We start from the raw sequence: 225,961 nt of genomic DNA, 5'->3' as shown, positions 1-225,961 counted from the left end.
CTGGCTTGACCGTGCTCGAGAACCTGCGTCTCGGGATCGTCGCGTCCGGGAAGATGAAACAAGAACGCGACATCGTCGAACGCATCGCCGCCACCTTCCCGCGTCTGAAGGAAAGGCTCGGCCAGGAAGCGGTGACCATGTCCGGCGGCGAGCAGCAGATGCTGGCGATTGCCCGCGCGCTCGCGTCCGATCCCGCCATGATTCTTCTCGACGAGCCGTCGGAAGGAATCATGCCCGTACTGGTCGACGAGATGTTCGCGCTGTTCGCGCAGCTCAAGCGCGACGGCAAGACGATCCTGCTGGTGGAGCAGAGCGTCGAAACGGCGCTGGGCATCTCCGACCGCGCCTACATCCTCGATCAGGGCGCCATCGTCCACAGCGGTCGCGCCGACGCCATGCTGGCGGACGCGGACATCCAGGCGCGCTATTGCGCCGTCTGACTCGGCTCATCTTTGCTCCAGGCGCAATAGTGTTGTCGGCTGCGGCCCGCTTATCGGCGGCGCGGCCGGCAGTTACAGTGGACGCCTCTTCCATTGGAGTCTCTCATGAACAACCTTCTCGCTCCCTTTCACCTTGGCCCCCTGGTCCTGCCGAACCGCATCGCGATGGTGCCGGTGACGCGCGCGCGTTCCGGCCACGACGGCGTACCGACCAGCGCCAACGCGGCCTATTACGCGCAACGCGCGTCCGCGGGCCTGATCGTCAGCGAAGCCACCAACGTGTCGCGCAACTCGGCCGCATTCGAACTGGCGCCGGGCATCCACAACCAGGCGCAGGTGCTGGGCTGGCGCCGCGTGGCCGAATCCGTGCATGCAAATGGCGGCAACCTGTTCATCCAGCTGTGGCATAGCGGCCGCGCCAGCTCGTATGCACTGCTGGACGGCCGCGAGCCGCTGGCGCCTTCTGCGGTCAACGACGACCTGCACCTGCTGCAGGCATACGGCGCGCTGGAGAACGGCTTCTACACGCGCATCGCGGCATCGCCCGCGCGCGAAATGAACATCAACGAGATCCACTTCGCGATCGAGGAATTCCGCGCGGCCGCGCGCAACGCCATCCGCGCCGGCGCCGACGGCGTCGAGATCCACGCCGGCAACGGCTACCTGCCGCAGCAATTCCTGTCCCCGCATACGAACCGCCGCACCGACCTGTTCGGCGGCAGCCTGCTGAACCGCGTGCGCTTCCTCGACCTGTTGCTGCGCGCGGTGCTGGAAGAGGTGCCGGCGGACCGGGTCGGGGTGCGCATCTCCCCGTTCGCCGCCTACAACAATGCAACCGATCCGGCGACCGAAGAAACCTACACCTACGTTGCGCGCCTGCTGAGCGCAGCAGGCATCGCCTACATCCATGCGGCCGACACCAATGCCTGGGGCGGCGCGCCCGACATGGAGCGCATCCTTGCGATCCTGAGGCCCAACTTCCGGGGTGCCATCATCGCCAACGGCGGCCTCGATCCGGACAGCGCCAATGCCCTGGTGGCGTCCGGCAAGGCCGACATGGTGTCGTTCGGCCGACGCTTCATCGCGAATCCGGACCTGGTGGAGCGCATCCGCCAGGGCGGCCCGTACAACGAGCCGGACCCGTTCACGTTCTACGGCGGGGGCGCGCGCGGTTACCTGGACTACGACGAGCTGGCGTCCGCTGCCTGACTGTGGCGTGGATGCGAATTCGCGCATCCACATCTTGTTAGTAATCGATCGATCATTTATTCTTAGATTTATTGACGTGAATCACTATTTCTCCTTTTGATGCATGTCACCTCATAAATCAAACGATCAATAAGGGACCCACATGGGACGCTTCACGTTTCGACAAAAACTATGGCTGCCGCTGGTCGCCAGCCTTGCCTGCCTGTGCGCTGTATCGATCTTCCAGGTATTGGAGGCGCGCGACCTGCGCTTCAGCGAGCGTCGCGCCGACCTGGCGGACGTGAGCAAGGTCGCCCTGTCGGCCGTCCGGGGCTTTGCCGCCGACGCCGCCGCGGGCCGGCTCACCGACGCGCAAGCGCAGGCACAGGCAAAGGCCGTGCTGAACAATCTGCGCTATGGCGAGGATGGCTACGTGGCGCTGATGGACCTGCAGGGGCGCGCCATCCAGAATCCTGGCAACCCCGCCAACGACGGCAAGGACATGAGCGGGTTCCGCAACCCCGACGGCGTGTACGTGTTCCGCGAGATCGCCGCCCTGGCCTCCTCGCCGGCCGGAGAGGGCTTCCTGTCCTACCTGTGGCAGCGGCCCGGCCATTCCGGCACCTCGGCCAAGCTGGCGCGCATCGTCAGCTACAAGCCGTGGGGCTGGGTGCTGGTGACCGGCGTTTACGTCGACGACATCAATGCCGCGTTCTTCGATTCCCTGGGAGCCGCCGCGCTGGTGGCCGGCGCCGTCTGCGTGCTGCTCGCGGCCATCGTCATCGGTGTCAACCGCAGCCTGCACCGTACCCTCGGCGGCAGTCCCGAATATGCCGTCGAGGTGGCGATGAGGATCGCGTCCAAGGACCTCGGCATGACCGTGGCCACCGGCGCCGCCGATCGTTCCAGCCTGTTGTACGCGATGAAGACCATGCAGGAGAACCTGGCCGGCATGATCGGCGCGATCCGGACCAGCGCCGAGGCCATCGCGGCCGCATCGTCGCAGATCGCCTCCGGCAACATCGACCTGTCCAACCGCACCGAATCGCAGGCCAGCTCGCTGGAAGAAACCGCCGCCTCGATGGAACAGCTGACCGAGGCCGTCGCCAACAACGCCGAGCATGCCCGGCACGCCAACACCCTGGCCGCTTCCGCGTCCGGGATCGCGCAGCGCGGCGGCGCGGCAGTTGCGCAAGTGGTGGACACCATGGCCGCCATCAACGGCAGCGCCGGCCGTATCGAAGCGATCATCGGCGTCATCGAGGGCATCGCCTTCCAGACCAACATCCTGGCGCTGAACGCCGCCGTCGAAGCCGCGCGTGCCGGCGATCAGGGCCGCGGCTTCGCAGTGGTCGCATCCGAGGTGCGCAACCTGGCGCAACGCAGCGCGGCGGCGGCGAAGGAAATCAAGGTGTTGATCGACGACAGCGTGCGCAACATCGGCACGGGCAGCGCGATGGTCGAGCGCGCCGGCATCACGATGGGCGAGGTCGTCGACAGCGTGGGACGTATGGCGACCATGATGGCAGCGATTACCGAGGCGTCGGCCGAACAGCGCACCGGCATCGGCCACGTCAACATCGCCATCACCGAGATGGACGCGGTGACGCAACAGAACGCCGCCCTGGTCGAGGAAGCCGCCGCCGCGGCAGGCAGCCTGCACGACCAGGCGACGACCATGACGGCGCTCGTCAGCAGCTTCCGGCTCGGGAGGCGCGATGATGCCGCGCCCCCCCCGGCGCAGCCGGCCGCACGGACGGCCAGGAACACCCCGGCGCGGACGGCGATTGCCTGACGCCGTCGTACACGCCCGACGTATTTTTACTCGCATGGAAACAAGATGAAGATTCGCCCCCTTGCCGGCGCAGCCGCTGCTACGCTGGTCCTCGCGCTGGGCGCACTATATGCGCTGGCGCATCGCGCACCCATCGCACCGCTCGCCGCCATCCCGGCGAGTGAGAAGTTGCCCGCGCCGGCCCGCCTCGCGGCCGGTGCGCGCATCGTCGCACTCGGCGACTGCATGGTCTGCCATACCGCAAAGGACGGCGCGGCCTACGCCGGCGGGCTCGGCCTCAGGACGCCGTTCGGCACCATATACAGCACCAACATCACGCCGGACCCCGAGACGGGCATCGGCCGCTGGTCCGCAGAAGCGTTCCGGCGCGCGCTGCGCGAAGGCGTGGCGCGCGACGGCCACCTGCTCTATCCCGCCTTCCCGTACATTCATTACACCCGTATGTCGGACGAGGACATCGACCTGGCCTACGGCTACCTGATGTCGCGGGCGCCGGTCCATGTGACGCAGCCGCCCAACGCCCTCGTTTTCCCACTCAACTTCCGCCCGCTGCTGGCGTTCTGGAACCTGCTGTACCTGCGTCCCGGCCCCCTCCCCGCCGAGGTCCCGACCGCGCAGCCCACGCCTGTGGCACGTGGACGCTACCTGGTCGATACGCTTGGCCATTGCGCATCCTGCCACAGCGGCTTGAACCTCATGGGCGGAGAACGCCGTCCGGCGTTCCAGGGCGGGAACATCGACGGCTGGGATGCGCCTGCGTTGACGACGCTGGCGCAGGGCTCCGCGCCGTGGCGCCACGACGAACTGGTCGACTACCTGCGCGGCGGTCTATCGCGCGCGCATGGCGCCGCCAAGGGCCCGATGCGCCCGGTGGCCGAGCGCATGGCCACCGTGCCTCGCGAGGACGTCGAGGCCATCGTGGCCTACCTCATGTCGATCCAGGAACCTGCGCCAGCCAAGCCGGCGTCGGCGCCGGTTGCGGCACCGGTCCGCGACGTCGCCGCCAGCGCTCCCGATCCGCAGGCCGCACGCCTCTTCACGGCCGCGTGCGCCGGCTGCCACGCCGCGTCCGCGCCGATGATGCGCATCGACGGCCGTCCCGGCCTGGCGCGCAGCAGCGCCGTACTGGGCGACCGGCCCGACAACTTTGTGCAGACGGTGCTGCACGGCATACCGTGGGCGCCGCAGTCCTCCGTCTACATGCCGCCGTTCGCATCCACGCTGACCGACGAGCAGGTCGGCCAACTGGCCGCCTACGTGCGCACCGGCCTCGCCGCCAAACCCGCCTGGCGCGATGTCGCCGCAACCAGCGCCAAGCTGCGCAAGGAGTCCCAACCATGACGATCAAGGTCACCGTCAACGGCAAGGCGCATGCGCTGCGCGCCGATCCCGCCACGCCGCTGCTGTACGTGCTGCGCAACGAACTGCAGCTGAACGGCGCCAAATACGGCTGCGGCATGGGCCAGTGCGGCGCCTGCACCGTCATCCTCGACGGCGAGCCCGCTTTTTCCTGCCTGACGCCATTGGCCGCCGTAGAGGGCCGCACCGTGCGCACCGTCGAGGGTCTGGGCACCGCGGACCGGCCCAGCAAGCTGCAAGCCGCGTTTATCCGCCACCAGGCGGCCCAGTGCGGCTACTGCATCGCAGGCATGATCACGCGCGCCCAGGCGCTGCTGGACCGGCATCCGCACCCCACCGAACAGCAGATCCGCGCTCATATGGAACCCAATCTTTGCCGTTGCGGGACCCACCACCGCATCCTTGCCGCCATCCAGGACGTGGCCGGAGGCGCGGCATGAGCGCCCCGGATCTGCAACGCCGCGCGCTGCTCAGGCGCGGCGCCCTGATCATGAGCTTCTCTCTGCTGCCCGCCGCCGCCCGCGCCGAGTTCAACGCGATGGGCGTACCCGGGATGGCCAATCCCCGCCTGGCCGGCAGCTTGAAACGCACGCCGCTGCTCGATGCGTGGATCCGTGTGGACCGCGATGGCAAGGTGACAGTCTGCAGCGGCAAGGTCGAACTTGGCACGGGTGTGCGGACCGCACTGATCCAGATCGCGCTCGAACAGCTCGAGCTCGACCCGGCCGACATCCGCTACATCGGCGGCGACACCGCGCTGACGCCCAACGAAGGCTTCACGGCCGGCAGCCATACGATCGCCGACAGTGGCGCGGCGCTGCTGCATGCGTCGGCCCAAGTCGCGGCCCTGCTGCGCCAGGGCGCCGCCTCTCGATGGCACGAAAAACCGGAGCGCCTGATCTTGCGGCGCGGCCGCGTCGTCGCCCCCGACGGGCGCTCCATGCACTACGGCCAGGCGCTGGCCGGCCTGGACGGCGCCGGCCTGCACCGCCAGGCCAGCGAGCATTCGCCCTTGCGCGATCCCGCCGCCTATCGCCTGATCGGCAAGTCCCTGCCGCGGGTCGACATCCCGGCCAAGGTCACGGGCGGCGCCGCCTATGTCCAGGACATGCGCCTGCCCGGCATGCTGCACGCACGCGTCGTGCGTCCGCCGCGCCCGGGCGCACGCCTCGTCCAGGCCGACCTGGCCGCGGTGCGTCGCATGGCTGGCGTGCGCCAGGTGGTCCGCGACGGCAGCTACCTCGCGGTCCTGGCGGACGACGAATGGCCGGCGGTGACCGCGATGAACGCCCTGGCCGCGGGCGCTCGCTGGGAGGGCGGCCATGCCTTGCCGCAGCCGGACGCGATCCATGCCACGCTGCAGTCCCTGCCCTCCCAGGACATCGTCATCCTTGACCGGGGCCGTGCTCCCGATGCCGCCAACTCGGCCCGCTCCACCGTCACCGCCCGCTACACCAAGCAGTATGTGCTGCACGGTTCGATCGGTCCGTCGTGCGCGGTTGGCCTGCTGCGGGACGATATCCTGACAGTCTGGACCCATACGCAGGGCGTGTATCCGCTGCGCGCCGCGCTCGCCGAACTGGTCGGCATGCCGCTGGAGCGCGTACGCTGCATCCATACCGAGGGTTCCGGCTGCTATGGGCAGAACGGCGCCGACGACGTTGCCGCCGATGCGGCGCTGCTGGCACGCGCAGTGCCGGGAATGCCGGTACGGGTACAGCTGATGCGCGACCAGGAAAACCTGTGGGAACCGTACGCGCCGGCGATGGTATCGACCGTCAGCGCGGGACTGGGCGCGGACGGACGCATCGAGCGCTGGCACTACGAACTGTGGAGCGGCTCGCACAACGAACGTCCCGGCAACGCCGGCAAGCTGGTACCGGCGCAACTGCTGGCCAAGCCGTTCCAACCGAGCCCTTCCCTGCCGATGCCGCAGCCGGAAGGCGGGGGCGACCGCAATGCGCTGCCGCTCTACGATATCCCGAACGCGCGCGTCGTCAACCACTTCCTGCCGGTGACGCCGCTGCGCACCTCGGCCATGCGTTCGCTCGGCGCCCACCTGAACGTAACCGCCATCGAAAGCACGATGGACCAGCTGGCGTCCGTCGCCGGCGCCGATCCGGTGCGCTTCCGTCTCGACCACCTGCGCAGCCAGCCCCGTGCCCAGGCCGTGGTGGCGCGCGCCGCCGCCATGTTCGGCTGGAAGACGGGCGCGCGGGCGCCGCACGGCCGCGGCTACGGCTTCGGGTTTGCGCAGTACAAGAACCTCATGGCCTATGTCGCCATTGCCGTGGAACTGGCGTTCGAGCCGGACCTGAACCGCGTGCGTATACTGCGCGTAGCCTGCGCGGCCGACTGCGGCCAGGTCGTCAATCCGGACGGCGCGCGCAACCAGCTGGAAGGGGCGGTCATCCAGTCGGCCAGCTGGACCCTGCAGGAGCAGTTGCGCTACGGTCCCGGCGGCATCGCCAGTTTCGACTGGAGCAGCTATCCGATCCTGCGCTTTTCCGGCGTGCCGGAACGGATCGACGTCGCGCTGCTCGACCAGCCCGGTGCGCCCTTCCTCGGCGTCGCGGAAGCGGCGCAGGGCCCGATGGCCGCAGCCCTGGCCAACGCCCTGGCGCAGCTGACGGGACAGCGCCGCCACGACCTGCCGCTGCTGCAGCAGGATGCTTGAACGCGTGGATGCCGGCGCCTGCCGGATCCGCGTCGCGATCGCGGACGACCACCCGCTGATGCGGGTCGGCGTCGCGCACTGCCTGGCCGCGCAAGGCGGCATCGACATCGTCGCCGTCTCGGACAGCGGTGCCGGTGCCGTCGCTTGCTTCGACGCGCACCGGCCCGATGTATCCGTGCTGGCGCCCCAGGCAACGGGCGCCGATGGTTTCGGCGAACTCCATGCCTTGCGGCGCCTTCGGGCGGATGCCCGCATCGTGGTGCTGGCCGACAGCGGTGGCACGGTACGCATGCGCGTTGCCCATGGCGCCGGTGCCGCGGCCTACCTGCTGAAGACCGCCGACTGCCCGGCGCTGGCCGCTGCGATTCGCACCGTCCATACGGGCGCCGATCCATTGGGGGACACCCTGCGCGACGCAGCCCCAACCGGCGATCCGCGCATCTTGTCGATGCGCGAACTCGACGTGCTGCGCCAGGTCGCCTGCGGCCTGTCGAATCGCGCCATCGGCAACCTGCTCTGCATCGGCGAGACCACAGTCAAGTCCCATCTCCGCGCCGTGCTCGACAAGCTTGACGCAAGCAACCGCGCGCATGCCGTGGCGCTTGGCATCAGCCATGGCTTGATTTCACCCGCCACGGCGGGATCCGCCTGACCCGGAGCCGTCGCTAATGTTCCGCGAGCGCGACGGCTTGCGGATGCCAGCGGCGCAGCGCCTCGACCGGACCCGGTGCCGCGAACAGGAAGCCCTGGAAACTGGTGCATCCTCGCTCGATCAGCGCGGCGCGCTGCTGTTCGGTCTCGACGCCTTCGGCCACCACGTCGAGCTGCAGCTGGCGCGCAAGCGTAACGATGGTCTGCACGATCGTTCCCGCGTTCGGCGTGACGAGCATATCGCGCACGAACGAGCGGTCGATCTTGAGCTGGGTGAGCGGCAGGTGTGCCAGGTAGCTCAGCGACGAATATCCTGTCCCGAAATCATCCAGCGCCAGACCGATGCCCTTGGCTTTCAACAGGCGCATCTTCCCGGCGATGTCGTCCACGTCCGCAAGCAGCATGCTTTCGGTCAACTCCAGTTTCAGCAGGCGTGGAACGGCACCCGCGGCGGACAGGGCCGCCAGCACCCGCTCCACGAAGTCGGGCCGGCGCGCCTGACGCGCGCTGATGTTGACGGCCACCGTCAACATGCGTGTCGCTGCATCGCCCTGCCAGGACGCAAGCTGGCGGCACGCCGCCTCGAGAACCCAGTCGCCGATCTCGACGATCAGGTCGGATTTCTCGGCCTGGCAGATGAATTCGGCAGGCCCGACGACGCCCTTGCCGGGCCGCAGCCAGCGTACCAGCGCTTCGACGCCGACCATCCGGCCACCCTGGTCGAACACGGGCTGGTAGTACAGGACGAACTGGCGCGCGGCAAGGGCATGGCGCAGGCCGGCCTCGAGGACGACGCCCTGGTCGGCCGCGACCTGCATGGCGGGGTCGAACAGGCGAGCCGCATTGCGGCCGACTGCCTTGGCTTCGTACATGGCCATGTCGGCCTGCTTGATCAAGTCGTCGACGGAATGCGTGCCGGCGCCGAACATGGCGATGCCGATGCTCGGCGTGCTGCGGATGTCGTGGCCGTCGATCGTGTGCGGCAGTCCCAGCGCATGCAGGATCTTGTCCGCGACCCGCTGCGCATGCCGCGCCGCTTCGCCGGCGGAACTGCCCAGGCCCTCGAGCAGCACGACGAATTCGTCGCCGCCCAGACGCGCCACGGTGTCGGTATCGCGCGTTGCGTCCTGGAGGCGCATCGCCACCCGCTTCAGCAGACTGTCGCCCGCTTGATGGCCAAGCGTGTCGTTCAAGCTCTTGAAGTTGTCGAGATCGAGGAACAGCACGGCGCCGAAGGTCCGGGCGCGATCGCTCTTGGCCAGGGCCTGCTCGATCCGGTCCAGCAGCAGGCGGCGGTTGGGCAAGCCGGTGAGGCCGTCATAGAACGCCAGCCGGACGATCTCGGCTTCCGCCTGCTTGCGTGCGCCGATATCCATGTACGTCCCCGCCAGCCGAATGGCGGCGCCGGCGCCGTCGCGTGCGACGACCTTGCCGCGACTGAGCAGCCAGATCCATTGTCCACCATGGTGCCGCATGCGGTACTCCACGTCGTAGGCTTCACCCTGGATAGCGGCCCTGCGACGCGCCCGCTCGACGCCGGGCCGGTCTTCCGGATGGACCTGGTCGAGCCAGCGGCCGTCCATCGGCGCGTGGTCGAAGGCGGTATAGCCGAGCATGGCAAGGCCGCGTACGTCGAGTTGCACGCGGTCGGTCTGCAGGCACAGTTCCCACAATCCCAGGTTCGCCCCATCCAGGGCGAGCTCGATCCGTTCGGCGCCTGCGATCCGTTCGGCTTCGTGCCGGTGGCTGATGGCGTTAAACCGGCGACGGCGCCGCTGGCGCAGGAATAGCACGATACTTCCGGCTGACGCCAGTACCATCCAGGCCGCGCCGCACATCCACAAGGAGCGCCGCCATGGTGCACGTACGGCCGCCATGCTGCGGCTGACGCTGACGACCAGCGTCCGGTCGAGCCGGAGCGCGCCGGCATCGACGGTTCGCTGGGCCACAAGTCGCAGCTCACCTCCCTTGCCGAGCGGGCCCTGCATGACCGTGCTGGATGCGCCACTGCGCAGATGGCGGACATAGAACGCCGTGTGCCCGGGCGCATCGTACACGGGCAATTGGCGGTCGTACGGCACGAACAGCAGCCGCGTGCCGTCGTCGCTGGTGACCGCGCTCGTCATGTCGGGAGCATACAAGGCCGAGCGCATGGCGACGTCGAAGTACTGCGGGTCGAGGATGGCGACCAGCACCTGGCCGCGCCCGGCGCCATGGGCGGCCAGCGGCAAGGTGGCACGCACCTCAATGCCCGGATGGCCAGGCTCGATCGACGCCGACAGGTACATGATGTCGGGCGAGACGGCGCGATGAAGGTCCCCAAGAAAACCGCGGCTCGCCTGCGCGGGCTCGCCGGGCTCCGCATCGGCGAACACGACATGTCCGCCACGCTCCACCAGCATCAGGACGCGCACGCCGGGCATCGCGCCGCGCAGGGCATGCATCGCCGCATGCTGACAGGCGGTCGCGCAGCCGTCGTCGCGCTGCAGGATGGTGGCGCGCACGTCGCCGAGCACGCTGCGTACGGCGCCCATCTGGCGCACCAGATTGTGGCCGATAACGGTCGTCTGCCCCGTCATGCGCTGCTCCTCCTCGTGCATCGCGTCCTTGCGCTGGGACCAGATCAAGCCTGCGCACAGCAGCCCGACGGCCGCGACGAGGACCGTCCAGCCCAGCCATTCCCTGAAGTCATGTCGACCGGTCCCGGGTTCGTCATTTGTTTCGCGCCTCATGAATACCTCTCGTCATTGCGCGTCAGACGGCCCGTGGGGCCGGCGTGACGCAAGGATCCGCCGTCGTAACGATCGGCGCAGTGGAAACAACCGGTGCCGCGAACAGCAGTGTGGCAAGCAGGATGCAGCGCTCAACGCGCGCATCACCACGCCTCACTATAGGCCTTATTTATCGATCGATAATCTTTTTCGCTTGGGGAACAGCTTTGCGCTGAGTGCAATGAATTCACGCGATCAACAGGACTACAATTTGCCCATCGAATCGCTACCGGCCACGAGAATGCGTCGACAGTGGCCGCGAGCGTAGATCCGATTCGCCAGGAACATCCAATCATCGAGGAACACCAAATGCATACACCTGTCAAACACGCTCCGGATATCTCTCCGGGCATGGTCCGCCTGCTTGCCGTCTCGGCCGGCCTGATCGTCGCCAACCTTTACTATGCCCAGACGCTGGTCGGCCCGATCAGCGCCGCCACCGGCCTGTCCACGCAAGCGGCCGGCCTGATCGTCACGTTGACCCAGATCGGGTATGCGCTCGGCCTGCTGTTCATCGTGCCGCTCGGCGACCTGCTGGAAAACCGCAAGCTCGTCTTCACTGCTCTCCTCGCCACCGCCGCAGCCCTGGCCGCCGCGGCCTTCAGCACCAACGCCTGGCTGTTCCTGGCCGCTTCCCTGGGCATCGGCCTGGGCTCGGTGGCTGCGCAGATCCTGGTACCGTTCGCGGCCCACCTGTCACGCGAGGAAACGCGCGGCCAGGCCGTGGGCAAGGTCGTCAGCGGCCTGCTGCTGGGGATCATGCTGGCCCGTCCCGCAGCCAGCCTGATCGCCGACCACGCCAGCTGGCACGCCGTGTTCGGCGCCGCCGCCGTGGCCGTTCTGGTGCTGGCATTCGTTCTGCGCAGCAAACTGCCGCAGCGCGTGCCGACGCACAAGCTGTCGTACGGCCAGTTGATCGGCTCCCTGTGGCATCTGCTGGCGACGACGCCCGTGCTGCGCCGCCGCGCCGCCTACCATGCCGGCCTGTTCGGCTGCTTCAGCCTGTTCTGGACCGTCGCGCCGATGGCCCTCGAAGGCCCGCAATTCCACCTGTCGCAGACGGGCGTCGCCATCTTCGCCCTGGTCGGCATGGCCGGTGCCGTCGCTTCGCCGGTGGCGGGACGCCTGGCCGACGCGGGCCATACGCTGCCGGCGACGGCCGCAAGCCTCATCCTCGGCATCATCGGGTTTGCGCTGCCGCTGTACCAGCCGGACTCGCGCCCGCTCGCCATCGGCGTGCTCGCCGTCGCCTCGATCATCCTGGACATGGCAGTGGCCGCGAACCTGGTGCTGGGCCAGCGCGCCATCTTCAGCCTGGGCGCGGAAGTGCGCAGCCGCCTGAACGGCATCTACTTCGCGCTGTTCTTCGCCGGCGGCGCACTGGGCTCGGCAGCGGGCGCCTGGGTGTATGCCCACTACGGCTGGACTGCCGCGTTGTTCACCGGCATGGCCTTCCCCGCCGCGGCCCTGCTGGTCTGGCTGGGCGAATTGTTCGGCCGTCCGCAAACCGCGGGCAAGGTGGCTTGAACCGGCACGACGGCGCGGGCATCCGCCACGCGCTGCTTCTCCTCGGGAGCACAGCATGAACCACAACCTGGCGCCGCGCGCCCTGATCATCGGCGGTTCCCTCGGGGGACTGCTGGCCGCCACGACGCTGCGGGCCATCGGCTGGCGCGTCGACGTGTTCGAACGCTCCCCGCATGCGCTGGACAGCCGTGGCGGCGGCCTGGTGTTGCAACCCGACGTGCTGCATGCTTTCCATTTCGCCGGACTGCAGCTTCCGGGCACGCTTGGCGTGGAATCGGGCGATCGTATCTTCCTCGACCGCATGGGCAACGTCGTGCAACGCGGCTGGCAGCCGCAGACGCAGACCTCGTGGAATATGCTGTACGGCGTCATGCGCGACGCGGTGCCGGACGAATGTGTCCATGCCGGCGAAACGCTGGTACGGATGGAACAGGCAGGCGGCCAGGTACGCGCCCATTTCGCCAGCGGTCGCGTCGAAACCGGCGACCTCCTCATCGGCGCCGACGGTGCCCGTTCGACGGTGCGGGCCCAACTGTTGCCCGAGGTCCACCCTTCCTACGCGGGCTACGTGGCGTGGCGCGGCCTGGTGCCCGAGGAAGCGCTCGAGCCACGCGACCGCGCGCTGCTGGACGGCGTGTTCGCGTTCCAGCATGGCGCCGGCCATATGCTGCTGGAATACGGCGTGCCCGGCCAGGATGGCGACACCGCGCCTGGCCGGCGGCGCTGGAACTGGGTCTGGTTCCGCACGGTCGACGAGGATCGGCTGCCCGCCTTGCTGACGGACCGCGACGGCAAGCCGCATGCATTTTCTCTGCCGCCGGGCGCGCTGCCCGATGCGCCCGCGGCGCTGTTGCGCGCCGATGCCGACGCCATGCTTGCGCCGCCGTTCCGCGCCCTCGTCCACCGCACGGCCGAACCCTTCATCCAGGCGATCCTCGACCTCGCGGTCCCGCGCATGATGTTCGGCCGCACCGTGCTGCTGGGCGACGCCGCGTTCGTGCCGCGCCCGCACACCGCCGGCGGGGCCGCCAAGGCCGCCGCCAACGCACTCGCGTTGGCGCAGTCCCTACAGCGTACCGACCTGCCGATCGAACAGCGGCTGCGCGAATGGGAAATGCTGCAGTTACGCGGCGGCCGCGCCATGACGGATTGGGGGCGGCGCATGGGCAACCAGATCATGGGCATCGACGGCTGGGAAGGTTCGTGACGCTATCGATCCATGCAGTGGTGCTCTGCCCCCCGCAGCAGCGGAAGCATCTTACGCCGACATGCCGCCATCGATGACCAGTTCGGCGCCGCCGACGTACCTGCTTTCGTCCGAAGCAAGGAACAGGGCCGCCGCCGCCACCTCGTCGGGATTGCCCAGGCGCCTGGCCGGTATCTGCGCGCCCAGCGTCTGCCGGACCTCCTCGCTGGCCTGGTCGAACATCGGCGTATCGGTGGGGCCGGGACTGAGCGTGTTGACCCGGATGCCGCGCGGCGCCAGCTCGGTGTTCCAGGTGCGGGCGTACGCGCGTACGGCGGCCTTGCTGGCGGAATAGCTGCCATAGCCGGGATTCGCCATATTGCCCGCGATCGAGCCGATCAGGACGATCGCGCCGCCCTCGCCCATCTGCCGGACCGCTTGCTGCACCGTGAACACCATGGCGCGCACGTTCAGGCCGAAGGCGCGGTCGACATGCTCCTCCGTCGTCTCGTCCAGGCTCGCGTGCTCGGCCACGCCCGAGGAGTTCACGAGGATGTCGAGACGGCCGGCCCGGGCCCGGATGGTCTCGAACAGGCGGGCGCGGTCGGCGGCGCTGGTGAGGTCGCCGGCGACTGCCTCGACCCGGCCGCCGATCTGCGCAACCGCCTCGGCCAGCTGCGCTTCGCGCCGGCCCGTGATGAACACATGGGCGCCTTCCTGCGCGAAGCGGCGTGCGACCGCGAGACCGATGCCGCTGCCGCCGCCCGTCACCAGGGCGATTTTTCCTTCGAGTTTCAACATGGCTGCTCCAGATAAAAGGTGGACGGCCGATGATACATTTCGTATATTTGGTGTCAATTACGCACCTTATCTACATTAGATATACGAAAGGAAACCACATGGCGACCGATATCGCGGCGCTGCTCGCCGAGATCAACAGCACGCGCCCCATCCTGGAACAGGTGGCGAACAAATGGTCGGTATTGATCCTGACGGTGCTGTGCACGGAACCGGCGCGCTTCAACGCCATCAAGCGCAGGCTCGATCCGATCACGCACAAGGCGCTGACGGAGGCGCTGCGCCGGCTCGAGCGCAACGGCCTCGTCAGCCGTCGCGTGATCGCCTCCTCACCCGTGGCGGTCGAGTACGCGATCACGCCGCTGGGACGGACGTTGCAGGATCCATTTACTGCCCTGGTGAGCTGGGCCAGGCAGCATGGCGGGGCCCTCGAGCGGGCGCAAGTGGATTACGACGGCCGGGGCGCCGACGACCTGGCCGCAGGAACGCGGTCGTGACCGGACACGTGTGAGAACGACGATCGACGTCGGCGCCGGAAGGACTGGTCCCGGCGATGTCGAATAGAATTTCCGTCGACGCGCCAGGCCTGCTCAGCCCGGTAACTTTGCCGCGAGAACGTCGATCTTTTCGATCGACGGCGGCGTGGCGAACAACTCGCCCGCTTTTTCCATGAGCGCGGCGGCGACCTGGCCGGACAGATGCGCTTCCCTTCCAGCCTCATCGGGAAACGCGTCGAAGATGCCGAACGTCGACGGTCCCAGGCGCAGACCGAACCATGCCGTGGTGGCTGGCTCCGCCTGGACGAGAGGAAGACCGCTCAACAGAAAGCGCTCCACGTCTTGCTCTATCCCTGGCTTGGCTTCCAGACGCACGAACAACGCGAGTTTGACCATGATGTATCTCCTGTCATTCATTGGAAATCGTTCACCCCCATTCCAGCGTGTCCGATGCCCTGAGGACCGGACCGCCACCATGTGCGGCGAAGCCTCCTTCTTCGCGTGTCGCGAACCAGTCTATCAGCAAAGGACCGACATCGAATCAGCGCCGCGCGTCCCGAACGGGGTCCGGTGACGCAGCGATGACCTCGTCCGATTGCTCACTGCGCGGCAATTTCGGCAGATGAGGCGTCCGACAGCATCGCATCGGCGATGTCCATCATCGCGCGCAGGCGGTCCATGTGCCGCAGGTCGTGATGGTAGCCAACCCAGACGTCCCTGCCCGGCGGCGGTTCCGGCGTGTCGATACGCTGCAATCCGGCGGTGGCATCGCCCAGCGGCCTGGGCAGCACGGCGATGCCGAGGCCGCGCACGCACATCCGGGCCTGGACGGCCCGGCTGGTGCTGGTGAACGCGCGCCGCGACTGCGGGAAGCGATCGAGCAGCCATGCGACGTCGGGAAAATGGGACTGGGCCGTGTTCATGAGGATCAGTCCCACCGATGAGGGATCGTTCCGCATGGCGGACACCGTGTCGGGCGCGCCATACAGCCCGTAGGGAATGTGCATCAGGCGGCGCTGGACGATGTCCGGCTCGCTGAACGGCACGATGCGAAAAGCGACGTCGGCCTCGCGGCGCGCCAGGTTCAACAGGCGGTAGCTGGCGATCACCTCCGGCACCACGGCCGGATGACGGCGCGACAGTTCGGCCAGGACGGGGGCGAGTACATAGCCGGCAAACCATTCTGCCGCGGAGATCTGCAAGATGCCCTCGAGGCGCCCGTGGTTGCCCGCCAGGCGCCGCTCCATGGCCAGCGCGGAATCTTCCATGGTTTCCGCCAGCGTCCGCACGGCGTCCCCGGCGTCCGTAAGCACCAGCCCCTCCTTGGTGCGGCGAAACAGCGGCTGCTCCGCCTCGTCCTCGAGCGCCTTGATGCGGCGCCCTACCGTCGGATGGCTCACGCCCAGTGTCCGCGCGGCCTCGCCGAAGGAGCCGCTGCGCAGTACCGCGAGAAAAATCCGAACGTCGCTCCACTCCATGGTCGGTCCCGTACAAAAATGTACGTGAAATATACATCGATGGCAGTTCACAGACAACGCTGTACGCCGCAAGATGAGGCCCATCGACGCTAGCCCGGCTCGGGCCAGCCTCATTCGCAAACCGACGCACATCGCTTGACAGGGAACCGACGGGTTCCTCCAGGAGGCCCCATGTCACGACATCATTCCGTCCCACCCGAACCGCGCCGCTGGGCGATGTTCGCCATCCTGCTGGTCGGCTCCTTCCTGCCGCCGCTCGACTTCTTCATCGTCAACGTGGCGCTGCCTTCCATCCAGGGCGACCTGGCCACGTCGTCCTCGGCCGAGCAGCTGGTCATTTCCGCGTATGCCGCGCTGTACGCGGTGACGCTGATCACCGGCGGTAGACTGGGCGACCTGTTCGGCCGCAGCCGCGTGTTCTTCCTCGGCCTGATGGGATTCACGGCCGCGTCGCTGCTGTGCGGCATCGCCTGGTCGCCCTGGGCCCTCGTCGCCGGGCGCGCCCTGCAGGGCATCACGGCCGCGGTCATGGCGCCCCAGGCGCTCGCCTCCATCCAGGCCATCTTTCCGGAATCCGAAAAGCCGCTGGCGCTCAGCCTGTACGGCGCCGTGTTCGGGCTGGCCTCGGTCATCGGTCAGGCGCTGGGCGGCGTCCTGATTGCGCTGGACCTGTTCGGCATGGGATGGCGCGCGGTCTTCCTCGTCAACCTGCCGGTGGCGATCCTCGTGGTCCTGTTCGGCATCCCCCTGTTGAAACGGACCGCGGAGCGAGGCCGGGGCAGGCTGGACCCGGGCGGCATGGCCCTGTCGATGCTGACGCTGGCGCTGCTGATCGTGCCGCTGATCGAAGGCCGCGAGGCCGGCTGGCCCTGGTGGTCCTGGCTGTCGCTGGCTGCTGCGCCGCTGCTGGCCCGGTTCTTCTGGCGCTACGAACGCCGGCTCGCGCAGGCCGGCGGCGCGCCCCTGCTCGATCCCGCGGCCCTGCGCGCGCCCGGACTGGGCCGCGCCCTGCTGATCGCCCTGTCCTTCTATGCGATCGGTTCCTTCTTCCTGCTGTTTTCCGTCTATCTGCAGAACGCCCTGCACGTCAGCGCCCTCGATGCCGGCCTGGTGTTCCTGCCGTTCGGCGCCGGCTTCCTGCTGGGGCCCCTGGCCACTCCGTCTTTCCGCCGGCACCTCGGCGAGTGGGTGAATCCGGTCGGCATGGCGCTGGAAACCGCGGGCTTCCTCGGCCTGGCATGGCTGGTGTCCGCGACGCCGGACGGCATGGCGCCGGCCTCCACCCCGCTTGCCGCCCTGCTGTTCTGCATCGGCTTCGGACAGGGGCTCGGCCTGCCGACGCTGATGAAGATGATCACGGGCCGCGTGGCGCCCGCCTACTCCGGAATGATCGCCGGCATCGCCAGCTCGACCCTGCAGGTCAGCACGGCGCTCAGCGTGGCCCTGATCGGCGGGATCTTCTATACCGTCCTCGGCGGACGGCACGACCCGGCGGCGATCGCGCACGCCTTCGTCGTCGCCGCCCTGTGCATCGCTGCCTGCCTCGGTGCCGGTGTCGTGCTTGGCACGACGCTCGCCCGCCGTCCTGTCGCCAGTGCCGCGCAAGGCCGGGTTTCCGGCGCTTGATCCACGTTTTTTTTCAACGGCGCCTGCAGGCGCCAGCACAGGAGTGACACGAAATGACTTCAAGCAACGAACGCGTGACCGTCTACGTCTATTACCGGGGCACGCCGGACACCCGATTCGACCGCGATTACTACACCAACCACCACCTGCCGCTGTGTATGAAAGCCTGGGGACAGTACGGCCTGCTCAGTTGCCGGGCCTTCTACCCTGCCATCGACGAGGACGGCACGATCGCGATCTGCGAGAGCGTCTATCGCGACGAAACGGCCGCCAACGCCGCGTTCGGTTCTCCGGAGCTGCGCGAGGTAATGGCGGATGTGGCCCGGTACACGGACGCAACGCCGATACGTGTGCGTGGCTTGCCGCTGTAGCGAACGGCAGTCATCGAAGCCGTTCCCCATCAGGTGCGCATGAGGCAGTAGTCCCCGTCAATGTGGACAGTGCTTCGAATCAGGGGCAGGGTATCGAGCCGATCGAATAACCCATTGTGTGCGCGGTAACAATCGTCTCGGCCGTAGGCAACTTCAGTGACGATAGATCGACTAGCGGAAACAGCATGTCGTACGGCACACGGTCGCAGCGCTCGCCTTCGCCTGACTGGCATATCCTTACGCGAACCAGCCGAATGCAACTTGCCCCGTACGGGTCAGCCAGGCAGTTGAGCCTGTTCCGAGCCGGACACGATGGCATTGTCGTGATCAACATTGGTGTGATGGCTCCACTTGAAACATCTCGCGAGAGCGACAGGTAATCGATTCGAATATGGTCCGGGCTGACGGGCTTACCTAGAATCAGATTTCCGTCTGCGCCCACGACCATGGCTTGGCGCCGAATCCTGTCCAGCGTGTCCGGGTCAAAGGCTGACGTGGCGGCTGCGGCCGCTGCGCTTCGGGTCACCGCGTGCAATGTATTGATGACATACATCGCGCGGGCGAATTCGAGCATGCCGAAAACAATCCCGAAGAACGTAATGATCAGCAGTGAGACCTCAATGACGACTGAACCACGGTCAAGGCCCGTCGACCGATAGCGAAGTGCAAGCGACTTTTTTCTAAGTGCCGACATAGCGAATGGTTACTGGAATAATGATGCTGAATGGACTGCTACGAAACAGAACCGGATCTGCAATGGTCAGGATCGCGGAGATATACACGACGGCCGGTGTCGCCGAATCGTTGCAGGTACGGATTGCAATCACCGTGGAATTTGCCGAAACCTTGTACCCGCAATAAATTTCAGGGTCTAGCGTGGTGTTCGGCGTGAGTTCCGCTGCCTCTTTGCTGATGATGTAGCGAGCTACTTGAACAGCGCCCTGGCTTTTTATCTCGGACAGAGGCGCAACAGACATGTAAAGCGTGGCGTCGTGCAGCACCTTCTGGGCGACCGTGTATTGCCAGAAAAAATTCGTCAGGTAGTAAGCAACCGCGACGAGTGGGACGATGATAAAAGCAATAATCACCGTCAGCTCAACAGTCACAGAGCCGCTTTCGCGCACTGGACTTCCGAAGGAATGGTTTTTCATCTGAAAAGAGTCACTTGTCCCGCGAGTAACGGCTCGGGCCGTAGACCGGCAAACTCTGCGAAGATCGACGTTTCCGTCGCCGGGACTGTCATAAAAAACTTCCCTATTGCAAGCACATTCGCCATGACAGGGCCGCTCGTCGATACTGGACAGTGCAGCAAGGGGACATTAAGGACGCGGCGCTCTGCTATCCCCTTGACACCGTCGGATGGCGACAAAGTATTCGACGTATAAGGAGTAGACGGGTAAGTACTTCCCGATTTGACTGACGGCGGCCCTGGCTTGTAAAGATTCGCCCAATCCGACGTGCTGAATGTTGAATAGCCTACCGAGGGTTCGGACACACCCTCCCGGTAATCTGCATATTTTGCCGCCTTCGCGTAAAGCCACAAAGGCCCGTAGAGATCGGGAGTCGTCGTCAAGGGCACGTCTTCTGGCGGAAGATCCGCGATCGTGGCCAGTCTTCTATTAGCCGTTACCCCCTGTGCCGATTGCCCTTTTGGCACCACACTCAACCAGGGGAGTGCGGTGGAAAAAGTGTAGGGTTTGACGTTCGTGTCGGGCGGTGCAGTGGCCGATGTGCACGGGGTGGTATATGTCCCGAAGCGCGAGTTCAATTGCTGATAAACAGAAGCGAGCGGGAAGCCGCCCTCCACCGTTATTTTGCCCTCGCCTAAAGTTGGAAGTGCCAGAGTGCCAGTACATACGAAGGGCTTGATGATATCGAGCCGATTGATGATGGACGTCCCTAATGAGCCCGGCGCAGCGATAGGGTTGACCAGGTAGTTGGCGCCCGCACTATTGCTGTCCGGGTTCAATGCCATCAAGTCGTAGCTTACCCCCCTGCGAAAGCCATACTCCACCAGCTCGGTTCCCCGGGAATCGGCACGCTTGTCGGACATTGCACAGATCGCTAGCGGCGTGACACCGATGGACTTGCGTCCAGCGATGGCAGTCCCTCCTACATGAAACGATGCCGGAACCGAGGGAAGTACTTGCAGGAGCGAAGTGCCCACGTCTCCATGTCGCGCAGCCAGCCGGTTCGTGTCGACTTTCGCAAAAAACAGCTTGGCCGCAGTGCCAGGGGCGACCGCCCCAACTGCATCTGTCCAACCGGTGTCTCCAGCACTCGCGCCAAAACTGATCGCCGCATCGTCCCACTCGATGCCTGCCCCGCTATAACTATACAGACCGGTTGCTGCCGCATCGGCCGCTGCAGTCATGGCCTTTTGAATACCAGCATCAGTTCCGTTCAGTTGACTTGCGGCGGCAAGAGCGACCGAATCGGCGACCGTCTGCAGCTCTACCTTGCGGTTGTAGATCATGCTCAAGGCAATCGTAAAACCAAAGAACGCCACAATGATGAGTATCAGCGGCACGATCATGATTGCGAAGATTCCATCTTGAGCCCGTGATGGATGCGGGGATTTTCTTGGGTGCGTCGTCTTCTTCGCCGGCGGCAAGTTAATGTTTTGATCGACCTTGTGCATTCCCGCCCCGCCCTAAATTTCGCTGATCAAATCGAAGATTTCCTTCGAAAAGTCTAGAGCAGCGCTCGCTGGAAAGCTTGAGATAGTGCAACATAGGAGCAACGCTACGCGCTATGGATGTACCGCTGTTGACGCGCAGTTTAACGCTGTACACATCTCGTACAACAATAAGTTCCGTCCACAGCTCCTTTTGGCGAATGAGATTTTGCGCGAGACGTGCACGACAGCGGGTGGACTTGTTACATGGGTGGCATGGCCAACAACTTAAGCGACCGACATGGTCCACGGAGCTGGCGCTCCGGTCCCGCATCCTCGCAGCAAAGCATGTCGCGAAAGCGACCTGCTTCAACCACGCGGCCATGGCACCGCATCAAATCGGAGCTCGGCGGCCTGAGTCCTGTCGAATATCGACTCAGGGCACGCACTTCTGTCACCTGCTCACTGCTTCGTATTGCTCACAAACGCAATCCGCTTCCCATCCGGCGACCAGCTCGGCACGTTGAAACTCCCCTGTCCCCCGTATAAGTAGGCGATCACCCTCGGCTCGCCACCTTCGACCGGCATTTCGCGCAGGTAGACGTGGCGGTAGAACGGGTGGTCGTAGGGATCGACATCGTCCATGAAGGTGATGAACACGATCTTCTTCCCGTCCGGCGACACGTGCGGGAACCAGTTGTTGTAACGGTCGAAGGTCAGCTGGACGGGGTTCTTGCCATCCGCGGACATGCGCCATAACTGCATCAGCCCCGTGCGATTTGAATTGAAATAGATGCTCTTGCCGTCCGGGCTGTATTCGGCGCCGTCGTCCAGTGCCTGCGTCTTCGTGAGCTGGGTTTCCTTTTTCGTCGCGATGTCGATCGTGTACAGGTTCAGCACCTTCGGCTGATTCGCGCGCATGGCCGGGTCGCGTTGGCCGGTGAAGATCATGCGGGTGTCGTCGGGCGTAAAGCCGTGCAGGTAGGAGTGGCCCTGGTCGGTATCGGTGATCAGCGTCGCCTTGTCACTGCCTTCGATCGGCACCGTGTAGATCGTCGAATAATTGCTGCCGTCCGGGCGCTTCACGTGGCTGGACAGGCCGAGCAGCCTGCCGTTCCAGGACAGCACGTGGTCGTTGTTATTGTTGGTGGCGATGCCGGTCTTGATGACGGACGCCTTGCCGCTCGCGATATCGAAGCGGTGCATGAGTCCCTTCGCATTGTAGACGAGGGCACGGCCGTCGCGCGTCCAGTTCGGCGCCTGCAGCGAATCCGGCGAGCGGTGCACGATGCGGCGATTGTGCGTGTCCATGTCCATGATCTCGATATCGCTGCCGAGATAGTCGCGATATGGCACGAGGCCCTTCCAGGCCGGCACGACGATGCGCACGTTCGACGCGGTGACGGTCTCGTAGGCGTCGGGATTGTGCGCGGTGACGGCCAGGCCCACGTAGACCTTGTCGCCGAACTTCACGTGCGACACGCTGGTCACCTGGAACGGTTCGCCGAAACGCGCTGCACTCATGATGAAAACGTCGCCGCGGCGCTCCAGCTGGATGACGTCCGGCGCATTGACGCCCATGCGGTATTCCTCCGTGTCGGCCCCGTCCTTTTCCCGGAACTGCAGCGACGTGAGGCCGTCGCCGTGGACGGCCGCCACCACGTGCGCCGCGCTGTTCGACAGGTTGGCGCGCACGTCCCAGCCGATCTTGCGGTGCGGGTCTGCGCCCTTGCCCTCGAACGCGACGCGCGCGGTCACGATGAAGTCGCCCTGCATCTGGTTGTACGCGTAATGCATCTGGTCGTCGGCGAACCAGGTGTTCTTGCCGGAAGCGCTGATGCGGTATTGCTGGAGCTTGTCGTCGTAGCTGACGGCGCCGGTGTGCTTGACGGCGCCGATGTCCTGGTGGGCGGCGAACTGGCCGATGGATTCGGCCGAAGCCAATCCGGCGGCCAGCAGTGCGCCGGTCGCGACGAGCGCGGAAAGAGGTGTTGGCATTGCGTCTCCGTGGTGATGTTGAGTTGTTATGAAAAGCCAGAAAATCGTCCGGCATGTCGCGTTTGGGGTCAAGAGGCATTCGTAGAAGGAATTCGGCAATGTGAATGCCGCTTGCCGATTTCATTACAAACTCATCCGATTTCCTGACATTTTGGCGCGTCGGCCGGCGCTAGAATGTCCGCAGCCTGCCACGACAACGATAACGCGAGGAGACACATGAGCAGCGAGACCAGCACCTATTCCCGCAGACGATTCCTCGGACAGGCAGGCGGCGCCCTGCTGGCGTCCGCCCTGCCTTATGCCGCGCTCGCGCAACATCGCTCCGCGAACGACCGGATCCAGGTCGCCGCGATCGGCATGGGCATCATGGGTTTCAATAATTGCGGCACGACGGTCAAGGTGCCCGGCGTGAAACTGGTCGCGGCCTGCGACCTCTACACGGGGCGCCTGAAACGTGCGAAGGAAGTCTACGGCAACGACCTGGTGACGACCCCGCACTTCGAAGACATCCTCGACAACAAATCGATCGATGCCGTCATCATTTCGACGACCGACCATTGGCACGACAAAATCGCCATCGCAGCCATGAAGAAGGGCAAGGCCGTGTATTGCGAGAAGCCGATGGTGCACCGGCTGGAAGAAGGCTTGCCGATGGTCGCGGCCCAACAACAGACGGGCGCCGTCTGCCAGGTCGGGAGCCAGCGCGTCAGCTCGGCTACCTATCTGAAAGCGAAGGAATTGTACGAGGCGGGCGCCATCGGCCAGCTGGTGATGGCGGAAGCATTCTGGGACCGCCAATCGGCAAACGGCGCCTGGCAATACTCGATTCCGCGCGACGCGTCACCGCAGACGGTCGATTGGAATCGCTTCCTCGGCGACGCGCCGCGCCGCGCATTCGACGCCGAGCGCTTTTTCCACTGGCGGAACTACCAGGATTACGGCACCGGCATCGCCGGCGACCTCTTCGTGCACCTGTTCTCGGGCCTGCACCTGATTACCGGCTCGCTCGGACCGACCCGCATCTACACGTCCGGCGGCACGCGCTACTGGAAGGATGGACGCGACGTGCCGGACGTGATGGCCGGCGTTTACGACTATCCGGCGACCGCTCAATCGGGCCCGTTCAACCTGCAGGTGCGCGTGAATTTCATCGATGGTGGCGGCGGCGGCGAACAGATTGCGCTCGTCGGCACCGAGGGAAAGATGATCGTGCGCGGCAATTCCGTGGAGGTCCTGCGCAGCAAGATGGCGCAGGCGCCGGGCTTCGGCAGCTGGGACAGCTACAACACCTTCGACAAGCAGAACCAGGAAGACTTCAAGGCCTGGTACGAGCAGCACTACGCCGGCCAGACATCGAAGAACGAGACCAGCCGTTCGGAATGGAAGGCGCCTGCTGGCTACAGCGACCACTTCGACCACCACGCCAATTTCTACAATGCGATCCGCACCGGCGGCAAGGTGAAGGAGGATGCGGACTTTGGTTTCCGCGCGGCCGCCGCGGGGCTGGCATCGAACAAGAGCCTGTTCGAGCAGAAGATCGTGTTATGGGATCCGGTGAACATGAAGCTGGCGGGTTGACGACACTACAGCGTCAGCACCGCGGCGTCAGCACCGCGGCGTCGGAACCGCGGCGTCGACGCCTGCACGCGCACCACGTCCGGTGGCCGCGCTACACTGCCCGGATACGCTACTGCTTGGCCGGTTCCAGCTCCCGCACCCACGCATTCCTGAAGCTGACCGGATGCCGGTGGTCCTGCAGCTTGATGGGCGCACGCCCGTGCTTCGTGTACGACGGCTTGCCGATGTACACGGTCTCCCCGCGCAGTGCCACGTGATTCTGTACCAGCACGCCGTTGTGCAGCGCCGTCACGTACGCGGGTGACGCCAGCGAGCCGTCGTCGGCAAAGCGCGGCGCCGTCCAGATCACGTCATACGTCTGCCATTCCCCGGCGCCTGCGCACGCGTTCACCAGCGGGATCGACTGCTTGTAGATGCTGGCCGCCTGTCCGTTCACGTAGGTCTTGTTGTTCACGCAGTCCAGGATCTGGAGTTCGTAGCCGCGGTCGCCCGTTCCCGTGGAGGCAAGGAACAAACCGCTGTTGCCGCGGTCCTGGCCCGCGCCCTTGATGTCGGCCGGGATGCGCCATTCCAGGTGCAACTGGTAATCGCCGAACTGGCGGCGGGTCTGGATGTTGCCGCTGCCGGGGCGAACGGTGAAGACGCCGTTGGCGACGGTCCAGGGGGCGGGTTTGTCGGGCGCAGCGGTCGACACCCACTCGTTCAGGTTGGCGCCGTCGAACAGGACCACCGCATCCGACGGCGCGCGCGTGGCCGTGGCCGGGGTCACACGCGTCGGTTCCGGACTCCAGACCTCGGTCTCCTCCGGTTTGGTTTGTGCTTGAGCACCGATGGAACACAGCAGCATGGCCAACAGGCCGGCCGTGCGAGCGCGATAGGTGAAGGTCATTCGCATGTCTCCTTTGTTGAAGTTCTTTACAACATGATATAAATCGAGGAGGCAGGCAAAGTCAATCTCCATATTTCGCCCGGATGCCACCATCGTGCCGGCCACGCTGGTGCTGCATTGGACACTGAGGATATTCATCGACCTATACGCCATCGACCTGCCACAGCTGCTTGGCCATGTCGCGGATGTCGAAGGTTGGGCAATTGGGCATGGCGGCATCATCGTGACGGCTACCGCGCCAGCAGCCGCCGCAATTGCGCTTGCTGGTAAGCGCCGAAGCCCTCGCTGAACAGGGCGCGGATCAGCGGATCGTCGACCACGTCGGCCTGCGCCAGGGCGTCCTCGGTCGCGGCATCGAAGACGGCGTCGTTGATGCGCAGGTACATCGAACTCAGGGACTCGCCCTGTTCGAGGGCGGCGTACAGCTTGGCGGCGGAGACCTCCGTGGTCCAGCCCAGCGGACCGTCGTCGTCACTGGTCGCCAGCGCAGCGCCGTCTTCGAGCCGGTAGCGCCATTGCGTGCATGCGCCAGCATGGTCGTGGATCGACAATCGCCAGACGCGCGCGCAGTCGAAATAGTCGCTGGCGGCTTCCGTGCCGGCGTAGCGCTCGGCCAGTTCGACGCGGCAAAAATCCAGCACGCGCGCCGACTGCTCCGCTGTCAGCGCCGGGAAACGACGGGCGATCACGGACGTGGAAGGCGCATCGCCATTGCCTTCGTAGACGTAGTCGACATCCTGGTCGCCGACCGGGATCACCCAGGTCAGTGGCGCCGCCGGGCGCAGCCCGTCGGCATCCAGCGCCATCGACCTGGACGGATCAAGGCGCATGACGCGCGCTTGCGGCAGCGCTGCCTCCACCTCGCGCGCGAAATGGGCATACGATATCGGAAAGAAGGCGCGGTTGTACCATGACCAGGGTTCGAGCACGAACTGGCAGGAACTCGGCACGACAAAGCGCGGCGCTAAGGCGCGCAGCTGGTCCAGCCACTCTTGCGGCAGCGCGGCCGGTGCCGGCGCCGCGCGCGTCGGCGCCAGCACTTCGATCTCGCGCATCGTCTGGAAGGGCCACAGCACGAGGTCCCACGGCTTTTGCGCAACCAGGCAGGCGAGCGTCGCATCGTCGATCCAGGAATCGACCACGTTGAGCACGTTCATACCCGCGGCCTGGACCTGGAACATCGAGTCGACATCCGCATCCATCGCTTCGCGCGGCGTGACGGCGAATGGTCCGACCCGTACGGGAGCGTCCAGGTGCAGGCGGTGCACATCGGTGAAACCGAGCTGGCCCAGCATGTCGAACAAGGCGCCGAAGATGCAATAGACGTAGAGCGGCGTCGCACGGTCCAGCAGGTCGAGGCTGTCGAGCGAGCAGTGGTCGTCGTGGAAATGGGAAATGAAGACGGCATCGAAGCGCTGGCGCCGGATCGCGGCGGTGTCGAAACGCACGTCGGGAAAAGCGTGGCAATTGCGGCTGAACGGGTTTTCGAAAATGGTGTCGAAGGCGATGCGCACGCCCTCGCATTCGAACACATAGCCGGCGTGCAGAATACGCGATATCGTCAAGGCGTGCATGGCTGGGCTTTCCATCCGGGCGTTTACACCGATGAATGCATAAAACGAAACGGGCCTCACATGAGGCCCGCGCGCTTATTACTTGGAGGCGAGGACGGGAGTCGAACCCGTCTAGACGGCTTTGCAGGCCGCTGCATAACCGCTTTGCTACCTCGCCCGAGGTGTCTGACGATGCTGATGTGGCGGGTTAGCGGACCACATCGACACGGGAAGGAGCTTCCCTGAAATCTGGAGCGGGAGAAGAGTCTCGAACTCTCGACCTCAACCTTGGCAAGGTTGCGCTCTACCAACTGAGCTACTCCCGCATGGAGTTACTGCACACTACGCCACAATATCGAACCGGTACTGCTTTCTGGAGCGGGAGAAGAGTCTCGAACTCTCGACCTCAACCTTGGCAAGGTTGCGCTCTACCAACTGAGCTACTCCCGCTTAGGAGCACGACCATTCACATCGCAAAACACTGGAGCGGGAGAAGAGTCTCGAACTCTCGACCTCAACCTTGGCAAGGTTGCGCTCTACCAACTGAGCTACTCCCGCATTGGAGTCTTACTATGTCGCCTAGCACATCTTGCGATGCTTGGAGCGGGAGAAGAGTCTCGAACTCTCGACCTCAACCTTGGCAAGGTTGCGCTCTACCAACTGAGCTACTCCCGCGTCGCTAGGACTATCGATTATCTCAGATTTTTGACTACTTTCCAAGACAACCTTTTTTGTTCCGTACTACGGCAAACGCTGGAGCGGGAGAAGAGTCTCGAACTCTCGACCTCAACCTTGGCAAGGTTGCGCTCTACCAACTGAGCTACTCCCGCTTCGTTTCGTTTGCTGCAATGTCTCGCAACAGGCAGGCATTATAGAGATGCTGAGCTATGTGTCAAGGATGACTTGTCATCAATCCATGACGCCGGACTTCTCCTTGATGAGCGGCCAGGCCTTGCGCAGGTAATACAGCATCGACCAGACGGTCAGTACGCCGGCGATCCACAGCAGCAATTCGCCCGCCAGGTGAGTGTCGAAGCCCGCGAACAGGGGGTCGTGGAACAGCAGCAGCGGGATCGCCACCATCTGGGCGGCCGTCTTGATCTTGCCGAGCGAGCTCACCGCCACCGACTTGCGCGCGCCGATCTCGGCCATCCATTCGCGCAGCGCCGAGATGGTGATCTCGCGGCCGATGATGATGAAGGCGATGATCGCGTTCACCCTGCCCAATTGAACCAGCACCAGCAGCGCGCCGGCGACCATCAGCTTGTCCGCGACGGGGTCGAGGAAGGCGCCGAAGGCCGAGGTCTGGTTCCAGCGCCGCGCCAGGTAGCCGTCGAACCAGTCGGTGACGGCGGCGACGATGAAGACGAGCGTGGCGGCCAGGTTGCGGTCGGCCGTGTGCAGCCAGTGGTCGGGAAGGTAATACACACCGACGACCAGCGGAATCAGCGCGACCCGCAGCCAGGTGAGGAAAATCGGAATATTGAAGGGCATGAGCAACTCGAGAATGCCGGGCCTGACAAGTGGCCCGTGAAGCTTGCGTGCGCGCCTACCGCGCGCCGCTAGTCTACATGGCTCTTGCCATTTAAACCAGTTGAGCTCTGCGGTGCGGGTGCACGCGTGCGCGTCGTACATATGAAGGTAAAACGGCGTCAGCCCTACGGCCTAATTTTGCAAGCGCACAAGCAGCGCAGGCGAAATCGGGCCCCTGCCTGCGCAGGGGCGACGTGCATGCACCGTTCAATGCAGCTGGCGATAAATCTCTTCCGCCAGCGTGCTCGAGATGCCTTCGACCGACATCAAATCCTCGACGCTGGCGTCGATGACGCCGCGCAGGCCGCCGAAGCGCGCCAGCAGCTTCTGGCGGCGCTTGGCGCCGATGCCTTCGATCTCCTCCAGGCGCGAGGCCTGGCGGGCCTTGGCGCGCTTGGCGCGCATGCCCGTGATGGCGAAGCGGTGGGCTTCGTCGCGGATCATCGCCACCAGCATCAGCGCGGCCGATTCCTTGCCCAGTTCCTGCGGCTCGCGGCCATCGGCGAAGATCAGGGTTTCCAGGCCCACGCGGCGGCCCTCCCCCTTCGCTACGCCGACGATGTTGGAGACGTCCAGGCCCAGTTCCGTGAACACCTGGCGCGCCATCTCCACCTGGCCCTTGCCGCCGTCGATCAGGGCGATGTCGGGCATCACGCCGTCGCCGTTCGCCACCTTCTCGTAGCGGCGCATCAGCACCTGGCGCATGGCGGCGTAGTCGTCGCCGGGCGTGATGTCGTTGATGTTGTAGCGGCGGTATTCGCCGTTCTGCATCTGGTGGTGGTGGAACACGACACACGAGGCCTGCGTCGCTTCGCCGGCCGTGTGGCTGATGTCAAAGCACTCGATGCGCAGCGCCTCCAGGTCCTCGCTGTCCAGGCCCAGCACCTCGGCCAACGCGCGCGTGCGCGATTGCTGCGAGCCCTGTTCGGACAGCAGGCGCGCCAGCGAGATCTCGGCGCCCTTCTGCGCCAGTTCCAGCCACTGGCGGCGCTGGCCCTGGGGCTGGAACACGAGGTTGATGCGGTGGCCGCACTGCTCGGTCAGCGCCACCATCAGCTCGGGCTGGTCGAACTCGATGTTGAGGATCAGCGTGCCCGGCACGAACTTGTCCGCGTAGTGCTGGGCCAGGAAGGCGGCCAGCACGTCGACTTCGATCGGCGTGTCTTCCAGCGTCTCGCCGATCGCCTCGGCCACGTGGCTGGGGAAGTAGGCGCGGTCGCCCAGGTGGCGGCCGCCGCGCACCATCGCCAGGTTGACGCAGGCGCGGCCGCCCTGCACCACCACGGCGATGACGTCGACGTCGGCGTCCGACGTCGTCTCCATGCTCTGCTGGTGCAGCACGCGCGACAGCGCCTGGATCTGGTTGCGCACGGCGGCGGCCTGCTCGAACATCAGGTTCTCGGCATAGCCCACCATCTTGCCCTGCAGCTCCTCCAGCACCTCGCTCTGGCGCCCGCGCAGGAATTTGGCGGCGTTGTCGACGTCGCGCTTGTAGTCTTCCTTGGCCACCAGGTCGACGCAGGGACCGCTGCAGCGGCCGATCTGGTGCAGCAGGCAGGGCCGCGTGCGGTTGGCGAAGACGCTGTCCTCGCAGGTGCGCAGCATGAACACCTTCTGCAGCAGCTGGATCGATTCCTTGACGGCCCAGGCGCTCGGGAACGGCCCGAAGTACTGGCTCTTCTTGTCCAGCGCGCCCCGGTAGTAGGCCATGCGCGGATAGTCGCCGCCGGACAGCTTCAGGTAGGGATACGACTTATCGTCGCGGAACAGGATGTTGTAGCGCGGCTTGAGCGTCTTGATCAGGTTGTTTTCCAGGATAAGCGCTTCGGCCTCGCTGTGCGTGACCGTCGTTTCCAGGCGCGCGATCTGGCTCACCATCATCGCGATGCGCGGGCTCGACAGCGTCTTCTGGAAATAGCTCGACACACGCTTCTTGAGGTTGCGCGCCTTGCCGACGTACAGCACCTTGTCCTCGCCGTCGAAATAGCGGTACACGCCAGGCAGGTCCGGCAGCTTGGCGACCGTCGCCAGCACCTGTTCGCGCGCCGCCTCGCTGGGGCGCACGGGAGATTCCGCATCCTTCGTCATCGTGGCAATCAATTCCTCTTTCAATGCCTGCCAGGCGTCGGGCCGGGCCCGGGGCGCCGGCGGCCTGGCGGCAGGCGTCCTGCGTTTCTGCTGCTTCGCTACGGCTACCGCAACTGCGATTACTAATTTTGTCACTTCCGCATCCTAAGGCGCGGACGTGTCCTCCGGCGCTTGGGTCACGATGACGAAGGCGACCCCATAGTCGGCTTCGTCGCTGATAGTCACCTGCGCGCTCAGGCGGTGCGTCCGCATGAATTCGTCGAGCGCCCCACTGCATTGGATGATCGGCTTGCCGCTCGGGGCGTTGAGCATCTGGGCCGAGCGCCACGTCATGGGCATGCGCATGCCCAGTCCGATGGCTTTCGAGAACGCTTCCTTGGCCGAGAACCGGGTGGCCAGGAAACGCAGCCCGCGCACCTCGTTCTTGGCGCGGCGGGCATGGTATTTGACGAGCTCCTCGGGGCCGAGGATCCGTTCGGCGAAGCGCTCGCCGTTGCGGTCCAGCGCCGCCTGCACGCGCGAGATCTGGACGATGTCGGTACCGATCCCGTAGATCATCATCAGGTTTCCGCCTGCGGGTTGCCCAGCGAGACGCCCAGGCGCGCATCGACCATGATCGCCTTCATCTCGCGGATCGCGTGCTCCCAGCCCACGAACAGGGCATGCGCGACGATCGCGTGGCCGATGTTCAGCTCGTGGATCTCGGGGATCGCGGCGATCGGCTGCACGTTCGTGTAATGCAGGCCGTGGCCCGCGTTCACGCGCAGGCCATGCTTGACGCCGGCGTGCACGCCCAGCCGGATGCGTTCCAGCTCGCGCGCGACCTCGTCCTTGTGCTCGGCCTCGGCGTAGCGGCCCGTATGCAGCTCGATGACGGGCGCGCCGACGGCGGCGGCGCAGGCGATCTGGGCCTCGTCGGCGTCGATGAACAGCGAGACGCGGATGCCCTCCCCCTGCAGCTGGCGGATCGCGGCCTCCACTTCCTTCTGGTAGCGGATCACGTCCAGGCCGCCTTCGGTGGTGACTTCCTCGCGCCGTTCCGGCACCAGGCACACGTCCTGCGGCTTCACGGTGCAGGCGAAGTCGATCATCTCCTGCGTGACGGCCGCTTCCAGGTTCATGCGCGTGACCAGCTGCGGGCGCAGCGCGATGACGTCGGCGTCCTTGATGTGGCGGCGGTCCTCGCGCAGGTGCAGCGTGATCAGGTCGGCGCCGGCCTGCTCGGCCAGCAGCGCGGCGCGCAGCGGGTCCGGATAGGTGGTGCCGCGCGCATTGCGCACGGTGGCGATGTGGTCGATGTTCACGCCCAGGTCGATGACGGGGCCGGCGGGTTGCAGGAAGCTCATGGTGGCTAGGCTTTCGTTAAAACTGGCGGCTGCTCTCACAGCTGCATCAGGTCGATCAGAATCTGGCGCGTGTTCAGCGGCGCGCCGCCGAGGTGGTAGGCCAGCAGGAAGCGCATCAGCTGCTTGCTCTGGGCCTGCGTCTGCGGGTCCTCGTAGGCCTCGCGCTCCATGTCGATCAGCGTCTGGCCCGCGACGATGGGCCAGGACTCGACGGCCCCGGCCGTGCGCGCGCCGCGCTCCGGGTCGACGACGTACTGGCTGCCCGCCTCGACCGGCGCGCGCGTCGTGCTGCAGCGCGTCAGGTCCGCCGCGACCCCGGTCTCCTTAAGTAGGGCCCGTTCGAATTTTCGCAAGGCGATCTGTGCAGGTTCTCCATGCGCCAGTTCGTTCAGCGTCGAAATATAGTGCTGGAACAGGGCCGGATGGGGGTCGTCGCGCGCCAGCAGCTTGACCAGCAGCTCGTTCAGGTAGAAGCCGCACAGCAGCGCCGTCTTTTCGATCGGCAGCATGCCGCCGACCCATTCGGCGTCGATCAGCGTGCGCAGCTCGGACTTGCCCGAGAACGAGATCGACAGCGGCTGGAAAGTCTGCAGCACGCCGCGCAGCTTGGACAGCGGCCGCTTGGCGCCCTTGGCCACCACGCCGATCCGCCCGAAGTCGCGCGTGAACATGTCGACGATGAGACTGGTTTCCTTGTACGGGTAGCTGTGCAGCACGAAGGCCGGCTGACCGTTGACGCGGGTATCGCGCACGGGCGCGCGGCGCTTGGCGGCGGTCGTGGAGGCCGCGGGGGCTTCCTGGTCGTGGTCGATGATGTCGTCGTCGCGGCTGGGCATGCGCAATGATAACCCGGGTGGGGAGGATGCTGTGAACCGTCGTCCCTGCGCAGGCAGGGACCCAATCTTCATGCGACGTCGTGCCGCGTGCGCAACGGCTTCGTTTGAAGAAATTGGGCCCCTGCCTGCGCAGGGGCGACGTCATGTGCGGGAATTATTCGTAGCCGTACGCCCGCAAGCCTGCCTCGTTATCGGCCCAGCCCGACTTCACCTTGACCCAGATTTCCAGGTACACGGGCCCGTCGAACAGCTTTTCCATATCCAGGCGCGATTGCGTCGAGATTTCCTTCAGGCGCGCACCCTTGTTGCCGATGATCATCGATTTATGGGTATCGCGCTCGACCAGGATGGCGGCGAAGATACGGCGCAGATTGCCTTCCTGCTGGAATTGCTCGATCAGCACCGTGCTCGTGTACGGCAGTTCGTCGCCCAGCAGGCGGAACACTTTTTCGCGCACGATCTCGGCGGCGAGGAATTTCTCGCTGCGGTCGGTGATGTCGTCCGGGCCGAAGACGGGCGGATTCTCCGGCAGATGGCGGCGGATCTCGCCTTCCAGCGCATCGACCTGGAAGCGCAGCTTGGCCGACACGGGCACGATGGCGGTGAAGTCGCGCAGCGACGCCATCTTGGCGGCGAACGGCATCAGCTCGGCCTTGTCCTTCATTCGATCCGATTTATTGATCACCAGGATCACCGGGACATTGGTCGGCAGCAGGTCCAGCACTTGCTGGTCGGCCGGGCCGAAGGTACCCGCCTCGACGAGGAACAGGATCACGTCCGACGCCGTCAGCGTGTTCGACACGGTCTTGTTCAGCGTCTTGTTCAGCGCGTTCGCATGGCGGGTCTGGAAGCCCGGCGTGTCGACGTAGATGAACTGGGCGTCGTCGCGCGTCTGGATTCCCGTGATGCGGTGGCGGGTCGTCTGCGCCTTGCGCGAGGTGATCGAGACCTTGGCCCCGATCAGCACGTTCATCAGCGTCGACTTGCCGACGTTGGGACGGCCCACGATGGCGATATAGCCGCAGCGAAAATTATCCGGGGTCATGCCTGCTGCGGCGGCGTCGACGGGGTTGCTGTCCATGTTCATAGTGGTTCCTGCTCCGGCTGGTCCGGAAAATGGTGCGGCCGCTCGCGCGGCCCGGATACGGTGGTGCCCGCCGCGCTTATTCGCGGTGCGGGCGCTGCTTGGCCGGCGCGGGCGCCGACTGCAAGGTCAATTCGCCGGCGACGGGCTCGTCGCTCTGGTCGGTGGCGATGCCGGCCAGTTTCAGCTGGGCCGCGCGCGGACGCGACTTGCGCGCCGCCGACGGGCTTTTCTGCATGGCCTGCTCGGCCACTTCCAGGGCCAGGCGCGCCGCCGCCTGCTCGCCGGCGCGGCGGCTGCCGCCGCGGCCGAACACCTGGATGCCGAGCTTGGGCACCAGGCATTCGATCTCGAATTCCTGGCTGTGGGCGGCGCCGTGCGTGGCGACGACGTTATAGGTCGGCAGCGAGATCTTCTTGCTTTGCAAGAATTCCTGCAGCAGCGTCTTGGCATCCTTGCCCAGCGTGCGCGGGTCGACCGAATCGAGCAGCGGGATGTAGAAGGCGCGGATGGTGGCGCGGGCCGCGTCGAAACCGCTGTCGAGGAAGATCGCGCCCAGCAGGGCCTCGAGCGTGTCGGCCAGGATCGACGGCCGGCGGAAGCCGCCCGATTTCAACTCCCCCTCGCCCAGGCGCAGGAAGTGCGACAGTTCCAGCTTCTGGGCGATCTCGTACAGCGTCTGCTGCTTGACCAGGTTGGCGCGCAGGCGCGACAGGTCGCCTTCGGCCAGGTGGTCGAACCGTTCGTACAGGATCGAGGCGACGACGCAGTTCAGGATCGAGTCGCCGAGGAATTCCAGGCGCTCGTTATGCACGCTGCTGTGGCTACGGTGGGTCAGCGCCTGCTGCAGCAGGCCGGTGTCCCGGAACGTGTAACCTAGGCGAGTTTGCAATAACTGAAGATTCATTGTCGTACCAATCTGTTGGGCCGGCGCCGAGCCGGACTTCACGATGGTCCGCCTCCTTGCCGGCTGAATTACTGGGCGCGGCCAGCCTCTTCCACCGCCACCACGCCGCTCGGGTCGGTGGTGCCGGAGAAATCGAACAACAGGCTGACGTTGCCGGTGAGCGGTACCCGCTTCTCGTAGGCGAAGCTGACCTGCACGTCGTTGCCGTCGCGGGTAATGACCAGGTCGCGTCCCTGGACCGCGCTGATGTCGTTAATGCCGGCGTTGCGGTCGAACGCCTGCTGTATCTCGCGGACGGTGCCGCCCGCGGCCTTGGCCGCGGCGATCGCGTTCTTGACGGCGCGGTACTCGATGAAGGCCGGCACGGTCTTGATGACCACCAGCGCGATCGCGCCCAGCACCGCCAGCACGACGATCAGGCCGGACAGCGATACCCCGCCCTCCTTGCCGAACCGCCGCATCGTACGCGCACCCATGCCGCTCCGTTGTCCTGCCACGCCCATCGCCCCGGTCCTTTAGTGGATACCGCCGATGCGCTTCAGGTCGCCGAAGTTCATCCAGACGAACACGGCCTTGCCGACGATGTTCTGGTCCGGGACGAAGCCCCAGTAACGGCTGTCTGCGCTGTTGTCGCGGTTGTCGCCCATCATGAAGTAATTACCCTCCGGCACGATACAGGTAAATTTATCGTAGGAGTAGGTGCAATTCTCGTGATGGGGGAACTCCTCCACGGCAGCCAGGTTGATCGGGCGGGCCCCATCCATGTTCAGGATGCGGTGCGGCGCGTTCTGCAGCTTTTCCAGGTATTGCTTGTGATACACCGGACGCTCGTCGTCGAGGTAGTCGTCCAGCGGCGTGTAGGCGACCGGCTGGCCGTTGACGGTCAGGCGCTTGTTCTCGTAGGTGATTTTATCACCCGGCACGCCGATCACGCGCTTGATGTAGTCCTGGCTCATGTCCTTCGGGTACTTGAACACCATGACGTCGCCGCGCTGCGGATTGCCCACCTCGATGATCTTCTTGTTGAGCACCGGCAGGCGGATGCCGTAGTCGAACTTGTTCACGAGGATCAGGTCGCCCACCAGCAGGGTCGGCACCATCGACGAGGACGGGATCTTGAACGGCTCGAACAGGAAGGAGCGCAGGACGAACACCAGGGCGATCACGGGGAAGAAGCTGCCCGAGTACTCGACCCAGGTCGGCTGGCGCAGGATCGACGCTTCCAGCGCCGCGCGGCTGCCCGCGTTGCTGTCGGCCTTGATGCCGTCGGCCGTCAGCTTGGCGTAGCGGGCGTCGTACTCGGCCAGGGCCTTGTCGGCCCGGATGCGGCGCTGCTTGGACAGCACGAACACGTCCAGGCACCAGATGACGCCCGTGACCACCATCGCGACGAACAGGATCAGGGCAAAGTTCCCGAGAATCAGTTGCAAATTCATTTCTCTTCCACTTGGAGGATGGCCAGGAAGGCTTCTTGCGGAATCTCCACCGAGCCCACTTGCTTCATGCGCTTCTTACCGGCTTTCTGTTTCTCGAGCAGCTTCTTCTTGCGCGAGATGTCGCCGCCGTAGCACTTGGCCAGCACGTTCTTGCGCAGCGCCTTGACGTTCTCGCGCGAGATGATGGTGGCGCCGATGGCGGCCTGGATGGCCACGTCGAACATCTGGCGCGGGATCAGTTCGCGCATCTTGGCCGCCACCTGGCGTCCGCGGTACGGCGCGTTGGCGCGGTGCACGATGATCGCCAGCGCATCGACCTTCTCGCTGTTGATCAGCATGTCGACCTTGACGACGTCGGCGGCGCGGTATTCCTTGAACTCGTAGTCCATCGACGCATAGCCGCGCGAGGTCGACTTCAGGCGGTCGAAGAAGTCCAGCACGATCTCGGCCATCGGGATCTCGTAGTGCAGCTTGACCTGGCGGCCGTGGTAGGCCATGTCCATCTGCACGCCGCGCTTGCCGTTACACAGCGTCATCACGGCGCCGACGTACTCTTGCGGCATGTACAGGTTGACGTCGACGATCGGCTCGCGCACTTCGTTGATCTTGGACGGTTCCGGCATCTTCGACGGATTGTCGACGCGCACCATGGTGCCGTCGCGCATCTCGACCTCGTAGACGACGGTCGGCGCCGTCGTAATCAGGTCCATGTCGAATTCGCGCTCCAGGCGTTCCTGCACGATCTCCATGTGCAGCAGGCCCAGGAAGCCGCAGCGGAAGCCGAAGCCCAGCGCCTGCGACACTTCCGGCTCGTACATCAGGGCGGCATCGTTCAGCTTCAGCTTTTCCAGCGAGTCGCGCAGCGCGTCGTACTGGTTCGCTTCCACCGGGAACAGGCCGGCGAACACCTGCGGCTGCACTTCCTTGAAGCCCGGCAGCGGCGCCGGCGCCGGACGGCTGGCCAGCGTGACCGTGTCGCCCACCTTGGCGGCCGTCAGTTCCTTGATGCCGGCGATGATGAAGCCCACCTGCCCCGCCTTCAATTCCGGCAGCGACACGGAGCGCGGCGTGAACACGCCGATGTTCTCGACCAGGTTCACCGACTCGGTCGCCATCAGCAGGATCTTCTCTTTCGGACGCAGCGTGCCGTTGACGACGCGCACCAGCATCACGACGCCGACGTAGGGGTCGTACCAGGAGTCGACGATCAGCGCCTGCAGCGGCGCGTCCGGGTCGCCCTGCGGCGGCGGGACCTTGGCGATCAGCGTCTCGAGCACGTCTTCCACGCCCAGGCCCGTCTTGGCCGAGCACACGGTGGCGTCGGACGCGTCGATGCCGATGACGTCCTCGATTTCCTTCTTGGCGTTGTCCGGGTCGGCGTGCGGCAGGTCGATCTTGTTCAGGATCGGCACCACTTCCACGCCCAGGTCCAGCGCCGTGTAGCAGTTGGCGACCGTCTGCGCTTCCACGCCCTGCGACGCGTCGACGACCAGCAGCGCGCCTTCGCAGGCGGACAGCGAGCGCGACACTTCATAGCTGAAGTCGACGTGGCCCGGCGTATCGATCAGGTTCAGGTTGTAGGTCTGGCCGTCGCGCGCCTTGTACTGCAGCGCCGCGGTCTGAGCCTTGATGGTGATGCCGCGCTCGCGCTCCAGGTCCATCGAGTCGAGCACCTGCGCGTCCATCTCACGCTCCGACAGGCCGCCGCACAGCTGGATGATGCGGTCGGCCAGCGTCGATTTGCCGTGGTCGATGTGGGCGATGATGGAAAAGTTACGTATGTTTTTCATTCAAAACTCAAAACCAAAAAGAGCGGGACGCGGCCCAGGCCGGCGGCGCCGAAGTCGGCGCGCCGGCGGAATACGAAAAAAGCGCTCCGGCGGGACGATGCGGCCCCAGGCGAGCGCCTTGTCGGGCGAATCGCTGACCGGGCCCGGGGCGGCGGCAGACGAAATCGCTTCCAATCGCGCATTTTACCGGATTTCGGGTTAGAAAGCCCGGTTTCCGCGAGAGACCACATGCCACATCGTCAACAGCCGCACCCGGAGCGGCTGCCCCGGCCGACACCATGGTTGCCCACCGTCAAGTATTTGCGGGCTCAGCCGTTAAGAAGGTATCGCCGCACCGACGCGGCCCACCCTGCCCGACTTTGCCTCCGACTCCGCCATGATCCTGACCCGCGACCCGCAAGCCTGGACCGACCTGTACCAGTATCCGATCCAGGAGCGCATCCTGCCGCTGCCGGCCGAGGTGCGCGACTTCGTGCTGCAGGTGAACGAGGCCACGGGCCTGGACGCGGTGCCGGAGGCCGTGGAGCCGGCGCCGGCGCTGCACGCCGACCTGCGCCAGGCGCTGCGCGGCATGCCCGCCGGCGTGCTGGGCCTGATATCGCCGCTGCTGCTGGGCATCTGCCTGGGCCGCGGCCTGGGCTCGTCGGGCGCCACCGACATCGTCGTCGACGCCAGCGACGGCCGCATCCTCGGCTGCGTCGTGCTGCTGGACGTCGACATGATGGCCGGCCACACGGCCAATTCCTGGGCCACCTGGAAGGACAACCTGCCCTTCGCGCAAGGCGCCGGCTTCGCGCTCGACACGACGATCGCCGCGCCGCACGACGACACCCGCGCGAACGCCCTGCAATTCCTGCTGCTGCACGAATTCGGCCACGTGCTGACGGCCGACGGCAACTTCCTGCCGCGCTGGTGGGAGGCCATGCCGGACACGCAATTTAGCTGGGAGTTCTCCTACCTGGCGCTGAGCTGGACGACCGACGCCTTCGGCCGTTTCGTAGCGCAGGCACGGTCCGACTTCGCGCTGCGCGACGCCGTCGACTTCTACGGCAAGCGGCAGCTGCACGGCGACGCCATCGTCACCGCCTATGCCGGCCTGGAGGGGGCCGACTTCGCCAGCCTGTACGGCGCCACCAATCCCTACGACGATTTCGCCGAATGCTTCGCCACCTACGTCCACGTCGAGATGCTGGGACGTCCGCATGCGCTGCGCATCGACCTGGACGGCGAGCCGCAAGCCTGGCTGGAGGGCTTCTGGTCCAGCCCGAGGAGCAATGCCAAGCGCGCGTTCATGGAACGCATGCTGGGCCTGGACACGCCCGTCGTCGTGGCGGCCAACGAGGCACTGGCGCGCGTGGCGGCGTGATGGCGTGACGGCGGCGGGTCGACAGCCTGCGCGCGCCCTCACCGCTTCCGCGGACGCATTCGGGCGCTGGTCAGGCGTCTGTCCGAGGGTCGGGCGTCGCGCCGGCCGTCGCGTGGGAGACGTGGGCAGCGAGCGCCGCCTCGTCGAGGAAGTAGTGGCACAGTTCGACCTGGCCGGCGCCCGCCGCCAGCACGGGCACCAGCTCGTCGTAGCGGGCGACGAGGGCCGGGTCGGCATCCACGTCGACGATGTCGAGCCGGTAGCCGACGCCGGCACGCGCCATGAAGGCACGCACGGCGGCGGCCATGTCCTCGCACAGGTGGCAATAGCTGCGCGAGAACAAGGTCAAGCGGATCGTCACGGACGCGGCTTGATCACGACGTATTGCGTTGCCGGACCGCGGCGCACCAGCAGGGCCACCGATTTCTTCGGATCGAGCTTGCCGACCAGGCCATTGAACTGCGCCGCGGAGGTGACCGGGGCATTGTTGATCTGCAGGATCAGGTCGCCCGAGCGGATGCCGGCCGTGGCCGCCCGTCCGCCGACCACCTCGACCAGCACGCCGCCCTCGACCTTGAGTTCGCGCTTCTGCGCGGCCGACAGGTCGGAGACCTGCAGGCCCAGTGCGTTCGGCGCCTGTTCCGGCGATTGCTTCTTCTGCTTGGCGGCGTTGCCCTTGTCCGGCTGCTCTTCCTTCAGTTCCTCGATCGTCACGGGCAGCTCCACCTGGGCGCCGCGGCGCCACACGGTGATGGTGGCGCGGGTACCCACCGGGGTGCCGCCCACCTGGCGCGGCAGGTCGGTGCTCTTCTCGATGTCCTTGCCGTTGAACTTCAGGATCACGTCGCCGACCTTGACGCCGGCCTTCTCGGCCGGGCCGCCCGGCTCGACCATCGCAACCTCGGCGCCGCGCGCCTTGCCCAGGCCCAGCGCCTCGGCGACGTCGCGCGTGACTTCGCTGATCTGCACGCCCATGCGGCCGCGCGTGACCTTGCCGGTCTTCTTGATCTGGTCCGACACGCGCATCACTTCGTCGATCGGCACGGCGAACGAAATGCCGTTGTAGGCGCCGGACAGCGTGGCGATCTGCGAGTTGATGCCGATGACCTCGCCGCGCATATTGATCAGGGGGCCGCCCGAGTTACCGGGATTCACGGCGACGTCGCTCTGGATCAGCGGCAAATACTCGCCGGTATCGCGCGACTTGGCGGAGATGATGCCGGCCGTGACCGTGTTCTCCAGGTTGAACGGCGAGCCGATCGCGATCACCCACTCGCCGGCGCGGATGCGGTCGGAGTCGCCGATGCGCACGCTGGGCAGGTTGCGGGCGTCGACCTTCAGCACGGCGACGTCGGTGCGGCGGTCGGCGCCCAGCACCTTGGCCTTGAATTCGCGCCGGTCGGTCAGCGTGACGATGACTTCGTCGGCGCCTTCGACCACGTGGGCGTTGGTCAGCACGTAGCCGTCGTCGGAAATGATGAAGCCGGAGCCGACGCCGCGCTGCACTTCGCGCTCTTCCGGCTGCTGCTGCGGCCCGCCGCGCCGTCCGCGCGGCGCCATCTGGCCGCCGAAGAAGCGGCGCAGGAATTCCTGCATCTCCTCGTCGCCGCCCATGCCGCCGGCGCCGTCCTCGCCCAGGCGCACGACCTCGGTGGTGCGGATGTTGACAACGGCGGGGCCGACCTTGTCGACCATGTCGGCGAAGTCCGGCAGGCCGGCCACCGTCGCCGTGGCGACGGGAGCGGCCGCCTGGACCGGGGAAACCATGGACGTTGCGCCGGCAACCATGAGTGCCGACAGGATCGCGCTACGAATTTTGCTTGTCATAATCTCATCAGGTGAAGGGCTTGGTGCCCCAATGGTAAGACAAAAAGCCAATATTGTCGCGTTGGCACGGCTTGGCGGAAAAATGGGCTGGATTGCGGGCCCGGCAGGGCAAGCACGGCGCGGGAACGCAAGAAAATGCGCGAGCACATGCGCCAGCACATGGTGGACGATCGGGCGCACGCGTGGCGCCCGGCAGCGCGCGTGCCTGCCCCGGGTCGCTGGCCCTGGCGAGACGGTCCGGCTAATTTGGCCCGATGACGTTGGCCCAACTAATTTGGCCGGACGACGTTGGCCCGACGACGTTGGCCCGACGACGTTGGCCAGACGACGTTGGCCAGACGAATGTGGCCCGGCAACCGTGGCCACCCGGCGGCGACGCGGCCGCAGCCGGGTAGCGGACGGCGCCTAGCGCGGGCCGGCGACCGCGGCGGCGCTGGTGGCCGGCTCGTCCACGGCGCCGTTGCGCTTGCCCGGCAGCGGTTCCTCCGCCAGGCGCGCCGCCAGCCGCACGGCAAAGCCGGGCGACAGCTCGGGGCCCGCGTGTTCGCGCAAGGCGTCGCCGATCAGGCAGTTGCGCCGCCAGGCTTCGTCGCCGGCCGGCGTGCCCAGGGCAGCCATGGCCAGTTCGATGTCGGCCTCGGGCAGCGCCCCGTCCATCAGCGCCGAGATGAGTTCGCGGTTTTTCTTGTTCGTATCCATCGGTATGCCCGTCGGTAGTGATCCTTCGGAAAGCCGCTGCCGGCTGGTGGCTGCACGATGCAGGTCCGGGTCGGGGGCCTTCCTTTGTCTGCAGTATCGATCATCGCTACTTGGAGCCTTTCCACGGCCCCTACCGACGTTTGTCAGCCGAGATGTCGAGCAAGGGCCTCAACTTGTCGGCAATGACTTCGCGCGCCCGGAATATCCTGCTTCGCACCGTACCGATTGGACACGCCATCACTTCGGAGATTTCCTCGTAGCTCAAGCCTTCAATTTCACGCAAGACAATTGCTGTCCTCAACTCCAGCGGCAGCGCCTCCATGGCGGCATTCACCGTGTAGGCGATCTGCTTGCTGGCTAAAACGGACTCTGGCGTATTAATGTCGCGCAGACTGTCCGCGTCGTCAAATCCTTCGGCACGTTCGGCGTCGGCTTCGGTCGAGGTCGGAGCCCGCCTGCCCTGGGTGACGAGAAAGTTTTTTGCCGTGTTGATACCAATGCGATACAACCAGGTGTAGAACGCCGAGTCGCCACGGAAGTGGCGCAGCGCGCGGAAGGCCTTGATGAAGGTCTCCTGCACCACGTCTTCCGCCTCGGCCGGATCGTGGACGAGGCGCGATACCAGCCGCATCAGGCGGCGCTGGTATTTCGCCACCAGCAGGTCGAACGCCCGGCGATCGCCAGCCTGGACGCGCTCAACCAGCAGTTGATCACACTCGCGTTCGGTCGTCACTGAACATTGCCCCGTTGGCTGCGGCGTCCTGGCGCGCTTGACGGCCTCCCCATGGCGGCGCTGCATCGTCGTTCCGGACCGGCGTGCCGTCGTCGACGATGGGCCTTGCCCTGGGGCCTTGGTCAAGCGCTCTCGTTAAGAAAAATAGTCCGCTGCAATAAGTTCATCGTGGTGTCTCGTATTCCGTCTCCGCACGCCGTCCGATGGCCGCCAGCGCGACGGCGAGTGCGCGCCAGCTCTCGCCATCGACGCTATCGCGCCAGACGTGCAGCACATGTGTGCGCGGCCGGGTGCCTGTTCCCGGCACGTGCCAGCGCAGCAGCATCAGCAGCGGCCACACGACCGAGCCGGGCAGCAGACGGGCCGCCGGGATGTCGTTACATGGCGGCGCATGCAGCACCTGTTGTACCGTCACGCGTAGTTCACCGGTTCCAGAAATATCAATCCGGTGCGTCTTAGGACGGCGGGCCGCGGCCGCCAGCAGGACCACCGCGGCGAACAGCAGCGCGGCCGCGACAAGGGGCGCGGCGCGCACCTGCGCGCTCGCGTGCGCCACGGCGCAGGCGGCGGCCAGCTGGGCCAGGGCGGCGCCCGTGAGTACGCAGCGGAAGGCGCGCGAGGGCCTGACGAGCGCGGAAACGGCGATCGACATGGGATACCGGGTTGGTGGAAAGGCGGGCGCATCAGCGGGCACGTTAGCCGGGCCCGACAAGCTGTCTGAAAAGACAAACGCCCATTCCCTTTGACAGGAATGGGCGCTAATAAGTTCGACGCTGAAGTCGGAACTTAGATTTTCGCGAACACGAGGGTACCGTTGGTACCACCGAAGCCGAACGAGTTCTTCACCGCGTAATCGATCTTCATGTCACGCGCCGTGTTGGCACAGAAGTCCAGGTCGCACTCGGGGTCCTGGTTGAAGATGTTGATCGTCGGCGGCGAGACCTGGTTGTGGATCGCCAGCACCGTGAACACCGATTCCAGGCCGCCCGCGCCGCCCAGCAGGTGGCCGGTCATCGACTTGGTCGAATTGACGACGATGTGCTTCGCGTGGTCGCCGAAGGTGCGCTTGATGCCCTTCACTTCCGCCACGTCGCCCACCGGGGTCGAAGTGCCGTGCGCGTTCACGTACTGCACCTGGTCGGGGTTGATGCCGGCGTATTGCATGGCCGAGACCATGCAGCGCGAGGCGCCGCTGCCGTCTTCGAGCGGTGCGGTGATGTGGTTGGCATCCGCGCTCATGCCGAAGCCGACGACTTCCGCATAGATCTTGGCGCCGCGCGCCTTGGCGTGCTCGTACTCTTCGAGCACCATCACGCCGGCACCCTCGCCCAGCACGAAGCCGTCGCGGTCGCGGTCCCACGGACGCGAGGCGGTCGACGGATCGTCGTTGCGGGCCGACAGCGCGCGGGCCGAGGCGAAGCCGCCCAGGCCCAGCGGCGACACGGTCGATTCCGCACCGCCGGCGATCATCACGTCGGCGTCGCCGTATTCGATCAGGCGCGCAGCCGAACCGATGCAATGCAGGCCGGTGGTGCAGGCGGTGACGATCGCCAGGTTCGGGCCGCGCAGGCCGAACTTGATCGACAGGTCACCCGAGATCATGTTGATGATCGAGGCCGGGACGAAGAACGGCGAGATGCGGCGCGGGCCGCGGCTGTCGTACTCCGCCTTGGTGTCTTCGATCATCGGCAGTCCGCCGATGCCCGAGCCCACCATCACGCCGATGCGGTCGGCATTTTCCTCGGTGACGACGAGGCCGGAATCCTGCAACGCCTGGATACCCGCGGCCATGCCGAAATGGATGAACGTATCCATGTGGCGGCCTTCCTTGCCGGGCAGGTATTCCTCGACGTTGAAGTTCTTCACTTCGCCCGCGAAGCGGGTCGAAAACGACGATGCGTCGAACTTGGTAATGTTGGCAATGCCCGACTTGCCCGCCAGTGCTGCTTCCCACGCGTCGGCAATGGTATTGCCGATCGGGGAGATGCAACCCAGGCCGGTAACGACGACACGACGGTTGCGTGAACTCAAGCGTTTCTCCTGAAGTCCTGAATGCTTAGGCCTTGACGTGCGCCTGGGCGTACTCGATGGCCTGACGAACGGTGGTGATCTTCTCGGCTTGCTCGTCCGGGATCTCCATTTCGAATTCGTCTTCCAGTGCCATCACCAGTTCAACGGTGTCCAGGGAGTCTGCGCCGAGGTCGTCAACGAACGAGGAATCGATTTTGATGTCAGCTTCGGCAACACCCAGTTGCTCAGCGACGATTTTTTTAACGCGTTGTTCGATATCCGACATGTTATGGCTCCATTAGGTATGTGTTGCGGAAAGTGCGCGCATTTTATCAGGGTTTGCGCGTTGAAAAACTATTTTCAGCGTCTGACGCTAAATCGTTTCAAACTACTGCCAACTGCTGAGAATTGTACTTGAAAGGAGCCAACCACCACCGGCAAAGTCGCTCCTTCCAGTCTCTTCTTAGTTCATGTACATGCCGCCGTTGACGTGCAGTTCGCTGCCCGTGATGTAGGCGGCCTGCGGGCCGGCCAGGAAGGCGACGGCGTGGGCGATGTCTTCCGGCTGGCCCAGGCGGCCCAGCGGGATCTGCGTCAGCAGCGCCTCGTGCTGGCCTTCGCCCAGCGCCTTGGTCATGTCGGTATCGATGAAGCCCGGCGCCACGCAATTGACGGTGATGTTGCGGCTGCCGATCTCGCGCGCCAGCGCACGGGTCATGCCGGCCACGCCGGCCTTGGCGGCCGCGTAGTTCATCTGGCCCGGGTTGCCGGCCGCGCCGACCACCGAGGTGATGTTGATGATGCGGCCCGCCTTGGCCTTCATCATGCCGCGCAGCACGGCGCGCGACAGGCGGCCGACGGCGGTCAGGTTGGTGGCGATCACGTTGTCCCACTCCTCGTCCTTCATGCGCATCGCCAATTGATCCTGGGTGATGCCGGCATTGTTGACGAGGATGCCGATGGTGCCGACGTCCTTGGTGATGGCGTCGATGACCGATGCGCACTGGGCCGCGTCGGTGACGTTCAGCACCATGCCCTTGCCGCCGAACTCGGCGAGGTATTCGCCGATGGCGGCGGCGCCGCTTTCGGTGGTGGCGGTGCCGACCACCCTGGCGCCCTGGCGGGCCAGTTCGAGGGCGATGGCCTTGCCGATGCCGCGCGAGGCGCCGGTGACGAGGGCAACTTGGTTTTGCAGGTTCATGCGTTTCCTTCTTCTATTCTCGGTAGGGTGGGCACCACGTGCCCACCGGGCGCCGAGGTGCCGCAAGCAAATGGTGGGCACGGGTGCCTACGCCGGCCGCGCCCACCCTACGATTCTCAGCCGTTGACCGACGCCAGCACACGCTCCAGCGCGGCCTGGTCGACCAGCGCCTCGCCGGCCAGCACCGGATCGATGCGCTTGGCCATGCCGATCAGCGTCTTGCTCGGCGCGCACTCGATGACCGAGGTCACGCCGTCCGCCGCCATCTTCTGCATGGTCTCGACCCAGCGGACCGGTCCGGCAGCCTGGCGCACCAGCGCGTCCTTGATCGCGGCCGGATCGTTCAGGATAGCCACGTCGACGTTGTTGATCAAGTCGATCTGCGGCGCACGGAAGGTCAGGTCGGCCATATAGTCGCGCAGGCGGTCCGACGCGGGCTTGAGCAGCGACGAATGGAACGGGGCCGACACGGCCAGTTTCATGGCGCGCTTGGCGCCCTTGGCCTTGGCGATCTCGCAAGCGCGCTCGACGGCGGCGGTGTGGCCGGCGATGACGATCTGGGTCGGTTCGTTGAAGTTGACGGCTTCGACAACGTCACCCGCATTTGAAGCTCCCTTTTCGGCTTCGGCGCACACGGCGATCACGTCCTCGGCCGGCAGGCCCAGGATCACGGCCATGCCGCCCTGCCCGACGGGCACGGCATCCTGCATCGATTGCGCGCGGAAACGCACCAGCGGCACGGCATCCTTGAAGTCGATCACGCCCGCGGCCACCAGGGCCGAGTACTCGCCCAGGCTGTGGCCGGCGACGACGGCCGGCTTGGGACCGCCGGCGGCGATCCAGGCGCGGTACACGGCCACGGCCGCGGTCAGCATCACGGGTTGCGTGTTGGTGGTCAGGTCCAGCTCTTCCTTCGGGCCTTCGGCGATCAGCTTGCCGATGTCCAGGCCCAGGGCGTCCGATGCCTCGGCGACGGTCTCCTCGACGACCGGGTTGCCGGCGAAGCCGTTCAGCATGCCGACGGCTTGCGCGCCCTGGCCCGTGAAGAGGAATGCGAATTTGCTCATATTCAGGAAATCCTTCTTGTTATTACTCACTCCCGGCGCTGCCGGAAATTGTCCCCGCGCAGGCGGGTCAGTTTTACATGCGTACCAGCACGGCGCCCCAGGTGAAACCGCCGCCCACGCCTTCCATCATGACGTTCTGGCCCGGCTTGATGCGGCCGTCGCGCACGGCGACGTCCAGCGCCAGCGGGATCGAGGCGGCCGAGGTGTTGCCGTGCTCGTCGACGGTCACGACCATCTTTTCCAGCGGCAAGCCGAGCTTTTTCGCCGTACCGCTCATGATGCGCAGGTTGGCCTGGTGCGGGATCAGCCAGTCGATCTCGGACGCCGGCATGCCAGCCGCGTCGAGCGCCTCGTTGGCCACTTTTTCCAGCACGGACACGGCCAGCTTGAACACGGCGGGGCCATCCATGTACAGGAATTTCTGGTTCGACAGCGCGGCGTGCGAAGGATTCGCCGGGCCGCACAGGATGTCGCCATGGCTGCCATCCGCATGCAGCTTGGTGGCCAGGACGCCCGGCTCCTGCGAGGCGGTCAGGACGATGGCGCCGGCGCCGTCGCCGAACAGCACGCAGGTGCTGCGGTCGCTGAAATCGAGGATGCGCGAGAACACTTCGGTGCCGATCACGAGCACGTTCTTCGCGTTGCCGGCCTTGATGAAGGCGTCGGCCGTCGACATGGCGTAGACGAAACCGCTGCAGACGGCGCCGATGTCGAAGGCGGCGCTGCCGTTACGCATGCCCAGCTTGTTCTGCACGATGCAGGCGGTGCTGGGGAAGCTGCCGAAGAAATCGGGGCTTGCCGTGGCGACGATCACCATGTCGATCTGTTCCGGCGCCAGGCTGGCCGCCTCGAGCGCCTTGCGGGCCGCGTTGACGGCCAGGTCGGAGGCGTTCTCGTCCGGCGCCGCATAGTGGCGCGCGGAGATGCCGCTGCGGGTCACGATCCACTCGTCCGAGGTCTCGATGCCCTTGGCGGCGAGCTCGGCCGCCAGATCGTGGTTCGTGACGCGCTTGGCGGGCAGGTAGCTGCCGGTGCCGATAATTTTGCTGTACAAAGTCATTGCTTAACCCTGCTTGATGGTTGAGCCTGGCGCTTCCGTGTCAGGTGTACTGGGGAGCATTTCCGCAATCAAATGCGACAGTTGCTCTTGCACATTATATTTCGCCGCATCGAAAGCGCGGCGGATCGCCCATTCGTACGCATACGCATTGGCGCCGCCATGGCTCTTGAAGACCAGGCCTTTCAGGCCCAGCAGGCCGGCGCCGTTATAGCTTTCCGGGTTGAGTTTCTTCAGCGATTTGCGGGCCAGCAGCGCGCCCAGCTTGGACATCGTCGTTTCCAGCAGCGTCGCCTTGAAGAAGCGCGACAGGCCCTCGATGGCCTTGAGCGTGACGTTGCCCACGAAGCCATCGCAGACGACCACGTCGACGGTGCCCTTGAAGATGTCGTTGCCTTCGACGTTGCCGTGGAAATTCAGTACGCCGCGCGCGTGGTCCGCGCGCAGCAGGTTGGCCGTCGCCTTGATGACTTCGGTGCCCTTGATTTCCTCGGTGCCCACGTTGAGCAGGCCGATGCTGGGACGGCGATGTTCCATCGCCTCGAACAGCACGGCGCCCATGATGGCGAACTGGTGCAGGTGGTGCGGCTCGCAGTCGACGTTCGCGCCCAGGTCGAGCATATAGGTCGGGCCGCCCTTCTGGTTCGGCAGGATCGAGCAGATGGCGGGACGGTCGACGTCGGCCATGGTCTTGAGCACGTAGCGCGAGATCGCCATCAGGGCGCCGGTATTGCCGGCCGAGACGCACACGTCGGCGCTGCCCTCCTTGACGAGTTCGATCGCCACGCGCATCGACGAATCCTTCTTGCGGCGCAGCGCCACTTCGACGGGATCGTCCATGGCCACCACGTCGGCGGCATGCTTGACGGACAGGCGCGGATTGTCGGCCGCGTGATGTTTCTTGAGTTCAGCACGGACCTGGTCTTCCAGGCCCACGAGGATCAGTTCGGCCTCGGGCTCGTGCTTGAGGAATGCCAGGGCTGCCGGAATGGTCACCGAAGGACCATGGTCGCCGCCCATGCAGTCGATGGAAATTTTAATTGTCATTTGTCGGAATGAACCGCGGACTCACGGTCGGCCGGCGGTAGCGTATCCGCGGCGCGCGGCATGCTGCCGGGCCGGGTAGGCGGAATGGAAAATGACGGTGCTCGCGGCGTCATGCGCGCCTGCGACACGGGAAATGCCAAATAAAAAGCGGCGCCACGCACTTGACATACGTTGCACCGCTTTCATGGAACAAAACGCAAGACGTCGATTACTCGTCGTTCTTGGTCTTGAGCACTTTGCGACCACGGTAGAAGCCGTTCGGGCTGATGTGGTGACGCAGGTGGGTTTCGCCGGTGGTCGGCTCGACTGCCAGGTTCGGGGCGGTCAGGAAATCGTGCGAACGGTGCATGCCGCGCTTCGACGGGGACTTCTTATTCTGTTGAACTGCCATGATGACTCCTAAACATAAGTTCTAAAATTCTAACACATTCGACTTGCAATGACATGCGCATCGAGTATCCCAGCGGCAATAACTTATTGCCGTTATTGCCGACATGTTGAACGCAGCCTTCATACTCGAGTTGCACGCGTTTGACACGTCGTTGATGCAGTGCAGGCGTTACGGCGCCTGCACGACAAATCTTGTACTGCTTATTCTGACTTGAGGCTCTTCAGTGCCGCGAACGGCGATACCTTCTCGGACTTGATGGAGTCCACCAGCGTGGTATCGGGGCACACCTCGTGTTTCGGTGCCTGCGGCAGCGCCAGCAGGGCTTCATCTTCCAGCAATTCGCGGATGTCCATGGCATGGGTGCCGACGATCACGTCGATGCTCTCGTCGTCGAGGATTTCCTCGATCTCGTCCGCTTCCTCGTCGTCCTTGCCGAGCACCAGCACGGTCGACGAATCGAGCTCGTAGCCGAACGGCTGCAGGCAGCGCTGGCATGCCAGCTGCACGGTCCCGGAGACGGACAGCGTCATCATCGGATATCCCTGGCGGGTCTGGCCGCCCTGGATGGACCAGGAAATCGTGCCGGACGCATCCGCGCAATCGGCTGCCAGGCGGGGCATTTCCGCGACCGGCGTGACGCCTTCACGATGGCCATTATTCCGGCAAAACTCGAAGGCGTCGATGACAAAAGCGCTCATTTGGAAAAACTTCCCCGGAAAACCTGCGATAATAACAGGCTTATCCCCGGGCAGTCAAAGAATCCGTGCTTTTTTCGGGCGACGCAGTTGCAGTCTGGTTGCAGCCTGGTCGCAGCCCCGCTACAGCGTCCGCCGACGGACATCGCTGCCGCTATCTATCTGTTTTGCTTATGAATATTGGACAGGCCGACATCATACCAAGTTCCGCGCAGCCTGGCACGCCTTTGCGCCTGATTCTTGCCTCCAGCTCGGCTTATCGGCGCGAATTGCTGGGCCGCCTGCGCCTTCCCTTCGAAGCGATCGCCCCGCACGTCGACGAGACCCCGCTGCCCGGCGAAGCACCGGAGGCGACGGCCCTGCGCCTGGCGCGCGACAAGGCGCAAGCCATCGCCCGCCTGCATCCCGGCGCGCTCGTGATCGGTTCGGACCAGGTCGCCACGCTGGACGGCGCGCAGATTGGCAAGCCGGGCGACCATGCGCGCGCCCTGGCGCAATTGCAGACCATGCGCGGCCGCCGCGTCGTGTTCCATACCGCCCTGTGCCTGTGGGACGGCCGCACGGACAGCTTCGAGCTCGACAACGTGCAAGTCTTCGTCGACTTCCGCGACCTGCCGGACGCCGAACTGGATGCCTACCTGCGCATCGAACAGCCCTACGACTGCGCCGGCAGCGCCAAGAACGAAGGCCTCGGCATCGCCCTGCTCGAACGCATCGACAGCAGCGACCCGACCGCCCTCACTGGCCTGCCCCTGATCGCCCTGACGGGCATGCTGCGCCGCGCCGGCGTGGCCTTTTTTGCTTGACCAATTTTTAGAATTTATGCCCGGTACCCCGATGTCAGGAACCCTTTATCTGATCCCGAACACGCTCGGCCCGACCGAAGCGGCCCCGCACGCCTTGTCGCACATCCTGCCCGAACAGGTGCAGGACATCGCCAGCAAGCTCGATTACTTCGTCGCGGAAAACGCCAAGACGGCGCGCGCCTTCCTGAAACTGGTCGGCATCGACCACCCGCTGGCCCGCCCGCTGCAGGAAATCCAGATCGCCGAACTGAACGTGAACACCCCGGCCCAGGCCCTGGCCGCCTTGCTGGCGCCGCTGCTGGAGGGCCGCGACGCGGGCCTGGTCTCGGAGGCGGGCGTGCCGGCCGTGGCCGACCCGGGCGCCGACCTGGTGCGCCTGGCCCACCAGCACGGCATCGCCGTCCGTCCCCTGGTGGGACCGTCGTCGCTGCTGCTGGCCGTCATGGCAAGCGGCCTGAACGGCCAGAGCTTCGCCTTCAACGGCTACCTGCCGACCGACGCCGCCCAGCGCAGCAAGCGGATCGTCCAGCTGGAGCAGCGCTCGCGCAGCGAAAAGCAGACGCAATTGCTGATCGAAACGCCCTACCGCAACGGCGCGATGCTGGAAGCCCTCGTCGCCACCTGCCAGCCCGGCACCCTGGTCTGCGTCGCGACGGACCTGTCGCTCCCGACCGAATCCGTGCGCACGCTGACGGCCGCCAAATGGAAAGCCCAACTCGCCAGCGGCAAGACCCCGGACTTCCACAAGAAACCGACCGTGTTCCTGTTCCTGGCCCAGTAATTCGGGGTCAGTAATTCGGGGTCAGAGCACTTTTTCGATCAATTGATCCGGACCACCTCCGCATAAGCCAGGCTGTCGGCTTCGACAAACATCAAACCGGGGTCAGAGCCGGGGTCAGAGCCCGGTTTTTGGAAAAAGACTGGGGGCAATTGCCAAGAAATGTGCTCTGACCCCGAATTTTGGTGCTGGCTGCGCTCGGACCTCGAATTGTCGGGAGTGGGTCAGCGGATCTCTTCGCCCAGCTGGCGCACCCAGCCGAAGGCGGCAAGTTCGATTTCGCGGATTTGCTTGGCGGACAGGCCCAGGCGGTCGAGGGCTTCCGCCAAGGCGATGTTGCATTGGGCGCCTTCGAGTTCCTCGGCAACGCCCAGCATGGCGCCGTAGTCGCCCTCGCGGTGCAGCAGCGCGGCGCGCACTTCGGGGGAGACGTCGACGCGCGCCAGGATCTCTTCCATCGGCAGCGAGAACAGCGCATCCATCAGCGACATGATGCCGACCGTGAACGCGGCATTGGCGCCGGCCGTGTCGCCCGGGCGCAGCGTCAGCGTCATCAGTTCGAGCAGGCGGCCGCGCGTCGTCGCCAGCTGCAGCAGCGGCGAATTCAGCTCGACGCTGCCGTCCGGGCCGCTATACAGCAGGATCTGGATCCAGCGCTGCAGCTGGCTGCGGCCGAGCTGCTCCAGCGCCTGCGAGACCGATTCGATGCGGCCGCCGCCACTGCCGCCCAGGTGGCTGTTCACGAGGCGCAGCAGGTTCAGGCTCAGCAGCGGGTCGCGCTTGACGGCTTCCTCGATCGCCGCGTTGTCGGCATTCGCATTGATCAGCTCGATCATGCGCAGCAGGACCATCTCGGAGGGGGTGATCTTCTTGCCCGACAGGATGGCCGGGCGAGCGAAATAATATCCCTGGAAATATTCGAAGCCGAGTTCCAGGCATAGCTGGAACTCTTCGACGGTCTCGACCTTTTCGGCAAGCAGCTTGCGGCCGGGGCTGCGCAGCGAGCGCGTCAGCGCCGCCAGCTCGTCATGGCTCACGCCCTGCAAGTCCACCTTGATCACGTCGACGAAGTCGATCAGCTTGCTAACCAGCTCGGAATGGCCTATAACGTCGTCGAGTGCGAACTTGAAACCAAGCTCTTTCAATTCCTTGACGCGCGCCAGCACGCCTTCGGTGGGACGCACCGTTTCGAGGATTTCGAGGATGACCTTATTAGGAGGCAAGAATCGAACGAAATCGCTCATCAACACCACTTCGTCCACATTGACGAACGCGACCTGCTCTCCGACCACCTGTTTCATGCCCAGCTGCGAGGCATGGGATATCACGGCGGCGGTGGCGGCGGCATAATCGGTCAGTTGCGCGTCCTCGTGTTCCGGGGCGGCGCGGAACAACAACTCGAACGCCACCAGCTTCTGGTCGCGTCCGAGTATCGGCTGACGTGCCAGAAAAAATTCATCGGACGGCATGGACGAAACTGCCGTTGCTACCGCATGCATGTAAAACTCCTGGGAATGACGTGGCACGCACCATGCGCGCCCGGCCCGGACTCGCCGGAACTCGGGCCTGACTATACTACAGACGGGCAGTCTTTACATTTCGACATCGTATCAAATCGTTTCAGCGCCCCCGCTCCGATACGCGGGGGGAACGATGCCAGAAATTCATAGTGAGTTCAGGGACGGCCGGGACCGTTGCGCTTGGCCGGGCGGCGCGGCGCATCGCCCGCCGCCGCTGGACGCGCTCCTGGGCGTGCCCCAGGGCGCGTAGCCGAAGGCGCACCGGAAGGCGCCGGACGGCCCTCGGACTCGCGCGCCTGGCCAGGGCGCGCCTGGCCGGTACGTCCCTGCGCCTTGCTCGCCTGCCCCGGACGCCCGTCTGCCGCGGGACGCTGGCCTGGCCGCCGCGGCGCCTCCGCCTTTGCCTCCTGCCCTTCCGCCGCGCGGCCGCGCGGGCCGTCGCCGAAGGCCTGGCCCGGCAGGCGCAGGCTGCCCTTGCCCGACAGCGGGCTGGCGCGGCGCGCATTGCCGACCGGCTGGCGGCCGCCGCTGCGCTCCGACGCCCCGGCCAGGCCCGGCATGGCGCCCGTGATCTGCGTGCCCGTCTCGATGCGGAAGGTGGCGCCCTTGTCCACGCCCAGCACCTTCACCAGGTAGGGCAGCGTCTCGCGCAGCGTCGCTTCCAGCGTATAGGGCGGGTTCAGGATGAACATGCCGCTGCTGTGCATGCCGGTGCCGTCCGGGCCCGGCGTGGACACGGTCAGCGTCACGTGCAGCCATTCCTTGGCCGGCAAGCGCTTCAGGCGGTCGGGGAACTGGCGCGATTCCATGCGCTGCAGCACCGGATACCAGACCGCGTACATGCCCGACGGGAAGCGGCCCAGCGCATCGTCCAGCGCATCGCGCACGTGCTTGTAGTCCAGCTTGACCTCGTACGGCGGGTCGACCAGCACCAGCGCGCGGCGCGACGGCGGCGGCAGCAGCGCCTTCAGGCTCTGGAAGCCGTCCGCGTATTCGACGATGACGCGCTTGCCGCGCGCACGCTCGCCCTGCTCGGCCTTGTGCGCCTCCAGCTTGCGGAAGTTGTCGGCCAGCAGGCGGATGTCGGCCGGGTGCAGCTCGAACAGGCGCAGGCGGTCCTGGGGGCGCGCGACCTGCTCGGCCACGTAGGGCGAGCCCGGATAGAAGCGCAGCTTCCCGCTGGGGTTCATCTTGCGCACCAGGTCGACGTACTCGGCCAGCGCCGGCGGCAGGTCGTCGCGCTCCCACAGGCGCGCGATGCCGCCCTCGGACTCGCCACTCTTGACGGCTTGGGCGCTGTCCAGCGCATACACGCCGACGCCGGAATGGGTGTCGATATAGGTGTAGGCGGCGTCCTTCTGGTTCATGTATTGGTGCAACTGAACCTGGATGAAGTGCTTCAGGACATCGGCGTGGTTACCCGCGTGGAAGGCGTGGCGGTAGCTGAACATAGGGATTCCAATCGTGATCGCATGCCGCCCCGGGGAAGAACGTGGGGCGGCGAAACCGCAATTATCCCATCAAGACAGGCCCTCCGACGAATTCCCCGGCAATAAAAAGCCGCAGCGGGCCGGAGCGCGCTGCGGCTGGCCGTCTCGCCACAGCCTGGAGGAACCTCAGGCCACTTTCTTTTCGTCGAAGAACTGCTCGTCCTCGGTGGAACCGTGCAGCGCCGTCGTCGAGCTCTGGCCCTGCTGGATCGCCTGGGTCACGGCATCGAAGTAGCCGGTACCCACTTCGCGCTGGTGCTTGACGGCCGTGAAGCCCTTGTCGGCGGCGGCAAATTCCGCTTCCTGCATCTCGACGAAGGCGGACATGCCGCTGCGCGCATAGCCATGGGCCAGGTTGAACATGCTGTAGTTCAGCGCGTGGAAGCCGGCCAGCGTGATGAACTGGAACTTGTAGCCCATCGCACCCAGCTCCTTCTGGAACTTGGCGATGGTGGCGTCGTCCAGGTTCTTCTTCCAGTTAAACGAGGGCGAGCAGTTATAGGCCAGCATCTTGCCCGGGAATTTGGCGTGGATCGCCTCGGCGAAACGCTTGGCGAAGGCCAGGTCCGGCTTGCCCGTCTCGCACCACACGAGGTCGGCATACGGCGCATATGCGAGGCCGCGCGAGATCGCCTGCTCGACGCCCGGCTTGACGCGGAAGAAGCCCTCCACGGTGCGCTCGCCCGTGCAGAACGGCTGGTCGTTGGGATCGACGTCCGAGGTCAACAGGTCGGCCGCCTCCGCATCGGTACGGGCGATCACCAGGGTCGGCGTGCCCATCACGTCGGCCGCCAGGCGCGCCGCCGTCAGCTTCTCGACGGCTTCGCGCGTCGGCACCAGCACCTTGCCGCCCATGTGGCCGCATTTCTTGACGGAGGCCAGCTGGTCCTCGAAGTGGACGCCGGCCGCACCCGCCTCGATCATGGACTTCATCAGCTCGTAGGCGTTCAGCACGCCGCCGAAGCCCGCTTCCGCGTCGGCCACGATCGGGGCGAAGTAGTCGATGTCGTCCTTGCCTTCCGACCACTGGATCTGGTCCGCGCGCTGGAAGGTATTGTTGATGCGCTTGACGACCATGGGCACGGAGTTGGCCGGATACAGCGACTGGTCCGGATACATTTCGCCGGCCAGGTTGGCGTCGCCCGCTACCTGCCAGCCCGACAGGTAGATGGCCTTCAGCCCTGCCTTCACCTGCTGCATGGCCTGGTTGCCCGTCAGCGCGCCCAGTGCATTCACATAAGGCTCGTTGTTGACCAGGTCCCACAATTTTTCGGCGCCGCGGCGCGCCAGCGTGTGTTCGATCTGGACCGAACCGCGCAGCCGCACGACGTCCTCGGCCTTGTAGTTGCGGACCACGCCCTGCCAGCGCGGCTCATTGTTCCATGCTTGCTGCAGGGCGGCGATTTGCTGTTCACGAGTTGCCATGGTGTTCTCCCGATGATGGTGGAAAGGGTGTGAGTAAAAAGCGGCTGTTGAGAACATCTTAGGCGTTTCGCGGCAGCGCACCACACTCTTATATAAGACAAAGGAGTATTTTTATACTTTTTAAAATCAACCACTTACTGCCATCATTCCATGATGCGGCATCAAGTTTCTTCAACCGGGAAAACAGTCAAGAGGACTCTGGAAGTGCTTTTCACATCTGCGAAGGGCTTTTCACGATATGAAAAAACGTGCCTTGCAGGCATGCTGCGTTGCGGCGATGGCCGAAGGAGTGGCAAGCGCATGTAACACGACTGTTACGAATGCTGTGTTAGCCATTTAACAGAAGCAGTGCAGCAAAGCCCCTTAGGCTGAGCACGCATGACTCATCCGTTTGAAATCCGGCCCGCTCGCAGGACGCGAGGGGCCGGACCCATCCGTTCAGGAGATTCCCATGAGCCATCCGCCCCATATGACGAGCAATGCGGGACTGAAAGCAGTACTGCTGGCCATGCTGATAACGGCCGGCACCGGTGCGCTGGCCGCAACCGATCAAGAAGCCACCGAAGGCGACACCATTGCGCCGGCCGCCGCCCGCGGCACGGCATTCACCGACGCGCTGGTGCCGGCGCCCGGCGAGCTCCTGCTCGCGCAGGCCGGCGCTGCCCCGGATGCCTGCACGGACGGGCCGTGCATCGAACCCGGTGCGACCGGCACGTCCGACATGGTCGCCGCCGCCGACACGCGCGCCGCGGCGACGCCCTCCCCGGCTGCCGCGCCGGTGCGCGCGGGCGTCGACGGCAAGCCGGCCGGCATCGGCTCCGTGCCGGAACCGCAGACCTATTCGCTGCTGTGCGGCGGCCTGGGCTTGCTCGGCATCGGCGCCAGGATGTCACGCCGCCGGCGCCAGTCCAAATGATGCGCGGTACGGCGCGGCCGCGTCCTCGCGTGTATTGATCTCGACCAGCACGCCGCCTGGAATCTCGCAAAAGAAACGCGAGCCGCGCACCGCCTTGACCAGCCCCGTCCTCATCCTCACCCCCGCTTCCTTGAATTCCTCGTGCAGGCGCGCGACGTCGCCCACGGTCGGCAGTTCGAAGCCGATGTGAAAATTGTGCGGCCAATCGACGGCGTGGCCCGTGGCATCCTCGATCACGATGTCGACGTCGTGGCGCTTGACGACGGCGCTGGTATCGAAGGGCGTGACGCTGCAGCCCAAGTGGCGTTCGAAGAAGCCCGCCGTCGCCGCGACGTCGAGGGAAGGAAAACTGATGTGGTTGAATTTCATCGTGTGATTGATGGAAGACATTGATTGCTCCGGTAGGGGATGGAGCATGTCACACGATGCAAGCGGATCGGAAACGCAAGCGCCCCGGACTCGCCCGCACGTGCGGCATGGTCCAATGGGCGTTGGTTGACGTAAACGCTTACGGCTGTCGAATCACAGCGGGATCGATCTTAAACAGATCATCTTGCCGATGCAAGAAAAAACGTCGCCCCTGCCTGCGCAGGGACGACGTCGACGGCATCACTTCATCAGGTCGACCAGGCCGGCTTCCTTCTCGAACACCAGCTGTCCACCCCGCACATCGATGCGGATCGTATCCTTGGGCCCGAAGTGGCCCGCCAGGATTTCCTTCGACAGCGGATTCTCGATCTGCTGCTGGATCGCGCGCTTGAGCGGACGCGCGCCGTACACCGGATCGAAGCCCGCTTCCGCGATCTTCTGCAGCGCGGCGTCGGACAGGGCCAGGTGCATCTCCATCTTCTCCAGGCGCTGCTCGAGGGCGCGCAACTGGATCTTGGCGATCGAGCCGATGTTCTTCTCGTCGAGCGCATGGAACACGACGATCTCGTCGATCCGGTTGATGAACTCGGGGCGGAAGTGGCCGCGCACCTCGGCCATCACGGCCAGTTTCACGACTTCCGGCTCGTCGCTGTCCATCGACTGGATCTTGTGCGAACCCAGGTTCGAGGTCATCACGATCACGGTGTTCTTGAAGTCCACCGTGCGGCCCTGGCCATCCGTCATGCGGCCATCGTCCAGCACCTGCAGCAGCACGTTGAACACGTCCGGGTGCGCCTTCTCGATCTCGTCGAGCAGGATCACGCTGTACGGCTTGCGGCGCACGGCTTCGGTCAGGTAGCCGCCCTCCTCGTAGCCGACATAGCCCGGCGGGGCGCCGATCAGGCGGGCCACGGAATGCTTCTCCATGAACTCGCTCATGTCGATCCGGATCATGGATTCCTCCGTATCGAACAGGAAGTTCGCCAGCGCCTTGCACAGCTCGGTCTTGCCCACGCCCGTCGGGCCCAGGAACATGAAGGAGCCGTACGGACGGTTCGGATCGGCCAGGCCGGCGCGCGAACGGCGGATCGCATCGGACACGGCGACGATAGCCTCGTCCTGGCCCACCACGCGTTCATGCAGCTTTTCCTCGATGTGCAGGAGCTTGTCGCGCTCGCCCTGCATCATGCGCGCCACCGGGATGCCGGTCGCCCGCGACACCACTTCCGCGATCTCCTCGGCGCCCACCTGGGTGCGCAGCAGGCGCGGCTTGTCGCTGGCCTCCTCGGCCGTGGCCGCCGCCTCCGCTTCCTTCAACTGCCGTTCCAGCTCCGGCAGGCGGCCGTACTGCAATTCCGAGACGAGCTGCCAGTTGCTCTGGCGCTTGGCTTCGTCCATCTGCAGGCGGATGCGCTCGATCTCTTCCTTGATGTGGGTGGTGCCCTGCACGCTCGCCTTCTCGGCCTTGAGGATTTCCTCGTAGTCGTTGTACTCGCGTTCCAGCCGCGCGATCTCCTCGTTGAGCAGTTCCAGGCGGCGCTGCGAGGCTTCGTCGGTTTCCTTCTTCACGGCTTCGCGCTCGATCTTCAGCTGGATCAGGCGGCGGTCCAGGCGGTCCATCACTTCCGGCTTGGAGTCGATCTCGATCTTGATCTTGGCCGCGGCCTCGTCGATCAGGTCGATCGCCTTGTCCGGCAGGAAGCGGTCCGTGATGTAGCGGTGCGACAGCTCGGCCGCGGCGATGATCGCCGGGTCGGTGATCTCCACCTTGTGGTGCAGCTCGTACTTTTCCTGCAGGCCGCGCAGGATGGCGATGGTCGCCTCCACGCTCGGCTCGTCGACGAGGATCTTCTGGAAGCGGCGCTCCAGCGCGGCATCCTTCTCCACGTACTTGCGGTACTCGTCCAGGGTGGTCGCGCCGACGCAGTGCAGCTCGCCGCGCGCCAGCGCCGGCTTGAGCATATTGCCCGCGTCCATCGCGCCTTCGGCCTTGCCGGCGCCGACCATCGTGTGGATCTCGTCGATGAAGACGATGGTCTGGCCTTCGTCCTGCGCCAGTTCCTTCAGCACGGATTTCAGGCGTTCCTCGAACTCGCCGCGGAACTTGGCGCCCGCCAGCAGGGCCGCCATGTCGAGCGACAGCACGCGCTTGCCCTTCAGGGAATCCGGCACCTCGTTGTTGACGATGCGCTGGGCCAGGCCTTCGACGATGGCCGTCTTGCCCACGCCCGGTTCGCCGATCAGCACGGGATTGTTCTTGCTGCGACGCTGCAGCACCTGGATCGCGCGGCGGATCTCGTCGTCGCGGCCGATCACGGGGTCGAGCTTGCCCTGGCGGGCACGTTCCGTCAGGTCGAGCGTGTATTTCTTCAGTGCCTCGCGCTGGCCTTCGGCATCCGGCGAGCTGACGGATTCGCCGCCGCGCACGGCCGAGATGGCCGATTCCAGCGCCTTCCGGGTGAGGCCGTGCTCGCGTGCCAGGCGGCCCGCGTCGGACTTGTCCTCGGTCAGCGCAAGCAGCACCATCTCGCTGGACAGGAACTGGTCGCCGCGCTTCTGCGACTCGCGGTCGGCCAGGTTCAGCAGGGAGACGAGTTCGCGTCCCACCTGCACGTCGCCGCCGTTGCCCGAGACTTTCGGCAAGCGTTCGATCGCGCCCTTCAAGGCGTTCTGCAGGCCACCGACATTGACGCCGGCCCGCTGCAGCAGCGAGCGGGCGCTCCCGTCGTCCTGGCTCAGCAAGGCGCTGAGCAGGTGGACGGGTTCGATGTACTGGTTTTCATTGCCGACGGCCAGGCTCTGGGCGTCCGAGAGCGCTTCCTGGAGCTTGGTCGTCAATTTGTCTTGCCGCATGTGTTTGCCCCTAGCTTGTTAGGTTGGTATTCAGGATGGAACCAATCTAAGGATGACGTATCGGCTTTTCAAGATACGAAATTGCCATGAGCAAAGTGTTGCCGCCGGTTCGCATACAGGTCGCATCCCCATGAACGCACACCATCATACGCGCCGATGGCGGCGCACGAACGCGCCGTTTGGACAGGTCACCCGGGCAAACCGGGCACTAGGAACGGCCTGATCCGGACGGTCAGGCCATGGCGTGTTGCCGTGCCCGCCGGCTCAAGCCTGGGGCGCAAGCGGCGCCCGGCCGGCAATGGCAGCCAGGTCGCGCACGTTCTTCTGGACGGCCACGATGGCGAACAGCGTCAAGACGAAGGCCATGCCGTAGAACCCTTTTTCGCTGGGCAGCAAGGCCGCATTCCACAGGCCTACGGCCAGCAGCAGGACGGACGCCGCCAGCGATATCCAGCACAGGTTCAGGTACATGCCCGTGACGGCCTGGCCCTCGGCGCGGTCGCGCAAGGTCTTCTGCAGCGACACGGCGGCAAAGCAGCCATACAGCAGGATCGTCAGGTAATAGCCCTTCTCGTTGAGCTGCATCTGGGCATTCCACAGGCCGATCAGGAAGGCGGCCATGCCGGCGATCATGGAGGCCCAGGACGCGCCGACGAAGGCGGCGCTGGGACGGGTGGCAGTGTGCTGGTTCATGCGGTTCTCCGGTCAAAGAAAATTAGACTTTGCCAGATTGCAATAGCCGCACCTTGCGCGCAAGCGAAGGACGCGCCGGTATCAGGCCATGGCACGCCAGGTAGCGAATCCCGCGATGCAGAATGCGATCGAGCCGATCAGGTGCAGGCCGGAATGGGCCAGCGCCCAGCCGTACTCGCCGCGCTGGAGCAGCACCATCGCCTCGCCGGAAAAGCTGGAAAAGGTGGTCAGGCCGCCCAGGAAGCCCGTGACGGCGAACAGGCGCCAGGCCGGGTTCAGCGCCGCGTGGTCGCCGAAGAAGCCGAGCGCGAGGCCGATCAGGTAGCCGCCGGCGAGATTGACGGTCAGCGTGCCGAGCTGGATATAAGGGTGCAGCTGGGCGAACAGTACGGACAGCGCCCAGCGCAGCCAGGCGCCCAGGGCGGCGCCCACGCCCACCACGAGCCAGGCCAGGGGCGAATTCAGCGCGCCGCCCAATTCAGCGCGCCCATTTCGCCTTGGCCGCGTCGTCGGTGACGCGGGCGTCGACCCAGCGCGCGCCGTTCGGGGTCTGTTCCTTCTTCCAGAACGGGGCGTCGGTCTTGAGGTAGTCCATGATGAATTCGCAGGCGGCGAAGGCTTCGCCGCGGTGCGCCGCGCTGCACGCTACCAGCACGATCTGGTCCAGCGGCGCCATCGGCCCGATGCGGTGGATCACGAGCGCACCGTACAGCGGCCAGCGGGCGCGCGCCTGCTCGACGATGTCCTCGAGCGAGCGCTCGGTCATGCCGGGATAGTGCTCCAGCTCCAGCTCGGCGACCTGGTCGCCGTCGTTCATGTCGCGCACCGTGCCGACGAAACTCACCACCGCGCCGATGCGCGGGTCACCCGCGCGCAGGCGCGCGATTTCGGCGCCCAGGTCGAAATCCTCGGCCTGCACCCTTACTTCGATCATGCCATCTCCTTTGCCAGGCGCACCGACAACTGGTCGATGCGCGATACCGTGCGCGCGTCCATCAGGGCCGGCAGCGCATACAGGGCGCGCAGCCGGGCGGCCGCGTCGCCGTCCTTGCCCGCCCCCTTGCCGCCACGCTGTCCGTTGGCGGCGCCATTGCCTCCGCCCAGCGAGGACTGCAGCACCTCGACCTGCAGCTTGAGGCGCTCGCGCGCGAATTCCGGGCCGCTGTCGATGCCGGCGCCGATCTCCAGGCGCAGCAGGTCGTGCAGCAGCGTGTCGCGGTTGCGCGCCAGCAGGTCGGCGTAGGCGCCGCGCGTCCCCGCATCGCCTTCCAGCGCGCCCAGGGCCGCCGCGAAACGGGCGCGCAACGCCGTATCGAGCCCGGCGTCCACGGCCGGCAAGGCGCTCCAGCGCCGTTCCCAGTCCTGGCCCGCCGGCGACGCCTCGCCGGACGCGACGGCCTGCTCCAGTTCCTGCACGAGGCGCAGCTTGTCGCGCAGCTTGCCCGCCTGGGCCACGCCGGCGGCGCGGCGCGCCTGGTCCAGCCCGTGCTGCACGGCGGCCACCGCCGCGTGGTAGCGCTTCTCGACGCGCGCTTCGTGGGCGCGCGGCACGGGGCCGATCGCCTGCCATTCGGCCTGGGCATCGCGCAGCAGCTTGCCGGCCGTGGCCGGGGTGACGTCGGCGACGGCTGCCTCCAGGCGCGCGCTGATCGCTTCCTTGGCGGCCTCGTGGGCGCGGCGCTCGATGTCGGCCTCGTGCATGCTCTCCTTGCGGCGCTGGAATACCTCGTCGCAGACGGCGCGGAAGCGCTGCCACAGTGCCTGCTCGGCCTTGCGTTCCAGCGGCAGCGCGCGGGCATGTTCCTGCCAGCGCGCCTGCAGCGCGCGCATGGCGTCCAGCGCGTGGCGGTCGTGCGGATCGATGGCGGCCGCTTCCTCGATGATGCGTTCGCGCTCGCCCATCTCGTCCTTGCGCTGCGCCTCCAGCGGCGCCTGCAGCACGTTCAGCGCTTCGGAGAACAGGCCGTCGAGGCGCTTCTTTTCCTTGCGGTCGATGGCGCCCAGGTGGCTCCACGCCAGGCGCAGGCGCTGCACGGCGCTCGCCAGGTGCTTCCAGTCCGTGCTGCCGTCCTGCAGGCGGGCGATCTCGGCATTCGCTTCCTCGACCAGCGCCTGGCCGCGCGCCGCATTCGCGTGGCGCTCGTCGGCCAGGTGGCGGAAGTGGGCGGCGGCCGGCGCGTAGGCGGCCGTGCAGGCGGCGTCGAAACGCTCCCACAGGCTCTTCGGCGCGGCGCCCGACAGGCTGTCCAGCGCCTTCCAGCGGTCGCGCATGCTGCCGACCTTCTTGGCCAGCTCGGCCATCGGCAGGTTCTGCGTGGGCAGCGCCTCGACGCCCTTGATGAGCTCCTCGCGCGAGACGTTGCCGCCCCAGCGCGCCCAGTCGGACAGACGCTTGAGCTCGGCGCGCACGTGGGCCAGGCGGTCCGACTGCGCGGGCGTCAGGCGCATGCCCTTGTCCTTCGCGTCCTTCAGGGCCTTGTCCAGCTCGGCGGCCGTGCCCAGCGATCCCTGCTGCAGGGCGGCTTCCATCGCCTCCATCGTGTCGATGAAGTGCTGGTCGGCGCCGCGCGGCCTGGCGCGCTCGGGGCCGGCGGCGGCCGCTTGCGCCGCCTCCTTGGCCGGCTTGTGCTCGCGCGCCTCCTTCGGCTTGCGGCCCTCCGGCTGCGGCAGCGACGCCAGCAGCGCGTCGAAACGGCGCTGCAGCTCGCCGGCCCCCTCGTCCTGCGGCGCCGGCGGCAACGCCTTCCATTCGCGCCGCAGCGCATCCCCGTTCAACTCAGCCACGGGCGTGGCGGCCTGGGCGTCGAGGAAGGCGCCGCGCGCCGCCAGGGCGGCCTGGCCTGCCTCGCGTTCCTGCAGGCTGGCCAGCAGCTTCTGGTGTTCCACGCCGAATTCGTTCACCAGGCCGCGCGGCAAGGCCGCATGCTCGGGCGCCTGCAGCGCCTGGGCCTGCTCCTGGGCCAGCACCTCGACACGGCCGGCCAGCTCGGCGGCGGACAGGTTCTCCGCACCCAGGCGGCGCAATGCGGCCAGGCGGTCGATCATGGCGCGCTGCAGCTGCACCTGCGCCTCCAGGCGCGCGCCCAGTGCGGCGCGCACGGCCTGGAAATCGTCCTGCAGTTCGGGCGCGGAAATGACGGACCATTCGCGGTCCAGTTCCGCCACGTGGTTCGGGGTCAGCAAGGCGTCGGCCTGCAGCGCGCGGGCATGGGCAAGCGCCGCCTCGCCGCGGCGATGCTCGGCTTCACGGTGGCGGTGGGCATCCAGGCGTCCCTGCATCAGCTTGGCGACGCGGCGGTCGGTATTGCGCATCGCCGTATGGACGCGCTCCACGAGGGCCGGACTATGGACGAACTCGGCGGCGGCTAGCCGCAGTTCGGAAAATTCGCATTGCAGGATGAATTCCACCGCGGCGGCTTCGTCGCCGCCGATCCGGCCCAGTTTCTCGGCCTGCAGGGCACGCTGGGATGCGTGCGCCCCGCCCGGCCCGGCGGCGGACGTCTTGGCAGGCGCGGCCGATTTCCCGGCCGGCGTTCCGGCGGCCGGCGTTCCGGCGGCCGGCGCTCCGGCGGCCGGCTTGTCGCCGGACTTATCTCCGGGCTTGCTACCGGGTTTGCCGCCGGGTTTGCCGCCATTCGGCCGCTTGAATAGGAACTCGAACATGATGAAATCGCACTTCCAAAATCGCCATCATAACAAAGAACCCTGATGGCTTCGCGCCGCCGGGCCGGCGCGTGCGACCGGCCCGCTTGCCCGGGCCGCCGGCGCGATCGTCAATGCATGAGCAGGGCCGGCTGGCGCCGGTCGTCGCCGTGCTCGAGACGCCGGTCCTCCAGGTTGCGCCCGAGCGCCGGCCCGGGCGGATCGATGGCGGAACGCCGCTGGCGCGGGGCCGTGCGCCGTTCCTGGGCATAGGCGTCGTGCGCCAGCATCTGGTTGGCGATGGCGAACCAGGCATCGCGCCCGACCCGGCTGCGCGCCAGCGGGAACAGCTCGTGCTCCTCGCGTTCCAGGCGGTGGCGCAGGGCCGCCACGCAGCGCTCCACGGCGGCCTGGAACGGAGCGCGCTGGACCGCGCGCGCGCCGGCGCCGATGCAGGCCTCGGCCGCGGCCATCGCCTCCGCCGCGTGCATGCTCAATTGCTCGAGTTCGCGCAGCAGGCCGTCGGCCGCTTCCGTGCAGCGCCGCAGCGCCGGGACGAGGAATTTGTCCAGCTTGCGCCAGTGGCAGTCGTCGTAGATGCGGCGCAGCGCGCCGCACAGCTGGGCGGCCCGGCCGGCGGCCAGGGTGGCGAAATCGCCGGGCAACGCATACAGGTCGTCCAGCAGCGATTGCAGTGCGCTCCGTGCCGTCGTTTGCTCGACGGACAAGGCAACGAGGGTATAAGTCGACGTCAGCATTCGGTCTCCACGCGTCTTTTTCGCCAAATCCGATCCCGGCCGCGAGCGATGCGGCACGGAAACCTGGATGGGAAGGTTAATGGCCAGGCCTGAGGGAATATGGTGTCGTCGTCGGCCTGAAAGGTCTTAGTGTAAGGAGGCGCGCCGGGCGTCTTTTGATCTATAACAAACCGTAACGGATGGCCAAGGTAGGGGTTGGACATGCTAATCTCGACCGGTTCGACGTTCCCTGCCCTGCCTCGCCGCCCGATGAAACGCTCCCCTGTCGCCCTCTTCCCGCTTGTGCTGTCCCTGCTGCTGTTCCTGCTGCTGGCCGCCTGCAATCCGCTCCATGGCGCCAGCCCGGCCGAAGGCCATGCCGGCTATGCGGAGGCGGATGCCGCGCCCTTCGCCAGCGTGGAGGCGGGCCGCGTCGAGCGCGTCTACGTCCAGCGCGGGGAACGCGTGGCGGCCGGCGCGCCCCTGTTCGCCCTGGCCGGCCAGGAAGTGCGCACGGCGCCGGACGACGTCGAGGTGGCCGAGGTGATGGTGCGCGAAGGCGAGACGGTGGCCGCCGCCCAGCCCGTGCTGAGCCTGCTGTCCCAGCGCCAGCTGCGCGCCCGCTTCTACGTGTCGCGCGATCTTCTGAAGGCACTGGAACCCGGACGGGCCGTCGTGCTGTCCTGCGACGGCTGCGGCGCCGGCCTGCCGGCCCGGGTCAGCTTCGCGGCCCGCCGCCCGGAACCGGGCCGACCGGGGCCCGTGTTCCTCGTCGAGGCGCAACCGGATGCGCCGTCGTCGGGATTGCGGGCCGGACAGCCCGTGACGGTCCGGCTGGCCGGCACCTGAATCCGGCAGGGGTCGGGTCAGCGCCGGTGCCGCATCGATTGCGGCTCGCCTTTCCACGCCACGATGCCGAGCAGCAAACCACCCATCACGCAGCCGTAGCCGGCTGCGACGAGCTCGCCGTACGGCGCCAGCCCTACGAGGCCGCCGATCAACAGGACCAGGAACCCCAGCAGGATGGCCCATCCCTGCCATGCCTGCGGCAAGCCCCAGCCCCATCCGTTGCCGGCGGGACGTACGGGAAACCAGTAGCGTTTGTCGTCCATCGCGTTGCCTCCTTGCTCAGTCGGCAAGGCGCCCGACGTGCCGCCCGGGCCGTGCCAGTTCGTGGAAGATATCGTCCAGGTAAATGATAATCTCTTCCTCGGCCAGGTGCGCCGGAATGACCAGCTCGTCCATGCGCACCCGCTTGCCGCACTCGCTGCGGTAAGCGAGCCAGGCGCCATCCTCGCGCAGCACCTCCACCTGGAAGCGGCCGTAGATATCGAATGTCATGCTGCGTGCTCCCGTCCGTCGATCATGCCCTGGCCCTGCCGCTGCTGCTCAAGCGACGGCGCCGGCGACGCGATCGAACGCCGCCCGCAGCGGCGCCGCCACCCCGTCCGGCACCGCGTGCGCCAGCGTCACCTGCGCGCACCCGTGCCAGCGCGCGCAGCGCTCGATCGCCGTGGCCAGGTCGCGCAGCAGGCCGTCGCTGGCGCGCACGCCCGGCTCCAGGATCAGCGCCTTCACTTCGAATACGCCGGCCTTGCGCTGCGCCTTGGCGTCGATCCGCCCGACCAGCCGCCCCTTGCGCAGCAGCGGCAGGCAGAAGTAGCCGTAGCGGCGCTTGTCCGCCGGCGTGTAGCTTTCCAGCCGGTAGTCGAAGCCGAACAGTTCCTGCGCGCGGCGCCGGTCCCAGACGATGGGGTCGAACGGCGACAGCACGGTGGTCAAGGTCGGCACCAGCCGGTCCTGGGCGGCCTGCTCCAGCAGCGCGGCATGGTCGGGATGGACGAACACGGGTTCCTTCCAGCCCTCCACGCGGGCGCGCAGCAGCAGGCCTGCGTCGGCCAGCGCGCCCGGGGCCACGCGCGGCGGCCGCGTGCGGTGGTAGTCGGGAGTCCAGGCCGCCTTCGCCACGCCCAGCGCCCTGGTGGCGCGCAGCACGAAGGTACGCTGCGTGTCCGCCAGCGAGGGCATGCGGGCATCGTCCCAGCCGGGCAGCACGCGTTCGGCCAGGTCGTAGATCCGGTGGAAATTGTGGCGCCGCGCGATCATCAGGACGCCGGCCGTGAACAGGACTTCGAGCGCGCGCTTTTCCGGCTTCCATTGCCACCAGCCGCCGGCCTGGCCGTCGCTGCGCTCGAAGTCGGCCGAGCGCGCCGGGCCGTGCTCGCGGATGTGCTCCAGCACCCGCTCGACCTCGTCCGGATGCTCGCGCATCCAGGCGCCGGCGTATTTCCAGCCGAGCGCGCCGGGATCGATCATGCGGTGGCGGTACAGCCCGTAGTCCTCGATGGGGATGAAGCAGGCTTCGTGGGCCCAGTACTCGAACAGTCTGCCCTCGGCCAGCAAGGCATCCAGCCAGGCCGGGTCGTAGTCGCCCAGGCGGCTCCACAGCACCAGGTAGGGACTGCGCGCGACGACGCTGATGGTGTCGATCTGCAGCACGCCCATGCGCCGGATCGCGGCCAGCACGTCGTCCTTCGTCGCGCGGGCGCGGCGCGCCTGCAGCATGCCTTGCGCGGCGAGGTGCAGGGCGCGGGCGCCGGCAGGGGACAGGATGGGTTCGCTCATTCGGACATTCCAAGAACTTTTACAGGCGGACGCGCTCTAGCCTATACTAACACCCCCTTCCGTTGCATCCAATCAACTCCCATGCGGCTGCTGCACACTTCCGACTGGCACCTCGGCCAGACCCTGCACAATTTCGACCGGACCTACGAACACCAGCGCTTCCTGGACTGGCTGCTCGACACCATCGTGGAGCAGCAGATCGACGCCCTGCTGATCGCGGGCGACGTGTTCGACAACGCGAATCCGTCGGCCGCCTCGCAGCGCCAGCTGTACCGTTTCCTGCAGCAGGCGCGCGCGCGTTCGCCGCAACTGGACATCGTCGTCATCGCCGGCAACCACGATTCCGCCGGCCGCCTGGAAGCGCCGGGCCCCCTGCTGGAAGCGCATGGCACGCGCGTGGTCGGCAACGTCGCACGCGGGCCGGACGGCGAGATCGACCTGGAACGCCTGCTGGTGCCGCTGACGGGCAAGGACGGCACGGTGCGGGCCTGGTGCGTGGCCGTGCCCTTCCTGCGCCCGGGCGACGTGCCGCGCATCGTGCGCGAAGCCGTCGACGGCGAGGAGGACGGGCAGGCCGACGCGTTCGACGCCTACCTGGCCGGCATCGCCCTGCTCTACCGCCAGGCCCACGCGCTGGCGAAGGCGCGCGCGACGAACGGCGAGGCCATCGTCGCGATGGGCCACTGCCACATGGTGGGCGGGGACGCGTCGCCGGATTCCGAGCGCCGCATCGTCATCGGCGGCACCGAGGCGCTGCCGGCGACGATGTTCGACGCCGACACCGCGTACGCCGCGCTGGGCCACCTGCACCTGGCGCAGCGCGTCGGCAGGCAGGACCACCTGCGCTATTCCGGCAGCCCGCTGCCGCTGTCGTTTTCCGAGGTAGGCTACCGGCACCAGGTGCTGCGTATCGACCTCGACGGCGCCCGGGCCGGCGCGATCGAGCCGCTGTTCGTGCCGCGCGCCGTCGAGCTGCTGCGCGTGCCGGCCCGGCCGGCGCCGCTGAAGGACGTCATCGCCGAGCTGGTGGGACTGGACCTGCCCGACGCCCCGCCGCACGCCTGGCCCTACCTCGAGGTGCGCGTGCTGCTGGACGGCCCGGAACCGGGCCTGCGCGCCCAGGTCGAGGCGGCGCTGGAAGGCAAGCCCGTGCGCCTGGCGAAGATCGAGCCGACCCGCCGCGTCGTCACCAGCGCCGGCATCGAACCGGCGCTGAGCCTGGACCAGCTGGCGCAGCTGCAGCCGGACGACATCTTCCGCCGCCTGTGGCAGCAGCGCTTCGGCGAGGAGGCGCCGGACGACCAGCTGGCCGCGTTCGCGGAACTGCTCCTGCCTGGAGACGGCAAGGCGGACGGCAAGGCCGAAGGCAGGGAGGCCGCATGAAGATCCTGCGCATCGGCGGCAAGAACCTGGCCTCGCTGGCGGGCGACTTCGAGGTCGACTTCGAGGCGGAACCGCTGGCCTCGAGCGGCCTGTTCGCCATCAGCGGGCCCACCGGCGCCGGCAAGAGCACGCTGCTCGACGCCCTGTGCCTGGCGCTGTACGACGCCACCCCGCGCCTCATCAAGGGACCGCGCGTGGGCAACTACCTGCCCGACGTCGGCGAGGAGACGCTGTCCGTCGCCGACCGCCGCACGCTGCTGCGCCGCGGCAGCGCGGACGCGTTCGCGGAAGTCGACTTCATCGGCAACGACGGCCAGCGCTACCGCGCGCGCTGGAGCGTGCGCCGCTCGCGCAACCGCGCCTCGGGCGCGCTGCAGCCCTCGACCATGAGCCTGCACACGCTGCCCGCCCTGCTGGCGCTGGGCGGCACCAAGACCGAGGTGCTGGGCGAGATCGAGCGCCGCATCGGCCTGTCCTTCGAGCAGTTCACGCGTTCCGTGCTGCTGGCGCAGAACGAGTTCTCGGCCTTCCTGCGCACCGACGAGAACGAGCGCGGCGAGCTGCTCGAGACGCTCACCGGCAGCGCCGTCTACAGCGACATCTCGCGCCGCGCCTTCGAGCGCTGGCGCGAGGAACAGGAAGCGATGCGCCGCCTGACGGCGCGCCTGCACGACCAGGCACCCCTCGCTCCCGCCGAGCGCGGCCAGCTGGACGACGAGCACGCGGCGGCCCAGGCGCGGCTGCGCGAGGCCGACGCGCGCCGCGACGCGCTCGAGCACCGGCTGCGCTGGCACCAGGAGCTGGACCGCCTGCGCGCGGCCGAAGCGCAGGCCGAAGGGGCGCTGGCCGCCGCCGGAGCACGGATCGACGAGGCGGCCGACCGCCGCCGGCGCCTGGCGACGCTGGACGCCGTGCAGCCGGCGCGCGCGCTGGTGGGCGACCTCACGCGCCTGGCCAACGAGCAGCGCCAGGCCCAGGCCGTGCTGGGGTCGTCCGAGCATGAGCTGGCGCGCGCCCTGGAGGCGCAGCAGGCCGCCGCGCGCGGCATGATGGAGGCCGAGCGCAAGCTGGAGGCGGCCGAGGATGCGCAGATCGCCGCCAAGCCCCTGCTGGACGAAGCCAAGGCGCTCGACGCCGCGCTGACGGCGCTGGCCCCGGCCCACGCCACCGCGCGCCAGTCGCTGGCCTCCGCCCGGGCCGACGACGCGCAGGCGCGCACCGCCCTGCAGGCCAAGACGGCCGAGCTGGATGCGAGCCGCCGCACCTTGCAGGAGACGGGCGACTGGCTCGCGGGCCACGCGCGCCTGCAGGTGCTGGCGACGCAGTGGGCGCGCTGGGACCAGCGCCTGCAGCACGCCGGCCAGGCCGCGCGCCAGGATGCGCAGGCGGCGGCCGCGCTGGCCGAGGCGCAGGCCGGCGCCGAGCAGGCCGCGAGCGCGGCCCAGCGCACGGCCACCGCCTTGTCCGCGTCGATCGAACTGCTCGCGCTGCGCGAAGAGGCGCGGCGCGAGACGACCCGGGTGCTGGAAGGCGTCGACGGCGACGCGCTGCTGGCCGAACGGCGCGCGCTGGAAGCACGGCGCGCGCAACTGTCCTCGCTCGACAAGACCTGGCAGGCGCTGGCGGCAAGCCGCGCGCGCCTGGACGAACTGGACGCGCAGGCCGCGCAGCACGACCGGTTGCGCAGCGAGGCGGCCCGGGGCCTGGAAGCGGCGCGCGCCGCCGGCATCGCCCTCGACGCCACCGTGGCCCAGGCCGAGCGCATGCTGAAGAACGCGGAACTGGCGTGCGCGGACGGCGTCGAGAAGCTGCGCGCGCGGCTCGTCGACGGCGAGCCCTGCCCCGTGTGCGGCGGCGAGGAGCACCCGTACCGCCACCAGGACGACCGCCTGCACGCGGTGCTGGAAAACCTGGCCGAGGAACTGGCCGGCCAGCGCCGCGCCCAGCGCGACAACCTGAACCTGCAGGCCGACCAGCGCGCCGCCTGCGATGCCGCCGGCGAACGCCTGGCCGCGCTGGCGCGCGAACGCGCCGGGCTGGCGACGCTGCTGGCCGAGCTGGACGCCGAATGGGCCGAGAGCCCGCTGACCGCGCAGGCGCCCGAAGGCGATGCGCGCGCCGGCTGGTTCGCCGCGCAGCTCGATGCGCTGCGCGCCGACCTCGCGGCCCTGGACGGCCGCGACGGCGACCTGCGCCGCGCCGTGCTGGCGCGCGACGCCGCCCAGCAGGCCTGGGATGCCGCCAACCGCGAGCATGCGCGCCTGCTCGATGCCGCCCAGGCGGCGCAGGGACAGCTGGCGAAGATGGATGCCGACATCGCCGCGCTGGCCGCGCGCCGCGACGCCGCCGCGGGCGCACTGGCCGAGGTGCTGGCGGAACTGGACCCCGTGCTGTCCGACGCCATCGGCGACGGCTGGCAGGCGCAGTGGCAGCGCGACCCGGCCGGCTGGCGCGCCGCCCGCGCCGAGGAAGCGCGCGTCTTCGGCGAACGGGCCGAGCGCCAGGCGCGCCTGGCCGGCGCCATCGACACGCTGGAAGCGGAGCATGCGGCGCTGGCGAGCCGCTCCGACGCGGGCGCGCGCCGCCTGCAGGAGGCCGGCGCGGAATTCGCGCGCGTCGATACCGACCTCGCCGCGCGGCGCGCCCAGCGCGCGCAGCTGTTCGAGGGGCGGCCCGTCGGCGCCGTCGAGGAAGCGCTGGCCGCCGCCGTGCAGGCCGCGCGCGAAGGAGTCAACGCCTGCCAGGCCGCGAGCCTGAACGCGGCCCAGCAGGAAGCGCGCGTGCGGGCCGCCCAGGCACAGGCGGCCAGCCGCATCGCCGACCTGCAGGGGGAACTCGCCGATGCCGGGGAACGCCTGGCGGCCTGGATCCAGGACTTCGACGGCGGCGGCCCGGAACTGGAACCCGTCGAGAACGAAACCCAGCTCGCCGCCCTGCTGCAGGTGGGCGCCGGCTGGATCGCCCAGGAGCGCGCCGCGCTGCAGGAGCTGGAAGCAGGCGCGCGCCAGGCCGGCGCCGTGCTGGCCGAACGGCGCGCCCAGCGCCTGCAGCACCAGGACAGCGCACCGCCGGCAGCGTCCGGCCAGGAGACGCCGGCACAGGACGCGGACGCCGTCGCCGCCTTGCTGCGCGCCGCCCAGGCCGAACGCAATGCCGTGCACGAGACGGCGGCGGCGCTGGCCGTGCGCATCCGCGAGGATGAAGGCCGGCGCGAGCGTGCCAGCGCGATGATGGCCGGGATCGAGCGCCAGCGCGCCGTCGAGGACCGCTGGGCCAAGCTGGCGGAGCTGATCGGTTCGGCCGACGGCAAGAAATTCCGCAACTACGCCCAGCAGTTCACGCTGGACGTGCTGCTGGGCTATGCGAACGCCCACCTGGCCCAGCTGGCGCGGCGCTACCGGCTGGAGCGCGTCGTCAGCCAGGCCGGCCCTTCGTTGGCGCTGATGGTGCGCGACCAGGACATGGGCGGCGAGGTGCGCTCGGTGAACTCGCTGTCCGGCGGCGAAAGCTTCCTCGTGTCGCTGGCGCTCGCGCTGGGCCTGGCCTCGCTGTCGTCCAACCGGGTGAAGGTCGAGTCGCTGTTCATCGACGAGGGCTTCGGCAGCCTCGACAGCGACACGCTGGGCGTGGCGATGGATGCGCTGGACGCGCTGCAGTCGCTGGGCCGCAAGGTCGGCGTGATCTCGCACGTGCAGGAGATGACGGAACGGATCGCGACCAAGGTGCTGGTGCGGCCGTCGGGAGGCGGCAGCAGCGCAATCAGCGTGCAGTAAGCGTGCTGCAGTAAGGGTGTAATAAGCAGTGCTACAATTCGCGCCTTCCTCGTCGTCCCTGCGCAGGCAGGGACCCAATTTCTCAGGAGCAGCCGTAACGCACACAGAACTTGGGGCCCTGCCTGCGCAGGGGCGACGTGACTCACTTTCGCTTTTATTACCATGTCCAAACCCGCCCGTATCCTGACCTTCAAGTGCGCCAAGTGCACCAAGCCGGTCAAGGTCTTCCTGCAGCAAACCTCGGCCTGCTCGCACATCACGCCCTACCAGGGCATCTGCGACTGCGGCGAGATCAAGCGCCACGCCGTCGGCAACGCCGAGGCCGTGAAATCCTTCGTCGAGTCGAACGAGCTGCACTGGCACCACCACCATTGATCGCCCCGATGACCACCTCTGACGGCGCGGCGCGCATCCACTGGACGGAAAACGGCGAGGAACGCTCGGCGCGCTGGCGCTCGGAAAGCGGCTGGCCGGCGCCGAAGAAGGTCGTGCTGGCCGACGACACGATGAACGCCGATACGGCCTGGCGTTTCGCGCTGGACGGCACCGCCCTGCTGTGGCGCGGCGACTTCCAGAATGCGCGCCAGCTGCTGCAGGCGCTGGTGCGCCGCGTCGACGGCAAGAGCGAGCGCAACAAGCGGGCCGCGAAGGCCAAGGCCGCCAAGTCGGCGCCGACGCCTACCGAACTGTTCCACCGCCACCGCCTCGCGCAACTGCAGCGCGCCCGCACGCTCGCGATGCTGCTGATCCCGTTCGACGCCGACCACGGCATCCCGTTGCGGCGCGCGCCGGACGTGCGCGAAGCCTGCCTGGAGGCCTATGGCCCGGCGGACGAACCGTATGTCGCCTCGCTGCGCGAACTGCTGGGCGTGATCGGCGCCCACGAATGGCGCCGCAAGGGCGTGTTCATTCCCGCCCTGGACGAAAGGATCCACCCCTGGTACGGCGTGTTCTCGCCCGTGCGCGGCGAATACGTCGAGCTCGTCGCCCAGGCGCCTTTGCCCCCTGGTGCCACCACGGCGTTCGACATCGGCACGGGCACGGGCGTGCTGGCGGCCGTGCTGGCGCGGCGCGGCCTGCAGGGCGTGCTGGCCACCGACATGGACGAGCGCGCGCTCGGCTGCGCCCGCGCCAATATCGAGCGGCTGGGGCTGGCGGGACAGGTCGAGCTGGTGAAGACCGACCTGTTCCCGCCGCGCCGCGCCAGCCTCGTCGTCTGCAATCCGCCCTGGCTGCCGGGAAAGCCGAGCTCGGCGATCGAATACGCCGTCTACGATCCGGACAGCCGCATGCTCAAGGGCTTCCTGGCCGGCTTGAAGGACCACTTGCTGGACGGCGGCGAAGGCTGGCTGATCGTGTCCGACCTGGCCGAGCACCTGGGCCTGCGTTCGCGCGAGCAATTGCTGGGCTGGATCAGCGATGCCGGCCTCGTCGTCGCCGGCCGCCACGACATCCGTCCCACGCATCCGAAGGCCAGCGATGCGGACGATCCGCTGGCGCAGGCGCGCATGCGCGAAGTCACGTCCTTGTGGCGGCTACGTGCGCAATAGCTCATCGGCAATCCGATTTGCGCTCCGGCGTCATGTGCGATACAATGACGTTCTCAGACGCGGGGTGGAGCAGTCTGGCAGCTCGTCGGGCTCATAACCCGAAGGTCACAGGTTCAAATCCTGTCCCCGCAACCAAATACTTACAGAAGCCCGACTCTCGCAGCCGGGCTTTTGTTTTCTGGGCCCGGCTTTCGTGGCTTCAGGTGGCTTCAGCATTCAGTGTTACCGCGCATGAGAGACAAGAAAGACAACGCGACCTTCGACTTGCCGGGCTTCGAGCCCGCCGCGCCGACCGATGCCGTTGTCCCCGCTCCTGCGCAGGAAGCGAAGCGCAGCCCGCGTCCGCGCCGCGCCGGCCTGAAGCAGGAACAGCTGGCCCTGCTGGAAGAAACGGATGCGAGCGGCCTGCCGGTCTGGAAGCGCGATCCCAACCTCGACCTGACCGGCTTGCCGGTCTGGCAGCCGGATTGAGCGAGCCGGCTGCACCTGCCGTACACTACCTCGCATCACTCGTCGCGCTGTCTCGAAGACGGCGTTTTTTTCGTGCCGCGCCAATGCGGCTTTGCCGTCCCCGACCATGTCCGATACCTCCTTCGCCAGCCTGATGCTGGCCGCTCCCTTCCTCGCCAACCTCGACCAGCTGGGCTACAAGCAGATGACGCCCGTGCAGGCCGCCACGCTGCCGCTGGCCCTGCAGGGCCGCGACCTGATCGCCCAGGCCAAGACCGGCAGCGGCAAGACCGCCGCCTTTGGCATCGGCATGCTGCTGCGCCTGAACCCGGCGCTGTTCGCCGTGCAGGGCATGGTGCTGTGCCCCACGCGCGAACTGGCCGACCAGGTCGCGGGCGAATTGCGCCGCCTGGCGCGCGGCATCGGCAACGTCAAGATCGTCACGCTGACGGGCGGCACCTCGATGCGTCCGCAGATCGCCAGCCTGGAATTCGGCGCCCACATCGTCGTCGGCACGCCGGGCCGCATCCGCGACCACCTGCAGCGCAAGACGCTCGACCTGGCACGCCTGCGCACGCTGGTGCTGGACGAGGCGGACCGCATGACCGACATGGGGTTCTACGACGAGATCGCCGCCATCGTGCGCGAATGCCCGAAGCACCGCCAGACGCTGCTGTTCTCCGCGACCTACCCGGACGACATCCGCCAGGCCACCGAGCAGTTCCTGGCCGATCCGGAAGAAGTGGCCGTCGAGACCCAGCACGCACCGAACCAGATCGACCAGAGCTTCGTCGAGATCGGCTTCGACGGCCGCGAGGACGCCGTCGCGCGCGTGCTGCGCCACTACGAGCCGCAGTCGGCGATCGCATTCTGCAATACCAAGGCGCGCTGCCGCGAACTGGCCGAGGCCCTGCGCGCCCAGGGCTTCACGGCGCGCGCGCTGTACGGCGAGATGGAGCAGCGCGACCGCGACGAGACGCTGGTGCTGTTCGCCAACCGCAGCTGCACGGTGCTGGTCGCGACCGACGTGGCCGCGCGCGGCATCGACGTGGCCGGCCTGGAGCTGGTGATCAACGTCGACGTCTCCAAGGACCCGGAGGTGCACGTGCACCGCGTGGGCCGCACGGGACGCGCCGGCGAGACGGGCCTGGCGGTGACGCTGGCCGCGCCCAACGAGAAGCGCTTCGTGCGCCTGATCGAGGAGATGCAGGGCATCGAGGCCGACTGGTGCACGCTGGCCGACCTGGACGACGGCGACGGCGCGGCCGATCCGGCGCCGATGATGACGCTGTGCATCGCCGGCGGCAAGAAGGACAAGTTGCGCCCAGGCGACCTGCTGGGCGCCCTGACGGGCGACGCCGGCCTCGTGAAGGAACAGGTCGGCAAGATCAACATCTTCGAATTCGTCAGCTACGTGGCGCTGGACCGCCGCGTGGCCCAGGACGCCTTCGACCGCCTGAACAACGGCAATCCGCTGGGCGTGGACATCGGCACGATCAAGGGCCGCAACTTCAAGATGCGCTTCATCGACACCTGAGTTGTAACAGCCGCGCACGGTTGAGTTCGCGGCACACGCCGATCCGGTAAATCTGGCATCATTTTGGCAAGGATTAACAAAATGACCAGCTTATCCACCATCGGAGCCGACCACCAGCACATCGAAGGCCGCACGGTCCGGGACATCGTCGAATACAGTCCCGGCCAGGTCAACGAAGTCTGGTGCCGCAAGATCTTCCGCCAGGTACTGCAATCCCTCGAGCTGCAGTACGGGATGCGCATGCCGCACCGCCCCATCACGCCCGACACGATCGTCTTCCACGACAACGGCGAACCCCTGCTCGTTCCCACGCCGGGCACGGCCGCCGACGGCGAGCTCGCGGACGACCTGCGGCGCTGGCACGCGTGGTGCACTACGCGATCACGCGCGAGCTTGCACCGTTGGGTCCGCTGGCCGGACGTGCCGACCTGGACGGCTACAGCGCCTCGCTGAAGCTCGCCGTCGACCGTTGCATGGACCCGGACCCCGCCGCGCGCCCGCGGACGATCGAGGCGCTGCGCGACCTGCTGGGCATCGTGCAGCCGGGACCGGTACCCAAGGCCGGGCCCGCGCCCATGGCCGCCGATCCCGTTGCGCGCGTGACCGATGTGCCCGCAGCATCCGCAGCATCCGCCGCGCCCGATGTGCCGGACATGCCCGTCATGCACGATGCGCACGCCAGGCCCGCCGCCCCCGATGTCACCGACGTCCCCGACGCCCCCGTCATGCAAACGCCCGCCGCCGTACCGGACCTGCCGGCGGGCGGCCTCGCCCAGCCATCGGCGGCCGCCGTTGTACCGCCTCCCCTGCCCGGCATCTCCTCGTCCATGCCCGACCCCGCGCTGGCCGCGCTCGCCACGATGAGCGCGCCGGACCGGCCCCGCCGCGGCGCCGGCCTCGCCCGCTGGCAGCGCTGGGCCCTGGCGGCCGGCGTCGCCGCCCTGCTGGTCGCGGTGGTGCTGGCCCTGTTCGCGGAGCTGCGCGATTCCGGCTCGTTCGACCGCGTCGTGCTGACCTTGCCGCAGACAGGCGCTGGCGCCGCGAGCAGCGCGGAACCGCCGCCTCCGTCCGCCATGCCGGCCGACACCCCGGCGGCCGCCGCTGCATCGCCTGCCGCATCGCCTGCCGCATTGCCTGCCCCTGCGGCGGCGCAGCAAGCGCCCGGTACGGGCATCGCCCCGGGCTTCACCGCCAATCCGGGCCACCGCCAGGGCGGCGCGGGCGCGGCCGGCGGCGCCGCCTACAAGCTGCTGATCCAGCCCTGGGGCGTGATCTACGTGGACGGCGTCGACCGTGGCGTCAGCCCGCCCATCAAGCGCCTGGAGCTGGCGCCCGGCAAGCACACCGTGCGCGTAAGCAACCCCAACTTCCACGACCGCGAACTGACCGTCGACACGGCCGAAGGCGACGGCACCATCGCCGTCGCCTTCGCCGAGGACACCAGGACGCCACCTGCCCAAGGAGACCGATGACCATCCGGCGCGCCCACCTGACCGCATTCGCCCTCGGCGCCACCCTGCTGCTGGGCGGCTGCGCCGAATTTACCGCCTTCGACAAGAAGCCCGCCCGCAGCGGCTCCCATCCGAAGGCGTCCGTCGTCGAGCGCGACGTCTCGGGACGGGACGCGCCCGCGCGGCCCAGGGAGCGCCAGCGCGACGATGCGCCGCCGCGGGAATCGTCCGGCCTGCAGGAAGGGATCCGCCTCTACAACGAGGGCGACTACGAAGGGGCCATCAAGCGGCTCGGCGCGCGCGACCTCAACAACGGTCCGCTCGCGACCAGGCTGACGGCATTGAAGTACACGGCATTCAGCTACTGCGTGACGTCGCGCCCGGCCCAGTGCCGCCAGGCCTTCGACAAGGCGCTGCGCCTCGATCCCGCCTTCGACCTGGCGCCGGGCGAACACGGCCACCCGCTGTGGGGCCCCGTGTTCACCCGGGCCAAGCAGGCGGCCAGGCGCTGACGGCGCGGACACGGCCATGAGCAGCGTCCCCGCCGACTGCGACCGCCCGCTGGCCGAGCGCGACGCCGTCCCGCCGCCCGGCGCGCCCAGCACCCATCCGCGGCTGGTGCTCGCCACCTCGATCCTGGCGACCAGCCTGGCCTTCATCGACGGTTCCGTCGTCAACGTGGGCCTGCCCGCCATCGGCCGCGAACTGGTCGGCAGCGCGGAAGGAGGCGGCGCCGGCCTGTCCTGGGTGATCAACGGCTACCTGCTGCCGCTGTCCGCCCTGCTGCTGCTGGGCGGGGCCGCCGGCGACCGCTTCGGGCGCCGCCGCATCCTGCTGGCCGGCGTCGCCGTGTTCGCCCTCGCCTCGCTGCTGTGCGCGTTGGCGCCGGGACTCGGCCTGCTCGTCGGCGGACGCGTGCTGCAGGGCATCGGCGCCGCACTGGTGCTGCCCAACAGCCTTGCCATCCTCGGCGCCACCTTCGAGGGCAAGGCGCGCGGACGGGCGATCGGGATCTGGGCCGCGGCCGGCGCCGCCGCCGGGGCCATCGGTCCGCTGCTGGGCGGCTGGCTGATCGACGCCGTCGGCTGGCGCGCCATCTTCTACATCAACCTGCCGATCGCGGCGCTGGCCCTGTTCATGGGCTGGCGCTACGTGGCCGCCCCCGCGAGCGGCAAGCGCGCCGCGCTCGACGCGCCCGGGGCGCTGCTGGCCAGCCTCGGCCTGGGCGTCCTGACCTGGGGCCTGGCCGCGGCCTCGGCCGACAAGGGGGTCGACCTGGCTTCCGGGCTGGCCATGCTGGCCGGCGCCGCGATCCTGCTGGCGTTCCTGGCCGTCGAGCGGCGCGCCGGCGAACGGGCCATGCTGCCCGTCGCGCTGTTCGCCTCGCGCGGCTTCTCGGGCCTGAACCTGATGACCTTCCTGCTGTACGGCGCCCTGGGCGCGCTGCTGCTGCTGGTGCCCTACATCCTGATCGAGGCGCTCGGCTATTCGGCCAAGCAGGCCGGCGCCGCCCTGCTGCCCTTCCCCGTCGTGATGGCGATCGGTTCGCCGCTGATGGGGCGCGTGGCCGGCAATATCGGCTCGCGCCTGCCGCTCGCGACGGGCTCCCTGATCGTGGCCGGCGGCTTCCTGCTGGCCATGCGCATCGGCGCCGGCTCGTACGCGTCCACGGTGCTGCCGGCGATATTGGTGATCGCCGTGGGCATGGCCTGCGTGGCGTCGCCGCTGACGACGGCCGTGCTGTCCTCGGTGGACGGCAGCCACACGGGCGTGGCCTCGGGCTTCAACAGCGCCGTGGCGCGCGGCGGCGGGCTGATCGCCACCGCCCTGCTGGGGCTGGTGCTGACGGCACAGGGCAAGGCCTTGCTGGGGCCGTTCCACGCGGCGCTGGCCGTGTGCGCGGCGAGTGCGGCGACGGCCGCCGTGTGCGCGTTCGTGTGGGTGGGAGCGGACAGCAAGGCGGAGCGTTAAGCCTGTCGACGCGTCGCCCCTGCGCAGGCAGGGGCCCAATTTCATGCGCGTTACGTCAGCTCCAGCGACATTGGCGTGATCGTGCCGGGGGCACCATCACGCCCGCGCAGCGACGACGCGTGACTCAAGCCTTGAGGTTCACCGACGCCGCGAACGCCGGCGCCTTCCTGCGCTTGCTGGCCTGCTCGTACGCATACGCCATGCCGATCAGCGCTGCATCCGACCATGCCGTTCCCACGAAGGAGATCCCGACCGGCAGGCCGTGCGCCTGCCCGGCCGGCACGGTCACGTGCGGATAGCCGGCCACCGCCGCCGGCGACGAGAAGCTGCCGCCGTAGTGGTCGCCGTTGATGAAATCGGTCAGCCAGGCCAGGCCGCCGGTGGGAGCGACCAGGGCGTCCAGCTGGCGCTCGGCCATGACCTTGTCGATGCCTTCGTCGCGCGCGTAGCGGTGGTTGTTGGCCAGCGCCGCGCGGTAGGCCTTGTCGTTCAGGCCGCGCTTGGCCTGGGCCGCCACCAGGTGTTCCTGGCCGAAAAACTGCAGCTCGCGCGCCGCGTTACTAGTGTTGAAGGCGATCAGGTCGGCCATCGTCTTGACGGGCGCGTGCGGCGCGTAGGCGGCCAGGTACGCCTCCAGGTCGGGACGGAACTCGGCCAGCAGGACTTCCAGTTCGCTGTCGTTGTACTTGTCGACGTTCGGCACCTCGACGTCGACCAGGATGGCGCCCTGGGCCTTCAGCACGGCCAGTTCCTGTTCGATGACGGCATCGACGGCCGTGCTGCTGCCGAAGAAGTTGCGCGCCACGCCCAGCCGCTTGCCCTTCAGGCCGTCCGGACGCAGCGCGGCGACGTAGTCGTCCGGCCGGCCCTGGATGCCCTTGGTGGCCGGATCCTGCGGGTCGGCGCCGGCGAGCGCCGCCAGCAGCAGCGCGGCATCGGCGACGCTGCGCGTCATGGGCCCGGCCGTGTCCTGCGAGTGGGCGATGGGGATGATGCCGCTGCGGCTGACGAGGCCCAGCGTCGGCTTGATGCCGACGATGCCGCAGGTCGATGCCGGCGAGACGATCGAGCCGTCCGTCTCCGTGCCCACCGCCAGCGTCGCCAGGCTGGCCGCCATCGCCGCGCCGGAGCCCGAGCTGGAACCGCTGGTATTGCGGTCCAGCGCATGGGGGTTGCGGGTCAGGCCGCCGCGCCCGCTCCAGCCGCTCACCGAATGCGTCGAGCGCATGTTCGCCCATTCCGACAGGTTGGTCTTGCCGAGGATGACGGCACCGGCGTCGCGCAGGCGCGCGGCGATGAAGGCGTCGCGGCTGGCGCGCACGCCGTCCAGCGCCAGTGAACCGGCGCTCGTGCTCATCTTGTCGCCCGTCGCGATATTGTCCTTCAACAGCACGGGGATGCCATGCAGCGGGCCGCGCACCTTGCCGGCCTTGCGCTCGGCGTCCAGCTCGGCGGCGATGCGCAGCGCGTCGGGATTCAGTTCGATGACGGCATTGATGCGCGGGCCGGCCTTGTCGATGGCGGCGATGCGAGCGAGATAGCGCTCGGCCAGCGACACGGCCGTCAGCTTGCCGGCCTGCATCTGCGCGCCCTGCTCCTGCGCGCCCGCTTCCAGGATGGCGTCGTTGCCCGCCGCGCCCTGCGCTGCACGCGCCGCGCCCGCCGTGCCGGCCACGGCGCCGGCTGCCAATCCGAGTCGAACGAAATCCCTGCGGTCCATGCATTGCTCCGGAAAAATAATGGGTCTAGCATAGCATCGATCTTGCCGATGTGACATGCCGACATGTCGAACCGATGGACGAAAAAAAAACGCCGTCCAGGGACGGCGTTTTTCTCGCAGTGCGTCGGCTTAGTTGCGGACGACTTTCTTGTACTCGGCGGTACGGGTGTCGATCTCGATGACGTCGTCCTGGTTGACGAACAGCGGCACCTGGATGGTGAACTGCTTCGCCTCGATGGCGTTTTCCAGGCGGGCTTCCTTCATGACGTTACCCGAGGTGTTGCCCTTGACGGCCGGCTCGGTGTAGATGACCTGGCGCGCGATGGTGATCGGCAGTTCGACCGAGATGGCCTTGCCGTCGTAGAACACCGCTTCGCATTCCATACCGTCTTTCAGGTAGTTGATGGCGTCGCCCATGTTTTCTTCTTCGATTTCGTACTGGTTGTACTCTTCATCCATGAAGACGTACAGCGGATCGGCGAAGTACGAGTAGGTCACCGGCTTCTTGTCCAGGACGACGACGTCGAACTTGTCGTCGCCGCGGAACACGTTTTCCAGCGGCGCATTGGTCAGAAGATTCTTCATCTTCCACTTGTAGGTGAAGCCCGTGCGGCTCGAGCCGTTGACGTCGGAGCGCAGCACGATGAACGGCTTGGCATCGACCATGATGATATTGCCGACACGGATTTCTTTTGCGGGTTTCATAGGAATGTCTGGATCAAATGAGAGTTGCAGTAATCGAGCACTATACCATGTTCCCTTGCCGCCGCCTATCGCAGCGACCGGGCGAAGTTCAACAGGTTGCTCACCAAGTCGCCGTTTGCCAACATCTGCGCCTGCCATTCGGCATTGCGCTGCGAGATGCGGGGCAAATCGGCTTGCAGGGACGACCAGGATTGCGCCCAATCGGCGTGTTCGTCCATGTGCGGGTCCCGTGCGCCGTTCCAGCGCAGGGAGAATTCGTTCAGGCCGGTCAGGCCCGGCGCGTACCGCTGCAGGAACGCGCGAAGTTTAACATGATGCAAGTTTTCGTCCTGCGGATAGATGTGCCAGACGAAGGGCCGGCCCGCCCATTGCGCCCGCACCCAGGAGTCCTCGCCGCGCACGAAGTTGAAGTCGCAGGCCCACAGCAGGCGGTCGTAGTCGCGCTGGGACATGAACGGAATCACGCGCACGCTCAGGCGGCCGCGGGTCGCGTGGGCGCCGGCCACCGCGTCCGCGCCCAGGAAATCCTGCACCTGCGCGCGCGCCACGCCTTCCGGCACCAGGCAGGCGACGTCGCGCCCGCCCGTGCGCCAGGCGTCGAACAGGGCGGCGACCGGCGCCTCCGGATAGCAGAACAGGCTGGCCTTGAAGGCCGCCGCCTCGCCCGCCGTCAGGCCCAGGCCGGCCAGGAACGCGGCCTGCGCCCGCGGGTCCGCCTGGAAGGCGTCGCGCTCGGCCAGCAGATCGCGCTCGCGCAGCAGGCCGCCCGTCCTGTCCGTGAAGCCGGGGAAGAAGAAATGCTTGGTCAGGGGCAGGCGCGGATGCATCGAGGGCAGCGCATGGCAGCCTTCGACCCATTCCTCGGCGCTCAAGCCTTCATAGTTGATCCAGACCGGCCGCGGCGTGCATTGCGCCATCGCCGCGATATAGCCGGGCGGCAGGTCGACGCCGAAGAATTCGATCACGATGTCGGCCACGTCGTCCGGGGCATATTCCCCGTCCTGGCCGCTCCAGTGGCGCACCAGCACGTCCTCGACGGTCTGCGTGTCGGCGTCGACGGCGACCGCCGGCCAGATGCGCCGGAAACTGGCGAGGTCGTCGACCCACAGCGTCACCGCGATGCCGTGTTCGGCGCGCAGCTGGCGCGCCAGGCGCCAGCAGATGCCGATGTCGCCATAGTTGTCGACCACCTTGCAGAAGATGGCGAGCGTCGTCGGGCGGTCGTCGTGGAACATGGGCGGAAACGGGACAGGTAGTCGAAGAAGTCGGCTTGGATGAAGTCGGCGTGGATGCAGTCGGCGTGGATCGCGCCAGCCGGGGCGGCCGGTATTGTAGCGGATTTCACTGGATAAAGTGCCTTCCGGTCCAGACCTCCCATCCATCATGCACGCAATCAGTGAGCGGGCGCACATGGACGGTGCAATCCTGCCCACTTCTGCGCCATCGCAAGGCGCGAACGTGTTCGCACAATTTCCCCACCGGGTCACAAACTTCGCGGGGACACCCCGGTCCAACAGCCACCTGTAGAAAAGCGGACGGCGCAGCTGGCGCCCGCCTCCCATCGCCTCTAGCGCCGGACATCACGGCGCCAGAGGCGATTTTTCAACCAACGTATCCAGACCAGGAGTTGATCATGAATGAATTTCAGCAGCCCGGAGTCGGACAACAGGCAGGACAGCAACTATCGCCACAAGGCTTCTTCGGCAGCGTCCTCGGGGCGCCGCTCGGCGGCCTGATCGGCCGCGGCATCGGCGGCATCTTCGGCAATCCCCAGCTGGGCAACCAGATCGGGCAGCTGGCCGGCGGCGTCGGCGGCGGCTTCCTGCCGCTGCAGGCGGACCCCTACCAGCAAGGAGCACAACAGCAACAAGGCCAGATGGGCCAGATGGGACCTCAAGGCTGGCTGCCGGGCAACCTGTCGCAATTCCTGCGGCCGACCTACGGCAGCATGATTTCCGACCCCATCGGGCGGCCGCCGCAATTCGGCTTCGGTCCCGACCTGCCCTTCGGCGGCTTCGTCCCGCCGCACATCGCCGCCCAACAGCAGGCCCAACAGCAAGCCGCCCAGCAGCAGGCAGGACAGCAGGGCCAGGGCGCGCAAGGACAGCAGAACGTCCAGGGCGGGCAAGGGCAAATGGCACCGCAGGGCTGGTTCGGCGACGCCCTGAGCTCCTTCGGCAAGCCGCTGGGCGGGCTGATCGGCGGCCTGGCAGGCAACCAGCAACTGGGCAACACCATCGGCGGCATCGCTTCGCAATTCGGCGGCATGCTGCCGTTCGCGGCCGGTCCGCAACAGGGCCAGCAAGGCCAACAACAGATCGCGTCGCAGTTCCAGCCGCAGCAACTGGCCCTGCTGCACCAGTTCCTGCAGCACCTGCAGCAACTACAACAATCACAGCAAGGCCAGCAGGGGCAACAGGCAGGCCAGGGCCAGGTCGCTCCCCACGGCTGGTTCGGCGACGCGCTGAGCTCCTTCGGCAAACCGCTGGGCGGCCTGATCGGCGGCCTGGCAGGCAACCAGCAACTGGGCAATACCATCGGCGGCATCGCTTCGCAATTCGGGGGCATGTTGCCGTTCTCCGCCGATCCCTACCAGATGCAACTGCAGGCCCAACAACAACAAATGCAGCAGCTGCAGCAGCAACTGGCCCAGCTGGCCCAGCAACAGCAACAGCAACAGCAACAACCGGGTCAGCAGCAGCCGGGGCAACAGCAGTTGGCGCCGCAGGGCTGGTTCGGCAACGCCCTGAGCTCCTTCGGCAAGCCGCTGGGCGGCCTGATCGGCGGCCTGGCCGGCAACCAGGGCCTGGGCAGCACCATCGGCGGGATCGCCTCGCAACTGGGCGGCATGCTGCCGTTCTCGGTCGACCCGTACCAGCTGCAGCAGCTCATCCAGCAGCAACAGGCACAGCAACAACAAGGACAGCAACAGCCGGGCCAACAGCAATTGGCGCCGCAAGGCTGGTTCGGCAATGCCCTGAGCTCCTTCGGCAAACCCCTGGGCGGCCTGATCGGCGGCCTGGCCGGCAACCAGGGCCTGGGCAGCACCATCGGCGGCATCGCCTCGCAACTGGGCGGCATGCTGCCGTTCTCGGTCGACCCGTACCAGCTGCAGCAGCTCATCCAGCAACAACAGGCACAGCACATGCAGCAGCAGCCGGGCCAGTTCCCGATCTACCAGGGCTACGGCCAGCAAGGCCAGGCGGGCCAGCAGGGCGCACCGACGCTGCATTGACGGACATTGCCCGCCGCGGCGCCGACCAGGCATCGCGGCGGGGCGTGGCGCGCGGCCGGGCCGCAAGCGGCAGGCCGCGCCCATCCGTACCGTTCTCGTTCCGTCCTGCCCCCATCCGGCCCTGCCCCAGGGCGCCCATGAGGAGATCCGCATGCCCAACACAGGTGATACCACGCGCTACATCATCCGCGCCGTCGAGGACGGCCCGGCGCTCGCCGCCTTCATCGCTGCCATCCGCGCCAATCCCGCCGTCAAGGTGGTCGACGCCATTGGCCCGAAGGAACAGCCGCATACCGCCGTCGTGGAGACCGACGCGGCGACGGCCGGGCAGCTCGAGCAATCGTTTCGCTTTTCCAACCAATTGATGATCGAACCGGACCGCCCGCTGTCGCTGTTCGACGGCGCGCAGCCGCATTGATCCGAAAGGAGCAGACATGGCCAAGACTCCATCCGGCGGCCAGCCCAACGGCCCGGACAAACCAGCACAGGATCCCGCACGCTCCGGACCGCCGGGCGAAACGCAGGGCCGGCGCGTGGCCGAGCGCAAGAAGCAGTACCTGGTCAGCCCGCTGCCGGCGGCGGGCGGACTCGCCACGTTCGCGGCCGGCATGGGCGGCGCCCAGCCTCTTCCGCTGTCGCTGTCGCTGCAGTCCGTCGAGCAGGCGCTGCGCGGCGTCCAGGACGTCGAAGTGGTACGCACGGTGGGCACGCGCGGCGGCGTCGGCCTGCTGGGCGCGGGCATGGGCGGCATGGACGGCGACGCCGGCGGCGTCGTGGTGGCGCGCATGACCGACGAGAAGGCGCGCGCCCTGCACCAGCAGGCCCAGGGCCGGCTGGCGGTGGAACGCGACCAGCACCTGCACCTGCTCGATCCGGTACCGCGCCACCCGACGCTGGTCAATTCCTACCCGTCCTCCGATGGCCCGCGCTTCGACCTCGACTTCCTCGTGCTGGGCAAGGACGGCGCGCCGCTCGCCGACGCCGAAGTCTCGCTGTTCGGCGGCCAGCAGCCGGCCTGCGGCCTGACCGGCGCGGACGGGCGCGTGCGGGTGACGGTGCACGGCGCATCGACCCATGCGGTCAGCGGCGTCTACGTCAAGCCGCGCGCCGACTACTGGAGCTTCTACCAGCCCGACCCGGATCTCGGCACCGACGAGCCGAACGTGGTGGCGCTGCATGCGCTGTCGGACTGGCCGCCGCTGCCGGGCTTCCCGGGCCGCAGCGCGATGGGCTGGGGCGCGCGCGCCATGCGCCTGGAACAGGTGCCGCCGGCGTTGCGCGGCCAGGGCGTGCGCATCGCCGTGATCGACTCGGGCGCGGCCACCACGCACACGAACCTGAACCGCATCCATGCCGGCTTCGACATCATCAACGACAACCCGGACACCTGGAACCAGGACCAGCTCAGCCACGGCTCGCATTGCGCCGGCGTGATCGCGGGGGCCGATCCCAGCTTCGGCATCCGCGGCTTCGCGCCGGACGCCGAGGTCCACGTGTGCAAGCTGTTCCCGGGCGGCCAGATCAGCCAGCTCATCGAGGCGCTCGAGTACTGCATCGAGCACCAGATCGACGTCGTCAACCTGAGCCTGGGCGGCACGGGCCCCTCCCCCGCGCTGGAACAGCAGATCCTGCGCGCCAAGCGCAACGGCGTCGCCTGCATCGCGGCGGCCGGCAATTCGGGCGGCCCGGTGCAGTATCCGGCGGCCTCGCCCAATGTGCTGGCCGTGGCGGCAGTGGGCAAGATCGACGAATTCCCGCGCGACAGCTACCACGCCGAGACCATCAATCCCGACGTCGATGCGCAGGGCTATTTCACGGCCTGGTTCAGTTGCTTCGGGCCGGAGGTCGACGTGTGCGCGCCGGGCGTGGCGATCGTCTCGTCGGTGCCGCCGAATAATTTTGCGGCCTGGGACGGCACCTCGATGGCGGCACCCCACGTCACCGGCCTGGCCGCCCTCGTGCTGGCCCACCATCCGGCCTTCCAGGGCCAGGGACGGATGCGTTCGGCGGAGCGGGTCGATCGCCTGTTCCAGTTGATTCGCCTGAGCGCGCGCCGCGTGACCCAGTCGGACGCCACGCACACGGGCTACGGCATGCCGGATGCCCTGGTGGCGCTGGGCCTGGCCGTGGCGCCGGAGCAGCAGGCATTCCAGGGCATGCTGGCGTCGCTGCTGGGCGCCGTGCCGCAAGCGCTGGCGCTGCAGGATCCCGGCATCGCGATGTATCCCGGCATGGCCGCGCCGCGTCCGTTCGCCGGCACCGGTGGCATGGGCGGCTTCCCCTTCCCCTTCGGCGGCCTGCGTCCGCAAGGCTGGTAGCACGCAAACGCAAGGAGATGATTGGGGGGAATGCGGAAGGCGGAAGCTGGACGGCGCGGAAAGCGGAACGGCAATGGCAGGACGCCGCAAGCACCGGAAACGGCAAATGCAGGAAAGCGAAGGAAACGGGGAAAAGCGGGAAAATGACAAGGCGACGCCGCATGCAAACGACGCGCACAAAGAAAAACCGGAGCACCTCTCCGCGCATGCGCGTTGGTCTGCTCCGGTTTTTGACTGGCGTCCCCACGGGGATTCGAACCCCGGTACTCACCGTGAAAGGGTGATGTCCTAGGCCTCTAGACGATGGGGACCTAAAACTTTTCAATGCGCTGCTTCCTGCTGCGCTGTCCTGCTGTTTGCTGCTGCGGCACGCTGTCTTGCTGCGTGCCGAAAAATTCTGGCGTCCCCACGGGGATTCGAACCCCGGTACTCACCGTGAAAGGGTGATGTCCTAGGCCTCTAGACGATGGGGACCTAAAACTAAGCGGCATCTTACATCAAAAAACACGGCTTCGATGCCTCGTCGTGTTTTTTTGGCGTCCCCACGGGGATTCGAACCCCGGTACTCACCGTGAAAGGGTGATGTCCTAGGCCTCTAGACGATGGGGACCGCGGACTGTTTTTCGCCATCGGGATCGGCGCGCCGCCATGTTCCTGGCGCCGGGATCCCGACCGACAAATTGGTGGAGGTAAGCGGGATCGAACCGCTGACCTCTTGCATGCCATGCAAGCGCTCTCCCAGCTGAGCTATACCCCCATTGTTCCTGCCACGCGGCCAGAGCACGGTACTTCCGTTGGGCCCTGACCCCGCTATTCAGTACAGGCTACTGGAAACGACCGCCTGCACTCAATAAAAAAGCCGCTCAAGGCGGCTCCTTGCACAACCCTACTACGAATTCTTGGCGTCCCCACGGGGATTCGAACCCCGGTACTCACCGTGAAAGGGTGATGTCCTAGGCCTCTAGACGATGGGGACCCTGGACTGCATCATGTTACTGTTGTTTTTCCTACGTGGTGGAGGTAAGCGGGATCGAACCGCTGACCTCTTGCATGCCATGCAAGCGCTCTCCCAGCTGAGCTATACCCCCTACGGGAAAACAACACTATAACATACTGCCTTTACTTCTCACAGCGCCGTTTTTTCAACGCTGCCGTACAACCTGGCGTCCCCACGGGGATTCGAACCCCGGTACTCACCGTGAAAGGGTGATGTCCTAGGCCTCTAGACGATGGGGACTCGGACTGTACTGATTACCACTTACTGCCACTACTCTTCAGGACTTGGTGGAGGTAAGCGGGATCGAACCGCTGACCTCTTGCATGCCATGCAAGCGCTCTCCCAGCTGAGCTATACCCCCGCAGTGCTGAAGTGCGAGCATTATAGCGGACGACCTTGCATTTCGCAAATACCCAAAAGGCATCGTCCGCCATCGCCGCCCGCAGGCGATTACAGGCCCTGTTGCACGCGTGCCAGCACGACGTCGCGGCCGAACAATTCCAGCACGGCGTCGATGGCCGGCGTCTGCAGCTGGCCCGTGACCAGCAGGCGCAGCGGCATGGCCAGCTGCGGCATCTTGAGGCCATTGGCCGCCAGCACTTCCTTCATCATGGCGGACAGCGCCGGCTTGGTCCACTCGACCGTCGCCAGGCGCTCGGCGAACTGGGCCAGCGCCGGGCGCACGGCGTCGGTCAGGTGCTGTGCGAGCAGCGCGGCATCGGGCTTCGGCGTGCGGAAGAACAGCATGGCGGCATCGGCAAGCTCGTTGATGGTGTTGGTGCGTTCCTTCATGAGGCCCAGCACGGCTGGCAGCGGCGGCGCCCCGTCGAAGACCGCGCCTTCGCGTTCCAGGATCGGGCGGGCCAGGCCCGCCAGGCGCTCGTTGTCGGCCAGTTTGATGTAGTGGTTGTTCAGCCACGCCAGCTTTTCCGGGTTGAACTGCGCGGCCGACGCGGTCAGGTGCTCCAGGTTGAACCACTCGGTGAATTGCTCCATCGAGAAGATCTCGTCGTCGCCGTGGCTCCAGCCCAGGCGCGCCAGGTAGTTCAGCATCGCTTCCGGCAGGTAGCCCTGCTCCGGATACTGCATCACGCTGACGGCGCCGTGGCGCTTCGACAGCTTCTGGCCGTCCGGGCCCAGGATCATGGGCAGGTGGCCGTACTGCGGCAACTCCGCGCCCAGCGCGCGCAGGATATTGATCTGGCGCGGGGTGTTATTGACGTGGTCGTCGCCACGCAGCACGTGGGTGATCTTCATGTCCCAGTCGTCCACGGCCACGCAGAAGTTATAGGTCGGCGTGCCGTCCGGACGGGCGATGACGAGGTCGTCCAGTTCCTTGTTGGCGATGGTGATCGGGCCCTTGACGACGTCGTGCCAGGTGACTTCGCCGTCGAGCGGATTCTTGAAGCGCACCACCGGCTTCACGCCGGCCGGCACCTCGGGCAGGGTCTTGCCCGGCTCCGGACGCCAGGTCCCGTCGTAGCGCGGCTTTTCGCCGGCCGCGCGCATGCGCTCGCGCATCGCTTCCACTTCTTCCGGCGAGCAGTAGCACAGGTAGGCGGTGCCGGCTTCCAGCATGCCCTTGATGACTTCACGGTAGCGGTCCATGCGCTGCATCTGGTAGAACGGGCCTTCGTCATGCGCCAGGCCCAGCCACTGCATGCCGTCCAGGATCGCCTGCACGGCTTCCGGCGTCGAGCGCTCCAGGTCGGTGTCTTCGATGCGCAGCACGAAGGTGCCGCCGAAGTGGCGGGCATAGGCCCACGAATAGAGCGCGGTGCGGGCGCCGCCGAGGTGGAGATAGCCGGTCGGGCTGGGAGCGAAACGGGTACGGACGGTCATGGTCGGAAACGAAACGATAAAAGCCCCGTGCACAGGGCTGGATTGGTCGGAGCGCAGGCGCGCCTGTTGTTGTTGTTTGTAGGACACGGGTTGTTGTTTGCATGTCTCGGCGGGGGGGCGCGGTGCGCGCTGCGCCTGGCCGGACATCCCGGTGTCTGGACAATGCCTATTTTACAGGCTCGTGCCGGACTACGGTATCGACGGTGGATTGAGCAAATTGAGCAATTACTTTACAGAAAGTAAAATGATCGCTACAGTCATGCGTTAATTTCAGCACTTTCCACGTTTTCCCATACACATGTCCATCGATCCGAGCACCGCTGCCATCGCGCGCCTGAGCGGGGAGTTTTCCTGCCCGTCGATGGAAGCCGGGTTTCTCGAGGACCAGTCCGGCACGATCCTGCGCTACCTGCGCCGTGCATTGCTGCTGTATTCCCTGTTCTACATGATGTTCGGGGTCAACGACATCGTCGTCCTGGGACTCCATGGCGCGGCGACCCCGCTGCTCGCGCGCCTGCTGATGCCGCTGCTCGCCCTGGGCCTGTGGCGCCAGGTACGGCGCGCTGCCGACCCCGTGCGCACGGCGTTCCGGGCCGGCAGCGTGTTCACCGTCTGCTGGCTGCTCAGCTACCTGGTCGTCACGTCGTACCGTCCCCAGGACGTGCTGCTGCACGGCGCCTCGATGGTCATCATCGTGATCGCGATCCAGATCTTCATTCCGAACCGCCCGCTGCACGCGCTGGCCATTGCGGCCGCCGGGAGCGTGGCATTCGCCGTGCTGGCCTGGTCACTGCATGCCGAGAGTCCGCGCCACCTGGCCTCGATAAGCACGCTGATCCTGTTCGCGAACATCTTCGGCGCGCTGGCCGCCAACCGCTACGCCCGCATGGCGCGCGAGCAGTACCGTGCCCAGCAGGTGCTGAAGAACCTGTCGGTCCGCGACCCGCTGACCGGCTGCTACAACCGGCGCCACCTGAACGCCGCCCTGCTCGACGGGGAGATCGCGCGGGCGCGCCGCGACCGCCTCGGCCTGTCCCTCATCATGTGCGACCTGGACGGATTCAAGGCCATCAACGACACCCACGGCCACCAGGCTGGCGACGCATTGCTGCACGCCTTTGCCGCGCTGCTGCAATCGATGACACGCGAAACGGTGGACACGGTGGTGCGCTACGGCGGCGAGGAATTCCTCGTGATCCTGCCCGAGACGTCGCTGGACGACGGCGTCCTGCTCGCGGAACGGATCCGGGCCGCCTTTGCCGCCCTGCGCGTGGACACCGGCGGGGCCACGCTGTCGGCCACCGCCAGCTTCGGCGTGACGGGCGCCGACTTCGCCGGCGGCCAGGCGCTCGCGCCGCACGCCCTGATCGCCGTCGCGGACGAATTGATGTATGCGGCCAAGCGCGGCGGCCGCAACCGCGTGATGGCCCGTCCATTTGCGCGACAATGTGCGCATGACGACATCGCCGCAGCCGCCTGACCTGACCCGCCACTACGACGCCATGTGGGACCGCGCCTTCGCCGCGGTGGCCGCCGGCGACATCGACTGCGACACGCGCCTGGCCGCCGGGCCCGACCCGCGCCGGGGCCTGACCGTCATCGCGCGTCCCGGCCCCGCGTTGGCCGCGCGCCTGGACGCCCTCCTCGACCGGCTGGCCGCGCTCGAGCCGGGGCAGTACCGCCATCCGCCGTCCGACATGCACATGACCGTCCTGTCGCTGTTCACGGTCGCCGACGACGCTGCGCCCGCGCTGGAGCGGCTGGCGGACTACCGCGCCGCCGCGCACGCCGCGGCGGCCGGCATCGAGGCCTTCGAGGTGGCGTTCGCCGGCATCACGCTGTCGCGCGGCGCCGTGCTGGCGCGCGGCTTCCCGCGCGGGCCGCAGCTGGAGCGGCTGCGCGCACGGCTGCGGGAGGAACTGCACGAACGGGGCCTGGACGCCTTGCTGGACGAGCGCTACCGCCTGGTGACAGCGCACGCGACGCTGTTGCGCTTCGTACAACCGCTGCGCGACCCGGCCCGCTTCGCCGCCGCGCTGGCGCTGCTGCGCGACGCGCCGCTGGGCACGATGCGCGTGGACCGCGTGGAACTGGTGGTCAACGACTGGACCATGTCGCGTTCGACGCTCGAACGCATCGACACGCTGGCGCTGTCGTAATGCGGCGGCGGCCGATCAACGCCGCTGCAACACGACCGGCTGCGCCGCCCTCGCCCGCAGCTGGCCGCAGCCGCCGTCGACGTCCTGGCCGGCCGAATCGCGCAGCTTGGTGAGGATGCGCCGGCCCGACAGGTGGGCGGCGATCGCCCGCGCGCGGTCCCAGTCCGGGCGGCGGAACGGCAGGCCGGGATTGAAGTTATAGGGAATCATGTTCAGCACGGCGTACTTGCCGCGCAGGAGGTCGACGATGGCGTCGAGTTCATCCTGGCCGTCGTTGACGCCGTCCAGCAAGGTCCACTGGTACTGGATCGGGTAGCCGGTCAGGCGCGCGTAGCGTTCGCCCTCCTCGACCAGGGCGGCAGGGTCCAGGCGCGGTGCGCGGGGCAGCAGCTGCGCCCGCAGCGCGGGCTTCGTCGTGTGCAGCGACAGCGCCAGCGCCGGCTTCACGCGGCCCTGCGGCAGGCGCGCGAACACGCGCGCGTCGCCCACCGTCGACAGCACGAGGTTCTTGTGCGGGATATCGCCTTCGGTGCCGAGCAGGTCGATCGCCTCCAGCACGTTGTCGAGGTTGTGGGCCGGTTCGCCCATGCCCATGAAGACGACCTTCCTGACGGGCCGGCGGCGGCGCGCCAGCACCACCTGGGCGACGATCTCGCCGCTCGTGACCTGGCGCAGCAGGCCGTCGCGCCCCGTCATGCAGAAGGTGCAGCCGACCGCGCAGCCGACCTGGCTCGACACGCACACGCCGTCGCGCGGCAGCAGCACCGATTCCACCGCCTGGCCGTCGGCCAGCCCCACCAGCAGGCGCGCCGAGCCGTCCTCGGCCGGGTGTTCGCTGACGACGCGCGCGAGGGCATCGAGTTCCGCATCGAGCCCGGGCAGCGCCTCGCGCACGGGCTTGGGCAGGAAGTCGTCCGGGCGGCGCCGGCCGCGGTCGTGGTCCATGACGCGCACCCAGTCGCGCAGCACGCGGTCCACGTGCAGGGGCTGGGCGCCGAGGGCGTGAAGGCGGGCGCGGATGTCGGCGATACGCATGATGTCTACGCAAAACGTCGTCCCTGCGCAGGCAGGGACCCAAGTTCTGCTTGCATTCCGAATGCGCTTGCAATATTGGGTCCCTGCCTGCGCAGGGACGACGGTAGGGCAATGCGGATTCAGTCGTTCTTGACGACGATGGTCGGGAACTTGGCCGTCATGTCCTTGGCCTGCTCCGCCACCTTGATCGCGACCTTGCGCGCGATCTCCTTGTAGATGCCGGCGACCTTGCCGTCCGGCTCGGCGACGACGGTCGGCATGCCGGAATCGGTCTGTTCGCGGATCGACAGCTGCAGCGGCAGCTTGCCCAGGAACTCCAGCTTGAAGTCGGCGCTCATCTTCTCGCCGCCGCCGGCGCCGAAGATTTCCTCGACGTGGCCGCAGTTCGAGCAGACGTGGGTGCTCATGTTTTCCACCACGCCCAGGATCGGGATGCCGACCTTCTCGAACATCTTGACGCCCTTGCGCGCGTCCAGCAGGGCGATGTCCTGCGGGGTGGTGACGATGACGGCGCCCGTGACGGGCACTTTCTGGGCCAGCGTCAGCTGGATGTCGCCGGTGCCCGGCGGCATGTCGACGACGAGGTAGTCGAGGTTCTTCCAGTTGGTCTGTTCCAGCAGCTGGTGCAGCGCCTGGACGACCATCGGGCCGCGCCAGACCATCGGCTCGTCCGGATCGATCAGGAAGCCGATCGACGAGACCTGCACGCCGTGGCCCTGCAGCGGCTCCATGCTCTTGTTGTCCAGGCTGACCGGACGGCCGGAGACGCCCAGCATCATCGGCTGCGACGGGCCGTAGATGTCGGCGTCCAGCAGGCCGACGGAAGCGCCCTCGGCGGCCAGCGCCAAGGCCAGGTTGACGGCCGTGGTCGACTTGCCGACGCCGCCCTTGCCGGAGGCGACGGCGATGATGTTCTTCACGTTCGGCATCACCTTCAGGCCGCGCTGCACGGCGTGCGACAGCACCTTGGTGACGACGTTGACGCTGACGTTGCCCGCGCCGGCGCCGCGCAGGGCGTTGACGACGGCGTTGCGGATCGCGCCCGACTGGCTCTTTGCCGGGTAGCCGAGCTCGATGTCGAGGGCGACGTTGTCGCCGTCGATCTGGATACTCTTGACCGCTTTGGAAGAAACGAAATCTTTATTGGTATTGGGATCGACGACGGCGGCCAGCGCGGCCTTGACGCCTTCTTGCGTGATGCTCATGGGGTTCTCCGAAGGTAATGCGCAAGTTTAGCGCAAAATGGCGTATTGACTCGGGTGGAACTGCCGAAACGGCCGATTAGCCCCTGCGCGTTCAGGGGCATCCACTGGTAAAATGCTTTTTTTCATCCATGAATGTCCTTTTCCGACCATGACACGCCAGCTGTTCGTCACCACCGCCCTGCCCTACGCCAACGCTGCCTTCCACATCGGCCACATGATGGAGTACATCCAGGCCGACATCTGGGTCCGCTTCCAGCGAATGCAGGAAGAAAACGGCCAGCCGCGCGTCGTGCACTTCGTCGGCGCCGACGACACCCATGGCACGCCGATCATGATCGCCGCCGAAAAGGAAGGCGTGACGCCGCAGGAATTCGTCGCCAAGATCGCCGCCGGCCGCGCCCAGTACCTGGACGGCTTCCACATCGCCTTCGACAACTGGTACTCGACCGACTCGCCGGAAAACGTCGAGCTGTCGCAGGGCATCTACCGCCGCCTGCGTGACGCCGGCCTCATCTATACCAAGACCGTCGACCGCTTCTACGATACGGCCAAGGGCATGTTCCTGGCCGACCGCAACATCAAGGGCGAATGCCCGGTCTGCCATTCGAAGGACCAGTATGGCGACAATTGCGAAGTCTGCGGCGCCGCCTACCAGCCGACCGAACTGATCAACCCGTACTCCGTCTTCACGGGCTCGACCCCGATCCTGAAGCCGTCCGAACAGTATTTCTTCAAGCTGTCCGACCCGCGCTGCTTCCAGTTCCTGAAAAACTGGCTGAACACGCCGGGCCGCCTGCAGCCGGAAATGGTGAACAAGGTGTCGGAATGGCTGGGCGAGAACGGCGAAAAGCTGGCCGACTGGGACATCTCGCGCGATGCGCCCTACTTCGGCATCCCGATCCCGGATGCCCCGGGCAAGTTCTTCTACGTCTGGCTGGACGCGCCGGTCGGCTACCTGGCCAGCCTCAAGAATTACTTCGAGAAGAAAGGCATCGACTACGACGCCTTCCTGAACGATCCGGCGACGGAGCAGGTGCACTTCATCGGCAAGGACATCGTCTCCTTCCACCTGCTGTTCTGGCCGGCGATGCTGGAATTCTCCGGCCACCCCGTCATCGACAAGCTGAAGGTCAATGTCCACGGCCACCTGACCGTGAATAACGAAAAGATGTCGAAGTCGCGCGGCACCGGCATCTCGCCCCTGCGCTACCTGGAACTGGGCATGAACCCGGAATGGCTGCGCTACTACCTGGCCTTCAAGCTCAACAGCAAGGTCGAGGACCTGGACTTCACGGGCGAGGACTTCGTCGCCCGTGTGAACAGCGACCTGATCGGCAAGTACGTGAACATCGCCAGCCGCTGCGCCGGCTTCATCGCCAAGAAATTCGACGGCAAGCTGGCCACCACGCTGTCGGCGACGGCCCAGGAATGGATCGCCCGCGCCATGAACGGCGAACAGGGCGAGCGCCAGGCCGCGATCGCCGCCAGCTACGAAGCACGCGAGTTCGGCCGTGCCCTGCGCGAGATCATGGAAGTGGCGGACGTTGCCAACCGCTACGTCGACGAGAACAAGCCCTGGCTGCTGGCCAAGGACGAGACCAGGACGGCCGAGCTGCACGAGGTCTGCACCACCGCGCTGATCCTGTTCCGCCAGCTCACCGTGATGCTGGCGCCGGTGCTGCCGCACGTAGCCGCGCGCGTGCGCGACTTCCTCGGCGACGCCGCCTATTCGTGGGAAGACACGAAGGGCGAACGCGTCTACGCGAGCATGCTGGGCCGTACTATCGGCGCCTACAGCCACCTGATGCAGCGCGTCGACGCCAAGATGATCGACGATCTGTTCGACAAGCCGGCGCAGATCGCGGCAGCGGCAGCAACAGCGGCAGCAGCGCCGGCCCCGGCAGCCGCCCAGGCCGCTGCGCCCGCCGGCGACGCGTCCGACATCGAGGAACTCGCGCCGGAAATCTCGATCGACGATTTCACCAAGATCGACCTGCGCGTGGCGAAGATCGTCCACTGCGAACACGTCGAAGGCTCCAGCAAGCTGCTGCGCCTGACGCTGGACGTGGGCGAAGGTCGCACCCGCAACGTGTTCTCGGGCATCAAGTCGGCTTACCAGCCGGAGCAATTGATCGGCAAGTTGACCGTGATGGTCGCCAACCTGGCGCCGCGCAAGATGAAGTTCGGTGTGTCCGAAGGCATGGTGCTGTGCGCGTCGGCGAAGGACGAGAAGACGAACCCGGGCCTGTACCTGCTGGAGCCAGTATCGGGTGCCCAGCCGGGCATGCGCATCCGCTGAGCGCCGCTCCCCCGCCCAGCAGGGCGGGCGCGGCTGGCGCGGGGGCATGCCCATCGTCGGCGATGGCTTGGAGCCTGTTCCGACAGGGACAGGCTCTCAATAGGACTTGAGCGGCGCCATCAAGCTCTGGCTGTTTTCCTTGTAGTCCTTGGCGCCGACGGCGCTGACCATCTTCTCCGTCCTGCTGGACGGGATGCGGCTACCGGTGATGGTCGCGCTGCTGGCCAGCGGCTGGACGCCCTGGGCGGCAGCCGGGGCCGGTTCGGAAGTGGGCGCGGGCGGCGTGGCGCAGCCGGCAAGAACGAGCGCAGCGGCAAGGATGGAACAAGTAAACACGGCTTTCATGGATCACCTGGAGGTAGGGTTGAGGAAAGCTGAAAGACCGGTCGGAATTGCCGGTCCTTGCCAGAATACTACCAATTTCCTTGCGCCGGTGGCAGTATAATGCGCTGTTTTTTCATTATTAGGACGCCCGGCGTCCGGTCCTTTACTTTTGATGGTAGATAATAATATGACCGAATACCAAGCCCTTCGACACATCCCCCACGCGAACCTGTTCCGCCAAGGCGACGTGTTCGTCCTGTTCGGCGAACTGTTCGGCCGCGGCTACGTGAACGGCCTGATCGACGAGGCCCGCGCGGCCGGCATGACGATCGTCGGCATCACGGTCGGCCGCCGCAACGACGACGGCACGCTGCGCGCCCTCACCGCGGAAGAGCATGCGGAAGCCGAAGCCAAGCTGGGCGGCCGCATCGTCAACATCCCGCTGATGGCCGGTTTCGACATGGATGCGCCGGAAGGCGAACAGAACCCGACCGAGATGCTGTCCGGGGTCACCCTCAAGAGCTGGCAGGAAGACAAGCTGGACTGGACCAAGATCGAAGCCTGCCGCCAGGCCGGCGTGGCCCGCTTCACCGAGTCGGCGCGCCAGGCGATGGCCGAGATCGACAAGCTGGTGCCGGACGGCGCCAACGTCTTCTTCGCCCACACGATGGCCGGCGGCATCCCCAAGATCAAGGCCTTCCTGGCCATCGCCAACCGCATCTACAAGGGCCGCGGCGAGCGCTTCATGTCCTCGCGCGCGCTGCTCGACAGCGACCTGGGCAAGCTGATCCTGATGAACTTCGACGAAGTCACGGCGAACACGCTGAAGTACCTGATCGACGCGTCCGCCGCGATCCGCGCGCGCGTCGAGTCCAAGGGCGGCCAGGTGCGCTACACGGCCTATGGCTACCACGGCACCGAGGTGCTGATCGGCGGCGACTACCACTGGCAGACCTACACCAACTACACCCAGGGCTACGCCAAGATGCGCCTGGAATCGATCGCCACCGCCGCCTGGAAGGGCGGCGTCGCGGCGACCGTGTTCAACTGCCCGGAAATCCGCACCAATTCGTCCGACATCTTCGTCGGCGTCGAACTGTCGCTGTTTCCGCTGCTGGCCGCGCTCAAGAAAGAAGGCGGCAACGGCAATGCATGGGCCCAGCAGCAATGGGAAGCCTGCCAGGCGCTGCTGAACGACGGCGTGTCGCTGCAGTCGATCCTGGACAAGCTGGAAACCTATCTGCAGACCGCGACCAGCGCCTCGTTCCGCAACTACGAAGCCTGGCCGATGGACAATACGCCGGAACTGGCCGACCTGATGATCGGCACCTCGGAAGAGATCACGTCGCTGCACAAGGACAAGAAAGCCCTGATCACCGACCACCTGTCGGCCCTGGTGCTGGAAGGCGCCGGTCCGCTGATGTTCCACGGCGCGGCCGAGAAGATCGCGCCGGTGCTGTGGCTCAACCACGACATCATCGCGCGCCAGCTCATCGAGCTGCACAAAAACGCCTAAGCAGCAGTATTATTTCGTCTTTGCATGAAGCGGCGGTTTTCCATAAACCGCCGTTTGCGTAACCCGCCTGAGAGAGCCATGTTCAAGAAACAATCGATGTACGAATCCGATCACACCAAGTTCATCAAGGAATTGAAGGAAAAGACCCCGGGCATGGAAGAGCGCCAGCAAGCCGGCCGTGCCCTGCTGTGGGACAAGGCACCGACTTCGCTCGACGAGCAGCGTCGCATTGCCGAATCGCGCCTGCGCCAGCAGGCTTATCCGTACCAGACCAAGGTCTGACGACCTGATCCCATAGGCCGGCGACGATGGTGCCTTCGCAGGCGACGCCCGACGGGCGCGCCGAGTCCCCCGGGGGACTGGACCCGCAAGACGCCGGCCTGCCTGTGCAAGCCGGCGCCGGCATGGACGCGCCGGATCCCGTCGACGCCATCGCCCGCCTGTACGGCGAGCCCCTGCTGCGCCTGCCCACCGACCTGTACATCCCGCCCGACGCGCTCGAAGTCTTCCTCGACGCCTTCGAAGGTCCGCTCGACCTGCTGCTGTACCTGATCCGCAAGCAGAACTTCAACATCCTCGACATCCCGATGGCCCAGGTGACGCTGCAATACCTGGAATACGTCGAACAGATCCGCAAGCACAACCTCGAGCTGGCGGCGGAATACCTGTTGATGGCGGCGATGCTGATCGAAATCAAATCGCGCATGCTGCTGCCGAAACGCCAGGATGCGTTGATCGAAGAAGCGGACGATCCGCGCGCGGAACTGGTGCGGCGCCTGCTCGACTACGAACAGATCAAGCTGGCGGCCCAGCAGCTGGGCGCCCTGCCCCAGGATGGCCGCGACTTCCAGCGCCCCGCGCTGCCCGTGGAACAGGGCCTGGCGCCCGTCTGGCCGGACGTCGACGCGCACGACCTGCAGCGTGTCTGGATGGACGTGCTGCGCCGCGCCAAGCTGACCCAGCACCACAAGATCGGACGCGAGGAACTGTCGGTGCGCGAGCACATGTCGGCGATCCTGCGCATGCTGCAGGGCGCGCGCTTCGTCGAATTCTCGGAACTGTTCGACGGCCAGGCAACCGTCCCCGTCGTCGTCGTCCACTTCGTGGCCATGCTCGAGCTGGCCAAGGAAACCCTGATCGAAATCACCCAGGCCGAACCGTTCGCGCCGATCTATGTGCGGCTCGCCTATTCCCCCGCCTGACGGGCGCAGGAATGCTTGCCGGCCGCACGCCTCTACACAGACACATCATGAAAATCATCTCCACCATCGACGAACTGCGCGACCAGCTGCGCGGACAACTGCGCACCGCCTTCGTGCCGACCATGGGCAACCTGCACGAAGGCCACCTGTCGCTGATGCGATTGGCGCGCAAGCACGGCGACCCGGTGGTTGCCTCGATCTTTGTCAACCGCCTGCAATTCGGCCCGAACGAGGACTTCGACAAATACCCGCGCACCTTCCAGGCCGACGTCGAGAAGCTGGAAAAGGAAGGCGTCTACGTGCTGTTCGCGCCGACCGAGAAGGATTTGTATCCGGAACCGCAGGAATACCGCGTGCAGCCGCCTGACGACCTGGGCAATATCCTGGAAGGCGAATTCCGTCCGGGCTTCTTCAACGGCGTATGCACCGTCGTCACCAAACTGTTTTCCTGCGTACAGCCGCGTGTGGCCGTGTTCGGCAAGAAGGATTATCAGCAGCTGATGATCATCCGTAACATGGCGCGCCAGTTCGCCATGCCGACCGAAATCATCGGCGCCGAAACCTTCCGCGCCGACGACGGCCTGGCCCTGTCCTCGCGCAACGGCTACCTGTCCGCCGACGAGCGCGCCGAGGCGCCGTTCCTGATCCAGACGCTGCAGTACGTGGCCGAGCAGACGCGCGCCGGCCACCCGGACCTGGCGGCGCTGGAACGCGACGCGATGGAACGCCTGGCCGGCCACGGCTGGAAGCCGGACTATGTGTCGATCCGCAAGCGCATGAACCTGCAGGCGCCGAACGCCGAGGAACGCGCGGCGGGCGCGCCGCTGGTCGTGCTGGCGGCCGCCAAGCTGGGCGCGACGCGCCTGATCGATAATCTAGAGATCTGATTCAATTGCGCATGTGCAATTCTGCTGTAAAATTTATCAAGTATATTCCTTCGAGCTTTCGCTTTTTACCCGATCCCCGTAAAAAGGAGCAGCGCCTTGACTGATTTTGCCATCGCCCACATGCGCAAAGGCCCGCCGAAATTGTCCGATGCGGTCGAACGCATCACCGTGAGCACGGTCGCGCACGAGATGCGCGACCCGTTCGATATCGGCGATGCGCTGGCCACGATGGCGACCAGTGGCGACGCCGTCACCGTCTACCTGCCCGATGACGCGTTCGTGATGGCGCGCATCGACACCGTCGATGCCGAGGGCCGCGGCTTCACGCTCGAGCTGGCCGAACACGCCACGCTCCCGGCGGGAGACATCACCTTCGTGGCGGCCATGGGCGGCAATGCCAAGATCCAGTTCGACATCGCGCTGGACGAGGCCATCGTGCCGGGCGAAGCACGGCTCGCCACGCTGCCGCTGCCTTCCGTCTGCCAGGTACTGAACCGGCGCGCCGAGACGCGCCTGGACTCGCCCGTCGGCGCCACGCACAGCGCGCGCTTCGTCCTGTTCAACAAGGTAATCGAAATGCCGTTGTACGATTTTTCGCGCGGCGGCGTGGGCCTGCGCGCGACGCCGGACCAGGCTCACGAACTGCACGTCGGCAAGCGCCTGAAGGGCGTGGAACTGGAACTGGGACCGTCGCTCGTCGTGCATGCCGACCTCGAAGTGCGCCTGCTGCGGCCGTTCCGCACCTTCCTGCTGGGCCAGCAGGTGCAGGTCGGGTGCCGCATCTCGAACATCTCGATGCAGATGCGCCAGCACCTGGACCGCGCGGTGGAGCGGGCTCAGCGGCGCTGAGCGTTTGCCAGCCACAACGAAAAATGGCCCCGCGGGGCCATTTTTGTTATGCGTCGACGCTGCGCTGGACGACGTGCTGACTTACGCCGTCACGCTTTGCGCCCATGCCAGCGCCGACAGGTGCGCCTTGTTCACGTCCAGCGGGCTGATATCCAGCGCCGAGGCCATCGATGCGCACAGCGTGGAGCTGAGTTCGCACGCCTCGGACAGCGCCAGGTAGGGGCCGTAGGGTCCCTCGCGCTGCGTCAGCGCCTGGACCACGGTGTCCGGCAGCTGGATCGTGTCCAGCACCTGCTCCATGGGCAGGCCCAGCAGGCGGTCCAGCAGCGAGAACATGCCGGCCACGAACAGGTACTCGCCCTCTCCCTTCGGCAGGAACTTCTGGCCCAGCAGCTCGCACAGGCGCGCGCGCACGACGGCCGTCTCCATCAGCACGGGGGAATAGCCGCTGCCGGCGGTGGCGAGCAGCAGCACCAGCCAGCGGTACAGCGGCGCGTAGCCGAGCATGGCGATGGCCTGGCGCAGCGACTGCACCTCGCGGCCGGCACCGAAGCCGGCCGAATTGATGAAGCGCAGCAGTTTGTAGATGAGCGCCGGGTCACGCTTGAGCAGGGCTTCGATCTTGGGCACGTCCTCGTTGGTCTGCACCATCTGCATCAATTGCAGGATGATGGACTGGGCCGGGCTCATGCCCTTGACGGGGTTGCCGTCGCGCGGCGTCAGGTGCAGCTTTCCGACGAAGGCATCGAGCCCCAGCGCGGCGCAGGCGTCGAAATCGGCCCAGGTGGCGACGGGTCGGCCCACCATGCGCAGCGAGGCGCCCTTGACGGCCGCATAGCTGCGCGCCTGGGCGGCGACGTCGGCGCCCGTGAAGCGCACTTCGGCGAAGGAAGCGATCGGCGACAGGTTGCGGCCAAGGAGGTTCAGGTCGGCGTCGCGCAAGGAGATGCCGACGCCGCCGGCGCGCAGGGCCTGGGCGGCGCTGCGGTGGTCGGCGTCGACCAGGTCGCGCAGGCGGATCGACAGCACGGTGCGCTCCGGCGGCAGCGCATGCAGGGCATCGAGGGAAAACATGGCCGGGACGGCGTCGAGGAACAGCAGCTTGTCGCGCAGCAGCCAGCCCTGCGCATCGTCGACGAGGTGGCGGGCGACGAAGCCCAGCAGCGACTCGAGGTCGGCATCGCCGACGACCTTGCCGTCCTGCTGTTGCCAGCAGAGCTCATAGCCGATCACGCGCTGCTTCGGGTCGAGGAGCGGTTCGCGGACAATAAAATTTGACTGATGCATGAGCTGGGCACCGGATGATACGAGCGGACGGCCGTAGCCGTCCGCATGAAGCCGCGATCAGAAGCCGAGGCTGTCGAGCAGGTCATCGACCTGGCCCTGGTCGGCGACGACGTCGCTCTTGCCCGTCGGATTGATTTGCGGGCCATTCAGCAAGCCATTGTCGAGCTCGCGCTTGATTTCTTCCGGCGCGAAATCGACGAGCACCTGCACGAGCTGCTTTTCCAGGTTCTGGGCGATGCCGGTGATGCGCTTGATCACCTGCCCCGTCAGGTCCTGGAAATCCTGGGCCATCATGATGTCCATCAGGTGGCCCTTCGTGGCGCCAGCGGACACGCGCGATGCTTCCAGGCTGGCGATGGTGCGCTCGGCCAGCGCGCGCCAGGCGCCGTCGCCCTGGGCGGCGTCGCCGGCCGTGGCCAGCATCGCCTTCCACGCATCGGACAGCTCGGCGGCGTCGCCATCGATACGGTCCTGCAAGGGGCCGGCGGCGTCGGTCGCATCCAGCACCTTCTTGGCGGCGTCTTCCGACAGCCGCGCCACGTAGTCGAGGCGGTCGCGCGCGTCGGGGATGTCGCTGGCGGCTTTTTCGATCAGCTTGTCCAGGCCCAGTCCGCGCAGGTTTTCGTGCAGTGCGCGGGTCATGTGCCCGATCCGGCTCAGCACCTCGTCATGCGAGGTCGGATCGGCGATGTGCTCCGTCATCTCAGGCCTTTTCCATCTTTTCGAAAATCTTGTTCAGCTTTTCGTCCAGGGTGGCGGCGGTGAACGGCTTGACCACGTAGCCGTTGGCACCGGCCTGCGCGGCCGCGATGATGTTTTCCTTCTTGGCTTCCGCGGTCACCATCAGCACCGGCAGCTTGGCCAGCGCGGGATCGGCACGGATGTTCTGCAGCATGGTCAGGCCGTCCATGTTCGGCATGTTCCAATCCGACACGACGAAGTCGAATTGTTCGCTGCGCAGCTTGGCCAGTGCCATGACGCCGTCTTCGGCTTCGTCGACGTTGGCGTAACCCAGTTCCTTCAACAGATTCCGGACAATGCGTCGCATCGTCGAGAAATCGTCAACAACTAAAAAACGCATCTTTGGATCAGCCATGAAATACTCCGTTGATTCTCTAAATCTATTTATGTTGGTTGGATTCGGCACTGCGCAAACAGGCCTAAGCATAGCATTTTTGTTGCTCTACGGCGATAAAACCACGGTAAAAGCCTATTGCCCGGATCAAACGCGCAACGCCCGTCCTCCGTGCGCCGCCAGGTGCCCCAAAACCAGGCCCGGCAACGCCGTCAAACCGGCCACTTCGTGGGCGGCGCCGATGGCGATCGCCTCGCGCGGCATGCCGAACACGACACTCGACGCTTCATCCTGGGCGAAGTTGTAGGCGCCCGCATTTTTCATGTCCAGCATGCCTTGCGCGCCATCCTTGCCCATGCCGGTCAGGATAACACCGACCGCGTTCTTGCCGGCGGCTTGTGCAGCGGAACGGAACAACACGTCGACCGACGGGCGGTGGCGGTTGACGGGATCGGTCTGCTCGATGTGGGTCATGTAGTTGGCGCCGGAACGCTTGAGCAGCAGGTGCGAGTGGCCCGGCGCGATGTAGGCGTGGCCGGGCAGCACGCGTTCGTTGCCCTGGGCTTCCGTCACGCTGATCTTGCACAGCGAATCGAGGCGGCGCGCGAACGAGGTCGTGAACCCTTCCGGCATGTGCTGGGCGATCAGGATGCCCGGGCAGTCGGACGGCATCTGCATCAGGAATTCGCGGATCGCCTCGGTGCCGCCCGTGGAGGCGCCGATGATGATCAGCTTTTCCGACGATGTCAGGGGGCTGCGCAATTGCGGCAGCTGGGTGCCGGGGGTGGGCGCGTGCAGGGTGCGGGCCTTGACGCGGGCGCGCGCGGCGGCGCGGATTTTATCGGTGATCAATTCGGTGTACTCGCGCATGCCGGCCTGGATCGAGATCTTGGGCTTGGTGACGAAATCGACGGCGCCCAGTTCGAGGGCGCGCATGGTGATCTCGGAACCGCGTTCGGTCAGCGAGGACACCATCAGCACCGGCATCGGGCGCAGGCGCATCAGTTTTTCGAGGAAATCGAGGCCGTCCATCTTCGGCATCTCGACGTCCAGCGTGAGGACGTCGGGGTTGACCTTCTTGATCAGGTCGCGCGCCACGAGCGGGTCCGGCGCGACGCCCGCCACTTCCATGTCGGGCTGGGAGTTGACGATCTCGGACATCACGCTGCGGATCAGCGCGGAGTCGTCGACAATGACGACTTTGATCTTGTTGGCTGTCATGGTGTTTGTCTTTCTTGTCAGAACAGGTCGACGGCGCCGCCGACGGGCGCGACCTTGAGGCGGCTTGCATAGTCGAGTTCGCGCTTGGCGAGCGTCTCGTTATGGGTCTGCATCAGCTTCTTGACCAGCACCTTGCCCGTGCGCGGGAAGAAATACACCTTGCGCGGATAGATGTCGTTCAGGTCCTCGGCCAGCACCGGGATCCGTTCCGTCTTGAGGAATTGCTGCACGAAGGCGGCGTTGCGCTCGCCCACGTTCATGGCCGAGAAGCCGCGCAGCACGGCGCCGCCGCCGAACACCTTCGCTTCGAGGTGCTCGCGGCGGGCGCCGGCCTTGAGCAGGTCGTTGATCAGGACTTCCATCGCATACGTCCCGTAGCGCATCGACGCCGAGACGGGGTTGCCCGGCTCGCCGCCGTCCGGCAGCATGAAGTGGTTCATGCCGCCCAGGCCCTTGACGCGGTCGCGGATGCAGGCCGAGACGCAGGAGCCGAGCACGGTCACGATCAGCATGTCCTTCGACGTGTAGTAGTACTCGCCCGGCAGGATCTTGGCCGCTTCCGTGTCGAACGTGCGGTCGTAATAGATGTTGGTGGCGAACTGGCTGTTGCTGTGCATCGTCGCGCTCCGCTCAGCCCAGTTCATAGACCGTCTTGCCGCGCAGGCGCAGCGAGTCGGACACGTACAGGAAGTTCTCCGAGTGTCCCGCGAACAGCAGGGCATCGGGCTTCATCAGGGGCACGAAGCGCGACAGGATCTTGCGCTGCGTGGCCTTGTCGAAATAGATCATTACGTTGCGGCAGAAGATCGCATCGAACGGACCGCGCACGGGCCAGTCGTCCGACAGCAGGTTCAATTGGCGGAACGTGATCAGCTGGCGCAGTTCCGGGCGCACGCGCACCAGGCCCTCCTGGGCGCCCTTCCCCTTCAGGAAGAAGCGGCGCAGGCGGTCGGCCTCGAGCTTGTCGACGCGCTCCTGCGGATACACGCCGGCGCTTGCCGTGGCCAGCACGTTGGTGTCGATGTCGGTGGCGACGATGTTCACGGGCGGCGTGAGCGAGTTGAACGCCTCGCACAGCGTGATCGCGATCGAATACGGCTCTTCGCCGGTCGACGCGGCCGAGCACCACACAGTGAGCGGCTGGCCGGTCTGGCGCTTGACCTTCATCGCGTGCTCCGCCAGCAGCGGGAAGTGATGGGCTTCGCGGAAGAACGACGTCAGGTTCGTGGTCAGCGCGTTGACGAAGGATTCCCATTCGTCCGGCATGCGGTTCGCCTCGAGGTCGTCGAGATAGGTCGCGAACGAGGCGATGCCGGTGGCGCGCAGGCGCCGCGCCAGGCGGCTGTAGACCATTTCCTGCTTGCTGTCGGCCAGCGAGATGCCGGCGCGCTTGTAGATCAGGCCCCGCACGCGTTCGAAGTCGCTGCGGTGGAACTCGAATTCCTTGCCCGTTTCCTGCTTGTTCTGCTGTTTGCTCGTGAGCGCCACGTCTGTATCCTAAGGTTGTCTGGGTCTGCGGCCCGCTGCGCGGGCACGCTTGCGTCCCTGGCGCTGCCGCCTGCCTTATGCCGCCATGCGGTCGATGAGGCCCATTTCGCTGGACGACATCAGGCGATCGATGTCGATCAGGATCAGCATGCGCTCGTCGACGGTGCCGAGGCCCATCAGGTACTCGGAGTTGAAGGCGGTGCCCATTTCCGGGGCCGGCTTGATCTGGTCCGGGGTCAGGGTCGTGACGTCGGACACGCTGTCGACCACCATGCCCATGATACGCCCGCCGATGTTCAGGATGATGACGACGGTGAACTGGTCGTAGGTCGGCGTGCCGAGCTGGAACTTGATGCGCATGTCGACCACGGGGATGATGATGCCGCGCAGGTTGATCACGCCCTTGATGAACTCGGGGGCATTGGCGATGCGGGTCACCGCCTCGTAGCCGCGGATTTCCTGCACTTTCAGGATATCGATGCCGTATTCCTCGGAGCCGAGGGTGAAGGCGAGGTATTCGCTGCCGCTGCCGTCGTGGGTGTTGTTGGTATCGTTGGACATGTCGTTGTTCCTAGTCGGTATGGTTGTATGGCGTTTCAGGAAATGACGGCGTCGTCGGCCAGCTGGCGCGAGGAGCGCAGCAGCGCCGCGACGTCGAGGATCAGCGACACGCCGCCGTCGCCGAGGATGGTGGCGCCCGAGATCCCGGCGACCTTGCGGTAGTTCGCTTCCAGGTTCTTGACGACGACCTGCTGCTGGCCGACCAGTTCGTCGACGAACAGCGCGGCCTTGCGGCCTTCGGTTTCGAGGATCACCAGGATGCCTTCGCACGGGTCAGTGATGCGCGGTTCGATGTTGAACATCTGGTACAGCGGGATCAGGGGCAGGTATTCGCCGCGCACCTTGACCACGCGGCCCTGGCCCGCGACGTCCTTGACGTCGGCCCGTGCCGGCTGCAGCGATTCGACGACGAAGCCCAGCGGCAGGATATAGACCTCCTCGCCGCAGCGGATCGACATGCCGTCCAGGATCGCCAGCGTCAGCGGCAGCGAGATCAGGATCGTGGTGCCGAAGCCGCGCGCCGAGCGGATGTCGATGCTGCCGCCCAGCGCCGTGATGTTGCGCTTGACCACGTCCATGCCCACGCCGCGGCCGGACACGTCGGTGACGATGTCCGCCGTCGAGAAGCCCGGCGCGAAGATCAGCTGCCACACATCGGCATCCGCCATGTCGTCGGACACGGCCAGGCCGTTTTCCTTCGCCTTGGCCAGGATGCGTTCGCGATTCAGGCCGCCGCCGTCGTCGGCCACCTCGATCACGATATTGCCGCCCTGGTGGGCGGCGGACAGGAACAGGCGGCCGGACTCGGTCTTGCCGGCGGCGACGCGCGCGGCCGGCAGCTCGATGCCGTGGTCGATCGAATTGCGCACCAGGTGCGTGAGCGGATCGACGATGCGCTCGATCAGGCCTTTATCCAGTTCCGTGGCGGCGCCGTTGGTGATGAAGTCAACCTTCTTGCCGAGTTTTCCGGCCAGGTCGCGCACCATGCGCGGGAAGCGCGAGAACACGAAGTCCATCGGCATCATGCGGATCGACATCACGGCTTCCTGCAGGTCGCGCGTGTTGCGCGTCAGCTGGGACACGGACTGCAGCAGGCGCTGGTGCAGCATCGGATCGAGGTCGGTGCTGCGCTGCTCGATCATGGCCTGCGTGATCACCAGTTCGCCGACCAGGTTGATCAGCTGGTCGACCTTCTCGATCGAGACGCGGATCGAGCTCGATTCGGCGTGCGCATGGGCGGCGTCGGCCGCCTTCTTGGCGGCCTTCTTCTCGGCCGCGACGACTTCCTGGGCTTCCTGCGCCTCGGCGCGGGCTGCCGCCTGCTCCTGCCCTTCCGCGTCGGCGCCGATGCCGGCTTCGCGCCGGATCTGCTCGATCGGCTGGAAGAAGCCGTAGCCCAGCTCGTCCTCGGACGGGGCGGCGCCGGCCGGCGTATCGTCGGCCGGGTCGAAGAAGCCGTAGCCCTGCTCTTCCTCGATGCGGGCGCGTTCGGCCGCTTCCTTGGCGCGCTGCTCGGGCGTGAGCGGCGGCGCCTCGAAGATCTTCAGGTCTTCCGGGTCCAGCACGAAGGAGCAGATGGCGACGATGTCGTCCAGGCTCTCGTGCGTCATGATGATCAGGGCCGTGCGTCCGCCTTCGAGCGGCACCACCGAGACGCGGCCCAGCAGACCCAGCTCGTCGACCAGCGCGTCGATGTCGCGCTTGGCCAGGTCCGGCAATTCGATCTTGTAGCGGCGCGCGCCTTCGCTGACTTCCTGCTTCTGCTCCGCATGCAGGAAGGACGGCACGGTGGGCTGGTGGGCGGCGACGATGACGCCTTCGGACAGGTCGTGCAGCATCATGCGCACGTTGGCGACGGCTTCCTGGTCGACGTCTGCGCCGTTGCGGTGGCCGTCGAGCTGCATCTTGAGGATGTCCTTGGCGGCCAGGAAGGCGTCGAGGTGCTGCGCCGTCAGGCGCATCTCGCCCTTGCGGATGCGGTCGAGCAGCGACTCGAGGACGTGCGTCACCTCGCTCATGTCGTTCAGGCCGAAGGTCGATGCGCCGCCCTTGACCGAGTGCGCGGTGCGGAAGACGGCGTTCAAGTCTTCCGGGTCCGGTGCGGCGATATCGACGGCCAGCAGCAAACGTTCCATTTCGGCGAGCAGCTCTTCCGCTTCGTCGAAAAAGACCTGGTAAAACTGGCTGATGTCGATGGTCATGATGAATATCCGTTCAGTGCGGGCACGCGGCCGGCATCAACCGATGACTTTCTTGACCACCTCGATCAGGCGCTGCGGGTCGAACGGCTTGACCAGCCAGCCGTTGGCGCCGGCCGCGCGGCCCTTCTGCTTCATCTCGTCGGACGATTCCGTGGTGAGCATCAGGATCGGGGTCTTCTGGTAGCCCGGCAGGGCGCGCAGCGACTTGATCAGGGTGAGGCCGTCCATCTTCGGCATGTTCTGGTCGGTCAGGACCAGGTCGACGTTCTGCAGCTTCGCCTTGTCCAGGCCGTCCTGGCCGTCGACGGCTTCCACCACCTGGTAGCCGGCGGCCTTCAGGCTGAACGCCACCATCTGGCGCAGGGAACTCGAATCGTCGACCGCAAGAATCGTTTTTGCCATTATCGTTTGCTCCTAGAGGCTCAGCAGGGGTCGGCGTCCGGTTCTTCTTGTCGGGGACGCTGACCCCGGTTTTCATACGCGCCAGTCGCCTGGCCACTATTTCTTGTCAGGTGACGTCAGAACAGCTCGACGTCACCGCTTTCCAAATGCTTCTGTTCCACCGACTTGCGCAGCACGCTGCGCAGTTCCATCGACTGGATCGCCAGCGCCATGCTGACCTTGCCGAGCCGTTCGACGATCTCGTCGCTGTCGCTTTCCGGCAGGATGTCGGCGCCGTGCTCGCTCAGCGTGGTCAGGAAATCGCGCAGCCCCGTCACCCGGCGCAGCGTGCGGTCGAGCAGCTGGCTCGTCATGTCCTGGAACTGCATGCTGGTGATGGCCGTGTTCACGTGCTGGCCGATCTCGCCGGACATCGCGTTCAGGCGCGCGCTCTCGTCGGGCGTGGGGGCCTGGCCGGCCAGCAGCCGGTCGATCGTCGCCTGGTTCGCGTCGACGGCGCTGTGGATCGCCATGAAGCTGCTGGTCAGCTTGCCGACGGCCTCTTCCAGCAGCAGCGTGGTCTGCACGAGGTCGGTCTCGACCTCGCTCAGGTGACGCCGGCCGTGCGCGGAGACGCCCGACAGCAGGCGCTTTACGTGTGACCCGAGTATCTTTTTTCTTGTCATTTTTGTCATGAAGTCCTCCAGAACTTCCCGCGCTTATTTCTTGTCCGCCGTTGCCTCGGCCTGCGGCGCCAACCCGCCTCCGGTCGCTTCGGCCACCGCCTTGACGGCGGAATCGGCGTCGCCCGACACGTCCAGGCCGGTGCCGTCACGCAGCACGGCTTCCTCGGTGCGCTTGTTCATCACCAGGATGCTGATGCGGCGGTTGATCGGGTTGAACGGATCCTTGCGGTCAAGGTGCACTGCCGCGCCCAGGCCCACGACGCGCAGCACCTTCTCGTCGGACATGCCGCCACGCACCAGTTCGCGGCGCGAGGCATTCGCCCGGTCGGCCGACAATTCCCAGTTGCTGTAGCCGGACGCCGTCATGTAGGGCGTCGAATCCGTATGGCCGGACAGGCCGATGCGGTTCGGCACGTCGTTCAGCACGAGGCCCAGCACGTCGAGGATGTCACGCGTGTACGGCTGCAGCTCGGCGCTGCCGCCGGGGAACATCGGACGGTTCTTCTCGTCGACGATCTGGATGCGCAGGCCTTCCGTCGTGATGTCCAGCAGCAGCTGGTCCTTGTACTTGCGCAGCAGCGGGTTGGCGGTGATCGTCTGTTCGATGCGCTGCTTCAGCTGCTGCAGGCGCTGCTGCTCGGCCTGCTCGACGGCCGCCTTGGCTGCCTTCAGGTCCACGTTCTTCTTGTCCGCCACGACGTCGCCGCGCTTGACCTCGCCGTTACGGCGCGTCAGGTCCTGGCCGCCGCCCTGCAGGATCGAGGAACTCATGCCCGCGGCGCTGCCGCCCTGCATGGCGACCTTCAGCGGCGTCTTGAAGTATTCGGCGATGCCCTGCATGTCGCCCTTGGCGGTCGAGCCGAGCAGCCACATGAGCAGGAAGAACGCCATCATCGCCGTCACGAAGTCGGCATACGCGATCTTCCAGGCACCGCCGTGATGGCCGTGGCCGCCCTTCTTGATGCGCTTGACGATGATGGGCTTCTGGCCTTCGTCAGCCATGGAGGTCCTCCGCCCGTGCGATGCGCTTCATGACTTCCATGCGCTCCATTACTTCTTCGCCTTCTTGATGTGGTCTTCCAGTTCGGCGAACGTCGGACGCTCGGTCGAATACAGCACCTTGCGGCCGAATTCCACGGCCAGCGCCGGCGCATAGCCGTTCAGGCTGGCCAGCAGGGTCACCTTGATGGTCTGGAACATCTTGGTCGATTCTTCCAGCTTCTGTTCCAGCAGGCTCGCCAGCGGACCCACGAAACCGTAGGCCAGCAGGATGCCGAGGAAGGTACCGACCAGCGCGTGGGCGATCAGCATGCCCAGCTCGGCCGGCGGCGCGCCCACGGATTCCATCGTGTGGACCACGCCCATCACCGCCGCCACGATACCGAATGCCGGCAGGCCGTCACCCAGCTTCGCGATACAAGCGGCCGGGACATGGCCCTCATGATGGTGGGTCTCGATCTCATTGTCCATCAGGTTTTCGATCTGGAAGGCATCCATGTTGCCGGAAACCATCAGACGCAGGTAGTCGGTGATGAATTCGACCACGTGGTGGTCGGCCAGCACGGCCGGATATTTCGAGAAGATCGGGCTCTGTTCGGGGCTCTCGATGTCGCCTTCGATCGACATCAGGCCTTCCTTGCGCACCTTGGAAAGCACGTCGAACAGCAGCGACATCAGTTCCATGTACATGTCGCGCGTGTACTTGGAACCCTTGAACAGGCTGGGCAATGCCTTCATGGTGGCCTTGACGGCCTTCGGCGTATTGCCGACGAAGAAGGCGCCGACGGCGGCACCGCCGATCATCAGCACTTCCAGCGGCTGCATCAGCGCAGCCACGTGACCGCCGCTCAGGACGAAACCGCCGATGACGGATGCGACGACTATAACGTAACCAACAATGACAAACACGGGGCTCCCGAACTGATGAATCCGGGCAAGCCCGGCTCCCTGTTCAACGCAGGAAAAATTCGTTGAATCCAGAGAGAAATATTTACGTAGGGAACTAGATTAGCGGCAGAATGGCCGTGGGGCAAGTAAAACCGCCCGTTTGTGGTTCAAAAGTGCCAGAGATGTAGAATTTTTTTGCGATCAGTAGTTACAAAGCTACGATCTGGAGCACGTTCGGCAATGGCAAATTCATAACTGAGGAGCATGCTGCCCGGCCGCATCTCGGCGCTGGCCTTGCGCCACAGCGCGCTCATCGCGGCCGGCGACAGGTAGGCGAACACGACGTCGTAGTGACCGAAATTCAAGTTTTCGTAGTCCCCGCGCATGAATCGAGCGCGGCTGCCCGTCAGGCGCGCCCGCAGGCTGCTGGCAAGCCAGGGCAAGGGCGCCAGCTCGATGCCGCTGACGCCGCAGTCCGGACGACGCCGCGCCAAGTCCAGCACCAGCCCGCCCAGGCCGCTGCCGATGTCGATGACCTCCAGGGGCCGGTCGGGCAGTTGCGCGGCCACCGTGTCCCAGGCCGCCTGGCCGGACGGGTAGTACGGCACCTGGGTGCGGAACGTCGACCAGTACACGAGCAGGAGCAGTACGAACACGGCCAGGAAGGCGGCCGGCGGCAAGGCCAGCGTCTCGGCCGCCAGCCGTGCCAGCAGCACGCATGCGGGGAACAGCAGGGATATGGCACGCCACCAGGTGGCCAGCCCAAAGCGCCAGGACAGCAACGCGGCCCAGGCGCCCTGCACCAGCGCGACCGCCAGCCAGGCCCCCGCCCCCGTCCCGCCGTCCGCGCCGGGCAACACGCCGGCGCGGGCCAGCAGCCAGACGGCGGCGAGCGTGAGCGGAAACGCGAGGACCTGGGCCAGCAGCGCGCGCAACGCGGGCGCGCGCCAGATGCGGCGCGGGGCAGGCGCACTCATGCCCTGCCCCGCGGGGAGAGAGACGATCGGATCATGCGACCCGGTTGGGCACGGAAGTCAGGCAACGCGGTCGAGCGGCGGCATCGAACGGCAGCGTCAGGCAGCGGCGAGCGCCGCGTCCCTGGCCTTGCGCGTCTTGCCGGCGCGCGAAGGCATGTGGCACAGGCCGCACTGGTAGTCGTCGTTCAGGTCGAGCGCGTTGACGACGAACTTGCCCTGGCACTTCGAGCATGGGGCCAGCACGAGCATATTGCCCTGGAAGAAACGCACGAGGGTCCAGGCGCGGGTCAGCGACAGCACCGGTTCCTCGTTCGGCGCCGGCGGCATCTGTTCCAGGTACAGGCGGTACGCCTTCATGATGGCCTGGATGCCGGTAGCGCCCGCGTGCTCGACGAGGAACTTGTAGATATTGATATACAGCGAGGAGTGGATGTTCGGCTGCCAGGTCAGGAACCAGTCGGTCGAGAACGGCAGCATGCCCTTCGGCGGCGACACGCCCTTCAATTCCTTGTACAGCTTGATCAGGCGCTCGCGCGACAGCGAGACTTCGCTTTCCAGCAACTGCAGGCGGGCGCCCAGCTGGATCAGTTCGATGGCCAGCTGGATTTCCTGGGCTTCCGAGACGACGCTTTTCTTGGTCATTTGTATGCGCTCCTGCTGCTGGTGTCCAAACACGGCGTGGCCGTGGCTGTGACAGACAGAAAATTAGGCGATCTCTTCGGCCGGCTGGCCAGCCATCAGGATGGCGGCGTGCGACTGGGCCAGGGCGCGGTCCTTGCTGTGGCTGGTCAGCATGGACAGGATGGCGCTGTCGTCGAAGCGGAAGCGGGCCAGCATCATGTTGCCGCCGGCGAGTTTCAGAATCTGGGCGTTGCTCATGCCCTCGATCAGGTCGGCGATGTCCGCCGAGATACCCAGGCGGAAGATCGCAGTGACCTTGTCCGCACGGATCATTTGCTGGGCCAGCATCAGGTAGCTCAGGTTGGCGTCCCGGATTTCAGCCATCATGTCGTTCGCAGTCATGTTTCTCTCCCTCTCGTCTATCTCTTTGGCGTTTATGTGTTGCCGTTGAGATAGATTCTGACCCTGGAGAAACATTTCAGGAATCGGCGGATGTCTGTATTTTTCGTCCGCAAAAGACGACAGGACTCGTAGGAGTTTGTCTGACAAACTCCTAGGAATCCTATGTATTTCCTCGTGAAAACAAGGGCTTGCAACTTGTAAAAACTGGTGGAGCGGAGGCTCCCGACGCCCTCGACACACTGCGCATGTGTTGGTTTACGTCAACGGTTTCGAGAACTTTAGGGTTCCTTGAAAAAATTTTTCTGTCCCTGAAGCATCTCTCGAGCACGTCTTCAATGAGGTTATCGGCCCGGCCCCTGCAAACTTTAGGGTATCGGCAAACTTTTTTTGACATCGTTGCCGGCCACCTGGCCCATTACTGCTCATCTGGGTTGGTTAGCGGCAGGGTTTTGGAGAACTTTAGGGGTTTTCCGAAAAAAATTTTAAAAAATTTTTGCCCTCCCCCATGCGACGAGCATAAAGGGGTTTACCCGCTGTTTTTCTTGCTACACTCCACGCGTTCGCCGACCCGGTGAACGATGAATAATGGACAACATGCCCGATCCGGCCGTCCGCTTCGCAAGGAACCCCGATGACCCTCGCCCCCTCTTCCGCCGACACGCGCGCGGCCTGCCTGGCGCGCGATGCCGCCGACCCGCTGGCGCCACTGCGCGACCGTTTCGATTTGCCTGACGGCGTTATCTATTTGGATGGCAACTCGCTTGGCGCCCGTCCGCGCGCCGCGCTCGACCGTGCCCGCGACGTCGTGGCGCGCGAATGGGGCCAGGACCTGATCCGCAGCTGGAACAGTGCCGGCTGGTTCGACCTGCCGAAGCGTCTCGGCGACCGCCTCGCGCCCCTGGTCGGCGCCCGCCCCGGCGAGATCGTCGTGACCGATACCACCTCGCTGAACCTGTTCAAGGCGCTGGCCGCCGCGCTGGCGATCCAGCAGGACCGCGATCCCCAGCGCAAGGTCATCGTGACGGAGCGCAGCAATTTCCCGACTGATATCTATATGGCCGACGGCCTGGCCCGCTGGCTCGACCGCGGCTACGAGCTGTTACTGGTCGATTCGCCGGAGGAACTGGACGCCGCCATCGACGCCCGTTGCGCCGTGCTGATGCTCACCCACGTCAATTACCGCACCGGCCGCCAGCACGACATGGCGGCGCTGACGCGCCTGGCGCATGCGCGCGGGGCCCTCGTCCTGTGGGACCTGGCCCATTCGGCCGGTGCGGTGCCCGTCGACCTGCACGCGGCCGACGCCGACTTCGCCGTCGGCTGCACCTATAAATACCTGAACGGCGGCCCGGGCGCCCCCGCCTTCATCTGGGTGCCGGAGCGGCACCAGGCCGCGTTCCGCCATCCGCTGACGGGCTGGTGGAGCCATGCCAAGCCCTTCGCCATGTCGCACGGCTTCGCCGCCGCCGAGGGCATCGGACGCGCCTTGTGCGGCACCCAGCCCGTGGTCTCGCTCGCGCTCGTCGAGTGCGGCCTGGAGGTCTTCGAGCAGACCGACATGGCGGCGCTGCGCGCCAAGTCGCTGGCGCTGACGGACCTGTTCATCGCCCTGGTGGAAAGCCGCTGCGCCCGCCACCCGCTGGGGCTGGTGACGCCGCGCGCGCATGACGCGCGCGGCAGCCAGGTCAGCTTCACGCATCCGCACGGCTATGCGGTGATGCAGGCGCTGATCGAGCGCGGCGTGATCGGCGACTACCGCGAGCCCGAGATCATGCGCTTCGGCTTCACGCCCCTGTACACCCGCTTCGTCGACGTGTGGGATGCCGTCGAGATCCTGCGCGACATCCTCGACCGCGAAGCCTACGATGCCGCCGCCGCGCGCGGCGCCGTGACCTGAGGAGCCGCCATGAGCACCCACATCGACAAGGACGATCGGACAAACCTCGCCGGCGGCAGCCACCCGGGCGAGCACCGGGACAAACGCGCAGGCGGCCACCGCGACGGCGGCGGCAAGCCGGGCGCGTGGCACGGCGCCCAGATGGATTTCAGCCGCAGCATGAGCTACGGCGACTACCTGGGCCTGGAGCAGATCCTGTCGGCCCAGCACCCGCGTTCGCCGGACCACAACGAGATGCTGTTCATCGTCCAGCACCAGACCAGCGAGCTGTGGATCAAGCTGATGCTGCACGAACTGCAGGCCGTGCGCCGCCATATCCGCGCCGACGACCTGCAGCCCGCCTTCAAGATGCTGGCGCGGGTGGCCCGCATCATGGACCAATTGGTGCATGCCTGGGACGTGCTGGCGACCATGACCCCGCCGGAATACAGCGCGATCCGTCCCTACCTGGCGTCGTCCTCGGGCTTCCAGTCCTTCCAGTACCGCGAACTGGAATTCATTCTGGGCAACAAGAACCCCGCCATGCTGGCCGTGCACGAAGCCGTGCCCGAGCAGCACGCGCTGCTGCAGCAGGAATTGCAGGCGCCGTCGATCTACGACGAGGCAATCCGCCTGCTGGCCCGTTCCGGCCTGAAGGCGGCCATCGCCCCCGAACGCCTGGCCGCCGACCCGACCTGGCCGACCGTCCACGACGATTCCGTACTGGCGGCCTGGCTCGAGGTCTACCGCGACCCGGAGCAGCATTGGGCGCTGTACGAACTGGCCGAGAAGCTCGTCGACATGGAGACGGCGTTCCGCTTCTGGCGTTTCCGCCACGTCTCCACGGTCGAGCGCATCATCGGCTTCAAGACGGGCACGGGCGGCACGGCCGGGGTCAGCTACCTGCGCAAGATGCTCGACGTGGTGCTGTTCCCCGAACTGTTCGCCCTGCGTACCGCCTTGTGAGGACGAGCAGGCCCAGGCCTGCCGCCAGCATGGGCACGGTGCCGGGTTCTGGCACCGCCGAGACGAGGTCGAGCCGCACGGCGTAGCAGGTGCCGGCCATGCAGGCCGTGCCGGCGATCTGCTGCGCGTCGTTGATGCCGCGCGCGTCGACGATGGTCCAGTCGGACAGCGGGTCGATCAACGTATCCAGCGCCACCATGGCGTCGTCCGCATACAGGAAGGCCAGGTTGCTGCCGAACGAGCGGCCGACCACCTGGCTCAGGTTGTTGATGTCGAAGGCCTCGGCATAGCCGTCGCCGGGCAGCGTGCCGAGGTCCTGCACCGTGCCGCCGGAATACAGGAAGGCGTGGTCGATCATCAGGGTGTCGGTGGCGGAGACGCCCACCACTTCGCCCAGGTCGTTGATGCCGCGCGCCTCGCTGAACTGGCCGCCGAAGGTGCCCAGGTCGGTCAGCGTACCGCTGCAGCAGCGCACGAAGGCGTGGTACGGCGGCTCGGGCGGCGTGTAGTCGCCCGCGCTGGAGCCGCCGGCGATCTTGCCGGTGTCGCTGATCGCCCAGGCATAGCTGTAGAATTCGCCGGACGACGGCAGCGTGCCCAGGTTCTGCATCGTCCCGCCCGCATACAGGAAGGCGCGCGGACCGGCCGCGGCCGTGCCGGCGCTGCCGACGATCTGGCCGGCATTGTTGACGGCGGTGGCGAAGCCGGTCGTCCCGCCCAGCGTGCCCAGGTCGGACATGGTGCCGCCGGCATAGCTGAACGGGCGCTGGTCGCCGGCCAGGTTCTCGGCGCCGCCCACGACCAGGCCCGCATCGTTGATGCCATAGGCCAGGCTGTTGGTGCCGCCCAGCGTGCCCAGGTCGAGCGTGGCCACGCCGTCGTACAGGAAGGCGTGGTTGCCGCCCACGGTGGCGAGCGCGCCGACCACCTGGCCGCTGCCGTTGAGGCCGTACGCGGCGCTGCCGGCATTGCCGACGACCGTGACGGTGTACACCGGGTCCGCCTGTGCCTGCAGCGCGAGGCAGCAGGCCGCGACGCCCGTCAGGCGGGCAAGATGGCGTGGCAAGAACATTTTCACCTCCTCGAATGGCGCGGCGGCGCGCTCTGGCGACGGTTTCCGCCGACTTGGTTTTCCGATAAGATGCGCATGGTGGGGGGTGACGGCTCAAGGATAGCCACCCACCACGCATGACGGATGAGCGGGGTCAAACGGATACGCCCGCAGCCGCAGCAACGCTCAGCCAACGGAGAACCAATGAAGTGCGACATCCTGATCGTGTCCGGCCTGTGGAATTCGGGCCCGGAACACTGGCAGACCCACTGGGAACGCAAGTACCGCAAATGGACGCGCGTATCCCATCGCGACTGGAACAATCCCGACCGCGACGAATGGGTGGCCGAACTGGATGCCGCCATCGCCGCCTGCCAGGGCCGGCCGATCCTCGTCGCCCATAGCCTGGGCTGCATGCTGGTGGCGCAATGGGCGCAGTCCGGCTCGCCGCTGAAGGCGGCCGGCGCCTTCCTGGTCGCCCCGAGCGACACGGAAGCGGCCTCCTACCCAATCGACCCCAACGATTTCCGCCCGGTCCCGCTGGCGCCGCTGCCCTTCCCGTCGATCGTCGTGGCGAGCGCCAACGACGAGTACGCGCACATCGCGCGCTCGCGCGCCTTCGCCGGAGCCTGGGGCAGCGAGCTGGTGGAGATCGGCGACGCCGGCCACATCAATGCCGACAGCGGCTACGGACCGTGGCCCGAAGGCGAGGCCCTGCTGGAAGCGTTCTGCCGCGACCTGCATCCCTGAGCCGCGCATGAACAACCAGGCCGGCGGCGCGCACGCGCACGTGCTCGATACCGCGCGCGATCCTTCGCTCGATCCATCGTTCTCGCTCTACCTCGACGCCGCCCGCGGCCTGGCGGCGCTGGCCGTGGTCGTGGCCCACTTCGGCTATTTCCGCATCCTCGACGATGCCCAGATCGCCCGCCTGCCCGATTTCGGGCGCGAAGCCGTGATCGCCTTCTTCGTGCTGTCCGGCTTCGTGATCGCCTACAGCGTCCGCCACAAGCACCGCTCGCTGGCCGACTACGCGGCCGCCCGCGCCGCGCGCCTGTATTCGGTAGTGCTGCCCGTCCTGCTGCTGGCCTTCGCGCTGGCCACGCTGGTGCGGCATGCGACCGGCCTTCCCGTCAGCGACGCCTACGAGCTGGGCAAGCCCTGGCTCTACATCCCCTTCCACCTGGCCTTCCAGGGCGACACCTGGGGGTTCGCCGAACGCCCGCCCTGGCTGCTGCCGTACTGGTCGCTCGACTACGAAGCCTGGTACTACGTGCTGTTCGGCTGCTGGCACTTCCTCGCGGGCCGGCGCCGCTGGCTCGCCGCCGGCGCCGTGCTGCTGCTCGTGGGCCCGCGCCTGTGGCTGCTGCTGCCCGTCTGGCTGTCCGGCGTGGCGCTGTACCGCTGGCAGCAGGGGCACGTGCTGGGCCGCACCGTCGCGCGCGCCGGCTGGCTCGCGACCGTCGTGCTGGTGGCCCTGTGGGGCTGGTGCGATCCGGAGCCCTGGCTGCGCGGCGTGGCCCAGCAATGGTGGCCTTTCGCCGGGATCCGCATGGGCAGCGCCGACCGCGTGCTGGCCGACTACCCGGTCGCGCTGCTGGTCTGGGTGAATTTCGCCTGCGCCCGCCATGCCGGCTTCGGGATCGTGCTGGCGCGCCTGGCGCGGCCGATCCGCTTCCTGGCGGCGCACACGTTCACGCTGTACCTGTCGCATGCGCTGGTGATCGGGGTGTGGCAGACGCTGCTGCCGATCGAGCGGGGCTCGGCGCACGAGATCGTGGCCATCGCCGTGGCCATCGCGCTGACGGCGCTGGCGCTCAATCCGCTGACGGAGGTGTTGAGGAAGAGGTTGTTGCGGGGGTTCGAGGGGATGCTGGCGCGCGCTCCTGCGTTGCGCACCCCATAAGCGTCGTTCCCGGCATTGCCGGAAACGACTCCCCGCGCAGGCGGGGATCCAATTTGCGCGCGTATCGATGACGCATGCAGGCATTGGATCCCTGCCTTCGCAGGGATGGCGTTGCTTGATTGACGTGGAACTTACTTGGCCGGCGTCGCCAGCAGCATCTCGTTCAGGCGCTTCACGAAGGCCGCCGGATCCGTCAGGCTGCCGCCCTCGGCCAGCATCGCCTGGTCGAACAGGATGTGGGCCCAGTCGCCGAAGCGCGGGCTGGCGGCGTCCTCGTATTTCAGGCGCGTCACCAGCGGGTGGCTCGGGTTGATCTCGAGGATGGGCTTCGATTCCGGCGCGTCCTGGCCCGCCGCCTTCAGCATGCGCACCAGGTTGGCCGACAGTTCGTGCTCGTCCGCCACCAGGCAGGCCGGGGAGTCGGTCAGGCGGAAGGTCACGCGCACGTCCTTCGCCTTGTCGGCCAGCGCGCCCTTCATCTTCTCGACCAGGTCCTTGTACTGGGTCTCGGTCTCTTCGTGTTCCTTCTTCTCGGCCTCGTCTTCCAGCTTGCCCAGGTCCAGGCCGCCCTTGGCGACGGAGACCAGCTCCTTGCCCTCGAACTCGGTCAGGAAGGACAGCATCCATTCGTCGACGCGGTCGGACAGCAGCAGCACTTCGACGCCCTTCTTGCGGAAGATCTCCAGGTGCGGGCTGTTCTTGGCCGCGGTGTAGCTGTCGGCGGTGACGTAGTAGATCTTGTCCTGGCCTTCCTTCATGCGGCCCACATAGTCCTCGAACGAGACGGTCTGTTCGGACGAATCGTTATGGGTCGAGGCGAAGCGCAGCAGCTTGGCGATGCGGTCCTTGTTGGTCGCATCCTCGCCGATGCCTTCCTTGAGCACCTGGCCGAATTCCTTCCAGAAGGTGGCGTACTTGTCCTTGCCTTCCTGCTCCTCGCTGTTGGCCAGTTCTTCCAGCATGCCCAGCACGCGCTTGGTCGAGCCTTCGCGGATCACGCGCACGTCGCGCGACTCCTGCAGGATCTCGCGCGAGACGTTCAGCGGCAGGTCGTTCGAATCGATCACGCCCTTCACGAAGCGCAGGTAGACCGGCATCAGCTGCTCGGCGTCGTCCATGATGAACACGCGCTTCACGTACAGCTTGATGCCGCCGCGCTTGTTGCGGTCCCACAGGTCGAACGGGGCGTGGCCCGGCACGTACAGCAGCTGGGTGTATTCGCTGCGGCCCTCGACGCGGTTGTGCGTGTACGTCAGCGGCGGCTGGAAGTCGTGCGAGACGTGCTTGTAGAACTCGTCGTACTGTTCCTTCGTGATGTCCGACTTCGAACGCGCCCACAGCGCGGACGCCTGGTTGACGGTCTCGAATTCGTCCTTGACGACGTTTTCCTTTTTCTCCTCGTCCCACTCTTCCTTCTTCATCACGATGGGCAGGGAGATGTGGTCGGAATACTTGCGGATGATCGACTTCAGCTTCCACGACGACAGCAGCTCTTCCTCGCCGTCGCGCAGGTGCAGGATGATGTCGGTGCCGCGCTTCGGCTTGTCGATCTGCTCGATCGTGTAGTCGCCTTCGCCCGTCGATTCCCAGCGCACGCCCTGCGACGCATCGGCGCCGGCGCGGCGGGTCTCGACGGTGACGCGGTCGGCCACGATGAAGGCCGAGTAGAAGCCCACGCCGAACTGGCCGATCAGCGCGGCGTCGGCCTGCTGGTCGCCCGACAGCTTGCTGAAGAATTCCTTGGTGCCCGACTTGGCGATCGTGCCCAGGTGCGACACGGCTTCGTCGCGGCTCATGCCGATGCCGTTGTCGGAAATGGTGATGGTCTTCGCTTCCTTGTCGAACAGGATCGCGATCTTCAGCTCGTGGTCGTTGCCGTACAGGGCATCGTTGTTGATCGCCTCGAAGCGCAGCTTGTCGGCGGCGTCGGAAGCGTTCGACACGAGCTCGCGCAGGAAGATTTCCTTGTTCGAGTACAAGGAGTGAATCATCAGTTGCAGCAGTTGTTTTACTTCTGCCTGGAAGCCAAGGGTTTCTTTTTCGGCAACAGCCATCTTGTATCCTCGTTGAAAGCAATTGGTTGAACGGACCGGGCCGATATTGGGATACAGAAAAGAATTTCAAGAGCTTTTTTGATAAGAAATATCGCCTCGCCTGTCCGCCGCCGCACCGGGACACGGGAGCGGACCACGCTTTTTGCTCGACATTGCGGCCGGCCCGGCATACCGTATCGCCGCAGCCGCATTTTTTTTGCATCCGATGTCGAAGTCCGGAAGTGCCGTTCGTCGTAGCAATGGCAACACCCACAACAACCCGGAACAAGGAGATCCATCATGCAGCAGGCACGCCCCATTCCCGAAGGTTTTCATACCGTCACCCCGCACCTCGTGTGCGAAGGCGCCGCCGAGGCGCTCGCGTTCTATGCGCGGGCGTTCGGCGCCGTCGAGATCGGCCGCATGGAAGGACCGGGGGGCAAGATCATGCATGCGGAAATGCGCATCGGCGACTCGCGCATCATGCTGGCCGACGATTTTCCCGACTACGGCAGCCGCGGCCCGAAGGCGCTGGGCGGCTCCGGCGTCGTGATCCACCTGTACGTGCCGGATGCCGACGCCGTCTGGGCGCAGGCGACCGGCGCCGGCGCCACGCCCGTCATGCCGCTGGAAGACGCTTTCTGGGGCGACCGCTACGGCCAGGTCGTGGACCCGTTCGGCCACCGCTGGTCGATCGCCACCCACCAGCGCGACCTGAGCCTGGAACAGATCCAGGACGCCATGAAGACCATGATGCCGGGCGCCGGCGCGGGGGAGCAGCCATGAAGTTCATCGTGCTCGTCAAGGCCAGCGCGGCCTCCGAAGCGGGCGTCATGCCCAGCGAACAACTGATGGCGGACATGGGCCGCTTCAACGAGGAACTCGCCATGGCCGGCGTGCTGCTGGCCGCCGACGGCATGCACCCGAGCGCGAAGGGTGCGCGCATCTTCTACGACGGCGACAAGCGCACCGTCGTCGACGGCCCGTTCACGGAGGCGAAGGAATTGGTGGCCGGCTACTGGATCATCGAGGTCGGCTCGCTGCAGGAAGCGATCGAGTGGATGAAGAAGGCGCCGCCGCCGCAAGAGGGAAGCGTCGGCGAAGTCGAGATCCGCCAGATCTTCGGCGAGGAAGACTTCGGCGAGGCGATGACCCGGCAGCTGCGCGAACAGGAAGACCGCGTGCGCGCCCAGCTGGCCGCGCGCTGAAGGAGGGAGCGATGCAATTCATGATCATCCGTCGCGCGGACGCCGCCAGCGAGGCCGGTGCCCTCCCGTCTGCCGCCCTGGTCGAGGCGATGGAAACGTATGTCGGGCAGCTCGCGGACGCCGGCGTCCTCGTCATGGTGCAGGGACTGGAGCGCAGCAGCCGCGCCGTGCGCCTGCGCCTGGGCCGAGGCGGGGAGGAACTCGTCCAGGGCCCCTTCCCCGCCGCCGAGCTGGCGGCCGGCTTCCTCGTCATCGACGTCGCGTCGAAGGACGACGCCGTGGCCTGGGCCAGGCGCTGGCCGGCCGCCGAGGCCGAGGCGGCAGGCAGCCTCACGCTCGAGGTGCGCGAAGCGGGCTGCGCGGGCGGCTGCGCGCCGGTGCCGCCGCCCGCCGACGGAGCGACGAGGCGCCGCTACTTCATCCTGCTGCGCGCCGACGCCGACAGCGAACGCGACTTCGTTCCGGAACAGTCCCGGCTCGACGCGCTGGACGCCTTCAATGCGCGCGAAGCGGTGGCCGGCACCCTGCTCGCCGGCAGCGGCCTGATGTCGAGCGCGCGCGGGGCACGGGTGCGCATGGCCGGCGGCGCGACGGCGGTCAGTGACGGCCCGTTCGCCGAGGCCAAGGAACTGATCGCCGGCTTCTGGATGATACGGGCCGCTTTCCTCGACGAGGCGATCGCCTGGGCCCGCACCGTCCCCTACCCGGCCGGCCCCGGGGTCGTGGTCGAGATCCGCGCCGCGCACGGCACCGAGGAAGCGCAGGCGGACGCCAACCTGCGCGTCGGCCTGCTCGACGAGGCCTTGCGCAACGAGCTGGCCCCGCGCCTGGCCTGAGGCGTCCGTGGGCGGAGCCGACGTCGGCCGGACCGTCGAGGCGGTCTGGCGCATGGAGGCGGCGCGCATCGTCGGCGCGCTGGTACGCATGGTGCGCGACGTCGGCCTGGCCGAGGAGCTGGCCCAGGACGCCATGCTGCAGGCGCTGGAATCCTGGCCCGGCGCCGGCGTGCCCGACCGCCCCGGCGCCTGGCTGATGCAGGTGGCGAAGCACCGCGCCCTGGACCACCTGCGCCACCAGGCCCTGCATGCCGGCAAGGAAGGCCAGCTGTCCTGGGAATTCGACGAGCTGCTGCGCGACGGCCAGCGCCAGCCGGACGAACTGGCCCAGCTGGCCGAACTGGGCGAGCTGGCCCATCCCGACACCGGAGACGACGTGCTGCGCCTCGTGTTCGTGGCCTGCCACCCGCTGCTCTCTCCCGAAGCGCGCGCGGCGCTGGCCCTGAAGCTGGTCGGGGGCCTGTCCAGCGCCGAGATCGCGCGTGCCTTCCTGGTGCCGGAGGCCACGGTCGCCCAGCGCATCGTGCGCGCCAAGCGCACGCTGGCGGAGGCGAAGGTGCCGTTCGAGGTGCCGCGCGGCGCGGAACTGACACCGCGCCTGGCTTCCGTGCTGCAGGTGATCTACCTGATCTTCAACGAAGGCTATGCGGCCAGCGCCGGCAGCGACTGGCTGCGTCCCGGCCTGTGCCGCGAGGCCCTACGCCTGGGCCGGGTGCTGGCCGGCCTGATGCCGCGCGAAGGCGAGGTCCTCGGCCTGCTGGCGCTGATGGAGATCCAGTCCTCGCGCGAACGGGCGCGCACGGGCCCGGATGGGGAACCCGTGCTGCTGCTGGACCAGGACCGCAGCCGCTGGGACCGTCTCGCCATCGGGCGCGGGCTGGCGGCGCTGGACGGTGCCGCCCAACTGGGCGCCTACGGCCCGTATGCGCTGCAGGCCGCCATCGCCGCCTGCCATGCGCGCGCGCTGCGCGCCGACGAGACCGACTGGATACGCATCGCCGCCCTCTATGACGCACTGGCGCAGTTGCAGCCCTCGCCCGTGGTGGAACTGAACCGCGCCGTGGCGCTGGGCATGGCCTACGGTCCCGCCGAAGCCCTGCCCCTCGTCGACGCCCTGTGTGCGGAACCGGCGCTGCGCGGCTACCACCTGCTGCCCAGCGTGCGCGGCGACCTGCTGGCCAGGCTGGACCGCCACGCAGAGGCGCGCGCCGAGTTCGAACGGGCCGCGGCACTGACGCGCAACGAGCGCGAACGCGCGCTGCTGCTGGCGCGCAGCCGGGCCTGCCATCGGCCTTGAAAAACGGCGGAAAACCGCACACCGTTCCGGCTTTCCGCACGTTGATATGATGCGGATTTTTTTGATGCATCGCAATAAACGAATCGAATCAGCAACTTGCGCTTGCTGGCGACTCTGGCACGGAAGCTGCTAATTCGGAGATAACGATAACCCACCGGAGACACCGCATGAAACGCTTCCCGAAAGTCCTGTCCCTCGCCGTCGCCCTGGCCGCCGCCGGCGCCGGCACCACCGCCAACGCCCAGGAAGTCGTCCGCCTCGGCAACCTGAAGTTCGCCCACTACGGCGCCGTCTCGTACATCAAGGAAATCGCACCGAAGTGCGGCATCAAGGTCGAGGAACACGTGTTCGCCAAGGGCCCGGACGTCATGCAGGCGATCCTGGCAGGCGAACTGGACGTCGGCGCCACCGCGTCCGAAGCCGCCATCCAGGGCCGCGCCAACGGCGCCCCGATCTACGTCGTGGCCGGCTTCGCCAAGGGCGGCGCGCGCCTGGTGGCGCGTCCGGACGCGAACATCAAGTCGGTCAAGGACCTGAAGGGCAAGAAGGTGGGCGTGACCCGCGGCGGCATCCACGAGGTGCTGCTGGCCGCCGAGCTGAGCAAGGCCGGCCTGACCTGGTCCGAGCAGCCGGGCAAGGACGTGCAGCTGGTGCTGCTGGCCTTCGCCGACCTGAACCAGGCGCTGCTGGGCAAGAACCTGGATGCGATCATGCAGTCGGAGCCGCAATCCTCGCAGGCCATCAACAAGGGCTACGGCGTGGAAGTCATCAAGCCCTACGACACCCCGATCGGCGAGCCGGTGCGCACCATGGTGATGAGCGAGAAGTTCTATAAAGAGAAGCGCGCCACCGCCGCCAAGTTCATGAACTGCTTCGTGCAGGCGACCAAGACCTTCATCGACAACCAGGCCGTGGCCGAGAAGTACGTGCGCGAATCCGTCTTCAAGAGCCAGATCACGGCGGACGACTTCAAGGATGCGATCAGCAATTCGCCGTACACCTACGACGTCACCGCCGAGCACATCCAGATCACGACGGACGTGATGAACAAGACCGGCATCGGCAAGATGCGCAAGCCGCCGGTGGCCACCGAGTGGGTCAAGACCGACCTGCTGGACGAAGCGAAGAAGAACCTGGGCATCAAGTGAGCCCCGGCCGAGCCTCAACTGAGCCACCGCAAGCAATCGACAAGCGAGATTCGAGATGAGTAATACGACATGGCGGGAAACCGCGGTGGGCGCCATCGTGCCCATCATCGTGGTCGCCCTGTGGCAGGCATCCGCCACGCTGGGCTGGATCAACCCGCAGGTACTGCCTTCGCCGCTGGCAGTGGCGGAGAAGTTCGTCGAGTATGCGCTGCCGCTGCAGGAGCGCACGCCCGACCAGTCCTGGCTGGCCTGGGCGCTGTCCGGCGAGCTGTGGATGGACACCGTGGGCAGCATGTACCGCGTGCTGGTCGGCTTCGCCGTCGGCGCCGGCCTGGCGCTGCCGCTGGGCCTCCTGATGGGCGCCAGCAAGCGCGCCTACGCCTGGTTCAATCCGCTGATGCAGCTGCTGCGGCCGATCCCGCCGATCGCCTACATCCCGCTGTCGATCCTGTGGTTCGGCCTGGGCAATGCGCCGGCCGTGTTCCTGATCGCGCTGGGGGCCTTCTTCCCCGTGCTGATGAACACCATCGCCGGCGTGCGCCAGGTCGACGGCATCTATATCCGCGCCGCGCGCAACCTGGGCGTGTCGCAGACGACGATGTTCGTGCGCGTGATGCTGCCGGCGGCCGTGCCCTACATCCTGTCGGGCGTACGCATCGGCATCGGCACCGCCTTTATCGTCGTCATCGTGTCCGAGATGATCGCCGTGAACAACGGCCTCGGTTTCCGCATCCTGGAAGCGCGCGAGTACTTCTGGTCGGACAAGATCATCGCCGGCATGATCAGCATCGGCATCCTGGGCCTGCTGATCGACATCGGCATGAACCGCCTGAACAACCACCTGCTGCGCTGGCACCGCGGCCTGGAGAACTGATATGACCACGCACATCGACATCAAGGGCGTCAACAAGGTATTCCGCACCGACGACCGCGAAGTGGTCGCCCTCAAGGACATCGACCTGCAGATCCCGCAGGGCCAGTTCGTGTGCCTGCTGGGGCCTTCCGGCTGCGGCAAGTCGACGCTGCTGAACGCCATCGCCGGCTTCTCGCTGCCGTCCAGCGGCACGCTGGTCGCGGACGGCAAGCCCGTCACGGGCCCCGGCCCGGAGCGCGGCATGGTGTTCCAGGAATACGCGCTGTTCCCGTGGATGACGGTCGAGAAGAACATCGCGTTCGGCCTGGAGATCAAGGGCCAGTCCAGGGCGCAGATCGCGGCGACCGTGGACAAGCTGCTGGAGATGCTGTCGCTGTCCGACTTCCGCAGCCGCTATCCGAAGGACCTGTCCGGCGGCATGCGCCAGCGCGTGGCGATCGCCCGCGTGCTGGCGCTGGACTCGCCCATCATGCTGATGGACGAGCCGTTCGGCGCGCTGGACGCCCTCACCCGGCGCAACCTGCAGGACGAGCTGCTGCGCATCTGGGCCGAGCTGAAGAAGACCATCATCTTCGTCACCCACAGCATCGAGGAAGCGATCTACCTGGCCGACCGCATCGTCGTGATGACCTACCGCCCCGGCACCGTCAAGCGCGACATCCTCGTCGACCTGCCGCGCCTGCGCGACCCGTCGGCGCCGGAGTTCAATGCCCTGAAGCGCGAGCTGGGCATGCTCGTGATGGAAGAGCAGCAGCGCCACCACGATGCGGAGATGAAGATGGCGGCGGTGGACTGAGCCGCCACACCTGAACCACGTCGTCCCTGCGCAGGCAGGGACCCAATTTTGCATGCGTTAGCTCTGCGCGCCAAAATTGGGCCCCTGCCTGCGCAGGGGCGACGGTGTTTGTTTTCTACGCTCCACCGATTCCGCGCCACAGTACAATCCCGCATGCGCGCCAAACAGCCCCTCCTCCTGCTCCTGTGCCTGATGGCCAGCGCCGCCATCGTGGCCGGCGCCTTCCACCTCGGCAGCCGCCGCGCCCAGGCCGACGTGATGGAACAGGGCAGCCGCCAGCTGCAGCTGATGGCGCCCGACCTGCAGTCGCTGCTCGAACGCTTCGAGACGCTGCCCTTCGTGCTCGGCCAGCAGCACGAGGTGGCGGACGCGCTCGCCCACGCGGACGACCCCGCCGTCGTCGCGCGCATGAATGCCTCGCTGCAGGCGATCCAGCGCCAGGCCAGGGTGGGCGCGCTGTACCTGATGGACCGCAAGGGCCTGACCATCGCCGCCAGCAACTGGGACCAGCCACTCGGCTTCGTCGGCAAGAACTTCTCCTACCGTCCCTATTTCAGCGAAGCGCTGGCCGGCCGTGCGGGACGGTTCTACGGCATCGGCACCAACACGGGCGAAGCGGGCTACTTCATCGCCCAGCCGGTCCACCGCAACGGCAGCGCCGGCGGGCCCGTCGACGGTGTCATCGTCGTCAAGACCACGCTCGACGAATTCGAGAACACCTGGGCCAGCAGCGAGGATCCGATCGTGCTGGCCGACCGCAGCGGCGTGATCTTCCGTACCAACCGCCCGGCCTGGCGCTACCACAGCCTGCACCCCTTGTCCGCCGCCACCCGCGCGGAGCTGGCGCGCACCCAGCAGTACATGGGCCAGACGATCACCCCGCTGGCCGAGCCGACCGGCCCCTACGTCACGCGCGCCGTCGGCCGGCTGGGCTGGCAGCTGATGCTGTTCCCGGGCACCGGACGCGCGCTGCGCGCCGGCCTCCAGTGGGCCGCCGGCGCCGCCCTGCTGCTCGCCTGCGCCGGCGTGAGCGGCTGGGCGCTGCACCAGCGCCGCCGCCGGCTGCAGGAACGCACGGAGTCGCGCGCCGCCCTGCAGCGCGCCGCGCGCGACCTGGAGCAACGCATCCACGAGCGCACCGAGGAACTGTCGGCAACCAACCGCCACCTGGCCCAGAAGTACGCCAAGCTGCAGGAGGCGGAACGGCTGCTGCGCAATACCCGCGACGAGTTCGTCCAGGCCGGCAAGCTGGCGATGCTGGGCCAGATGGCGGCCGGCATGACGCACGAGCTGAACCAGCCGCTGGCGGCGATCCGCGCCTTCGCCGACAATGCCCGCACCTTCCTCGCGCGCGGCATGCCGGAACAGGCGGACGGCAACCTGGGCCACATCAGCGACGCCAGCGCGCGCATGGGCGCCATCATCGCCCAATTGAAAGGCTTCGCGCGCAAGGACGAGGCGATCGCCAGCGTCGACCTGGCCCGTTCCGTGCAGGCCTCGGCCTTCCTGCTGGAGAGCGAATTCAAGCGCCGCAACACGGTCCTCGAGATCGATACGGGCGCCACGCCCCTGCACGTGACGGGCAACGCCGTGCGCATCGAGCAGGTGCTGATCAACCTGCTGCGCAACGCGCTCGATGCCGTCGACGGCGCGCCCGAGAAGCGCGTGTGGGTGGCCATGGCGCAGGAGGACGGCGCGGCCGTCGTGCGCATCCGCGACAGCGGCCCGGGCATCAGCGCGCAGGTCGCCGCGCACTTGTTCGAACCCTTCTTCACCACGAAACCGTCCGGCCAGGGGCTGGGACTGGGCCTCGCGATCTCGTCCTCGATCGTGCAGGCCATGAACGGCCGCCTGGGCGCCCACAACCCGGAAGGCGGCGGCGCGCAGTTCGAACTGCGCCTGCCGCTGCAGGCGGTGCCGGACCACAACGAACACGATAGCGAGGAGCACACGCCATGAGCACCCAGCAGGCGATCCTGGTGGAAGACGAGGCCGCACTGCGGCTGGCCACCGCCCAGACCCTGGAACTCGAGGGATTCGCCGTGCGCGCCTGCGCCAGCGCCGAGGAAGCGCTGGACTTGCTGCGCGCCGATTATCCCGGCGTCGTCGTCACCGACGTGCGCCTGCCCGGCCTGTCCGGCCTGGAACTCCTGGCGCAGGTGAAGGCGCTGGACGCCGAGCTGCCCGTCATCGTCGTCACCGGCCACGGCGACGTCGCGATGGCCGTCGATGCGATGCGCAGCGGCGCCTACGATTTCATCGAAAAGCCGTTCTCCTCGGAGCGCCTGGCCGACGCCGTGCGCCGCGCCCAGGAACGGCGCCGCCTGGTGCTGGAAAACCGCGAGCTGCGCGCGGCGCGCGTGCTGCATCCGGACACGCCCGACCTGGTCGGACAGTCCCCCGCCATCGAACACCTGAAGACCGTCGTGCGCAACGTCGCACCGACCGGCGTCGACATCCTCGTCAACGGCCAGACCGGCACCGGCAAGGAAGTGGTGGCGCGCCTGATCCACGCGGCCAGCGGCCGCAAGGGCAATTTCGTCGCCATCAATTGCGGGGCCCTGCCCGAATCCGTGTTCGAGAGCGAGATCTTCGGCCACGAGGCGGGCGCCTTCACGGGCGCGCAGAAGCGGCGCATCGGCAAGCTGGAATACGCGAACGGCGGCACCGTGTTCCTCGACGAGATCGAGAGCATGCCCCTGAACCTGCAGGTCAAGCTGCTGCGCGTGCTGCAGGAACGGCGCCTGGAGCGCCTGGGCGCCAACGAGGCCGTGCAGCTGGATTGCCGCATCATCGCCGCCAGCAAGGCCGACCTGCTGCAGCTGGCGAGCGAAGGGCGGTTCCGCGAAGACCTCGTGTACCGCCTGAACGTCGTCACCATCGACCTGCCGCGCCTGCGCGAGCGGCGCGACGACATCCCCCTGCTGCTGGCCTACTTCGTGAAGGACGCGGCGCTGCGCTACCAGCGGCCGCTGCCCGCCTGGACGGCGCAGCAGATGGCGGCCTGGCAGGCGGCCGACTGGCCCGGCAACGTGCGCGAGCTGCGCAACTTCGCCGAACGCCTCGTGCTGGGATTGGGACCGACCGTCGCCGCCGCACCTGCCGTCACCCAATCGACGGCGCCATCGTCCGCCGCGCACGCCGCGCCGGCCCAGGACACGGGCACGTCCCTGCCCCAGCAGGTCGACGCCTTCGAACGGGACCTGGTGCTGCGCGCGCTGGCGGCGGCCGACCACAACGTGGCGCTGGCGGCGGACAACCTGTCGATCCCGCGCAAGACCTTGTACGACAAGATGAAAAAATACCAGATCGGGACGGGTCGCAAGTAGCCCGCCCAGGCCACGCGCTCCTTCCTGGCGACGAGCACGACGGTATGACCGTTGCGCAGCTGCGGCCGCTCTCTGGCGACCCGCACCGCCAGGGCATCGCGCAAGCCGGGCAGGCGCAGCAGGCGCGCGAACAGCCGGTGCCGCAGGCGCCGGTCGATCAGGCGCAGCGATGTCAGGCCGCGCAGCACGAAATAGTAGTGGGCCAGCGTCTGCAGCTGCCAGTCGCGATGGAAGGGCGCGACGGGCTCGTGCCACAGCGCGACGACGTCCAGGCCTTCGCGCCGGGCCAGGTGCCGCAGTGCCCGGTCGGTCCAGCGCAGCACGTGGTGCGGCGGCAGGTTCAACGGCGCGTTCGCGGCAACGGCCAGGAAACTGTCCTCGGCCGGCACGGCGATCGCCAGCAAGCCGTCTTCGGCCAGCGCCTGCACGCAGGCATGTACATAGGTCGCGGGATCGGGCACGTGCTCGAGCACCTGGAACGAGCACACCACGTCGTAGCGCTCGGGCCAGGCCTCGGCATGATGCTCGACCGACTCCCGCCGTACCTGCAGGCCGGCGGCGTTGGCCTTGCGCACGGCCTCGTCGTTGAATTCCAGTCCGACGTAGTCGACCGATGCGGGAAGAAACTTGCGGAACGCGCCCTTGCCGCAACCGACTTCGAGCACACGCCGGTCCTCCCCGACGAAGGTGCGGGCGTAATCGTATTCGGGTTTCTCGTCCTGGTAGTACCAGTCGAACCGCTGCAACTGCTCGTAGAACGCGTCGTTGCCCGCGCAGGCCGGAGAAAAGAACACGAGGTCGCAGCGATCGCAATGCAGGCGGGCAATGCTCGGGACGTCCGCGAAATACGGCGCGACCTCCACGCCGATGCCGCGATACAGCCGGGCCAGCTCCCACGTCGCCACCGTATCGACGAGGGACACGGCGGCGGCCCCGCATCCGGGACACGCGGGCAGCGCGGCGCCGGTGCGTCGTGGCGGTTCATTGTTCGTCATACGGCGCGTGGAGTGTAGAAGATCCATGTCTCTTCCGCGATGTTGCGGCCGGAGCATACGTTTTCACGATCAGCTTAGGGATGGTCGACACACGTGGCTTGATCTGTATTCAACACTCCGCGCGCCGTCGTCGCCCGCCAGCAGGCTGGGCGACGTCAGGCTCAGGCCGTACCGGCGCCGCCGCGCTTCCTGAACTGGGCCGCCTTGTGGCGGTTGCCGCACACCGCCATGCTGCACCAGCGCCGCTTGTGCGCCTTGGTGCGGTCGTAGAACCACAGGATGCACTCCGGGTGCTCGCACTGCTTGACGAGGTCGAACCGCACCTCGACCAGCAGTTGCGCCACCGCCTCGGCCAGCGGCCCGAGCAGCGCCGCGGACGTCGTGCCGCGGGCGATGCGGGCCAGCGTCCAGTTGCCGGCGCCGTCGCGCTCCAGGTGCGGCGCGCTGACGTGTGCGTGCAGCCACTCGTTCAGGTCGCCGAGGTCGCCGGCGCTGCCATCGTCCTTGCGCCGGACCACGAGACGCCGCGCCAGCGCGCGCAAGGACCGCGCCTGCGCCAGCAGCGCGTCGCGGTCGACGTCCGCCGCGGGCAGCGCGATCCCATGCCGCGCGAGCCAGGCGAGCACGTCGCCGCCGTCGCGCCAATGGTCGATGGTCCTGCCATCCTCGCGCGCCTCCGTGTTCAGCAAATCCATTGCCAGGTGGTCGCCCACCATGGGGGCCTCGGACCACGTTGCTTCACTCATCGAATAACCCCTTAAAATCTATTTGACAGGTTATGCAAAGACGGCGATACTTCCCGTCTCGTAACCACTTAAATCTATTATACAGGTTACCAACGATCATTGTCCGCCATCCGAGGAGCGACCATGCACCAAGTCCACTACCGTACGATCGACGTCGAGGGCGTCAACCTGTTCTACCGCGAAGCCGGCTTGGCGGACGCGCCCACTGTCCTGCTGCTGCACGGCTTCGGCGCCTCGTCGACCATGTTCCGCGAGCTGATCCCGCAACTGGCCAGCGATTACCGCGTCATCGCGCCCGACCTGCCCGGCTTCGGCCAGACGAACGTGCTGCCCGGCGCCGCCTTCGACTACACGTTCGACCGGCTCGCTGCCGTGATCGATGCCTTCGTCGTCGCCAAGGGCATCGAGCGCTTCGCCATGTACGTGTTCGACTACGGCGCCCCGGTCGGTTGGCGCCTGGCGGTGCGGCACCCGCACAAGGTCGCGGCCATCGTCACCCAGAACGGCAACGGCTACGAGGAGGGCCTGAGCGATGGCTGGGCCGACATGCGCCGCGCCTGGGCCGAACCCACGGCCGAGCACCGCGAGGCCCTGCGCCGCTTCAACACGCGCGAGATGATCGAATGGCAGTACACGGAAGGCGTGCCGGATACCTCCCTGATCGCGCCCGAGCCCTGGCAACTGGCCCACGCGGCCATCGAACGGATCGGCGTCGAACCGCAGATGGACCTGCTGCTCGACTACGGCAGCAACGTCGCGCACTACCCGCAGCTGCACGCGTTCCTGCGCGACCGGCAGCCGCCGCTGCTGGCGATCTGGGGACGCTACGATCCCTTTTTCCTGCCGGCCGGGGCCGAGGCGTTCAAGCGCGACGTCCCGGACGCCGAGGTGCGCTTCCTCGACACGGGCCACTTCGCCATCGAGACCCATGGCGCGGAGATCGCGGCCGCCATGCGCGACTTCCTGGGACGCGCGTTCAAGGGGTGAGGGGCGGCCGACGGCGCGGCGGCGGCAGTGCCGTCCTGCCGGCGCCGATGCCCCCATGCGGGTGCCGCCGCGCGCAGGCAAAACGCTAGTATCCTTGCCCAACCACATCAGGAGACCCGCCCATGCCCTTGCCCGACCTCGCCGACATCGAAGACGCCGCCCGCCTGGTGTATGCCGCCATGCCGCCCACGCCGCAATATGCCTGGCCGCTGCTGGACGACGCGCTGGGAACGACTGCCTGGATCAAGCACGAGAACCACGCGCCGACGGGCGCTTTCAAGGTGCGCGGCGGACTGGTCTACCTGGACCGCCTGCTGCGGCGCACGCCGCACCTGGGCGGCGTGATCGCGGCCACGCGCGGCAACCACGGCCAGTCGGTCGCCTTTGCCGCGCGCCGCCACGGCATCCGGGCGACGATCGTCGTCCCGCACGGGAACAGCAGCGAAAAGAATGCGGCGATGCGCGCCCTTGGCGCCGAGCTGATCGAACATGGGAGCGAATTCCAGGAAAGCCGGGAACATGCGCTGGCGCTGGCCGCGCGCGACGGCCTGCACATGGTGCCGTCCTACCACCCGGACCTGGTGGCGGGCGTGGCGACGGGCTGGATGGAATTCTTCCGCGCCTGCCCCGACCTGGACCTGGTGCTCGTGCCCATCGGCCAGGGCTCGGGTTTCTGCGGCGCCGCAGCGGCGCGCGCGGCGCTGGGCCTATCCGTGCGCCTGGTCGGCGTGGTGTCGGCGCAGGCGCCCGCCTACCAGCTGTCGTTCCGCGCGCGGGCGGCCATTCCGGCACCGGTGACGACGGCGCTGGCCGACGGCCTGGCCTGCCGCGTGCCCGATCCGACATCGCTCGCCGTGGTGCTGGAGCAGGCCGACGACGTGCTGGCCGTGAGCGACGAGGAGATCGGCGACGCGATGCGCCTGTACTACCGCTGCACGCACAACCTGGCCGAGGGGGCCGGCGCGGCGGCACTGGCCGCGGCGCTGCAGTTGCGTGCCCAGGGCCGCCTGGGCGGCAGGAAGATCGGGCTGCCGCTCAGCGGAGCCAACGTCGACGCATCGCTGTTCGCGCCGATCCTGGCGAGCCGCTGAGCGCAGGCCACGGTCATTCGGTGACTTCGCGCGTATCGGCCACGTAGACGCGTACCGGTGCCACGTTCACGCCGTCCGGGGCGATCGTATTCAGCTTGACGACCTGGGTCTGCGGATAGGTGTCGAAGTGGAAGGTGAAGTTCTGGTCGCCCGAGGCAAAGGTCACGGTCTCGCCGTTCTTCACGTTGACCCAGCGCGTGGTCGGCTTGATCACGACGGTGCGGTCGGCGGCCTTGGCGGCCACGCCGCTGCCGTAGTACGAGGCGTCGTGGGCGATGTCGGCGGCCTGGGCGCCACCGGCGAACAGTGCGGCGGCGGCGGTCAGGGACAGGAACAGCGAAGTGGCAGTGGTTTTCATGATATGTCCTTTCTTGTGAGTGAAGGATTCGCGGACTTCCGATGCCGTGAACCCATGGACACAGTGTAGGCGTGGCCCCCGTCCGGAGCCATGCCCGTCGCGCTCGACGATTTGCCCGATCGTCTCGACCTGCGGCTCGCGCCCGGCGACCATGGCAATGACGCGCGCAATGAGCCGCGCAAGCAGCGATTCGAGCCGGCGCGGCATGGCCGCGGAACGGTCCGCTCACTAGACTGGCCGCTCCACAACTCGAGGATGCACCATGTCAGTCTACGAACAATCCCTCCGTACCCTGGGCCGCGGCGACAAGCTCGGCACCCACCTGATCCGCCTGTCGATCGCCATCGTCTTCATCTGGATCGGCCTGCTCAAGTTCGTGCCCTACGAGGCCGACAGCATCACGCCGATGGTCGCGCAAAGCCCATTCATGTCCTTCTTCTACAAGCATCCGGACCAGTACAAGGAACACTTCACCCACGAGGGCGAGCTGAAGCCGGAGCAGCGTGCCTGGCAGACGGCGAACAATACCTACGGCTATTCGAGCGGCCTGGGCACCGTCGAACTCGTCATCGCCGGCCTGCTGCTGCTCAATCCCGTCTCGCGCAAGGCCGGCCTGGCGGGCGGCGTACTCGCCTTCTTCACGCCGTTCGTGACACTGTCCTTCCTCGTCACGACGCCGGAAGCCTGGGTGCCCGCGCTGGGCGATGCGCAGCACGGCTTTCCCTACCTTTCGGGCATGGGACGCCTCATCCTGAAGGACACGATGATGTCGGCGGGGGCCGTGGTGGCGATCGCGGATTCGGCGCGCGCGCTGCTGCGCGAACGCGGCGCGGCATAGGTCCGGCAGCGCAGCGCAGGACGGCGCCGGCCGCATCCCACGGGGTGCGGCCGGCGCTTTGCCATGGCGGATCGGTCAGTGCGACAACGGAGAGGTGCGCTACGCGTATGCCGCCGCCTGCGGGCCGCGCCGGTAGGCGCCTGGACCGACGCCGAAATGCTTCTTGAAGGCGCGCGCGAAGGCGGCGTCGGACTGGTAGCCGGCCGCCAGGGCGACGGCGGCGATCGACCGACCGCCGCGCGCCAGCCAGCGCGCGGCGTTGGCCATGCGGATCTGCAGCAGCATCAGGGCCGCGCTCGTGCCGCTGGCCTGGTGGAACAGGCGCACGAAGGTGGCGCGCGACATGTGGCAGGCGCGCGCCATGTCTTCCAGCGTCCACTGGCGCGCCGGTTCGGCGAACATGCCCAGCAGGGCCGGCTGCAGGCGGCGTTCCGCAAGGGCGCCGAGCATGCCTTGCAGTGCCTGCGTCTCGTCGGTCCAGGCGCGGATCAGGAGGCCGAACAGCACCGAGGACAGCTGCGACACCAGCACCGCGCCCCCAGGACGCATGGCCCCCGTCTCGCGGCGCAGCATCGCGATGAGCGCGCGCAGGTCGCAGAATTCCGGCTTGTCGGCGCTGCGGACCAGCAGCATTTCCGGCAAGGCGGCGAGCAAGGCGTGGCCGGCCGCGTCGTCGAACACGAAGCGGCCGCACAGGATGTCGCAGGAGGCGCCGCCGCCGCCGTTGGCTTTCACGCGCACGGGCAGGCCGGCGTCGGGCACGTCGCGCGGCGTGGGCGTGGGCATGGGCGCGGTCGTGGGCGTAGGCGCGGGCGCGGCTGGATCTGCGCCGGCACCCGATCCCGCAAACAGGCGGTGTGCGCTGCCGCGCGGGAAGACGACGATGTCGCCCGCGTGCAGCAGCACGGAGGGATGGCCGGCCAGGTCCAGGCGCGCCTCGCCGGCGACGACCACGTGGTAGGTGGCGACGCCGGCGGCTTCGCGCTGGTGCTCGAGTTCCCAGGGGGCGTTGAGGTGGCAGCGCACGTCCAGGCTGCCGCTGGGCGCGTACAGCGCCAGGAAATGGCTCAGCGCGTCCATCGGGGACGATGGACGCGCGTGTCGGAGAAAGGCAGGGGGGCCCGTCCGCTCATCCGCGGTTCTCCGGCGATTCGGCGACGTACACGCGCACCGGCTTGACGCTGACGCCGGCCGGGGCGAGCGTCGACAGGTCCACCACCTGCGTGGACGGATAGGTCTGGAAGTGGAAGGTAAAGCGCTGGCCGTCAGCGACGAAGGTGACGGTCTCGCCGTTCGTGACGTTGACCCAGCGGGTGTCGGCCTTGATCTCGATCTTGCGCTGCGCCACATGGTCCGGCGCGGCGACGCCGTACCAGGCGGCATCGTGCGTGTCGGCGGCGTGGACGGCGCCGGCGAACAGGGTCGAAGCGAAGACCAGGCCGGTCAGGAGGGAGGAGCGCAGTGTGTTCATGGTATCTCTCTTGTCGTGGTTGAACGAAATCCGCACGCCGCTGTTCGGTAGTGGCGTTGCGGTAGAGATAGTGTATGAATGCAAGAGTTCGGCGACCATGCCTGGCCGACTCAATAAACTGCCGGACCGTCTCATTCACACGGGGGCGTCGTACAATACCGGCTCTTTTCAAGCAACCTGGGGAACCCATGTCCGTCTACGACAAACTCAAAGAACTGAACATCACCCTGGCCGCGCCGGCGACCCCGGCCGCCGCCTACGTCATGTACGTGCAGACCGGCAACCTGGTCTTCATCTCCGGCCACATCGCCAAGAACGCCGACGGTTCGCCGACGGTGGGCATCCTGGGCAAGGACAAGACCACCGCCGACGGCCAGGCCGCCGCGCGCTCCGTCGCCATCGACCTGATCGGCACGCTGCAGGAAGCCTGCGGCGGCGACCTGAACCGCGTCAAGCGCATCGTCAAGGTGATGAGCCTGGTGGCCTCGACGCCGGAATACAACGAGCAGCACCTCGTCACCAACGGCGCCTCGGAACTGATCGGCGAAGTGTTCGGCGAAGCCGGCAAGCATGCGCGATCGGCCTTTGGCGTTGCGTCGCTGCCGCGCGGCACGTGCGTCGAGATCGAATTGATCGCCGAAATCTGAAGGGACCTCGCAAACCTACTGCGCGTTGCATTTTCGTCCTGCGATGCTCGCCGTACCGTAAGTACGGCTGCGCTTCTCGAACGAAACTGCCGCCGCTCGCTACGGTTTGCGAGGCCCCGATACGTTTGTGGTGTACAAGACAAGCGCCCCAAAAAGGCAGCTTATTCGAGAGGCCGCCTACCCGGCGTGCTTTATAATGGCCGACGCACCAACGCCGTCCTTCCTGTGAGACCAGTATGAAAATCGAAAATCCCAATCCCATCCAGTGGCAGTTTTCGGAACGCGCGCAGCAGCTGCAAAGCTCGGCGATCCGCGAGATCCTGAAAATCACCCAGCGTCCGGAAATCATTTCCTTCGCCGGCGGCCTGCCCTCGCCCGCCACCTTCCCGGTCGACGTCATGAAGGCGGCCTACGACAAGGTGCTGACCGAGACCGGTAAGCAGGCGCTGCAATACGGCCCGACCGATGGCTACGCCCCGCTGCGCGAGTGGATTGCGAATTCCCTGTCCACGGAAGGCACGAAGATCCTGCCGGAACAGATCCTGATGGTGTCCGGCTCGCAGCAGGCCCTCGACCTGCTGGGCAAGGTGCTGGTCGACGAAGGCAGCCCGGTGCTGGTCGAGACCCCGAGCTACCTCGGCGCGCTGCAGGCGTTCTCCGTCTACCAGCCGGAGTTCCGCTCGGTCGCGACCGACGACGACGGCCTGGTGCCGTCCTCGATCGCCGGCCTGGCCGACGGTGCCCGCCTGCTGTACTCGCTGCCCAACTTCCAGAACCCGACCGGCCGCTCGCTGTCGCTGGCACGCCGCCAGGAACTGGTCGAGACCTGCGCCCGCCTGGGCCTGCCGCTGATCGAGGACGATCCGTACGGCGCCCTGTCGTACAAGGGCGAGCCGATGCCGCGCATGGTGTCGATGAACCCGGACGGCGTCATCTACATGGGCTCGTTCTCGAAGGTGCTGACTCCGGGCATCCGCCTGGGCTACGTCTGCGCCCCGCTGCCGCTAGTGCGCCGCCTCGAGCTGGCCAAGCAGGCGGCCGACCTGCACACGGCCCAGCTGACCCAGATGGTCGTGCACGAAGTCGTCAAGGACGGCTTCCTGGACCGCCACATCCCGACCATCCGCACGCTGTACGCCAACCAGTGCCAGGTGATGCTGGACGCGCTGGACGAGCATTTCCCGGAAGGCGTGACCTGGACCCGTCCGGAAGGCGGCATGTTCATCTGGGTCAAGCTGCCCAAGCAGCTCGACGCCACCAAGCTGCTCGACCAGGCGCTGGCCGCGCGCGTCGCCTTCGTGCCGGGCGCGCCGTTCTACGCGAACGAGCCGGAAACCAACACGCTGCGCCTGTCCTTCGTGACCGTGCCGCCGGAGCGTATCCGCGAAGGCATCGCGACCCTCGGCCAGATCATCAAGTCGCAGCTGTAATCACGCGGCAGCGCACGCGCTGCCTCGCGCGCGGGCCGTCCGGCCCGCGCTTCCTCCCCTCCCCCGCCGTGTAACTGCCGGTTTCAACAATTGTTTGATTCAGCGAACAATTGTCGGTTGCACAAAAGTCACAAAGTTTTCCAAGCGTCAAACGATTAATTGCGCAATCTAAAGATGCGAGGTGTATGATTTCGCACGCCCCCTCATCCGTGCAGCCCTGACAAGGCACAGTATGACCAATCTCGCCATCGCCCCCCTGGCCGACCTGCGCAAGCCTGCCATCCTCATCGTCGACGACGCCCCGGACAACCTGGGCGTGCTGCGCACGATGATGCTGCGCCAGGGCTACCAGACCTTCGTGGCCACGTCCGGCGACCGCGCCCTCGACATCGCCCAGCGCATCAAGCCCGACCTGGTGCTGCTGGACGTCGTCATGCCCGGCATCGACGGGCTGGAGACCTGCCGCCGCCTGAAGGCCAATCCGGCCACGGCGCGCATCCCGGTGATCTTCATGAGCGCGCGCGGCGAGACCGAGGACATCGTGGCCGGCTTCGACACCGGCGCGGCCGACTATATTCCCAAGCCCCTGCGCATGGAGGAAGTGTGCGCCCGGGTGCGCGCCCAGCTGCGCCTGCGCAGCAGCAGCGAAACCCAGACCGCCCAGGCCGACCGGCTGCGCATGATCGTCAACAGCATGGACCAGGGCCTGCTGATCCTCGAGCGCAGCGGCCGCGTGCAGTATGCCAACCCCGCCTGCGACCGCTACCTGGGCTACGCCCCGGAAGCCCTGGTGGGGCGCTCGCTGGCCGACCTGCTGGCCGACGCGCCCGACCTGGGCGATTGCGCCGCGCTGGAGGCGATGGGCGGCAGCGGCACGCGCGAAGTGCAGATCCGTCACCGCGACGGCGGCCTGCGCGCGATGGACCTGACCATGACGCCGATGCACGCGGCCGACGGCCTGTTCGTCGCCCTGCTGCACGACATCTCGCACCACAAGCAGTCGGAAGACGCGCTGCAGCGCGCCGCCATGGTCGACCCGTTGACGAAGATCGCCAACCGCCGCCACTTCGACGTGTTCCTGGAAAAGGAATGGCAGCGCGCGATCCGCAGCAGCCAGCCGCTGTCGCTCGTCGTGCTCGACGTCGACCACTTCAAGCAGTACAACGACACGCTCGGCCATGCGGCCGGCGACGTCTGCCTGCAGAAGGTCGCGCAGGCGCTGCAGGAACACGCGCTGCGTCCCACCGACCTGGCGGCGCGCTACGGCGGCGAGGAATTCGTGCTGCTGTTCGCCGACACGCCGCTCGAAGGCGCCACGCTGCTGGCCGAGAAGATCCGCGCCGCGGTGGAAGCGCTCGAGGTGCCGAATCCACGCTCGCCGACCTCGCCGTGGCTGACCGTCTCGGTCGGCGTGGCGACGATCGTGCCGACCCAGCTCGACCAGATCGAGCACCTGTTCGTGTGCGCCGACCGGGCCATGTACGCGGCCAAGGCCGCGGGCCGCAACCGGGTCGAGACGGCGATCGCCGGCGCCGCCTGGGATGCCGTGAAGGACGCGGCGCTGTATTGAGTGCCGGCGCGGCGGGCCGCGGCCATGTCCGCCCCGCCCGTTTGCCGTTATACTGGACGCCACGCTGCGCCGTTTAGTGAACACCTGCCGACGGCCGCGCAACGCGGGCAATCGGACCGCGGGGCGCTTCAGCATAATGAAACCCCCGATGTCCGTATTGCTGATTCATGCCAAGCGCTTGCTCCAACCTGCCAGCCGCGACGCCGCGCGTCACCGGCGCCTACCTGCTCCCCCTGCTCGAAACCGCCGCCGAACGCGGCATCGATGCGGCGGCCCTCGCCGCCGCTGCCGGCCTGGCGCCCGACGCGCTACCGGCGCTGCCGCTCGCCGACCCCGGCACCCTGCCCGAATCGCTGGCGACGCACGAATACATCGCCCTGCTGGACGCCGGCGCGCGCCTGGGCAGCGACCCGCACTTCGGCCTGCACGTGGGCGAGCGCGTGCGCCCCGGCACCTACAGCGTGCACGGCGTGGTGCTGATGGCCTGCCAGCACCTGGGCCAGGCCTTCGAGCTGACGCAGCGCTACGAACAGCTGGCGCACGACCTGGGCCGCTCGCAACTGGCGCTGGACGGCGACGTGGCCCGCTACACCTGGCTGACGGCCTATCCGCGCGCCAACCGCCACCTCGTCGAGAGCGTGTTCGCCGGCATCCGCATCTTCGGCTGCTGGCTGGCCGGGCGCCCGCTGGCGCCGCGCGAAGTCTGCTTCGCCCACGACAGCGGCGCCGACCTGGCCGAGTACGAGCGCGTCCTGGGCGTGGCGCCGCGCTTCGGCACCGGCGCGAACACGGCGGCCTTCGACGCGGCCATCCTCGCGATGCCCGTGCCGAACGCCGACCCCGGCCTGTTTCCCGTGCTGCGCGAGCACGCCGAGCGCCTGCTGCGCGAACGTACCCGCCAGGGCGTCGTCGGCGAGGTGCACGAGGCCGTGCTGCGCCGCCTGAGCCCCGACCTGGCGCGCGCGCTGGCGCCCGAGCCGGTACGCCTGGCGACCGTCGCGGCCGACATGGGCACGTCGGCGCGCACGCTGCAGCGCAAGCTGGCGGACGCCGGCGCCACTTTCCAGCAGGTGCTGGACGGCGTGCGCCACGCGCTGGCGCTGGACTACCTGCGCCAGGACGGATTGTCGCTGGTCGACATCGCCTTCCTGCTGGGCTACCAGGAGCAGAGCGCGTTCACGCATGCGTTCAGGGAGTGGACGGGCGGCGTGAATCCGGGAGCGTGGCGGGAGCGGCAGCGGATGAATGGCTACTGAATGGGCGTCGCCCCCGCGCAGGCGGGGGCGCAATCCGGCGGGCGTTACGACTGCGCGACCTTGGGTCCCGGCCTGCGGGACGACGGTGGGGGCGGGACGGCGGCGTCAGCGCGCCCGCCGCGCCAGCACGTGCAGGTCGTCCAGCGCCGGCACGATCGCCAGCCCGCACAGGAACAGCGCCAGCGGCACCGTCGCCAGGTAGCCCGCATGGGCGAAGCCGAGCGCGCCGCCCACGCCGCCGGCGAAGAAGCACAGCAAGAGCAGCGCCAGCAGGCGCAGGCGGGCGCGGTCGGCCGCCACCGTCGGCCGCAGCGCGCCGCGGTGCCAGTAGGCCAGCTTGCCCAGCTCGATCCCCAGGTCGGTGACGATGCCCGTCATGTGGGTGGTGCGGATCTCCGCCTGCGACAGCTTCGTCACCAGCGCATTCTGCAAGCCCATCATGAAGCACAGCAGCATCACGGCGGCCGGCACGAAGTCGATGGCGGCCAGGCGCGCGCCCAGCATGCCGAACACCAGCAGCAGCGCGGCCTCGAGCAGCAGCGGCAGCGCGTATTCGCTGGCCAGCGCATGGCGGCGCGCGTGGTGGACCATGACGGCCGTGCAGGCCGCGCCCAGCAGGAAGCACAGCAGCGCGCCCAGCGCATCCAGGGCCAGGCCGCCGGCGCCCAGCGCCAGCCGGTCCGCGGCCGCCGACACGATGCCCGTCATGTGCGAGGTGTACTGGCGCACCGCCAGGAAGCCGCCGGCGTTGATGGCCCCGGCCACGAAGGCCAGCGCGCAGCCGAGGTGGCGGTTGGCGCGCGGGCTGCGCGCGTGGCTGGTCAGGGCACGGATGTAGGCGATCGGCATGGCGCGCAAAAATGGTCCGGATAAAAGTTCCCTTAGTCAATACTACGACAAGCGTGCCCAAGGGGCGAGCGCAATGATGCGCGGACCCGCTCCGGCGTGGCTATAATGGATCTTCACCCAAGAACAATGTCTCCATCACGCCGTGAATCCACATCTCGACAGACTGCATCCCTACCCGTTCGAAAAACTGCGCCAATTGTTCGCCGGCGTCGCGCCGCACCCCGACTACGCGCCCATCAGCCTCGGCATCGGTGAACCCAAGCATCCCACGCCCGCCTTCATCCAGAAGGCGCTGACGCAGGGCATCGCGGGACTGGCCAACTATCCGAGCACGCACGGCGGCGAGCCGCTGCGGGCCGCGATCGCCGGGTGGCTGGAGCGCCGCTACGGGGTGCCGCCGATCGATCCGGCCACGATGGTGCTGCCGGTGAACGGCTCGCGCGAGGCGCTGTTCGCCATCGCCCAGTGCGTCGTCGACGGGAGCAAGCCGGGCGCGCTGGTGCTGTGCCCGAACCCGTTCTACCAGATCTACGAAGGCGCGGCCTACCTGGCCGGCGCCGAGCCGTATTTCGTCAATTCGGAACCGGCCCGCAACTTCGCCCCCGACTACGGCAGCGTGCCGGACGACGTGTGGACGCGCGTGCAGCTCCTGTACGTGTGCTCGCCGGGCAACCCGACCGGCGCGGTGCTGTCGCTGGACGACTGGCGCACGCTGTTCGACCTGGCCGACCGCCATGGCTTCGTCATCGCCTCCGACGAGTGCTATTCCGAGATCTATTTCGGCGCCACGCCGCCGCTGGGCGCGCTGGAAGCGGCGCACCAGCTCGGCCGTAGCCAGGGCGCTCGTCCGTATGCGAACCTGATCGTGTTCTCGAGCCTGTCCAAGCGCTCGAACGTGCCGGGCATGCGCTCCGGCTTCGTCGCGGGCGACCCGGAACTGATGAAGAAATTCCTGCTGTACCGCACCTATTCGGGCGGCGCCATGCCGCCGCCGGTCCAGGCGGCGTCCGTCGCGGCCTGGGGCGACGAGACCCACGTGCAGGACAACCGCAACCTGTACAGGGAAAAATTCAGCCTGATCACCCCGCTGCTCAAGGAGGTGATGGACGTGGAACTGCCCGACGCCGGCTTCTACCTGTGGGCCGACGTGCGCAGGAGCGGCCTGTCGGACACGGAGTTCGCACGGCGCCTGTACGCCGAATATAATGTCACGGTTTTGCCCGGAAGCTACCTGGCGCGCGACGCGCACGGCATCAACCCGGGCAGCAACCGCATCCGCATGGCGCTCGTCGCCGGGGTGGACGAGGGACTGGAAGCGGCGAACCGCATCGTCCAGTTCTGCAAAGGCCTCAAGACATCCTGAAAAGATTCACATACGTAGAGTACAACCACCATGACCCAACAACTGCAGACCATCATCGAGACCGCCTGGGAACAGCGCGCCGAGATCAGCCCGAACAATGCCAGCGCCGAAGTGCGCGACGCCGTTGCCCACGTCCTTGCCGGCCTCGACGACGGCAGCCTGCGCGTGGCGCAGAAGGACACCGGCACCTGGGTCGTGAACCAGTGGATCAAGAAGGCCGTGCTGCTGTCGTTCCGCCTCGAGAACAACGTGCCCGTCGAGGGCGGCGGCATGCAGTTCTACGACAAGGTCCCGACCAAGTTCGCCAACTACAGCGCCGACGACTTCGCCAAGGGCGGCTTCCGCGTGGTGCCGCCGGCCGTGGCCCGCCGCGGCTCCTTCATCGGCAAGAACGTCGTGCTGATGCCGTCCTACGTGAACATCGGCGCCTACGTCGACGAAGGCACCATGGTCGACACCTGGGCCACCGTCGGTTCCTGCGCCCAGATCGGCAAGAACGTGCACCTGTCGGGCGGCGTCGGCATCGGCGGCGTGCTGGAGCCGATGCAGGCCAACCCGACCATCATCGAAGACAACTGCTTCATCGGCGCCCGTTCGGAAATCGTCGAAGGCGTGATCGTCGAAGAGAACTCGGTGATCTCGATGGGCGTGTACATCGGCCAGTCGACCAAGATCTACAACCGCGAGACGGGCGAAGTCAGCTACGGCCGCGTACCGTCGGGTTCCGTGGTCGTGTCGGGCAGTCTGCCCTCGGCCGACGGCAAGTACAGCCTTTACTGCGCCGTGATCGTCAAGCGCGTCGATGCGCAGACGCGCGCCAAGACCGGCATCAACGAGCTGCTGCGCGGCGTTTGATGTCGTGATGTGCATGGTGGGCACGTGGTGCCCACCCACAGCCTGAGTGAACACCGGGGTCAGCGCCCCTTGGAGACAACGCAATGGCCATGGAACGCTTGTTCCAATTGATGAAGGAAAAGAACGCGTCCGACATGTTCTTCGCGGTCAATTCTCCTGTTCACATCAAGATCAACGGCAACCTCATCCCGATCAACCAGCACAAGCTGGAGCCGGACAATATCGACTCCCTGCTGTCCGAAGTCGCCACGCCCGCGCAGATGGCCGAGCTGGCGCGCGACAACGAGCTCAATATGGGCATTTCCGTGCCCAACCTCGGCCGTTTCCGTTTGTCCGCCTTCCGCCAGCGCGGCACGGTCTCCGCCGTGTTCCGCTTCATCCCGGCCAGCATCCCGCCGCTCGCCGAGCTGGGCCTGCCGCCCGTCCTGTCCGAGCTGATCATGGAAAAGCGCGGTCTGCTGCTGATCGTGGGCGCCACCGGGTCCGGCAAGTCGACGACCATCGCCTCGATGCTGGACTACCGCAACGAACAGCGCTCCGGCCACATCCTGACGCTGGAAGACCCGATCGAATACCTGTTCAAGAACAAGAAGGCGATCGTCAACCAGCGCGAGATCGGCAGCGACGCCGCCAGTTTCGAGGTCGCCCTGCGCAATTCGCTGCGCCAGGCGCCCGACTGCATCCTGATCGGCGAGATCCGCGACAAGGACACGATGGCCGCCGCCCTCGCCTACGCCCAGTCCGGCCACCTCGTGCTGGCGACGCTGCACGCGAACAACAGCTATAACGCGCTGAACCGCATCATCAGCTTCTACCCCATCGAAAACCGCCCCGCCCTGCTGCAGGACCTGTCCTCGACCGTCAAGGCGATCGTCTCGCAGCGCCTCGTGCGCGCCAAGGCGGGCGGCGCGCGCCAGCCGGCCGTCGAGGTCATGGTCAACACGCGCTACGTGGCGGACCTGATCGAAAAAGGCGACATCGGCCAGATCCGGGAAGCGATCGACAACAGCCTGTCGCCCGGCTCGCAATCGTTCGAGCGGGCGCTGCTGGACCTGGTGCAGGCCGGCCTCGTCACCCAGGACGAGGCATTGGCGAATGCCGACTCGGCGACCAACCTGCTCTGGCTCATCAACAATGGATCGGCGGGCGGCGCGAAGAAGGAAGACACGCCGGCCAAGCCGGCCGAACCGCCCGCGGGCCCCTCGTTCACCGAATTCACGCTGGACAACTAGTTCGGCCGCCTAGCGCGGCGGACAGAGCGGCGTGACCGGCCGCGGCGCATCCAGCCCGCGCACCCGGACGTCCACATCGCCCAGGCCACGGTCGAACGCGAAGCGTAGCGGGCCGCCCCGCTCGGCGAAGTCGTGGTCGCTCAGCGGCACGATCTCGACGCTGCCGGTGCTGGCCATCTCGGCGTGGTAGCGCATGCCGTCGCGGGTCACGCGCAGCGTGTCGCCATTGGACAGCTCGTAGGTGCCGACGATGCCGGACCAGCCCTGCAGCGGGACGAAGGTGCGGGGCGAGCAATTGATTCTTACCTTGGCGGCGCCGGCAAGGCCGGGCAGCGCCACGAGCGTGCAGCAGAGTAAACCCATCGCGATGCGTGGCATGATCACTCCTCGGGACTCGACCATCTATCTGACCGGCCGCCGTGCGATTGGTTCGGCGCGGCGCGTCCTTCCGCGCATTGCTACACTATCCACCGCGTTGGCGGCCTGTGCTATCCTTCGCGGCTTCCCGAACCGCAACACCCGCCGGCCACGGCCGGCCCAGCATTCGTTACTGATGAAAAAGACCCTCTACGGTATTCCCAACTGCGACACCGTCAAAAAAGCACGCACCTGGCTGGCCGACCACGGCCAGGAGTTCGCCTTCCACGACTTCAAGAAACAGGGCCTGGAGCGCGCCACCGTCGCGTCCTGGCTCGAGCAGGCCGACTGGGAGGTCCTGGTGAACCGCAAGGGCACGACCTGGCGCAAGCTGTCCGACGAACGCCGCGCGCAGGTCATCGACAAGGCCAGCGCCCTCGAACTGATGCTGGAAAATCCGTCCGTCATCAAGCGTCCCGTGCTGGAAGGCGCGGGGCCCCTGTCGGTCGGCTTCTCGGACGCCCAGTACGGGGCCATCTTCGGAGGCGGCAAGGCATGAAGGCGTCGCGTACCCAACTGCTGACGGAAGAGCTGATCGCGCTCGACTCCGTCACCCCGAACGACAAGGGCTGCCAGCAGCGCCTGATCGAGCTGCTGGCCCCGCTGGGCTTCGTGTGCGAGACCATCGTGTCGAACGGCGTGACCAACCTGTGGGCGCGGCGCGGCACGGCCTCTCCCGTGTTCGTGTTCGCCGGCCATACGGACGTGGTGCCGTCCGGCCCCGTCGACCAGTGGGCGTCGCAGCCGTTCGCGCCGACCGTCCGCGACGGCAAGCTGTACGGCCGCGGCGCCTCCGACATGAAGGCCTCGATCGCCGCGATGGTCGTCGCGTCCGAGGAATTCGTCGCCAGCCACCCGCAGCATGACGGCTCGATCGCCTTCCTGATCACCAGCGACGAGGAAGGCCCGGCCGTGGACGGCACCGTCGTCGTGTGCGAGCTGCTGGAAGAGCGCGGCGAGGCGATCGACTATTGCCTCGTCGGCGAGCCCACCTCCAGCCACGTGCTGGGCGACATGATCAAGAACGGCCGCCGCGGCTCGCTGTCCGGCTGCCTCGTCGTGAAAGGCGTGCAGGGCCACATCGCCTACCCGCACCTGGCGCGCAACCCGATCCACCAGGCCGCGCCGGCGCTGGCCGAGCTGGCGGCCGAGGTCTGGGACGACGGCAACGAGTACTTCCCGCCGACCAGCTGGCAGGTGTCGAACATCGCCGCCGGCACCGGCGCCACCAACGTCATCCCGGGCCAGATGAAGGTCGACTTCAACTTCCGCTTCTCGACCGCCAGCACGGCGGAGGGCCTGCAGGCGCGCGTGCACGCGATCCTGGACCGCCACGGCCTGGACTATGACCTGCAATGGACGCTGTCGGGCGAACCGTTCCTGACGCCGAAGGGCACGCTGTCGGACGCCGTGTGCGGCGCGATCCGCGCGGAGCTGGGCGTGACGACGGAACTGTCGACCACCGGCGGGACCTCCGACGGCCGCTTCATCGCCCGCATCTGCCCCCAGGTGGTAGAATTCGGGCCACTCAACGCCAGCATCCACAAGATCGACGAGCACATCGAGGTGCGCTACATCGATCCGCTCAAGAACATCTACCGCCGCACGCTCGAGCGCCTGCTGGCAAGCACGCCGAACGCGGCATGACCAAAGGCCATACCATGACCACGACCACTTTTAGCACGCCGCGCGACCTGCTGCGCTACGCCGTCACCCGCTTCAACGGCGCCAAGCTGTTCTTCGGCCACGGCAGCGCCGAAGCCATCGACGAAGCCGCCTACCTGATCCTGCACACCCTCAAGCTCCCGCTCGACAAGCTCGATCCCTTCCTGGACGCCCGCCTGCTGCCGGAAGAAGTGCTGCAGGTGCTGGCCGTGATCGAGCGCCGCGTGGTCGAGCGCGTGCCGGCCGCCTACATCACCAACGAGGCCTGGCTGGGCAGCTACAGCTTCTACGTCGACGAGCGCGTGCTGGTGCCCCGCTCCTTCATCGCGGAACTGATCCCGAACGCCTTCAGCCCGTGGGTCGCCGATCCGGAAGCCGTCGAGAACGTGCTCGAACTGTGCACGGGTTCCGGCTGCCTGGCGATCATGATGGCCGACGCCTTCCCGAACGCCGTCGTCGACGCCGTCGACATCTCGGGCGACGCGCTGGCCGTCGCCGAGCGCAACATCCGCGACTACAAGCTCGAAGGCCGCGTCAATCCGATCGAATCGGACCTGTACCAGAACGTCCCGTTCAAGAAATACGACCTGATCGTCTCCAACCCGCCGTACGTGAACAGCGACTCGATGGCCAAGCTGCCGCCGGAATACCTGCGCGAGCCGCAGATCGCCCTGGCCGGCGGCGCGGACGGCATGGACCTGGTGCGCAAGATCGTCGACGGCGCCGCCGAGCGCCTGACGCCGGAAGGCATCCTGGTGGTCGAGATCGGCAACGAGCGCGAATACGCGGAAGCCGCCTTCGGCGCACTGGGCCTGACCTGGCTGACCACCAGCATCGGCGACGATGCGGTGTTCCTGCTGACGGCGGAACAGCTGACGAAATAAATGCACCACCACCGTCGTCCCTGCGAAGGCAGGGACCCAATCTTGCACGCGCCGACGCAGCGTTCGCAGAACTTGGGTCCCTGCCTGCGCAGGGAGTCATTGCCGGCAATGCCGGCAATGACGAAGCACCATAACGCTTAAATCTCACATGATCCGATTCCTCAACGTCAGCCTGATGCGCGGCACCAAGCCGCTGCTGGAAGACGCCGACCTCACCCTCAATCCCGGCGACAAGATCGGCCTGATCGGCGCCAACGGCGCCGGCAAATCCAGCCTGTTCGCGATGCTGCGCGGCGAACTGCATCCGGACCAGGGCGAGATCGACTTCCCGGCGCGCTGGCGCATGGCCTACGTGGCCCAGGAAACCCCGGCGCTGGACCGCCCGGCCATCGACTACGCGATCGACGGCGACGTCAACCTGCGCCGCCTGCAGGCCGAACTGGAGCGCCTGGAAGCCCTGCCCCACACGACGGAGAACGGCATCGCCATCGGCGAAGTCCACTCCGGCCTGGCCGACGCCGACGCCTACACGGTGCAGTCGCGCGCCGAGCAGCTGCTGCTGGGCCTGGGCTTCACGCTGGAGCAGATGGCGCGCCCCGTGTCGAGCTTCTCGGGCGGCTGGCGCATGCGCCTGAACCTGGCGCAGGCGCTGATGTGCCCTTCCGACCTCTTGCTGCTGGACGAACCGACCAACCACCTGGACCTGGACGCGATCATCTGGCTGGAAGACTGGCTGAAACGCTACCCGGGCACCCTGATCGTGATCTCGCACGACCGCGACTTCCTGGACGAGGTGGTGAACGTCGTCGTGCACATCGACGAGCGCAAGCTGAAGCGCTACTCGGGCAACTACTCGGCGTTCGAGCGCCAGCGCGCCGCCCACCTGGTGCTGGCCGCGGCGGCCTACGAAAAGCAGCAGCGCACGCGCGCCCACCTGCAATCCTTCGTCGACCGCTTCAAGGCCAAGGCCACCAAGGCGCGCCAGGCCCAGAGCCGCATGAAGGCGCTGGCCAAGATGGAGGAACTGGCGCCGCTGCGCGCGGCCGCCGAATTCTCGTTCGAGTTCCGCGAACCCCTGTCGGCGCCGAACCCGCTGCTGGTGATGGAAGACGTCGACGCCGGCTACCCGATCCTCGACGCCCATGGCGACAAGGTCGACGCCAAGGTGATCGTGCAGCGCGTGAACTTCTCGCTGCAGACGGGCCAGCGCATCGGCCTGCTGGGCGTGAACGGCGCCGGCAAGTCCACGCTGATCAAGACGATCGCGTCGGAGCTGGAACCCGTGTCCGGCACCGCGACGCTGGGCAAGGGCCTCGTGATCGGCTACTTCGCCCAGCACCAGGTCGAGATGCTGCGCCACGACGAATCGCCCTTGTGGCACTTGCAGAAGATCGCGCCGACGGTGCGCGAACAGGAACTGCGCAACTTCCTGGGCGGCTTCAACTTCCCGGGCGACATGGTGACCAGCCCGATCAAGCCGTTCTCCGGCGGCGAGAAGGCGCGCCTGGCGCTGGCGCTGATCGTGTGGCAGCGCCCCAACCTGCTGCTGCTGGACGAACCGACCAACCACCTGGACCTGGAGACGCGCGAGGCGCTGACGCTGGCGCTGGCGCAGTTCGAAGGCACGCTGATGGTGGTCTCGCACGACCGCCACCTGCTGCGCGCCACCACCGACCAGTTCGTGATCGTCGCCGACGGCCGCCTGCAACCGTTCGACGGCGACCTGGACGACTACAAGGACTGGCTGTTCCAGACCAAGCTGGGCAAGGGCACGGAGGCGCCCGCGCTGCCGGCCGCCGATGCCAGGGCGCCCGCCCCGGCCGCGCCCGTACCGGCCGTCGACCGCAAGGAACAGAAACGCCAGGAGGCCGAGGAGCGCCAGCGCCTGGCCGCGCTGAAGAAGCCGATCGAGAACCGCATCAAGCGCCTCGAGGAGCAGATGGCCAAGCTGAACGCGAAGAAGGCCGACGTCGATGCCCGCCTGGTCGACCCGGCCATCTACGAAGCGGACAAGAAGGAAGAGTTGAAGAATCTGGTGGCGGACCAGGCCTTCCTGACGCGCGACCTGGGGAACCTGGAAACGGAGTGGCTGGAATTGCAGGAGCAGCTGGAAACCCTCGTTGCTTGACCACGTCGCCCCTGCGAAGGCAGGGGCCCAATGTTGCGTGAACGGGTACGAACTTGGACCCCTGCCTTCGCAGGGGCGACGTTACGCGACGTGTCTCGCCGCCTCCAGCACCGACCCCTTCACCGACATCAGCCGGTCGATATCGACCAGGATCAGCCGCCTGCCCTCGCACTGTCCCAGCCCGATCAGGTAGCCGGCCTGCGCGCCGCCCGCGCCCGGCACCGGCACCACCTGCTCCGGCGCCAGCGTCACCACGCCGGTGACGCCATCCACCACCATCCCCATCGTGCACTGCGACAGCTTCAGGATGATCACGTCGGTCAGCGGGTCCGGCGCGTCCGGGCTGCTGCCGAAGGCGGAGCGCATGTCGACCAGCGGCATGATCACGCCGCGCGAGACGGCCACGCCGCCGACGATTTCGCCCTGCGAGGTGAAGCGCTCCAGCGTCTTGAGCACGCGCAGTTCCTGCACCTTGGCGAAATCGATCCCGTATTCGAGGCCGCCGAGCGTGAAGCTCAGGAACTGCTGGCCGGTGGCAAAGGAGGTGGCGGAGGCGATGGTATCGTGCATGGCAAAGTCCTTTCTCGGAACCTTGCCATGCTACGGTGCCTCGGGACGCCGCTGTTGATTGCAGTCAACTACTGCGGCGGTCGACACCTGGATTACTTCAGCTGGGCATCCGTCACGGCCAGCTGCTTGTTCTGCGTGTCCAGCCAGGCCTTGAGCGGCGCGAAGTACTCGAGCATCGCGGTCGCATCCAGGCGCTCCTCGCCCGTCACCGCCTTCAGCGCTTCCGGCCACGGCTTGCTGGTGCCCATTTCCAGCATCTGCTGGAACTTGGCGCCGGCCTTCTTGTTCGCATAGATCGAGCAGCGGTTCAGCGGGCCGGTGTCGCCGGCCTCGCGGCACAGCGCGCGGTGGAACTGGAACTGCAGCACGTGGGCGAGGAAGTAGCGCGCATACGGGGTGTCGCTGGCGACGTGGAACTTGGCGCCGGCGTCGAAGCCGTCGGCCGCGAGCGGCGCAGGACGCGATACGCCCTGGTACTGCTCCTTCAGCGCCCACCAGGCCTTGTCGTAGTCGGCCGGCTTGACCTGGCCGCCGTAGACCTGCCAGCGCCACTTGTCGACCATGTAGGCGAATGGCATGAAGGCGACCTTCTGCAGCGCCGTGTACAGCAGCGGGCCGATGTCCTGGGACGGGTCCGGCTCCGTCTTCATCAGGCCGACCTTCTTGAGGTAGGCCGGCGTGATCGACAGCGCGACGGTGTCGCCGATGGCTTCGTGGAAGCCGTCGTTGGCGCCGTTCTTGAACAGCGGCGGCTGCGTGCTGTACGCGAGGTCGTAGTACAGGTGGCCCAGCTCGTGGTGGATGGTGCGGAAGTCCTCGGCCGTCGGGGTGATGCACATCTTGACGCGCACGTCGTCCTTGCCGTCCAGGTCCCAGGCCGAGGCGTGGCAGACGACGTCGCGGTCGCGCGGCTTGGTCAGCAGCGAGCGTTCCCAGAAGGTCTCCGGCAGCTTGCGCATGCCCAGCGAGGCATAGAAGCCTTCGGCATAGCGCGTCATCTCGACGGCCGTCGTCTTGCGCTCTTCCAGCAGCGCGGTCAGATCCTCGCCCTTGGCGTCATTGGCCGGCTTCAGCAGCGGGTACAGGTTGTCCCAGCTCTGCGCCCACATATTGCCCAGCAGGTGGGCCGGGATCGGGCCGCTGGCCGGCACGACGGCCGGGCCATAGGTCTGGCGCAGCTTGTAGCGGGTGTAGGTGTGCAGCGCCTCGTACAGCGGGCGGACCTGCTGCCACAGGCGCTCCATGTCGGCCGCGAAGGCATCCGGCGCCATGTCGTAGCGCGAGCGCCACAGCGCGCCCGTGTCGGCGAAGCCCATCGCGCGGGCGCCCTTGTTCGACACCTCGACGTATTTCGCGTAGTCGGCCTTGTAGGCCGGCGACTGCGCATGCCAGCCCAGCCAGGCGTCCTTCAGCCTGGCCGGATCGTGGCTGGTGGCGAGGATCTTTTCCAGCGCGCCCAGCGGCAGGCACTCCGGCTTGGCGGCGCCGGCCGCGGCCGGCGGGCAGTATTTCGCCTTGCCGTAGGCGCCCGTCATGCTGGCGGCCAGGCGCGCGTAGGCGGCACGGTCGGCGCCGTCGGACAGCACCAGGTTCTGGCGCAGCAGCATCAGCTTGCGCGCGTCGTCGGCGGGCAGCTTGAGGTCCTTGTAGCGGCCCGCCTTCAGCGCCACGGCGCCGGACAGGCCCAGGTACTGCTCGTTGGCCTGCGCGGTCATCGTCTCGGTGTCGAGCGTGATGAAGTTCTCGGCGACCCATTCGGCGCGGCCGGCGTCGAGGCCGAGGCGGTCGAGGTCGCGCTCCGATTCGGCGATGAAGCGCTGGGCTTCCGCCACGGTGGGCTTGGCGGTGGAGGTGGCGGAGGCTTTGGTGGCGGCGCCGGCCGGCATGGACGCGGCGCAGCTCGCGACCAGCAGCGCGATCAGGCGCGGCTGGAATGGACGCATGGTCTTCAAGTGATTCCCTCGGTATGTGGTTGTCGTCGTGGCGCCGCCAGGATGAAGGCGGCGCCCACCGAGTATACGTCCCTGCTCAGCCCTGGGAAAGGGCGTCCGCGCTGTTCCACGCCACCTGCCCGCTGCTGCCCGAGAACAGCAGCTCCCCGCGCTGCGGTCCGCGCAGCCGCGTGCGGATGTCGCGCGGCGCCAGGCGGTACGGCGCGCTGCCCGCCGCCGGGCTGTAGCCCAGGATGCGCACCTGGGTCTCGCCCTGCACCATGCGCACGGTGACGGCCGACACGCTGGCCGCATCGACCCGCTGCGCCTCCAGCCGCGCCAGCATCTGCCCGCCTTCGCGCTGCTGCGCCTCGGCCGCCTTGACCTTGTTCGACGCCTCGCCGATCGCCTTCAGCGCCGGCCCCGCGTCCTGGCCCATGCGCTGGAACTGGCGCGCCTGCTCGGGCGACAGGCTGATCTCGTTCTTGCGCACGCGCGAGGCCAGCATCAGGTAGCGGCGCACGTCCGGCTTGGACGTCATGGCCTCCAGCTGCGACTTCAGCTGCGCCACCAGCGCGTCGAACTGGGCCACGCGCTGGCCCACGGCGGCGATCACTTCCTCGATGTGCGGCCCTTCCGGGCACAGCACGGCCACCAGCATCTCGCTCTGCTTGCGCGGCGTTGTGCCATCGATCGTCACGCGGCGGCCGGCGATGGCGCTGCCTTCCGCGATCTCGACCTCGACCTCGTCGCCGATCACTTCGCAATTGATCGCATGGCCGATGCGGATGCGGGTGCCGGACACGACGCAGTTCTCGGCCCGCTCCAGCGTCACGGCGCCATCCTCGGCCTGCAGCACCGCGTTCGAGGCGACGCCGCGCACGACGATGTCGCCGCGCCGGTTGGCGACGCTGCCGCCGATCAGGTTCGCATGCAGCAGCACGGTGCCGCCGCGCGAGACCAGGTGGCCGTACACGTCGCCATGCACGACGATGCCCTCGCCTTCCAGCGTGCGCATCTCCTGCACGTCGCCGAATTCCTCGTAGTCGCCGGTCAGCTGCAGGTTGCCCGTGGTGCGGGCGCTGACGCCGTCGTGGCTGACGATCTTGTCGCCGACGGAGACGCGGCTGGTCTTGGCATCCACGGTCAGGAAGCCGGCCTGCGTGGAGACGAGGAACTCGCCATCGCGGCCGCGCTCGACCTGGGTGCCCGGTCCCGCATACGGCGCCAGGTCCATGTCGCGCCCCGGCTTGGCTGGCAGTTCGCTGCCCGACACCTCGAAGCCCCGTTCGCCCTGCGTGGCGGCGATCTTCTGCAGCAGGCGCACGCCGGCCTGGATCTGGGGGAAGCGGTTCTGGAAGCTGGTGAGGTCGAGGCGCCCGTCGGCGAGCTGGCGCGGCGCGTCGCTGCGGTGGATGTCGCGCGAGACTTCGTCGACGTGCGCATCGACGCCCTGCACCGGCTCGAGGCGGCGCGCCACCGTCACGCGGTCGGCGCGGCCCGCGTGCGCGGCGGCCATGGCGGCGCGCACGGCGTCGACGTCGATGCCGAAGCGCACGCCCTTGGTCCAGACGTCGGCGATGAATTCGTCGACGTCGAGCGCGGTGAGCTGCTCGGGCGCGTCCGGGTCGGCGGGATCGGGCAGCCAGGCCGGCTCGAACACGTAGTCGGCCCAGCCGCCGCTGATCTTGACGGCGTGGTACAGCGGCTTGCGGGCGGGATCGAAGGGACGGATCTCGGCGGCGATGCGCACTTGCGGCACGCCGTCCGGACCCGTGGGCAGCGCGGGTCCATGGCCGTACAGGGCCTTGATCAGGATGGGGTAGTCGACGCCGGCGAAATAACGGCCGTCGCGGAAGATGGCGTCGACGGCGGCGATCAGCGTCGTGCCGAGCACGCCGGGGTCGGCGTAGACGCCGTCGGGGCGCTGCGCGATGCAATGTTCCAGGTCGCCGGCAGCGGCGAAGCGCATGGCCGGTACGACGGATTCGGTGGACACGATGGGCTCCCGTCCAGGGTTGGCGACCCGGCAGGGTCGGGGCCGGGGTCGGAAGCTGGCAAGCGTATCACGTTGATGCCACGAAATAAACGTGTGGCAACTCTATTGTTGTAAAGAAATCAGAACTGATGTTATATCAACACGCGCCGGATGCGGCGCATGACGACCGGCCGGGCGCCGGCCGGGCGCCGGATCAGCGCTGGCGCGGATACAGGTCGCGGCCCGCTTCGTTGATCTGGCGGCGCAGGTCGCGCCGTTCGTCCTGGGTCATGCGGCCGCCGCGGCGCTCGGACTGCTGCTGGTCCTGCTGCATGCGGCGTTGCTCTTCCATCGCGCGGAACTCGGCCTGGCGGTTATCGGCCTGGCGATTGTCGCGGTCCTGCGGCGGCAACTGGAAGCGCTCGGCACGGTGGCCCTGCATGACCTGATCGTCGCGGCGTTCGCCATACTGCTGGGCCATTGCTCCAACGGCTACCAGCACCAGGGCGCACGCCAACGCGGCGCGACGCACGGCCTGGGCCAGCCGGCCTGCCTTCGTCTCTGCTCGTTGGTGGGTGAACGCACTGTACATGGTGTTCCTCTTCCGCGATGCCATCTAAGGGGATAAGCTTAAAGAATGTGCTGTGAAGCGCTGGTGTATCGATGAATCCAGTGTATGTGGAAACCGCGTAGGGCATAAGGCGAATTGGGTAAAGTTTGTAACACAATGTAATGCCTCAACAGTTACGCCTGTCCGCTGTACGATATGAAGTTACCATAGCGACATTAATCTGACAACGACAACCCTATGAATGCAACGAGCCCGAACGCCGGCGCAGCCGGCACGACTGGCGGCCATGCCGCCAAGATCATGGTGGTGGACGACGACGTGCGCCTGCGCGATTTGTTGCGCCGCTACCTGACCGAACAGGGATTCCAGGTGGTGACGGCGGAGAGCGCGCCCGCCATGAACAAGCTGTGGCTGCGCGAGCGTTACGACCTGCTGGTGCTGGACCTGATGCTGCCGGGCGAGGACGGCCTGTCGATCTGCCGCCGCCTGCGCGGCGCCGGCGACCAGACCCCGATCATCATGCTGACTGCGAAGGGCGAGGACGTCGACCGCATCGTCGGACTCGAGATGGGCGCCGACGACTACCTGCCCAAGCCGTTCAACCCGCGCGAGCTGGTGGCGCGCATCAATGCCGTGCTGCGCCGCAAGGGCCCGGACGAGATCCCCGGCGCGCCGAGCGAAACCCCGCAGACCTTCGAGTTCGGCGACTTCGTGCTCGACCTGGGCACGCGCACCCTCAAGAAGAACGGCGAGACCGTGCCGCTGACCACGGGTGAATTCTCCGTGCTGAAGGTGTTCGCGCGCCATGCGCGCCAGCCGCTGTCGCGCGAGAAGCTGATGGAACTGGCGCGCGGCCGCGAATATGAAGTCTTCGACCGTTCGCTCGACGTGCAGATCTCGCGCCTGCGCAAGCTGATCGAACCCGATCCTTCCAGCCCGCTGTACATCCAGACCGTCTGGGGCCTGGGCTACGTGTTCATTCCGGAAGGCCAGCCGCGCTAGTGCCATTGCAAGTGCCCACGATGTCTTCGCTGCAGTTGCCGCGTCCGCGCCGGTTCGGCTGGTTCAAGAGCGGCCTGTTCTGGCGCACCTTCTTCCTGCTGTCGCTGCTGACGACCCTGTCGATGGCATCGTGGATCGGCATGATCAACGTGTTCCAGCGCGGGCCCCAGGTCGAGCAGACCGCCGAGCTGCTGGTCTCCGTCGTCACCATCACCAAGGCCGCGCTGACCCACTCGGCGCCCGACCTGCGCAGCGAGCTGCTGTTCGAACTGGTGTCGAACGAAGGCATCCGCATCCTGACGCTGGAACCCACCGACAAGGTCGAGCCGCCACCGAATTTCCTCACGCCGGAGCTGGCCGCCATCGTGCGCGGCAAGCTGGGCCCGGACACGCGCTTCTCGCGCCGCGTCAACGACATGCCGGGCTTCTGGGTCAGCTTCGACATCGACGGCGACAAGTACTGGCTGATGCTGGAACGCGAGCGCCTGAACAACCTCACGCGCGTGCAATGGGTCGGCTGGGCCACGCTGGTGGGCGCGCTGTCGCTGCTGGGCGCGGCGCTGATCTCGAGCCTCGTCAACCTGCCGCTGGCGCGCCTGACGGCGGCTGCGCGCGCGATCGCCCAGGGCAAGCGTCCCGCCGCCCTGCCCGAGAAGGGCTCGCAGGAGATCATCGAGGCCAACCGCAGCTTCAACCAGATGGTCGACGACCTGCAGCAGCTGGAAAAGGACCGCGCCATCATCCTGGCCGGCATCTCGCACGACCTGCGCACGCCGCTGGCGCGCATGCAGCTCGAGGTCGAGATGGCGAACCTGTCGCAGGAAGCGCGCGACGGCATCCAGTCGGACATCGCCCAGATGGACGCCATCATCGGCCAGTTCCTAGACTTCGCGCGCCCGACCGAGAGCGCCACCTTCACCACCGTCGACCTGTCCGAACTGCTGGCAGACTGCGCGCGCGAGGCGGGCCGCCTGCCCGACGTGCGCACCACCATCGAGGTCGACCCGGACGTGGTCGTGCTGGGCAATCCGGTCGACCTGCGCCGCGTGATCAACAACGTGATCGAGAACGCGCGCCGCTACGGCAAGACCCCGGGCGAGGACGTCACCGAGATCGACATCGCCTGCCACGTCAAGCTGACGGGCCATGGCCGCCGCGCCGTGGTCGAGATCAACGACCGCGGCGTCGGCGTGCCCGAGGACCAGATCCAGCAGCTGCTGCGCCCGTTCACGCGGCTGGACAGCGCGCGCGGCCAGGCCAACGGCTCCGGCCTGGGCCTGGCCATCGTCGAGCGCGTGCTCACGCGCCACAATGCCGAGCTGACGGTCAGCAACCGCGCCGGCGGCGGCCTGCTGCTGCAGTTCACCCTACCGCTGGCTCCTTAAGACGGTCGCACCTCGTCGCGGCGCAGGCCGGGGCGACGACGCATTCCGCAGCCACTCCACCAAGAAAAAGCCGCCCGCGCATCGCTGCGCCGGGCGGCAAAGTCCAAGCTCGCACTTGGAGGAGACAGAGAAACCAGTGCCGAAGCACCAGAGGAACAACTCCGAGATAGGGCCGTTCGGCGCGCTTGCAAGGGCCGACGGGGGGGGCGATTTCCCGTCGCGGTGTAGGCCTGTTCGGACAGTCTGGAACGGAGGCGCCCACCATGCACGGAGGGTGTGGCAACGTACAGAATCGGGGGGATGCGAGGCGCAGCATGGAAGCCTGAACAAGGAGAACACCATGAAGCGTGCACTCAGCCTCGCGGGATGGCTCGCCGCCGCGCTGCCCGCACTGGCGATATCGGTGACGGCATCATTGGCCCCCCTGGCGCCGGCGCAGGCCGGCGACGTCGTCAAGTGCGTCGATGGCAGCGGCCATGCCACCTTCACCGACCAGCCCTGCCCTGCCGGCTCGACCGGCCGCCTCCTGGCCACCGATGGCAGCGCAGCCCAGGGCGGCAGCGGCCTGACGGCATCGACGGGCTCCTCCGATCCGGAACCGTCCGCGCCGCCCGTGGCGGCCATGACGCCAACGGCGCCGCCGCAGCGCCACGTGCTGCCCGCCGCCGACCTGCGCCACGATGCCTGGCGCCGTCCCGCCGGCGCCGTCCCTGCCCCGCTGGCCCGCGACGTGGCCACGCTGAAGGCGGCGCGCCGCATGCTGCTGCAGCAGGAAGGCACGCGCGCCAGCCTGGCCGGCATCCAGTAGCGGAGTACTCCGGCAAATCAGTACAGGTCGCGCAGGCGGTCGGCATCCGGCGCCGCCGCCTCGTTGGCCGGCGCGCCGAGCGTGCGTACCAGCTGCAGCACTTCCTCGGACTTGATGAAGCTGGCCGACGAGCTGGCGGCCAGCAGCTTTTCCGGCGGCTGCGAGCGGGCGATGGCATAGCCCTGCACGTAGTCGACGCCGATCTCCGCCAGCGTGCGGATCGTGTCCGCGTCCTCCGCCCACTCGGCGATGGTCTTCATGCCCAGGTTGGCCGCGAGGTTGACGATGGCTTCGACGATGGCGACGTTGGCCGGGTGGGCGTTGATGTTGACGATGAAGTTGCCGTCGATTTTCAGCACGTCCGCCGGCAATTCCTTCAGGTAGGAGAACGAGGTGTAGCCGGCGCCGAAATCGTCCAGGGCCACCTTCACGCCGAAGTTGCGCACTTCGTCGATGAAGCGGCGCGTGTTGTCGAGGTCGTGCAGCGCGACGCTTTCCGTGATCTCCATGCACAGCCGGCCCGCGACGTGGCGGTACAGCGCCAGCGTCGCCATCGTGTCCTGCACGAAGCGCTCGTCGTTGAGCGAGGCGCCGGACAGGTTCATGCACACGAAGCGGGTATTGCCCAGCGCATCGGCATTGTCTTCGATCCAGGCCAGCGTGGTCGACAGCACCCAGCGGTCCAGCACGCCCGCGCGTCCGCTCTTCTCGGCGGCCGCGATGACGGGGCCGGCCGGCGCGATGCGGCCATCGGGCTCGCGCATGCGCAGCAGCACCTCGAAGTTCAGCGATTCGTGCGGCGCGCTCAAGGACATGATCGGCTGCATTTCCAGGAACATGTCCTTCGTCGCGTCCGGGCCGGACAAGCGCTCGACCAGGTTCAATTCGCTGGCGCGTTCCTGGAACGCGGTCGAGCCGCGCTCGTACACGACCAGACCCGCATTGTGGCCGCCCTTGGCCTCGCGGCAGGCGCGGTCGGCGGTGGACACGGCATCCTTCATCGGCATGCCGGGCGCCACCTCGATCAGGCCGCAGGAGCCGCGCACGTGGAAGGCCTTGTCGCCGACGCGGTACGGGGTGCCGCCGATGCGGTCGACGATGCCGCGGCAGATCAGCGACGCCAGCGGCACCGCCGTATCCGGCATCACGATCACGAATTCGTCGCCGCCCACGCGGCCGATCTGCTGGCCGCCGCCCAGCATCAGCGCCATGCGCTCGCACACCTGCTTGAGCACCTCGTCGCCGGCGGCGTGGCCGAACAGGTCGTTGATCAGCTTGAAGCGGTCGAGGTCGATGTAGGCCAGCGACAGCGGCTTGCCCGCTTCCAGCGTGTGCGCCGCGCCTTCGAACATCTTCTCGATGCCGCGCCGGTTGAACACCTTGGTCAGCGGGTCGTTGTTGGCCATGAAGCGCAGCTGCTCGGTGGCCTTGTGCTTGTCGGTAACGTCCTGCAGCACCGCCTCGATGCGGCCGCGCGCCAGCGTGGCGCTGACGAGGAAGCGGCGGCTGCCGTCGCGGCTGGCGATCTGCATTTCCGCCTCGCTGCGCATGTGCACGGTCTCGTACAGCTCGATCCACAGGCTGTCGGCGAAGAACTGCTTCCAGCCGGTGCGGCCGGGCACGAAGTCGGCCATGTCGAGCATCTTGCGCAGCGCCGGGTTGGCGCTCAAGAAGGTACCGTACATGTCGAGCGTGAACAGGCCGACGGGCATCGCCTCGAACGCCTGCTCCAGCTTTTCCTGGGCCGCCATGCGCTGCTCGGTCTCGATGCGCATCTGCTCGGCCACGGCCAGCGCCGCCAGCAGGCTCGATGCCAGCGCGGCCGTGACGCTGTTGACGACGTCGGACAGCGCGCGCAGTTCCATCGCGGCGCCGGCCACCTCGGCCAGCGAGGACACGAAGGTGACGGCGAACGAGGCCGCGAACCACATCGCCACCCGGTTGCGCGACCGTAGCATGATGGCCACCAAGCCCAGCGTCATCAGGCCCAGGCCGAACGCGACGACGCCCCACATGATGGGCAGGAACACTCGGTACGGCAGCAGCAGCGCGCACGCCACGAACGGCAGGCACACCCATTGGGAAAAGCGCAGGAAGGGACCGAAGCGGGTGCGCGCCAGCTCGGCGCCGAACAGCGTCTGGTACAGCGTCAGCGACGACAGCGCGAACAGCGCGATGGTCACGGCGCGCATCGGCAGCAGCCAGTCGGCCGGTACCGCCTGGCCCAGCCATTGGGTGTCCCAGCCGCCCGACAGCGCGCCCGCGCGCAGGCTCAGGATCAGCCAGCCGGCGAACTGGATGTACAGCGCCTGGCGATTGATCAGCGCCGTCACCAGCACGAACAGCGTCAGCACGATCATGCCGCCGTCGAGCAGGCCCGACTTGCGGTGGAAATCCTGGATCGACAGTTCCAGCTGGCCGGACGGCCACGCGACGGCGGTCAGGCGTGCCGGCCCCACGAAGCTGGCACGGCACAGCACCTGGCCGGTGGCGCGGCCCAGGTTCAGCGCGAAGCCGGCCTTGACGGCGGCCATGGCGCCGTGCGCGCCGGTGCGCGACGCGTCGCCCAGCGGCTGCAGCGTCTGTGCATCCCAGCAGGCGATCGCGGTCGCGTGGCGCGACGGGAATTCGATGCCGATGCCTGCTCCCGCCCACGACGGATCGATGCGCGGCGTGAACGCGAACCACAGCGGTTGCTCGGACAAGCGCGTCTCGAAGCTGTCGATCGGCGGACGCTGGGACAGCAGCTGCGCGGCCTGGCCCGGCGCGAGACCTGTGTCCGGCGCCAGCACCTGCAGGGGCAGCGCCAGGCCGTCGTCATGGGCGTAGTGGTCGGGCCAGGACAGCAGCGCGACCAGCGAAAACATGCCGATGCCCACCGGCAGCATGTAGGTGGCGAGCAGGCGCAGCAAGCCGTCGACCGCGCGCTGGGCGAAGGTCGGCGACGGGTTGCGCGGGTAGGAGGCGGGCTTGAGCATAAGAATCTAGGACGAACACAACCATGCCGCAGATTCCTGCCGGCATCGACTTCGCAGCATACAGCGTGAAATCAATGCCGTCATGCAATTTTTAGCTTAGGCCATGGCAAAGTGCGTGGGCGCCACAGTGGGCGCGGCAGCCGGGGCCAGTGCCGGAGCGGGCACTGGAGCAGATACCGGCGCTGGACGGGGCACCGCCATCGGCGCCTTGCGCGCGCCGATGTCGATGTCCGGATGGCGGGTATGCTTGAAGAATGCCAGCATCGGGTGGCGCGCCGCGGCCCAGCGAGCCTCGCCGGTGGCGATCTCGAACGCCATCACGCGGTGCGGGATATTGCCGACGTGGCGCAGCGGCACCATGGCGCCGTCCTCGAACACGTCGACGAACAGCAGTTGCGCATACTGGCGGTCGATCGGCGAACGGCCCGTGACGACCGCGTAATCGATGCCGTTCTGTTCACAGTAGTCGAAGCAGGCCTTGATCAGGGCAATCTTGACGACACGGCCGATGCGGCCCTCGTCGATGCCCAGCCGCGTCACCTCGGCCAGGCGCTTGCCCTGCAGCCAGGACGGCAGCTCGACCGATTCCTCCACGTGCAGCGCGCGATGCAGGTTGGTCTGGATGCGCACCGACCCCAGCGGCGTCCCGTCCAGGCGCGACTCCGCCAGCAGCACCACCACGTCGTCCTCGTAGTCGCACGCCTCCGGCAGCGCCAGCGTCTGGGCGAACTCGGGCAGGTGGCGCGCATAGGCGGCGTGGCGGATGCGCACGGCCTTGCGCAGGCTGTCTTCCGTCTCGACCCGGCGGATGGTGAACGGCAGGCGTTCGGTGGCCATGGCGGGACGCGCGGAAGCTCCCTCGGCAACGGCTTGCGGAACGGAGAAGACGACGGAGCGGGACGATTCCATGACAGGTTGATTCCTCGAATGTAGTGTTGAACGACTGTATTGATGATTATCAATCGTCCAATAAAAACCAAATCATCGAGAAAGCATGCTTTTACGTGTCATTTCTGCTCATCCATATGTGTGGCGAGGAGGTCAGCCGCTATTGCCATACGTAATTTTCAACGCTCGGCCGGATGTCTCACGCAGTCGTGGCGTCCGGCAAGCGCCTAGCCGTGCCGGACACGCGGATCGAGCTCCCCGGCTGCGCGCCGATCGCCGCATGCAGGCGCGAGCGCATGCCCATGTCTTCGCCCTGCACGACGTCGATGGCGCCGCCGTGCGGCCAGCCCAGGTCGCGCAGGTAGCCGGCCAGCGCCGCCGTCGCCGCCCCCGTCGCCGCGTCCTCGTAGACGCCGCCGATCGCGAAGGGATTGCGCGTATGGAAAAGCGTGTTGTTTTCCGCATACAGCAGCACGATGGTGCCCAGGCGCTGACGCTTCATGAGTTCGCGCCCCGCTTCCAGGTCGTAGCGCATGGCGGACAGGAGCGCACGGCTGCGCAAGGCCAGCACCAGGTGGTCGAGGCCACCATGCGCGCGTGCGGGCGGGATGCGCGGGTCGAGGTCGGCTTCGGCATAGCCGAACAGGGCCAGCGCCTCGGCGACCAGCGCCCCATCGGCCGGCGCACTACGCGTCGGCGGCGACTGCAGGGCGGCCGCCGTGAGCGTTTCTTCGCGCCGGCCTTCCACTGTGATATCGGCATCGTTCAGCGCCAGCGCATACCTGCCGTCGCCAAACCGCTGTGCCAGCGCCGCACCCAGCGCAATCGTCGCATGTCCGCAAAACGCGACTTCGGACTCGGGAGCGAAATAGCGCACGCGCCAGCCTTCGCCCTGCGGTGCGGCGAACGCGGTCTCGGAAAACCCCACGGCATGTGCCAGGCGCTGCATCTCGGCGGCCGGCGGCAGCGCCGTGCCGATCCAGACGCCGGCCGGATTGCCGCCCGTATCGCCGTCCGAGAATGCGGCAATGCGCTGGACGGCGGAGGTGTCGACGGGACTGCCGGCGGCCCCGCTTGCGCCTGGCGCAACGGCTGGCTGGAAATCTGGTTGCCCGGTGGTGGCGCTTGCCATGGTCGTCTCCTGTAGCGGTAAGGGACGACCATGATAGTGCCGCCGCGCCGCGCGTGCACGTCCCTGCGCCGCCGGCACGGCCGGTCAGGCGCGTACGCCGCCCGCGAACATGCGCTCCATCTCGGCGCGCATCTCCTCTACCGGCACGTCGCGCACGTGGGTGGCGACCGACCAGTGGTGGCCGAAGGGATCGACGAGCACGCCGTAGCGGTCGCCCCAGAACATGTCGGCCGGCGCCATGCGCGCCTGCGCTCCCGCCGCGATCGCCTGCTCGAAGGTGGCGTCGACGTCGGGCACGGCCAGGTGGATGGTGACGGGGCTGCCGCGCAGCGTGGCCGGCGAATGCGATTCCCACTGCGGGAATTCGTCGGCCAGCATCAGCATCGAATCGCCGATGCGCAGCATGGCGTGGCCCAGCTTCCCGTCGGGCATGGGCAGGCGCATGATTTCCTCGGCGCCGAACGCCTGCCGGTAGAAATCGATGGCCGCCGCCGCGTTGGCGCATACCAGGTGCGGGGTCAGGCTGTGCATGCCTGGGGGTACCGCCTGAACATTGTCTTCGCTCATTTGCGTGTCTCCGCTGTCGGTGGTGTCGTGTCCTTGTGGTCACTGCCAGCGGTAGACAGGATGCGCGGGCGAAGATTCCGCCGGCGCGCATCCGGTTTGATGCGATCGATGTACCTGATGGTCGTGCGCGAGGTATTCAAAAGCCCGGCGCGCGCTCGTCCGCCACGCCGGACACGCGCTCCAGCGCCATGCCCACGCGCGCGATCGTGCCTTCGTCGAACAGGCGGCCGATCAGCGTCACGCCGTGCGGCACGCGGCGCGGCGGCGCGAACGTGGGCAGCGGGCGCTGCGGATCCGGCGCCCAGTCGCTGCGCGCCGCGCCCACCGACACGAAGCCCGTACGCACGGTCAGCGACGGGTGGCCCGTATTGTTCGAGATCGTCAGCATCTCCTCGCGCAGCGAAGGCACCAGCAGCAGATCGACCTCGCGCAGGATGCGCGCCATCTCCAGCGCGTACCTGCGGCGCAGGCGGTCGGCCTGCACGAAGTCGACGGCCGACAGGAAGCGCGCCTGGCGGAACAGGTTGGGCCAGGCGTCCGGCACCTGCATGGCGAGCTGGTCGACGCGGCCGTCCAGCACGATCTCCTCGAAGGCGGCGGCCGCCTCGGCGAACAGCACCGTATTGAGCGACTGGTGCGGCCAGTCCGGCAGCGTCACGGGCACGGCCTTGCAGCCCAGCTTCCCGAGGTTGTCCAGCGCGGCGCGGTCGACGTCGGTGGCGGGATCTTCCTTCATCCAGCCGGGGAAGTAGCCGACCTTCAGTCCCGCGATGCCCGCGCCGGCATCGAAGTCGAGCCTGGCCGGGCGGCTGGCGACGTCGCCGGCGTCGGGACCGGCGATCGCGCGCAGCACCAGCATCGCATCCTCGACGCTGCGCGTCATCGGCCCCAGCTTGTCGAGCGACCAGCACAGCGTCATGGCGCCGCTGCGGCCCACGCGGCCATAGGTCGGACGCAGGCCGGCGACGCCGCAGCGCATGGACGGGCTGACGATGCTGCCGCCCGTTTCGCTGCCGATCGAGAACGCCACCAGGCCGGCCGCCGTCGCCGCGCCCGGGCCGGCGCTGGAACCGGACGCGCCTTCCTCGGGCAGCCACGGGTTCATCGTCTGGCCGCCGAACCAGATGTCGTTCAGCGCCAGCTCGCCCAGGCTCAGCTTGGCGACGAGCACGGCGCCGGCCGCGTCCAGCCGGCGCACGACGTGGGCGTCGGTCTGCGGCACGCGCTCGCGGAACGGCGCCGCACCCCAGGTGGTAGGAATGCCCGCCGTGTCGAGCAAGTCCTTCACGCCGTAGGGAATACCGTGCAGGGGACCGCGGTACTTGCCGGCGGCGATTTCGCGGTCGGCCTGGCGCGCGCGTTCCAGCGCGTGCGCTTCCGTCACCGTGATCACGCTGCGCAGGGCGCCGTCCAGGCGGCGGATGCGCGCGAGGTAGATGCGCGTCAGGCGCTCCGAGCTCAGGACGCGAGTTTCGATCCAGTGCGCCAGCCGGGTCACGGGGGCGTGGGCGATGTCGGCGTCGTCGGCGGGCAGCGGCACGGCGGCCGCGCGGCTGCGCACGAAGCGCTCGCGCGCGGGGCCGGCGGCGCCCACCGCGGCGGCCGGGTCCCATACCGTGGCCGGCGCGATGCCGGGCGCCAGGTCGACGCGGCGCGGACCGCTGCGCCGCTCCATCGTCGAGGCCAGCGACACGCGCCAGCTGCGCGCGGCCATGCGCCGCTGGGCCGAGCTCATCGACACCTGCACCAGCTTCTCGGCTTCGGCGAAGGTGGCGGGCGACACGTCCGGACCGAAGCCGGGAGTGGCGCCGAACGTGGGCGGGGCGCCCGGCGTGGCGGGTGCGGCGGGCGCGGTCGTTGCGGTGGTCGTGTCCTGCCCGGCTGCGCTGGCGCCGGTGGCACTGCCGGCGGCGAGCAGGCCGGCCTGGATCAGGAACTGGCGGCGTTGGGTCATGGCGTCTCTGCGGTGGGGGGATGCCGGATCGTACCGCAGAGGCAGGGACAAGACAACGATCGTCAACCCTTGCCGGCCCGCTTCCCCTCCTCGCGGTCCAGCTCCGGATAATGGCGGAAGATGCCTTCCTCGTTGAACGGCAGGCGCCGCTCCGATGCCAGGTAGGCGGCGATGCGCGGGCGCGCCGCGACCCGCTCGCGCAGTGCCGACAACAACGGATAGTTCGCCTCGACGTGGGCGAGCGCGTGCGGGAACGCGTAGCGCAGGCCCTCCAGCAGCTGGAACAACGACAGGTCGGCGTAGGTCAGCGTGTCGCCCAGCAGGTAGTCCTTGGGCTGCGGCCGTCCCAGGATGCCTTCGAACCAGTCGAAGAACTTGGGAATGCGGGTTTCCAGGAAGTCGGCGGTGCGGCGCTTGGCCTCGGGGCGCTGGTCCTCGTAGTACAGCGAGGTCGCCACCGGATGGTGGCTGTCGTGGGCCTCGGCCACCATGTCGGCGATGGTCAGCTGGATCTGGTTGACCCACAGCCTGCCCTGCTCGTCCTGCGGCGCCAGGCCGTGACGCTGGCCCAGCCAGAACAGGATGTTGGAAGTCTGGCCGATCGTCATGCCGTCCGCCTTCAGGAACGGCGGCGCATACGAGGGATGGTCGGCGCCGTCCATCGCCGCGATCATGCGCGCCATGCCGCCCGGCTTGCGCGCCACGTCGACATAGTCCACGCCAGCTTCCTCCAGCGCCAGGCGCACGAATTCGCCGCGCCCCTGGATGGTGGGCCAATAAAAAAGTTCGATCATCGCGATGCCCTCCTCAAGTTGTTCGGTCTGACTCAATTATTCATGAGGATTTCGATGTTCGGCGCGGCAATCGTGCTAGTCTTGCGTCTGGCAACTCGCCTGACAAAAGATCAACAACCAGAGACATGATGACAACAAAAACAACACTAGGGAAACGCTACCGCCGCCGACGATCCTGCCGATCCTGAGCGCGGACTCCGCATCCACGCCGATTTACCGTTGAGCGCGCGCACGCCGCCTTGCCGGCCCGTACGCCAACATGAACCCGAACACAGCAACAAGGGCATCCCGACGTCCCGCCGCGACCGTCAATATGGCGCGCAGCAGGTCGCCGGGTGCCCGCAAACCGATCATGCAATCCGGAGCGCACCCATGATTTTCGCTCACCTCACCCGCCACTGGCGCGCCCGCCGCGGCCAGTACAGCTTGTCGTCCTGGCTCCTGTGCATCGCGCGCAGCCTGCGCGTCCTGGCCTGGTACCGCGACCACCGCGCACTGTGCGAGCTCGGCGTCTACCGCAAGCACGTCATGGCGCCCGCCAACGACGACCCGTTCCACCACCTCAGCCACCGCGACTACCTCATGAAAGGCCTGTCGGCGCGCGCGCGCGTGCAGGCCGTGCTGAGCCACTACCGCTTCGAGGAAACCACCTTCGACGAGGCCTACCAGCAGGCCGTCTACGGCGAGCGCCGCCTGCCGCTGTGGCAGCACGAGGCCGACGGCAGCACGTTCGCGATCCAGCTCGAGATGGCGTCGCGCAGCAATGCCGAGGGCGACCTCACCGTCGCCCTGCTGGCCGACGGCAAATGCCTGCACCGCCTGTCCTTCAGCTGGCTCGACGGCGCCATGGTCGGCGTCGACCTGCCCGTCGTGCCCTTCATCGCGCGCAACCAGGGCCGCTGGACCGATTCCGGCGCCGCCTTCGAAGCCTTCGAGCGCGTGTTCCCGAACAATTCTCCCAGCTTCTTCTGCTTTGCCGCCATGCAGGGCATCGCCCAGGCCGTCGGCGTCGACCGCCTCGTCGCCATCCGCAGCGAGGCCCACATCGCCTACGATCCCGATCCGGAAAAGCACTTCGCCAACGCCTACGACGGTTTCTGGCAGATCCTCGGCGGCACCGGGATGGAAGGCGGACCCGGCTACCTGATCGCACTGCCCTTCTACGTCAAGCCGCTGTCCGAGATGCCGTCCAAGCACCGCAAGCGCGCCGCCCAGCGCCGCGAGCACTGGCGCGTGATCGGCGAGTCCGCGCGCGCCGTGCTGCAGGGCCACCTGCTGCATGCGCGTCCCCATGTGGAATTGCCGGCGACGCAGCTCGAACCGGCCTAGGGCGGCCGGCGCGTCATCCACGCATTGCTAATCGCACCACAACGGCGCGGGTCGTGTTAGACTCGCGCCTTCGCTAGGGGTCCTGGAAGCGCGCTTCCGGGTGAGAGATACCCTTCGTACCTGATCTGGATAATGCCAGCGAAGGAAAGCGCAACGCAGTTCCCGCCTTGTTTGCCCTTCCCCCCGTTGGCTCCGGCTTTTCATAAAAAAGCAGCGTGCCGACGCCGGCGCGCGAAGCGAGCACACATGAACCTGAGACTGAAGTATCCCCTCCTTGCCTGCGCCCTCGTGCAGGCCTTCCCGACGTTCGCACAGGCCCAGGACACCGCCGGCGCCACGGCCGGCACCGGCCAGGTCGCCGAAGTGGTCGTCACCGGCAACCGCTTCATCGCCACCGACCGCGCCAGCGTGGGCGGCTTCGGCGAAGCCTCGCTGTTCGACACGCCGTCCTCGATCACGGCGATCGGCCGCACGCAGATGCAGGACCTGTCGATCCGCTCGACCACCGACGCCGTGCGCTTCGACGCTTCCGTCAGCGACGCCTACAACGCCGTCGGCTATGCCGAGCAGTTCTCGATCCGCGGGTTCGCGCTCGACAACAACTACAGCTACCGCAAGGACGGCTTCGCCATTCCGGGCGATACCCAGATCCCGCTGGAGAACAAGGAGCGCATCGAGATCCTGAAGGGCTTGACGGGGCTGAGCTCGGGCATCGCCACGCCGGGCGGCATCATCAATTACGTGACCAAGCGTCCGACCAATGCGCCGCTGCGCTCCGCCACCGCCGAGATGAGCGAACGCGGCACGCTGTACGGCAGCCTGGACCTGGGCGGCCGCTTCGACGACCGCCGCTTCGGCTACCGCATCAACGCCGCCGCCGCCGACCTGCACTCGTATGTGCGCGGCGCCAACGGCGACCGCCAGTTCGTCTCCGGCGCCTTCGACTGGCAGATCACGCCGGATGCGCTGCTGCAGCTGGACATGGACTACCAGCGCAAGGCCCAGATCACGGCGCCCGGCTACCAGCTGATCCGCAACGAGGTGCTGCCCACCGGCGTCTCGGCCAGGACGCTGCTGAACGACCAGCCCTGGACCCGCCCCGTCACGACGAAGGACAGCAACCTCGGCCTGCGCTTCGAGTACAAGCTGGCGCCCACCTGGACGGCGACCGTGGCCGCCAACAAGCACTGGTTCAAGCGCGACGACTACACCGCCTTCCCCTACGGCTGCAGCAACGAGGGCGACGGCTATTATCCGGGCTTCTGCGCGAACGGCGACTACGACGTCTATGACTACCAGAGCACGGGCGAACGCAAGAGTCCATGGGGCGTCCAGGCCCAGGTCCAGGGCCGCTTCGCCGCCGGCGGCGTGCAGCACGCGCTGACGCTCGGCACCTCCTACGCCGAGCGCCACGACAGCTTCGGCGACTATGTCTACGACTACGTCGGCTACAGCAATATCTGGCATCCGCTGGTCACGCCCAGCGTGGCGCCGGACCGCGTGACGGGCCCCGTGTTCGAGCGCCGCAGCGATACCGAGAGCGCGCTGTTCGCCGAGGACATCGTCAAGCTGACGCCGCAGCTCACGCTGCACGGCGGCCTGCGCTACGTGAAGATCGAACGCGACGAATACGTGGGCGACAGCGGCACCTGGATCTCGAGCGACCATTCCTTCGTGCTGCCGCGCGTGGCCGTCGTGTACAGCCCGCGGCAGGACTGGAACGTGTACGCCTCGTTCAACGACGGCCTGCAGAACGGCGGCATCGCGCCGATGGAAACCGTCAACCAGAACCAGATGCTGGCCCCGCAGCGCTCGCGCCAGTTCGAGGTGGGCGCCAAGGCCGCCATGGGGAACGCGCTGACGCTGTCGGCGGCGCTGTTCCAGATCCGCCAGGGCCTGGAATACACGGATGCCGGCAACGCCTACGTGCGCAACGGCCGCCAGACGCACCGCGGCATCGAACTGTCCGCCGACGGCAAGGCGACGGCCAACCTGGACTGGAGCCTGTCGCTGCTGGCCCTGAACACGCGCCAGTCCGGCACCGGCACGGACAGCATCGACGGCAAGCGCGTCACCGACGTCCCCGCGTTCAAGTCGACCGCCCTGGTCGCCTACGCCGTGCCGCAAGTGCCGGGCCTGAAGCTGGACGGCACCTGGCAATATTCGGGGAAAAAGGCGTTCGACGTCGAGAACCGCGTGTTCGTGCCGGACTACCACGTGTTCGGCCTGGGCGCGTCCTACGCGCTGAAGATGGGAACCAACAGCGTGACCCTGCGCGCCCGCGCGGAAAACCTGTTCGACAAGTTCTACTGGCGCGACGTCACCCCGGCGCTGGGCGGCTACCTGCTGGCCGGCGCGCCGCGCACCTTCCGCCTGTCGGCGACGGTGGACTTCTAAAGAAGGTCCGCGACCTGGCGCACGCGCTGCGCCAGGTCGCCCCGCAGCAGCGTGTACGGGATGGCCCGTGCGTCCAGCACCGCCAGCAGCTGGGCGTGCACGCGCCGGCGCACTTCCTCCGATTCGCGCTGCAGCCCGTCGGGCACCCACGGCAGGTCGATGTCTGCCACCAGCGTCAGCGCATAGTCGTGCGCGGCTTCCAGCGCCAGCAGCGAGTCCGGCACACGGCCCCAGTAGATGCGGCTGTACACGGCCGTCATCAGCGGCGCCGTGTCGCAGAACAGGAAGCGGCGCGCCCGCGGCAGCAGCGCGGCTTCCCGTTCCAGCTGGGTGCGGGCGATGCCGAGCTGGTCGTCCTCGTGCGGCACGCGCGCATGCACGTCGACGAATTCGCGAAGGTATTCCGGCACCCACACGGTGCCGTAGCGCGCGGCCAGCGCGTCGGCCAGCGTCGACTTGCCCGTCGATTCGGCGCCCAGGATCGCGATGCGCCTGGCCGTCCCCGTCGAAGTGCCCACCGAAGCGCTCATCAGCGTGCCCCCGCGCGCGCCGCCGACCGCCAGGCCAGCAGGCCGGCGACGGCCATCGCGACGAACAGCGCATACAGTACGGCCGTCAGGTTCAGCCCCTTGTGCACGTACAGGCCCACGTAGACGACGTCGGCCACGATCCACACGAGCCAGTTCTCGACCTTCTTGCGCGCCGTGAGCAGCGTGCCGAGCAGGCTGCCGGCCGTGAGGAAGCCGTCCAGGTGCGGCACGTCGGTGTCCGTGAAGTGCTGCAGGAACGAGGACAGCGCCAGGTAGCCGAGCGCCCATCCTGCCAGCGACCAGGCCCAGCCCCTGGCATCCAGGCGCGTCACGACCAGCGGCCCGCCGCCGGCGCCGCGCAGCCACTGGCTCCAGCCCCAGGCCGACGTCGCGATGAACACGCCCTGCAGGCCGGCGTCGCCGTACAGGCGCGCGTCGAAGAACACGATGCCGTAGGTCGCCGACGAGACGATCGCGAACAGCCAGGCCCAGTGGTTGCGGCGGATGTTCAGCAGCACCGTCGCGATCGACAGCGCGAAGGAAATCAGTTCCAGCGGGGTCGTGGCGTAGCCGGCGATGTGGATGGTCTCGTTCATCTCGTTCGATTGGGAAGTCAGCCGGCGATTATGGAAGGCGGCGCCGGATTGCGCAAGCCGCAAGCGGCCAGCCATGAAAAAAGCCGCGCCGGAATCCCTCCCGGCACGGCTGTCAGGCTGTCGGCGACGCGATCAGCGCTTCGGATACTTGATCGTCATTTCCTTGAGCAGGTTGTCGGCATGGTCGACTTCCTTCATCACCCACAGCATGTAGCGGATGTCGACGTGGATCGCGCGCGTGATCACCGGGTCGAAGTACCAGTCCTTGGTGATCGATTCGTAGGTCGAGTCGAAGTTCAGGCCCACCAGTTCGCCGCGCTTGTTCATCACGGCCGAACCCGAGTTGCCGCCGGTCGTGTCGGCGCTCGACAGGAAGTTCACGGGCACGGTGCCCAGCACCGGGTCCTTGAATTCGCCCCAGCGCTTCTCGCGGATCGCCTGCAGCAGGTTGGTCGGCGCGTTGAACGGCTCCTTGTTGGTCGCCTTCTCGACGATGCCCTGCACGGTCGTGAACGGGCCCTTGGTCAGGCCGTCGCGCGGGCTGTACGGCGCCACGGTGCCGTAGGTGACGCGCAGCGTCGAGTTGGCGTCCGGGTAGACCGGCTTGCCCTGCGACTTCTTCCAGGCGATGACGGCGTTCATGTATTGCGGGATCACGCGCTCCAGGTTGCCGTCGACTTCCTTGCGGCGGTCTTCCAGCGCCATGCCCGTGTCCTGCAGGCGCACGGCCAGCTGGATGAACGGGTCGTTCGACTTGCGGAAGGCGTCGGCATCCTTGCCGATCCAGGCCAGGCGCTTGGCGGTGTCACCCAGCTCGGTCGCTTTGTACAACGCGGCAATCGCATCCTGCTTCGGCAGCAGCGCGTCCAGCCCCTGCGGGTGGGCGGCGGCCGGGATCTTCGCGTAGCGGTTCAGCGCGGCCTGCCAGCGCGCCTGGTCGACGCTGGGCACGAACGACTGCTCCAGGCGGGTCAGGCGGGCCTTGATGAACGACAGGTCGCGTTCCTGGTAGCCCGCCTCGCGCTGGGCGTCCGGCTTCTGGCGTTCCAGGGCCAGGCGGTACAAGGTGCGCGCGCTCTTGAGCAGGTCGCTGTGCGTGGCTTCCGCCCACGCGGCTTCCTGCTGCGCGCCATCCATGTCGGCCTTGATGGCGGCATCGAGGTCGGCCAGCAGCGTCTTCGAACCGCCGACGTCGGCCCGGTTCATATTCTGTTTATACCAATTGCGGAACTCGGCGTCCTGCACGTCCTTGATGGCGGCGATGTCCTTGCGCGCGAAGCCGTCCAGCAGGCCCTGGGTCTTCTTCAGCACGTTGTTCAGGCTCTTGGCGACGCTGGCGTAGCGCACGTCGTAGCTCGGGTTCCCCATCGTGGCCGACGCGATCACGGACAGGTCGGCCGTGATGGTCGCGACCTTGGCCGGATAATCGACCTCGCGCGCGAAGCGGATCTCGGACGGCAGCTTGTAGCGGCTGGTGCGGCCCGGGTAGCCGGCCAGCAGGATCGGGTCGCCGTTCTTCAGGCCTTCGGCCGACACCACCAGGAAGTCCTTCGACTTGTAGGGCACGTTGTCCGGCGACGGATCGGCCGGGCGGCCGTCCTTGCCCACGTAGGCGCGCAGGAAGGAGAAGTCGCCGGCCTGGCGCGGGAACTCGTAATTGTCGATGTCGCCGCCGAAGTTGCCGACCGCGTCCGCCGGCGCGTACACGAGGCGCACGTCGCGGATCATCAGCTGCTTGATGCGGTAGTACTCGCCGCCGCGGTGGAAGGCGGGGACGGAGCAGCGATAGGCTTTGTCGCTTTCGCATTCGGCGATCAGCGCCTTGATGCGGCTCTCGACCTGCTCGTGGCGTTCCTTGCCCGACAAGTTCGGTGCCAGGCCTTTCAGCACGCGGTCCGTCACGTTCTCGACCTTCTCGGTCACGTAGACCAGCGAGTTCGGGCCGCCCGGCAGTTCCTCGGCGCGGGTCTTTGCCAGGAAGCCGTTGACGATGTAGTTACGCTCCGGGGTCGCGTTGCGCTGGATGGCGCCATAGGCGCAGTGGTGGTTGGTGACCACCAGGCCGTCCGGCGAGACGAAGGACGCCGAGCAGCCGCCCAGCGAGACGATCGCGCTCATCGGATGCTTGGACAGGTCGGCCAGCTTCTCGGCCGGAATGGTGATGCCGACGCGCTTGAGTTCGGACTTCAGCTGCGGCAGCTGGTGCGGCTGCCACTGGCCCTCGTCGGCGTGGGCGGAAGCGAATGCCCCCAGCACCGCCATGGGCAGGACGATCGATTTGAACAAGTTGTACCCCGAGTTAAAAAAACCAAGCGGGCAGTATAGCTGCGGGACTTATATCTGGAAATAAGTTTTGTCGCATTTCGCCGCAGGTCCGGCCCGGGGGCGCGGCCGACAAGGCCGGCCGCAACGCGCTACAATGCCCGATTCCCGCCGGTTTTCCCGTAGTCCGCCCATGTCCAACGCCATCCAACGTACTTCCGCCCTGCTGCGCCGCCTGTCGATCGACACCTTCACGCTGATGCTGCTGTCCACCGTGGCCCTGGCCAGCCTGCTGCCCTGCTCGGGCCGCACGGCCGTCGTGCTGGGACAGGTGACGACGGTCGCCATCGGCCTGCTGTTCTTCCTGCACGGCGCCAAGCTCTCGCGCGAAGCGATGCTCGAAGGCCTGACCAACTGGCGCCTGCACCTGCTGGTGCTGGCATCGACCTTCGTGCTGTTCCCGCTGATCGGGCTGGCCTTGAAGCCGCTGGCCGGCCACGTGCTGACGCCCGAGCTGTACGTCGGCGTGCTGTTCCTGTGCACGCTGCCGTCGACCGTGCAGTCGTCGATCGCCTTCACCTCGATGGCGCGCGGGAACGTGGCGGCCGCCGTGTGCAGCGCCTCGGCCTCGAATTTCATCGGCATCTTCGTCACGCCGCTGCTGGTGAGCACCCTGATCGTGCGCGGCGCGTCGACCGGGTCGTCGTGGGATGCCGTCATCAGCATCGTCGAGCAGCTGCTGCTGCCCTTCCTCGCGGGCCAGCTGCTGCGCCCGTGGATCGGCAAGTGGGTGGACCGCCACAAGCCGATGCTGAAGATCGTCGACCAGGGCTCGATCCTGCTGGTGGTCTATACGGCGTTCAGCGAGTCCGTCAACGAAGGCCTGTGGCACAAGCTGTCGCCCTCCTCCCTGATCGCATTGGGCATCGTATGCGCCGTGATGCTGGCGGTGGCGCTGGGCGTCGCCGCCTGGACCAGCCGCAAGCTGGGCTTCGACAAGGAAGACGAGATCACCATCGTGTTCTGCGGCTCGAAGAAAAGCCTGGCCAGCGGCGTGCCGATGGCGAAAGTCCTGTTCGCCCCGAGCGCGCTGGGCATGGTGATCCTGCCCGTGATGCTGTTCCACCAGATCCAGCTGATGACCTGCGCCGTGCTGGCCCAGCGCTGGGCGCGCCGCGCCAAATAAATTCGGGGTCAGAGCACATTTTCCGGATAATTCGGGGTCAGAGCACTTTACGCTCGGCGGCCGAAATCGGCGGCGCGCATCGCCTGCATGCTCATCCTCCCTCTCGGGCGTCTGTTCGCTTCGCCCAAAAGAACTTTCTCAAAAAAGTGCTCTGACCCCGAATTTCGCGGGAAATGTGCTCTGACCCCAAATTTCAGCGGGTCGCCACCTCGTCCTGCCCCACGTGCCAGCCGCCGCCCAGGGCCTGGATCAGCGTGATCGCCGTCGTCTGGCGGTCGGCCTGGACCTGGATCAGGCTGCGGCGCGCGCTCAGGGCCGTGACCTGGGCCTGCACCACATCCGAATACGCGACCTGGCCCGCCTTGTAGCGGTTCAGAACCTGTTCCTCGACCTTGCTGGCGGCCTCGGAAGCGATGCGGCGCTGTTCCTGCTGCTGCACCAGCACGCGCGTGGCCGTCAGCTGGTCCTCGACGTTGGCGAAGGCCGTCAGCACCGTCTGGCGGTAGCGCGCCACGGCCGCCTGGTGCGATGCGCGCGCCGCTTCCACGCTGGCGCGGGTGGCGCCGGCGTTGAACAGCGTCTGCGCGGCCGACAGGCCGAACGACCACGCGGCCGCGGAGGCGTCGAACACGTCGCCGATGCGGCTGGCCGCCGTGCCGTAGGTGGCGGACAGGCCGATGTCCGGGAAGTAGGCCGCGCGCGCGATGCCGATCTGGGCGTTGGCGATGGCGACCTCGCGCTCGGCCGCGGCGATGTCCGGACGGCGCTGCAGCAGCAGCGACGGCACGCCGACGGGCACGTCCGGCACCGTCACGTTCCACTCGGCCGGCGCCAGCGCGAAGTCGGACGGCGCCTTGCCCAGCAGGACGGCGATCGCATGCTCGAGCTGGGCGCGCTGGCTCACCAGGGCCAGGTCGTCGCTGCGCGTGCTGGCCAGCTGGGTCTCGGCCTGGTACACGTCCGAGTGCGGCACGATGCCCACGTTGAAGCGGTTGCGGGTGATCGTCAGCACGCGCTCGTAGCCGGCGATGGTGTCGGCCAGGATCGCGCGCTGGGCGTCGATCGAGCGCAGGGAGAAGTAGTCGAGCACCAGTTCGCCCTGCGCGGACAGGCGCGCCGACGCCAGGTCGGCGGCGCTGGCCTGGGCGCTGGCGGCGGCGGATTCCACGCCGGCGCGCAGGCGGCCCCACACGTCCGGTTCCCAGCTGGCGCCGAGCGACAGGCGGAAGTTGTTGCTGGCATTGCCGCCGCGGTCGCCGCCGATGATGTTGCCGTTGGAGTCGACCGTGGCCGACCCGCCGCCGCCGCGCGTGCCCGAGCGCGTGCCGGAACCGTTCAGGGTCACGACGGGGAACAGCGAGGCGCGCTGCTGCGCGACGAGGGCGCGCGCCTGCGCATAGTTGGCGACGGCCGCCGCCACGTTCTGGTTCGATACCTCGACCTGGGACGCGAGCTCGTTCAGCACGGGATCGTTGAACAGCGTCCACCACGGCCCGCGCTCGAGGGCGTCGGCCGGCGCCGCCGGCACCCAGCCCTGCAATTCCTTGAACGCGGCCGGCTCCGGCGCCGTTGGGCGCTCGTAGGCCGGACCCACGGCGCAGCCGGCAAGGCTCAGCAGCATGGCCGCGGACAGGGTCGATAAGCGGAAGGATGGAGCGATTCGCATGGTTCGTTTCATGGGGTGGTAGTAAGCGGAGACTGCTCGCCGCCCGGGTGGCGCACCAGGTGGTGCTCGTCCGGGCTGCGGCGGCGCAGCTTGTCGAGATAGACGTAGACGACGGGCGTCGTGAGCAGGGTCAGCAGCTGGCTGGCGACCAGGCCGCCGATGATGGCGATGCCCAGCGGCTGGCGCAGCTCGGAGCCCTCGCCGAAGCCGATCGCGAGCGGCAGCGCGCCCAGGGCGGCGGCCAGCGTCGTCATCAGGATCGGGCGGAAGCGCAGCAGGCAGGCCTCGCGCACCGCCTCGACGGCGGACAGCCCGCGCGCGCGCTCGGCCTCGAGCGCGAAGTCGATGATCAGGATCGCGTTCTTCTTGACGATGCCGATCAGGAGGAACACGCCGATCAGCGCGATGATCGAGAACTCCATCTTGAACATCAACAGGGCCAGCACGGCGCCCACGCCCGCCGACGGCAGGGTCGACAGCACCGTCAGCGGGTGCACCAGGCTTTCGTACAGCACGCCCAGCACGATGTAGATGACGACGATGGCGGTCAGGATCAGCAGCGGCTGCTGCTGGTTCGATTCCTGCGCCTGCTTGGCCTGGCCCTGGAAGCTGCCGCGCACGTTGACGGGCATGCCGATCTCCGCCTCGGCCTGGCGTACGGCCGCTTCGGCCTGCGACAGCGAATAGCCCTGGGCCAGGTTGAACGAGACCGTCGTGGCCAGCTCGCCGTCCTGGTGGTTGACGGAGCTGGGCGTCGAGCGCTCGGCGAAATGGGCGATCGCGGACAGCGGCACCATCGTGGCGGCGCTGGTCGACAGCGCGCTGCCGCTGGACGGATCGCGCGCCGCCGTCAGGTTCGACGTGGCGGACGTGGCGCCGGTGCCGGCGGTAGCGCCCGCGCCCGTAGCGGCCGTCGTGGTCGAGCCGGCCGTCGCCGTGGCGCTGCTGCCCGTGCCCGTGTTCGTCGCCGAGGTGGTCGCCGAGGTCGTGGCCGTTCCCGCCGCGCCGGCGGTCGTGGTGCTGCCCGTGGCGCCCCTGGTCGGCACGTAGACGTCGTCCAGCGCCTCGGGCGACTGCGCGTACTTCTGCGCCACGCCCATGATCACGTGGTACTGGTTCAACTCGTCGTAGATGTTGGCGACCTGGCGCTGGCCGAAGGCGTTGTACAGCGCGTTGTCGACGTCGCGGGCGCTGATGCCCAGGCGCGCCGCGCTGTGCGTGTCGATCTGGACATAGGTCTCGACACCGTTCTCGGCCTGGTCGGTGTCGACGTCGGTCAGCGCCTTCTGCGTCTTCATCGCGTCGGCCAGGCGCGAGGCCCATAGTTTCAGGTCGCTGCGGTTGTCGCTCTTGAGCGTGTACTGGTAGGTGGAATTGCTCTGGCGTCCGCCCATGCGCAAGTCCTGCACGGGGTTCAGGAACAGCTGCACGCCCGTCACCTTGGCCAGCTTGGGCCGCAGGCGCGCGATCACGGCCTGGCCGCTCTCTCCCTTGGCGCGCTGGTCGGCCGGCTTCAGGTTGACGAACATGAAGCCGCCGCCCGCGCGCGAGCCGCCCGTGAAGCCGACCACGGTGTCGACGGCCGGATCGCTCTTGATGATGTTGACGAGCTGGCGCAGCTTTTCCTGCATGGCCTGGAACGAGATGCTCTGGTCGGCGCGGATGCCGCCATTGATCTGGCCCGTGTCCTGCTGCGGGAAGAAGCCCTTCGGCGCGGCCGCGAACAGGAACACGTTCAGGCCGACGACGAAGGCGAGGATCAGCATCACGAGCCACTTCATGTCGAGCGCCCAGTCGAGCGCATGCTCGTAGGCCTTCAGGATGCCGCCGAAGCCGCGCTCGGAGATACGTGCGAACAGGCTCGGCTTGCGTTCGATCTTCTGGCCCGGCTTCAGGAGCAGCGCGCACAGCATCGGCGTGGTGGTCAGCGAGATCACCAGCGAGATCATGACGGCCACCGACAGCGTCACCGCGAACTCGCGGAACAGCCGCCCGACCTGGCCGCCCATGAACAGCAGCGGGATGAACACGGCCACCAGCGACAGGCTGATCGACAGCACGGTGAAGCCCACTTCCTGGGCGCCCAGCAGCGCGGCCTTGACCTTGTCCATGCCCTCTTCCACGTGGCGGCTGGTGTTTTCCAGCACCACGATGGCGTCGTCGACGACGAAGCCGGTGGCCACCGTCAGCGCCATCAGCGACAGGTTGTTCAGCGAGAAGCCCAGCAAGTACATGGCGCCGAAGGTGCCCAGCAGCGAGACGATGGTGGCCACGGCGGGCACGATGGTCGCGCGCACGCTGCGCAGGAACACGCTCACCACCAGCACCACCAGCAGGATCGAGACGACCAGCGTGAACTCGATCTCGTGCAGCGAGGCGCGGATCGAATTGGTGCTGTCCGACGCCACCGCCAGGCTCACGTCCTGCGGCAGCTGGGCCTGCAGCGTGGGCAGCAGCGCGCGCACGCCGTCGACGGTCTCGATGACGTTGGCGCCCGGCTGGCGCGTCACCAGGACGATCACCGCCGGCTGGCCGTTGAACAGGCCCAGCGTATTGATGTTCTCGACGCCGTCGGTGACCTCGGCGATGTCCTGCAGGCGGATCGCGGAGTCGCCGCGCCAGGCGACGATCAGGCTCTTGTAGTCGGCCGCCGTGCGGCCGTTGGTCGGCGTGTTCGCCTGCGAATAGATCTGCAGGCGCATGCCGCTGCCTTCCAGCGCGCCTTTCGGGCGGTTCGGGTTGCTGGCCTGGATGGCCGCGCGCACGTCCTCGCTCGACAGGCCGTACTGGTTCATCTGGTACGGGATCAGGTCGACGCGCACGGCGGGCAGCGAGCCGCCGCCGATCTCGACGTCGCCCACGCCCTTCACCTGCGCCAGCTTCTGCTGCACCAGGTTCGACACCTCGTCGTAGATCTGGCCGGGGCTGCGCGACTTCGACGTCAGCGCCAGGATGATCACGGGCGCGTCGGACGGATTGGCCTTGCGGTAGGTCGGATTGCTCTTGAGCGTGGCCGGCAGGTCGGCGCGCGAGGCATTGATGGCGGCCTGCACTTCGCGCGCGGCCGAGTCGATCTGGCGGTTCAGGTCGAACTGCAGGCTGATGCGGGTGGAACCGTTGCCGCTGCTGGACGTGATCTCGTTGACGCCGGCGATGGTCGCCAGGCGCCGTTCCAGCGGCGTGGCGACGGAGCTGGCCATCGTGTCCGGGCTGCCGCCCGGCAGGCTGGCGGACACGGAAATCGCCGGGAAGTCGACCTGGGGCAAGGGCGAGACGGGCAGCACGAAGAACGCGCCGATGCCGGCCAGCGCCAGGCCGATGGTCAAGAGGACCGTCGCGATCGGGCGATTGACGAACGGCTTGGACAGGTTCATGCGCCGACCCCGTGGCTGGCGCCGCCCGGCGGCGTCGCGCCCGGACCTGCCGGCTTGGCCGGCTCCTGGCCGCCCCAGCGGCGTGCCAGGCGGTCGAAGGCGAGGTAGATCACGGGCGTCGTGTACAGCGTGAGCATCTGGCTGACGATCAGGCCGCCGAAGATGGCGAGGCCCAGCGGACGGCGCAGCTCGGCGCCGGAACCCCAGCCGAACATCAGCGGGATCGCGGCGAACAGCGCGGCCAGCGTCGTCATGATGATGGGGCGGAAGCGCAGCATCGCGGCCTGGTGGATGGCGGTGCGCGGATCCTTGCCCTCGTCGCGCTCGGCCTCGATGGCGAAGTCGATCATCATGATCGCGTTCTTCTTGACGATGCCGATCAGGAGGATGATGCCGATGATGCCGATGACCCCGAGGCCCTGCCCCGTCACCAGCAGGGCCAGCAGCGCGCCGACGCCGGCCGACGGCAGCGTCGACAGGATGGTCAGCGGGTGGACGTAGCTTTCATACAGCACGCCGAGCACGATGTACACGCACACGACGGCCGCCAGGATCAGCCACAGCTGGTTCGACAGCGAGGCCTGGTAGGCGCCCGAGGCGCCCAGGAAGGTCAGCGTGACGGACGACGGCAGGCCGATCTCCTTGGCGGCCGCGTGGATCGCCTCCACGGCGGTGCCCAGCTTGACGCCGGATGCCGTGTCGAAGCCGACGGTCGTTGCTGGGTACTGGGCCACGTGGGTGATCTGCAGCGGCGCCGCCTGCTCCGTGATCTTCGCGATGGCCGACAGCGGCGTGGGCGAACCGGAACCGGTGCGCAGCTGCAGGTTTTCCAGCGACTCGAGCGACATCTGCTCGTCCTGGCGCGCCTCCAGGATCACGCGGTACTGGTTGGTCTCCGTGAAGATCGTGGAGACGATGCGCTTGCCGTAGGCGCTGTACAGCGCGTCGTCGATGTTCGACGCCGTGACCGACATGCGCGAGGCGCTGTCGCGGTCGATGTTGACGAAGGCGGCGGCGCCGGTGGCACCGGCGTCGGTGACGACGTTGCGCAATTCCTTGCGCTTGGCCATCGCCTGCGACAGCTTCGTCGCCCACTGGGTGACGGTGGCCGTGTCGGCGCCCTCGATCGACAGGCGGTACTGGGTCGGGCCGTTCTCGGCGTCGATGGTCAGGTCCTGGGTCGGCTGCAGGTACAGCGTGGCGCCGGCCACGTTGTGGGCCACACGGGCGCGCAGGCGGTCCATCAGTTCCTCCTGGTCGCCGTGGTCTTCCTTCAGGTTGATCAGCATCGTGCCCGTGTGGAGCATCGTGTTGTTGGCGGCGTCCACGCCCACCGTCGAGGCGAGCGATTGCACGTCCGGATCGGCCAGGATCTCGCGCGCCGCGGCTTGCTGCAGCTCGGCCATCGCCGTGTACGAGATGGCCTGGCGCGCTTCCACGCGCGCCTGCAGCTGGCCCGTGTCCTGGGTCGGGAACAGGCCTTTCGGGATGAAGGTCCACAGCAGCGCCGTCAGCACCAGCGTGCCCAGCGCCACGATCAGCGTCATGCCTTGGCGCTTGAGCACCCAGGTCAGCGAGCGGTCGTAGTGGTGGATGACGCGGTCGAAGAAGGCCTGGAACTTGCGCGCGAACTTGCTTTCGTGCGACTTGTCCTCGGCCTTCAGCCAGCGCGCCGACATCATCGGCACCAGCGTCAGCGAGACGACGGCCGAGATCAGGATCGTGATCGCCAGCGTCACGGCGAATTCGCGGAACAGGCGGCCCACCACGTCGCCCATGAACAGCAGCGGGATCAGCACGGCGATCAGCGACACCGTCAGCGAGATGATGGTGAAGCCGATCTGGGTGGCGCCCTTCAGCGCCGCATCCATGGGCTTCTCGCCTTCCTCGATGTAGCGCGCGATGTTCTCGATCATCACGATCGCATCGTCGACGACGAAGCCGGTGGCGATCGTCAGCGCCATCAGCGACAGGTTGTTCAGGCTGTAGCCGAGCAGGTACATCACGCCGAAGGTGCCGACCAGGGAGATCGGCACGGCCAGGCTGGCGATGACGGTGGCGCGCACGCTGTGCAGGAAGGCGAAGATCACCAGCACGACCAGCACGACGGCCAGCACCAGCTCGATCTGCACGTGTTCGACGGAGGCGCGGATGCCGGTGGTGCGGTCCGACAGCACGTCCAGGCGGATGTTCTGCGGCAGGCCGGCCTGCAGCTCGGGCAGGCGCGCCTTGATGGCGTCGACGGTGGCGATCACGTTGGCGCCCGGCTGGCGCTGGACGTTGAGGATGATCGCCGGCTTGGTATTGGCCCAGGCGCCCAGCTTGACGTTTTCCGCGCTGTCGACGACCTGCGCCACCTCGTCCAGGCGCACGGGCGCGCCGTTGCGGTAGGCGACGATCAGGTTTTTATAGTCCGGCACCGTGACCAGCTGGTCGTTGGCATTGATCGTGTACGAGCGCGCGGGGCCGTCGAAGCTGCCCTTGGCGCTGTTGGCGTTGGCGTTCGTGATCGCCGTGCGCAGCGTGTCCAGGCCCAGGCCATAGGACGCCAGCGCATCGGTATTGGCCTGGATGCGCACGGCCGGGCGCTGGCCGCCCTGCAGCGTGACGAGGCCCACGCCCGTCACCTGGCTGATCTTCAGCGCCAGGCGCGTGTTGACGAGGTTCTGCACCTCGGTCAGCGGCATCGAGTCCGAGGTGATCGCGAGCGTCAGCACGGGCGCGTCGGCCGGGTTCACCTTCGCATAGACGGGCGGCGCCGGCAGGTCGGTCGGCAGCAGCGAGCCGCCGGCATTGATGGCGGCCTGCACTTCCTGTTCGGCCACGTCGAGCGACTCGCCCAGCGTGAACTGCAGCGTGACGACGGACACGCCGGCGGCGCTGGTGGAACTCATGCGCGACAGGCCGGACATCTGGCCGAACTGGCGCTCCAGCGGCGCCGTCACCGTGCGCGCCATCACTTCGGGGCTGGCGCCCGGGTACAGCGTCTGCACCTGGATGGTGGGGAAGTCGACCTGGGGCAGCGCCGACAGCGGCAGAAATTTATAGCCGACCAGGCCGGCCAGCACGATCGCCAGCATCAGCAGCGAGGTGGCGACCGGGCGGCGGATGAACGGGGCGGATGGGCTCATGCAAGCACCTCCTCATCACTCCGTCGCCCCTGCGCAGGCAGGGGCCCAATGTGGCCGGCGCTACCGCAATGCATGCAGAACTTGGGTCCCTGCCTGCGCAGGGACGACGGGCTGAGGGCGCGTAACGAAACCACCACCGTCATTGCCCCGCCCCCTGCTGCTGGCGGCGATGCTGGCCCTGCTGGCCCTGGCCGGCGGCACCCTGGCCGCCATGGGCGCCCTGGGCGCCGTTCTGGCCGCGCGGCTTGTCGCTCGGCAGCTGGACCTTGGCGCCATCCTTCAGGCGGTCGGCGCCTTCGGTGATCACGGTCTCGCCGCCGGACAGGCCCGAGACGATCTGCACGCGCTGGGCGTCGGCCTGGCCGCGCTTGACGGCGCGCTGCGAGACGGTGCGGTCCTGCTGGTTGAGCACGTAGACGAAGTCGCCGTTGGCGCCGTGGCGCAGCGCCGTCACCGGCACCGTCACCGCGTCCTTGACGGTGTCCAGCTGCAGGCGGATGTTGACGAACTGGCTCGGGAACAGCTTGGAGGCGTCGTTGGTGAACCGGGCCTTGGCGCGCACGGTGCCCGTCTGGGTGTCGACCTGGTTGTCGAGCGCCGTGAAGCGGCCCGTCGCCAGTTCCGTCGTGCGGGTGCGGTCCAGCGCCGTGGCCGGCAAGGTGGCGCCCGCGTTGATGCGCTGCTGCAGCTGCGGCAGGTTGTCCTGCGGGACGGCGAATTCGACGTCGATCGGCGACTGCTGGGTGATGACGGCGATGCCGTTCGTGTCGCCGCTGCCGACCAGGTTGCCGATATCGACGGTGCGCAGGCCCACGCGGCCGCTGATCGGCGCGCGCACCTGGGTATAGCCGAGGTTGATCTGGGCCACGCCTTCGGCCGCGCGGTCCGTCTTGACGGTGCCTTCGAGCTGCTTGACGAGGGCCGCCTGGGTGTCGACGTCCTGGCGCGCGATCGAGTCCTGCTGGAGCAGCGTCTGGTAACGCGACAGGATCAGCTTGGCGCTTTCGAGCTGGGCTTCGTCGCGCTGGCGCTGGCCCGTCGCCTGCAGCAGGGCCATCTGGGCCGGGCGCTGGTCGATGGTGGCGAGTACCTGGCCTTCCTTGACGAGCTGGCCTTCGGTGAACTGGATCTTCTGCAGCACGCCGGAGATCTGCGGGCGCACGGTGGCGACGGCGGCCGGGGTGACGGTGCCGAGCGCATCGAGCAGGATCGGAATGTCGGCCTTCTCGGCCTTGCCCACGCCCACGGTGGTGGCCGGGAAGCCACCGCGTCCGCCGCCCGGGCCGCCGGGACCACGGGCGCCCGCACCGGGGCCGCCCGCGCCACGCGCACCGGGCCCACCGGGCGCGGGCGCCTGGTGGGTCAGTTTCCACGCCAGCACACCCAGGCCCGCCATCGCCAGGATGGCGACGATGGTACCGATGATGCGCTTGCGGCGCGTATGCGAGGGTTTGGCGACGATTTTTTCCTTGTCCTTGTCCGGCGAAACAGTCGAGTTCATGCGAATCCTAAGGCGGGGCTGATGTTCAAAAGCACAACAATTATTTCTTGAGAATGTAGCATGCCCTCTCCCGTATTGATGTTTCGTAACGTACAGAGGAGCCGAAGTTGCCGTTACATGGCCGGCGGCGGAATTGGCGCAACAACGCGGATTCTTAACATTGTTTTACACGGAAGACGGCACAAAGCCCGGGAATCCACGTAAAAACGGGCGAGGAATGTTTCCTCGCCCGCCGCGCCGGCATGTGTTCACATATGCATGCCGGACAACATCCTGTTACAAAGCTGAAGGCGCGATGTCCGTCACGGGGCCTCGCACAGGCAGTGCGTCACCGCCGCGAACGGCTGGCGGCGGTCGGCCACGTCGGACAGCCATCCCAGTTCGCGGCCGATGCCGGCCGCCGTCTTGCCCGACAGGGCGCTGGCGGCCAGGTCGGCCGGCAGCAGGCCCAGCTTGACCTGGATGCTCGGCGCCAGCACCTCGTCCAGCCCCAGGCCTTTCGCCAGGCGCTCGGCGAAGGACTCCGGCAGGCGCGCATAGGCGATGCGGTAATCGTCGCCCAGGTTGGCGCGCTTGGCGGCCGAGCGCAGCGCGTCGTTGTAGCTGCCGATGCGATCGACCAGGCCGCGCTCCTTGGCCTGGGCGCCCGTCCAGACGCGGCCCTGCCCCACTTCGTCGATGCGCTGCGGCGTCGTCTTACGCGCCGCCGCCGCCTTGCCGGTGAAGTCGGCATAGATGTGGTTGATGCTGGACTGGACCAGCTGGCCGAAGCGCGGGTCGAGCGGGCGCAGCGGATTGTAGGCGTCGGCCAGCCAGGTCGTCGTCACGCCGGCCGTGTGGATGCCCAGCTTGTCGACGACCTTGTCGGCCGTCGGCAGGATGGCGAACACGCCGATCGAGCCGGTGATCGTCGACTGGTCGGCGATGACTTCGTCGGAGGCCATCGACATCCAGTAGCCGCCCGACGCGGCCACGTCGCCCATCGACACGACCACCGGCTTGCCGGCCGCGCGCGTCAGTTCCAGCTCGCGGCGGATGAGTTCCGAACCGTAGGCGCTGCCGCCCGGGGAATTGATGCGCAGGACCACGGCCTTGATCTGCTTGTCCTCGCGCGCCGCGCGGATCAGGTTCGCCGTCGAGCGGCCGCCGACCATGCCCGGGCCGCCGTTGCCGTCCGTGATGTCGCCGGCAGCGACGACGACGCCGACGGCATCGCCGAACGCCTTTTCCGGATGGCGCGTCACGTATTCCTGGAAGCCCACCTGGCGGAAGCTCTTGTAGCGTTCCTCGTAGGCGCCGCGCTTGGTCATTAGTTCGCGTACCTCGTCGAGGGTCTTGATGCCGTCGATCAGCTTCCAGTCCAGCGCCACCTTGGCCGCGTTGCCGCCCGCCGCTTCCATGCGCTGGGGCAGCTCGTCGATGCCCGTGGCGATGGCGCCGGCCGGCAGCTTGCGCGCCTTCTCGACTTCGACCATGTAGTTGGTCCACAGCGCGTTGTACAGGTAGCTGTCCGCTTCCTGGGCCGCCTGCGACGGACCGTTGCCGATATACGGCTCGGCGAAGCTCTTGTAGGTGCCGACCTTCATCAGGTTGACGGTGACGCCGACCTTGTCGAGCGCGTCGCGGTAATAGTTGCGGTGCTTGCCGAAGCCCTCGATCAGCACCATGCCCATCGGGTGCAGGTAGACCTCGCTGGCGTGCGAGGCGATCAGGTAGCGCTTCTGGTCGTAGCTGCCGCCCCAGGCGACGACGGTCTTGCCGGCCGCTTTCACGCGCTCGACGGCCGCGCCGATCTCGCGCAGCGAGGCGAGGCCGCCGCCATCGAGCTCGTCCAGCAGCAGCACGACGCTGCTGATGTTGCCGTCCTTGGTCGCGGCGTCGAGGGCGTTGAGCACGTCGCGCAGCTGGACCAGGCGGCGCGCGTTGCCGCTCACGCCGGCCACCAGCGAATCGCGCACGCTGCCGGCACGCTCCTCGACCAGCTCGCCCTTCAGGTCGAGCACGAGCGCCGTCTTGGCCGACAACGGCTTCAGGCCGCCGCCGAAGAAGCCCCAGACGATCGCGATGACGATCAGCAGGAACAGCAGGTTGAACAGGAAACGGCGGGTGGCGTCGAGGCCGCGCCAGAAGGCGCCGACACCGCGGCGCAGTGCAGATTTAGGCTTGTCGGACATCGGGACTCCGTAAATATAGATTCAAATGGCACCGTCGTCCCTGCGCAGGCAGGGACCCAATTTCCGCACGCGCAGCCGTACTGCACGCACATTGGGCCCCTGCCTGCGCAGGGGCGACGATCAGGCGGCGACTGTAGCGGGGCTCGCGGTCGCCCGGCGCGAAATCGCGAACAGGCCCGCGAACACGAGCGCGCCGTTGACGATCAGCAGTTCGAGGCCCAGCTTGTAGCTGCCCAGCAGGTACTGCTGATAATGTTCCAACAAAGCGCACAGGATCGGCGCGCCGATGGTCACGAACGGCACCAGGCGGTCGTTCAGGCTGCGCTTCGTCATCATGCCGAAGGCGAACAGCCCGAGCAAGGGGCCGTAGGTATAGCCGGCCACCTTCAGCACCACGCCGATCATGCTGGGGTCGTCCAGCCACTTGAACACCATCACCATCGCCAGGAATAGCAGGGCGAATGCCAGGTGCACGTGGCGGCGCAGGCGCACCTTGGCGGCTTCGGACATGTCCTCGCGGCGCTTGATGCCCAGGATGTCGATGCAGAAGGTCGAGGTCAAGGCCGTGATGGCGCCGTCCGCGCTGGGGAACAGGGCCGAGATCAGCGCGATCAGGAAGATGATCTGCACGGCGGCCGGCAGGTGGCCCATGACGACGGCCGGGAAGATCTTGTCGCCGGTGGCCGCCACGCCCGCCTGCGGGGCGTACAGGTACAGCAGGCCGCCCAGGAACAGGAAGGCGCACAGCACGACGACGAGGACGGCTGTCAGGCTCAGGAGGTTCTTCTGCGAGTCCTCCAGGGTCTTCACGGAGATCGTCTTCTGCATCATCTCCTGGTCCAGGCCCGTCATGGTGATGGTGATGAAGGCGCCGGCGACGATCTGCTTGAGCCAGAAGCCGGGCGCATCGACGTCGGTCGTGAACACGTGCGCCAGGCCCTCCTGCTGCATGCGCAGCAAGGCCTGCGGCGCCGACAGGTCCAGTTCGTGCAGCATGAAGCCGGCGCAGGCGAACAGGCCGAACAGCATGCAGGTGGTCTGCAGCGTATCGGTCCAGACGATGGTCTTCACGCCGCCCTGGTAGGTGTACAGCAGGATCATGCCGAGGATGACGAAGGTCGTCAGCCAGAACGGCACGCCCAGGCTGTCGAGGATGATCGCCTGCAGCACGGCGACGACGAGGTACAGCCTCGCGGTGGCGCCGAACAGGCGCGACAGGATGAAGAAGCCGGCCCCGCTCTGGTAGGCGCGCCGCCCCAGGCGCACGTCGAGGTAATGGTAGATCGAGGTCAGCTTCATGCGGTAGTACAGGGGCAGCAGCACGTAGACGACGGCGATGTAGCCAAGCACGTAGCCGATCAGCACCTGCAGGTAGCCGAAGCCGTCCTTGCCCACGGCCCCAGGCACGCTGACGAAGGTGACGCCGGACAGCGTCGTGCCGACCATGCCGAAGGCGACCAGCATCCAGTTGCTGCTCTTGTTACCGATGAAGAAGCTGTCGTTGTTGGCGTTGCGCGAGGTCGCCCAGGCCACGCCGAGCAGCAGTGCGAAGTAGGCAATGAGGATGCAGAAGAGTAAAGCCGGGGACATTCGGGAAAATGGATTGTTGTCTGATCGCCCAGCAATATACACCAAGAGAGCGCCAGGACAGCGTCAGATCCCCTGCGCCGGCGCCCGCTCGAACGGCCCGATGCACGCCTCCATGGTCTCGTCCCGGCACATCACGAAGCGGGCGCCGGACGGGTGGAAGCGGATGTAGTTGGTGGCGCGGGTGCCGGGCTTGGTGATGTCGCCGGCGCAGTCTTCCTTGCCGTTGTCCTTGACCACGCGGTCGTCGAACTCGTAGAAGCCCTTGGCGCTGGGTTTTTCGGCGATCGTGAATTCGCTTTCGGAGACTTCGCTGGCGCTCTTGACCAGGCTCGTGCCGTCGCCGCGGAAGTGGTAGGTTTCCGAGCAGGCGAGCTGAGGAATGGTCAGCGTCCAGATGCCCAGCAGCGGGTGGCTGGCCGAGGGCGTTGCCGCGTGGGCGCCGATCGCAAGCAGGCAGAGTGCCAGCGTGGCGAGGAGGCGCCGGGGCGCGGTGGAAACGGTAGGCGTATACATGGCGTCCCCTGCAGAAGATGCACGTCATCCCTGCGAAGGCAGGGATCCAATGTTGCATGCACCGCTGCGGCGCCGGCCACATTAGCCCCCTGCCTTCGCAGGGGCGACGTAGGTGTTGCCATTATTGCATAGCTGTCCCAAAAGGGTGGCGCATGCCACCCTGCCGAAAGATCAGCCGTTTTCCGGCGGCGTCTTCGGCTTGGCCGGACGGCGCGGGGCGCGGGCGGCCGGCTTGCGCGACGGGGCCTTATGCGCGGGACGGGAAGATTTCTTGCGCGGCTTCGCGTCCTGGCCCTCGCCCTCTCCCTGGCCATTGTCGACGGTGCCGTCGTCCTCGGCCACGGCATCCGGCGTCACGGTGGTGCCGGGTTCCGGCGCCGGCGCGGGGACCGCTGCAGGCGCCTCGGCCGGCGCATCCGCCGCATCGGTAGCGGCAGCGTCGGCGGCGGCACCCTTGCGGGCGGCCGGCTTGCGCGGGGCGCGCGGGGCGCGGCGGCGTTCCTTCGCGGGCGCGGCCGGCGCTTCTTCCGCGGCAGCTTCCGCAACCGGCTGTTCCGGCTCCGCGGCCGGCACCAGCGCTTCGGCGACGGCGCCGGCAGCCGCTTCGTCGGCTTCCACGGCGAGCGGTTCCTGGGCTTCGGCCAGGTCCGGGGTCGGCGCCGGCCAGGTGCCGCCGCCGGCATCGTCGGTCGCCAGCGGGGCTGCCGCTTCGCCGCCCTGCTCGACCGCCTGCTCGCGGCCCTTGCGGCCACGACCGCCGCGGCGGCGCGGCTCGCGTGCCGGCACGGCCAGTTCGGCCACGGTCTCCAGCACGACTTCCTCGTTCGGCGCCTCGGCCGGGTCGGCGACAGTCGCCGCCGGCAGCACGTCCGCCTCGGCGGCGCGGGCGTTGGCGCTGCGGTACACATAGGTGCCGGACTTTTCGTCGCGGCCGAATTCGAACAGGCCGCGCGTCTGCGCTTCTTCGAGCAGGTTGCCGAAGGTGCGGAAGCCGAAATAGGTCTCGTTGAAGTCCGGACGGCGGCGCTTGAGCGTGTCCTTCAGCAGCGAGGCCCAGATCTTGCCCGTGTCGCCGCGTTCTGCGACCAGGGCGTCGAAGGTCTCGACCACCATCTCCAGCGCCTGCAGCTTGCGCGTTTCCATTTCCTCGCGCTTGCGGTTGCCCTCGTCCGAGGCCGGACGGCGGCCCTGCTGCGGCTGGCCCTTGCGCTCGTCGCGCTTGGCGGCGGCGCGGCGGATCTCGCGCACCAGGTCATCGTAGAAGATGAATTCGTCGCAGTTCGCGACCAGCAGGTCCGAGGTCGACTGCTTGACGCCGACGCCGATCACGCGCTTGGCGTTCTCGCGCAGCTTGGACACCAGCGGCGAGAAGTCGGAGTCGCCCGAGACGATCACGAAGGTGTCGACGTGCGACTTGGTGTAGCACAGGTCGAGCGCGTCCACGACGAGGCGGATATCGGCCGAGTTCTTGCCGGACTGGCGCACGTGCGGGATTTCGATCAGCTCGAAGTTCGCCTCGTGCATCGGTCCCTTGAAGCTTTTATAGCGGTCCCAGTCGCAATAGGCTTTCTTGACGACGATGCTGCCCTTGAGCAGCAGGCGTTCGAGGACGGGCTTGATGTCGAATTTTTCGTAATTCGCATCGCGCACGCCGAGTGCGACGTTCTCGAAGTCGCAGAACACCGCCATGCTGATGTTTTCAGAAGATGAAGCCATGATTGTTGTTTTGTAATGATTGGTGGACAAGCTATCCGGCGATTATACGCAACAACACGGCAGGCAAGCGTGCACATCCGGCCAGCCGCGCGCGCGGACCGGCGCGCTGCTCCCGGTCCGCTACTGCAGCCGGGCCAGCGTGGCGGGGTCGGGCCGGCCGTCGAAGAAGCGGTCCAGGCAATCCTGGAACACGGCTTCGTCGGGCGCCACGTCCGCGAACAGCGTCATGCTGGAGTGGAATTTCAGGTCGTCGGGCGCTCCGAAGATGTCCTCGACGGCGCGGTCGCCGTGCGCCAGCACGGCCTGCGCGCAGGTGCGCAGGCGCGGTCCCAGTACGGGGTGGGCCAGGTAGGCGGCCGCCTCGTCGCCGCTCCCGATCGCATAGCGCTGCGCCATCTCGCTGCGCCCCAGCCCCGCCACCTGCGGAAAGACGAACCACATCCAGTGGCTGCGCTTGCGGCCGGCCTGCAGTTCGGCCAGCGCCGCTCCGTACACGCCCTGCTGGGCCGCCACGAAGCGCTCGAGATCGAAATCCTTGTCCATCGCGTCTCCTCCTTGCGCGCATCCTACCCCCGTTGCGCCGTCCGCGATGTTCCGTCCGCGATTTGCTAGAGTACGCGCCATGAAACCCGAACACCTGCAATTGCTGCTGACCCGCGACATGCCCTTCGGTAAGTACAAGGGCACGAAGATCGCCGACCTGCCGGGCCACTACCTCGGCTGGTTCGCGCGCGAAGGTTTCCAGAAGGGGGAACTGGGCGAACTGCTGGAACTGATGTACGAGCTCGACCACAACGCGCTGCGCGGGCTGCTCGATCCGCTGAGAAGACATCCAGCGGGGCGTTAGCCGGCCGGCGTGTAGACGCCGTCGAAGCGACCCTTGCCACCGCACTGGCCGTTGTCCTGCACGACGAGATAGCGGCCGATGCGCGCGAAGCTTGCCTTGCAGCCGATGTCCGGCATCAGCGGATTGCCTTCGTCGTAGCGGGCGCGCTTGCCGTCGACGCGCAGCAGCCCGCGCATGCGGCCGCCGTCGTTCGCAGCCTCGATCCCGTAAGCGTCGCCCTGGCGCACGATCGCGATCGTCCCCGCCGTGTCCGCGCCCTTCCAGCTGCCTTCCCAGGCCGGCTGCGCATCGACCGGCAGTTCGGTCAGCTGCGCATTCTTCACCCACCCTTTCGACCAGGCGCGGCTCCATTCGCCCCGCACCTCCGTGACCAGGAGCTCCTCGCCCGCCTGGACGCTGCCGTTGCTGCGGCAGGCATCCGCGCGCGCGGGACAGCCGTTGCCGTCCTCGTAGGTCTCGAGCTGCGTGCCGGCGGGCGCATCGACGCGCATCAGGAATACCTGGCCGCCCTGCGCGTGCACGTTCATTGCTGCCAGCATCCCCAGCATCGCGATCGCTCGCTTCATCGCAACCCCTTCATATTCAATTTTTTCGATGATACCTGGCCAAATTACTCGTTTTTCTTTCGGCCTCGGCCTGCCTATACTGTTTTCCATGGACAGGCGATCGCAAAAACCGAGATCGCAAAAAATCGATTATTTTATTTTCGGGTCAGAGCGCGGTTGTTCAGTTGGTGCTCTGACCCCGACCAAACACAAGGAGCCTATCATGATGGAAGTACGCAGGAGCGAAGAACGGGGCGGTGCCCACCACGGCTGGCTGAAATCGAAGCACAGCTTCTCCTTCGCCGACTATTACGATCCGCGCCATAACGGTTTCGGCCCCCTGCTGGTCATCAACGAAGACCGTGTGGCCCCGGCCGCCGGCTTCGGCACCCACGGCCACCGCGACATGGAGATCATCTCCTACGTGCTGGACGGCGCGCTGGAGCACAAGGACAGCATGGGCACCGGATCCGTGCTGCACTACGGCGACGTGCAGCGCATGAGCGCCGGCAGCGGCGTGCGCCACAGCGAATTCAACGGCTCGCAGACCGACGAAGTCCACTTCCTGCAGATCTGGATCCAGCCGAACGTCAAGGGCATCGCGCCGAGCTACGAGGAAAAGCACTTCTCGGCCGAGAGCAAGCAGGGCAAGCTGCGCCTGATCGCCTCCGGCGACGGCCGCCAGGAGTCCGTGCTGATCCACCAGGACGCCTCCATCTACGCCAGCATCCTGGACGAAGGCGACAAGGTCGAGCACGACCTCGATCCGGGCCGCCTGGCCTACGTGCACGTGATCCGCGGCGACGTCAGCGTCAACGGCGTGCCGCTCAAGGACGGCGATGCGCTCAAGATCGGCCGCGAATCGAAGCTCGTGCTGGACCATGCGGAAGCGGCCGAAGTGCTGCTGTTCGACCTGCCGGGCGAATGAGCGGTACGTGACCTGGCAGGACGTGACGCCGGTGCCGCGAAAAAATGCGGCGCCGGCAGTCTTTTTGCTGCCACAATTGCCATGAAATGTGACATCGGGTGCGTATAATCAAATCCCGAATGCAACTTTTATGGCCATCCCGTCATGAACCAGCAACCCAGCGTCCTCGTCGTCGAGGACGACGTCCACATCGCCCACGTGCTGAGCTTCATGCTCGAGCGCCAGGGCTATGTCGTCACCCATGCCGCGGACGGCCGCGCCGCCGTCGAGCATGTCGTCTCGCAGCCGCCGCCCGACCTGGTGCTGCTGGACGTGATGCTGCCCTTCGTGGACGGCTTCGAGATCATCGGCCTGATCCGCGCCCAGCCGGCCTGGGCCGAGACGCCCGTCCTCATGCTGACGGCCAAGAACACGGAGCGCGACACCGTGCGCGCCCTGGACGCCGGCGCCAACGACTTCATCATCAAGCCCTTCCAGCCGCAGGAACTGCTGGCGCGCCTGCGCCGCTACCTGAAACCGGCTGCCTGAACGCGCACCGTTCGTCGGGCCGGCCGGTCGCGGACGCCGCCGTCGACACGGCGGCGCGATGCGTTTCCAGGCATGCACTGCTCGCGCCACCCCTACCGGGGAACTGATAGTATGCAGAAAAAACTGAACATTCGTATGCATACGGAACCGCTACGCGACCCCGCCCGAGAGCGCGCCCTGGAAGACACGCGCCCTGGCACCGAGGTGCCCGCGCACCTGCTCGACCATCCATTCGACGACTTGCCTGCCGGCGTCGTCGTGCACGGCAGCGACGGGCACGTCTTGTCGGCGAACCGCCACGCCCTGGAGCTGCTGGGACGCGGCACCGACGAAGCGGTGGGACTGGAAGCGACCGTCCCCGCCTGGCATTTCATCCGCGCCGACGGCACCCCGATGCCGCCCCACGAATTTCCCGCCAACCACGTGCTGCGTACCGGGGAACCGGTGCGCGACCTCGTCGTCGGCCTGCCGGCGCAAGTGGCCGGCGGCGTGCGCTGGATGCTGGCCAATGCGCAGCCGGAGCGGCGCGACGGGCGCCTGCGCGCGATCGTGTGCTTCACCGACTGCACCGCGCTGCACACGACGCGGCTGGCGCTGGAACGCTCCGAAGAGCGCCTGGCGCTCGCCCTGCGCGGCTCCACCGACGCCCCCTGGGACTGGGACATGGTCAGCGGCGCAACCTACTACTCGCCGCGCTGGTGGGAGCTGGTGGGCTATGCACCGGACGAGCAGGAGTCCGACGCCACCACCTGGATCCGCATGGCGCATCCGGACGACCAGTCGCGCATCGCCGGCTTCCTGGCCGAGCTGCTGGCCAGCGGGCGCGAGCACTTCGGCATCGAATTCCGCCTGCGCCACCGGGCCGGCCATGACGTGCCCGTGCTGGCCCGCGGCTATATCGTGCGCGATGCCGACGGCCGGCCGCTGCGCATGTCCGGCACCACGGGCGACCTCACCGAGCGCAAGCACGCCGAGCGGCGCATCTACGAGCTGGCCTACTTCGACCACCTGACCGGCCTGCCGAACCGCCGCTTCCTGACCGAGGAACTGGGCAAGGTGCTGGCGCGCGCGGCGCGCTCGCAGCAGTACGGCGCCGTGATGTTCCTCGACCTGGACAACTTCAAGGTCCTCAACGACACCATGGGCCACGACGTCGGCGACATGCTGCTGCGCCAGGTCGCCACCCGCCTGCGCACGGCGCTGCGCGAGTCCGACCACCTGGCGCGCCTGGGCGGCGACGAATTTGTCGTGGTGCTGGAAAACCTGGGCACGGCGAAGGACGACGCCATCGGCGAAGCCCAGCTGGTGAGCCGCCGTATCCTCGACGCGCTGGGCGTGCCGTTCGACCTGGTCGCCTGCGAGTGCTCCACCTCGCCCAGCATCGGCACCACGCTGTTCGACGGCGACCGCACCGGCATCGACGTCCTGCTCAAGCAGGCCGACCTGGCGATGTACCGCGCCAAGGCCGAGGGCCGCAACACGATGCGCTTCTTCGACCCTGGCATGCAGGAAGCGGCCGCGCGCCAGGCCGCGCTCGACGGCCAGCTGCGCGACGGCCTGGCGCGGCGCCAGTTCGTGCTGCACTGCCAGCCACAGTTCGCGCCCGACGGCCGCCTGGCCGGCGCCGAGGCCCTGGTGCGCTGGCAGCGCGACGGCGCCGACATGGCCCCTCCCGTCGGCGCCGGCGAATTCATCGGGCAGGCCGAGGCATCGGGCCTCATCGTCCCGATCGGCATGCAGGTGCTGGAGGAAAGCTGCGATTTGCTGGCGCGCTGGGCGCGCGACCCCTGCCTGGCCGCGTTGCCGCTGGCCGTCAACGTCAGCGCGCGCCAGCTGCGCGACCCGGGCTTCCCGGACGCGCTGGCCGCCATGCTGGCCGCCAGCGGCGCCCCGGCCGGGCGCCTGACGCTGGAGATCACGGAAAACGTGTTCGCGGCCAAGCTGCCCGACCTGATCCCGCGCATGCAGCGCCTGAACGAGCTGGGCGTGCAATTCGCGCTGGACGATTTCGGCACCGGCCCCTCGTCGCTGGCCTACCTGCAGGACTTCCCGTTCGCGACGCTGAAGATTGGCCGCGCCCTCGTGCATGCACCCTACCACGACGGCGCGGGCGCGCATGGACGTCCGCTGGTCGAGGCCATCGTCGCGCTGGCCCGCAAGCTGGACCTGGGCATCATCGCCGAGGACGTCGAAGACGAGGCCCAGCGCAGCCTGCTGGCCGACTGCGGCTGCGACGTGCTGCAGGGCTACCTGCTGGGCCGGCCGGTGCCGGCGGCGGAATTCGAGCGGATGTACGGGGCGGCCGGCACGGCCTGACGCGCTGGCCTTGCCAAGCGCACGGCCCCCGTACGCGTCAAGCGGTCAATCGCAGGCGAAGTACCCGTTGCCCAGCTTGCCGTGATCGGACATCTGCCAGAAGAACACGCGCTGCTCCTTGCCGGCGACGACCCGGGTGCCCTCGCACAGCGCGGTGACGTTCCCCGGCCCCGTGGGCGGCCGCTCCGCGCAGGCCGCGCGCCAGGTCGCGAACGCCTCCATGCCATCGGCACGGATACCGAGTTTCCTTGTCTTGTTGAGCTGCTTGGCGACCGCCTGGCAGCGGTCGACCATCTCCTTCTCGACGTCGCTGTCCTGCGCGAACGCGGCGGCGCTCGCCGTCGCCAGCGAGAGCGCCAGGATGGCATTGGTCATCATGGTGGGTGCAGCCATGGTTGCCGTCCGTGTCAGTTGTGAATGTACTTGGCGAACACGTCGCTGAAATCGCGCTTGGTGTGCGTATCGAGCATGGCCGTGTTCAGTGCCCCCAGCAGTTCGCCGTACTGGGTGACGAGGCTGCCTTCGCCCGGCGCGATGTTGAGCTTGTGGACGGACGCCGTCGCCTCCAACGCGCGCAGCGCATTCTCGCGGCATACCGCATCGCGCCGCTGCTGCTTGCCGATCGTGATCAAGGCCTTGTAGATGTCCTTCAGCTGCTCGATGAAGCTTTTCTTGACGTCGATGGAAAACTTGACGTCGTCCACGCTGAACTTCAGCTCGACGTCCATGTCCAGCGTGCCGGCCGTCTCGATGCTGACGTTGGACACGCGGTGCGACGCATAGTCGTAGCGCTTGATCGACCGCTTCGACGACACGGCCGAATCGCCATCCACGTGGATCAGGGCGAGATTGGTGAAGCAGTACTCGTCCTTCTTGCTCTTGATGAGAAAGAAGATCTGTTCGCCGTCTTCCGTGAACAGGTAATCGTCCGCGTCGACCTTGTTGTAATCGGCCGGCCCGACGATGACGCCGATATCGCTGATGCCCAGTGCTTCCGCCGCCAGTTTCTTGAACATGGTTTTCCCTCGTCGTGAAAGTGAGAATTCGAATTATTCGTTGCGAGGCCGCCGCTAGCCGTGTTTTTTCAGGAGAAGGTCCACGCACAGCGGAAGAAACGCCAGCCACCCGCAAACGAGGCTGATCGTACGGTAACGCCAGCCCAGCGGCGTGAAATGGGTGCGCGGACGCCAATAGAAAGCCGCCAGGCGCGTGGAAATTCCTTCCGCTGTGCGCTGCCTCTCAGCCAGCACACGGAATACGAGGCCAATCAGCAAGCCAATGACGAACAGGACAATTGCGGGATTGGTCAGCATCTTCCAGCGCAGGTCTTCCGATGAGCAAACCGCCGCGGCCTGCCATTGCAATACGCAGTATAGCGACTGCGCTGTCGCCCGAAGCTCTCCAAAAATCACATGTTCCTACGCCGGTATCGACGACGCTACGCGCATGCGTTGCTCCCTGTTCCATGTCTTTTGGCCGATGCAATCCGCAGGCGCGGCAGCTAGCATGGCCCGCGCAACCAGAAAGGAAAGCGGACCATGACCGATACCGACCATTCCACCAACCCAGTCCGCCTTCCCATCGGCACCAGCGACGGCGTCGTCTTCGACGTCGTCGCCTGGGGCCCGGCGCAAGCGGCCGTCGACGTCAGCGTGGCCTGCATGTTCGAGCACGAGATGGGCGGTGCCGGCATGGCGGGCGGCCTGCTGGCGCTGGACCGGGCGCTGGGCGGCCAGCTGGCGCGCCTGCGCACGGCGGGTGCCTTCCGCGCGCAGCCGATGGAAACGCTGCTCGTGACGACCCCGCCACCGGGCGTGGCGGCGCGCGCCGTGCTCGTGATCGGCATGGGCGACCCGGCGGCCCTGGACGGCGAGGTGCTGCGGCGCGCCACCCGCGTCGCGATGCGCGAAGCGATCCGCTACGGCGCAGCCTCGATGGCGTTCGCCCCCAGCGTGCTCGATGCCGGCCATACGGACAACGCCGCGCTCGACATGCAGCACGTCATGCTGGACGGCATGCTGGGCGCCCTGCGCGCCGAACACATGCTGGCCGAAGCGGGCCTGGCCACGCCGCCCCTGCTGCGCCACTGCAGCTTCGACGTCGGCGCCCCCCGCGTGCACGCGGCCGGCGCCGGATTCGCGGCGGCGTTCGCCCAGCTTACGCAGGCTTCGTGAGCGAATACGCGATCTCCGTCGCGCCGACGGGATCGCGGCGCCAGCCCTGCGCCGCATAGAACCGGTCCGCCCGCGTGTTCGCGCCCGTGCTCAGGTGGATGCGCGCGTAGCCCAGGCCGAAGAGCCAATCGACGGCCAAGCCGAGCAGCGCCTTGGCAATGCCCCTGCCCTCGTGGCCGGGGCGGACGAACAGCGCCCAGATCGCGCCCTGGTCCTTGTCCGCATAGCAGAAGGCGACGACGTCGCCATCGTCTTCGGCCACCCAGCCGCGGCCCGACTTGTCCAGGAAATCCTCGTACATCTGCAGGGTCACGCGGCCGGGGTCGGACAGCACGTTTTCCGTGACGGACAAGCGGATGCGCGACATGGCGGGAATGTCGCGGTGCGCTGCCTGGCGAAAGACGAGCGCACCCGTCACGGCTTGGCCTGCAACTCCACCCAGAACGTCGTCCCCTGCCCCTCGCGGCTGTCGAACCCGATCGTGCCGCCATGCTCCTCGACGATCGCCTTGCAGATCGACAGCCCCAGTCCGGTACCGCCCTTGCGCCGCGAGTCGGCGCCGTCGGCCTGGGCGAAGCGCTGGAACACGCGGCCGCGGAAGGCTTCCGGGATGCCGCTGCCCTCGTCGGCCACGGACAGGCGCACGCGGTCGCCGTTGGCTTCCACGCGCGTCGTCACCGTGGTGCCCGGCTCGGAAAACTTGATGGCGTTCGACAGCAGGTTGGTGAGCACCTGCGTCATGCGGTCGCGGTCGATGGCTGCGCGCAGGTCGCCCGCGTCGGCGCCGCCCGCGCAGGCGATCCGCACGCCGGCCTGGTCGGCGAAGCTGCGCATGGCGGCCGCCGCGTCCTGCACGAGCGGCTGCAGCGGCTGCACTTCGCGCTGCAGGGCCATGCGGCCGGCTTCCATCTTCTGGATGTCGAGCACGTCGCCGATCAGGCGCACCAGGCGCCCGGAGCTGGCGTTGGCGATGCCGACGAGTTCCTGGGCGTCGTCCGGCAGGTCGCCGGCGATGCCGTCGGCCAGCAGCGCGAGCGAGGCGCTGATCGAGGTCAGCGGCGTGCGCAGCTCGTGCGAGACGGTGGCGACGAATTCGTTCTTCATGCGCTCGACTTCCTTGCGTTCCGAGATGTCGTGCATGAACACGGTCAGCACGGCGCCGGCGCCGCTGCCGGCCAGGCCGGTCGTCATCTCGACGGGGATTTCGCAGCCGTCGCGCGTGCGCAGCGTGCGTTCGCTGCGCAGGCCCAGGATCTCCAGGTCGCGCCGTTCGAAGAACTGCGCCAGCATCGTGTAGGTGCGTTCGTGCAGGCGCCGCGGCGCGATCAGCTCGACGACGTCCCGGCCCAGCGCTTCCGCGCGGCGCCAGCCGAGCATGGTCTCGGCGGCCGAATTCCAGTCCGAGACGCGGCCGCACATGTCGATGCCGATGAAGGCATCCTGGGCCGCCTCCAGGATGGCGGCCGTGCGCTGCTCGTTGGCGGTGACGGTGGACAGCGCCTCTTCCAGCTCGTGCGTGCGCTGCACGACGCGCTGCTCGAGGGTCGCGTTCAGGTCTTCCAGCTCGCGCTTGCGCCGTACCAGACTCGCGACCAGGGCATTCAGGGTACGGCCCAGCGCGCGTACCTCGCGGTAGCCGCGCCGCATCTCGATGGGCTCGACGCTGCCGGCCCGGATCCGGCGTGCCGACTCCGCCAGTTCGCCCAGCGGGCGGGTGATGCGGCGCGCCAGCGCCACGCCGGCCACCGAGAACAGCAGCGCCGCCAAGACGCCGCTGGCCAGGCCGTATTCGCGCAACTGGCGCACGGGGGCGTAGGCGTCATCCACTTCCTGGCGCACCAGCACGGTCCAGCCCAGGCCCGGATAGTCACCATAGCCACGTCCCTGCGCATAGCCGACCAGGTAGGACTTCCCGTCGGGCCAGGGTTCTTCGAGATAGCCCCAGCGCGTGTCGCCGCGGGCGGCCTTCAGGCTCGCCAGCTGCAGCTGCTTGCCGGCCACGTCCTTCGGGCCGAGCAGCACCTTGCCGCCCGTATCGACGATCAGCGCGTCGACGTGGCGGCGCCGCGCGATGCCCGCCATGACGGAGCGCTCGACGTCGCGTGCCCACTCCCAGGACAGGTGCACGCCCAGCACGCCGCGCACGGCGCCGTCCTCGACCACGGGGAAGGCGACGTCGACGAAGCGCCAGGGCTCGCTGCGCTTGGGGAGAAAGTTCACCAGTTTCACGGCCTCGTGCACGTCGCCCGCGTGGATGCCCTTGAGGGCGTTGCCGAACCACGGACGCTTGGACACGTCGGCGCCTTCCAGCACGCCGCGCGCCGAGGCTTCGACCCGGCCGTCCATGCCGGTCACGCCGATCCAGCTGTAATAGCCGTAGCTGGCCTGCACGCGCTCCAGCGCCGCGCGCCGCTGGGCGGCCGGCACGTCCGGGCGCAGTTCGCGCAGCTGGGCGATCAGGCTCACTTCGCGGTAGCGCTCGAACATGCCGCGTTCGAGCTTGTCCGAGGTCTGCATTGCCATTTCGGCAAGGCCGCTGCCGATGCTGGATTTGACTTGTTCGCTGGATTTGCGCTCGATGACGCCGACGAGCACGAGCGTCAGGGCGATGGAAAGGAGGACGAACGCGAGCGCCAGCCAGGCGCCGAGGGCGCGCGGCCGCAGGCGGCGCAGCAGGGTCGAGTATATTGACATGGTGGGGCGAGACTAGCACAGCTTTGATGCCATGAGGAACTTCATGGTACCGCTACCGCAACGGCGGCGTAAAGCGAGGAGGCGGGGTTGTGATTTCCGCATTGAAACCCCACGTAGGTCGGGCGCGACCCCGGGAGCCGTACGGCCATGTCCGATTTCCGGTAAACTCGCCATTTACACCTGCCCTAGACCGTTTCAGGAATCGCCATGCAAGACAACGCCGCTTCGCCCGCCCTCGTCGACTATGTCACCTCGTGCACGCTGCCCACGCCCTGGGCCCAGTTCACCCTGCACGCCTTCGTCGAGCATGCGACCGGGAAGGAGCACCTGGCGATGACGCTGGGCGACCTGTCCACGGGCGAGCCGGCGCTGGCGCGCATCCACTCCGAGTGCCTGACCGGTGACGTGATGTTCTCGCAACGCTGCGATTGCGGCGCCCAGCTCGAGACGGCGCTGCAGCGCATCGCCGAGGAAGGCCGTGGCATCCTGCTGTACCTGCGCCAGGAAGGGCGCGGCATCGGCCTGGTCAACAAGATCCGCGCCTACCGCCTGCAGGAAGCGGGCGCCGACACGGTCGAGGCGAACCTGCAGCTGGGCTTCCAGGCCGATGCGCGCAGCTACGAGCTGGTGCTGCCGATGCTGGAGCAGTTCGGCATCGACGCCGTGCGCCTGATGACCAACAACCCGCGCAAGATCGCCGCGCTGGGCAAGTTCGGCATCAAGGTCGCCGAGCGCGTGCCGCTGCTCGTCAACCGCAACGCCTACAACAACAACTACCTGAACACCAAGGAAGCCAAGCTGGGGCACATGATGACGGCGGCCGACGAAGCCGCGCCCGTCAGCGAAGCGTAAGACCCCTTCGGTGTGAATCTGGCAAGATAGGGCTGCCCCGACCGCGCTTCCCGCAGTTCCGCGGTTCCCACTTGCCTGCCGAAGGATGGAATGCGCCCTGCCCTGCCAGCATTCTTCATCGTCCTGCTGCTCGCCGCGCTGCCCGGCGCCGGCGATGGCGCAGCACCAGCCGCCGTCGCCGCCCGGCCCCAGGCGCCATTGACACCTCCAGCCGCCACGGCTCCCGCTACCATCCCACACGCCCCCGCGCCCGCCCCCGCGCCCGCCCCCGGCGAGACCGACGACGCGGCCACGCTGCCCACGCCTTCCGGCGCCGCCCAGCAGCTGTATTCCGCCGCGCGCGCCGACCTGCTGCAGATCCGCATGCTGCTGCGCAACGGCCGCAGCCAGTCGAGCGTCGGCTCGGGCTTCCTTGTCGGCACCGGCAACCTGGTGCTGACCAACTACCACGTCGTGTCGCAGATGGCGCTCGATCCGGAGGTGTACCTCGGCGAATACGTGGACACGGACGGCAACAGCGGCCCCATCGAACTGCTGGCCGTGGACGTGCTGCACGACCTGGCCGTGGTGCGCGTCAACCGCCAGGGCACGGGCTTCTTCGAGGTGCCCCGGCATCCCGTCGCGCTGGTGCAGGGCCAGTACCTGTACTCGCTGGGCAACCCGCTCGACCTGGGCTTCGCCATCTCGGAAGGGTCGTACAACGGCGTCGTGCGGCGCAGTTTCTATGAACAGCTGATCTTCACGGGCCCCATCAATGCGGGCATGAGCGGCGGCCCCAGCGTGACGGCGTCCGGCATGGTGGCGGGCATCAACGTGTCCAAGCGGCGCGACGGCGAACTGGTCAGCTTTCTCGTGCCCGTGGCCTATGCCCAGGACCTGCTGCGCAAGGTGGCGAACCAGCCGCATCCGCCGCGCAACTTCAATCCGCTGATCGGTCAGCAGCTGCTGGCGCACCAGCGCGAGATGGTCGATCGCCTGCTGGCCGAACCGCTGTCGATCAAGAGCATGGGGCCCTATCGCGTCCCCGTGCGCGAATCGCAGCAACTGCGCTGCTGGGGACGATCGAACTTCCGCGCCGAGGCGGCCTACACGCTCGACTCCGTCAGCTGCGCGATGGAAGCGGCGATCTATGTCTCGGACACCCAGCAGACAGGCCACGTGTCCATCACCCACCAGTACCTGCGCTCGAGCAGCATGCATCCGCTGCAGTTCGCGATGCTGGCCAGCGCGCGCTTTCGCGTCGACCGCATCGGGTCCAGCCGCGACACCCGGCTGACGCGCCCCTCCTGCACGGAATCCTTCGTGCACACGGCCACGCTGCCGCTGCGCGCCGTCACCTGCGTGCGCGCCTACCGCAAGTTCGCTGGCCTGTACAACTTCACGCTGCTCACGGCCAGCACGGACGACGCCCAGGCCAGCCTGCAGAGCCGCGTCGACCTGGCCGGGGTCTCGTACGACAACGGCATGCGCGCCACCCGCGCCTTCCTGTCCGCGCTGGGTCGCGCGCAACGGCCCGCGAGCACGCTGCCATGAGCGGGCACGGCGTCGTGAGTCCCTCGTTCGCGGGTCCCTGGTTCATCGAACTGCTGGCGCGCAACGGCGACGTCCTCGCGCGCCTGCGCGTCGACGCGCTGCCGATCCGCATCGGGCGAGGCTACGACAACGACCTGATCCTCGACGACGACTATGCCGCCGCCAGCCACGCCGTGGTCGAGCGCGACGCCGCCGGCCGCCTGCTGCTGCGCGACCTCGGCTCGCGCAACGGCATCGTCGTGCGCGGCAAGCGCCTGACCGAGACCGTGCTCACGGACGACACGGTGGCGCGCATCGGCCACACGGCGCTGCGCGTGCGCAGTGTCGGCTTTCCCGTGCCGCCGGAACTCGTCGACCGCACCTTCCACGGCTGGGAAGGCGCCTGGCCCGGCATCGCCGGCATCGCCCTCGTCGCCGCGTTCTCGCTGCTCGTGGGCTGGCTGGGCGACACGCAATACTACGAACCCGTGCGCTACTTCGCGGCGCTGGCCTGGGGCATCGGCGGCGCGCTGCTGTGGGGCGGCGCCTGGGCGCTCGCGAACCGCCTGTTCGGCCGCCACGCGCGCCTGGGCCGGCACCTGTTCATCGTCGGCTGCGGCGTCGCCGCGCTGGCCGCCTACGCGCTCGTGGGCAGCACGCTCGGCTACGCCTTTTCGCTCGAGGCGTTCACGCACTACGCCTCGCACGTCGCCACGCTGCTGCTGGCGGGGATGGTCTATTTCCACCTGTGCACCATCCGCCCGCGCCAGCGCCTGCGCTACCGCTGGGCCTGCGCCGGGCTGGCGCTGATGGGATCGAGCCTGATCCTCGTCGCCAACGTCCAGCGCACAGGACGCCTGGCCGACGAGCTGGCGATGTCGGTGCTCATGCCGCCCGGCGTGCGCGTCAGCCGCGACCGCGGCATCGACGAATTCATGCGCGACGTCGAAGCGCTGAAGGAGCCGCTGGACAACAGCCGCGGGCGCAAGCTGGGGGATGACCTCGACCAGGACTAGCGTGCCGCATTTCGCGCCACGTGGCGGCGCAGGCCGCATGCAACGCCACTCCTCGCACGTCACGAACTTCCGGACGTTTGTCACGGCATTCCCTGTCCGCATCGCCCGCCTGTCATCGCCCCGTCACGTACGCGAATTACAGTGGCGCGGTCCTGCTTCGTATCGGCATGGCAACAATATACAGCAACATTAGTTGCATTATAGAAACCTCAACGTCCGGATAACCGTTATGACCTCACGACGCAGTTTCCTGCGCGGCAGCGCCCGCGCCGGTATCGCCGCCGCCACCTATGCCGCCTTCCCGCCGTCCATCCAGCGCGCGCTAGCAATCCCCGCCAACAATGCGACGGGCACCATCCGCGACGTCGAGCACGTGGTAATCCTGATGCAGGAGAACCGGGCGTTCGACCATTACTTCGGCACCCTGGCCGGCGTGCGCGGCTTCGGCGACCGCTTCCCCATTCCGCTGACGGAGGGGCGCAATGTGTGGCAGCAGCGGCTGGCGAACGGCACCGTCGTGATGCCCTTCCACCTGGACGGCAGCAAGGGCAACGCCCAGCGCGCCAACGGCACGCCGCACGACTGGAACGACAGCCAGGCGGCCTGGGACAACGGCCGCATGGACCAGTGGCCGCGCTACAAGAACCCGATCTCGATGGGCTACTTCAAGGAAAACGAGATCCCCTTCCAGTTCGCGCTGGCCAATGCGTTCACGCTGTGCGACGCCTATCACTGCGCGATGCATACTGGGACCGACGCGAACCGCTCGTTCTTCATCACCGGCACGAACGGCGCCGTGCCCACCGGCACGGCCTTCGTGACCAATGAGTGGGATGCCATCGACGGCACGGCGAGCGGCGTGAACACGGGCTATACCTGGACCACGTATGCCGAGCGCCTCGAGGCCGCCGGCGTCAGCTGGATCAGCTACCAGAACATGCCGGACGAATGGGGTGACAACATGCTGGGTGCGTTCCGCCAGTTCCGACGCGCCAACATCGCGTCGGGCTACCCCGTCTCCAGCGGCGGCGCGCCCGGCCAGCCCTATACGAGCACGGGCCAGGCCCTGCCCTACCACGCGTACGACGCGGCCACGGACAACGTCAACAACCCGCTGTACAAGGGCATCGCCAACACGCTCCCGGGCACCAAGCCCGAGTCGTACCTGGACGCGTTCAAGCGCGACATCCGGGACGGCAAGCTGCCCCAGGTCTCGTGGGTGAACGCGCCGTCGATCTACTGCGAGCACCCCGGTCCGTCGAGCCCCGTGCAGGGCGCCTGGTTCATCCAGGAGGTACTGGACGCCCTGACAGCCAACCCCGAGGTCTGGAGCAAGACCGTGCTGATCGTCACCTACGACGAGAACGACGGCTACTTCGACCACGCGCCTTCTCCGTCCGCGCCGTCGCCCGACGGCCAGGGCGGCTATGCCGGCAAGACCACGCTGGCCCAGTCGGACCTGGCGGCCGAGTACTTCACGCACGGCCGGCCCGCCGGCAGCACCAAGCAGCCCGCGCCGGACGGCCGCGTGTACGGCCCTGGCCCGCGCGTGCCGATGTTCGTCATTTCTCCGTGGAGCCGCGGCGGCTGGGTCAATTCGCAGGTGTTCGACCATACCTCGGTGCTGCGCTTCCTGGAGGCGCGCTTCGGCGTCAAGGAACCGAACATCGGCCCGTTCCGCCGCGCCGTGTGCGGCGACCTGACGAGCGCCTTCAATTTCGCGACGCCCAACGCCGAAGCCTTGCCGACCCTGCAGGGCCGCAAGGACCGCAGCCAGGCCGATGCCCTGCGCGCCGCGCAGCAGCGCCTGGCGCAGATCGCGCCGCCGGCGTCGCCCCAGCAGCCCGTGCAGGCCACGGGCACGCGGCCCTCGCGCGCGCTGCCCTATGAACTGGCGACCCTGTGCGAGGTGCAGCCCGGCGCCACGATGAACGCGGCGCGCGTGGTGCTCAGCTTCGTCAACACGGGCCGCCAGGCCGCCGTGTTCCACGTGTACGACCGCAAGAACCTGGCCGCCGTGCCGCGCCGCTACACCGTCGAGGCGGGCAAGTCGCTGGCGGATGCGTGGACGCCCGCCGTCGGCGGCGGCTATGACCTGTGGGTGCTGGGCCCGAACGGCTACCACCGCCACTTCACGGGCAGCGCGCTGCGCGCCGTGGCGGCCGGCCAGCCGCGCCCGGACGTGCAGGTGCGCTGCGACGCGAGCACGGGCGAGCTCGTGCTGCGCCTCGTGAACGCCGGCACGGCGCCCTGCACCTTCAACCTGGCCGCGAACGCCTATGCGCAGGTCCGCCAGATGTACACAGTGGCGGCGCGCGGCGAACTGGTCGTGCGCCTCCCCGTGGCCGCGAACGGCTACTGGTACGACTTCAGCGCCACCGTGTCGAGCCAGCCGGACTACGTGCGGCGCTTCGCCGGCCGCGTCGAGACGGGCCGCCACACGGTCAGCGACCCGGCGCTGGGCCTGGCCTGAACCTGACCCGCGGCCGGCGCGCGCCGGCCGCTCACTCTTAACGCTATCGACAGGATTCCCATGCATCCCATCTTCCGCAACTTCGCCCTCGGCGCCGCCATCGCGCTGGGCGCTCCCTTCGCCTCGGCGACCGTGCTGACCTTCGACGACATCGTCGGTCCGGACGGCTATGCCGCCGTCCCCGCCAACTATGGCGGCCTGGACTGGTCGGCCTCCGGCCTGTCCGTGTTCACGGGCGAGCAGGCGCCGTTCACCGCCCATTCCGGCCAGGGCCGCGTGACGACCGACTGGATCGACGGCGGCGCGGTCGCCAGCACGATCCGCTTCCTGGCGCCCACGGTCTTCGACGGCGCCTGGTTCTCCGGCTACGCCGACAGCAGCGTGCGCTTCGACCTGTACTTCGGCGGCCAGCTCGTCGCCAGCTCCACGTCGCTGCAATTGTCGGAGTCGCCGGCCTTCCTGGACGCGGGCTGGAACGGCGCCATCGACACCGTCGTCGTGTCCAGCGCCTTCCAGGCATCGTACGTGATGGACGACCTGACGTTCGAGAGCGCGGCCCAGGTACCGGAACCGGGTTCGCTGGCACTGATGGCGGCCGGGCTGGGCCTGGCCGGCGCCGTGCGCCGCACCCGCACCCGCACCCGCTCGGGAACCCGGGCCGGCTGATCAGGAACGCAGGGGCAGCCGCGCCGCCGTGCGCCCGCCGAGCTGCCCATCCGGCATGCGCTGCATGCGCGGCAGCGTCAGCACGAAGGTGCTGCCCTGGCCATTGCCTTCGCTATGGGCCGTGACGTCGCCGCCGTGCAGTTCGGCCAGACGCTTGACCAAGGCCAGGCCCAGTCCCAGTCCTCCCTCGGCGCGGCCGGCCGTCCGCGTGCCCTGGGTGAAGGAGTCGAACACGCGCGGCAGGAGCGCAGCGTCGATGCCGATGCCGTCGTCGCGCACCTCGACGGCGATCTGCTGGTCGTCGGCGCGCAGTTGCAGGCGGACGTGGCCTCCTTCGGGCGTGTACTTGGCCGCATTGCCGAGCAGGTTGGCCACGACCTGCACGAGGCGCTTGTGGTCGCCCAGCACGCTCGGGTGCCGGTCCGGCAGGTCGACGTCAAGCCGGTGGCCACGGCGCGCGATCTGCAGCTTGACCTGCTCGACGGCGTCGCTCACGGCGTCGACCAGGTCGACCGGCACCTTGTCCAGCGCGATCAGGCCGCGCCGCGCGCGCGACACGTCGAGCAGGTCCTCGACCAGGTGCACCATGTAGTCGGTCTGGCGCTTGATGATGTCGCTGGTGCGGCGCATCTGCGCCGGATCGCAGTTGCCCAGCTTGAGGAACTCGGCGGCGGCGCGGATCGGTGCCAGCGGATTGCGCAGTTCATGCGCCAGCAGCGCCATGAAATCGTCCTTGCGCGCATCGGCTTCGCGCAGCGCAGCCAGCGCCGTCTCGCGTTCGCGCTCCGCCTGTCGTCGTGCCGCGTCGTAGCGTTGCAGCACCAGGGCGAAGACCCAGACCACCGCCGTGAACAGGGCTGCCATGCCCCAGACGAGGAAGGCGATGGCGGTGCCGATATCGATCGCTTTCGCATGCAGGGCCATGCTGGTCGCGGCGCCGAGCAACACCGGCACGATCAGCGCCGACAGCAACAGGCGCCGCGTCACCCAGGCGGCGGGACCGGAACCGTGCACCGCGACCATCATGCCCTCGGCCGGCCGCAGTGCCAGCACGCCCAGCGCCAGCAGGATGAATGACAAGGTGGTCGGGAGCGACGTGCCCTTGCCCGGCAACAGCGCATACAGGAAGGTGTCGCGGAACACGTAGCCGGCCATCGTCAGCAACGCCATCAGCAGCAGGCCCAGTGCAAGCCACTGGCCCCAGCGCAGCATGCGCGGCCATTGCATGCAGGCCAGGCTGGCGCCCAGCGCCAGGAACATGGCCGCGGTGACGGGCGAGGACAAGGTAAACGCGTACGAATCGACACCGAGCGCGAATGGCGCCGGAGCTTGCTGCACCGCGTGGCCGCCCAGGATGGCGACGGCGCCGGCCGCGACCAGCGCCGCCGCCGCGACGCCCTGCACGGAGCGTGGCGCGCTCGCGCGGGTCTGCGACCACAGCGCCAGGCTGGCCAGCAGGAACAGCGTGGCGGTCATCGGCACCAGCCTGGGCAGCCCAGGCGCCAGGGACGTCAACCAGTCGATGCCTGCGGCCCAGCCCGCAAGGCTGATGACGGAAATGGCAACGCAGGCGGTCGCGCAGAATACGGGCAAGGACGTGGATGAGGTATTCGCGGGCGGCATGCGGGGTCCCGGTGTTCGGATGCGCCGATTCTACCGTAACGGCCGTTCCGGCCGCGCCGCCCTGACCCGCTTCCCTCAGTGTGCGCCAGCACGCGCCAAGATGGCTTCCAGCTGCAGGATGTCGAGCGGCTTGACCAGGTGGTGGTCGAAGCCCGCTTCCAGCGAGCGCTGGCGGTCGCTGTCCTGGCCATAGCCGGTCACGGCGATCAGCAGCGCGCCGGCGGTCGCCGGCTGGGCCCGCAGGTGGCGGGCCAGCGCGTTGCCATCCATGTCGGGCAGGCCGATGTCGAGCAGGCACACGTCCGGCGCGAACGCGGCGGCGCGCGCGATGGCCGCGTGCGACCCGTGCTCGACGGCAACCTCGTGGCCGGCCGCTTCCAGCAGCATCGCCAGCAGCGCGGCGGCATCGACGTTGTCGTCGACCACGAGGATGCGCAGCCGGCGCGCGGCCGCCGTCCCCGTGCCGTTGCCGGCAACCGCGGCAGCGCCGTCGTCCTGCCGGGCGGCGGCGCGCGGCAGGCACACGGTGAAGGTGCTGCCCCGTCCCGGCCCCGCGCTGTGGCAGCGCACCGTGCCGCCGTGCAGTTCGACGAGGCTGCGCACCAGCGCCAGGCCCAGTCCGAGTCCGCCCATCGACCGGTCCGAGGTGCGCTCGCCCTGGGTGAACAGGTCGAAGGCGCGCGCGGCCAGCTCGGGCGTCATGCCGATGCCGTCGTCCTCGACCTCGATGCGGATCTCGTGCGCGTGCACGTCCGTGCGCAACTGGATGTGGCCGCCCTCGTCGGTGTACTTGGCGGCATTGCCGAGCAGGTTCGTCAGCACCTGGACCAGGCGCTTCTTGTCGCCCATGACTTCGGCCGCCTGCGGCGCCAAGCGCAGGTCGAGGCGGTGGCGCCGTGCCTGCACCAGCGGCGCGACCTGCTCGACGGCGTCGGCGGCGATCTGGCTCACGTCCAGGCGTGTGCGCTCCAGGTCGACCAGGCCGCGCGTCACGCGCGACACGTCCAGCAAGTCGTTGATCAGGTGCGTCATGTGCTCGACCTGGCGGGCGATGATGCGGCTGGTGTTGCGCATGCGCTCCGGATCGAGCTGGCCCATCTGCAGCAGCTGGGCCGCCGCGCCGATCGGCGCCAGCGGATTCCTCAGCTCGTGCGCCAGCATCGCCAGGAACTCGTCCTTGCGCTGGTCCGCCTCGCGCAGGCGCTCGGCCAGCTTGCGGTCGCCGATGTCGAGCACCACGGCGACGACGCCGCTGGATGCCGTGCTGCCTTCCGCGCGCACCGGCGCCACCGCCTTGCTGACCCAGGCCGCGCTGCCGTCGGCGCGGCGATAGCGGTTCTCCAGGTTGAACGGGCGGCCGTCGGCGGCCAGGCGCTCGAGCAGCGCCCGGTTTTCGCCGGCATCCTCGTCGTGCACCAGCTCCAGCAGCGAACGTCCGAGCAGGTCCTCGCGCCGGTGGCCGACGATCTCGCAGTAGCGGTCGTTCACGCGCACCAGGCGCCAGTCCATGTCCGCCTCGGCGATGCCGGCCGCGTTCTGCGCGAAGAGCGAGGCGACGTGGGCCTCGCTCTCGCGCAACGCGGCGCGGCTGCGTCCCGCCTCGATTTCCGCCAGAAGCGCCTGTTCGCGTGCCTGGGCCGCGCGGCGCTGGCGCGCCAGCGTGACGGCGCCGTCGACGCGGGCGCGCAGCTCGCGCGCGCTGAACGGCTTGACCATGTAGTCGTCCGCGCCGGCATCCAGGCCCTCCACGCGGGCCTCTTCGCCGGCGCGCGCGGACAGCAGGATCACGACGACGCCGGCCGTGGCGGGATCCGCGCGCAGGGCCTGCAGCAGCGCGAAGCCGTCCATGTCCGGCATCATCACGTCGGACAGCACCAGGTCCGGCAGCGGACCGGCACGCACCGCGGCCAGCGCCGCCGCGCCGTTGCCGCAGGCATCGACGCGGTAGCCCGCTTCCGCCAGGATGCGCGCGACGTAGCCGCGCATGTCCGCATTGTCGTCGGCCAGCACGATGCGCGCGCCCGCATGGTCCGGCACGGATGCCGGCGGCAATGCCTCGGCCGCGCCGCCGACCCAGCCGAGCGCTTCCTCGACCCAGGCGCCGGCGCGGGCGGGCGCAGGTGCGTGCGCATGTTCGGGCGCGGCGGGCGCCGCATGCAGCTTCTCGGGCGGCAGGTGGGCATTGCCGAACGGGATGCGCACCGTGAACACGGTGCCCTGCCCGACCGCGCTGCGCACGCCGATCGTGCCGCCGTGCAGCTGCACCAGCTCGCGCACCAGCGACAGGCCGATGCCCGTCCCTTCCACCGAGCGTCCGCGCTGCCCCTCGACGCGGTGGAAGCGGTCGAAGATGCGCGGCAGCTCCCCGTCCGGGATGCCGACGCCGCTGTCGGCCACGGCCAGCTCCGCGGCGCCGCCGTGGGCCCGCAGCGCCACGCCGATCGCGCCGTCGAGCGTGAACTTGAACGCGTTCGACACGAGGTTGAGCACGATCTTTTCCCACATCGCGCGGTCGATCCAGACGGGCTCCGGCAGGGTCGGGCAATCGATCTGCAGCGCCAGCCCCGCGCGCTCGCAGGCCGAGCGGAAGTTGCTGGCCAGGTCGGCCGAGAAGGCACCCAGGTCGGTGGGCACGAAGTGGGCGTCGTCGCGCCCCGCTTCCAGGCGGCTGAAGTCGAGCAGGCCGTTGACGAGGCGCAGCAGGCGCTGGCCGTTGCGCTCGATGAGCTGCAGGCGCTCGCGCACGCCGCCGTCGGCCCCGTCCAGCAGTTCGCCCAGGGGCGCGAGCATCAGCGTCAGCGGCGTGCGCAGCTCGTGGCTGGCATTCGAGAAGAACACCGTCTTGGCGCGGTCGATCTCGGCCAGCTGCTCGGCGCGGCGCTTCTCGACCTCGTAGGCCTCGACGTTGACGAAGGCGGTACTCATGTGGGCGGCGATGCGTTCGAACAGCGTCGCGTAGTCGCGGTCCAGGCGCCGGCGCGGACTGAGCCCCGCCACCAGGAAGCCGTAAGGGGCGTCGCGGCGCGCGCTCAGCACGGGCACCACCAGCGCCTCGTCCAGCGGCTCGGGCCAGGGCGTGCCCGGCACGGCGCCGCCGGTGCGCGCCGCGAGGCCCTGTACGGGCACGGCCTGGCCGCCCTCCAAGGCTGCGGCGAACGGCCAGGTGGCGGCGCCGTCCAGCGCCGCCTCGGCGGGCACGAGCTCGTCGCCGATGCTGCCGGCGCGGCCGGCCAGCGTCACCGTGCCGGCCGTCGCGTCGTACAGGTAGGCGAGCACGAACGGCGCCTCTTCCGGCATCTGGGACAGGACCGCGGCCGTGCTGGCGCAGACCTCGGCGGCGCCGCGCGCGTTCGAGCTGTGCTCGGCCACCTGGCGCAGCAGGCGCTCGCGGCGCTCGGCCAGCACGCGGTCCGTCGTTTCCGTCACCGCCGTGAAGATGCCCTCCACCGTGCCGTCCTCGCCGCGCACGGGCGAATAGCTGTAGTAGAAATAGCACTCTTCGACGTAGCCGTAGCGATTCAGCGGCAGCAGCTGGTCCTCGGACCACGTCGCCTCGCCCGTCGCCATCACGTGGTCGAACATGGGGCCGATGATGTCCCAGATCTCGGACCAGACCTCGAATCCCGGCCGGCCCAGCGCCCACGGATGCTTCTGTCCGGGCACGGGCGCCCAGGCATCGTTGTAGATCAGCGCGCGCGTCTCGCCCCAGTACAGCACCATCGGAAAGCGCGAACCGAGGCAGATGCTGACGGCCGAGCGCAGCGCGGGCGACCAGGTGTCGATGGGGCCGAACGGCGTAGTCGACCAATCCTTGGCGCGGATCAGGGCGGCCATTTCGCCAGGGAAACTCAGGAAGGGGTAGCGGGAGTGGAGGTCGTCGGACATGCGCAAGGAGAGGTTGTGGCCCGCGTACGGGCCAGGGCGGGCTGCCAGTCCAGCAGCCGCGACAATGACGGTATTCTGACATATCCGCCCCCATGCATATATAGCTGAATTGTCGAGTCCGAAGGCAGCGATTGACATATGTTCTGGATTGCAACATCATCGTTCCATGCCCGCGCCCCGCCGCCATGCCGTCTTCGTGCTCGCCTGGATCCTGTTCTGGGCGCTGATGATATTGGTGGCCGTGCAGGACTACATCCGCAACGAACACGGCAGCGCCTTGTGGAAGCCGGTGCTGTGGGAAGGCTCGTCCGCCCTCGTCACCACCGTGCTGGCGCTGATCCAGGTGCGCGGCTCGCGCGCCGACGACCGCCTGCTCGGAACGCCCTGGCGCTGGTTCGCGCGCCAGGCGCGCTGGCTGCCCATGTACTGGATCGCCTTCGTGCCGCTGGCGTTCGGCCTGCGCCACGGCGTGTACGCCCTGGCCGGCGAGGTCTACCACCACGATCCGCCGGCGCGCCTGTTCCTGTACGAATCGATGAAGATCTCGATCTTCGTGGGCCTGTTCACCGTGATCCGCTTCGGCATCAAGTCCTGGCGCGCGCTGCTGGAAGCGAAACTGCGCGCCGAACAGGCCAACGTGCTGCTGGCCGAGGCGCGCCTGCAGCGGCTTGGCCAGCAGATGCAGCCGCATTTCCTGTTCAACGCCCTCAACACGATTTCCTCGCTGATGCACACGGACGTCGACAAGGCCGACGCCACCCTCGTGCAGCTGTCGGACGTGCTGCGCGCGGCGCTCGCGCTGGGGGAGCGCCACCAGGCGCCCCTGCGCGACGAGCTGGCGCTGGCGCGCGGCTATGCCGGCGTGATGGCGGCACGCTTCGGCGCGCGCGTGGAACTGGAATGGCACATCGACGATGCGCTGCTGGCGCGCGACGTGCCGGCGATGACCCTGCAGCCGCTGCTGGAAAACGTGTTCAAGCATACGGTGGAGCGGCGCCGCGGCCTGACGCGCATCGCCGTTGGCGCGGCGCGCGACGGCGATGCGCTCGTGCTCAGCGTGGAAGACGACGCCGGGCGGCTGCAACCGTCCGCCCTGCCGGCACCGGCGCATGGGGAAGTCGGAGCGCAAAGAGAAAGCGTGGCTGCCGCCGCGTCGATCGACGGCGGCTACCGCGGCGGCATCGGCCTGGCCAACCTGCGCGCGCGCCTGCAGGCGCTGCATGGGAAGGAGGCCAGCCTGACGCTGGCCGAGCGCGCGGGCGGCGGCGTGCGTGCCGAGGTGAGGCTGCCGTGCGCCTCCTGATCGTCGACGACGAAGCCCCGGCGCGCGCCCGGCTGCGCCGCCTGCTCGACGGCCGCGACGGCATCGCCGCCGTCGAGGAAGCAGCCGACGGCATCGAGGCGCTGGCACGCATCGAGACGTTCCGGCCGGACGCGCTGCTGCTCGACATCGAGATGCCGGAGCTGTCCGGCATCGAACTGGCCGCCTCGTTGCCCGAGCCGGCGCCGCTGGTCGTGTTCGTGACGGCCTGGGACCGCTATGCGCTGCAGGCGTTCGACGCGCGCGCCATCGACTACCTGCTCAAGCCCTGCGACGGGCCGCGCCTGGAACGTGCCCTTGCGCGCCTGCGCGAGCGGCTGCGGGAACGCACGGCGGCCCGGCTCCCCGCCACGCCACCGGCGGCTGCGTTGCCCGCGCTGCCGCTGCGCCAGCTGCTGGTGACCGAACGGGGCGTCACGCGCGTCGTGCCCATCGCCGACATCGGCTGGATCGAGACGGCCGACAACTACGTCGTCCTGCACACGGCGGGCGGCAGCCCCCTGCTGCGCCAGACATTGGCCGGGTTGCTCGAACGCCTGGGCCCCGGCTTCGTGCGCTGCCACCGGCGCGCGGCCGTGCAGCTGTCCTGGATCGAGCGCGTGGTCGCGCTCGACAAGGGCGATGGCGAACTGCTGCTGCGCGGCGGCGCGCGTGTCCCATACAGCCGCCAGTACCGCGCCCAGGTCCTCGAACGCCTCTGACGCCGCGGCCGACACACGATCACGAAAGCGCTTGACAGCGAAATATGACGGGAATAATATGAGCTCCATCATATTTCGTCGAGGCCGCCATGCCCACCGATGCCAGACAAGCCCGCCGCCAGCAATCGCACGAACGCATCCTCGATGCGACCGCGCAGCAACTCTACCGTTCCGGCATCGCCGGGGTCGGCGTGGCCGACGTGATGCGCCAGGCCGGCCTGACGCACGGGGGCTTCTATGCCCACTTCGCCTCGCGCGACGCGCTGCTGGTCGAGGCCGTGGAACACGCGGGCCGGCGCAGCAACGCGGCCCTGGCCGAGCGCCTGCGCGGACGCGCGGGCGCGGGCAAGTCGCCGCTGCGCCTGCTCGTCGAGGAATACCTGTCGGAAGCCCACATGGCCAGCATGGAAGCGGGTTGCACCGTCGCGGCGCTGGGTTCCGAGATGGCGCGCAGCAGCGACGGATTGCGCGAAGCCTCGGCCGGACGCGTGCGCGCTCTGGTCGATCTCGTGCGCGACGCCTTGCCGCCGGGCAGCGGCACCGACAGCGCGACGGTCATCGCCGCGACCATGGCCGGCGCCATCCAGATGGCACGGGTGCTCGGCAAGGACAAGGGCGGCCCCGACATCCTGCGCGCCTGCTCCGCTTCCCTGCTGGCGCAGTACGACAGGGGGCAGTACGACAGCGACACCCCCGCCCGCTGAATGTTTGCAAGGCCGGCCGACGCGCCGGCCTGTTTTTCGACCCCAGATATGACGCACGTCATATTTTTTAATGAAACCGCTGAAGGAGCATGCTATGAAACTCGAAAATGCCGTGGTACTCGTGACGGGCGCCAACCGTGGACTCGGCCTGGAATTCGCCCGCCAGGCACTGGAGAAAGGTGCGGCCAAGGTGTATGCCGGCGCGCGCGATCCTGCCTCCATCACCCTGCCGGGCGTGGTGCCGGTCCGCCTGGACGTCACCGATCCCGCGCAGGTCGCGGCCGCGGCCGCCGCCTGCGGCGACGTCACGCTGGTGGTCAACAATGCCGGCATCGCTCAGCCGGGCAGCCTGCTGGACGCCGACAGCATCGATGCGATGCAGCGCATGCTCGACACCAACGTGTTCGGCGTGCTGCGCGTGAGCCAGGCCTTAGCGCCCGTGCTTGCCCGCAACGGCGGCGGCGCCTTCCTGAACGTGCTGTCGGTGGCGAGCTGGGTCAGCAGCCCGTTCCTGCCGGCCTATGCCGTGAGCAAGTCGGCCGCCTGGAGCCTCACCAACGGCCTGCGCCTCGCCCTGCGCGAACAGGGCACGCAGGTGCTGGGCATGCACGTGGGCTTCATCGACACCGACTTGACCCGCGGCATCGACGTGCCCAAGCTGCAGCCGGCGCACGTGGTGGAACGCACCTATGCCGCGCTCGAGGACGGCCAGAAGGAAGTGCTGGTCGACGAGCTGTCGCAGAAGATCAAGCTCGGCGTGGCCGCCGAGCCCGGCATCTACCTCGACATCATCCAGCGCTGAGCGCCGGCGCCCGGCCGGTGCCGGCCGGGCGGATACGCTTACTTGGCGGCGTCCTGGATCTTCTCGCCGGCGCGCTCGACGGCACGGCCGGTCGCCGCGGTGGCGTTGCTTGCGCCTTCCTTGACGTTCTGCGCCGCTTCACGCGATTCCTGGCGCACTTCGGCGCCGGCTTCGCGCGATTTCTCGGCGGCGCGGTCGGCGGCGGCGTCGATCTTGGCACCGGCACGGTCGGTCGCGGCATCGATGCGGTCGCCGGCGCGTTCAGCGGCGGCGTTAGCCTCGGCGGCGCCCTGGCGGGCTTCGGTCGCGACTTTCGCGCCGGCATCGTCGATGGCCTTGCCCGCTTCCTGGGCCGGACCCGTGTTCGGGTTGTTATCGGCCTTGTGGCAGCCGGTGGCCAGGGCGGCGACGGCGAGCAGCATGGCGGCGAAGGTGGTCTTGTTCATGGTGGTGGCTTTCATGTTGATCTCCTTGAAGAATGTTGTAATTTAGATTACACGTTTCTGAGAAAACGTGGCTCACGATACGTACGCCGTGCTCGCCTGGCGTGCGCGCATCCGGTTCGCCCCCGCATGCACCCGGTCCGCCACATTCCGCTCGCCCGCGCGGACACGGGGGCCTAGTCTCGACGGCATCGACCACCACCGGAAACGCCGCCATGTCCACGACCGTCCCGCCCGTCGCCCACCAGGGCCGTTACTTGTTCCTCGACTGGGTCCGCATCCTCGCGTTCTTTGTCCTGATCGTCTACCACGTGGGCATGTACTACGTGTCCTGGGGCTGGCACGTGAAGAGCCCGGATGCCGGCCGCGGTCCGGAGCCGTTCATGCTGCTGTCCGCCCCGTGGCGCCTCGACCTGCTGTTCCTGGTGGCGGGCGTGGCGTCCGGCTGCATGCTGGCACGGATCGCCCCGGGCCGCTTCCTGCGCCAGCGCAGCTGGCGCCTGCTGGTGCCGCTGCTGTTCGGCATGCTCGTCATCGTGCCGCCCCAGTCCTACTTCGAGGTCGTCGAGAAGCTCGGCTACGACGGCGGCTACGGCGCCTTCATGCGGCTGTACACGAGCGGCTACCACGGCTTCTGCCGGGATGGCTGCCTGATGCTGCCGACCTGGAACCATCTGTGGTTCGTCGCCTACCTGTGGACCTATACGCTGGTGCTGGCCCTGCTGGCGCTGGCGCTCGGCCGCCGCTTCGAGGGCGTGCTGGCGCGCCTGGCCGCGGGCGCCGGTGCCTGGCTCACCGGCTGGAAACTGATCGTGCTGCCGGCCGCCGTGCTGGCACTGGCACGCCAGCTGCTGATCGCGCGCTTCGGCGAAACCCATGCGCTGGTCGGCGACTGGTACCTGCACGCGAAGTACCTGCCCATGTTCCTGTTCGGCGTCCTGCTCGCACGTGTGCCCCAGGTATGGGCGCGCATCGAGGCGCTGCGCTGGCGCTGCCTGGCCCAGGCGCTCGGCGGCTGGGCCGTGGCAGTGCTCTGGTGGGCGCTGCCGGATGATGCCGTCGGCGCCGACCTGATGCCCTGGCTCCTGCCCGTCATGCGCTGCGTCCACGGCTTGCTGGCCTGGTCCGCCATCCTCGCCGTGTGCGGCTTCGCGCGCCGCCACCTGGACCACGACGGCCCGGCGCGGCGCTACCTGACGGAGGCCGTGTTTCCCGTCTACATCCTGCACCAGACCCTGATCGTGACGCTGGCCCATGCGTTCAAGCCCCTGCACCTCGTAGCCGGCGTGGAGGCCATCGTGCTGGTCGTGCTGACGGCGGTGCTGTCCTTTGCCGGCTTCGAGCTGGTGCGCCGGGTGGCCGTGCTGCGCCCGCTGTTCGGCCTCGGCGCTGTTCCGCCGCGCACCGCACAGCGGGCCGTGCCGGTGGCGGACGCCGCGTGAACCTGCGGGCGGCGCGGGCGCGCGGACGAATCAGTGCGTCGCGGTCGTGCGCTGCGGCTGCTGGGTGCCGGACGAGGACAAGGACGAGGACGAGGACGCCGCCGGAGAGGAGGACATGGCCGGGGACGAGGACGAGTGCTGGGCCGCTTGGACCGCGCGTTCGCCCTCCGACTGCAGGGCGGCGGCGCTGCCGTCGCGCTCGAACGGGTCGCTGAACTGGCGCAGCGCCTCCTGCTGGCTGCGCAGGCCGCGTTCGGTCTCCTCGCTGGCCGTGCGGGCGACCTCGTCGGCCAGGGCGCGCGCCGTGCGGGTCGTGTTCTGCACGTGCTGCTCGGCCACGCGCGCCAGGTCCACCTGGGCGTCGGCGGCCAGGCGCGAGATGTGCTGCTGGTAGGCCCGCAGCTTGTCGGCGGCCGGCTGGGTGCGCGCGGCGGCGGCGCTCAGCAATTCGCCCTGGTGGTCGGCGCTCAGGACCTTCTGGCCGGCCAGCGTCGTTTCTTCCAGCATGGTCTGGGCCAGCTGGATGTTCAGGCTGACCATCTGCTGGAAGGAGTTGAAAAAGGATTTCGAGATGTCGTTCATGAAGGCGGTCTGGGCGTCCAGGTGGGTGCGGACGGCCGGGCTCACGGACTGCGCGAACGGATACGGATACATGCGGTGCCTCCTCGGTGTGAATTGTCCATGGGTTGTCGGACCGTGGCGCCGGCATGGCAGGCGCCACGGGAGCTCACAGCCTAAGGTTGCGCCGGCCTCGCCGCTTGATCTGGACTAATCGTGCCGGGCTTGCCATTCGCCGGGTCCGGCCGAGGCTGGCGCGATAATTGCATCGGCACCCGTATCTGAACTCGTCCGGGAGCCCCCATGTTTTTGCCTAACGATGTGATTCAGTATGCCGGTCCGCTGCGTACGATCCGGGTGTTGTGGATCGACCGCCCGCGCGCCCTGGCCTATACCTTCGAGCTCGGCCTGGCCCATAGCCAGCCGCGTACCCATCCCCTGGCCACGCTGGTCGAGGACGTGCAGGAGGGTCGCGCGCGCCTGCTGCTGCACGACCCGTACGCCGCTCCGCCGCCGCCGCCGCTGCTGCCGCAGAAGTACCGCGACCTGCAGAACAAGGCCTGGGACATCGTCAGCGCCCTGCAGGCGCAGGTGCCCGGCCTGTACCAGCCGCGCGAGCGCGCCGCCATGGTGGCGCGCTGCGCCGAGGAGTACGGCGTGTCGCGTCCCAGCGTGCTGCGCTACCTGCGCCGCTTCTGGGAACGGGGCCAGACCGTGGATGCCCTGCTGCCCGACTACGGCAACTCGGGCGCCCGCGGCAAGACCCGCGGCGTCAGTGCCGGCGTCAAGCGCGGGCGCCCGCGCAAGTCGGGCGACCATCCGGGACTGAATACGGATGCCGACATGCGCGCGACCTTCCGCGCCGCGGTGGCGCGCTACGCGGCCACGCATCCGGAGTTCTCGCGCCGTGCCGCCTACCGCCAGATGCTGGCCGACTACTACCGCGGCCACGCGCCCGACGCCGTGCCGACCTTCGGCCAGTTCAACTACTGGCTGGACAAGGACGGCGCCCCGCCGCAACGTTCCGCCGCCCGCCGCAGCGCTTCCCCAGCCGCCGCAGCGGTGCAGTCTGTCATGCGCCTGTAACTTTCCAGTGCGCCCCGGCCCATGATGGTGCAGCGCCGCAAAGCGGGCCGGGCGTGCCATTTTCCCCTATCGAGATCGCATGGGCTTACCCGCTACAGGTGCGTCTTTCGTGCGCTGCAAAACAAAGTCTGATTTGCAATAAATAAAGTACGCACCTGATTCCATTGCGCACTCGTACCGACGTTCCTCCAGCGGGGCACAAAACAAACATTATTTGAAAATAGGTGCTTACGACGAACTTACATCCTGTCCGGATCGTAGCTCACTTTATTTTCTACGTAGATTTATCCTCCGGAATCTGCCTTGCTGGCACGGCTATTGCTGAAACACAAACTGAAGAAGAAGTGTTCCTGCAATAACCAGCCGAGGTGCGGATGAAACGTTTGACAAGGTCGCTGACGCGACGCGAATTCCTCCACCGGGCCGCCGCAGTCGGCGGTTCCGCCCTGTTACTCAACACGATGAACGCCTGGGGCATGGGCATCGCCTCCCGCGCCGGGACGCCGCCGGCCCTGTCGGGCAGCGGCAAGGGCAAGAAGGTCGTGGTGCTCGGCGCCGGCCTGGCCGGCATGACGGCCGCCTACGAACTCGCGAAGCTCGGCTACCAGGTCGAGGTGCTGGAAGCGCGCAGCTTCGCCGGCGGCCGCTGCCAGACGGCGCGCAAGGGGTTCAGCCTGCAGGAGCTGGGCGGCGAGATGCAGACCTGCCGCTTCGACGAAGGCAACTACATCAACCACGGCCCGTGGCGCATTCCCCTCGACCACCAGTCGACGCTGTACTACACGCGCCAGTTCGACATCCCGCTCGAGGTCATGGTCAACGACAACGACCACGCCTGGGTCTACATGGAAGATGCGGGCCCGCTGTCGAAGCAGCGCCTGCGCGCCGCCCAGGTCAAGGCCGACATGCGCGGCCACGTGGCCGAGCTGCTGGCCAAGTCGGTCCAGGCCAAGAGGCTCGACGCCAGCCTCACGCCGGACGACCAGCGCCTGCTGCTCGACTACCTGGAGCACGAGGGCGCGCTGCGCAAGACGGACCTCGTCTACCGCGGGCGCAACGGCCGTGGCTGGGCGGTGCCGCCGGGTGCAGGCCTGAATCCCGGCAAGCCGTCCGATCCGCTCGGCTTCCACGAGCTGCTCGCGTCCAAGGTCGGCAAGGTCTACAGCGCGGTGCAGGAATTCCCCATGCACGCGACCATGTTCCAGCCCGTCGGCGGCATGGACCGGATCGCGCAGGGCTTCGCCAAGCGCCTGGGCAAGAAGATCCGCTACGGCACCGAGGTGCAGTCGATCCGCCAGTCGCCGGACGGCGTGACCATCGCCGTCAAGGACGTCAAGAGCGGCAAGCTGTCGCAGGTGAAGGCCGACTGGTGCCTGTGCGCGATGCCGCTGTCCGTGCTGCGCACCGTCGACAGCGATTTCTCGGACAACTTCAAGGCCGCGATGAAGTCGGTGTCGTATGCGCCGGTCGGCAAGATCGGCCTGCAGATGAAGCGCCGCTTCTGGGAAGAGGACGACCAGATCTACGGCGGCCACGTGCTCACCGACATGAAGGGTATCAACACGATCTCCCTGCCCTCGTCCGGCTGGCAGACGAAGAAGGGCGTGGTGCTGGGCTACTACCACTATGCGCTCGATGCGATCGAGGTCAGCGCCCTGTCCCCCGCGGAGCGCGCCGAATTCGCCGTCGCCGCCGGCGAGAAGATCTTCCCGGCCTACCGCGACGCCTACGAAAACGCCTTCTCCGTCGCCTGGCACCGCGTCCAGTACAACCTGGGTGGCTGGGCCGAATGGGACGAGGCCGGCCGCGAGAAGGCCTACCCGACGCTGCTGGCCGGCGAAGGCCGGGTCATGCTGGCCGGCGAACACCTGAGCTACCTGACCGGGTGGCAGGCCGGCGCCATCGAATCGGCCTGGCAGCAGATCGAACAACTCCACAGGAAAGCCAACGCATGACCTTCAGCACGCACCTCGCACACGTCATCCATGCAGCCTTGCTCGGCACGGCCGCGCTGCTCGCCAGCGCCCCCGCCGGGGCCGACACGATGGACGGCAAGACCCTGTTCGCCAAGAACTGCGCGGCCTGCCACCAGGCCAACGGCAAGGGCATCCCGGGCGCCTTTCCCGCACTGGCGGGCAATGCCTTCGTGCAGGGCGCGCCCGTCGACGTGGCCACCGTGCTGCTCAAGGGCCGCGGCGGCATGCCCGATTTCTCGGGCAGCCTGAACGACGGCGACATCGCCCAGGTACTGACCTACGTGCGCAGCAACTGGGGCAACAATGCGCCCGCCATCACCGAACAGGAAGTGGGCGCCCAGCGCACCGCCCTGGGCGTGGGGCCCGCCACCAGCAGCCGTTTCGGCAACAAACACTAACCACAGAGAGAACCCATGAAGAAGCCATCGATCGCGCTGCTGTCGTCCACCGTGCTGCTGCTGTCCGCCATCCTGCCCCTGACCGCCGGCGCCCAGGACATCGTGCGCCACAAGCTGCCGAACTCCGACTTCCCCATCGCCCAGGCCGTCACGATTCCGCCGGGCGCCACCATCCACTTCATCAGCGGCCAGGTGCCGCCCACCGTCAACAAGGGCGCCGACCCGAATTCCCAGGCCGCCTTCGGCGATATGAAGACCCAGACCGTCGGCGTGCTCACCAAGATCCAGGACATCCTGAAAGGCATGGGCCTCTCCATGGGCGACGTCGTCAAGATGCAGGTCTTCCTCGTCGGCGATCCGGCCAAGGGCGGCAAGGCCGACATGGCCGGCTTCATGGAAGGCTATACCCAGTTCTTCGGCGGCAAGCAACCGAACCTGCCGGCGCGCGCGGCCTTCCAGATCGCCGCGCTGGCCAACCCCGGCTGGCTGGTCGAGATCGAGGTGGTCGCCGCCAAGAAATAAGCTCCCACGCTTCGCCGTTTTGCCCGCATCGCTGCCGTTCGCACCACGTGTTCATCGCAACGTAGTCCAATAACAAAAGGGGTAATCCATGAAGAAGGCCATCATCCATTCCGGCGTCGCCGCCGGCGTCCTCACCTGCAGCATGGGCCTGGCGCACGCCGCC

Annotated in this window: 200 protein-coding genes, 15 tRNA genes, 1 pseudogene and 1 riboswitch (2 of these 217 running past the window's edge); of the genes and pseudogenes, 93 read left to right on the top strand and 123 right to left on the bottom strand. The window is 67.5% G+C overall.

The window, feature by feature from the left end; translation table 11 throughout:
- The 7 genes from ACI1V7_RS04180 to ACI1V7_RS04150 form a co-directional block, all read left to right on the top strand.
- Positions 1–440, top strand: the 3' portion of a protein-coding gene (locus ACI1V7_RS04180) for an ABC transporter ATP-binding protein (RefSeq protein ID WP_404530481.1). The gene continues 286 nt to the left of window position 1, outside the view; 440 of the gene's 726 nt are visible here — the last part of the coding sequence; its start codon lies beyond the left edge, outside the window; its stop codon occupies positions 438–440.
- 105 nt (positions 441–545) lie between these two features.
- Entirely contained in the window at positions 546–1,649 is a 1,104-nt protein-coding gene (locus ACI1V7_RS04175; RefSeq protein WP_404530480.1) for an alkene reductase, read from the top strand.
- Positions 1,650–1,791: 142 nt separating this feature from the next.
- Positions 1,792–3,423 (top strand): methyl-accepting chemotaxis protein, encoded by a 1,632-nt coding sequence (locus ACI1V7_RS04170; protein ID WP_404530479.1) that lies wholly within the window; start codon positions 1,792–1,794, stop codon positions 3,421–3,423.
- Between the two features lie 45 nt (positions 3,424–3,468).
- Positions 3,469–4,764 carry a c-type cytochrome gene (locus ACI1V7_RS04165; RefSeq protein WP_404530478.1) on the top strand — a complete coding sequence of 432 codons (1,296 nt, stop codon included), beginning with the start codon at positions 3,469–3,471 and terminating at the stop codon, positions 4,762–4,764.
- Positions 4,761–5,222, top strand: a complete 462-nt coding sequence (locus ACI1V7_RS04160) for a (2Fe-2S)-binding protein (protein ID WP_404530477.1) — start codon at positions 4,761–4,763, stop codon at positions 5,220–5,222. Before ACI1V7_RS04165 ends, ACI1V7_RS04160 begins: the two co-directional genes overlap by 4 nt.
- On the top strand, positions 5,219–7,459 hold the full coding sequence (locus ACI1V7_RS04155; protein ID WP_404530476.1) for a xanthine dehydrogenase family protein molybdopterin-binding subunit: 2,241 nt from the start codon (positions 5,219–5,221) through the stop codon (positions 7,457–7,459). The genes ACI1V7_RS04160 and ACI1V7_RS04155 overlap by 4 nt, the downstream gene beginning before the upstream one ends.
- Positions 7,452–8,111 carry a LuxR C-terminal-related transcriptional regulator gene (locus ACI1V7_RS04150; protein WP_404530475.1) on the top strand — a complete coding sequence of 220 codons (660 nt, stop codon included), beginning with the start codon at positions 7,452–7,454 and terminating at the stop codon, positions 8,109–8,111. Before ACI1V7_RS04155 ends, ACI1V7_RS04150 begins: the two co-directional genes overlap by 8 nt.
- Positions 8,112–8,124: 13 nt before the next feature.
- On the opposite strand, the gene ACI1V7_RS04145 is transcribed toward ACI1V7_RS04150, so the two are convergent.
- Positions 8,125–10,842 carry a putative bifunctional diguanylate cyclase/phosphodiesterase gene (locus ACI1V7_RS04145; protein ID WP_404530474.1) on the bottom strand — a complete coding sequence of 906 codons (2,718 nt, stop codon included), beginning with the start codon at positions 10,840–10,842 and terminating at the stop codon, positions 8,125–8,127.
- A gap of 348 nt (positions 10,843–11,190) precedes the next feature.
- On the opposite strand from ACI1V7_RS04145, the gene ACI1V7_RS04140 reads away from it, so the two are divergent.
- Complete coding sequence (locus ACI1V7_RS04140) at positions 11,191–12,408, top strand: MFS transporter (protein ID WP_404530473.1); 1,218 nt, start codon at positions 11,191–11,193, stop codon at positions 12,406–12,408.
- Positions 12,409–12,463: 55 nt separating this feature from the next.
- Positions 12,464–13,615 (top strand): FAD binding domain-containing protein, encoded by a 1,152-nt coding sequence (locus ACI1V7_RS04135; protein ID WP_404530472.1) that lies wholly within the window; start codon positions 12,464–12,466, stop codon positions 13,613–13,615.
- A gap of 51 nt (positions 13,616–13,666) precedes the next feature.
- Here the strand turns inward: ACI1V7_RS04135 and ACI1V7_RS04130 are convergent, their stop codons facing one another.
- Positions 13,667–14,395 carry an SDR family NAD(P)-dependent oxidoreductase gene (locus ACI1V7_RS04130; protein WP_404530471.1) on the bottom strand — a complete coding sequence of 243 codons (729 nt, stop codon included), beginning with the start codon at positions 14,393–14,395 and terminating at the stop codon, positions 13,667–13,669.
- A 98-nt stretch (positions 14,396–14,493) separates the two neighbouring features.
- Here ACI1V7_RS04130 and ACI1V7_RS04125 point away from each other — a divergent pair, with 98 nt between their 5' ends.
- The gene (locus ACI1V7_RS04125; RefSeq protein ID WP_404530470.1) at positions 14,494–14,889 is read left to right on the top strand and encodes a winged helix-turn-helix transcriptional regulator; all 396 of its coding nucleotides are present in this window, start codon (positions 14,494–14,496) and stop codon (positions 14,887–14,889) included.
- Positions 14,890–14,982: 93 nt separating this feature from the next.
- On the opposite strand, the gene ACI1V7_RS04120 is transcribed toward ACI1V7_RS04125, so the two are convergent.
- Positions 14,983–15,285, bottom strand: a complete 303-nt coding sequence (locus ACI1V7_RS04120; protein WP_404530469.1) for a putative quinol monooxygenase — start codon at positions 15,283–15,285, stop codon at positions 14,983–14,985.
- Positions 15,286–15,488: 203 nt separating this feature from the next.
- The gene (locus tag ACI1V7_RS04115; protein WP_404530468.1) at positions 15,489–16,367 is read right to left on the bottom strand and encodes a LysR family transcriptional regulator; all 879 of its coding nucleotides are present in this window, start codon (positions 16,365–16,367) and stop codon (positions 15,489–15,491) included.
- A gap of 171 nt (positions 16,368–16,538) precedes the next feature.
- On the opposite strand from ACI1V7_RS04115, the gene ACI1V7_RS04110 reads away from it, so the two are divergent.
- Together ACI1V7_RS04110 and ACI1V7_RS04105 are read left to right on the top strand one after the other, a co-directional pair.
- The gene (locus ACI1V7_RS04110; RefSeq protein WP_404530467.1) at positions 16,539–17,993 is read left to right on the top strand and encodes an MFS transporter; all 1,455 of its coding nucleotides are present in this window, start codon (positions 16,539–16,541) and stop codon (positions 17,991–17,993) included.
- Positions 17,994–18,046: 53 nt separating this feature from the next.
- Positions 18,047–18,364 (top strand): EthD family reductase, encoded by a 318-nt coding sequence (locus ACI1V7_RS04105; protein WP_404530466.1) that lies wholly within the window; start codon positions 18,047–18,049, stop codon positions 18,362–18,364.
- A gap of 79 nt (positions 18,365–18,443) precedes the next feature.
- Here ACI1V7_RS04105 and ACI1V7_RS04100 read toward each other — a convergent pair whose 3' ends face one another.
- From ACI1V7_RS04100 to ACI1V7_RS04085, 4 genes are all read right to left on the bottom strand, one after another.
- Complete coding sequence (locus tag ACI1V7_RS04100) at positions 18,444–19,058, bottom strand: TadE/TadG family type IV pilus assembly protein (protein ID WP_404530465.1); 615 nt, start codon at positions 19,056–19,058, stop codon at positions 18,444–18,446.
- On the bottom strand, positions 19,045–19,515 hold the full coding sequence (locus ACI1V7_RS04095) for a TadE/TadG family type IV pilus assembly protein (protein ID WP_404530464.1): 471 nt from the start codon (positions 19,513–19,515) through the stop codon (positions 19,045–19,047). Before ACI1V7_RS04095 ends, ACI1V7_RS04100 begins: the two co-directional genes overlap by 14 nt.
- Positions 19,512–21,005, bottom strand: a complete 1,494-nt coding sequence (locus ACI1V7_RS04090; protein ID WP_404530463.1) for a TadE/TadG family type IV pilus assembly protein — start codon at positions 21,003–21,005, stop codon at positions 19,512–19,514. Before ACI1V7_RS04090 ends, ACI1V7_RS04095 begins: the two co-directional genes overlap by 4 nt.
- Before the next feature lie 438 nt (positions 21,006–21,443).
- A complete protein-coding gene (locus ACI1V7_RS04085) occupies positions 21,444–22,979 on the bottom strand; it encodes a TolB family protein (RefSeq protein ID WP_404530462.1) in 1,536 nt (511 codons plus the stop codon).
- Positions 22,980–23,195: 216 nt separating this feature from the next.
- Between ACI1V7_RS04085 and ACI1V7_RS04080 the strand changes: the two genes are divergently transcribed.
- The gene (locus tag ACI1V7_RS04080; protein ID WP_404530461.1) at positions 23,196–24,557 is read left to right on the top strand and encodes a Gfo/Idh/MocA family protein; all 1,362 of its coding nucleotides are present in this window, start codon (positions 23,196–23,198) and stop codon (positions 24,555–24,557) included.
- Between the two features lie 109 nt (positions 24,558–24,666).
- On the opposite strand, the gene ACI1V7_RS04075 is transcribed toward ACI1V7_RS04080, so the two are convergent.
- From ACI1V7_RS04075 to lepA, 18 genes are all read right to left on the bottom strand, one after another.
- Positions 24,667–25,446: a 3-keto-disaccharide hydrolase gene (locus ACI1V7_RS04075; protein WP_404530460.1), complete on the bottom strand. Its 780-nt coding sequence runs from the start codon at positions 25,444–25,446 to the stop codon at positions 24,667–24,669.
- Positions 25,447–25,676: 230 nt separating this feature from the next.
- Positions 25,677–27,020, bottom strand: a complete 1,344-nt coding sequence (locus ACI1V7_RS04070) for an MBL fold metallo-hydrolase (protein WP_404530459.1) — start codon at positions 27,018–27,020, stop codon at positions 25,677–25,679.
- Positions 27,021–27,103: 83 nt separating this feature from the next.
- Positions 27,104–27,177, bottom strand: a tRNA-Cys gene (locus tag ACI1V7_RS04065).
- 72 nt (positions 27,178–27,249) lie between these two features.
- A tRNA-Gly gene (locus tag ACI1V7_RS04060) sits at positions 27,250–27,325 on the bottom strand.
- Between the two features lie 48 nt (positions 27,326–27,373).
- Positions 27,374–27,449, bottom strand: a tRNA-Gly gene (locus ACI1V7_RS04055).
- 32 nt (positions 27,450–27,481) lie between these two features.
- Positions 27,482–27,557, bottom strand: a tRNA-Gly gene (locus ACI1V7_RS04050).
- Positions 27,558–27,598: 41 nt separating this feature from the next.
- Positions 27,599–27,674, bottom strand: a tRNA-Gly gene (locus ACI1V7_RS04045).
- Between the two features lie 79 nt (positions 27,675–27,753).
- Positions 27,754–27,829, bottom strand: a tRNA-Gly gene (locus tag ACI1V7_RS04040).
- Positions 27,830–27,908: 79 nt separating this feature from the next.
- Positions 27,909–28,493, bottom strand: coding sequence for a CDP-diacylglycerol--glycerol-3-phosphate 3-phosphatidyltransferase (pgsA, locus tag ACI1V7_RS04035; RefSeq protein WP_404530458.1), 585 nt, complete (start codon positions 28,491–28,493; stop codon positions 27,909–27,911).
- 246 nt (positions 28,494–28,739) lie between these two features.
- Positions 28,740–30,620: an excinuclease ABC subunit UvrC gene (uvrC, locus tag ACI1V7_RS04030; RefSeq protein WP_404530457.1), complete on the bottom strand. Its 1,881-nt coding sequence runs from the start codon at positions 30,618–30,620 to the stop codon at positions 28,740–28,742.
- A gap of 144 nt (positions 30,621–30,764) precedes the next feature.
- Positions 30,765–31,178 carry a holo-ACP synthase gene (acpS, locus tag ACI1V7_RS04025; RefSeq protein ID WP_404531536.1) on the bottom strand — a complete coding sequence of 138 codons (414 nt, stop codon included), beginning with the start codon at positions 31,176–31,178 and terminating at the stop codon, positions 30,765–30,767.
- Between the two features lie 2 nt (positions 31,179–31,180).
- A complete protein-coding gene (gene pdxJ / locus ACI1V7_RS04020) occupies positions 31,181–31,966 on the bottom strand; it encodes a pyridoxine 5'-phosphate synthase (protein WP_404530456.1) in 786 nt (261 codons plus the stop codon).
- A 35-nt stretch (positions 31,967–32,001) separates the two neighbouring features.
- The gene (recO, locus tag ACI1V7_RS04015; protein ID WP_404530455.1) at positions 32,002–32,802 is read right to left on the bottom strand and encodes a DNA repair protein RecO; all 801 of its coding nucleotides are present in this window, start codon (positions 32,800–32,802) and stop codon (positions 32,002–32,004) included.
- A gap of 154 nt (positions 32,803–32,956) precedes the next feature.
- Positions 32,957–33,883 (bottom strand): GTPase Era, encoded by a 927-nt coding sequence (era, locus tag ACI1V7_RS04010; protein WP_404531535.1) that lies wholly within the window; start codon positions 33,881–33,883, stop codon positions 32,957–32,959.
- A gap of 82 nt (positions 33,884–33,965) precedes the next feature.
- Entirely contained in the window at positions 33,966–34,793 is an 828-nt protein-coding gene (gene rnc / locus ACI1V7_RS04005) for a ribonuclease III (protein WP_404530454.1), read from the bottom strand.
- Between the two features lie 68 nt (positions 34,794–34,861).
- Positions 34,862–35,269: a DUF4845 domain-containing protein gene (locus ACI1V7_RS04000; protein ID WP_404530453.1), complete on the bottom strand. Its 408-nt coding sequence runs from the start codon at positions 35,267–35,269 to the stop codon at positions 34,862–34,864.
- A 39-nt stretch (positions 35,270–35,308) separates the two neighbouring features.
- A complete protein-coding gene (lepB, locus tag ACI1V7_RS03995) occupies positions 35,309–36,229 on the bottom strand; it encodes a signal peptidase I (protein ID WP_404530452.1) in 921 nt (306 codons plus the stop codon).
- Positions 36,226–38,019, bottom strand: a complete 1,794-nt coding sequence (gene lepA, locus ACI1V7_RS03990) for a translation elongation factor 4 (RefSeq protein WP_404530451.1) — start codon at positions 38,017–38,019, stop codon at positions 36,226–36,228. Before lepA ends, lepB begins: the two co-directional genes overlap by 4 nt.
- A gap of 376 nt (positions 38,020–38,395) precedes the next feature.
- Here lepA and ACI1V7_RS03985 point away from each other — a divergent pair, with 376 nt between their 5' ends.
- On the top strand, positions 38,396–39,385 hold the full coding sequence (locus ACI1V7_RS03985) for a hypothetical protein (RefSeq protein WP_404530450.1): 990 nt from the start codon (positions 38,396–38,398) through the stop codon (positions 39,383–39,385).
- Positions 39,386–39,455: 70 nt separating this feature from the next.
- Here the strand turns inward: ACI1V7_RS03985 and ACI1V7_RS03980 are convergent, their stop codons facing one another.
- From ACI1V7_RS03980 to ACI1V7_RS03920, 13 genes are all read right to left on the bottom strand, one after another.
- A complete protein-coding gene (locus ACI1V7_RS03980) occupies positions 39,456–39,746 on the bottom strand; it encodes a glutaredoxin family protein (protein ID WP_404530449.1) in 291 nt (96 codons plus the stop codon).
- On the bottom strand, positions 39,743–41,152 hold the full coding sequence (locus ACI1V7_RS03975; protein WP_404530448.1) for a DegQ family serine endoprotease: 1,410 nt from the start codon (positions 41,150–41,152) through the stop codon (positions 39,743–39,745). The genes ACI1V7_RS03980 and ACI1V7_RS03975 overlap by 4 nt, the downstream gene beginning before the upstream one ends.
- A 465-nt stretch (positions 41,153–41,617) precedes the next feature.
- Entirely contained in the window at positions 41,618–41,911 is a 294-nt protein-coding gene (locus ACI1V7_RS03970; RefSeq protein ID WP_404530447.1) for a sigma-E factor negative regulatory protein, read from the bottom strand.
- Between the two features lie 130 nt (positions 41,912–42,041).
- Positions 42,042–42,644 carry an RNA polymerase sigma factor RpoE gene (gene rpoE, locus ACI1V7_RS03965; RefSeq protein ID WP_290411305.1) on the bottom strand — a complete coding sequence of 201 codons (603 nt, stop codon included), beginning with the start codon at positions 42,642–42,644 and terminating at the stop codon, positions 42,042–42,044.
- Positions 42,645–42,807: 163 nt separating this feature from the next.
- A complete protein-coding gene (locus tag ACI1V7_RS03960) occupies positions 42,808–43,296 on the bottom strand; it encodes a protein YgfX (RefSeq protein WP_404530446.1) in 489 nt (162 codons plus the stop codon).
- 134 nt (positions 43,297–43,430) lie between these two features.
- Positions 43,431–44,675 (bottom strand): beta-ketoacyl-ACP synthase II, encoded by a 1,245-nt coding sequence (gene fabF, locus ACI1V7_RS03955; RefSeq protein WP_290411307.1) that lies wholly within the window; start codon positions 44,673–44,675, stop codon positions 43,431–43,433.
- A gap of 25 nt (positions 44,676–44,700) precedes the next feature.
- Complete coding sequence (acpP, locus tag ACI1V7_RS03950; protein WP_036168404.1) at positions 44,701–44,940, bottom strand: acyl carrier protein; 240 nt, start codon at positions 44,938–44,940, stop codon at positions 44,701–44,703.
- Between the two features lie 177 nt (positions 44,941–45,117).
- Positions 45,118–45,855, bottom strand: coding sequence for a 3-oxoacyl-ACP reductase FabG (gene fabG, locus ACI1V7_RS03945; protein WP_404530445.1), 738 nt, complete (start codon positions 45,853–45,855; stop codon positions 45,118–45,120).
- A gap of 116 nt (positions 45,856–45,971) precedes the next feature.
- A complete protein-coding gene (fabD, locus tag ACI1V7_RS03940) occupies positions 45,972–46,922 on the bottom strand; it encodes an ACP S-malonyltransferase (protein WP_404530444.1) in 951 nt (316 codons plus the stop codon).
- Positions 46,923–46,995: 73 nt separating this feature from the next.
- Positions 46,996–47,982 (bottom strand): beta-ketoacyl-ACP synthase III, encoded by a 987-nt coding sequence (locus tag ACI1V7_RS03935; protein ID WP_404530443.1) that lies wholly within the window; start codon positions 47,980–47,982, stop codon positions 46,996–46,998.
- A gap of 3 nt (positions 47,983–47,985) precedes the next feature.
- A complete protein-coding gene (gene plsX, locus ACI1V7_RS03930) occupies positions 47,986–49,026 on the bottom strand; it encodes a phosphate acyltransferase PlsX (protein ID WP_404530442.1) in 1,041 nt (346 codons plus the stop codon).
- A 208-nt stretch (positions 49,027–49,234) separates the two neighbouring features.
- Positions 49,235–49,417: a 50S ribosomal protein L32 gene (gene rpmF, locus ACI1V7_RS03925; RefSeq protein WP_005666806.1), complete on the bottom strand. Its 183-nt coding sequence runs from the start codon at positions 49,415–49,417 to the stop codon at positions 49,235–49,237.
- Positions 49,418–49,617: 200 nt separating this feature from the next.
- On the bottom strand, positions 49,618–50,115 hold the full coding sequence (locus ACI1V7_RS03920; protein WP_404530441.1) for a YceD family protein: 498 nt from the start codon (positions 50,113–50,115) through the stop codon (positions 49,618–49,620).
- A gap of 170 nt (positions 50,116–50,285) precedes the next feature.
- Between ACI1V7_RS03920 and ACI1V7_RS03915 the strand changes: the two genes are divergently transcribed.
- Entirely contained in the window at positions 50,286–50,918 is a 633-nt protein-coding gene (locus ACI1V7_RS03915; RefSeq protein ID WP_404530440.1) for a Maf-like protein, read from the top strand.
- 31 nt (positions 50,919–50,949) lie between these two features.
- Positions 50,950–51,699 (top strand): SAM-dependent methyltransferase, encoded by a 750-nt coding sequence (locus ACI1V7_RS03910; protein ID WP_404530439.1) that lies wholly within the window; start codon positions 50,950–50,952, stop codon positions 51,697–51,699.
- 221 nt (positions 51,700–51,920) lie between these two features.
- Here the strand turns inward: ACI1V7_RS03910 and ACI1V7_RS03905 are convergent, their stop codons facing one another.
- From ACI1V7_RS03905 to aceA, 3 genes are all read right to left on the bottom strand, one after another.
- Complete coding sequence (locus tag ACI1V7_RS03905; protein WP_404530438.1) at positions 51,921–53,195, bottom strand: EAL and HDOD domain-containing protein; 1,275 nt, start codon at positions 53,193–53,195, stop codon at positions 51,921–51,923.
- A gap of 176 nt (positions 53,196–53,371) precedes the next feature.
- Positions 53,372–54,667 (bottom strand): 23S rRNA (adenine(2030)-N(6))-methyltransferase RlmJ, encoded by a 1,296-nt coding sequence (locus ACI1V7_RS03900; protein ID WP_404530437.1) that lies wholly within the window; start codon positions 54,665–54,667, stop codon positions 53,372–53,374.
- 165 nt (positions 54,668–54,832) lie between these two features.
- Complete coding sequence (aceA, locus tag ACI1V7_RS03895; protein ID WP_404530436.1) at positions 54,833–56,131, bottom strand: isocitrate lyase; 1,299 nt, start codon at positions 56,129–56,131, stop codon at positions 54,833–54,835.
- Between the two features lie 451 nt (positions 56,132–56,582).
- Here aceA and ACI1V7_RS03890 point away from each other — a divergent pair, with 451 nt between their 5' ends.
- The gene (locus ACI1V7_RS03890) at positions 56,583–57,047 is read left to right on the top strand and encodes a PEP-CTERM sorting domain-containing protein (protein WP_404530435.1); all 465 of its coding nucleotides are present in this window, start codon (positions 56,583–56,585) and stop codon (positions 57,045–57,047) included.
- Here ACI1V7_RS03890 and ACI1V7_RS03885 read toward each other — a convergent pair.
- From ACI1V7_RS03885 to ACI1V7_RS03855, 7 genes are all read right to left on the bottom strand, one after another.
- Positions 57,021–57,437 carry a VOC family protein gene (locus ACI1V7_RS03885; protein ID WP_404530434.1) on the bottom strand — a complete coding sequence of 139 codons (417 nt, stop codon included), beginning with the start codon at positions 57,435–57,437 and terminating at the stop codon, positions 57,021–57,023. The genes ACI1V7_RS03890 and ACI1V7_RS03885 overlap by 27 nt on opposite strands.
- 219 nt (positions 57,438–57,656) lie before the next feature.
- Positions 57,657–60,269: an ATP-dependent chaperone ClpB gene (gene clpB, locus ACI1V7_RS03880; protein WP_404530433.1), complete on the bottom strand. Its 2,613-nt coding sequence runs from the start codon at positions 60,267–60,269 to the stop codon at positions 57,657–57,659.
- Positions 60,270–60,533: 264 nt separating this feature from the next.
- A complete protein-coding gene (gene yiaA, locus ACI1V7_RS03875; protein WP_404530432.1) occupies positions 60,534–60,962 on the bottom strand; it encodes an inner membrane protein YiaA in 429 nt (142 codons plus the stop codon).
- Between the two features lie 81 nt (positions 60,963–61,043).
- Positions 61,044–61,415 carry a fluoride efflux transporter CrcB gene (gene crcB, locus ACI1V7_RS03870; RefSeq protein WP_404531534.1) on the bottom strand — a complete coding sequence of 124 codons (372 nt, stop codon included), beginning with the start codon at positions 61,413–61,415 and terminating at the stop codon, positions 61,044–61,046.
- A 25-nt stretch (positions 61,416–61,440) separates the two neighbouring features.
- Positions 61,441–61,896, bottom strand: a complete 456-nt coding sequence (gene moaE, locus ACI1V7_RS03865; RefSeq protein ID WP_290411323.1) for a molybdopterin synthase catalytic subunit MoaE — start codon at positions 61,894–61,896, stop codon at positions 61,441–61,443.
- Positions 61,893–64,625 (bottom strand): DUF349 domain-containing protein, encoded by a 2,733-nt coding sequence (locus ACI1V7_RS03860; protein ID WP_404530431.1) that lies wholly within the window; start codon positions 64,623–64,625, stop codon positions 61,893–61,895. The genes moaE and ACI1V7_RS03860 overlap by 4 nt, the downstream gene beginning before the upstream one ends.
- Positions 64,626–64,735: 110 nt before the next feature.
- A complete protein-coding gene (locus tag ACI1V7_RS03855; RefSeq protein ID WP_404530430.1) occupies positions 64,736–65,362 on the bottom strand; it encodes a hemerythrin domain-containing protein in 627 nt (208 codons plus the stop codon).
- Between the two features lie 249 nt (positions 65,363–65,611).
- Between ACI1V7_RS03855 and ACI1V7_RS03850 the strand changes: the two genes are divergently transcribed.
- Positions 65,612–66,190 (top strand): HlyD family efflux transporter periplasmic adaptor subunit, encoded by a 579-nt coding sequence (locus ACI1V7_RS03850; RefSeq protein WP_404530429.1) that lies wholly within the window; start codon positions 65,612–65,614, stop codon positions 66,188–66,190.
- Between the two features lie 17 nt (positions 66,191–66,207).
- On the opposite strand, the gene ACI1V7_RS03845 is transcribed toward ACI1V7_RS03850, so the two are convergent.
- From ACI1V7_RS03845 to ACI1V7_RS03835, 3 genes are read right to left on the bottom strand one after another with little or no spacing between them, the layout of a single operon-like run.
- A complete protein-coding gene (locus ACI1V7_RS03845) occupies positions 66,208–66,453 on the bottom strand; it encodes a hypothetical protein (protein WP_404530428.1) in 246 nt (81 codons plus the stop codon).
- Between the two features lie 16 nt (positions 66,454–66,469).
- Entirely contained in the window at positions 66,470–66,682 is a 213-nt protein-coding gene (locus ACI1V7_RS03840; protein ID WP_404530427.1) for a DUF7661 family protein, read from the bottom strand.
- Between the two features lie 48 nt (positions 66,683–66,730).
- Positions 66,731–67,966, bottom strand: coding sequence for a winged helix-turn-helix domain-containing protein (locus ACI1V7_RS03835; protein ID WP_404530426.1), 1,236 nt, complete (start codon positions 67,964–67,966; stop codon positions 66,731–66,733).
- Positions 67,967–68,047: 81 nt separating this feature from the next.
- On the opposite strand from ACI1V7_RS03835, the gene ACI1V7_RS03830 reads away from it, so the two are divergent.
- The 11 genes from ACI1V7_RS03830 (at position 68,048) to ACI1V7_RS03780 (ending at position 80,081) form a co-directional block, all read left to right on the top strand.
- Positions 68,048–69,349: an exonuclease SbcCD subunit D C-terminal domain-containing protein gene (locus ACI1V7_RS03830; protein WP_404530425.1), complete on the top strand. Its 1,302-nt coding sequence runs from the start codon at positions 68,048–68,050 to the stop codon at positions 69,347–69,349.
- Complete coding sequence (locus tag ACI1V7_RS03825; RefSeq protein WP_404530424.1) at positions 69,346–73,122, top strand: AAA family ATPase; 3,777 nt, start codon at positions 69,346–69,348, stop codon at positions 73,120–73,122. Before ACI1V7_RS03830 ends, ACI1V7_RS03825 begins: the two co-directional genes overlap by 4 nt.
- A gap of 162 nt (positions 73,123–73,284) precedes the next feature.
- The gene (locus tag ACI1V7_RS03820) at positions 73,285–73,497 is read left to right on the top strand and encodes a hypothetical protein (protein WP_290411331.1); all 213 of its coding nucleotides are present in this window, start codon (positions 73,285–73,287) and stop codon (positions 73,495–73,497) included.
- Positions 73,498–73,505: 8 nt separating this feature from the next.
- Positions 73,506–74,672: a methyltransferase gene (locus tag ACI1V7_RS03815; protein ID WP_404530423.1), complete on the top strand. Its 1,167-nt coding sequence runs from the start codon at positions 73,506–73,508 to the stop codon at positions 74,670–74,672.
- Between the two features lie 58 nt (positions 74,673–74,730).
- Positions 74,731–74,807: transfer RNA gene (locus ACI1V7_RS03810), tRNA-Met, on the top strand.
- A gap of 96 nt (positions 74,808–74,903) precedes the next feature.
- Positions 74,904–75,143 carry a hypothetical protein gene (locus ACI1V7_RS03805; protein ID WP_404530422.1) on the top strand — a complete coding sequence of 80 codons (240 nt, stop codon included), beginning with the start codon at positions 74,904–74,906 and terminating at the stop codon, positions 75,141–75,143.
- Between the two features lie 106 nt (positions 75,144–75,249).
- On the top strand, positions 75,250–76,659 hold the full coding sequence (dbpA, locus tag ACI1V7_RS03800) for an ATP-dependent RNA helicase DbpA (protein ID WP_404530421.1): 1,410 nt from the start codon (positions 75,250–75,252) through the stop codon (positions 76,657–76,659).
- An 81-nt stretch (positions 76,660–76,740) separates the two neighbouring features.
- Entirely contained in the window at positions 76,741–77,112 is a 372-nt protein-coding gene (locus tag ACI1V7_RS03795) for a protein kinase family protein (protein WP_404530420.1), read from the top strand.
- Positions 77,028–78,131: a PEGA domain-containing protein gene (locus ACI1V7_RS03790; RefSeq protein WP_404530419.1), complete on the top strand. Its 1,104-nt coding sequence runs from the start codon at positions 77,028–77,030 to the stop codon at positions 78,129–78,131. The genes ACI1V7_RS03795 and ACI1V7_RS03790 overlap by 85 nt, the downstream gene beginning before the upstream one ends.
- The gene (locus ACI1V7_RS03785; RefSeq protein WP_404530418.1) at positions 78,128–78,622 is read left to right on the top strand and encodes a TssQ family T6SS-associated lipoprotein; all 495 of its coding nucleotides are present in this window, start codon (positions 78,128–78,130) and stop codon (positions 78,620–78,622) included. Before ACI1V7_RS03790 ends, ACI1V7_RS03785 begins: the two co-directional genes overlap by 4 nt.
- A 16-nt stretch (positions 78,623–78,638) precedes the next feature.
- The gene (locus ACI1V7_RS03780; protein ID WP_404530417.1) at positions 78,639–80,081 is read left to right on the top strand and encodes an MFS transporter; all 1,443 of its coding nucleotides are present in this window, start codon (positions 78,639–78,641) and stop codon (positions 80,079–80,081) included.
- A 124-nt stretch (positions 80,082–80,205) separates the two neighbouring features.
- On the opposite strand, the gene ACI1V7_RS03775 is transcribed toward ACI1V7_RS03780, so the two are convergent.
- The 3 genes from ACI1V7_RS03775 to earP all read right to left on the bottom strand — a co-directional run bounded on the left by ACI1V7_RS03775 (position 80,206) and on the right by earP (position 83,741).
- Positions 80,206–81,801, bottom strand: coding sequence for an amidase (locus ACI1V7_RS03775; RefSeq protein WP_404530416.1), 1,596 nt, complete (start codon positions 81,799–81,801; stop codon positions 80,206–80,208).
- Positions 81,802–81,930: 129 nt separating this feature from the next.
- The gene (locus tag ACI1V7_RS03770; protein ID WP_290411339.1) at positions 81,931–82,506 is read right to left on the bottom strand and encodes an elongation factor P; all 576 of its coding nucleotides are present in this window, start codon (positions 82,504–82,506) and stop codon (positions 81,931–81,933) included.
- A 65-nt stretch (positions 82,507–82,571) separates the two neighbouring features.
- A complete protein-coding gene (earP, locus tag ACI1V7_RS03765) occupies positions 82,572–83,741 on the bottom strand; it encodes an elongation factor P maturation arginine rhamnosyltransferase EarP (protein ID WP_404530415.1) in 1,170 nt (389 codons plus the stop codon).
- Between the two features lie 398 nt (positions 83,742–84,139).
- Here earP and ACI1V7_RS03760 point away from each other — a divergent pair, with 398 nt between their 5' ends.
- The 3 genes from ACI1V7_RS03760 (at position 84,140) to ACI1V7_RS03750 (ending at position 88,059) form a co-directional block, all read left to right on the top strand.
- Complete coding sequence (locus ACI1V7_RS03760) at positions 84,140–85,741, top strand: hypothetical protein (RefSeq protein WP_404530414.1); 1,602 nt, start codon at positions 84,140–84,142, stop codon at positions 85,739–85,741.
- A gap of 151 nt (positions 85,742–85,892) precedes the next feature.
- Complete coding sequence (locus ACI1V7_RS03755) at positions 85,893–86,159, top strand: hypothetical protein (protein ID WP_404530413.1); 267 nt, start codon at positions 85,893–85,895, stop codon at positions 86,157–86,159.
- A gap of 16 nt (positions 86,160–86,175) precedes the next feature.
- Positions 86,176–88,059: a S8 family serine peptidase gene (locus tag ACI1V7_RS03750; protein ID WP_404530412.1), complete on the top strand. Its 1,884-nt coding sequence runs from the start codon at positions 86,176–86,178 to the stop codon at positions 88,057–88,059.
- 235 nt (positions 88,060–88,294) lie between these two features.
- Here the strand turns inward: ACI1V7_RS03750 and ACI1V7_RS03745 are convergent.
- The 9 genes from ACI1V7_RS03745 to gltX all read right to left on the bottom strand — a co-directional run bounded on the left by ACI1V7_RS03745 (position 88,295) and on the right by gltX (position 90,898).
- A tRNA-Glu gene (locus ACI1V7_RS03745) sits at positions 88,295–88,370 on the bottom strand.
- An 87-nt stretch (positions 88,371–88,457) separates the two neighbouring features.
- A tRNA-Glu gene (locus ACI1V7_RS03740) sits at positions 88,458–88,533 on the bottom strand.
- 60 nt (positions 88,534–88,593) lie between these two features.
- Positions 88,594–88,669, bottom strand: a tRNA-Glu gene (locus tag ACI1V7_RS03735).
- Positions 88,670–88,740: 71 nt separating this feature from the next.
- Positions 88,741–88,816 (bottom strand) — tRNA-Ala (locus ACI1V7_RS03730).
- Positions 88,817–88,959: 143 nt separating this feature from the next.
- Positions 88,960–89,035, bottom strand: a tRNA-Glu gene (locus tag ACI1V7_RS03725).
- Positions 89,036–89,071: 36 nt separating this feature from the next.
- Positions 89,072–89,147 (bottom strand) — tRNA-Ala (locus tag ACI1V7_RS03720).
- 73 nt (positions 89,148–89,220) lie between these two features.
- Positions 89,221–89,296 (bottom strand) — tRNA-Glu (locus tag ACI1V7_RS03715).
- Between the two features lie 45 nt (positions 89,297–89,341).
- A tRNA-Ala gene (locus ACI1V7_RS03710) sits at positions 89,342–89,417 on the bottom strand.
- 89 nt (positions 89,418–89,506) lie between these two features.
- Positions 89,507–90,898, bottom strand: a complete 1,392-nt coding sequence (gene gltX, locus ACI1V7_RS03705; protein ID WP_404530411.1) for a glutamate--tRNA ligase — start codon at positions 90,896–90,898, stop codon at positions 89,507–89,509.
- 298 nt (positions 90,899–91,196) lie between these two features.
- Between gltX and ACI1V7_RS03700 the strand changes: the two genes are divergently transcribed.
- Positions 91,197–92,378, top strand: a complete 1,182-nt coding sequence (locus tag ACI1V7_RS03700; protein ID WP_404530410.1) for a GGDEF domain-containing protein — start codon at positions 91,197–91,199, stop codon at positions 92,376–92,378.
- A complete protein-coding gene (locus ACI1V7_RS03695; protein WP_404530409.1) occupies positions 92,353–93,057 on the top strand; it encodes a 2'-5' RNA ligase family protein in 705 nt (234 codons plus the stop codon). The genes ACI1V7_RS03700 and ACI1V7_RS03695 overlap by 26 nt, the downstream gene beginning before the upstream one ends.
- Before the next feature lie 15 nt (positions 93,058–93,072).
- Here the strand turns inward: ACI1V7_RS03695 and ACI1V7_RS03690 are convergent, their stop codons facing one another.
- Positions 93,073–94,092 (bottom strand): RNA methyltransferase, encoded by a 1,020-nt coding sequence (locus ACI1V7_RS03690; RefSeq protein ID WP_404530408.1) that lies wholly within the window; start codon positions 94,090–94,092, stop codon positions 93,073–93,075.
- Positions 94,093–94,211: 119 nt separating this feature from the next.
- Entirely contained in the window at positions 94,212–95,297 is a 1,086-nt protein-coding gene (gene apbC, locus ACI1V7_RS03685) for an iron-sulfur cluster carrier protein ApbC (protein ID WP_404530407.1), read from the bottom strand.
- A 148-nt stretch (positions 95,298–95,445) separates the two neighbouring features.
- On the opposite strand from apbC, the gene metG reads away from it, so the two are divergent.
- Complete coding sequence (gene metG, locus ACI1V7_RS03680; protein ID WP_404530406.1) at positions 95,446–97,596, top strand: methionine--tRNA ligase; 2,151 nt, start codon at positions 95,446–95,448, stop codon at positions 97,594–97,596.
- Between the two features lie 96 nt (positions 97,597–97,692).
- Here metG and ACI1V7_RS03675 read toward each other — a convergent pair whose 3' ends face one another.
- Complete coding sequence (locus ACI1V7_RS03675; protein WP_404530405.1) at positions 97,693–97,941, bottom strand: YajG family lipoprotein; 249 nt, start codon at positions 97,939–97,941, stop codon at positions 97,693–97,695.
- Positions 97,942–98,107: 166 nt separating this feature from the next.
- Between ACI1V7_RS03675 and ACI1V7_RS03670 the strand changes: the two genes are divergently transcribed.
- The 5 genes from ACI1V7_RS03670 to ACI1V7_RS03650 all read left to right on the top strand — a co-directional run bounded on the left by ACI1V7_RS03670 (position 98,108) and on the right by ACI1V7_RS03650 (position 102,374).
- Entirely contained in the window at positions 98,108–99,436 is a 1,329-nt protein-coding gene (locus ACI1V7_RS03670; protein ID WP_404530404.1) for an enoyl ACP reductase FabMG family protein, read from the top strand.
- 78 nt (positions 99,437–99,514) lie between these two features.
- Positions 99,515–99,718, top strand: coding sequence for a DUF3460 family protein (locus tag ACI1V7_RS03665; RefSeq protein WP_404530403.1), 204 nt, complete (start codon positions 99,515–99,517; stop codon positions 99,716–99,718).
- Between the two features lie 26 nt (positions 99,719–99,744).
- The gene (locus ACI1V7_RS03660) at positions 99,745–100,638 is read left to right on the top strand and encodes a segregation and condensation protein A (RefSeq protein WP_404530402.1); all 894 of its coding nucleotides are present in this window, start codon (positions 99,745–99,747) and stop codon (positions 100,636–100,638) included.
- 47 nt (positions 100,639–100,685) lie between these two features.
- On the top strand, positions 100,686–101,525 hold the full coding sequence (gene panC / locus ACI1V7_RS03655) for a pantoate--beta-alanine ligase (protein ID WP_404530401.1): 840 nt from the start codon (positions 100,686–100,688) through the stop codon (positions 101,523–101,525).
- Positions 101,526–101,621: 96 nt separating this feature from the next.
- The gene (locus ACI1V7_RS03650) at positions 101,622–102,374 is read left to right on the top strand and encodes a PilZ domain-containing protein (RefSeq protein ID WP_404530400.1); all 753 of its coding nucleotides are present in this window, start codon (positions 101,622–101,624) and stop codon (positions 102,372–102,374) included.
- A gap of 81 nt (positions 102,375–102,455) precedes the next feature.
- Here the strand turns inward: ACI1V7_RS03650 and ACI1V7_RS03645 are convergent, their stop codons facing one another.
- From ACI1V7_RS03645 to flhD, 15 genes are all read right to left on the bottom strand, one after another.
- Positions 102,456–103,661 carry an EAL and HDOD domain-containing protein gene (locus tag ACI1V7_RS03645; protein WP_404530399.1) on the bottom strand — a complete coding sequence of 402 codons (1,206 nt, stop codon included), beginning with the start codon at positions 103,659–103,661 and terminating at the stop codon, positions 102,456–102,458.
- A gap of 57 nt (positions 103,662–103,718) precedes the next feature.
- Positions 103,719–104,363 carry a protein phosphatase CheZ gene (cheZ, locus tag ACI1V7_RS03640; RefSeq protein ID WP_404530398.1) on the bottom strand — a complete coding sequence of 215 codons (645 nt, stop codon included), beginning with the start codon at positions 104,361–104,363 and terminating at the stop codon, positions 103,719–103,721.
- A 1-nt stretch (position 104,364) separates the two neighbouring features.
- Complete coding sequence (cheY, locus tag ACI1V7_RS03635) at positions 104,365–104,757, bottom strand: chemotaxis response regulator CheY (protein ID WP_290411354.1); 393 nt, start codon at positions 104,755–104,757, stop codon at positions 104,365–104,367.
- Between the two features lie 126 nt (positions 104,758–104,883).
- Positions 104,884–105,957 (bottom strand): protein-glutamate methylesterase/protein-glutamine glutaminase, encoded by a 1,074-nt coding sequence (locus ACI1V7_RS03630; RefSeq protein ID WP_404530397.1) that lies wholly within the window; start codon positions 105,955–105,957, stop codon positions 104,884–104,886.
- A gap of 17 nt (positions 105,958–105,974) precedes the next feature.
- Positions 105,975–106,574 carry a chemoreceptor glutamine deamidase CheD gene (gene cheD, locus ACI1V7_RS03625; RefSeq protein ID WP_404530396.1) on the bottom strand — a complete coding sequence of 200 codons (600 nt, stop codon included), beginning with the start codon at positions 106,572–106,574 and terminating at the stop codon, positions 105,975–105,977.
- Positions 106,575–106,587: 13 nt separating this feature from the next.
- Positions 106,588–107,445 carry a CheR family methyltransferase gene (locus ACI1V7_RS03620; protein ID WP_404530395.1) on the bottom strand — a complete coding sequence of 286 codons (858 nt, stop codon included), beginning with the start codon at positions 107,443–107,445 and terminating at the stop codon, positions 106,588–106,590.
- A 75-nt stretch (positions 107,446–107,520) separates the two neighbouring features.
- Positions 107,521–108,006 carry a chemotaxis protein CheW gene (locus tag ACI1V7_RS03615; RefSeq protein WP_404530394.1) on the bottom strand — a complete coding sequence of 162 codons (486 nt, stop codon included), beginning with the start codon at positions 108,004–108,006 and terminating at the stop codon, positions 107,521–107,523.
- Between the two features lie 35 nt (positions 108,007–108,041).
- Positions 108,042–110,207, bottom strand: coding sequence for a chemotaxis protein CheA (gene cheA / locus ACI1V7_RS03610; RefSeq protein WP_404530393.1), 2,166 nt, complete (start codon positions 110,205–110,207; stop codon positions 108,042–108,044).
- Positions 110,208–110,243: 36 nt separating this feature from the next.
- Positions 110,244–110,609, bottom strand: a complete 366-nt coding sequence (locus tag ACI1V7_RS03605) for a response regulator (protein WP_404530392.1) — start codon at positions 110,607–110,609, stop codon at positions 110,244–110,246.
- Positions 110,610–110,725: 116 nt separating this feature from the next.
- Positions 110,726–111,274, bottom strand: coding sequence for a chemotaxis protein (locus ACI1V7_RS03600; RefSeq protein WP_404531533.1), 549 nt, complete (start codon positions 111,272–111,274; stop codon positions 110,726–110,728).
- Positions 111,275–111,307: 33 nt separating this feature from the next.
- On the bottom strand, positions 111,308–112,276 hold the full coding sequence (gene motB, locus ACI1V7_RS03595; RefSeq protein WP_404530391.1) for a flagellar motor protein MotB: 969 nt from the start codon (positions 112,274–112,276) through the stop codon (positions 111,308–111,310).
- A gap of 48 nt (positions 112,277–112,324) precedes the next feature.
- Complete coding sequence (gene motA / locus ACI1V7_RS03590) at positions 112,325–113,182, bottom strand: flagellar motor stator protein MotA (protein ID WP_314544114.1); 858 nt, start codon at positions 113,180–113,182, stop codon at positions 112,325–112,327.
- A gap of 146 nt (positions 113,183–113,328) precedes the next feature.
- On the bottom strand, positions 113,329–114,138 hold the full coding sequence (locus ACI1V7_RS03585) for a class I SAM-dependent methyltransferase (protein WP_404530390.1): 810 nt from the start codon (positions 114,136–114,138) through the stop codon (positions 113,329–113,331).
- 96 nt (positions 114,139–114,234) lie between these two features.
- A complete protein-coding gene (gene flhC / locus ACI1V7_RS03580; RefSeq protein ID WP_404530389.1) occupies positions 114,235–114,780 on the bottom strand; it encodes a flagellar transcriptional regulator FlhC in 546 nt (181 codons plus the stop codon).
- Positions 114,781–114,843: 63 nt separating this feature from the next.
- Positions 114,844–115,161, bottom strand: coding sequence for a flagellar transcriptional regulator FlhD (flhD, locus tag ACI1V7_RS03575; protein WP_290411366.1), 318 nt, complete (start codon positions 115,159–115,161; stop codon positions 114,844–114,846).
- A 631-nt stretch (positions 115,162–115,792) separates the two neighbouring features.
- On the opposite strand from flhD, the gene kynU reads away from it, so the two are divergent.
- Both kynU and kynA read left to right on the top strand, forming a co-directional pair.
- Positions 115,793–117,058 carry a kynureninase gene (gene kynU, locus ACI1V7_RS03570; protein ID WP_404530388.1) on the top strand — a complete coding sequence of 422 codons (1,266 nt, stop codon included), beginning with the start codon at positions 115,793–115,795 and terminating at the stop codon, positions 117,056–117,058.
- A 141-nt stretch (positions 117,059–117,199) separates the two neighbouring features.
- Positions 117,200–118,003 (top strand): tryptophan 2,3-dioxygenase, encoded by an 804-nt coding sequence (gene kynA / locus ACI1V7_RS03565; RefSeq protein ID WP_404531532.1) that lies wholly within the window; start codon positions 117,200–117,202, stop codon positions 118,001–118,003.
- On the opposite strand, the gene ACI1V7_RS03560 is transcribed toward kynA, so the two are convergent.
- The gene (locus ACI1V7_RS03560; RefSeq protein ID WP_404530387.1) at positions 117,933–119,075 is read right to left on the bottom strand and encodes a PEP-CTERM sorting domain-containing protein; all 1,143 of its coding nucleotides are present in this window, start codon (positions 119,073–119,075) and stop codon (positions 117,933–117,935) included. The two genes, kynA and ACI1V7_RS03560, sit on opposite strands and share 71 nt — an antisense overlap.
- A gap of 183 nt (positions 119,076–119,258) precedes the next feature.
- On the opposite strand from ACI1V7_RS03560, the gene ACI1V7_RS03555 reads away from it, so the two are divergent.
- Both ACI1V7_RS03555 and ACI1V7_RS03550 read left to right on the top strand, forming a co-directional pair.
- On the top strand, positions 119,259–119,804 hold the full coding sequence (locus tag ACI1V7_RS03555) for an RBBP9/YdeN family alpha/beta hydrolase (protein ID WP_404530386.1): 546 nt from the start codon (positions 119,259–119,261) through the stop codon (positions 119,802–119,804).
- A gap of 7 nt (positions 119,805–119,811) precedes the next feature.
- Positions 119,812–120,960 carry an acyltransferase family protein gene (locus ACI1V7_RS03550; RefSeq protein WP_404530385.1) on the top strand — a complete coding sequence of 383 codons (1,149 nt, stop codon included), beginning with the start codon at positions 119,812–119,814 and terminating at the stop codon, positions 120,958–120,960.
- 131 nt (positions 120,961–121,091) lie between these two features.
- Here the strand turns inward: ACI1V7_RS03550 and htpG are convergent, their stop codons facing one another.
- Complete coding sequence (gene htpG / locus ACI1V7_RS03545) at positions 121,092–123,014, bottom strand: molecular chaperone HtpG (RefSeq protein ID WP_404530384.1); 1,923 nt, start codon at positions 123,012–123,014, stop codon at positions 121,092–121,094.
- A gap of 279 nt (positions 123,015–123,293) precedes the next feature.
- On the opposite strand from htpG, the gene ACI1V7_RS03540 reads away from it, so the two are divergent.
- From ACI1V7_RS03540 to ACI1V7_RS03500, 9 genes are all read left to right on the top strand, one after another.
- Positions 123,294–123,779: a VOC family protein gene (locus ACI1V7_RS03540; protein ID WP_404530383.1), complete on the top strand. Its 486-nt coding sequence runs from the start codon at positions 123,294–123,296 to the stop codon at positions 123,777–123,779.
- Positions 123,776–124,201: a YciI family protein gene (locus tag ACI1V7_RS03535; RefSeq protein WP_404530382.1), complete on the top strand. Its 426-nt coding sequence runs from the start codon at positions 123,776–123,778 to the stop codon at positions 124,199–124,201. Before ACI1V7_RS03540 ends, ACI1V7_RS03535 begins: the two co-directional genes overlap by 4 nt.
- An 11-nt stretch (positions 124,202–124,212) precedes the next feature.
- Positions 124,213–125,037, top strand: a complete 825-nt coding sequence (locus ACI1V7_RS03530) for a YciI family protein (protein WP_404530381.1) — start codon at positions 124,213–124,215, stop codon at positions 125,035–125,037.
- A 52-nt stretch (positions 125,038–125,089) separates the two neighbouring features.
- The gene (locus ACI1V7_RS03525; protein ID WP_404531531.1) at positions 125,090–126,334 is read left to right on the top strand and encodes an RNA polymerase sigma factor; all 1,245 of its coding nucleotides are present in this window, start codon (positions 125,090–125,092) and stop codon (positions 126,332–126,334) included.
- A gap of 167 nt (positions 126,335–126,501) precedes the next feature.
- Complete coding sequence (locus ACI1V7_RS03520) at positions 126,502–127,482, top strand: ABC transporter substrate-binding protein (RefSeq protein ID WP_404530380.1); 981 nt, start codon at positions 126,502–126,504, stop codon at positions 127,480–127,482.
- 55 nt (positions 127,483–127,537) lie between these two features.
- On the top strand, positions 127,538–128,356 hold the full coding sequence (locus tag ACI1V7_RS03515) for an ABC transporter permease (RefSeq protein ID WP_314544129.1): 819 nt from the start codon (positions 127,538–127,540) through the stop codon (positions 128,354–128,356).
- Between the two features lies 1 nt (position 128,357).
- Entirely contained in the window at positions 128,358–129,152 is a 795-nt protein-coding gene (locus ACI1V7_RS03510) for an ABC transporter ATP-binding protein (protein WP_404530379.1), read from the top strand.
- 153 nt (positions 129,153–129,305) lie between these two features.
- A complete protein-coding gene (locus ACI1V7_RS03505) occupies positions 129,306–131,111 on the top strand; it encodes an ATP-binding protein (protein WP_404530378.1) in 1,806 nt (601 codons plus the stop codon).
- Positions 131,108–132,481: a sigma-54-dependent transcriptional regulator gene (locus ACI1V7_RS03500; protein WP_404530377.1), complete on the top strand. Its 1,374-nt coding sequence runs from the start codon at positions 131,108–131,110 to the stop codon at positions 132,479–132,481. The genes ACI1V7_RS03505 and ACI1V7_RS03500 overlap by 4 nt, the downstream gene beginning before the upstream one ends.
- A 269-nt stretch (positions 132,482–132,750) precedes the next feature.
- Here ACI1V7_RS03500 and ACI1V7_RS03495 read toward each other — a convergent pair.
- Positions 132,751–133,476, bottom strand: a pseudogene (locus tag ACI1V7_RS03495) (class I SAM-dependent methyltransferase); the annotation flags it as partial.
- Between the two features lie 161 nt (positions 133,477–133,637).
- Positions 133,638–134,222: a CGNR zinc finger domain-containing protein gene (locus ACI1V7_RS03490; protein WP_404530376.1), complete on the bottom strand. Its 585-nt coding sequence runs from the start codon at positions 134,220–134,222 to the stop codon at positions 133,638–133,640.
- A 123-nt stretch (positions 134,223–134,345) separates the two neighbouring features.
- Here ACI1V7_RS03490 and ACI1V7_RS03485 point away from each other — a divergent pair, with 123 nt between their 5' ends.
- Together ACI1V7_RS03485 and ACI1V7_RS03480 are read left to right on the top strand one after the other, a co-directional pair.
- On the top strand, positions 134,346–135,209 hold the full coding sequence (locus ACI1V7_RS03485; protein WP_404530375.1) for an alpha/beta fold hydrolase: 864 nt from the start codon (positions 134,346–134,348) through the stop codon (positions 135,207–135,209).
- A gap of 122 nt (positions 135,210–135,331) precedes the next feature.
- Complete coding sequence (locus ACI1V7_RS03480) at positions 135,332–136,300, top strand: threonine dehydratase (protein WP_404530374.1); 969 nt, start codon at positions 135,332–135,334, stop codon at positions 136,298–136,300.
- Positions 136,301–136,313: 13 nt separating this feature from the next.
- Here ACI1V7_RS03480 and ACI1V7_RS03475 read toward each other — a convergent pair whose 3' ends face one another.
- Positions 136,314–136,658, bottom strand: coding sequence for a CzcE family metal-binding protein (locus tag ACI1V7_RS03475; protein WP_404530373.1), 345 nt, complete (start codon positions 136,656–136,658; stop codon positions 136,314–136,316).
- Between the two features lie 262 nt (positions 136,659–136,920).
- On the opposite strand from ACI1V7_RS03475, the gene rclC reads away from it, so the two are divergent.
- The gene (gene rclC / locus ACI1V7_RS03470) at positions 136,921–137,496 is read left to right on the top strand and encodes a reactive chlorine resistance membrane protein RclC (protein ID WP_404530372.1); all 576 of its coding nucleotides are present in this window, start codon (positions 136,921–136,923) and stop codon (positions 137,494–137,496) included.
- 99 nt (positions 137,497–137,595) lie between these two features.
- Here the strand turns inward: rclC and ACI1V7_RS03465 are convergent, their stop codons facing one another.
- Both ACI1V7_RS03465 and ACI1V7_RS03460 read right to left on the bottom strand, forming a co-directional pair.
- Complete coding sequence (locus ACI1V7_RS03465; protein WP_404530371.1) at positions 137,596–138,576, bottom strand: AraC family transcriptional regulator; 981 nt, start codon at positions 138,574–138,576, stop codon at positions 137,596–137,598.
- Between the two features lie 49 nt (positions 138,577–138,625).
- Positions 138,626–138,967: a CzcE family metal-binding protein gene (locus ACI1V7_RS03460; RefSeq protein ID WP_404530370.1), complete on the bottom strand. Its 342-nt coding sequence runs from the start codon at positions 138,965–138,967 to the stop codon at positions 138,626–138,628.
- A gap of 188 nt (positions 138,968–139,155) precedes the next feature.
- On the opposite strand from ACI1V7_RS03460, the gene ACI1V7_RS03455 reads away from it, so the two are divergent.
- From ACI1V7_RS03455 to ACI1V7_RS03440, 4 genes are all read left to right on the top strand, one after another.
- Positions 139,156–139,614 (top strand): RidA family protein, encoded by a 459-nt coding sequence (locus ACI1V7_RS03455; RefSeq protein WP_404530369.1) that lies wholly within the window; start codon positions 139,156–139,158, stop codon positions 139,612–139,614.
- A gap of 236 nt (positions 139,615–139,850) precedes the next feature.
- Positions 139,851–141,044, top strand: a complete 1,194-nt coding sequence (locus tag ACI1V7_RS03450; RefSeq protein WP_404530368.1) for an aminotransferase-like domain-containing protein — start codon at positions 139,851–139,853, stop codon at positions 141,042–141,044.
- A 232-nt stretch (positions 141,045–141,276) separates the two neighbouring features.
- Positions 141,277–142,614 carry a diguanylate cyclase gene (locus ACI1V7_RS03445; RefSeq protein WP_404530367.1) on the top strand — a complete coding sequence of 446 codons (1,338 nt, stop codon included), beginning with the start codon at positions 141,277–141,279 and terminating at the stop codon, positions 142,612–142,614.
- A 167-nt stretch (positions 142,615–142,781) separates the two neighbouring features.
- Entirely contained in the window at positions 142,782–143,870 is a 1,089-nt protein-coding gene (locus ACI1V7_RS03440) for an AraC family transcriptional regulator (protein WP_404530366.1), read from the top strand.
- A gap of 105 nt (positions 143,871–143,975) precedes the next feature.
- Here ACI1V7_RS03440 and ACI1V7_RS03435 read toward each other — a convergent pair whose 3' ends face one another.
- Positions 143,976–144,719, bottom strand: a complete 744-nt coding sequence (locus ACI1V7_RS03435) for a YoaK family protein (RefSeq protein WP_404530365.1) — start codon at positions 144,717–144,719, stop codon at positions 143,976–143,978.
- A gap of 142 nt (positions 144,720–144,861) precedes the next feature.
- Here ACI1V7_RS03435 and dapC point away from each other — a divergent pair, with 142 nt between their 5' ends.
- From dapC to ACI1V7_RS03420, 3 genes are all read left to right on the top strand, one after another.
- Positions 144,862–146,082, top strand: a complete 1,221-nt coding sequence (dapC, locus tag ACI1V7_RS03430; RefSeq protein WP_404530364.1) for a succinyldiaminopimelate transaminase — start codon at positions 144,862–144,864, stop codon at positions 146,080–146,082.
- 30 nt (positions 146,083–146,112) lie between these two features.
- Positions 146,113–146,937: a 2,3,4,5-tetrahydropyridine-2,6-dicarboxylate N-succinyltransferase gene (dapD, locus tag ACI1V7_RS03425; RefSeq protein WP_404530363.1), complete on the top strand. Its 825-nt coding sequence runs from the start codon at positions 146,113–146,115 to the stop codon at positions 146,935–146,937.
- Between the two features lie 83 nt (positions 146,938–147,020).
- Entirely contained in the window at positions 147,021–148,169 is a 1,149-nt protein-coding gene (locus ACI1V7_RS03420; protein ID WP_404530362.1) for a PilT/PilU family type 4a pilus ATPase, read from the top strand.
- 9 nt (positions 148,170–148,178) lie between these two features.
- Here the strand turns inward: ACI1V7_RS03420 and ACI1V7_RS03415 are convergent, their stop codons facing one another.
- Positions 148,179–148,532, bottom strand: coding sequence for a hypothetical protein (locus ACI1V7_RS03415; RefSeq protein WP_404530361.1), 354 nt, complete (start codon positions 148,530–148,532; stop codon positions 148,179–148,181).
- A 190-nt stretch (positions 148,533–148,722) separates the two neighbouring features.
- Here ACI1V7_RS03415 and ACI1V7_RS03410 point away from each other — a divergent pair, with 190 nt between their 5' ends.
- The 4 genes from ACI1V7_RS03410 (at position 148,723) to ACI1V7_RS03395 (ending at position 153,263) form a co-directional block, all read left to right on the top strand.
- Positions 148,723–149,085, top strand: a complete 363-nt coding sequence (locus ACI1V7_RS03410) for an ArsC family reductase (RefSeq protein ID WP_404530360.1) — start codon at positions 148,723–148,725, stop codon at positions 149,083–149,085.
- A complete protein-coding gene (gene dapE / locus ACI1V7_RS03405; protein WP_404530359.1) occupies positions 149,082–150,233 on the top strand; it encodes a succinyl-diaminopimelate desuccinylase in 1,152 nt (383 codons plus the stop codon). Before ACI1V7_RS03410 ends, dapE begins: the two co-directional genes overlap by 4 nt.
- A 14-nt stretch (positions 150,234–150,247) precedes the next feature.
- Positions 150,248–151,135: a 50S ribosomal protein L3 N(5)-glutamine methyltransferase gene (gene prmB / locus ACI1V7_RS03400; protein ID WP_404530358.1), complete on the top strand. Its 888-nt coding sequence runs from the start codon at positions 150,248–150,250 to the stop codon at positions 151,133–151,135.
- A gap of 148 nt (positions 151,136–151,283) precedes the next feature.
- A complete protein-coding gene (locus tag ACI1V7_RS03395) occupies positions 151,284–153,263 on the top strand; it encodes an ATP-binding cassette domain-containing protein (RefSeq protein ID WP_404530357.1) in 1,980 nt (659 codons plus the stop codon).
- Between the two features lie 81 nt (positions 153,264–153,344).
- Here ACI1V7_RS03395 and ACI1V7_RS03390 read toward each other — a convergent pair whose 3' ends face one another.
- From ACI1V7_RS03390 to ACI1V7_RS03375, 4 genes are all read right to left on the bottom strand, one after another.
- Entirely contained in the window at positions 153,345–153,833 is a 489-nt protein-coding gene (locus ACI1V7_RS03390; protein ID WP_404530356.1) for a chemotaxis protein CheW, read from the bottom strand.
- A gap of 92 nt (positions 153,834–153,925) precedes the next feature.
- Positions 153,926–155,776: a M2 family metallopeptidase gene (locus tag ACI1V7_RS03385; RefSeq protein ID WP_404530355.1), complete on the bottom strand. Its 1,851-nt coding sequence runs from the start codon at positions 155,774–155,776 to the stop codon at positions 153,926–153,928.
- 85 nt (positions 155,777–155,861) lie between these two features.
- Positions 155,862–157,763, bottom strand: coding sequence for a flagellar assembly protein A (locus ACI1V7_RS03380; protein ID WP_404530354.1), 1,902 nt, complete (start codon positions 157,761–157,763; stop codon positions 155,862–155,864).
- A gap of 193 nt (positions 157,764–157,956) precedes the next feature.
- Positions 157,957–158,334 carry a hypothetical protein gene (locus ACI1V7_RS03375; protein WP_404530353.1) on the bottom strand — a complete coding sequence of 126 codons (378 nt, stop codon included), beginning with the start codon at positions 158,332–158,334 and terminating at the stop codon, positions 157,957–157,959.
- A gap of 216 nt (positions 158,335–158,550) precedes the next feature.
- On the opposite strand from ACI1V7_RS03375, the gene ompR reads away from it, so the two are divergent.
- The 3 genes from ompR to ACI1V7_RS03360 all read left to right on the top strand — a co-directional run bounded on the left by ompR (position 158,551) and on the right by ACI1V7_RS03360 (position 161,508).
- Entirely contained in the window at positions 158,551–159,315 is a 765-nt protein-coding gene (ompR, locus tag ACI1V7_RS03370) for an osmolarity response regulator transcription factor OmpR (protein WP_404530352.1), read from the top strand.
- Positions 159,316–159,335: 20 nt separating this feature from the next.
- Positions 159,336–160,700 (top strand): sensor histidine kinase, encoded by a 1,365-nt coding sequence (locus ACI1V7_RS03365; protein ID WP_404530351.1) that lies wholly within the window; start codon positions 159,336–159,338, stop codon positions 160,698–160,700.
- A 340-nt stretch (positions 160,701–161,040) separates the two neighbouring features.
- Positions 161,041–161,508: a DUF4124 domain-containing protein gene (locus ACI1V7_RS03360; protein ID WP_404530350.1), complete on the top strand. Its 468-nt coding sequence runs from the start codon at positions 161,041–161,043 to the stop codon at positions 161,506–161,508.
- Between the two features lie 17 nt (positions 161,509–161,525).
- On the opposite strand, the gene ACI1V7_RS03355 is transcribed toward ACI1V7_RS03360, so the two are convergent.
- The 6 genes from ACI1V7_RS03355 to ACI1V7_RS03330 all read right to left on the bottom strand — a co-directional run bounded on the left by ACI1V7_RS03355 (position 161,526) and on the right by ACI1V7_RS03330 (position 169,821).
- The gene (locus ACI1V7_RS03355; protein WP_404530349.1) at positions 161,526–164,486 is read right to left on the bottom strand and encodes a putative bifunctional diguanylate cyclase/phosphodiesterase; all 2,961 of its coding nucleotides are present in this window, start codon (positions 164,484–164,486) and stop codon (positions 161,526–161,528) included.
- 96 nt (positions 164,487–164,582) lie between these two features.
- On the bottom strand, positions 164,583–165,395 hold the full coding sequence (locus ACI1V7_RS03350) for an N-acyl amino acid synthase FeeM domain-containing protein (protein WP_404530348.1): 813 nt from the start codon (positions 165,393–165,395) through the stop codon (positions 164,583–164,585).
- A gap of 178 nt (positions 165,396–165,573) precedes the next feature.
- The gene (locus tag ACI1V7_RS03345) at positions 165,574–166,506 is read right to left on the bottom strand and encodes a PhzF family phenazine biosynthesis protein (protein WP_404530347.1); all 933 of its coding nucleotides are present in this window, start codon (positions 166,504–166,506) and stop codon (positions 165,574–165,576) included.
- An 84-nt stretch (positions 166,507–166,590) separates the two neighbouring features.
- Positions 166,591–167,073 (bottom strand): VOC family protein, encoded by a 483-nt coding sequence (locus ACI1V7_RS03340; protein ID WP_404530346.1) that lies wholly within the window; start codon positions 167,071–167,073, stop codon positions 166,591–166,593.
- A 136-nt stretch (positions 167,074–167,209) separates the two neighbouring features.
- A complete protein-coding gene (locus ACI1V7_RS03335; protein ID WP_404530345.1) occupies positions 167,210–169,027 on the bottom strand; it encodes an amidase in 1,818 nt (605 codons plus the stop codon).
- A gap of 62 nt (positions 169,028–169,089) precedes the next feature.
- A complete protein-coding gene (locus ACI1V7_RS03330) occupies positions 169,090–169,821 on the bottom strand; it encodes a glutathione S-transferase (RefSeq protein WP_404530344.1) in 732 nt (243 codons plus the stop codon).
- 372 nt (positions 169,822–170,193) lie between these two features.
- On the opposite strand from ACI1V7_RS03330, the gene ACI1V7_RS03325 reads away from it, so the two are divergent.
- Both ACI1V7_RS03325 and ACI1V7_RS03320 read left to right on the top strand, forming a co-directional pair.
- Positions 170,194–171,150 (top strand): DUF535 family protein, encoded by a 957-nt coding sequence (locus tag ACI1V7_RS03325; RefSeq protein WP_404530343.1) that lies wholly within the window; start codon positions 170,194–170,196, stop codon positions 171,148–171,150.
- Between the two features lie 65 nt (positions 171,151–171,215).
- Positions 171,216–171,314: riboswitch (TPP riboswitch) on the top strand.
- An 82-nt stretch (positions 171,315–171,396) separates the two neighbouring features.
- Complete coding sequence (locus ACI1V7_RS03320; protein ID WP_404530342.1) at positions 171,397–173,547, top strand: TonB-dependent siderophore receptor; 2,151 nt, start codon at positions 171,397–171,399, stop codon at positions 173,545–173,547.
- Here ACI1V7_RS03320 and ACI1V7_RS03315 read toward each other — a convergent pair.
- The 3 genes from ACI1V7_RS03315 to ACI1V7_RS03305 form a co-directional block, all read right to left on the bottom strand.
- On the bottom strand, positions 173,544–174,077 hold the full coding sequence (locus ACI1V7_RS03315) for an AAA family ATPase (protein ID WP_404530341.1): 534 nt from the start codon (positions 174,075–174,077) through the stop codon (positions 173,544–173,546). The genes ACI1V7_RS03320 and ACI1V7_RS03315 overlap by 4 nt on opposite strands.
- A complete protein-coding gene (gene pnuC, locus ACI1V7_RS03310) occupies positions 174,077–174,673 on the bottom strand; it encodes a nicotinamide riboside transporter PnuC (protein ID WP_404530340.1) in 597 nt (198 codons plus the stop codon). Before pnuC ends, ACI1V7_RS03315 begins: the two co-directional genes overlap by 1 nt.
- 132 nt (positions 174,674–174,805) lie before the next feature.
- A complete protein-coding gene (locus ACI1V7_RS03305; protein WP_404530339.1) occupies positions 174,806–176,959 on the bottom strand; it encodes a S46 family peptidase in 2,154 nt (717 codons plus the stop codon).
- A gap of 169 nt (positions 176,960–177,128) precedes the next feature.
- Between ACI1V7_RS03305 and ACI1V7_RS03300 the strand changes: the two genes are divergently transcribed.
- Positions 177,129–178,121, top strand: coding sequence for a bile acid:sodium symporter family protein (locus tag ACI1V7_RS03300; protein WP_404530338.1), 993 nt, complete (start codon positions 177,129–177,131; stop codon positions 178,119–178,121).
- Between the two features lie 193 nt (positions 178,122–178,314).
- Here the strand turns inward: ACI1V7_RS03300 and ACI1V7_RS03295 are convergent, their stop codons facing one another.
- From ACI1V7_RS03295 to ACI1V7_RS03255, 9 genes are all read right to left on the bottom strand, one after another.
- Entirely contained in the window at positions 178,315–179,787 is a 1,473-nt protein-coding gene (locus ACI1V7_RS03295; protein WP_404530337.1) for an efflux transporter outer membrane subunit, read from the bottom strand.
- 8 nt (positions 179,788–179,795) lie between these two features.
- On the bottom strand, positions 179,796–183,161 hold the full coding sequence (locus ACI1V7_RS03290) for an efflux RND transporter permease subunit (RefSeq protein WP_404530336.1): 3,366 nt from the start codon (positions 183,159–183,161) through the stop codon (positions 179,796–179,798).
- Positions 183,158–186,292, bottom strand: coding sequence for an efflux RND transporter permease subunit (locus tag ACI1V7_RS03285; RefSeq protein WP_404530335.1), 3,135 nt, complete (start codon positions 186,290–186,292; stop codon positions 183,158–183,160). Before ACI1V7_RS03285 ends, ACI1V7_RS03290 begins: the two co-directional genes overlap by 4 nt.
- Before the next feature lie 139 nt (positions 186,293–186,431).
- Entirely contained in the window at positions 186,432–187,793 is a 1,362-nt protein-coding gene (locus ACI1V7_RS03280) for an efflux RND transporter periplasmic adaptor subunit (protein ID WP_404530334.1), read from the bottom strand.
- Positions 187,794–188,095: 302 nt separating this feature from the next.
- Positions 188,096–189,967, bottom strand: coding sequence for a signal peptide peptidase SppA (gene sppA / locus ACI1V7_RS03275; protein WP_404530333.1), 1,872 nt, complete (start codon positions 189,965–189,967; stop codon positions 188,096–188,098).
- 120 nt (positions 189,968–190,087) lie between these two features.
- Complete coding sequence (locus tag ACI1V7_RS03270; protein WP_404530332.1) at positions 190,088–191,557, bottom strand: sodium:solute symporter; 1,470 nt, start codon at positions 191,555–191,557, stop codon at positions 190,088–190,090.
- Positions 191,558–191,620: 63 nt separating this feature from the next.
- Positions 191,621–192,070 (bottom strand): hypothetical protein, encoded by a 450-nt coding sequence (locus ACI1V7_RS03265; RefSeq protein WP_404530331.1) that lies wholly within the window; start codon positions 192,068–192,070, stop codon positions 191,621–191,623.
- A gap of 171 nt (positions 192,071–192,241) precedes the next feature.
- Positions 192,242–193,786, bottom strand: a complete 1,545-nt coding sequence (locus ACI1V7_RS03260; protein ID WP_404530330.1) for an NYN domain-containing protein — start codon at positions 193,784–193,786, stop codon at positions 192,242–192,244.
- Between the two features lie 120 nt (positions 193,787–193,906).
- A complete protein-coding gene (locus tag ACI1V7_RS03255) occupies positions 193,907–194,329 on the bottom strand; it encodes a DUF1810 domain-containing protein (RefSeq protein ID WP_404530329.1) in 423 nt (140 codons plus the stop codon).
- Between the two features lie 79 nt (positions 194,330–194,408).
- On the opposite strand from ACI1V7_RS03255, the gene ACI1V7_RS03250 reads away from it, so the two are divergent.
- Complete coding sequence (locus ACI1V7_RS03250; RefSeq protein ID WP_404530328.1) at positions 194,409–194,633, top strand: DUF3820 family protein; 225 nt, start codon at positions 194,409–194,411, stop codon at positions 194,631–194,633.
- On the opposite strand, the gene ACI1V7_RS03245 is transcribed toward ACI1V7_RS03250, so the two are convergent.
- Positions 194,630–195,199, bottom strand: coding sequence for a hypothetical protein (locus ACI1V7_RS03245; protein WP_404530327.1), 570 nt, complete (start codon positions 195,197–195,199; stop codon positions 194,630–194,632). The genes ACI1V7_RS03250 and ACI1V7_RS03245 overlap by 4 nt on opposite strands.
- Positions 195,200–195,401: 202 nt before the next feature.
- Here ACI1V7_RS03245 and ACI1V7_RS03240 point away from each other — a divergent pair, with 202 nt between their 5' ends.
- The 3 genes from ACI1V7_RS03240 (at position 195,402) to ACI1V7_RS03230 (ending at position 198,950) form a co-directional block, all read left to right on the top strand.
- Positions 195,402–196,106 (top strand): pirin family protein, encoded by a 705-nt coding sequence (locus ACI1V7_RS03240; RefSeq protein WP_404530326.1) that lies wholly within the window; start codon positions 195,402–195,404, stop codon positions 196,104–196,106.
- Positions 196,107–196,250: 144 nt separating this feature from the next.
- Positions 196,251–196,634: a response regulator transcription factor gene (locus tag ACI1V7_RS03235; protein ID WP_404530325.1), complete on the top strand. Its 384-nt coding sequence runs from the start codon at positions 196,251–196,253 to the stop codon at positions 196,632–196,634.
- Between the two features lie 135 nt (positions 196,635–196,769).
- Positions 196,770–198,950, top strand: coding sequence for a sensor domain-containing protein (locus ACI1V7_RS03230; RefSeq protein ID WP_404530324.1), 2,181 nt, complete (start codon positions 196,770–196,772; stop codon positions 198,948–198,950).
- A 45-nt stretch (positions 198,951–198,995) separates the two neighbouring features.
- Here the strand turns inward: ACI1V7_RS03230 and ACI1V7_RS03225 are convergent, their stop codons facing one another.
- Genes ACI1V7_RS03225 through ACI1V7_RS03215 form a run of 3 tightly spaced genes read right to left on the bottom strand, consistent with a single transcriptional unit; the run spans position 198,996 to position 200,263 of the window.
- Positions 198,996–199,343, bottom strand: a complete 348-nt coding sequence (locus tag ACI1V7_RS03225; protein WP_404530323.1) for a hypothetical protein — start codon at positions 199,341–199,343, stop codon at positions 198,996–198,998.
- A gap of 14 nt (positions 199,344–199,357) precedes the next feature.
- On the bottom strand, positions 199,358–199,966 hold the full coding sequence (locus tag ACI1V7_RS03220) for a PH domain-containing protein (protein ID WP_404530322.1): 609 nt from the start codon (positions 199,964–199,966) through the stop codon (positions 199,358–199,360).
- Between the two features lie 54 nt (positions 199,967–200,020).
- Positions 200,021–200,263: a hypothetical protein gene (locus ACI1V7_RS03215; RefSeq protein WP_404530321.1), complete on the bottom strand. Its 243-nt coding sequence runs from the start codon at positions 200,261–200,263 to the stop codon at positions 200,021–200,023.
- A 225-nt stretch (positions 200,264–200,488) separates the two neighbouring features.
- On the opposite strand from ACI1V7_RS03215, the gene ACI1V7_RS03210 reads away from it, so the two are divergent.
- Positions 200,489–201,124 carry a M17 family peptidase N-terminal domain-containing protein gene (locus ACI1V7_RS03210; RefSeq protein WP_404530320.1) on the top strand — a complete coding sequence of 212 codons (636 nt, stop codon included), beginning with the start codon at positions 200,489–200,491 and terminating at the stop codon, positions 201,122–201,124.
- Here the strand turns inward: ACI1V7_RS03210 and ACI1V7_RS03205 are convergent.
- A complete protein-coding gene (locus ACI1V7_RS03205) occupies positions 201,108–201,542 on the bottom strand; it encodes a GNAT family N-acetyltransferase (protein ID WP_404530319.1) in 435 nt (144 codons plus the stop codon). The two genes, ACI1V7_RS03210 and ACI1V7_RS03205, sit on opposite strands and share 17 nt — an antisense overlap.
- Positions 201,539–203,818 (bottom strand): ATP-binding protein, encoded by a 2,280-nt coding sequence (locus ACI1V7_RS03200; RefSeq protein ID WP_404530318.1) that lies wholly within the window; start codon positions 203,816–203,818, stop codon positions 201,539–201,541. The genes ACI1V7_RS03205 and ACI1V7_RS03200 overlap by 4 nt, the downstream gene beginning before the upstream one ends.
- A 207-nt stretch (positions 203,819–204,025) precedes the next feature.
- On the opposite strand from ACI1V7_RS03200, the gene ribA reads away from it, so the two are divergent.
- From ribA to ACI1V7_RS03175, 5 genes are all read left to right on the top strand, one after another.
- Positions 204,026–204,670, top strand: a complete 645-nt coding sequence (gene ribA, locus ACI1V7_RS03195) for a GTP cyclohydrolase II (protein ID WP_404530317.1) — start codon at positions 204,026–204,028, stop codon at positions 204,668–204,670.
- Between the two features lie 90 nt (positions 204,671–204,760).
- Positions 204,761–206,203 carry a S1 family peptidase gene (locus ACI1V7_RS03190; protein WP_404530316.1) on the top strand — a complete coding sequence of 481 codons (1,443 nt, stop codon included), beginning with the start codon at positions 204,761–204,763 and terminating at the stop codon, positions 206,201–206,203.
- Positions 206,200–207,198 carry an FHA domain-containing protein gene (locus tag ACI1V7_RS03185; protein ID WP_404530315.1) on the top strand — a complete coding sequence of 333 codons (999 nt, stop codon included), beginning with the start codon at positions 206,200–206,202 and terminating at the stop codon, positions 207,196–207,198. Before ACI1V7_RS03190 ends, ACI1V7_RS03185 begins: the two co-directional genes overlap by 4 nt.
- 229 nt (positions 207,199–207,427) lie before the next feature.
- Positions 207,428–209,671 carry a phosphocholine-specific phospholipase C gene (locus ACI1V7_RS03180; RefSeq protein ID WP_404530314.1) on the top strand — a complete coding sequence of 748 codons (2,244 nt, stop codon included), beginning with the start codon at positions 207,428–207,430 and terminating at the stop codon, positions 209,669–209,671.
- A gap of 60 nt (positions 209,672–209,731) precedes the next feature.
- On the top strand, positions 209,732–210,337 hold the full coding sequence (locus ACI1V7_RS03175) for a PEP-CTERM sorting domain-containing protein (RefSeq protein WP_404530313.1): 606 nt from the start codon (positions 209,732–209,734) through the stop codon (positions 210,335–210,337).
- Here the strand turns inward: ACI1V7_RS03175 and ACI1V7_RS03170 are convergent, their stop codons facing one another.
- Complete coding sequence (locus ACI1V7_RS03170) at positions 210,338–211,960, bottom strand: ATP-binding protein (RefSeq protein WP_404530312.1); 1,623 nt, start codon at positions 211,958–211,960, stop codon at positions 210,338–210,340.
- Positions 211,961–212,035: 75 nt separating this feature from the next.
- Positions 212,036–215,845, bottom strand: a complete 3,810-nt coding sequence (locus tag ACI1V7_RS03165) for an ATP-binding protein (RefSeq protein WP_404530311.1) — start codon at positions 215,843–215,845, stop codon at positions 212,036–212,038.
- Positions 215,846–216,011: 166 nt separating this feature from the next.
- Here ACI1V7_RS03165 and ACI1V7_RS03160 point away from each other — a divergent pair, with 166 nt between their 5' ends.
- From ACI1V7_RS03160 to ACI1V7_RS03145, 4 genes are all read left to right on the top strand, one after another.
- Positions 216,012–217,148 carry a sensor histidine kinase gene (locus ACI1V7_RS03160; protein WP_404530310.1) on the top strand — a complete coding sequence of 379 codons (1,137 nt, stop codon included), beginning with the start codon at positions 216,012–216,014 and terminating at the stop codon, positions 217,146–217,148.
- Positions 217,136–217,867, top strand: a complete 732-nt coding sequence (locus tag ACI1V7_RS03155) for a LytR/AlgR family response regulator transcription factor (RefSeq protein ID WP_404530309.1) — start codon at positions 217,136–217,138, stop codon at positions 217,865–217,867. The genes ACI1V7_RS03160 and ACI1V7_RS03155 overlap by 13 nt, the downstream gene beginning before the upstream one ends.
- Before the next feature lie 89 nt (positions 217,868–217,956).
- Positions 217,957–218,571 carry a TetR/AcrR family transcriptional regulator gene (locus ACI1V7_RS03150; RefSeq protein ID WP_404530308.1) on the top strand — a complete coding sequence of 205 codons (615 nt, stop codon included), beginning with the start codon at positions 217,957–217,959 and terminating at the stop codon, positions 218,569–218,571.
- 94 nt (positions 218,572–218,665) lie between these two features.
- Entirely contained in the window at positions 218,666–219,373 is a 708-nt protein-coding gene (locus tag ACI1V7_RS03145) for an SDR family oxidoreductase (RefSeq protein WP_404530307.1), read from the top strand.
- Positions 219,374–219,411: 38 nt separating this feature from the next.
- On the opposite strand, the gene ACI1V7_RS03140 is transcribed toward ACI1V7_RS03145, so the two are convergent.
- Complete coding sequence (locus ACI1V7_RS03140) at positions 219,412–219,834, bottom strand: hypothetical protein (protein ID WP_404530306.1); 423 nt, start codon at positions 219,832–219,834, stop codon at positions 219,412–219,414.
- Positions 219,835–220,031: 197 nt separating this feature from the next.
- Here ACI1V7_RS03140 and ACI1V7_RS03135 point away from each other — a divergent pair, with 197 nt between their 5' ends.
- Positions 220,032–221,258 carry an acyltransferase family protein gene (locus ACI1V7_RS03135; RefSeq protein WP_404530305.1) on the top strand — a complete coding sequence of 409 codons (1,227 nt, stop codon included), beginning with the start codon at positions 220,032–220,034 and terminating at the stop codon, positions 221,256–221,258.
- Positions 221,259–221,288: 30 nt separating this feature from the next.
- On the opposite strand, the gene ACI1V7_RS03130 is transcribed toward ACI1V7_RS03135, so the two are convergent.
- Positions 221,289–221,912 carry a phasin family protein gene (locus ACI1V7_RS03130; RefSeq protein WP_404530304.1) on the bottom strand — a complete coding sequence of 208 codons (624 nt, stop codon included), beginning with the start codon at positions 221,910–221,912 and terminating at the stop codon, positions 221,289–221,291.
- Positions 221,913–222,119: 207 nt separating this feature from the next.
- Here ACI1V7_RS03130 and ACI1V7_RS03125 point away from each other — a divergent pair, with 207 nt between their 5' ends.
- The 5 genes from ACI1V7_RS03125 to ACI1V7_RS03105 form a co-directional block, all read left to right on the top strand.
- Positions 222,120–222,902: a hypothetical protein gene (locus tag ACI1V7_RS03125; protein WP_404530303.1), complete on the top strand. Its 783-nt coding sequence runs from the start codon at positions 222,120–222,122 to the stop codon at positions 222,900–222,902.
- A gap of 374 nt (positions 222,903–223,276) precedes the next feature.
- Entirely contained in the window at positions 223,277–224,857 is a 1,581-nt protein-coding gene (locus ACI1V7_RS03120; RefSeq protein ID WP_404530302.1) for a flavin monoamine oxidase family protein, read from the top strand.
- Positions 224,854–225,276: a c-type cytochrome gene (locus ACI1V7_RS03115; protein WP_404530301.1), complete on the top strand. Its 423-nt coding sequence runs from the start codon at positions 224,854–224,856 to the stop codon at positions 225,274–225,276. Before ACI1V7_RS03120 ends, ACI1V7_RS03115 begins: the two co-directional genes overlap by 4 nt.
- 15 nt (positions 225,277–225,291) lie before the next feature.
- Positions 225,292–225,798, top strand: coding sequence for a RidA family protein (locus ACI1V7_RS03110; protein ID WP_404530300.1), 507 nt, complete (start codon positions 225,292–225,294; stop codon positions 225,796–225,798).
- 88 nt (positions 225,799–225,886) lie between these two features.
- Positions 225,887–225,961, top strand: partial view of a TonB-dependent receptor plug domain-containing protein gene (locus ACI1V7_RS03105; RefSeq protein ID WP_404530299.1) — the 5' end (the start) only. It continues 2,409 nt past the right edge of the window; 75 of the gene's 2,484 nt are visible here — the first part of the coding sequence; its start codon is at positions 225,887–225,889; its stop codon lies off the right edge, out of view.

The sequence above is a fragment of the Massilia paldalensis genome (assembly GCF_044901715.1).
GTDB lineage: Bacteria > Pseudomonadota > Gammaproteobacteria > Burkholderiales > Burkholderiaceae_D > Telluria > Telluria paldalensis.
This window is presented reverse-complemented; position numbering and strand designations above follow the sequence as displayed.

Excerpts from the sequence above, each read along its gene's own strand:
- era (WP_404531535.1), bottom strand. The coding sequence starts at position 33,883 with ATGGACAGCAACCCCGTCGACGCCGCCGCAGCAGGCATGACCCCGGAT.
- ACI1V7_RS03460 (WP_404530370.1), bottom strand. The coding sequence starts at position 138,967 with ATGAACACACTGCGCTCCTCCCTCCTGACCGGCCTGGTCTTCGCTTCG.
- ACI1V7_RS03960 (WP_404530446.1), bottom strand. The coding sequence starts at position 43,296 with ATGTCGATCGCCGTTTCCGCGCTCGTCAGGCCCTCGCGCGCCTTCCGC.
- ACI1V7_RS04160 (WP_404530477.1), top strand. The coding sequence starts at position 4,761 with ATGACGATCAAGGTCACCGTCAACGGCAAGGCGCATGCGCTGCGCGCC.
- rnc (WP_404530454.1), bottom strand. The coding sequence starts at position 34,793 with ATGAATCTTCAGTTATTGCAAACTCGCCTAGGTTACACGTTCCGGGAC.
- ACI1V7_RS04135 (WP_404530472.1), top strand. The coding sequence starts at position 12,464 with ATGAACCACAACCTGGCGCCGCGCGCCCTGATCATCGGCGGTTCCCTC.
- ACI1V7_RS03160 (WP_404530310.1), top strand. The coding sequence starts at position 216,012 with ATGCCCGCGCCCCGCCGCCATGCCGTCTTCGTGCTCGCCTGGATCCTG.
- ACI1V7_RS04115 (WP_404530468.1), bottom strand. The coding sequence starts at position 16,367 with ATGGAGTGGAGCGACGTTCGGATTTTTCTCGCGGTACTGCGCAGCGGC.
- ACI1V7_RS03375 (WP_404530353.1), bottom strand. The coding sequence starts at position 158,334 with ATGTACAGTGCGTTCACCCACCAACGAGCAGAGACGAAGGCAGGCCGG.
- ACI1V7_RS03325 (WP_404530343.1), top strand. The coding sequence starts at position 170,194 with ATGATTTTCGCTCACCTCACCCGCCACTGGCGCGCCCGCCGCGGCCAG.
- cheD (WP_404530396.1), bottom strand. The coding sequence starts at position 106,574 with ATGCACAGCAACAGCCAGTTCGCCACCAACATCTATTACGACCGCACG.
- ACI1V7_RS03465 (WP_404530371.1), bottom strand. The coding sequence starts at position 138,576 with ATGGACGCGCTGAGCCATTTCCTGGCGCTGTACGCGCCCAGCGGCAGC.
- ACI1V7_RS03900 (WP_404530437.1), bottom strand. The coding sequence starts at position 54,667 with ATGTTCAGCTACCGCCACGCCTTCCACGCGGGTAACCACGCCGATGTC.
- ACI1V7_RS03415 (WP_404530361.1), bottom strand. The coding sequence starts at position 148,532 with ATGGGTTTACTCTGCTGCACGCTCGTGGCGCTGCCCGGCCTTGCCGGC.
- flhC (WP_404530389.1), bottom strand. The coding sequence starts at position 114,780 with ATGACCAAGAAAAGCGTCGTCTCGGAAGCCCAGGAAATCCAGCTGGCC.
- ACI1V7_RS03450 (WP_404530368.1), top strand. The coding sequence starts at position 139,851 with ATGAAAATCGAAAATCCCAATCCCATCCAGTGGCAGTTTTCGGAACGC.
- recO (WP_404530455.1), bottom strand. The coding sequence starts at position 32,802 with ATGCCCAGCCGCGACGACGACATCATCGACCACGACCAGGAAGCCCCC.
- ACI1V7_RS03905 (WP_404530438.1), bottom strand. The coding sequence starts at position 53,195 with ATGCATGCGGTAGCAACGGCAGTTTCGTCCATGCCGTCCGATGAATTT.
- ACI1V7_RS04140 (WP_404530473.1), top strand. The coding sequence starts at position 11,191 with ATGCATACACCTGTCAAACACGCTCCGGATATCTCTCCGGGCATGGTC.
- kynA (WP_404531532.1), top strand. The coding sequence starts at position 117,200 with ATGGATTTCAGCCGCAGCATGAGCTACGGCGACTACCTGGGCCTGGAG.
- metG (WP_404530406.1), top strand. The coding sequence starts at position 95,446 with ATGACACGCCAGCTGTTCGTCACCACCGCCCTGCCCTACGCCAACGCT.
- dbpA (WP_404530421.1), top strand. The coding sequence starts at position 75,250 with ATGTCCGATACCTCCTTCGCCAGCCTGATGCTGGCCGCTCCCTTCCTC.
- ACI1V7_RS03210 (WP_404530320.1), top strand. The coding sequence starts at position 200,489 with ATGACCGATACCGACCATTCCACCAACCCAGTCCGCCTTCCCATCGGC.
- ACI1V7_RS03220 (WP_404530322.1), bottom strand. The coding sequence starts at position 199,966 with ATGTTCAAGAAACTGGCGGCGGAAGCACTGGGCATCAGCGATATCGGC.
- ACI1V7_RS03365 (WP_404530351.1), top strand. The coding sequence starts at position 159,336 with ATGTCTTCGCTGCAGTTGCCGCGTCCGCGCCGGTTCGGCTGGTTCAAG.
- ACI1V7_RS03815 (WP_404530423.1), top strand. The coding sequence starts at position 73,506 with ATGACCACCTCTGACGGCGCGGCGCGCATCCACTGGACGGAAAACGGC.
- panC (WP_404530401.1), top strand. The coding sequence starts at position 100,686 with ATGAAAATCATCTCCACCATCGACGAACTGCGCGACCAGCTGCGCGGA.
- ACI1V7_RS03440 (WP_404530366.1), top strand. The coding sequence starts at position 142,782 with ATGCCAAGCGCTTGCTCCAACCTGCCAGCCGCGACGCCGCGCGTCACC.
- moaE (WP_290411323.1), bottom strand. The coding sequence starts at position 61,896 with ATGATCGAAGTAAGGGTGCAGGCCGAGGATTTCGACCTGGGCGCCGAA.
- ACI1V7_RS03265 (WP_404530331.1), bottom strand. The coding sequence starts at position 192,070 with ATGTATACGCCTACCGTTTCCACCGCGCCCCGGCGCCTCCTCGCCACG.
- rclC (WP_404530372.1), top strand. The coding sequence starts at position 136,921 with ATGTCAGTCTACGAACAATCCCTCCGTACCCTGGGCCGCGGCGACAAG.
- ACI1V7_RS03615 (WP_404530394.1), bottom strand. The coding sequence starts at position 108,006 with ATGTCCAACGATACCAACAACACCCACGACGGCAGCGGCAGCGAATAC.
- ACI1V7_RS03435 (WP_404530365.1), bottom strand. The coding sequence starts at position 144,719 with ATGCCGATCGCCTACATCCGTGCCCTGACCAGCCACGCGCGCAGCCCG.
- ACI1V7_RS03140 (WP_404530306.1), bottom strand. The coding sequence starts at position 219,834 with ATGAAAGCCACCACCATGAACAAGACCACCTTCGCCGCCATGCTGCTC.
- ACI1V7_RS03785 (WP_404530418.1), top strand. The coding sequence starts at position 78,128 with ATGACCATCCGGCGCGCCCACCTGACCGCATTCGCCCTCGGCGCCACC.
- ACI1V7_RS03280 (WP_404530334.1), bottom strand. The coding sequence starts at position 187,793 with ATGAACTCGACTGTTTCGCCGGACAAGGACAAGGAAAAAATCGTCGCC.
- ACI1V7_RS03500 (WP_404530377.1), top strand. The coding sequence starts at position 131,108 with ATGAGCACCCAGCAGGCGATCCTGGTGGAAGACGAGGCCGCACTGCGG.
- ACI1V7_RS03860 (WP_404530431.1), bottom strand. The coding sequence starts at position 64,625 with ATGTTCGAGTTCCTATTCAAGCGGCCGAATGGCGGCAAACCCGGCGGC.
- ACI1V7_RS03550 (WP_404530385.1), top strand. The coding sequence starts at position 119,812 with ATGAACAACCAGGCCGGCGGCGCGCACGCGCACGTGCTCGATACCGCG.
- gltX (WP_404530411.1), bottom strand. The coding sequence starts at position 90,898 with ATGACCGTCCGTACCCGTTTCGCTCCCAGCCCGACCGGCTATCTCCAC.
- ACI1V7_RS03125 (WP_404530303.1), top strand. The coding sequence starts at position 222,120 with ATGTTTTTGCCTAACGATGTGATTCAGTATGCCGGTCCGCTGCGTACG.
- rpmF (WP_005666806.1), bottom strand. The coding sequence starts at position 49,417 with ATGGCAGTTCAACAGAATAAGAAGTCCCCGTCGAAGCGCGGCATGCAC.
- ACI1V7_RS03410 (WP_404530360.1), top strand. The coding sequence starts at position 148,723 with ATGAAAAAGACCCTCTACGGTATTCCCAACTGCGACACCGTCAAAAAA.
- ACI1V7_RS03480 (WP_404530374.1), top strand. The coding sequence starts at position 135,332 with ATGCCCTTGCCCGACCTCGCCGACATCGAAGACGCCGCCCGCCTGGTG.
- ACI1V7_RS04145 (WP_404530474.1), bottom strand. The coding sequence starts at position 10,842 with ATGAGGCGCGAAACAAATGACGAACCCGGGACCGGTCGACATGACTTC.
- ACI1V7_RS03475 (WP_404530373.1), bottom strand. The coding sequence starts at position 136,658 with ATGAAAACCACTGCCACTTCGCTGTTCCTGTCCCTGACCGCCGCCGCC.
- ACI1V7_RS04105 (WP_404530466.1), top strand. The coding sequence starts at position 18,047 with ATGACTTCAAGCAACGAACGCGTGACCGTCTACGTCTATTACCGGGGC.
- ACI1V7_RS03175 (WP_404530313.1), top strand. The coding sequence starts at position 209,732 with ATGCATCCCATCTTCCGCAACTTCGCCCTCGGCGCCGCCATCGCGCTG.
- ACI1V7_RS03910 (WP_404530439.1), top strand. The coding sequence starts at position 50,950 with ATGTCAGGAACCCTTTATCTGATCCCGAACACGCTCGGCCCGACCGAA.
- ACI1V7_RS04080 (WP_404530461.1), top strand. The coding sequence starts at position 23,196 with ATGAGCAGCGAGACCAGCACCTATTCCCGCAGACGATTCCTCGGACAG.
- ACI1V7_RS04100 (WP_404530465.1), bottom strand. The coding sequence starts at position 19,058 with ATGTCGGCACTTAGAAAAAAGTCGCTTGCACTTCGCTATCGGTCGACG.
- ACI1V7_RS03360 (WP_404530350.1), top strand. The coding sequence starts at position 161,041 with ATGAAGCGTGCACTCAGCCTCGCGGGATGGCTCGCCGCCGCGCTGCCC.
- ACI1V7_RS03180 (WP_404530314.1), top strand. The coding sequence starts at position 207,428 with ATGACCTCACGACGCAGTTTCCTGCGCGGCAGCGCCCGCGCCGGTATC.
- ACI1V7_RS03540 (WP_404530383.1), top strand. The coding sequence starts at position 123,294 with ATGCAGCAGGCACGCCCCATTCCCGAAGGTTTTCATACCGTCACCCCG.
- ACI1V7_RS03315 (WP_404530341.1), bottom strand. The coding sequence starts at position 174,077 with ATGAGCGCTTCGGTGGGCACTTCGACGGGGACGGCCAGGCGCATCGCG.
- ACI1V7_RS03915 (WP_404530440.1), top strand. The coding sequence starts at position 50,286 with ATGAATATTGGACAGGCCGACATCATACCAAGTTCCGCGCAGCCTGGC.
- ACI1V7_RS03520 (WP_404530380.1), top strand. The coding sequence starts at position 126,502 with ATGAAACGCTTCCCGAAAGTCCTGTCCCTCGCCGTCGCCCTGGCCGCC.
- ACI1V7_RS03845 (WP_404530428.1), bottom strand. The coding sequence starts at position 66,453 with ATGGACGACAAACGCTACTGGTTTCCCGTACGTCCCGCCGGCAACGGA.
- ACI1V7_RS04110 (WP_404530467.1), top strand. The coding sequence starts at position 16,539 with ATGTCACGACATCATTCCGTCCCACCCGAACCGCGCCGCTGGGCGATG.
- ACI1V7_RS03395 (WP_404530357.1), top strand. The coding sequence starts at position 151,284 with ATGATCCGATTCCTCAACGTCAGCCTGATGCGCGGCACCAAGCCGCTG.
- ACI1V7_RS03355 (WP_404530349.1), bottom strand. The coding sequence starts at position 164,486 with ATGCTCAAGCCCGCCTCCTACCCGCGCAACCCGTCGCCGACCTTCGCC.
- ACI1V7_RS03855 (WP_404530430.1), bottom strand. The coding sequence starts at position 65,362 with ATGCTGACGTCGACTTATACCCTCGTTGCCTTGTCCGTCGAGCAAACG.
- flhD (WP_290411366.1), bottom strand. The coding sequence starts at position 115,161 with ATGACTGCGAACGACATGATGGCTGAAATCCGGGACGCCAACCTGAGC.
- ACI1V7_RS03200 (WP_404530318.1), bottom strand. The coding sequence starts at position 203,818 with ATGTCAATATACTCGACCCTGCTGCGCCGCCTGCGGCCGCGCGCCCTC.
- ACI1V7_RS03115 (WP_404530301.1), top strand. The coding sequence starts at position 224,854 with ATGACCTTCAGCACGCACCTCGCACACGTCATCCATGCAGCCTTGCTC.
- motB (WP_404530391.1), bottom strand. The coding sequence starts at position 112,276 with ATGGCTGACGAAGGCCAGAAGCCCATCATCGTCAAGCGCATCAAGAAG.
- ribA (WP_404530317.1), top strand. The coding sequence starts at position 204,026 with ATGCAAGACAACGCCGCTTCGCCCGCCCTCGTCGACTATGTCACCTCG.
- ACI1V7_RS04170 (WP_404530479.1), top strand. The coding sequence starts at position 1,792 with ATGGGACGCTTCACGTTTCGACAAAAACTATGGCTGCCGCTGGTCGCC.
- ACI1V7_RS04130 (WP_404530471.1), bottom strand. The coding sequence starts at position 14,395 with ATGTTGAAACTCGAAGGAAAAATCGCCCTGGTGACGGGCGGCGGCAGC.
- ACI1V7_RS04175 (WP_404530480.1), top strand. The coding sequence starts at position 546 with ATGAACAACCTTCTCGCTCCCTTTCACCTTGGCCCCCTGGTCCTGCCG.
- ACI1V7_RS03350 (WP_404530348.1), bottom strand. The coding sequence starts at position 165,395 with ATGGAATCGTCCCGCTCCGTCGTCTTCTCCGTTCCGCAAGCCGTTGCC.
- ACI1V7_RS03445 (WP_404530367.1), top strand. The coding sequence starts at position 141,277 with ATGACCAATCTCGCCATCGCCCCCCTGGCCGACCTGCGCAAGCCTGCC.
- ACI1V7_RS03390 (WP_404530356.1), bottom strand. The coding sequence starts at position 153,833 with ATGCACGATACCATCGCCTCCGCCACCTCCTTTGCCACCGGCCAGCAG.
- ACI1V7_RS03340 (WP_404530346.1), bottom strand. The coding sequence starts at position 167,073 with ATGAGCGAAGACAATGTTCAGGCGGTACCCCCAGGCATGCACAGCCTG.
- ACI1V7_RS03385 (WP_404530355.1), bottom strand. The coding sequence starts at position 155,776 with ATGCGTCCATTCCAGCCGCGCCTGATCGCGCTGCTGGTCGCGAGCTGC.
- ACI1V7_RS03920 (WP_404530441.1), bottom strand. The coding sequence starts at position 50,115 with ATGAGCGCTTTTGTCATCGACGCCTTCGAGTTTTGCCGGAATAATGGC.
- ACI1V7_RS03255 (WP_404530329.1), bottom strand. The coding sequence starts at position 194,329 with ATGGACAAGGATTTCGATCTCGAGCGCTTCGTGGCGGCCCAGCAGGGC.
- ACI1V7_RS03585 (WP_404530390.1), bottom strand. The coding sequence starts at position 114,138 with ATGAGTGCGCCTGCCCCGCGCCGCATCTGGCGCGCGCCCGCGTTGCGC.
- pgsA (WP_404530458.1), bottom strand. The coding sequence starts at position 28,493 with ATGCCCTTCAATATTCCGATTTTCCTCACCTGGCTGCGGGTCGCGCTG.
- lepA (WP_404530451.1), bottom strand. The coding sequence starts at position 38,019 with ATGAAAAACATACGTAACTTTTCCATCATCGCCCACATCGACCACGGC.
- ACI1V7_RS03270 (WP_404530332.1), bottom strand. The coding sequence starts at position 191,557 with ATGTCCCCGGCTTTACTCTTCTGCATCCTCATTGCCTACTTCGCACTG.
- pdxJ (WP_404530456.1), bottom strand. The coding sequence starts at position 31,966 with ATGAGCTTCCTGCAACCCGCCGGCCCCGTCATCGACCTGGGCGTGAAC.
- clpB (WP_404530433.1), bottom strand. The coding sequence starts at position 60,269 with ATGCGGCAAGACAAATTGACGACCAAGCTCCAGGAAGCGCTCTCGGAC.
- ACI1V7_RS03505 (WP_404530378.1), top strand. The coding sequence starts at position 129,306 with ATGCGCGCCAAACAGCCCCTCCTCCTGCTCCTGTGCCTGATGGCCAGC.
- ACI1V7_RS03145 (WP_404530307.1), top strand. The coding sequence starts at position 218,666 with ATGAAACTCGAAAATGCCGTGGTACTCGTGACGGGCGCCAACCGTGGA.
- ACI1V7_RS03805 (WP_404530422.1), top strand. The coding sequence starts at position 74,904 with ATGAGAGACAAGAAAGACAACGCGACCTTCGACTTGCCGGGCTTCGAG.
- ACI1V7_RS03555 (WP_404530386.1), top strand. The coding sequence starts at position 119,259 with ATGAAGTGCGACATCCTGATCGTGTCCGGCCTGTGGAATTCGGGCCCG.
- ACI1V7_RS03285 (WP_404530335.1), bottom strand. The coding sequence starts at position 186,292 with ATGAGCCCATCCGCCCCGTTCATCCGCCGCCCGGTCGCCACCTCGCTG.
- ACI1V7_RS03245 (WP_404530327.1), bottom strand. The coding sequence starts at position 195,199 with ATGAAGCGAGCGATCGCGATGCTGGGGATGCTGGCAGCAATGAACGTG.
- uvrC (WP_404530457.1), bottom strand. The coding sequence starts at position 30,620 with ATGACGAAGGATGCGGAATCTCCCGTGCGCCCCAGCGAGGCGGCGCGC.
- fabD (WP_404530444.1), bottom strand. The coding sequence starts at position 46,922 with ATGAGCAAATTCGCATTCCTCTTCACGGGCCAGGGCGCGCAAGCCGTC.
- ACI1V7_RS03535 (WP_404530382.1), top strand. The coding sequence starts at position 123,776 with ATGAAGTTCATCGTGCTCGTCAAGGCCAGCGCGGCCTCCGAAGCGGGC.
- ACI1V7_RS03515 (WP_314544129.1), top strand. The coding sequence starts at position 127,538 with ATGAGTAATACGACATGGCGGGAAACCGCGGTGGGCGCCATCGTGCCC.
- ACI1V7_RS03225 (WP_404530323.1), bottom strand. The coding sequence starts at position 199,343 with ATGGCTGCACCCACCATGATGACCAATGCCATCCTGGCGCTCTCGCTG.
- acpP (WP_036168404.1), bottom strand. The coding sequence starts at position 44,940 with ATGTCGGATATCGAACAACGCGTTAAAAAAATCGTCGCTGAGCAACTG.
- acpS (WP_404531536.1), bottom strand. The coding sequence starts at position 31,178 with ATGATCTACGGGATCGGTACCGACATCGTCCAGATCTCGCGCGTGCAG.
- ACI1V7_RS03170 (WP_404530312.1), bottom strand. The coding sequence starts at position 211,960 with ATGCCGCCCGCGAATACCTCATCCACGTCCTTGCCCGTATTCTGCGCG.
- fabG (WP_404530445.1), bottom strand. The coding sequence starts at position 45,855 with ATGAACCTGCAAAACCAAGTTGCCCTCGTCACCGGCGCCTCGCGCGGC.
- ACI1V7_RS03750 (WP_404530412.1), top strand. The coding sequence starts at position 86,176 with ATGGCCAAGACTCCATCCGGCGGCCAGCCCAACGGCCCGGACAAACCA.
- ACI1V7_RS03485 (WP_404530375.1), top strand. The coding sequence starts at position 134,346 with ATGCACCAAGTCCACTACCGTACGATCGACGTCGAGGGCGTCAACCTG.
- ACI1V7_RS03780 (WP_404530417.1), top strand. The coding sequence starts at position 78,639 with ATGAGCAGCGTCCCCGCCGACTGCGACCGCCCGCTGGCCGAGCGCGAC.
- ACI1V7_RS03970 (WP_404530447.1), bottom strand. The coding sequence starts at position 41,911 with ATGGATACGAACAAGAAAAACCGCGAACTCATCTCGGCGCTGATGGAC.
- cheZ (WP_404530398.1), bottom strand. The coding sequence starts at position 104,363 with ATGACGGAGCACATCGCCGATCCGACCTCGCATGACGAGGTGCTGAGC.
- ACI1V7_RS03330 (WP_404530344.1), bottom strand. The coding sequence starts at position 169,821 with ATGATCGAACTTTTTTATTGGCCCACCATCCAGGGGCGCGGCGAATTC.
- ACI1V7_RS03825 (WP_404530424.1), top strand. The coding sequence starts at position 69,346 with ATGAAGATCCTGCGCATCGGCGGCAAGAACCTGGCCTCGCTGGCGGGC.
- ACI1V7_RS03130 (WP_404530304.1), bottom strand. The coding sequence starts at position 221,912 with ATGTATCCGTATCCGTTCGCGCAGTCCGTGAGCCCGGCCGTCCGCACC.
- ACI1V7_RS04075 (WP_404530460.1), bottom strand. The coding sequence starts at position 25,446 with ATGACCTTCACCTATCGCGCTCGCACGGCCGGCCTGTTGGCCATGCTG.
- ACI1V7_RS03885 (WP_404530434.1), bottom strand. The coding sequence starts at position 57,437 with ATGTCTTCCATCAATCACACGATGAAATTCAACCACATCAGTTTTCCT.
- ACI1V7_RS03835 (WP_404530426.1), bottom strand. The coding sequence starts at position 67,966 with ATGAGCGAACCCATCCTGTCCCCTGCCGGCGCCCGCGCCCTGCACCTC.
- apbC (WP_404530407.1), bottom strand. The coding sequence starts at position 95,297 with ATGAGCATCACGCAAGAAGGCGTCAAGGCCGCGCTGGCCGCCGTCGTC.
- ACI1V7_RS04155 (WP_404530476.1), top strand. The coding sequence starts at position 5,219 with ATGAGCGCCCCGGATCTGCAACGCCGCGCGCTGCTCAGGCGCGGCGCC.
- ompR (WP_404530352.1), top strand. The coding sequence starts at position 158,551 with ATGAATGCAACGAGCCCGAACGCCGGCGCAGCCGGCACGACTGGCGGC.
- ACI1V7_RS03110 (WP_404530300.1), top strand. The coding sequence starts at position 225,292 with ATGAAGAAGCCATCGATCGCGCTGCTGTCGTCCACCGTGCTGCTGCTG.
- lepB (WP_404530452.1), bottom strand. The coding sequence starts at position 36,229 with ATGAATTTGCAACTGATTCTCGGGAACTTTGCCCTGATCCTGTTCGTC.
- ACI1V7_RS03530 (WP_404530381.1), top strand. The coding sequence starts at position 124,213 with ATGCAATTCATGATCATCCGTCGCGCGGACGCCGCCAGCGAGGCCGGT.
- ACI1V7_RS03645 (WP_404530399.1), bottom strand. The coding sequence starts at position 103,661 with ATGCATCAGTCAAATTTTATTGTCCGCGAACCGCTCCTCGACCCGAAG.
- ACI1V7_RS04090 (WP_404530463.1), bottom strand. The coding sequence starts at position 21,005 with ATGCACAAGGTCGATCAAAACATTAACTTGCCGCCGGCGAAGAAGACG.
- ACI1V7_RS03230 (WP_404530324.1), top strand. The coding sequence starts at position 196,770 with ATGCATACGGAACCGCTACGCGACCCCGCCCGAGAGCGCGCCCTGGAA.
- ACI1V7_RS03185 (WP_404530315.1), top strand. The coding sequence starts at position 206,200 with ATGAGCGGGCACGGCGTCGTGAGTCCCTCGTTCGCGGGTCCCTGGTTC.
- ACI1V7_RS03985 (WP_404530450.1), top strand. The coding sequence starts at position 38,396 with ATGATCCTGACCCGCGACCCGCAAGCCTGGACCGACCTGTACCAGTAT.
- sppA (WP_404530333.1), bottom strand. The coding sequence starts at position 189,967 with ATGTCCGACAAGCCTAAATCTGCACTGCGCCGCGGTGTCGGCGCCTTC.
- aceA (WP_404530436.1), bottom strand. The coding sequence starts at position 56,131 with ATGGCAACTCGTGAACAGCAAATCGCCGCCCTGCAGCAAGCATGGAAC.
- ACI1V7_RS03935 (WP_404530443.1), bottom strand. The coding sequence starts at position 47,982 with ATGACTTTGTACAGCAAAATTATCGGCACCGGCAGCTACCTGCCCGCC.
- ACI1V7_RS03300 (WP_404530338.1), top strand. The coding sequence starts at position 177,129 with ATGTCCAACGCCATCCAACGTACTTCCGCCCTGCTGCGCCGCCTGTCG.
- ACI1V7_RS03135 (WP_404530305.1), top strand. The coding sequence starts at position 220,032 with ATGTCCACGACCGTCCCGCCCGTCGCCCACCAGGGCCGTTACTTGTTC.
- htpG (WP_404530384.1), bottom strand. The coding sequence starts at position 123,014 with ATGGCTGTTGCCGAAAAAGAAACCCTTGGCTTCCAGGCAGAAGTAAAA.
- ACI1V7_RS03660 (WP_404530402.1), top strand. The coding sequence starts at position 99,745 with ATGGTGCCTTCGCAGGCGACGCCCGACGGGCGCGCCGAGTCCCCCGGG.
- ACI1V7_RS03820 (WP_290411331.1), top strand. The coding sequence starts at position 73,285 with ATGTCCAAACCCGCCCGTATCCTGACCTTCAAGTGCGCCAAGTGCACC.
- ACI1V7_RS03190 (WP_404530316.1), top strand. The coding sequence starts at position 204,761 with ATGCGCCCTGCCCTGCCAGCATTCTTCATCGTCCTGCTGCTCGCCGCG.
- ACI1V7_RS03675 (WP_404530405.1), bottom strand. The coding sequence starts at position 97,941 with ATGAAAGCCGTGTTTACTTGTTCCATCCTTGCCGCTGCGCTCGTTCTT.
- ACI1V7_RS03510 (WP_404530379.1), top strand. The coding sequence starts at position 128,358 with ATGACCACGCACATCGACATCAAGGGCGTCAACAAGGTATTCCGCACC.
- kynU (WP_404530388.1), top strand. The coding sequence starts at position 115,793 with ATGACCCTCGCCCCCTCTTCCGCCGACACGCGCGCGGCCTGCCTGGCG.
- plsX (WP_404530442.1), bottom strand. The coding sequence starts at position 49,026 with ATGACAATTAAAATTTCCATCGACTGCATGGGCGGCGACCATGGTCCT.
- ACI1V7_RS03600 (WP_404531533.1), bottom strand. The coding sequence starts at position 111,274 with ATGACAAGAAAAAAGATACTCGGGTCACACGTAAAGCGCCTGCTGTCG.
- prmB (WP_404530358.1), top strand. The coding sequence starts at position 150,248 with ATGACCACGACCACTTTTAGCACGCCGCGCGACCTGCTGCGCTACGCC.
- ACI1V7_RS03665 (WP_404530403.1), top strand. The coding sequence starts at position 99,515 with ATGTTCAAGAAACAATCGATGTACGAATCCGATCACACCAAGTTCATC.
- ACI1V7_RS03290 (WP_404530336.1), bottom strand. The coding sequence starts at position 183,161 with ATGAACCTGTCCAAGCCGTTCGTCAATCGCCCGATCGCGACGGTCCTC.
- ACI1V7_RS03235 (WP_404530325.1), top strand. The coding sequence starts at position 196,251 with ATGAACCAGCAACCCAGCGTCCTCGTCGTCGAGGACGACGTCCACATC.
- ACI1V7_RS03490 (WP_404530376.1), bottom strand. The coding sequence starts at position 134,222 with ATGAGTGAAGCAACGTGGTCCGAGGCCCCCATGGTGGGCGACCACCTG.
- ACI1V7_RS03165 (WP_404530311.1), bottom strand. The coding sequence starts at position 215,845 with ATGTCCGACGACCTCCACTCCCGCTACCCCTTCCTGAGTTTCCCTGGC.
- ACI1V7_RS03690 (WP_404530408.1), bottom strand. The coding sequence starts at position 94,092 with ATGCGTATCGCCGACATCCGCGCCCGCCTTCACGCCCTCGGCGCCCAG.
- ACI1V7_RS04070 (WP_404530459.1), bottom strand. The coding sequence starts at position 27,020 with ATGCACGCCTTGACGATATCGCGTATTCTGCACGCCGGCTATGTGTTC.
- ACI1V7_RS04120 (WP_404530469.1), bottom strand. The coding sequence starts at position 15,285 with ATGGTCAAACTCGCGTTGTTCGTGCGTCTGGAAGCCAAGCCAGGGATA.
- ACI1V7_RS03560 (WP_404530387.1), bottom strand. The coding sequence starts at position 119,075 with ATGTTCTTGCCACGCCATCTTGCCCGCCTGACGGGCGTCGCGGCCTGC.
- ACI1V7_RS04000 (WP_404530453.1), bottom strand. The coding sequence starts at position 35,269 with ATGGGTGCGCGTACGATGCGGCGGTTCGGCAAGGAGGGCGGGGTATCG.
- earP (WP_404530415.1), bottom strand. The coding sequence starts at position 83,741 with ATGTTCCACGACGACCGCCCGACGACGCTCGCCATCTTCTGCAAGGTG.
- ACI1V7_RS03250 (WP_404530328.1), top strand. The coding sequence starts at position 194,409 with ATGAAACCCGAACACCTGCAATTGCTGCTGACCCGCGACATGCCCTTC.
- ACI1V7_RS04165 (WP_404530478.1), top strand. The coding sequence starts at position 3,469 with ATGAAGATTCGCCCCCTTGCCGGCGCAGCCGCTGCTACGCTGGTCCTC.
- ACI1V7_RS03975 (WP_404530448.1), bottom strand. The coding sequence starts at position 41,152 with ATGGTTTCCCCGGTCCAGGCGGCCGCTCCCGTCGCCACGGCGACGGTG.
- ACI1V7_RS03605 (WP_404530392.1), bottom strand. The coding sequence starts at position 110,609 with ATGGCAAAAACGATTCTTGCGGTCGACGATTCGAGTTCCCTGCGCCAG.
- ACI1V7_RS03345 (WP_404530347.1), bottom strand. The coding sequence starts at position 166,506 with ATGGCAAGCGCCACCACCGGGCAACCAGATTTCCAGCCAGCCGTTGCG.
- ACI1V7_RS03830 (WP_404530425.1), top strand. The coding sequence starts at position 68,048 with ATGCGGCTGCTGCACACTTCCGACTGGCACCTCGGCCAGACCCTGCAC.
- ACI1V7_RS03335 (WP_404530345.1), bottom strand. The coding sequence starts at position 169,027 with ATGACCCAACGCCGCCAGTTCCTGATCCAGGCCGGCCTGCTCGCCGCC.
- yiaA (WP_404530432.1), bottom strand. The coding sequence starts at position 60,962 with ATGAACCAGCACACTGCCACCCGTCCCAGCGCCGCCTTCGTCGGCGCG.
- pnuC (WP_404530340.1), bottom strand. The coding sequence starts at position 174,673 with ATGAACGAGACCATCCACATCGCCGGCTACGCCACGACCCCGCTGGAA.
- ACI1V7_RS03420 (WP_404530362.1), top strand. The coding sequence starts at position 147,021 with ATGGCCATGGAACGCTTGTTCCAATTGATGAAGGAAAAGAACGCGTCC.
- ACI1V7_RS03755 (WP_404530413.1), top strand. The coding sequence starts at position 85,893 with ATGCCCAACACAGGTGATACCACGCGCTACATCATCCGCGCCGTCGAG.
- ACI1V7_RS03260 (WP_404530330.1), bottom strand. The coding sequence starts at position 193,786 with ATGGCTTCATCTTCTGAAAACATCAGCATGGCGGTGTTCTGCGACTTC.
- ACI1V7_RS04150 (WP_404530475.1), top strand. The coding sequence starts at position 7,452 with ATGCTTGAACGCGTGGATGCCGGCGCCTGCCGGATCCGCGTCGCGATC.
- ACI1V7_RS03700 (WP_404530410.1), top strand. The coding sequence starts at position 91,197 with ATGTCCATCGATCCGAGCACCGCTGCCATCGCGCGCCTGAGCGGGGAG.
- ACI1V7_RS03240 (WP_404530326.1), top strand. The coding sequence starts at position 195,402 with ATGATGGAAGTACGCAGGAGCGAAGAACGGGGCGGTGCCCACCACGGC.
- cheA (WP_404530393.1), bottom strand. The coding sequence starts at position 110,207 with ATGACCATCGACATCAGCCAGTTTTACCAGGTCTTTTTCGACGAAGCG.
- ACI1V7_RS03695 (WP_404530409.1), top strand. The coding sequence starts at position 92,353 with ATGACGACATCGCCGCAGCCGCCTGACCTGACCCGCCACTACGACGCC.
- ACI1V7_RS04125 (WP_404530470.1), top strand. The coding sequence starts at position 14,494 with ATGGCGACCGATATCGCGGCGCTGCTCGCCGAGATCAACAGCACGCGC.
- ACI1V7_RS03840 (WP_404530427.1), bottom strand. The coding sequence starts at position 66,682 with ATGACATTCGATATCTACGGCCGCTTCCAGGTGGAGGTGCTGCGCGAG.
- dapE (WP_404530359.1), top strand. The coding sequence starts at position 149,082 with ATGAAGGCGTCGCGTACCCAACTGCTGACGGAAGAGCTGATCGCGCTC.
- ACI1V7_RS03770 (WP_290411339.1), bottom strand. The coding sequence starts at position 82,506 with ATGAAACCCGCAAAAGAAATCCGTGTCGGCAATATCATCATGGTCGAT.
- ACI1V7_RS03455 (WP_404530369.1), top strand. The coding sequence starts at position 139,156 with ATGTCCGTCTACGACAAACTCAAAGAACTGAACATCACCCTGGCCGCG.
- ACI1V7_RS04095 (WP_404530464.1), bottom strand. The coding sequence starts at position 19,515 with ATGAAAAACCATTCCTTCGGAAGTCCAGTGCGCGAAAGCGGCTCTGTG.
- ACI1V7_RS03630 (WP_404530397.1), bottom strand. The coding sequence starts at position 105,957 with ATGACAGCCAACAAGATCAAAGTCGTCATTGTCGACGACTCCGCGCTG.
- ACI1V7_RS03890 (WP_404530435.1), top strand. The coding sequence starts at position 56,583 with ATGAGCCATCCGCCCCATATGACGAGCAATGCGGGACTGAAAGCAGTA.
- ACI1V7_RS03760 (WP_404530414.1), top strand. The coding sequence starts at position 84,140 with ATGAATGAATTTCAGCAGCCCGGAGTCGGACAACAGGCAGGACAGCAA.
- ACI1V7_RS03295 (WP_404530337.1), bottom strand. The coding sequence starts at position 179,787 with ATGCGAATCGCTCCATCCTTCCGCTTATCGACCCTGTCCGCGGCCATG.
- ACI1V7_RS03120 (WP_404530302.1), top strand. The coding sequence starts at position 223,277 with ATGAAACGTTTGACAAGGTCGCTGACGCGACGCGAATTCCTCCACCGG.
- ACI1V7_RS03775 (WP_404530416.1), bottom strand. The coding sequence starts at position 81,801 with ATGGACCGCAGGGATTTCGTTCGACTCGGATTGGCAGCCGGCGCCGTG.
- ACI1V7_RS03215 (WP_404530321.1), bottom strand. The coding sequence starts at position 200,263 with ATGCTGACCAATCCCGCAATTGTCCTGTTCGTCATTGGCTTGCTGATT.
- ACI1V7_RS03670 (WP_404530404.1), top strand. The coding sequence starts at position 98,108 with ATGACCGAATACCAAGCCCTTCGACACATCCCCCACGCGAACCTGTTC.
- ACI1V7_RS03320 (WP_404530342.1), top strand. The coding sequence starts at position 171,397 with ATGAACCTGAGACTGAAGTATCCCCTCCTTGCCTGCGCCCTCGTGCAG.
- dapD (WP_404530363.1), top strand. The coding sequence starts at position 146,113 with ATGACCCAACAACTGCAGACCATCATCGAGACCGCCTGGGAACAGCGC.
- ACI1V7_RS03795 (WP_404530420.1), top strand. The coding sequence starts at position 76,741 with ATGACCAGCTTATCCACCATCGGAGCCGACCACCAGCACATCGAAGGC.
- ACI1V7_RS04085 (WP_404530462.1), bottom strand. The coding sequence starts at position 22,979 with ATGCCAACACCTCTTTCCGCGCTCGTCGCGACCGGCGCACTGCTGGCC.
- cheY (WP_290411354.1), bottom strand. The coding sequence starts at position 104,757 with ATGGCTGATCCAAAGATGCGTTTTTTAGTTGTTGACGATTTCTCGACG.
- ACI1V7_RS03850 (WP_404530429.1), top strand. The coding sequence starts at position 65,612 with ATGAAACGCTCCCCTGTCGCCCTCTTCCCGCTTGTGCTGTCCCTGCTG.
- ACI1V7_RS03525 (WP_404531531.1), top strand. The coding sequence starts at position 125,090 with ATGGAGGCGGCGCGCATCGTCGGCGCGCTGGTACGCATGGTGCGCGAC.
- ACI1V7_RS03150 (WP_404530308.1), top strand. The coding sequence starts at position 217,957 with ATGCCCACCGATGCCAGACAAGCCCGCCGCCAGCAATCGCACGAACGC.